Genomic DNA, 224,960 nt, shown 5'->3' on the forward strand with positions numbered 1-224,960 from the left:
AGCCCTTCTTCGGGTTGAAGGCGTCCTGGCCCTCCTTGCTGGCGGCGACCTTCAGCCAGGCCATCGCCCCGTCACGGTTCTTGGCGCCCTTGGGCAGGGTGAAGCTGTCGGACAGCCACAGGTAGGTGCCCTCGGTGCCCGGCGCGGGCGCCCAGTCGAAGTCCGTCTTCGACTGCTTGCCCAGGCCGCCCTCCGGCGGGTTGTGGAAGTAGCCGTACGCCCAGTCGCCCATGATGTTGAACGCCGCCTGGCCGTCGGCCACCTGCTTGGCCGCGGGCTGCCAGTCGTCCTGCGGGTCGCCCGCGTACTCCATGATCTTGGCGAAGTTGGTCAGCGCCGTGGTCACCTGCGGGCTGTTCCAGTCGGCGCCCGGCTTGAACAGGGCGTTGTACGCGTCGGCACCGAGCGTGCCGAGCAGCACGCTCTCCATCAGGTGGGTGACCGTCCACTCCGACCCGATCGACAGCGGGATCTTGCCCTTGGCCTTGACCTTCTCCAGCGCCGCGATGAACTCCTCGATCGTCTTCGGCGCGGCGGCGACCCCGGCGTCCTTGAGCACGGCGGGGTTGAACCACAGGACGTTCGAGCGGTGGATGTTCACCGGCACGGAGTAGATCTTGCCGTCGACGCTGATCTGCTCGACGAGCTGGGCGGGGAAGACGTCCTTGAGCTTGAGCTCGTCGTAGAGCGGGGTGAGGTCCTCCAGGTTGCCCGCCTTGATGTAGCCCTGCAACTCGGCGCCCGCGTGGCCCTGGAAGGTGTCGGGCGGGGTGTTCGCCTGGAGCTTCGACTGCAGCAGCGCCTTGGCCTTGTCGCCGGAGCCGCCGGCCACCGCCGCGTCGAAGAAGGTGAGGTTCGGGTTCTGTTGCTCGAAGAGCTTTCTCATCGCCTGCAGGCCGTCGGCCTCGCCCGGACCCGTCCACCAGGAGAAGACCTCAACCTGCTGCTTCCCGCCGCCGCTCGCGGCGGGCGCCTGAGTGGCCTGCCCTCCGCCACCGCCTCCACAGGCCGCCAGGCCGAGCACACTCGCCATCGTGATCGATACGGCCGCTAACCACCGTCGCATTCCACACCATCCCTTCGAAATCCCCCGAAGTTGGTGATTTGACAACGTTGTCAACAACGGCTATCAACCCACTTCGGGCCGCGGGTCGTCAAGGGATGGGCGGTAACAGCTCCGCATCCTCGACGGAGCGCTGCCGAACACGCGACCTCAGCCGACGCGCTCCAGCGTGCCGTCGGCCCTCGTCACGACCGTGACGCCGAAGTCGTGGCGGGTGCCGTCAAGATCGCCGCCGTCCGCGGCCACCACCAGCGCGCCCTTCGACACGCCGAGCCCGACCATCGCGAGCAGGCCGCAGCCGCCGTCGGGCGGCCACGTGGCCAGCACCACGTCCGTCTCGGACAGGTGTACCGGGAGGTCGAGCGCGGCCATCCTGGCCAGCAGGTCCGCGTGGGACAGGCGGGCGCCGTCGGCCAGGAGCACGGCGAGCTGGCGCTTGGCGTCGAGCGCGGGCAGCGCGGTGGGCTCCAGCGTGAGCAGGCAGCGGAAGTCGATCGTGTCGAGCGCCGGGCCCAGCGAGACGACCTGGCGCACCCGCGACTCCTCGGCCGCCAGGATCGCCGTCTCCGCCAGGTCAGGCGTGGTGATCAGGACGCGGGCGTCGCACTCGCGCAACCACGCCGCCATCTCGTACGGGCCCAGCCCCGGATCGATCGGCGCCGCCACCCCGCCGGCGGCCACCACCGTGTGGACCGCCAGCGTCTGTGCGCCCGCCGTGGACACGTGCACGCCCACCACCTGGTCACGCCGGGCGCCCCTGCGCACGAGCCCGGAAGCCGCCCTGGTCACCTCGGTCACCAGCCCGCGGTAGCCGTGGACGTGGCCGCCGCGCAGGTCGATGAGGGCGGGGCGGTCGCCGCGCTCGTAGGCCCGGCGGAACACTTCATGGATCACGGTGCCGGTGGCCGAGGCGGTGGGTCTCATGCCCGTCAACGTACGGCCGCCGGGACGGCCCGAGCATCCACCGATGTATGTAGGCCACTGTGCATTCCCCTGCGGGAACCCCGCACTCCCTTCGCCAGGTGGGCGGGCCCGAGCCCTGCGCGGCTCGAGCCCGCTGTCACACGCCCGGAGCCGGACCCCCACCCCTCCGAGAAGGTCCAGCCCCACGCGGACGCGTGACGTCCCCGACCGATCGGCCGCGGCGCCCCCGTCGCGAGGGGCGAGGTACGCGCGGTGCGGTCGATCACATAGGGAACGGTAGGCGTGCACAGGGTGCCCGCACATGCGCTGACATGGCCATTCGACGATGTACGCGCGATGTGTAGAAGGCTCACCGGCTGCCGATCACCCATGCGGCGATCTGTGTACGCGTGGCGAAGCCCAGCTTCGCCAGGATGTTGGCCACGTGCCGGGCCACGGTCGCCGGGCTGATGACGAGCTCGTCGGCGATCCCCCGGTTGCTGAGCCCCCTGGCGACCAGCTCGGCGATCTCCTGCTCCCTGGCCGTGAGCCTGCTGTCCTGGCGGACCGGCACGACCGGCACGGCCGGCGGCTCGGGCAGGTCGCCCTCGAGCGCGCAGGCCACGGCCTGGTCGGCGGTGAACCGCGTGCCCTCCGCCCACAACACGCCGACGACGGCCTCGCCGAGGCTCTCGCGGGCCGGCCGCAGCACATCCTCCGTGCGGGCGTCCGGCTGCCGCCCGCCCAGCGTCACCGCCGCCGCCACCAGCAGGACCGCGCGCCGGTGGTCGCCCTCGGCCGTGACCAGCGCGGCCCACGCCTCCAGCCGGCGCGCGATGCCGGCCCGCAGGCCCGCGTCGCGGCTGAGCAGCAGCGCCTCGGTGAGCCTGGCCCTGGCCTCCGCCAGGTCGCCCTCGTCCAGCGCCACCCGGCCGAGCCCGGCCAGGCAGCTCACGATCTGCTGCCTGGCGTCCACGTGCTTCAGCAGGCTCAGCCCCGACTCGTAGTGCCGCCTGGCGGTGCCGGGGTCGCCCGACCGCCTGGCCACCTGCGCCAGGCCGATGTGGCCGACGGTCCGGCCGTAGTGGTTGTCGAGCTCCTCGCTGATCGACAGCACCTCCTGGTAGGCGCGCCGCGCCTCGTGCAGGCGGCCCTGGTGCAGGCCGTAGCGTGCCCTCGTGGCCTGGGCCAGCGACTCCAGGACGAGATCGCCCGACCGCCTGGCCGTGTCGAGCGCCCGGTCGATCGCCGCCTGCTCGCCGGTGAGCTGGGCCAGCGCGATCGTGCCGAGGGCCGTGCCGTACACGTCCCCGGCGGCGGAGCACAGCTCCAGCCCGGCGCGGACGTGCCGCAGGGCCGGCTCGAAGTCGCCCGCGGCCAGCGCCAGCTCCCCGCGGACGATCGTGGCCCGCCCGCGCAGCCCCTGCGGCACCTGCGGGGCGTCGAGGGCGAGCAGCCGGTCGAGCCGCTCGGTCGAGTCGAGCTTGCGACCGCTGCCGATCAGCAGGAAGCGGATGTCGGTCAGCAGGGTGAGCGCGGTCTCCGGCATGCCGATGGCGATCGACCAGTCGCAGGCGGAGTTCACCTCGGCCTTGAGGCCGTCGAAGAGGTTGACGTAGCGCTCGATCACCGGCCACGACGTGCGCACCCCCGGGGCCAGCGACTCCCTGAACCCGGCGGCCAGCCTGGCCAGCGCCGTCAGATGGCGGCGGCGCAGCTCGGCCTCCTCGCCGGACTCGGCGAGCTGCTCCAGCGCGTACTCGCGGACGGTCTCCAGCAGCCGGTAACGCGCGTGCCCCGCCACCTCGCCGTCGAGCACGACCAGCGACTTGTCCACCAGGTCGCAGAGCCGGGGCAGCACCTCCTCCTCCGCGAGCCCGGGGCCCGAGCAGACCCATTCGGCCAGGTCCAGCGTCCAGGCGGAGCGGAAGGCGGCCGTACGGCGCAGCAGCAGCCGCTCCTGCGGGGTGAGCAGCCGGTAGCTCCAGTCCACCGCCGCCCTGAGCGTGCGGTGCCGGGCCGGAGCCGTACGGGCGCCGCCCGCCAGCAGCCTGAACCGGTCGTCCAGCCGCTCGACGAGCTGCCCCACGGACAGCACCCGCACCATGGCGGCGGCCAGCTCGATCGCCAGCGGCAACCCGTCGAGCGCCTGGCACAGCTCCACCACCAGCGGCCGCGTCTCGCCGGTCAGCTCGAAGCCGGGCCGCGCGGCCGTGGCCCGGGCCACGAACAACCGCACCGCCTCGCTCTCGGCGCCCTCCCCCGCCTCGCCCACCGACAGCGGCGGCACCCGCCACACCGTCTCGCCCGGCACCCGCAGCGGCTCCCTGCTGGTCGCCAGCACCGTCACGCCCGGACAGGCGCGCAGCAGGTCGCGGCAGAGCTCGGCGCACTCCCCGATGACCGGCTCGCAGTTGTCGAGCAGCAGCAGCACGCGCCGGTCGCCGATCGTCTCCACCAGCTCGCCCGAGATGCCGAGCGCGGCCGCGACCTGCTCCCTGAGCTGCCCCTTCTCCAGGTCGGCCAGCTCGCTCACGCACACGCCGCCCGCGTCCGCGCAGGCCAGCCTGGCGGCCAGCCGCAGGGCCAGCCGGGTCTTCCCGATGCCGCCCGCCCCGCACAGCGTCACGATCCGCGAGACGCGCATCAGGTGGACGAGCTCGTCGACATCCGCCTCCCGGCCCACGAACGGGTTCGGCTCCGCCGGGAGGCTGCTGAGGTCCGCGAATCGCTGCATCACTGTGAGTGTGTCACTAACCACGCTCCGCGCCCAGACCATATTCGGATGAAGAAGTGCCGCCCCGGGTGGGCACACTCACACCATGGCCGAAGAGCCGCTCGAACTCGGGGAGATGTCCTTCTCCGAGTGGTACGCCCACACCGACAAGATGGCGGAGGTCGGCTTCCTGACCATCGCCAGGAAGCTGCCGTCCCTGGTCAGGCAGGCGATGCGGATGGCCTGGCGGGCCAGCCCTCGCGACACGGCGGCCACGATCGTGCTCAACCTGCTCGGCGGCGTGTTCACCGCGTTCGGTCTCCTGGCCACCACCGGCGTGCTGACCGCCCTGTTCAGCGAGGGCCCGACCCCCGACCGCGTCATGGCCGCCCTGCCCAGCCTCGCCCTGGTCGCCGGGGCGGCCGTGCTGCGCACGACCACGCAGGCCGGCGCCGGCTGGGCGCAGTCACGCCTCGACCCACAGGTCACCCGGCTGACGGAGGAGCGCCTGTACGGCCTGACCAGCCGCGTGAACCTGGTGGCCTACGACGACCCCGACTTCCACGACGCCCTGCAGCGCGCCAGGCTGCGCGGGGCTGCCATGGCCGACTCGGTGGTCACCTGCACCATCGACGTGGTCACCGCCGCCGTCGGCATCGCCGCCGTCGCGGGCGTGCTGGGCGTGCTGCACCCCGTCCTGCTGCCGCTCCTCCTCCTGGCCGTGCTCCCCGACGCCTGGGCCGCCGTACGCAGCGCCCGCATGCAGTACGCCACGATGTACTCCCTCATCCCCGCCAACCGCCGCAAGTGGATCATCGGCCAGCTGCTGGCGGAACGGGATCCCGCCGCGGAGGTGCGCTCCTTCACCATGCGCGGCTTCCTGCTGCGCATGTACGACGCGGTGGCCAAGGCCGAGCAGGACGTCCTGCTCGGCCTGGCCCGCCGCCAGACCCTGGCCCGCCTGGCGGGCGAGGCCCTGGGCGGCCTCGGCGCCGCGCTCGTCTACATAGCGCTCGGCGTCCTGCTGGCCGTCGCCGCGATCCCCCTGGCGGTGGCCGGCACCGCCGTCCTGGCCATCCGCTCGGCCCAGGGATCGCTCGGCCGGCTCATGTACGCCACCAACCGCCTCTACGAGGAGGGCCTCTACTTCACCGACTTCCTCGACTTCTGCGCCGACGCCGAGAACCGCATCCCCGGCCCCCGCCACGCTCCCGTCCCGGAGTCCTTCGAGCGCATCACGGCCACCGACATCACCTTCTCCTACCCGGGTGCCCCCGCCCCCGCCCTGCGCGGGGTGTCCATCGAGATCAAGCAGGGCGAGGTGATCGCGTTCGTCGGCGAGAACGGCTCCGGCAAGACCACCCTGGCCAAGATCCTGTCCGGCCTGTACGAACCCGACACCGGCACCGTCCACTGGGACGACACCGACCTGCGCCAGGTCAGCCCCGAAGCCCTCCGCCTGCGCACCGCCGTCATCGCCCAGGACCACACCCGCTGGCCGCTGACCGCCCGCTACAACATCACCATGGGCACCGGCAAGGGCGAGCCCGCCCTGCACGCCGCCGCCGCGGTCGCCGGCGCCGACGAGGTCATCGCCGGCCTCCCGCACGGCTACCGCACCCTGCTCGACCGCCGCTTCAAGGACGGCTGCGAACTGTCCGGCGGTCAGTGGCAGCGCATCGCCGTCGCCCGCGGCTTCCACCGCGACGCCGACCTGCTCATCTGCGACGAACCCACCGCCGCCCTCGACGCCCGCGCCGAACACGCCCTCTTCGAACGCATCCGCCACCACGCCGACGGCCGCACCGTCCTGCTCATCACCCACCGCCTGGCCAGCGTCCGCTACGCCGACCGCATCTACGTCCTCGACCACGGCGAGATCACCGAACAGGGCGACCACGACACCCTCATGTCCCTCGACGGCCTCTACGCCGACCTCTACACCCTCCAGGCCGCCGCCTACCGCTGACAGTCGCCAGGGCCCTGGGCCGCGGCCTGCGCGCAGACCCGGCTCACCGCAGCGCGGCCTGGATGACGGCACGGGCGATGGCGGCCACGGCGTCCACCCGATCCCCCGGCCGCTCCAGCACCACCCCCACGGCCACCTCAGGCGCCTCCGCGGGCGCGAAGGCCGTGATCACGGCGTTCTCCCCCGGCACCCCCTCCGACGCGGCCGTCTTGGCCGCCATGCGCACGCCGGGCGCCCCGGGCACCCCGCCCACCTCAGGCATCCCCGTCCCGGCCCTGGACCCCTTCCCGGAGGCGGGCGAGGCGGCCGTCATCATGGCCGCCAGGTACCGCGCCAGCAGCGGCGGCACGACGGTCCGGTACGGCACGGGCGAGGCCCGGTTGATGACCGCCCCGTCCGGCAGCCGGGCCTCCTCCACCAGGTACGGCCGCATCAACAGCCCGTTGTTCGCCACGGCCGCCGACAGCATGGCCACCATCAGCGGCGTCACCCGGCTGTCGTGGTGCCCGATGGCCGCCAGCGCCATCTGGGTCCTGTCCACGACCGTCGGATACCGGCTGGGCGTCGCGAGCAGCGGGATCCGCAGCTGGCCCGCGTTGAACCCGAACGCCTCCGCCTGATCCCGCAGCAGGTCCTGCCCGAGTTGCAGCCCGATGGCGGCGAAGGCGGTGTCGCAGGACGCCTGGAACGCGTACGCGAGCGTCGGCCGCCCGTTCCCGCACCGCCCGGTCTCCAGGTACGCCGGCGCCCCCGGCAGCCGCAGCCGGGCGGGCGCGTGCACCGGGCCCGCCGGCGTGTACTCGCCGGACGCCAGCGCCGCCGCCGCGGTGACGAGCTTGAACGTGGACCCGGGCGGATAGAGCTGGTTCAGCGCCCGGTTGAGCAGGGGTTGCGAGGGCGCCTGCCGGAGCCGCCGAGCGGTGTCGGCCAGCAGCCTCCGGTCGAAGGTGGTCAGCGCGTTCGGGTCGTACGTCGGGTACGTGGCCAGCCCCAGCACCGCCCCGGTGGCGGGGTCGAGTGCCACCACCGCCCCCGGGATGCCCGCGGTCCGCAGTCCCTGGTACGCCGCCCGCTGCACCCGGTCGCGGATCGTCAGCCGGACGTCGGCCCCTCCGACGGCCCCGTCCCCGACCAGCGACCTGACCCTGACCTTGGCGTCGTCGCCGGACAGCACCGCGTCCTGCGCCTGCTCGATGCCGGTCGTGCGGTGCAGCGACACGTGCCCGGTGACGGCGGCGTACTCCTCGCCCCGGGGGTAGGCGCGCCGGTACCGGTACGGGCCGCCGGTGGCCAGGCTGGTGGCGATGGGGGTGCCGTCGTGGGTGAGGATGTCGCCGCGCGGGCGGCCGTACCTGTCGATCAGCGTGCGCTCGTTCCTGCGGTCGGCGTTGAGCGCGTGCGAGCCGAACGCCTGGATGAGCGTGATGTGCGCGAGCAGGGCGAACAACATCGCGGCGCACAGTGTGGCGACCCGGCTCAGCGGGACGTCGCGCCGCCTCCCCCTCGATCCAGCCATGGATCGAGGTGTAGCAACCGGGCCGCAAAGGCAGGGCTACAGGAGGCTGCGGTAGTAGGAAATCTTGTGGTGGATGTAGCTCTGGCGCTCGGCGAGGTTCGCGATCTGGGCCTGGACCTGCCGGTCGTGCTCTTCCAGGAGCTTGATGCGGTCGGGGATGGTGTGGTCGCCCGCCCGTACGAGCTCGGCGAAGCGCAGCATCGTGGCGATGGGCATGCCCGTGTCGCGCAGGCAGCGGACCATGCCCAGCCAGCCGACGTCCTCCTGGCTGAACCTGCGCTGCCCGGCCGCGTTGCGGTCGACGCGCTCCAGCAGGCCGATCTTCTCGTAGTAGCGGAGGGTGTCGATGCTGAACCCGGTCTCCTCGACGACTTCCGCAGGTGTGTACACGCTCACGTAGCCAAGAATCTCACCTGGAGCGCACTCCAGGTCAACCGGCTTGACATGGAGTGCGCTCCAGGTCCCAGAGTCTGCGCCATGGACATCGCACTGGGCACGATCCCGTTCGGCACCGCCGTCGACCTGGACACCACCTTCGCCATCCTGGACCGCTTCGTGGAGGCCGGCGGCACCAGGCTCGACACGGCCAACAACTACCCGTTCTGGGTGGAGGGCCGCACGGGCGACGAGAGCGAGCTGGCCATCGGCGCGTGGCTGGCCGCCCGCGGCAACCGGGACGAGGTCGTCATCAGCACGAAGGTCGGCGCCCGCCCCACCGTCCCCGGTGACCTCACCCTGGACTCGGCGGAGGGCCTGTCCGCGGCCGCGATCGCCAAGGGCGCGGAGGGCAGCCTCACGAGATTGGGGACGGACTACATCGATGTGTATTGGTCGCACATCGAGGACCGTTCCGTCCCGTTCGAGGAGACTCTGGGGGCGTTCGACGAGCTGGCCCGGGCCGGCAAGGTCCGGGCCATCGGCGCGAGCAACATGCCGGCCTGGCGGCTGGAGCGGGCCAGGAACGTCTCCGCGGCCCGCGGCTGGATCCCCTACACCTACGTGCAGCAGCGCCACACCTACCTGCGCCCGCGCCCGGGCACCAGGCTCCCCGAGTCGGGGCACACGCTGGTGTCGGACGACCTGCTGGGCTACCTGGCGGCCGAGCCGGACCTGACGCTGTGGGCGTACAACACGCTGATGTTCGGCGCCTACACGCGGCCCGACCGGACCATCCCGGAGATCTACGACCACCCGGGCACGACGCGCCGCCTGGCCGTGCTGCGGGAGGTGGCCGGCGAGCTGGGCGCGACCCCGAACCAGGTGGTGCTGGCCTGGCTGATGGCCGGTGGCATCGTGCCGATCGTGGGGGTCTCCACGATGGAGCAGCTGGAGGAGGCGATCGGGGCGGCGGACCTCAAGCTGGACGACGAGCTGCGCGCCCGCATGGACGCCGCCGCCTGAGCCACCGCCTCCTGACAGCCGCCACCACCCGCCCAGCCGCCTCCTGGGCGACGTCAGGGCAGGTGGTCCGCCAGGTAGCGGCGGACCAGCTGCTTGCATTCGGCGATGAGCTCGGGGTCGCCGGCGGGATCGACGCGGAAGGCCAGCTTGAGTACGGCGTCGGTGGCCTCGACCGCCACCACCAGCGCCCGGTCGAGCCCGGGGCCGACGGGGGCGTCGAGCAGCTCCATCGACAGGGCGCGCAGGCGCTCGGCCACCACGACGTTGTTCTCCTGCGTCTCGTCGAGCGCCCACTTGCCGCCGTCGCCGGGGGCGCCGAGCACCTCGCCGAAGTCGACCACGGCGAAGCCGGGGGTGGTGCGCTTCATGTCGACGAACTCGTCGATGGCCAGATCGGCCAGATCCGTCCAGTGGCCGAGGTCGGCCGTGGGGATGAGCTCGATGATGCGCTGCAGGAACGCCTCGAGGTTGCGCCGCGCCAGCGCCCGCACCAGCCCCTGCTTGTCGTGGAAGAACTGGTAGAAGGTGCCGATGGGCACCTCGGCCCGGCGCGCTACCTCCTTCGTGGTCAGCGCATCGTAGCCGACCTCGTCGAGCAGGAGCGCGCACTCGTCGAGCATCCGCTCCACTCGCTCGACGCTCCGGCGCTGAGCGGGTCGGCGGCGCAGGGTACTGGTCATGCCTCCATCCTTGCGCATCGCCGCCACGATGAGTCAGAGTCTTTGACCGCGGGATAACATGAGCCACCCTCACGTAGGAGGCGGGAATGTTCTTGTGGGGCACGGCGACGGCGGCCTACCAGATCGAGGGCGCGACCGGCGAGGACGGCAGGGGCGCCTCCATCTGGGACACCTTCTCCCACGAGCCCGGCCGCACCAGCCGCGGGCAGACCGGCGACGTGGCGTGCGACCACTACCACCGCTGGCGCGAGGACGTCGCCCTCATGGCGGGGCTCGGCGTGAACGCCTACCGCTTCTCGATCGCCTGGCCGCGCGTGCTGCCCCTCGGCTCGGGCCAGGTGAACGCGCCGGGCCTGGACTTCTACGACCGGCTGGTGGACGCCCTGCTGGCGGCCGGGATCCAGCCGGTGCCGACGCTGTTCCACTGGGACCTGCCCCAGGCGCTGGAGGAGCGCGGCGGCTGGCTGAACCGCGACGTCTGCGAGCTGTTCGCCGAGTACGCCGCCGTGACCGCCGGACGGCTGGCCGACCGCGTCCCGCTGTGGATCACGCTGAACGAGCCGTTCGTGCACATGGCGTACGGCTACGCCATGGGCGTGCACGCCCCGGGCCGGGCCCTGCTGACCGGCGCCCTGCCCGCCGCCCACCACCAGCTCCTCGGCCACGGGCTGGCCGTCCAGGCGCTCAGGGCGGCCGGCGCCCGCCAGGTGGCGCTCACGAACAACTGCACGCCCGTCTGGCCGGCCTCCCGGGAGGAGCCGGACGTGCGGGCGGCCGACGCGTACGACATCCTGCACAACCGCCTGTTCAACGACCCGGTACTCCTGGGCAGATATCCGGACCTGTCGGCGTACACGCCCGCACTGGACTTCATCCGCGACGGCGACCTGGCGACCATCGCCACCCCGCTGGACGCCCTCGGCGTCAACTACTACAACCCCACCCGCATCGCCGCCCCGACCGGCGACGGGCTGCCGTTCGACGACGCCGGCGTCAGCGGCTACCCGACCACCGCCTTCGGCTGGCCGGTCGTCCCCGACGGCCTGCGCGAGCTGCTCACCGGCCTGCGGACCCGGTACGGCGCCGCCCTCCCGCCGATCCTGATCACCGAGAACGGCTGCTCACAGGAGGACGCCCCTGCCGCGGACGGCACGATCGACGACGCCGCCCGCGTCGACTTCCTCGACCGGCACATCGCCGCCATGCGCGAGGCCATGGCCGAGGGGGTGGACGTGCGCGGCTACTTCGTCTGGTCGCTGCTGGACAACTTCGAGTGGGCCGAGGGTTACGACCAGCGCTTCGGCCTGGTCCACGTGGACTTCGACACGCAGCGCCGCACGCCGAAGCGCTCCTACCACTGGTTCGCGGAGTTCCTCAGGGGTCAGAACACCGACACGTGAACGTGGTCGTAGTGGTTGGCGGTCACGCCGCCGCGGTCGGACATCGGGTCCCAGCCGCCGCCTGAGCGGATGTCGTAGTAACGCTGCTTCCAGATGATGTACATGACACCCAGCCGGGGGCCGTTCTTGATCAGCCAGGCGGACAGCGCGTCGCCGTTGGCCGCGTCGGAGCCCCCGGCCATCCTGCCGCCGCTCGACATCATGAAGTCGCAGGCCCGGCCCTTGCCGTGCTCGCCCGGGTCGCCGGGGCGCAGGCAGCCGACGCCGTACTTCATGGGGAAGTTCGCCATGATCTCAGCGCGTACGTTGATCATGCGCGGCGTCAGGCCCTCGGCGCCGCCGGGCTGCTGGAAGCCGTACTTCTGCAGCAGCTTCTGGATGTCGTCCTTCTTGTTCTCGAGGGCCTTGATCTCCTTGCGCAGCTTCTCGATCTTCTCGTTGGCGTTGAGCTTGGCGTCGTTGGACTTGTCGATGAGCTTCTTGATGCTCTCGACCCGTTCGGCCCGCTCGTTGGCCATGTAGGTCAGGTTGGCGGCGCCGCCCAGCATCGCGTACGGGTCGCTGCTGGGCGTGAGGAGCCGTACGCCGTCGAGCGGCCCCAGCATGTAGGAGGTCTGGGCGATCCGGCTCACCTCGGCCTGGGCGGCCCTGAGCTGGGCCTGCAGGTTGCCGGAGTTGTCGGTGGCCTTCTTGGCCTGGATCCTGATCTCCTCCAGGCTCTGGATCTGGCCGCGGTAGAGCTCGTTCAGCCGGGCGGCCTGCTTGGTGAGCTTGCGCAGCTCGGCTGGGCTGGGATCGGCCAGGGCCGGTGCGGGGGCAGGCAGTCCGAGCAGCCCGGAGAGTACGGCGACGAGAACGGCGAGCCGCCAGATTCTCACACCCGTCCCCTCCCCTCATAGACGGACCGAAACTATAGAAGATGATCTTGATCTCTGTCATCCGAACGACCGAACTGCTGCACCTTTGGCGAAACTTGTAGGGTTTTGTCCGAATCGGCGACTCCCGCTGATGTCATCGAGAGGGGCGCGGCGCGCCGGCGCCGCACGGCTCTTGCGCGGGCGGACAGAACATGATTCGGTCGCCTTGGGACATGCCGAAGACAAGCAAGCATTCGGTCAAGCGGGAGGCTCACGACATGCGCCAGCACGACAAGCTGTTCATCGGGGGCGAATGGGTGGCCCCAGCGGGCACCGGGACGATAGACGTCATCTCGCCCCACACCGAGGAGATCGTCGGCCGGGTGCCCGACGGCACCGCCGAGGACATGGAGCGGGCGGTCGCCGCCGCCAGGGAGGCCTTCGACCACGGGCCGTGGCCGCGGATGACGTTCGCCGAGCGGGCCGGCGTGATCGGCCGGCTGGCCGCCATCTACAACGAGCGGCAGGGCGAGATGGCCCAGCTCATCACCGAGGAGATGGGCTCGCCGATCACCTTCTCCAACCTCGCGCAGGCGCCGCAGCCGCTCGGCATGCTGCAGTACTACGCCGAGCTCGGCAAGACCTTCCAGCAGGAGGAGCAGCGGCCCGGGCTGTTCGGCCCGATCACCGTGCGCCGGGAGCCGGTGGGCGTGGTGGCGGCCGTGGTGCCGTGGAACGTCCCGCAGTTCGTGACCATGACCAAGGTCGCGCCCGCGCTGCTGGCGGGGTGCACGATCGTGCTCAAGCCGGCGCCCGAGACGCCGCTGGACGCGTACCTGCTGGCCGAGTGGGCGGCCGAGGCCGGCGTGCCCGCGGGCGTGCTCAACATCGTCGTCGCCGGCCGCGAGGTCGGCGAGCACCTGATCTCGCACAAGGGCGTGGACAAGGTGGCCTTCACCGGCTCCACGGCCGCCGGACGGCGCATCGCCGCCGTCTGCGGCGAGCAGCTCAAGCGGGTCAGCCTGGAGCTGGGCGGCAAGTCGGCCGCGATCATCCTGGACGACGCCGACCTGGCCGCCAGCATGGGCTTCCTGTCGATGGCCTCCCTCATGAACAACGGCCAGGCGTGCGTCGCGCAGACCCGCATCCTGGCCTCCCGCAACCGCTACGACGAGGTCGTGGACGCGATCGCGGGCATGGTGAGCTCCCAGGCCGTCGGCGACCCCGCGGACGCCACGACCGGCATCGGCCCGCTGGTGGCCAAGCGGCAGCAGGAGCGGGTGGAGGGTTACATCAAGCTCGGCATGGACGAGGGCGCCAAGATCGTGGTGGGCGGGCTCGACCGGCCGTACGACAGGGGCTGGTACGTCGCGCCCACCGTCTTCGCGGGCGTCAGCAACGACATGCGCATCGCCCGCGAGGAGATCTTCGGCCCGGTCCTGGCCGTGATCCCGTACGAGGACGAGGCCGACGCCGTCCGCATCGCCAACGACAGCGATTACGGCCTGGCCGGCACGGTCTGGACGGCCGACGCCGACCACGGCATGGAGGTGGCCCGCCAGGTCCGCACGGGCACGTACGGCGTGAACTGCTTCATGCTGGAGACCAACGCGCCCTTCGGCGGTTACAAGGCCAGCGGCATCGGCCGCGAGCTGGGCCCCGAGGGCCTCAACAGCTACCTGGAGTACAAGACGATCAGCCGGCTCGGCTGAGGTTCCGCACGAAGCGGAGGGCCCCGCCACCCACGGCGGGGCCCTCTTCGCGGATGGTGACCCAGCGCGCCCCCGCGACGCTGGGCTACCGCCCGACTACAGCAGTATGTCCCACGTCCACCGCACCGGCGGTTTCCTTCCCCAGGGACTTTCTCCCGGCGGTTTCCTTCCATCCGCCCTAGGTAGACGTGTTTTACTCAGGAAAAGTTCGAAGAGATCCATTTGCCGATCCGGCGGACGAGTTCGGGCGTCGCCGCGGCCTCCGCGTGGCCGAATCCCGGCTCGATCCAGAGCTCCTTCGGCTCCCGGGCGCCGTCGTAGAGCTGCCGCGGGTGATCCAGCGGGAAGAACGTGTCGGCGTCCCCGTGCACGATCAGCAGCGGCGCGGGCGAGATGAGCCCGGCGGCCTCGTGCGGGGGCATCGGGATCGGGTCCCACTCCTCCCTCGCGATCCGGGTCCGCTTGGCCACCCGCGCCGCCCACCGCCCGGCCGGCCGCTCGATGGCCCAGTGCACCTGCCGCATCGGCCTGGTCCCCCGGTAGTACCAGCGAGCGGGGCCGCTCACCGCCACCACCGCGTCCACCCCGCCGCGCAGCCCGGCGTGCCGCACGGCCACCGCCGCGCCCATGGAGAAGCCGACGACCGCGATGCTGGAGTAGCCGACCACGCGGGCGTGCCTGACCGCCGCCTGCACGTCGAGGATCTCCCGGTCGCCCACCGTGGTCTCGCCGCCGGACCTGCCGTGCCCGCGGAAGTCGAACGCGATCACCCCGCCGTACCCGCTCAGCACGTGCACGATGCGGCGCGCGGGGCGGTCCCGCCACGACCCGGTGAAACCGTGCGCCACCACGATGCCCACGTCGGTGCGGGCGGAGGGGGTGTGCGCGGCGTCGATGCGGACCCCGTCCTCGGTTCTGAGCATGACGGGAAAGTTGGGCGCGAGAGGCATGGCAACGAGGTTATGTCCGCCGTACGTCGATCCCGCGCCCGGCCACCCGCACCGCGATGCCGCGCTCCCTCGGCGTCAGGCCGGCCCGCCCCCACGCCGGCGAGCAGCGGCCCCCGCCCCCCTGGGCGATCACCTGGCGTGCGGGGTCAGCAACCGGTCGGATACGGATGCGAGGCGCTCAGGTCCGCGACGCTCATGATGATCCGCACCCGCGACTCGTCGGCCGCGTCGAGGGCCTGGCGGACGTTGGACACCATCACGCGGGCGCCGCTCTCCTGGATGCGGTCGCGCAGCGTGGCGGTGTCGAGATCGGGCGGCAGGGGCCAGACGACGCCGCCCGCCGCGATCACCGCGTTGGTCGACACCAGCAGGTCGGGCCCCACGGGCAGGCAGATGAGCACGGTGTCTCCAGCGCGCACTCCCCTGCGTCGCAACTGGACGGTCGCGACCGCGGACCTCTCGTCCAGCTGCTCCTCGGTGAGCTTCAGGCCCGTGCCCGAGTCCACCATCACGATGCGCTCATCCATGGGGCCCACCGTAGGGAGGGCGTCTCGTGCACACATGGGGCGGAATATGCAGATCCCTATGCAGAACTCGGCGCGGCTACGGGGCGCCCTTCTGATGCTCGGTGGCCCACACCGCGATCTGCGCCCGCGAGGTGTAACCGAGCTTCTCCATGATGTTGGCGATGTGGCGGGCGACCGTCGCGGGGCTGATCACCAGCTCCTCGGCGATGGCCCGGTTGGACAGCCCCCGCGTGAGCAGCCCGGCGATCTCCAGCTCGCGCGAGGTCAGCAACGAGTGCTTGACCGGCTCGGCCGCCACCGGGGCCCTCGGCGCGAACCGCTCGCCCGCCAGCACGTGGCGGGCGGCGTCGTCGGGGCTCGTCGTCCGGCCGCGCGACCACAGCGAGGTCGTCCGGCCCTCGCCCAGCTTGGTACGGGCCCGGCCGAGCAGCTCCTCGATCCTGGCCGTGGCCGAATGTTGCCCGATCGACTCGCGCAGCCCCGCCGCCGCCGCGGCGGCCAGCACCGCGCCTTCCAGGTCGCCCTGGCACTCGGCCAGCACCGACAGCCCCACCAGGCAGCGGGCCACGCCCTGCCGCTGGCCGGTGGCCCGCGCCAGCTCCAGGCTGGCCGCCAGTTGCTCGCGGGCGGCGCCGAACTCGTGCAGCATCGCCGCCACCCTGCCGATCCTCGCCAGGCAGCGGGTCAGCTCGGGGTCGCTGCCCAGCTCGCTCAGCCAGGGGACGGCCATCTCGTACTGGGTCTTGGCCGTCATCAGGTCGCCGCGGGCCTCGGCCACCGAGCCGAGCTGGACCGCCGTCCTGGCCATCAGCCAGCGATGACCGTGCTCGCGCGCCCGCGCCAGCGCCTCCTCGCCGTGCCGCTGCGCCTCCCGCAGCCTGCCGCGCACCAGCGCCACCGCCGACAGCCCGAGCAGGCCCGCCGCCTGGTTCCAGGTGTCGCCGGTGCGGGCGGCCAGGGCCAGGCCCTCCTCGGCGTGGTGCAGCGCGTCGTCGGCGCGCCCCATCCGCAGCAGCACGACGACGAGGAGGCTGTGCATGACGCAGCGCGGGAACACGTCGTCGCGCGACATCCTGGCCAGGCTCTCCTGCGCCACCTCCAGCGCCCGGCTCAGCTCGTCGCGCGCCTCCAGCCCGTAGGCGAGGTACGCCTTGGCGTGCGCGATCTGGCCCGCGGGCACCCCGGCCAGATCGAGCGAGAGCAGCCGCTCCAGCCGGCCGACGATCTCCATCACGTTGCCGGCCAGGGGCAGCAGCCCCGTGCTGGTCCTGCACAGGCGCAGGCCCGCGGCCACGTTGCCGGACTCGACCGCCCAGTCGAGCGCCACCCGCTGGTCGTCGATGAGGTCGCGGCTGGCGGTCAGCGCCTCCAGCCGCGCCGGCCACGGCACGTCCGGCTGCACCATCTCGGTCGTGAAGTGGCGCTCCTGCAGCTCGCACAGCACGTCGAGGTGCCGCTCGCGCAGGACCTCGCGCTCGCCGGCCTGTTCGAGGCGCTCGACGGCGTACCGCTTGATGGTCTCCAGCAGCCAGTAGCGCCTGCGGCTCTCGTCGCACAGCACGAGCGACTTGTCCACCAGCCCGCCGAGCAGATCGACGATCTCGCCCTCGGGGATGGGCCGCTCGGCGCAGACCCGCTCGGCCAGCCCGAGGTCGAAATCACCGGCGAACACCGACAACCGCCGCAGCAGCACCTGCTCCTTGGCCGAGAGCAGGTCGTAGCTCCACTCGACGGCCGCCAGCAGCGTGCGCTGGCGGGGCGGAGCGGTGCGGCCACCGGTCGTCAGCAGCGAGAACCGGTCGTCGATGCGGTCGGCGATCCGGCCGGGGCTCAGCAGGCTCGTACGGGCCGCGGCCAGCTCCAGCGCCAGCGGCAGCCCGTCGAGCGCCCGGCACAGCCGCACCACGTCGGGCAGGCTCTCCGGCCCCAGCCGGGTGCCCGCGGCCGCCGCACGGTCCATGAAAAGCTGCACGGACTCGGCGTCGGGCGTGACGCGGTCCGGCAGGTCGAGCGGCGGCACCCGCCAGATCAGCTCGCTGGCGATGCGCAGCGGCTCCCTGCTGGTGGCCAGGACGCGCAGCGACGGGCACGCCGAGACCAGCGCGGCGACCACCTCGGCGCACCTGTCCACCAGGTGCTCGCAGTTGTCCAGCAGCAGCAGGCAGCGCTGGTCGCGCAGCCGGGCCGTCATGGTGTCGAGCAGCGGCCTGGCGGCCTCCTCGCGCACGCCGAGCACGCGGGCCACCTCCTGCTCGACGAGCTCGGGCCGGCCGAACCTGGCCAGCTCCACCAGCCACACGCCATCCGGGTAGGACGGCAGCAGCCCGGCCGCCACCTGGAGGGCCAGCCGCGTCTTGCCGATGCCGCCGACCCCGCACAGCGTCACCACGCGCGTCTCGCCGAACAGGTCGTGGAGGTCATCGAGGTCGCGCTCGCGTCCGACGAACCGGTTGGGCTCTGCCGGAAGGTTGTGCCGGGGGGTAGTTGGCATGTGCTCACCCTGCGTCGCGGAAGGATCACACTCTCCCACAGTGTCGCACTTTTCACAGGCCAAGCGAGCTCACGACCGCCCTTTCGTCGACGACGCGCAGGATGGGATCCCCGAGCAGCCTCCTGGCCAGATCGTACGGCGCCACGACCATGGTGGCCCGCCGCTCCTGGGCCAGCACGCGGCAGCCGACCAGGCTCGGCTCGTGGGCGACCACGACGTGGGCGCCGGCCGTCATCGCCAGGTCGATCACCCGCAGCCCCCTGAACGGCTCGCTCACCGCGCTGATCACGACGTCGTCCTTGCCGACCACGAGCCGGGTGGCGAGCCTGCGCAGGTCGGTCGCCAGCTCGGTGTTGTCGAACAGGCGCGCGCCGTCGAGCGTGAGCGCGGGCCCGGCCAGCGGCCCGAACTCGACCGCGCCCGCGGTCAGCAGCTCGGTGAACGACCTGGCCCCCGGCGTGGGCCGGAACGCGAAGACCTGGTCCACCTTCACGGCGGCGGGGTCGTAGTGGTCCTGGGCGATCATCAAGCGGGCGCTGCCGGTGGCCGAGAGCACCGCCACCCCGCCGGCCCAGGCGACGGCGTGGACGGCCACGGGCATGGTGGCGCCGAGCGGGATGTTGACCAGCACGTGGTCGCCGTAACGCAGGCCCTGGGCGCGCAGACCCGCGGCGGCGCGGGTGACCCGTCTGGCGAAGGTCGTGTAGGACAGCACCTCGCCGGTCCTGACGTCGCTCACCGCCGGCTGCTCGCCCTGCATCGGTGCCGCCGCCATCACGAGCTCTGTCCAGGTCATGACCACAATCTAGGGACCAGGGCCAGGATTGCCATGCGCACAATTGTGCAAGCCCCTATGTAGGTGAGGCTCATCCCGGCCGGAAGGCACCGTCGCTTCACCCGCGCGTACGCTCACCGCCACCTTGTCCCGCTCTTGCCATCAGAGGGGATCAACTAGACTTAGTAGGTCGCGACTTCGCGCGGCGGCCCCCACGACACAGAGCGAGACGTCATCATGCCTTTGAACAGCCGCGACGACCTGCGGAACATCGCGATCATCGCGCACGTCGACCATGGCAAGACCACGCTGGTCGACGCCATGCTCTGGCAGTCCGGGGCTTTCCGCGCCAACCAGGATGTCGACGACCGCGTCATGGACTCCAACGACCTCGAGCGCGAGAAGGGCATCACCATTCTCGCGAAGAACACCGCCGTCCAGCACGGCGGCATGACGATCAACATCATCGACACGCCCGGCCACGCCGACTTCGGCGGCGAGGTCGAGCGCGGCCTGTCGATGGTCGACGGTGTCGTGCTGCTGGTGGACGCCTCGGAGGGGCCGCTGCCGCAGACGCGGTTCGTGCTGCGCAAGGCGCTGTCGGCCAAGATGCCGGTCATCCTGTGCATCAACAAGGTCGACCGGCCCGACGCCCGCATCAAGGAGGTCGTCGACGAGGTCTACGAGCTGTTCATGGACCTCGACGCCACCGAGGAGCAGATCGACTTCCCGATCGTCTACGCCTCCGCGAAGGCGGGCCGGGCCTCCTTGGAGCGCCCCGCCGACGGCGGCATGCCCGACTCCGAGGACCTCGAGCCGCTGTTCGACATCATCAAGTCGACGATCCCGGCGCCCACCTACGACCCCAACGCCCCGCTGCAGGCCCACGTCACCAACCTCGACGCCTCCTCCTACCTGGGCCGCATCGCGCTGTGCCGGGTCCACCAGGGCGTGCTGCGCAAGGGCCAGCAGGTGGCCTGGTGCCGCACGGACGGCTCGATCCAGAAGGTCAAGATCACCGAGCTGCTCATGACCGAGGCGCTGGAGCGCAAGCCCGCCGAGGAGGCCGGGCCCGGCGACATCATCGCCATCGCCGGCATCCCCGAGATCATGATCGGTGAGACGCTGGCCGACCCCGACGACCCGCGCCCGCTGCCGCTCATCACGGTCGACGAGCCGGCCATCTCGATGACCATCGGCACCAACACCTCGCCCCTGGTCGGCAAGGCCAAGGGCTCGAAGGTGACCGCCCGCATGGTCAAGGACCGCCTCGACAAGGAGCTGGTCGGCAACGTCTCGCTGCGCGTGCTGCCCACCGACCGGCCCGACGCCTGGGAGGTGCAGGGCCGTGGCGAGCTGGCGCTGGCCATCCTGGTGGAGCAGATGCGCCGCGAGGGGTACGAGCTGACGGTCGGCAAGCCTCAGGTGGTCACCAAGGTCGTCGACGGCAAGGTGCACGAGCCGGTCGAGCGGCTGACGGTCGACTGCCCCGAGGAGTACCTCGGCGCGGTCACCCAGCTCCTGGCGGTGCGCAAGGGCCGCATGGAGCACATGACCAACCACGGCACCGGCTGGATCCGGATGGAGTTCGTGGTGCCGGCGCGCGGCCTGATCGGCTTCCGTACCGAGTTCCTCACCGAGACGCGCGGCACGGGCCTGGTGCACCACGTGTTCGACTCCTACGAGCCGTGGTTCGGCGAGCTGCGCACCCGCAACAACGGCTCGCTGGTGGCCGACAGGTCGGGCCCGGTGACCGCGTTCGCCATGCTCAACCTGCAGGAGCGCGGCGTGCTGTTCGTCTCGCCGACGACCGAGGTCTACGAGGGCATGATCGTCGGCGAGAACTCCCGTTCCGACGACATGGACGTGAACATCACCAAGGAGAAGAAGCTCACCAACATGCGCTCCTCCACCAGCGAGGAGACGGAGAAGCTGATCCCGCCGCGCGTCCTGTCGCTGGAGCAGGCCCTGGAGTTCATCCGCGAGGACGAGTGCGTGGAGATCACTCCTGAGGCCGTGCGCATCCGCAAGGTCGTGCTCGACGCCGCCACCCGGGGCCGCGCCGCCGCCCGCGCCAAGCGGAGCTGACGGAAAGCTTCATACCGAGCCGCGTTTTGCTCGCTTTTCGCGAACAAAGCGCGGCTTTCCGGTAAGTACGGGGAGTAAGCCTCCCGGCTCAGCCACGTGCGATGGATGGACTCTCCCGGGTCACGCCGTAAAGAAAAGTTGTTATGGGAGCAGCTGTAATCACACCGTGACCCGGAGAGATAGAACAATGCCGCATGCCGGAGAATCATCCAAATTGTGGGAAAGCTCCGGATGGCAATCGCGTTCGGGCTGGCGCTGGTGTCGTTGGGGGCGATCGTTTGGTGCACCGTTGCAGCCAGACCGGTAGCGGAGCCTGCTCCGCCGAAAGGCACCGCAGGTCCCAACCCGTGGGTGGCCGCGGCCACCCGCGCCGACCCCGACGTGCGCTGGGCCCGCAGGGCCGAGACCACGGTGATGATCTCCAGGGCGGGCCACGCCGACCTGGAACCGGTCCCTGACGGCCGGCTCGATCCCCGGCAGCGCCACGTCAAGGTGACCATCGAGCACCGGCTCCACCTCGCCGGCAAGGACACCCTCATCGAGGCGTTGCGCCAGGGCAGCGGCTTCCCGGGCACGCTGCAGCAGGTCACCGACGCCGCGTTCGGCGCGATCAAGGTGGACGGCCCCGCCCTGGCGCCCACCACGCGCCTGGCGCCGGTCCTCACCTCGCAGGGCGGGCGCACCACGGCCCGGTTCACGGTGACGGTGCTGCGCCAGCTACGGCCCGACCAGCTGCTCAAGCTGGACTTCGAGGAGCCCAAGGCCTTCCCCCTCATCGTGACCGGCCGGTCCATCTCCGTGCTGCCCGCCGAGTGGACCGTGCTGCGACTGGAGGGCATCACGCCGGAACAGGAGGAGGTGGAGCGGCTGGCGTTCACCGTCGGGGCGTACCCGGTGAGCATGACGCTGGCCCACGACTCCTTCGGCTTCGCCGACGTGGTCGTCGAGGAGGACTTCTCGTGGGCCACCGCGCTGGGCGTGCTCACCGCGATCGCGCTGATGGTGTTCCTGGTGCGCTCGCTCGGCGAGGGCTGGTGGGCGCGGCTGGCCAACAGGGAGCTGGTCATCGGGCTGGCGCTGGCCGCGCCCGCGCTGCTGATCCCGCTGTTCGCGGAGGACTGGTCGGCGGTGGCGTACGTGATCCTGTTCATCGCCGTGCCCCTCCTGGCGCTGCGGCACGCGGGCCGGGTGCTGCCCACCAGCCCGCCGTGGGACACCCGCGACCTGCTGGTGGTGACCGGCGTGGGGGTGATGATCGGGCTCGGCATGCTCGTCTGGTCGTGGCTGCACGGGCAGCTGTCCGGGCAGGCCCTGCTGGTGGGCGGGGCGGTGGCGGCCGTCGCGGCGGCGGGCTCGGCCATCGCGTTCAGCGTGGACCTGGGGGTGCGGCCGGTCGTCGTGCGCCTGGCGGTGCTGTCGGCGGAGGCGGCGATCGGGCTGCTGGCGCTGGCGCTGTGGCTGCGGGCGCTGGCCGACGGGGTGTACCCGCCCGACAGCGTCCGGCTGGTGTTCGCGCTGAGCTGGGCGCTGATCCCGATCGCCGCCATGGCCGTGGCGACCAAGCAGTGGAAGCGCCAGGCCGTGGTCGGCGCCGTGTTCATCAGCCTGCTCGTGCAGGGGTGGCCCACCGAGTGGCTGGACGCCGGGTCGTGGAGCCTGGCCGTCGCCCAGGAGGAGCCGCGGATCGGCAGCCTCGTGCTGACACCGATCGTGCGCGGGGTGATGGGGCTGCTGCTGCTCGGGTTCGTGATGCTGGTGCTGCGGCTGCGGCGGCTCGGCGGGCAGCTCTCCACGGTCGACAACCCGGTGGCCGAGTCGACCATGATCTGCGTGCTGATGGTGCTCTACATCACCCCCAGCGGCAGCACCACGCTGGCCGACATCGACGTGCCGCTGCCCCTGCTGGCCATCACCTCGCTCGTGGCCTGGGCGACCGCCCAGTGGCTGCTCACGGGGCCGCGCATGGCCATCCCCGAGCCGATGGACCTGGAGGAGCACCGGGCCCTGGTCAGGGCCGCCCTGCACAAGCGGCTGCTGCTCGTCTCCGAGCAGGAGCTGTACCGGATCGGGCGGGGCAGGATCGGCGCGGGCGAGCTGACCATGGCCGACTTCGACCAGCAGCGCAACACGCTGGAAGCGGCCTTGAACCGGCACGGCAGGCACCCGGAGACCGCGTTCGCCACCTCCTCCGGCTGCACGCCCTGGTACAACGGCATCCACGCGTTCACCGTCAGCCTGCTGCTGAGCCTGCCCTTCGCCCTCGTCTACGGCTGGCCCGAGGGGGTGGACCTGACCAGCTTCGTCTTCGACGGGCGTTACCTGATCACGCTGCCCGCCTTCGGGTTCCTGTTCGGCTACTTCTACCCGCGCATCCGGGGCACCCAGCCGATGACCAAGGCCCTGCACCTGACGGCCGCCGCCCTGCTGACGGAGCTGTCGGGCTACCTGTCGACGCTCGCCGAGCCGGACATCGGGGCGATGGACAAGGCGCAGGTCGTGGCCATCGTGGTGGGGCAGGTCATGATGGTGTGCGTCGGGCTCGGGCTGTTCTGGGAGTGGCGCATCATGCACCTGGCCGGGGAGCCGTGGGCGCGGGTGCGCAACCTGCGCAGCATCCGCAGCCTGGCGGCGCCGACGCTGGCGCTGGTGCTGGCGGCGGGCACCACGGCGGCCTCCTCGGCCGCCGGGCAGACGGTGGACCGCATCCTGAAGGGCGACCAGATCGTGACGATCCAGGCGCCGCGCTGACCTGCCGCCGGCGGGCGGCGCGGGGCCTGGGCCGGCAGGTCAGCGGCGGGGCAGCTCGCTCCCGCGCACGTGCGTGCACAGCCACTCCACCAGCGGCCCGAACGCCCGCCAGGCGTGCTCGACCCGCCCGCGCACCTGCGCCGTGTGCACCCATTCCTGCGGCTCGAACCGCATCCCGGCGAAGAGCGACCGGTGCCGCAGCAGCTCGATGCGCGGATGGTTCTCGTCGAACCCCCGGGGCCGCGTCTTGAGCCGATCGCCCAGCAGCTCGTACCCCTGGGCCGCCAGCGCGCCGGTGATGGACTCCAGCGGCTTGCCCGACAGGTCCTCGTCCACGGCCGCCCGGTAGCGGGCCACCTGGTCGGAGGCCGTGGAGTAGACGCCGCCCGCCACGAACAGCCCCGCCGCGCTGATCTCCACGTAGAGCCCGATCGCCGGCATGGCCTCCACGAACGCGCCCTGATGGGTCTTGTAAGGCGCCTTGTCCTTGGAGAAGCGCACGTCGCGGTAGGGCCGGAAGAGGTGGGCCGGCCCGAACTCGGCGGCCAGCTCGTCGGTCAGCGCCAGCATGGGCGCCCGCACCGCCTCCTCGTAGAGCTGCTTGTGCCGGCCGAAGTACGTCTTGGAGTTGTCCGCCTCGAGCCCTTCGTAGAACAGGAACGCCTCGTCGGGAAAGCCGCTGAAACCCATGCCGACAAGACTGCCACGCTGCACCGACAGGTCAGCGGGCGGTGTACGTCCTGCCCGGCGCGGGCGTCTTGCCGTACAGCTCCGACACGGTGACGAACGTGTACCCCTTCCTGCCGAGCGTGTCGAGCATCGCCGGCACCGCGTCCACCGTGCTGCGGTGGATGTCGTGCAGGAGGACGATCGAGCCGGGCTTGGCGGCGCCCGCCCGCTTGGCCACGGTGGTGGCGACCCGGTCCTGCCAGTCGAGGGTGTCGACGTTCCACAGGATCTGGGCCAGGCCCTCGCGGCGCGTCTCGGCCGCGACGTCGTCGTCGGTGGACCCGTACGGGGGCCGCATCACCCGCATCCGCACGCCGGTGAGCCGCTGCACGATGTTCTCGGTGTGCTTGAGCTCCTTCTTGAGCGCCTCGTGCGGCAGCTCGGCGAGCGGCGGATGGCTCCAGGAGTGGTTGCCGATCTCGTGGCCGTCGTCCACGATGCGCCGGACCGTCCGCCCGCCCTTGTCTGCGGCCACCATCTGCCCGATGACGAAGAACGTGGCCCGCACGTCGCGCTGGCGCAGCATGTCCAGCAGCCGCCCGGTGTGCTCGCCGGGGCCGTCGTCGAAGGTCAGAGCCACGCACTTGAGCCGGGCGCAGTCGAACTTACGGCTGGCCGGCCAGCCGTGCTGCATCGATCTCAGCCGTTTGGCGAGTGCCACGGGATCGACGACGACCGGCCGTGACGGCACGATCTGCACCCTGGCCTGCTGCCGGCGCGGCACCGACTGTGTCACGCAGCTCACCAGGGCGACAAGGGCCAGCGGCAGGGCCCATACGCGCATGCTTCCCCCCGAAACGCCGCATGCGGGGGCCTACGGATAATCCTGGACCGGTACCCCCCGCAGCTCCCTGGCCAGGTCATCCCACCAGAGTGGGACATCGGCCTGCAATTCCTGGTAGCGGCGCGCCACGCGCATGGCACATCCGACCGGATCCGTACCCAGATGCCGACGTTTCACCGGTCCTTCCTGCCACCGGTAAAAACCATCCCTGTACCGGACGACCAGGCCGATCCATACCGAGATGGTCTCGTCGTCGCCCACCTCGTACGCACTGGTGACGCCCAGACCATGAAGCTCCGCATGGAGTTTCTCCGTCGCCGCTCGGGCCTCACTCACACGCCACCCCCTGCCGACGTCGTGCAGCAACGCGGTGATCGTCGCAGGCGTTCACCGCACACAAGGGATGTACCCAACAACGGGCATCAGCCGTCCAAGACATGGAGTAATCATGAAACTCCGGGGCGTGATCAGGGGGACTTTCGCGCTTATTGGTCAGGCGAGTCCTGGGAGTCCAGAGGATACCGGGAGTCGTGGGGCTCGCGTGGCTCGGCCACCACCATCACGAACCTGAGCTCGGCCTCGCCCCTGTTCGCGTAGCGGTGGGGGCGGTCGGCGGTGAAGAGCACGGCATCGTCTTTCCCGATCACATGGCTCTTGCCGTACACCGTGAGCGTCAGCTCTCCCTCCAGCACCGTGAGCATCTCGCGGGTGCCGGCCGGGTGGGCGTCGCCGTCGTGGTGCTCGCCGGGGGCCAGCCTCCAGTCCCACAGCTCCAGGATCATCGGCATGTCCGCGCCCACCAGCAGCCGGGCCTCGCCGTTCCCCTGCCGGAACGCCACCACGTCCGCCTTGTCCACCACCCGCACCATCGGCACGTCGCCCACCTCGACCAGCCGCGCCACGGTGACGCCGAGCGCCGAGGCGATCCGGGTCAGCGTGGAGACGCTGGGGTTCGTCCGTCCCTGCTCGACCTGCACCAGCATGCCCCTGCTCACGCCCGACCTGGCGGCCAGCGCGTCGAGCGTCAGCCCGCGGTGCGCCCGCTGGGCGCGGACGTTGTTCGCGATGGCCTGCGTGATCAGCTCCGGATCTTCCATGGAGTGCAGTCTAGTGAAATGAATTTGCAGTGGAATGTACCCTCTATGTTGTACTACCAGTGCAATCCATTGAACTGAGGGGAGATCACGGTGACGGTGCTCCTGGCGACCGCCTGCGCGATCGTGTACGGCACGGCTGACTTCTTCGGCGGCCTGGCCACCCGGCGTACGCAGGTGCTCTCCGTCGTCGTGCTCTCGCAACTCGCCGGCCTGGCGCTGATCCTCGGCCTGCTGCCGCTGCTGCCCGGCACGTACAGCGACGCGGCGCTGGCGTGGGGCCTGGCCGGAGGGCTGTCGGGGGCGGCCGGGCTGGTGCTGTTCTACCGGTCGCTGGCCACGGGCGTCATGTCCGTGGTGGCCCCGACGACCGCCGTCACCTCGGCCGCGCTGCCCGTGGTGTTCGGGCTCCTGACGGGCGAGCGGCCGCAGGCCTGGGCCCTCGTGGGGGTGGTGCTGGCGCTCGGCTCGGTGCTGCTGGTCAGCCAGGAGAAGCCGGGTGGCGGGCGTGGCTCGCTCGGCTCGGTGCTGACCGCGCTGGCCGCCGGCGCCGGGTTCGGCGGGTTCTTCATCCTGCTCGCCATGGCGCCGCACGAGGCGGGCCTGTGGCCGCTGGTCGGCGCGAGACTGTCGTCGGTGTCCACGGTGGCCCTGCTGGCGCTGCTGACGCGGCGCGCACTCAAGCCGGGCCCCGGCTCGCTGCCCGTCATCCTCGCGGCCGGCGTCCTCGACATGGCGGCGAACGTGCTCTACCTCCTGGCGCAGCGTGACGGCCTGCTCAGCCTGGTAGCCGTGCTGGTCTCGCTCTACCCCGCCAGCACCCTGCTGCTGGCCAACCGCGTGCTCGGGGAGCGGCTGCGGGCCGTCCAGGTGTTCGGGGTGGTGTGCGCGCTCGCCGCGGTGGCGCTCATAGCCGTTGCGCAGCACCTCTAGCGCTTGCTACGTTTCGCCCGTGCGCCCTGTGCGGGCACGTTCCGATGGCGAGTCGTTGAAGCACGTGGCCGTGCCGTACGACTCTGATGAGCGCTTTCTGGATCTGGCCGTGCCGCGGGTGCGGGCCGCGCTGGACGAGGGCAGGCGGGTGCTGGTGATCACCGGCGCCGCCAAGCTGGCCCAGCTGCGCGAGGCCCTCGGTGGCGACGCCGAGCGCGTCGACAGCCGGGTGCCCGCCTCCTGGTACGACCACCCGTACCGGATGCTGGCCGCCTACCACGAGTACACCCGCGGCCGCCGCACCCTGGTGATCGGCGAGCCGAGCTGGACGGGCATGAACCGGCGCCAGGTCAGGGAGCTCATCCGCTGCGACTCCGTGATCAACGCCGCGCTCCGCGCGACGGCGGCCATCATGCTCTGCCTGTACGACCTGCGCCGCGTCCCGGAGGCCGTGCTCCACTACGGCCCGGTCAACCATCCCGTGCTGCTCGGCTCCGAGGGGGAGACGGCCAGCAACCGGTTCGTCGAGCCGCACGAGCTGGTGCTGCACGACGACCAGGCCCCGCTGCCCGAGCCGCCCGGCGACGCCGGCACCTTCCGCTTCACCGCCAGGGAGCTGAAGCGGCTGCGCCACCACGTCGGCGACTACGCCAGGTCGGCCGGCATGGACCGCAACCTCATCACCTCGCTGGTGATCAGCGTGTCAGAGATCGCCGCCAACAGCGTCGAGCACGGGGCGGGGTACGGCACGATCACGATGTGGACCGGCGACGGCGAGCTGGTCTGCGAGATCGCCGACCCCGGAGGCGCGCTCGACGACCCGTTACCCGGCTACATACCACCGGAGCCCGAATCCCCACGGGGATACGGGCTCTGGATCAGCAGGCAGCTCTGCGACCTGGTGGAGTTGCGCGCGGAGGACGGGCTGTTACGCGTCCGCCTCCATCTCGGCATGGGGGCCTAGGCGGCACGCTGCGCGGGCAGGCGCACGGCGCCCTCCTCGCGGGCGTACTCCTCCAGCATGCCCCGCAGCTGGCGGCGGCCACGGTGCAGCCGCGACATCACGGTGCCGATGGGCGTGCCCATGCGCTCGGCGATCTCCTTGTAGGCGAACCCCTCGACGTCGGCCAGGTAGACGGCCACGCGGAAGTCCTCGGGGAGCGAGCGGAGGGCGTTCATCACGACGCTGTCGGGCAGCCGGTCGAGCGCCTCGGTCTCGGCCGAGCGCAGGCCCGTCGAGCTGTGCGACTCCGCGGCGTGCAGCTGCCAGTCCTCGATGTCCTCGGCGGCGGACAGCTTCGGCGAGCGCTGCTTCTTGCGGTAGTCGTTGATGAAGTTGTTGGTCAGGATCCGGTGGAGCCATGCCTTGAGGTTGGTGCCCTCGCGGAACTGGTGGTACGACGTGTAGGCCTTGGCCACCGTCTCCTGCACCAGGTCCTCGGCGTCGGCTGTGTTACGGGTCAGGCGCATGGCGGAGGCGAACAGCTGCGACGTCACGGGCACGACATCGCGCTCGAACCAGTCCTGACGCTGCTCATCGGTCATAGTGATCAAAATTCATTCCCCCTTGCGCTATCCCCCGTATTCGGCACAAGCCGCCTGACAGCGGTCCCATCTTCGCAAGCCCCTGGTAAGGGACGCGTTAGAGAGCTCCGCCTTGGTCAGAAGGGGTTGATCGTCCATCTGCTCGCGGCGTGCGTGGTCACGTCCACGGCCGGACAAGTCTCATTATCATAACACTACCCACCCAATTTTGTAGGAATAGTGGCGAGAGTCACATGGGATAGCGTATGAGGATGAGATTCGTGGACCGGCACCATTCGGGTACACGCCGCTGGGTGGCTGAGGCCATACGCAAGGTCGAGGCCGATGCCAACCGTAGTTGCGACACACATCTGCACGTCTTTCCGCTTCCCTCGCACTGGGGCGTAAACCTCTACTTGAAAGACGAGTCGGTGCACCCAACCGGTTCACTGAAACATCGTCTGGCCCGCTCCCTATTCCTGTACGGTCTGGCCAACGGCTGGATCGGCCCGTCCACGACGATCGTGGAGGCCTCCAGCGGCTCCACGGCCGTCAGCGAGGCGTACTTCGCCCGGCTGCTCGGCCTGCCGTTCATCGCGGTCATGCCGGCGGCCACGTCCCCGGAGAAGATCCACCTCATCGAGTTCTACGGCGGGAAGTGTCACCTCGTCGACGACCCGGGCACCATCTACGACGAGTCCCACCGCCTGGCCGCCGAGACCGGCGGCCACTTCATGGACCAGTTCACCTACGCCGAGCGGGCCACCGACTGGCGCGGCAACAACAACATCGCCGAGTCCATCTTCTCCCAGCTCTCCCTGGAGCCCCACCCGGAGCCGGCCTGGATCGTGGTGGGCGCCGGCACCGGCGGCACCTCCTCCACCATCGGCCGCTACATCCGCTACCGCCGCCACGCCACCCGCCTGGCCGTCGTGGACCCGGAAGGCTCGGCCTTCTACCCGAGCTGGACCTCGGGCGACACCTCCGTCACCGCCCCCGGCTCGCGCATCGAGGGCATCGGCCGCCCCCGCGTGGAGCCCTCGTTCCAGCCCACGGTCATCGACCGCATGATCGCCGTGCCGGACGCCCGCTCGATCGCCGCCATGCACTGGGCCCGCGAGGTGACCGGCCTGGACGTCGGCGGCTCCACGGGCACGAACCTGGCGGCCTGCGTGGACCTCGTCCAGGAGCTGCGCGAGTCGGGCGAGCAGGGCAGCATCGTGACCCTGGTGTGCGACAGCGGCGACCGGTACAAGGGCACGTACGGCAACCCGCGCTGGCTGGCGGACCAGGGCCTGGACATCGAGCCCCATCTGGCGGAGCTGCGCGCCTTCCTCGCCACCTGAACCCGAGTTAGGTTAGGGCAGCCTAAGCTGTCATACTTCAGCGGGATCGGGAATTGCTGAGGAGGACCTGGGTGAGCGCAACCGCCGTCGCCCCGCGCCTCCATGACCTCCGCCGCCACCGCGTCACCGTGCTGCTCGCGCTGCTCGCCTGCGTGGCGGTGGCGGTCGTGCTGAGCATCACGATCGGCTCCAAGTCCGTGCCGCTCGGCGACGCCTGGCACGCGCTCACCGCCCCGACCGGCACCGAGAACGACATCGTCATCCGCTCCCTGCGCCTGCCCAGGACCGCCCTCGGCGTCCTGGCGGGCATCGCGCTCGGCGTGGCCGGCGCGCTCATGCAGGGCCACACGCGCAACCCGCTCGCCGACCCCGGGCTGCTCGGCGTCACGCAGGGGGCGGCGTTCGCGATGGTGGCCTCGATCATCCTGCTCGGCGCCTCCAGCCTGCTCGCCTACATCTGGTACGGCCTGGCGGGCGCCCTGGTCGCCAGCGTGGCCGTGTTCGCCCTCGGCATGGTCGGCGGCAGGGGCGGCCCGACCCCGGTCACCCTGGCGCTGGCGGGCACCGCCGTCAGCGCCCTGCTCTACGCCCTGACCTCGACCATCGTGCTGCTGGACGAGCAGGCGATGGACGTCTTCCGCTTCTGGCAGGCCGGCTCGATCGCCTCCAGGGGCGCCGACGTGGTCTGGCAGGTGCTCCCGTTCGTGCTCGCCGGGCTGGTGCTCGCGCTGGTGAACGCCCCCGGGCTCAACGCGCTCTCCCTCGGCGAGGACGTGGCCCGCAGCCTCGGCCAGAACATCCCCAGGACCAGGACCATCGGCGTGGCCGCCGTCACGCTGCTGTCGGGCGCGGCCGTCGCCGCGTGCGGCTCGCTGGCCTTCGTCGGGCTCATCGTGCCGCACCTGGCCCGCCCCCTGTCGGGCACCGACCACCGGTGGCTGCTGCCGTACTCGGGGCTGATCGGCGCGGGCCTGCTGCTGATCGCCGACGTCGTCGGCCGCGTCGTCGCCCCGCCGGGCGAGCTGGAGGTCGGCGTGGTGCTCGCGCTGCTCGGCGCCCCCTTCTTCGTCGCCCTGGTCCGCCGCAGAAAGCCCGTGCGCCTGTGATGACCACCCTTCCCCTCCGCATCGGCGCCCTGTCCTGGCGGGTACGGCTGCGCGGCGTCGCGCTCACCGTGACGGGCCTCGTCCTGCTCGTCCTGCTCATGGCGGCGAACATGCGCATCGGCGACATCGAGCTGACCCTGCCCGAGGTGCTCTCCGGCACCTTCGACGTCAACAGCGCCGCCCACTTCGTCATCATGGAGCTGCGCCTGCCCCGCGCGCTGACCGGCGCCCTGGTCGGCGCCGCGCTCGCGCTGTCGGGCGCGATCATCCAGTCGATCGCCCGCAACCCGCTGGCCAGCCCCGAGATCCTCGGCGTCACCACCGGCGCCTCCGTCACCGTGGTGGCCGGGCTGGTGGCATCCGGCAGCGCGTACGGCACCGTCAGCGGCCTGCTGGCCACCCTCGGCGTCCCCGCGCTCGCCCTGCTCGGCGGCCTGGCCGGCGCCGCCGTCGTGTACGGCCTGGCGTGGCGGCGCGGCCTGGACGGCTACCGCCTGGTGCTGGTCGGCATCGGCGTGGCCGCCGTGTTCACCAACGTCAAGTTCTGGCTGCTGACCGTCGGCGACGTCAACGACACCGCCAGGGCCATGGTCTGGATCAGCGGCTCGCTCAACGGGCGCGGCTGGGAGCACGTGACGCCCACCGCGCTGGCCCTGGCCGTGCTGGTGCCGCTGACCCTGCTCGGCACCCGCTCGCTGGACGCCCTGCGCTTCGGCGACGACACGGTGACCGGGCTCGGCATCCGCATGAACCCGGCCCGCGCCCTGCTGATCCTGGCCGCCGTGCTGCTGGCCGCCGTGGCCGTCGCGTCGGCGGGACCGATCGCGTTCGTGGCCCTGGCCTCGCCGCAGATCGCGCTGCGCCTGGTCCGCTCGGGCCGGCCGCCGCTGCTGTGCTCCGCGGTCGTCGGCGCCGTGCTCACCACGGCCGCCGACCTGATCGCCAGGACGGCCTTCTCCCCCATCGAGCTGCCCGTCGGCATCGTCACGGCCGTGCTGGGCGCCCCGTACCTGATCCACCTGATCTGGAGGTCGCGAAAGTGAGACTGCAGGCAGCCGGCGTCAAGCTCGGGTACGGCGACCGCGTCATCGTGGACGGGCTCGACCTCGGCATCGAGGCCGGCACGGTGACCACCATCATCGGCCCGAACGGCTGCGGCAAGTCCACGCTGCTGCGCGCCCTCGGCCGGCTGCTCAAGCCGCAGGGCGGCGAGGTGCTGCTGGACGGCAAGCGCATCGACAAGATCCCCACCCGCGAGGTGGCCAAGATCCTCGGCGTGCTCCCGCAGTCGCCCTCCGCTCCCGAGGGCCTGACCGTCGCCGACCTGGTGGCGCGCGGGCGGCATCCGCACCAGACCTGGTACCGGCAGTGGTCCTCCGACGACGAGGGCGCGGTCGCGGCGGCGCTCGACATGACGGGCCTGTCCGACCTGGCCGAACGGCCGCTGGACGAGCTGTCGGGCGGGCAGCGGCAGCGGGCGTGGATCTCCATGGCGCTCGCCCAGGGCACGGACCTGCTGCTGCTCGACGAGCCGACCACGTTCCTGGACCTGGCGCACCAGGTGGAGGTGCTGGAGCTCGTCCGCCACCTGCACGAGGAGGCCGGCCGCACGGTGGTCATGGTCCTGCACGACCTCAACCTGGCCGCGCGCTACGCCGACCGCCTGGTCGCCATGCGCGCCGGCCGGGTGATCGCCTCCGGCACCCCGCACGAGGTGCTCACCGAGGACCTGCTGCGGGAGGTGTTCGAGCTGGACGCCAAGGTCATCGCCGACCCGGTGGCCGGCACGCCGCTGGTCGTCCCGATCGGCCCGCTCAGCCACAGCCGGGGCGGCGCTCCCCTCACCCACGGCTAGGACGAGCTCCACCGGGCGAGGGCGCGCTGGACGTCCCCGTCCCCTGGAGCCAGCTGCGCGGCCCTCAGCAGGTCCTCGCGCTCCTGCGCGTCCAGGCCGACCGCCCGATACACCAGCGACCGGTTGAACAGCAGCTCCGCCGACTCCTCCAGCTTCAGCGCCCGCGTCAGATCCGCCAGCGCCGCCTCGTGGTCACCCCGCTCGAACGCCAGCTCGGCCCGGCCCGCCCAGGCGGGCACCAGCTCGGGGTCGAGCTCCAGCGCCTGGTCGAAGGCCATGCGCGCCTCCGGGTAACACTCCTCGGCCAGCTCCACCTGGCCGAGCACGCACAGCAGGTACGCGTCGCCGGGCGTCAGCGCCAGGCCGCGCTCCACGTCCTGCCTCGCCCTGGCGTAGTCGCCGGCCGCCGCGTGGATGCCGCAGCGGTTGACGTACGCGGGGGCGAACCCTGGATCCAGCTCCAGCGTGTGATCCAGGTCCGCGAGGGCCCCCTCGACGTCGCCGGCGGCGTAACGCACCTCCGACCGGTTGTAGTACGCCTCGGGGAACGGCGGGCTGAGCCGCATGACCGCCTCGTAGTCGGCCAGCGCCTCCTCCTCCCGGCCCAGCTCGTGCAGCAGGTTGCCGCGGTCGAGGTAGTAGTCGGGATAGCCGGGGTCGGCCTCGATGGCGCGCGTGTAGTCGGCCAGCGCCGCGTCGCGCAGCCCGGCCATGGCCAGGAGCTGGGCCCGGTTGGCGTACAGCACGAGCCGGTGGATCGGGTGCTCCTCCGCCAGGTGCGCCTCGGCCAGCCCGATGGCCTGGCCCACCAGCTCCATGGCGGCGTCCCTGCGGCCCCTGCGCAGCTCCACCAGAGCCTTGCCGTTGAGGTCGAAACCCAGGTGGAAGGCGCGCTCCCCCTGGTCGGGCAGCAGCGACGTGATCGTGACCGCCTCGTTGATCCAGGCCAGCGCCTGTTCGGGGTCGCGCCGGGCGGGGTCGTGGTGGCGTACCAGGATCATGGCGGTGGCGTAGGCGGCGGTGGCGCGGTGCTTGGGGTCGGTGCTGAGGCGCCTGGTGCGGTCGTAGAGCTCGCGGGCCTCCTCCTCGCGCCCGACGGCCTCCAGGGACGCGGCCACCCGCTGCAGCAGCCGCTGCCAGCGCTCCGGATCGTCCTCGTACGCCAGCCCGCGCAGCACCTCCAGGCCCGACTCGGCCATGGCGTGGTGGAAACCCTCGTCGCGGTAACGGTCGAAGTCGGCGGGCAGCGGCCCCGCGCCGGGGCGGGACGGCCCCTCCTCGATGGCCAGCAGGCCGGGATCGAGCCTGCGCCGCAGCACGGCCACCAGTTCCGCGTCGGTGTGGTCGGCCTCGCCGAGGTTGGCCACGTGCACGCGGAGCGGCCCTGAGCGGCTCAGGCAGCCGCGGACGAACTCCGCCAGCCCGTTCGCGATCCGCAGGCTCCGGCGCACGCCCGGCACCAGCACCCGCTGCTCCCTGGGCAGGTCGTCGGCCAGCGATCGCCGCCGGACGGGCACCACGTCGCGCAACCGCGGCGCCGCAGCCCTGATCTCGATGTCGTGCGCCGCGACCAGCTCCGGCCGGTGCTCCAGCTCTGCCGGGACCAGGTGCCCGAGCAGCGCGGCGGCAAGCGTGTACGGGCCGCCGATACGGCGATCCGCGTCGATGAAGATCGTGTCCACGCGGTCCCTCTCCCGTGGTCAGACACGGCCGGCGCCCCCGCGCGGCACACCCCTCCGTCAGCCGTGCCCCACCACGGCCGACACCTGTCACGGCACCAGCTTGAACCCCGTGACCCCACCACGGCCAGCCCCTGCCGCCACCTGTTCGCCCCGTCCCCTCCCCAAGGACCCCCGCCGGAGTGCGGCGGGCGGGAAGGGGACGCGGGCCCGCACAGCGGGCTACGGGCGGATCAGGCGCTGTGCCTGGGCGCAGCCCCGGCAGTCGGCTTCACGGTGCCGGGCTTGTGAACAACGATCTTCTTCATGAATGGCCTTTCACGTTCCAACGGGACCGAACGATCAATGACCGGTACATGTCAACACATCGAAAAGTCGTCGATCAAGGTTTCATCTGGTAAAGGCCCATTTCAACGACATTTTGGACGAGCCCGAAAGCTCACTCCCCGCCGAGGATCGCGTCCACGAACACCTCGGGATCGAACGGCGCCAGATCGTCGGGCCCCTCGCCCAGCCCCGCCAGCTTGACCGGGACACCCAGCTCCCGCTGCACCGAGATGACGATGCCGCCCTTGGCGGTGCCGTCGAGCTTGGTCAGCGCGATGCCCGTGATGTTCACCACCTCGGCGAACACCTGCGCCTGCCGCAACCCGTTCTGCCCGGTGGTCGCGTCGAGGACCAGCAGCACCTCGTCGACCGTGGCCTTCTTCTCGATGACCCGCTTGACCTTGCCCAGCTCGTCCATGAGCCCGGTCTTGGTGTGCAGCCGCCCGGCGGTGTCGACGATCACGACGTCGACCTTCTCCTCGATGCCCTTGGCCACCGCGTCGAACGCCACGGACGCCGGGTCACCGGCCTCGGGGCCGCGCACCGTGTCGGCGCCCACCCGCTCGCCCCACGTCTGGAGCTGGTCGGCGGCGGCGGCGCGGAAGGTGTCGGCCGCGCCGAGCACCACCTTCTTGCCGTCGCCGATCAGGGAGCGGGCCAGCTTGCCGGTGGTGGTGGTCTTGCCGGTGCCGTTCACGCCCACGACGAGGACGACCGCGGGCCGCTCGCCGTGCCTCTGGACGTGCAGCGTACGGTCGAGGTCGGGGTTGACCTGGGCCAGGAGCTGCTCCCTGAGCAGGCCGCGCACCTCCTCATGGGTGCGGCTGCCCAGCACCTTCACCTTGGTGCGCAGCTCCTCCACCATGGCGCGGGTCGGCGCGACCCCCACGTCGGCGGTGATCAGGCTCTCCTCGATCTCGTCCCACACCTCGTCGTCGAGCCGGTCGCGGGACAGCAGCTCCAGCAGCCCGCGCCCGAGCGCGTTCTGCGAGCGGGCCAGGCGCGAGCGCAGCCGCACCATCCGGCCCGCGGACGGCGGCGGGACCTCGATCTCGGGCGCGACGACCATCGGCTCGGCGGGCTTGACCGGCGGCGGAAGCGTGGTGGTCGCGCCCTCGGCCTCCTCACCCGCTCCCGCGGGCCGCTTCTCCTCCTCGGGAAGCACGGGGGCCTCTGGCGGCTTGACCGGCGGGGCCGCCTTGCGACCCGGCCTGAACAGCAGGAAGAGACCGCCGGCCGCCAGCAGGGCGACGACGGCCACGATCACGATGACGCCGAGGTAACCATCCACAAGATGTCAGTTTTCCAGATCGACCACCATGGTCACGCCCAAGGCCACACCGATCAGGCGGACTCGCGCCGGCCGATCAGGCGGATTCGCGCTCCCTGAGCCGCTGGCTGACGACCTGGGTCACGCCGTCGCCGCGCATCGACACCCCGTAGAGCGCGTCGGCGATCTCCATCGTGCGCTTGTTGTGGGTGATGACGATGAGCTGTGAGCTCTGTCTCAGCTCCTCGAACAGCATGAGCAGCCGCTGCGTGTTCGTGTCGTCGAGGGCCGCCTCGACCTCGTCCATCACGTAGAACGGCGACGGCCGCGCCTTGAAGATCGAGATCAGGAACGCCACCGCCGTCAGCGACCGCTCGCCGCCCGACAGCAGCGACAGCCGCTTGACCTTCTTGCCCGGCGGCCTGGCCTCGACCTCGATGCCGGTGGTCAGCATGTCCTCGGGGTCGGTCAGCACCAGCCGCCCGTCGCCGCCGGGGAACACCCGGCCGAAGATCTGCTCGAACTCGCGGGCCACGTCCTCGTACGCCGAGGCGAACATCTGCTCCACCCGGTCGTCGACCTCCTTGACCACGGTCATCAGGTCGCGCCTGGTCTTCTTGAGGTCCTCCAGCTGGGAGTTGAGGAAGGAGTGCCGCTCCTCCAGGGCCGCGAACTCCTCCAGCGCGAGCGGGTTGACCTTGCCGAGCTGGTTCATCTGCCGCTCGGCCGCCCTGGCGCGCCTCTCCTGCTCCTCGCGCACGTACGGCACGGGCGGCTCGCCCGGCACCGGCGCCTCGGGGCCGTACTCGGCGATCAGCGCCTCGGCCTCGACCCCGAACTCCTCCAGCGCCCGCTGCTCCATCTGCTCCAGCCGCAGCCGCTGCTCGGTGCGCGCCACCTCGTTGCCGTGCACCCGGTTGACCAGCTTGTCCAGCTCCTGGCCCAGCTCGCGGACGCGCAGGCGGACCTGCTTGAGCTCGGCGTCCACGGCCACCCTGGTCAGATCGGCCTCGTCACGCTCCCTGGAGGCGAGCTGGACGGACGCCGCCAGGGCCTGGAGCACCTGCTTGGCGCCCTTGCTGACGGCCTCGGCCAGCGCCGCCTGGCGCCTGCGCCTGGCACGCTGGGCGGCCGCCTGGGCGCGCTCCTCGCGCTCGCGCCTGGCCGCCCTCAGCAGGCCGTCGGCGCGGCCCTCGATGCCCGTGACGCGCTCCTCGGCGGTGCGCACCTGCAGGCGGGTGTCCATCTCGCGCTGCCTGGCGGTCTCCACGGCGCTCGCCAGGTCGTCGCGCAGGCCGGTGGTGGGCTCGGACTCCAGCTCCTGGGCGTACTCGGCCTCGGCCAGGCGGATCTCCAGCTCCGCCAGCTCCTCCTGGCGCTCCGTGCGGGCCTCCTCCGCCTTGGCCACGCTCCTGGCCAGGCGCTCGGCCTCGTCGCGGGCCGCGTTGGCGGCGGCCTCGATCTGGGCCAGCCGCTTGGCCGCCGCCGCGTTGCGCTGGTCGGCCTCCCGCTGGCGGGCGCGCACCTGGTCGAGGGCGCCCTGGGCGGCGCTCACGCCGGCCTGGGCGGTGGTGACGGCGGTCTGCGCCTCGCCGACGCGGGCCTGGGCGGCCTCCAGGGCCGCCTGCGCGGCCTGCTCCGCCTCGACGGCCTCGTCCAGGGCCGTGGCGCTCGCCTCCGCCCTGGCCTCGGCCTCCTTCAGGTCCCTGACGGCCTCGTCGAGCGCGGCCCGCACCTGGAGGACGGACGTGCCGCCCTCGGCGCCTCCGGCGGCCAGGTGGGCGCTGACGAGGTCGCCTGCCCTGGTGACCGCTCTGAGGTGAGGGTGGCGGCCGGCGATCGCCCGGGCGGCCTCCAGGTCGTCCACGAGCACGACATCGGCCAGCACGTGCTCCAGCGCGGGGAGGAGGTGATCGGGCACCGTCACCAGATCCGCCACCCACCGGCCGCCGCCTGGGGCCGCCGCACGCGAGCGCCGGGCCCCGCCGGGCGCCTCCTCGCCGTGGCCGAATCCGTTGCCGGCCACCAGGAGCGTCGCCTGGCCCGCCCCTTGCGAGCGCAGCAGCTCCAGTGCCTCGACGGCGGTGTCCAGGGTCTTGACGGCGACGGCCTCGGCGGCGGGGCCCAGGACGGCCGCCACCGCCTGCTCGGCGCCCGGTGTCACCTGCATCGAGGCCGCCAGCGGCCCCAGCACCCCCGCCAGGCCGGCGTCCAGCACCGCCGCGCCGCCGTCGCCCTTGGCCAGGCCCAGCTCCAGGGCGTCACGGCGGGCGGCGAGGGCGGCGACCGCGCGCTGGGCCTCCTGGTCGGCGGCGCGAGCCGTGCTCACGCCGGACTTGGCGGACTGCAGGGCGGCGCGGGGCGCGTCGAGGCCGGACTTGGCCTCCTCGAGGGCGGCGCGCGCCTCGTCGGCCACCGCCCCGGCCTCCTCGACCACGGCCTGCGCGGCGGCCAGCTCCTCGGCCAGCCCCGGATCGACGGCGGGCTCCTCCAGCCGCTGGGCCTCCAGATCCTCCCTGGCCTGCCGCTCGCGCTCGCCGGCGTCGGCCACGGCCTGCTGGAGGCGCCCGATCTCCTCCCCGGCGGCGCGGGCGCGGCTGCGTACGGAGTCGACCTGGCCGCGCAGCTTGGCCAGGCCCTCGCGGCGGTCGGCGGCGGCCCTGGCGGCCAGCGCGAGCCGCTGCTCCTCGGCGCTCAGCCCGGCCTCGGCCTCGGCGCGCCGCTGGACGGCGTCCTCCAGCAGCTCCTGGGCCTGCTCCAGCTCGGCCCTGAGGATGAGCTCCCGCTCGCGCACCTCGGCGGCCTCGCGTTCGAGGTCTTCCGGGTCGCGGCCGCGGCGCTCGATGGCGGCGGCGTCGAGGGCGTGGCGGTGGCGCTCGGCGGCGAGCTGCTCCAGGCCGGTGATGCGCTCGCGCAGGGAGGACAGCCTGAAGTAGGTCTCCTGGGCGGCGGCCAGCCGGGGCTGGGCCTCGGCCTCGGCGGCCTCCAGCGCGCTCTCGCGCTGCTGCGCCTGGGCCAGCTCGGTCTCCACCTGCTGCCGCCTGGCCGTGATCGCGGCCTCGTCGGCGGCCTCGCGCTCCAGCGTGGCCCGCAGGATGCACACGTCGTCGGCCAGCAGCCGCAGCCGGGCGTCGCGCAGGTCGGCCTGGATGACGGCGGCCTTGCGGGCGATCTCGGCCTGGCGGCCCAGCGGCTTGAGCTGGCGGCGCAGCTCGGTGGCGAGGTCCTGGACGCGGGTGAGGTTGGCCTGCATCGCGTCGAGCTTGCGCAGCGCCTTCTCCTTGCGCTTGCGGTGCTTGAGCACGCCCGCGGCCTCTTCGATGAAGGCCCGCCGGTCCTCGGGGCCCGCGTGCAGCACGGTGTCGAGCTGGCCCTGCCCGACGATCACGTGCATCTCGCGGCCGATGCCCGAGTCGGACAGCAGCTCCTGGATGTCGAGGAGGCGGCAGGTGTCGCCGTTGATCGCGTACTCGCTCTGCCCCGACCTGAACATCAGCCGGCTGATCGTGACCTCGGTGTAGTCGATCGGCAGCGCGCCGTCGGAGTTGTCGATGGTCAGCGTCACCTCGGCGCGGCCCAGCGGCGGCCGGGAGGAGGTGCCGGCGAAGATGACGTCCTCCATCTTGCCGCCGCGCAGCGACTTGGCGCTGTGCTCGCCCATGACCCAGGCCAGGGCGTCGACGACGTTGGACTTGCCGGACCCGTTGGGGCCGACCACGCAGGTGATGCCGGGCTCGAAGCGGAGGGCGGTGGCCGAGGCGAAGGACTTGAAGCCGCGCAGGGTGAGGGTCTTCAGGTACAAGCGCGACCCCCTTCTCCTGAACGGACCTTGAACAGACCTCGGAAGAGCCTACTGGTCCCCGCTGCCCGGGGTGGGCATCTACAGTCGGGTCCGCGCTCCGCCAGGAGTTTCAGTGCCAGGAGTTTCTGCGCAAATAACAAGGGACGCCTCTTCGAGACGTCCCTGGGTCTTGCGCTCCGATCACTCTCAGGTGAGTGCCGGCTCGCGCTCCTGCACGCGGCTTAGCGCCTCGTCGCGGGTTTGCGCTGCAAGAGCGTCATTCGTGGCCTGAAGTCGGATGAGTTCTGCCTCCAGATCCCGGATACGCTGCTGCAGGCGGCGCATCTCCGAGACCATCCGAGGGTCAGGACCGCCGACGTGGCCGAGTAGAGCCTTCGCCATGGTAAAGGGTCCTCCACGCTGAGTGACCAGACTGGTTCGCGCACTTCTATTCCGCGGGAGGGGTGCGCGTGGTACCTAACAAGAGTCGCACCGGCAGTGTGGGCGGTCAAGTCGAACGAACCGCTGAGCCCTACTGATGGGCACTCCCGACATACAACTATACCCTATTTAGGCGGTTTGACGAAACGGGCTACCTCTCCATGAATCCGCCCAAACTACCTCGGGGTTCGCTCCAGCGTTCCACTACTCCATCCACCCTGCCCGGCGTGTCGCAACCTCTGAGCAGCTCCAGGAGCTTGACGCACGCCTCGCGCGTCCCCTCCGCGACCACCTCGACCCGGCCGTCATCGGTGTTGCGCGCCCAGCCCACCAGGCCGAGCTCCAGCGCACGCGCCCGGGTCCACCAGCGGAAGCCCACCCCCTGGACCCGGCCGCGGACCCAGGCCGTCAGCCGGACGTCCTCGCTCTGCGACATGCCATCCCCTTCACGCGACCAGTGCCATGGCCGACTCGCGGACCGCCGCCTCGTTGAACGCCCTGATGGCGGCCGTCTCCCTGCTCCGCACCCAGGCCAGGCCCAGGACCGACGGAGGCAGCCCGGTGACCGGCACGAAGCTGAGGTCGGGGCGGGCGAGCTGGAGCGCCGTGGGCGTGCAGAACAGCATGCCGCCCCTGTTGAGCGCCACCTGAGTCAAGCCCTCCTGCGTGGTGGCCACCTTACCGGCCAGGGAGATCGAACGTCCGGAAGGGGTTACGGAGGGCGATATCCGCTCGTGCCACCAGCGCGGCGCCGGCCCGTCGAGACCGATCAGCGGGACGGAGGCCAGCTCCTCCACCCCCAGGCCCGCCCGGCCCGCCAGCGGGTGCCGTACGGAGACGCCGAGCAGGTGGCTGACGTGGTTCAGCCCTTCACCGGTCGCCAGGTCCGGCTCGTCCACCGGCAGCAGCGTGAACGCGATGTCCACCAGCCCCGCCCGCAGCTTGCTGAAGGGGTCGGAGAGCGGGATCTCCACCAGCTCGACCGCGCACCCGGGATTGCGGCGCTCGAAGGCGCGCACGCTGCCCGTCACGACGTCCGTCGGCGTGGCCAGGAACCCGACCCTGATCACCCCGGTCACCTCGCGCGCCGCCGCCTTGGCCCTGGTCACGGCCTGCGCCATGCCGTCGTAGGCGGGCCGCAGGTCCGCCAGGAAGCGCTCGCCGAGCGGCGTGAGCCGCACGCGCCTGCTCGTCCGGTCGAAGAGCCGGCCGCCGATCCTGGTCTCCAGGGAGCGCATGAGCTGGCTCACCCGGCCGGGCGACAGGTACAGTCGCTCCGCCGTACGGGCGAAGTGCAGCTCCTCGCTGAGCACGATGAAGCATTCCAGCTCCCTGAACTCCATGGCCCGCCCTCCGGCTCGATCGCTTAACCTGCCTAAACCAAGCCTTCGGGCTTCGTCATTGTTCCCGCCCGCGGCCCGCAAGAGGCTGGGCCGCATGACTGTGACAGATGTTTCCGTACAGGCGCGCTGGCTCGCCGTGACCTCGGTGGCGGTGGGCACGTTCACCGTGGTGACCAGCGAGATGCTGCCGGTGGGCCTGCTCACCTCGATGGCCGCCGACCTGGGCGTCTCGGCGGGCACGGCCGGGTTGACGATGACGGCCCCCGGGCTGGTGGCCGCGGCCGCCGCGCCCGTCCTGGCGATCGCCGCGCGCCGGGCCGACCGGCGGCTCATCCTGCTGGGGCTGATGGCGCTGCTGGCGGTGGCCAACCTGGCGGCAGCGGCGGCGCCCGCCTATCCCGTCATGCTGGCCGCCAGGGTGCTGACCGGGGTGAGCATCGGCGGGTTCTGGGCGTTCGCGGCCGGCATCGGGACGCGGCTGGTGCCGGAACGGTCTGTCGGGCGGGCCACGTCGATCATCCTGGGCGGGGTGTCCGTGGCGTCGGTGCTGGGGGTGCCGGCGGCGACGTTCGTCTCGTCGTTCGCGGGCTGGCGCAGCGCGTTCGCCGCCGCGGGGGTGCTGGCGCTGGCCCTGCTCGCGTTGCTGGCCACGTCGCTGCCGCCGCTGAAGCCGCTGAGGGGGCCTGAGCCGCAGCCGGGGTCTGAATCGTCACCCATGCCGGAAAAGCGCTCCTCGTGGCTCTCAGGGCCGCTCAAGCTCGTCCTGGTGCTGACGGCCCTGACCGTCTCCGGCCACTTCGTGGCCTACACCTACGTCCGCCCGTTCCTGGAGGAGGTCGCGCAGGCCGGCCCCGCCCTCGTGAGCACCGCGCTCCTGCTGTACGGCGCCGCGGGCGTGGCGGGGAACTTCGCCGCGGGCGCCCGGGCGGCCAGGAACCCCCGGCTGACCCTGATCACGCTGGTCACGCTCATGGCCGCGGCCATGGCGGCGCTGGCGCTGACCGGCGTGCCCGCATTGGCCGCGCTCGTGGTCTGGGGGCTCGGCTACGGCGGCGTCGGGGTGACCCTGCAACTGTGGATCATGCGCTCGGGCGGCGGCGAGCTGGCCACGGCGCTGTTCGTCGGCGCCTTCAACGTCTCCATCGCGCTCGGCGCGCTCGCCGGCGGGCGGATCGCCGACGGGCTGTCGGTCTCGGCCGTGATGTGGGCGGGAGCCGGGCTCGCCGTGATCAGCGCGGCCCTGGCCGCCGTCAGAGGCGGGACCGGAACTGGAGGCGGGGTCAGCGCGGCCGGCGCTGGCACCGGGGGCAGGAGTAGGACGAGCGGTTCATGAACGCCTCGCGCCTGATGGCGGTGCCGCAGCGGGAGCAGGGCAGGTCGCGCCGCCCGTACACCTCCAGCGAGCGCTCGAAGTAACCGCTCTCGCCGTTGACGTTGACGTACAGGCTGTCGAACGAGGTGCCGCCCTGTTCGAGCGCGGCCCCCATCACGGTGCGCACGGCCGTCAGCAACTCGGCCACCTTGGGCCTGGTCAGCGTCTCCGTCGGCCGGGCCCAGTGCAGCCTGGCGATCCACAGGGCCTCGTCGGCGTAGATGTTGCCGACGCCGCTGATCAGCGACTGGTCGAGCAGCGCCCGCTTGACCTCGGTGCGCCTGGCCCTGAGCCTGCGGGTGAACTCGGCCTCGTCGAACGCCGCCTCGAACGGGTCGGGGGCGATGTGCGCGATCGGCTCGGGCACGCCCCCGGCCAGGGGGCTGAGCATCACGTGGCCGAACGTGCGCTGGTCCACGAAACGCAGGTCGGGGCCGCCGTCCGCGAAGCGCAGGCGGACCCGCAGGTGCTTCTCCAGCGGCGAGTCCGGCGGCACGACCAGGAGCTGGCCGCTCATCCCCAGGTGGGCCATGAGCGCCTCATCGGGGCCCGACAGCGGCAGCCACAGGTACTTGCCGCGGCGCTGCGCCGACAGCACCGTGCGGCCCTTGAGCCGCGCGGCGAACTCGTCGGCGCCGGGCACGTGCCGCCTGATCGCGCGGGGGTGCAGCACCTCCGCCGAGGCGATCTCGCGCCCGGTCACCCACTGCGCGAGGCCGCGCCTGACGACCTCGACCTCCGGCAGCTCAGGCACTTCCGACCTCTTCCGAACGGGGGTACACGACTGTCACCCTGTGGCCAACGCCCGGCGGCCCCGCGTACCTTCCCGGGGGCTCAGCCCGCGGGCTGGCTCTCACGCTGGTCGCGACGGGCCCTGATGCGGGTCCACGCCGCCTCGGCCGCCTGCTGCTCGGCCTCCTTCTTGCTGCGCCCGGTGCCCGACCCGTACGACTCGCCGCCCACGCGGACCATGGCCGTGAACGACTTGGCGTGGTCGGGGCCGCTCTCCTCGACGTGGTACTCGGGCACCCCGAGCGCCTCGGAGGCGGTCAGCTCCTGCAGCGAGGTCTTCCAGTCGAGCCCGGCGCCGAGCGAGGCCGAGCGGACGATCAGCGGGTCGAACAGCAGGTGCACCACCCGGAACGCCTCGTCGAGGCCCTTGTCGACGTAGATCGCGCCGATCAGCGCCTCGAGGGTGTCGGCCAGGATGGAGGACTTGTCGCGCCCGCCGGTGCCCTCCTCGCCCCTGCCGAGCCGCAGGAACCGGCCCAGCCCCAGGCCCCTGGCCACGTCGGCCAGCGCGCGCATGTTGACCACCGCGGCACGCAGCTTCGCGAGCTGGCCTTCCGGCAGGTCGGGGTGGTTACGGTAGAGGGTGTCGGTGACCACCAGGCCCAGCACCGAGTCGCCGAGGAACTCCAGGCGCTCGTTGGTGGGCAGGCCGCCGTTCTCGTACGCGTAGGAGCGGTGCGTCAGCGCCCGCTCCAGGATGTCGGGGTCCAGGCCGACCGACAGGACCCGCTCCAGCTCGTCTCTGGCGACCTCGACGGCCACCGGCTTAGGACCTGCGCCCACGTGCTTCCTCCTCGGACATCTTCCATGGCGCGCCGACTGCGGAAGATGCCCGAAAACGTGGTGGGCGTCGGGGTAACGCGTTAGCCCCGGCGTCCACCACGGCCGCGGGCGAACCGCCGCCGCACGCATCTGAGACGTTAACGCCGACCGAGGCACTTTGGCACCCGGTCGGCATCACGTCAACTGCTACAGGATCAGGCGGACGGCTCGATGACCTGACGACGGTTGTAGGTGCCGCAGGTGGGGCACGCGATGTGCGGCTGCTTGGGCGAACGGCACTGCGGGCAGCTCACCAGGGCGACAGCAGTCGTCTTCCACTGGGAGCGACGGGCGCGGGTGTTGCTCCGCGACATCTTTCGCTTCGGGACGGCCACGTCACTTCTCCTGATCGTTATCTTTGTCGGTAATCAGACCTTGCAACGACGCCCAACGGGCGTCGATCTTCTCGTGCCGGTGATCGTCGCCGGCCTCGGCCAGCTTGATCCCGCACTCCGTGCAGAGCCCCTCGCAATCCTCTCGGCACACGGGGCTCAACGGCAGTGCGAGCACCACCGCGTCGCGGAACGTCGGCTCGAGGTCGAGCAGCTCGCCGTCGAGCAGCGAATCCTCCTCCGAGGCGTCCTCGTCGGAGTAGAAGAACAGCTCCTGCAGGTCGACCTCGATCTCCGAGGAGACCGGGTCGAGACAGCGGGCGCACTCCCCGGCGAGCGGGGCCTGCGCCGTGCCTGAGACGAGCACGCCTTCCATCACTGCTTCGAACCGGAGATCCAGCTCGACTTCGGCGTCCTTGGGGACACCGATCATGTCGACGCCGAGATTCGCTGGTGCCGGGAGGGTCAGGGTCATCTGCCGCATCGTCCCCGGACGCTTACCCAGGTCATGAGTGGAGATCACCCACGGGGAGCGGGGGTCGAGGTGCTGAGTCATCCTGCTCTCGCTAGGCATGGCGAAAACAATCGCCGTCGTACAAGGCCGAAATGAAAGGATAGCAGCTCGCGGTCAGCCCCTGAGCCGCTCGATGAGCAGCTTGTGCACCAGATCGGGCACCAGACCCGAGACGTCCCCACCATACCGGGCGATCTCCTTCACCCGGGAGGAGGACAGGAACGAGTATTCGGGGTTCGTGGGCATGAACAGCGTCTCGACCCCCGACAGGCGGTAGTTGAGCTGCGCCATCTGCAGCTCGTAGTCGAAGTCGCTGACCACCCTGATGCCCTTGACGATGGCGGGGATGTCGTTCTGCCTGCAGAAATCGACCAGGAGGCCGTGGAACTTCTGCACCTTGACGTTCGGAAATTCCTTGGTCACGGTCTGCAGGATCTCGATCCGTTCGTCAACCGTGAACAGGCTGCTCTTCTCGACGTTGATGAGGACTGCCACGGTCACCTCGTCGTACAGCCGTGCGGAACGGCCGATGATGTCGAGGTGGCCATTGGTGATGGGGTCGAACGACCCCGGGCAGACTACGCGGCGCAAGACGCCTCCCAGGTCTACGGGTTCCCGGCGGCGCGACCGTACCAAACGGACGCTTCGCCATAACGACGGACCCTCTCCTCAACGTAGCCTTCCGGCCACATCAAGGACTTTCCCCTGCTTTCCCTCTCGAACGCCACCAAGGCCTCGCCCGCCAGCCAGCCGTTGTCGCGCAGCAGCGCCAGCACCGTCTGGACCTCGTCGTCCGGCACGGCGTAGGGCGGATCGGCGAACACGATCTCGAACGGCGCCTCCGGAGGCTTGCCCAGCAGCCGCTCCACCTTGTCGGCCACCACCTGGGCGCCCTCCAGGCCGAGCGCGGCCACGTTCGCCTTGATCGTGCGGACCGCCTTCGGGTCGGACTCGACCAGCACCGCCTCGGCCGCGCCCCGCGACAGGGCCTCCAGGCCGATCGCGCCCGAGCCGGCGTACAGGTCGAGGACGCGGGCGTCGCGGAGTCCGTACAGTGAATCGAGCGTCAAGAAGATCCCTTCCCTGGCCCTGTCGCTGGTCGGCCTCGTGCCGCGCCCCGGCGGCACGGCCAACCGCCGCCCACCTGCCACGCCTGCGATGATCCGCGTCATGTGACCCATTGTTCCGCATGTTCACGCAGGTCAAGAGTGGACAAGTGTCTGCCTCGAGTGCGCAAGGGTGATTCACATCGGGGGGCCTGGCCCGCAAGATGATGACTGCGGCCTTCAAGGTGACCCACGTGAAGGCCGACCGGCGTGATCGTGAGCCCTTCCGCACGCCGGTTCCCTCGGCACCTGACCCGAGGGTGGGCCCAGCCGGGGACGGCATTCGGGGGGAGGCCGTCCCCGCGGCTGGGATCTTTTCCAGATCGTGATCTTTCACCGCGCGGCCGACGTGGCCGATCACGCGTACGGCCGGCGATGGACCACCAGCGGCGGTCAGGCCTTCTCCAGGTACTCCGCCCGCTCGTCGGCCAGCAGGCGCTCGATCTCCGCCCGCAGCCCCTCGTGCCGCGTCAGCTCCGGGTCCGAGTCCAGCAGCGCGGCGGCCTCGTCGCGGGCCACGGCGATCACGTCCTCGTCGCGGAGCAGCTGCAGCAGCTTCAGCGACGACCGCTTGCCCGACTGCGCGGCGCCCAGCACGTCGCCCTCCCGCCGCTGCTCCAGGTCCACCCGCGACAGCTCGAAGCCGTCCAGCGTGGCCGCCACCGCGTCCAGGCGGGCGCGGGCGGGGGTGCCCTCGGGGAAGTCGGAGACCAGAAGGCAAAGGCCCGGCAGGCCGCCCCGGCCGACGCGGCCGCGGAGCTGGTGGAGCTGGGAGACGCCGAAGCGGTCGGCGTCCATGATGATCATGACGGAGGAGTTGGGCACGTCGACGCCGACCTCGATGACGGTCGTGGCCACCAGGACGTCGAGCTCGCCGCGGGTGAACGCGCGCATGATCGCGTCCTTCTCCTCCGGCGGGAGCTTGCCGTGCAGGGTGCCGACGCGCAGGTCGTGGAAGGGCCCCTGGGTGAGCAGGTCGGCCACGTCCAGGACGGCCAGCGGGGGCCTGCGCTCGTCGTCGGAGGCCGCGCCCGCCAGGTCGCCCTCGTCGCCCTCCAGGTCGCCGATGCGGGGGCACACGATGTACGCCTGCCGGCCCAGCGCCACCTCCTCCCTGACCCGCTGCCAGGTGCGCTCCAGGTAGTGGGGCTTCTCGGCGGCCGGGACGACGTGGGTGGTGATGGGGGCGCGGCCCGACGGGAGCTGGGAGAGCGTGGAGACCTCCAGGTCGCCGAAGACGGTCATGGCGACCGTGCGCGGGATCGGGGTGGCGGTCATGACCAGGACGTGCGGCCGCCCGCCGCCCGCCTTCTCGCGCAGCGCGTCACGCTGCTCCACCCCGAACCGGTGCTGCTCGTCCACCACGACCAGCCCCAGATCGGCGAACTGCACGTGCTCCTGCAGCAGCGCGTGCGTGCCGACGACGATGCCCGCGGTGCCCGAGGCCGCGTCGAGCAGGGCCGAACGGCGGGCGGCGGCGCCCATCGAGCCGGTCAGCAGCGTGACCGCCGTGCCGCCGAACATGCCGCCCTGCGCCAGGTCTCCCAGCATGCTCGTGATCGAGCGGTGGTGCTGCTGGGCCAGCACCTCCGTGGGCGCCAGCAGGGCCGCCTGGCCTCCGGCGTCCACGACCTGGAGCATCGCCCGCAGCGCCACGACCGTCTTGCCCGCGCCGACCTCGCCCTGCAGCAGCCGGTGCATGGGGTGCTCGCGCGCCAGGTCGTCGGCGATCTCCTCGCCGACCTGGGCCTGCCCCTCGGTCAGCGAGAACGGCAGCCGCGCGTCGAAGTCGGCCAGCATCCCGTCGGCGCGCCGCGGCCTGGGCTTGGCCGGCCAGGCGGTGGCGGCCTGGCGCCGCTGGAGCAGCACGGCCTGCAGCACGAACGCCTCGTCGAACTTCAGCCTGTTGCGCGCCCGCCCCACCTCCGCGAAGTCCTTCGGCCGGTGGATGGCCACCAGCGCCTCCCCGAGGTCCTGCAGCTTGTGGCGGGCCCGCAGGCTCGCGGGCAGCGGGTCGTCGAGGGGGCCGAGCGTGTCGAGCACCATGCCGATCGCGCGCCTGATCGCCCACGGCGTCAGGTCCTTGCCCGCCGGGTAGATCGGCACCGGCGCCGACGCGAACTCCTCCGCGCTCGCCTCGCTCTCCTCGAACAACTCGAACTCGGGGTGCGTGAGCTGCCAGCGCGGGTTCGCGCGGGCTCCGAACAGCCCCACCTTGCCGGCGAACATCCCGCGCCGGCCCGGCTTGAGCCGCGACTCGGCCACGTGGGAGCCCTTGCCGAAGAACGACAGGTAGATCTTGCTGCCGTTGCCGTCGACGACCTCGACCTCCAGCCAGGTGCCGCCGCGGTTGCGCATGGGTTTGCGCATGAGCCTGGTCACCTCGCCGACCACGGTGACGTGCTCGTCGACCTCCAGCGCGTCCAGCGAGGTCAGCTCGCCGCGCTCGGCATAGCGTCGCGGGTAGTGGCGCAGCAGGTCGCCGACCGTCTCCAGGCCGAGCACGCTGTGCAGCAGCTTGGCGGTCTTCGGGTCGAGCGCCTTCGTCAGAGGCTCGTCGAAACGGCTCACGGCATTATGTTCTACCGCCTGGGGCCGACAGGAATCCCCGATGACGCCGCCGTCACCTGTTTCCCGCAGTGGCCGAGGTCACTCCACGCCGATCAGGAGCGGGTAGCCGCCCTGCTCCCCGTCGTAGACCACCAGGTCCACGTCCGGCCGCGTGCGCCGCAGGTGCTCCTCCAGCCCGCCCGCCAGCCCCTCCGGCGCCTGCGCGCCCGTGACCAGCGTGACCAGCTCGCCGCCGCCCGCCAGCATCCGGTCCACGACGACGGCGGCCACGCCGTCGACCGAGCCGCCGATCACCGCCACGTCCCCGTCGATCATGCCGAGCACGTCACCCGGCCGGCACACCCCCGCGCTCGTGAACGCCTCCCTGTCCGCCACCGTCACGTGCCCGTACCGGGTGTGCCCCGCCGCGTCGGTCATCGCCACCACGTCGTCGTCGAAGCGGCGCAGCGGGTCGTGCACGGCCAGCGCCGCCAGCCCCTGCACGGTCGCCTTCGTGGGCAGCACGCTGACCGTCACGCCGTCCTCGCGGGCGATCTCCGCCGCCGCGGCGGCGACGGGGCGCACGCCGTCGTCGTTCGGCAGGACGGCGACCTCGCTGCCCGCCTCCCTGATCGCGGCCAGCATCGCGGGAAGCGCCGGCCGGGTGCCGGGCGCGCGCCGCACCACGACCGCGCCGCACTCCTCGAACAGCGCCGCGATCCCGTCGCCCGCCGCGACCGCCACGACGCCACGCCCCGCGCTGCCGCGATGGACGCGCTCGGCCAGGTACGTGATCCGGATCCGGTGCGGCCTGCCCGCGCGGATCCCGGCCTCGACGGCGGGCCCCGCCTCAGGCACGTGCACGTGGACGTTCCACAGCCCGTCGCCGCCGACCACGACCAGCGAGTCGCCCATGGCGTCGAGCTCCCCCCGCAGCCGCGCCACCGCCCCGTCGTCGGCCTCCAGCAGGTACATCACCTCGTACCCCACCCCCACCTCCGTCATCGGCGACACCCTTGAGGTGGGCGCGGGCACGTCGTAGTGGCCGGCGGAGGAGCCGCCGATCACCTCGGCTAGGGTCTCCAGCACGATCGCCGCCCCCGCGCCGCCCGCGTCCACGACGCCGCTGCGGGCCAGCACCTCGAGCTGGCCGGGCGTGCGGCGCAACGCCGCCCGCGCCTCCCCCGCCGCCTGCCTGGCCACCTCGTGCAGGTCCCCGTCCACGTCCTGTACGGCCCGCGCCGCCGACTCCAGCACGCTCAGCACCGTGCCCTCGACCGGCCTGGCCACGGCCGCCCTGGCGAGCACGGCCGCCCTGAGCAGCCCGGCCCGCAGGTCGGGGCCGTCCTTCAGCACCTCGGCGAGGCCGCGCAGGGCCTGGCTGACGATCACTCCCGAGTTGCCGCGTGCCCCCACCAGGGCGCCGTACGAGAGCGTCTGCCACACCACGGCCACGTCCACGTCGTCGGGCAGCGACTCGACGGCCTCGGCGGCGGACAGCATGGTCAGGTGCAGGTTCGTGCCCGTGTCGCCGTCGGCCACGGGGAACACGTTGAGCGCGTCGATCTCCGTCCTGGCCTGGCCGAGCGCGTCGGCGGCCAGGCGGGCCCAGCGCCGCACGGCGGGTGGTTCGAGGATCTTCATACGACCTCCCACCCAGCCAGGATGCGCTACCGTTGTCCGTGGAGAATATCGCCGCTCGGGATCCGGTCCAGATGCTCTGGTTCGCGCCCATCGGCGTGGATCAGATATCCTCGTCTGGCTGGCCGGTTGTCCCGGCATGCCCTCCGCCCGGAAAGCATCAGCGGACAGGGCTACATCGACTGTTTTAAGGAGCGATACCGTGGCTTCCGTCTGCGATGTCTGCCGCAAGGGACCGACCTTCGGCAACAACGTGTCCCACTCGCACCGCCGTACCCCCCGTCGCTGGAACCCCAACATCCAGACGGTTCGCGCGGTCGTCGGCGGCACGCCGAAGAAGCTGAACGTGTGCACGTCGTGCATCAAGGCGGGCAAGGTCACCCGCTAGTTCGCGCATCCGCGAAGGCCCGCGTCTCCCGTTGAGGGAGCAGCGGGCCTTTGTCATGCCCCGGGACGCACGAGCCGCCGGCACCGCACCCATGAGAACGGGCCGGACCGCACAGGCAGGCCCGGCGCCGCACAGGGCAGAACTGGCGCCGCACAGGGCAGGACCGGCGCCGCACACGCATGGCCTGCGCCGGTGTGAGGGCGCCGGCCCGCAGGCATGAAGGCGCCGACGCGCAGGCGCATGGCCCTCAGCGTGTGCAGGCGGCCGGCCAGGCGCCGTGGGTGGGCCTTTTGGCGCAGCCGGCCCTCTGGTGCGGGACAGGCCCTCTCCGGGCGCGGCCGGCCCGCCGTGCATGGCGGGCACGGCCGGCTCAGGTGACGGCGCACTCCCCCGCGACCAGGCCGCAGTTCTGCGCCTCCGAGCCCCTGCCCGTGGCCGTGAACGTGACCTCCACCGAGGCCCCGGCCGCGATCGACGCCGTCAGGTCCAGGATCAGCAGGTCGCCGTCCTGAGTCCATTCGGCCCCGTCCACGTCCGTGACCCGGCCGTCCACCGGGACGGAGACGGTGGGGTTCTGGAGCGTCTCGGGAGAGGTGTTCGAGAGCGTCAGGTTCGCCGAGTAGGTGGCGATGCGCTGCTTGATCGTCTGCTTGACGTTGACCGAGCTGCCCGCGCCGCTGCCCGACGAGCTCACCGTGCCCGTGGAGGTGGGCACGGGGGTGCTGCCGCTGGGCGAGCCCTCGCCCGTGTCGGTGTGGGAGTCGTCCAGCGTCGAGACCTCCTCGCTCGGGGTCTCCGACGCGCTCTCCTCGACCGGCGGGTCCTCCGTCTCCTCGTCCGCGGGCTCCGCCGGCTTCTTCGTCCTGCTCTTGCTCGGCGTGGGCGTGGGCGAGGCGGCCGTACGGGGCGGCGTGCGGACGTTGGAGGAGGCGGTCGGCGTCGGCGTCTGCGCGGGCTCGCTCTCCTCGGCGGCCTCCTCCGCGAGCTCGTCCTCGGGCGGTGCCTCGGACTCCTCCTCGGCGGGCCCGGACACCGACGGGCCCGGATTGCTGCTGGTGGCCTGTACGGCCGCGCACGTCGTCCCCTGGCACTCGGCCGGGTCACCCGACGAGCTCATGAACTTGACGCCCGCCACGGTCCCGCCGAGCACGACCGCGACGGCGGCCACGGACAGCAGGGCCACCCGGCCCTTGCCCGCGCCCGAGGGGGCGGCCAGCACGTCGTCCCCGCCACCGCCACCGCCGCGCCCCGACTTGCGGCGGCCTCGGCGGCCACGGGGCTCCTCGTCGGGTGCGTCGGTGTCGTTCGACCAGCCGGAGTCGAGGAAGCCGGTCTCCGCGCTCGCCCAGGCCGGGGCCAGCGCGGCGGTCGGCTCGCCGGCCACCTTGACGTCGCCGGGCTCGGGCGGGGCGCTGTAGACCTGGCTGGGGCCCGACGGCGAGTCGAACCTGGCCGTGCGCTCGGGGTCGTCGAAGGGGTCGCGGCGGTCGGCGTCCCCGTCGAACGCCCCAGGCCCGCCGAACGGCCCCGAATCGGCCCCGGACGGGCCGAACGGACCTGACCCGTCCCCGGGCTGCCCGAACGGCCCGGGCCCGTGACCAGGCTGGCCGAACGGCGCAGGCGCGTCACCCGGCTGGCGGAAGGGACCGGGGCCCGTCCCGTCACCGGGCCGGCCGAAGGGTCCAGGCCCGCCTCCGGGCCGGCCGAAGGGTCCGGGCCCGTCGCCCGGACCGTCGAACGGCCCAGGACGCCCGGGCGGCCCGTCGGGCGCGCCCATGCGGTCGGCGGGTCCGTTGCGGTCGGCGGGTCCGTCGAAGAACGCCGTGCGCTCAGCCGGTACGTCGAAGAAGCTGGTGCGTTCGGCGGCGGCGTCAAGCGGGCTCGGCCGGTCGAAGGGGCCGGAGCCCTGCGCCCCGGGCATGCCCGGCCCGCCGAAGGCGGCCGTCTGCTCGGGGCCGCGGAAGGAGGGCTCGCCCGGCCCGTTGGGAGCCGCGGGGAAGTCGCCGGTCGAGGGGCCGGAGAAGCCGCCGTGGCCGGCGGGCTGGTCCCATTCCGGCGGCCGGGCGAAGGCGCCCGTCGTCTCGAACGGGCCCACCTCGTCCTCCCTCGGCCCTCTGTGCGGCGGGAAGGCACCCGCAGGGTCGTTGGCAGCCGGGAAGCCGCCGGCGAGGTCGTTGGGCAGCGCGAAGGCCCCGGTGGTCTCGAACGGCTCCGGCTGCGGCCCATGCGGCGGCGGCGCGTCGGTGCGCCGCGACATGGGGGCCCACTGCCCCGTCACCTCCGGTCGGTCCGGCAGCGATGGCCAGCCTGGCGGCTCGGCCTGCTCGTCAGGACCCCAGAAAGCGCTGTCCCCCCGTTCATCCCCGTCGTCGGATCCACCTGTGCCGTGGCGGCCCATGGCTGCCCTTTCTTCCGGTTACAGTGGCCGCCAATCTTCATAACACCTTTGCTACGCCGTTGTCACAGCAATCCCACTAGTCATACCCCAAACACGGAAAATATCACTTAAATCGGGACAGATCATCACCCAAAGTGATCCCATCCGCGATGCCCGATTTCGCGCCCATACACCAGCACGCCCTCCCCTTCGGCCACCCGGCCCACCACGTGCCACCCGGCCGGCAGCCGTACCTCCGGAGGGAACACCGCCGCCAGAGCGTGATCCTCGCCACCCGCGAGCACCCACTCCAGCGGATCGGCCCCCAGCTCCTTGGCCGCCGCCGCCACCGGCTCCGCCACGGGGAACGCCTCGGGATCCAGCTCCACGCGTACGCCGCTGGCCTCGGCGATGTGCCCCAGGTCCTGCAGCAGCCCGTCGCTGACGTCCAGCATCGCGCTCGCCCCCAGCTCTGCCGCCACGGGCCCCATCGCGTACGGCGGGCACGGCGTGCGGTGGCCGGCCACGGCCTCCAGCAGCGCGCCGCTGTCGGCCGGAACGCCCGCCTGCAGCAGCGCCCATCCGGCGGCGGCGTACCCGAGCCGGCCCGCCACCGCCACCACGTGCCCGGGCCGAGCGCCCGAACGCAGCACGGGAGCCCGGCCTCCGAGGTCGCCCAGCGCGGTCACCCCGATGACGACCAGGTCGCACCGGGTCACGTCACCTCCCGCCACGCTGGCGCCGACCGTGGCGCACTCGTCGGCGAACCCGTCGGTCAGCGCGTCCAGCCAGCTCAGCGGCAGGTCGGCGGGCAGGCCGAGCCCGACCACGAGCGAGGTCGGGCCGGCGCCCATGGCGGCGACGTCGGCCAAATTCTGGGCGGCGGCCTTGCGGCCCACGTCGTAGCCGCTGGACCAGTCGCGGCGGAAGTGCCTGCCTTCGAGCAGCAGGTCGGTCGAGACGACCACGCGCCCGTCGGGGGCGCCGATGATGGCGGCGTCGTCACCCGGGCCGAGCATTACCGCCTCACCTTGGGGCAGACGAGCGGTAATACGATTTACCACACCGAATTCGCCGAGATCTCCGACTGTGATGACGCACCTCCTGACGCACACAGGGTACGGTGGGCGTTCGGCGTGATCCAATCGCCCGGGAGGACGTGATGGTGCAGGCCTACATCCTTATCCAGACCGAGGTCGGCAAGGCCGCCGCCGTGGCCCGCGAGATCTCCGGGATTCCGGGGGTCACCCAAGCGGAGGACGTGACGGGGCCCTACGACGTGATCGTTCGTGCGGAGGCGAGAAACGTCGACGAGCTGGGCAAGCTCGTCGTCGCGCAGATTCAGGCCGTGGCCGGGATCACGCGTACGCTGACGTGCCCGATCGTTCACATCTAGAGGTAGTCGTCGCATGCGTGCCGCCGCCGTCCTGCTCGTTCTCCTGGCACTCGCCGGTTGCGGCGGCACCGTACAGGTCGAGCCACCCGTCCCCGAGGGCGAGGCGGTCGCGGCCTGCGACAAGCTGGCCACCCTGCTGCCGCAGACCCTCGACGGCGACGAGCGCGGCACGTCCACGCCCGAGTCGCCGTACGTGGCCGTCTGGGGCTCGGGGGCCGTCGCGCTGCGCTGCGGCGTGCCCCGGCCCGCCAGGATGGCGCCCACCGACACGCTCCAGGAGATCGGCGGCGTGGGCTGGTTCCCCGATCCCGACAAGCCCGCGCTGTTCACGGCCGTGACCGACACCGCCTACGTGGAGGTCACGGTCGGCGGCGAGCACGTGGCCGCCGAGGTGCTGGCCGACCTGTCCAAGCCGATCGCGCAGCTCTCCCCGCAGGCCGGCTGAACGCGAGCAGCCTCACCGCAGGCCGGGTGAGCGCGACAGGGCGAGCTCGATGAGCCGGTCCACCAGCGCCGGGTAGGACAGGCCGGAGGCCGCCCAGAGCTGCGGCGCCACCGACAGCGACGTGAACCCGGGCATGGTGTTGATCTCGTTGAAGACCAGCTTGCCGTCGGGCGTGTAGAAGAAGTCCACCCGCGCGAGCCCCTCGCACTCGAGCGCCTCGAACGCGCGCACGGCCATCGCCCGCAACTCCTCGGCCGTCTCCTGCGGGATGTCGGCGGGCACGGTCAGCGACATCTGGTCGGGGTAGTACTTGGCCTCGAAGTCGAAGAACTCCTGCCCGCCCTCGACCCGCACCTCTCCCGGCATCGACGCGGTGGCCGGCTCGTCGCCGAGCGACTGCAGCACCGCGCACTCGATCTCGCGGCCGGCGATCGCCGCCTCGACGAGCACCTTGGGGTCGTGCTGCCGGGCGAACTCCACCGCCGCCTCCAGCTCGGCCCTGTCGGAGGCCTTGGAGATGCCCTGGGACGAGCCCGCCCTGGCCGGCTTGACGAAGACCGGGTAGCCGAGCTCCTCGGCCTCCTTGAGCACCTGCTCGCGGTTGAGCCGCCAGTCGCGGTCGCGGATGACGGTGTAGGGGCCGGTCGGCAGCCCGGCGGCGGCCATCACGGTCTTCATGTACGCCTTGTCCATGCCGACGGCGCTGGCCAGCACGCCGGAGCCGACGTACCGCACCCCCGCCATCTCCAGCAGCCCCTGGATCGTGCCGTCCTCGGCGAACGGCCCGTGCATGACGGGGAACACCACGTCCACCGAGCCCAGCTCGACGGGGATGCTGCCGGGGTCGTAGGCGACCAGCGAGCCGGAGCCCGACGGCAGCGCCAGCGCCGCGCCGGTGGTGTCGACGACCGGCAGCTCTCCGGCCTCGATGGCGAACCGCTGGTCGGAAGCGGCCAGCACCCACCTGCCGTCCTGGGCGATCCCGATCGGGACCACTTCGTACTTGCTCCTGTCGATCGCATCCAGCACGCTGCCCGCGCCCATCAGGGACACGGCGTGCTCGGAATTGCGGCCTCCGAAAACGACGGCGACGCGTGGCTTGCTCATGGTGTCCGAATCTACCGGGGTGTCCCTGTCACAGCGAGCCAAGCACGCCGTATTCAGGTCATTCTCACACTCCGTAACGCTCCGGCTTGGGCGAGCGGGACATGAGCAGCATGCCCGCCTCCGACGGCGACATGCCGTCGTGCACGACGCCCACGACCACCTCGGTGATCGGCATCTCGACGTCGTGCTTCCTGGCCAGCTCCAGCACGGACTCGCAGGACTTCACGCCCTCCGCGGTCTGCTTGGTGACCGCGACGACCTCCGCCAGCGTCATGCCGCGGCCCAGGTTCTCCCCGAACGTACGGTTGCGCGACAGCGGGGACGTGCACGTCGCCACCAGGTCGCCCATGCCGGCCAGGCCCGCGAACGTGTGCGCGTCGGCCCCGAGCGCCGCCCCCAGGCGGGAGATCTCGGCCAGGCCCCTGGTGATGAGCATGGCGCTGACGTTGTCGCCCATGCCCATGCCCGCGGAGACGCCGACCGCCAGGGCGATCACGTTCTTCACCGCGCCGCCCAGCTCGACCCCGACCACGTCGGGGTTGGTGTACGGGCGGAACCACGGCGGCAGGTGGCAGATCGCCTGCAGCCGCTCCGCCACCGACAGGTCGGCGCAGGCCACGACGGTGGCGGCGGGCTGGCGCGCGGCGATCTCGGGCACCAGGTTCGGCCCCGAGACGACCGCGACCCGCTCCTCCGGCACCTCGGCCACCTCGCGGATGACCTCGCTCATCCGCTTGGTGGTGCCGACCTCGATGCCCTTCATCAGGCTGACGAGCACCGCGCCGTCCGGGATCAGCCCGCGCCAGCCCGTCAGGTTGGCGCGCAGCGTCTGCGACGGCACGGCGAGCACGACGAACTCGGCCCCGTCGAGGGCCTCGGCTGGGTCGGTCGTCGCCCGCAGGGCGGCCGGCAGCCTCACGCCGGGCAGGTAGTCGGCGTTGACGTGGTCGCGGTTGATCGCGTCGACCACCTCCTGCCTGCGGCCCCACAGCGTGGTGCGGCTGCCGGCCTCCGCCAGGATCATCGCGAACGTGGTGCCCCACGAGCCTGCGCCGAAAACGGCCACCTTCGTCATTCCATCACCGTCCGGCCGGATCGTAGGGAGTCGCCGGGGCCTTCTCGCCGCGCAGCTCGGCGAGCTGCGCGGTGATCGCGGCCATGATGTCGGCCGTGGCGTCGCGCAGCACGTCGGCGTGCGCCGGCTTGCCCGCGTACTTGGACAGGTCCACCGGCGGCCCCACGCTCACGCGGAACGTTTTGCGCGGGAACAGCCTGGGCCTCTTCTCACCGTACGGCAGCAGCTCCTGCGCCCCCCAGTGGGCCACCGGGATGACCGGCGCGCCGCTCTCCAGCGCCAGCCGGGCCGCGCCCGTCTTGCCCACCATGGGCCAAAGGTCGGGATCGCGGGTGCAGGTGCCCTCCGGGTAGAACAGGATCGCGCACCCGTCGCTGAGCCGCTGCGCGGAGATGCGCAGCGACCTGGCCGCCTCGCTGCTGCCCCGCTCGACCGGGATCGCCAGCAGCGAGCGGACGGCCCAGCCCAGGAACGGCACCCTGAACAGCCCCGACTTCGCGAGAATCACCGGCCAGCGTCCGTTGTTGTACAGGAAGTGCGAGAGCAGGACGGGGTCGGTCCACGACAGGTGGTTGGCGGCGATGATCACGCCGCCGGTCCTCGGGATGCGGTCGCCCTCGCGCCAGTCGCGCTTCACCAGGAGCCGCGACAGTGGCTTGACCACGACGACGGCGAAGGTCTCCCAAAAACGCGACGGTCGCGTGGGGCGGCTCATGGTCTCCTCCAACCCGTACGGGATGCGCCCAAGTCTCCCGGTTGGCCGCTCGGGATGTCGAGGCGCGATGCTAGGCCTTTGGCTGCTCCCCGCCCGGAGGACGGGGATTCCTGCTTCACCGCCGACCGCCCGCCGAGGACTCCTCTTGAGGTCTTACATCAGCTCTGCAAGCGTTTCGCCTCTCCACCAGCCCGGCGGCGAGGGTGTTGCGGGCTGCGTTGGCATCCCGGTCGTGCACCGTACCGCAGGCGCGGGCCCACTTCCGCCCGCGCCGGGCGCGCTCGCAGGCCGGCGTGCGCGCCTGGTGCGCGGCGGTCGGGTAGAAGCGGTACTTGTACCTCCGCAACACGAGCGACGCCACAGCCACATTCTCGTACCGATCCCTCACCCGTCGTGCACACGTTCGACCCTGCCGCCCTTCCACAGCTTCCCCCGCCCCGGGCCTGCGAGGACGGGTTCCACGCTCAAGGAGACTTGATGAGCATCCGCTGGTCCCTGGTCATTCCGGTGAAGACGCTGGTCGCGGCGAAGACCCGGCTGGCCGCCGCGACGGGCCCGCACCGCACCCGCCTGGCCGTGGCCGTCGCCGCCGACACCGTGGCGGCGGCGCTCTCCTGCCCGCCGGTCGCGCGGGTGATCGTCGTGACGGCCGATCCCGCCGCCGCGGGGCCGCTCGCCGCGCTCGGCGCCGACGTGGTGCCCGACCCCGACCGCGGGCTGAACACGGCGCTGCGTACGGGGGCGGCGCATGCCGTACGCGTGGCGCCGGGCGACGCGGTGGGCGCGCTCCAGGCCGACCTGCCCGCCCTGCGGCCGGCCGAGCTGGCGGTGGCGCTGGAGGCGGCGGCCGAGTTCGACCAGGCGTTCGTGCCCGACGCGCTGGACGTCGGGACGACGTTCTACGGGGTGCGGCCCGGCAGGCCGTTCGCGCCCCGCTTCGGCGGGGAGTCGCGGGCCAAGCACCTGGCCGGCGGGGCCAAGGAGCTGTGCGTGCCCGGGATCGACTCGGTCAGGCGCGACGTGGACACGCCCGACGACCTGCGCGCGGCCATCGCGCTGGGGCTGGGCCGGCACACGGCTGCGGTGGTGGCGGACCTGTGGCCGGACGTCGGCGTCACCGCGCCTCCCCACGCATCCGCCTGATCTCGGTGGCGTGCGTCACCGCGCTTTCCCACGCATCCGCCTGATCGCGGTGGCGGGTGTCAGCGTGCCTTCGCGCCCGCCCGCCTGATCGCGGGCGCGGTGACGATGGCGAGGTACGACAGCCCGAGCAGGGCCACGCCGGCCACGAACACCCCGTGACCGCCCAGCCACTCCCCCAGCACCCCGCCCGCCAGGCCGCCCAGCGGGGTCGTGCCCCACATCAGGAAGCGCATGCTGGCGTTCACGCGGCCCAGCAGCGGCTCAGGGGTGATGCGCTGGCGGTAGCTGAGCTGGGCCACGTTGAAGACCACCGCGGCGGCGGCCGCCAGGGCCGAGGCGACGGGGAAGAGCAGCAGCCGCCATCCGGGGCCGGTGGCCACGGCGGGGAGCTGGAGCGCGATGACGAGCACCGCGGAGCCGTACAGGGTGGGGCCGACGCCGTGGCGGCGCGTCACCCGGGCCACCAGCGGCGCGCCCACCAGAGCCCCGACGGCCGGCGCCGACAGCAGCAGGCCGTAGGTGGTGGCGTCCACGCCCAGGTCGACGACGAGGTAGAGCGGGTGGCCGACCGCGCAGACGCCGAGGGCGATCCGGGTGAGCGCCCCGCCGAGCGCCACCCGGTTCAGCACCGGCTCCCTGATCACGAACGTGATGCCCTCGCGTACGTCCGCCCGTAATGGCCGTCTCTCCGGCGGGCGGGGCCGCTCCTCCACCCGCACCCCCGACAGCAGCAGCCCCGAGGCGAGGTAGGCGACGGCGTCGGCCAGCAGCGCGAACGGCGCCGTCAGCGCGCTCACCAGCCATCCGCCCGCCCCGGGCCCAGCCAGCACGGACACCTGCCGGGTGACCTCCAGGCGCCCGTTGGCCTGCTCCAGCCGCTCCTTGGGCACGACCGCGGGCAGGAAGCTCATGTGGGCCACGTCGAAGAACACGGCCCCCACGCCGAGCACGAGCGCGACCGCGTACAGGTGCGGCAGCGTGAGCACGCCCATCCAGGCGGCGGCGGGCACGGTGAGCAGCAGCACGCCCCTGACCAGATCGGCCCGGACGAGGATGGGGCGGCGGCGCAGCCGGTCCACCCAGACCCCCGCGGGCAGGCCGATCAGCAGGAACGCGGCCGTCTGCACGGCCGACAGCAGGCCGAGCTGGAAGGCACCGGCCTGCAGGGTGAGCACGGCGGTCAGCGGGAGGGCGACGATCGTGACCTGGGTGCCGAAGCCGGAGATCCCGTTGGACCACACCATGCGCCCGAAGTTCCCCCGAGGCCCCATGCCGCGATCGTGCGTGCTCGTCCGCCCGGGGGCAACCGATTACGCTGGACGCGTGCAGGCGACCGTACGGAGTTTCGACGAGACCACGCGCTCGGGCACGGTGTTCCTCGACGACGGGACCGCGCTGGAGTTCGCCACCTCCGCCTTCGACGCGGGGCCGCTGCGGCTGCTGCGCTCCGGTCAGCGGGTCAACCTCGGGATGTCGGGCGGGCAGATCGCCTACGTCACGCTGTCCACATTTCCGGTTCCGGAGGATTTCCAGCGCGCGTGACAAACGTCACGCCCGGGCCGTGGGCCCGGGCGTGCTGGTCAAGCTTCGCGGAGTTACTTCCGCTTGCCGATTTTCTTGCCGCCCTCGTTCACGAGATCTTTGAAATCGGATCCGGGACGGAACTTCGGCGCCCAGCTCTCCGCGACGTTGATTTCCGCGCCGGTCGACGGGTTGCGCGCCGTGCGAGCGGGCTTGTTCACCATCTCGAACGCGCCGAAGCCCGTGATCGAGACCTTGTCGCCGCCGGCCACGGCCTTCTGGATGGCGTCGATGACCGCGTTGACGGCCTCCGTGGCCGTCTTCCTGTCGCCCACCCGATCCGCGATGGCCTCGACGAGTTCACGCTTGTTCATGAAAGTCCTGCTCCCCCAGTTACGGCTCGGGGTTCCAGCTCACGACTTCGACGTAGAAACCCCTTACGCGCTCGAAAGTAGGCGGGATCGCGGGGGAACTCAATCACCCAGCGTGTTTTCCCCCTCGCGTGGCGTGTCGAGCGGCCCGGGAAGGAGCTCGTCAAGGGCCGTCAGAAACACCTCAAGGCGGGCGGCGGCCCTTTCCGGATCACGCTTGGCCAGATCGCAGATCGCCAGATAGCGGCGCGCGCTGCGTTCCTTGTCGGCGGCGGGGAGCATGCGGACGCGGCGGTGCGCATCGCGCAACCGCCGCGCCAGTTCGTCGTCTTCTAGACGGTCGTCGGCAGCCATGGCTGCCGACCATTCTCGTACGCCGCCACCTCGTCGGCGTGACGCAGGGTCAGCCCGATGTCGTCGAGGCCCTCCATCAGCCGCCAGCGGGTGTAGTCGTCGATCTCGAAGGGCACGGCCTCATCGGCCCACCTGACCTGGCGTTCGACCAGGTCGACGGTGACTTCCAGCTTCGGGTCCGCCTCGACGGCCGCCTGCAGGGCCTCGACCCTGTCGCCGGGCAGGACGACCGGCAGCAGGCCCATCTTCGTGGAGTTGTTGCGGAAGATGTCGCCGAAGCGGGCGGCGATCACGACGCGGAACCCGTACTGCTGCAGCGCCCACACGGCGTGCTCGCGGGAGGAGCCGGTGCCGAAGTCGGGGCCGGAGACCAGGATCGAGCCGCCCTCGTAGGCCGGGTCGTTCAGCACGAACGTCGGGTCCTCGCGCCAGGCGGCGAACAGGCCCTTCTCGAAGCCGGTGCGGCTGACCTGCTTGAGCCACACGGCGGGGATGATCTGGTCGGTGTCGACGTTGCTGCGGCGCAGCGGCACCGCCGTACCGGTGTGGGTGGTGAAGGCTTCCATGGAACGTGATCTCCCTTACAGGTCGGCGGGCGCGGTCAGGCGGCCGGTGACGGCGGTCGCGGCGGCGACCTGCGGCGACACCAGGTGGGTGCGGCCACCCTTGCCCTGGCGGCCCTCGAAGTTGCGGTTGGAGGTGGAGGCGCTGCGCTCGCCGGGCTGGAGCGTGTCGGGGTTCATGCCCAGGCACATCGAGCAGCCGGCCTCGCGCCACTCGGCGCCGGCGGCCTTGAACACCTCGTGCAGGCCCTCCTCCTCGGCCTGCTTCTTGACCATCATCGAGCCGGGCACGATGAGCGTGCGGGTCTTGACCTGGCGGCCGCGCAGGATCTCGGCGGCGGAGCGCAGGTCCTCGATGCGGCCGTTGGTGCACGAGCCGACGAACACCGTGTCGACCTCGATCTCGCGCAGCGGCGTGCCGGCGGTCAGGCCCATGTACTCCAGCGCCCGCTCGGCGGCCGAGCGCTCGACGGGGTCGGCGAACGACTCGGGGCTCGGGACGCTCGCGCCCAGCGGCAGGCCCTGGCCGGGGTTGGTGCCCCACGTGACGAACGGGGTCAGCGTCGAGGCGTCGATCTCCACGACCTTGTCGAACACGGCGTCGTCGTCGGTGCGCAGCGACTTCCAGTACTCGACCGCCTGGTCCCACGCCTTGCCCTCGGGGGCGTGCTTGCGGCCCTTGAGGTAGGCGAACGTGGTCTCGTCCGGCGCGATCATGCCCGCGCGGGCGCCGGCCTCGATCGACATGTTGCAGATCGTCATGCGGCCCTCCATGGAGAGCTTGCGCACGGCCTCACCGCGGTACTCGACGATGTAACCCTGGCCGCCGCCGGTGCCGATCTTGGCGATGATGGCCAGGATCAGGTCCTTCGCCGTGACGCCGACCGGCAGCTCGCCGGAGATCTCGATGGCCATCGTCTTGGGCCGGTAGGCGGGCAGCGTCTGCGTGGCCAGCACGTGCTCGACCTCGGAGGTGCCGATGCCGAACGCGATGCCGCCGAACGCGCCGTGCGTGGAGGTGTGAGAGTCGCCACACACGATGGTCATGCCCGGCTGGGTCAGGCCGAACTGCGGGCCGATGATGTGCACCACGCCCTGACCGGCGTCGCCCATCGGGTGCAGCCGGATGCCGAACTCCGCGGCGTTCTTGCGCAGCGTCTCGACCTGTGTCTTCGACACCGGGTCAGAGATCGGGCCGATCACCGTCGGGACGTTGTGGTCCTCGGTGGCGATGGTGAGATCGGGCCGCCGCACCTTCCGGCCGGCGAGACGGAGCCCGTCGAACGCCTGCGGGCTGGTCACCTCGTGGATGAGGTGCAGGTCGATGTAGAGCAGGTCCGGCTCGCCCTCCGCGCGACGGACTACGTGTTGCTCCCAGACCTTCTCGGCCAGTGTGCGGCCCATGATCTCCTCCTTGAGAATCCTCCGACTTGCTTTCTCATATGTCGAGACTGCAGTATCGGTGTATGGACAACTCTAGCGGAGTCGGAGTACTCGACAAGGCAGTTCTTGTACTCAATGCCCTGGAAGCGGGACCCGCTTCACTGGCTCAGCTCGTTCAGGCCACCGGCCTGGCCCGACCCACTGCCCACCGGCTGGCCGTCGCTCTTGAGCACCACCGCATCGTGAGCCGTGACACGCAGGGCCGGTTCGTGCTCGGCCCGCGGCTCTCCGAGTTGTCCACGGCGGCCGGCGAGGACCGGCTGCTGGCGGTGGCCGCACCGGTCTTGATGCAGCTCAGGGACCTCACCGGGGAGAGTGCGCAACTCTACCGGCGCCAGGGTGACGAACGGGTCTGCGTGGCCGCGGCCGAGCGTGCCAGCGGCTTGCGTGACACCGTTCCCGTGGGCTCCGCGCTGCCCATGACGGCCGGTTCGGCGGCGCAGATCCTGCTGGCCTGGGAGGAGCCCGACAGGCTGCACCGCGGGTTGCGCGGCGCCAAGTTCACCGCCGCCACGCTCGCCTCCGTGCGCCGCCGCGGCTGGGCCCACAGCGTGGGCGAGCGGGAGCAGGGTGTGGCGAGTGTCTCAGCGCCGATAAGGGGCAGCGGCGGCAAGGTGATCGCGGCCGTGTCCGTCTCCGGGCCCATCGAGCGGCTCACGCGGGCGCCCGGACGGCTCCACGCGGTGCCCGTGATGGCGGCCGCCGAACGCATCACCGAGGCGATGCGCCGCACGTCATGATCGGGAAAAGGATGTATTTGGGGAGCCGACTGCCTCCCCGGCGCACTAGCCTGAGTGCGTGACAGATCGCATCGAGGTAGCCGCCACTGAGCTGCGACCCCTGCTCGAAGAGTTCATCATGTGGGCGCGTGCGAACGCCCCCGGGAGCGACCCCGAGCTTGTGGGACCAGCCGCTCTGTGGCACCGTCTCGCCTTCTCGCAGGACCTCGGCACGTGGAAGCGCGCCGACCTGCGTAACCTGCTGCTCGACCGCATGCCCAAGGTCGTGGAGGATCCCGACGCCGCCGCCGACGGGATGCTCCCGGCCGTGGACGCGTACCTGACGTTCCTCTCCCAGACCGGCCGGCTGAACAAGGGCTCGGACAGCCTCGCCGATCTGCAGGCAGAGCTGGACGACGTCGAGGACGAGTTCGTCGATCTCATGGAGGAGCTGCTCGACGACACCGAGGGCGACGACGAGGAGGACGAGGCCGGCGACCTGGGCGACTTCGAGCCGTTCGCCGACGAGCTGGCCGAGCTCGACACGATCAGGCTGCGGCCCGACGCCGAGCTCGCCGAGGCGGCCCGCCAGGCGCCGCTGATCGCCAAGGCGCGCGATCTGGCCGTCTGGGTGGGCTCAGGGCGCACGGTGGGCGAGGACACCCTGCTCAGCGACGCCGAGGTCGAGGAGGCGCTGGCGGCCGTCGGCCTGCCCCGGCCGGAGACCGACGGCCCCATCGCCGAGGCCGTCCCCCAGCTCTGGAACATCTGGAACCTCGCTGTGGACCTCGAGTTCCTCGAGCCGGGCGAGGCCGGCACGGTGGCCGTCCAGGACGACACCGCGGAGTGGCCGTTCGACGACGACGAGGACGTGCTCGACGCCTGGATGCTCGGGCTCCACTCGGTCGACTACGGCGACCCCGAGCTGGAGGACGACGACCTCACGATGGCCCTGGCGGGCCTGACGCGGGGGACGCTCATCCGGCTGCTGCTGGCGGGCGGCTCGCGCGAGCGCGCCGACCTGGCGCGGGACCTCGCGGAGGCCGCGGCCGACCTCGACGAGCTGGGCTCCGACGCGTGGGAGGCGGCGGGCGACCCGCTGGCGCCCGCGATCGACTGGCTGATCGGCTACGGCATGGTCGAGCTCGACGGCGACACCGTCCGCCTCACGCCGCTCGGCACCGAGGGCGTCGTCCACCTCATCGACGACGCCGACATCGAGGTCGACGCGCGGCCCGCCATCGAGTCCATGAGCGCCCACGAGCTGCTCGCGCTGAGCGCCGAGCTGCCCGAGGAGGAAGCCGACGCCGAGTTCGCCGCCTGGATGCGGCTGCGCGAGCCGGAAAAGGCCGCCGAGGAGCTGCTGGACGCGGCGGCGGAGGACGACAGCGACGCGTTGATCAGGGTGCAGGCGGCCAGCGTCGTCGGCACGCTGGGCGAGGCCGCTATCCCGGCCTGGCAGGCGGCGCTCAAGCAGCCGTCGCTACGCCCGTACGCGGCCACGCACCTGAGCCAGCTCGAAGTGGAGGGCGCGCCCGAGCCGACGCAGGACGACACGCACTGGCTCATCCTCGACATGTGGACGATCTCGGCGGGCCTGGGCCGCTCGGAGTTCGTGAGCAGCCTGCGCGACATCGGCCCCGAGATGGTCAACAACCTGCTGGAGGTGATCTGGAAGATCCCCCACGCCCACGTGGAGGAGCTCCTTGACCTCATCTCCCAGGTCCACCCGGACAAGCAGGTCGCCAAGGCCGCCCGCCGAGCCTTGTTCAAGGCCCGCTCGGTCTGACGTCACAGTCGAACGCCCCTACCGGTCGTGGTGGGGGCGTTCGGCTTTGGCCGCCGACTCTCGACGGTCAACAGGGCGCGCGTAACGGCGATCAGCTCGTGAACCGGAGGAGCGTTTCCCTGGACGGGGCCCGGCCCCGTGCGGCGGGTGGCGTCGCCCACCGCTTGCCGTAAAAACAAAAAAGCTCTTCTCGGAGAGAAGAGCAGGTAGTCCCGACCGGATTCGAACCGGCGCTACCGCCTTGAGAGGGCGGCGTCCTGGGCCACTAGACGACGGGACCTTAGCGGGCTTGTGGCAGTGGTAGTCCCGACCGGATTCGAACCGGCGCTACCGCCTTGAGAGGGCGGCGTCCTGGGCCACTAGACGACGGGACCTTGCCCACAAGCTGCTCTGCCGGGCCTCCCCGGCAACGCAGGTAACTCTACCGCACCCGGAAGACCACACCAAACCGCTTATCCGCCCACCGGATCAACCCAGCAGCCCCCTGCGGAATGCCTCGGCGACGGCGGCTGCGCGGTCGCGCACGTCGAGCTTGGCGTAGATGTGCAGCAGGTGCGTCTTCACGCTGGCCTCGCTGATGAACAGGCTCGCCGCCGCCTCCTTGTTCGTCGCCCCGCCGGCCACCAGGCGCAGCACCTCCAGCTCCCGCTTGCTCAGCTTCCCCCTGGCGGGCCTGCGCAGGTGGTCGGCCAGCCGCCCCGCCGCGGCCGGGGCGAGCACGGTCTCGCCGCGGTGGGTGGCCAGGACGGCGCGGACGAGCTCGTCCGGCGGGGCGTCCTTGAGCAGGTAGCCGCTGGCGCCCGCCTCGAGCGCCGGCAGCACGTCGGTGTCGAAGGTGGTCAGCACCAGCACCCGCGGCCCGGTGCCGCTGAGCAGGCGGATGGCGCTCACCCCGTCGAGGCCCGGCATGCGCAGGTCCATGAGGACGACGTCGGGGGCGAGCTCCGCGGCCAGGCGCACGGCCTCCGCCCCGTCGGCCGCCTCGCCGACGATCTCCAGGCCGGGCTCGCCGCCGAGCGCCGCCCGCAGGCCGTCACGCACGATCGGGTGGTCGTCGGCGATCAGCAGGCGCAGTGGCATCAGTCCAGCCTCTCATCGTTCGGGATGGCGGGGACGGCGGCGGCGACGGTGGTGCCCTGACCGGGCTCCGACTCGATGTCCAGGGTGCCGCCCACGCTGCGGGCCCGCTGCCGCATGCCGTCCAGCCCGAAGCCGTCAGCGGGCCGCTGCGGGTCGAAGCCCGTCCCGTCGTCTCGGACGTCGAGGAGAACCGTTTCGTCCGTGTACGACAGGGTGAGGGCCGTCCTGGTGGCTTCGGCGTGCTTCGCCACGTTCGCCAGGGCCTCCTGCGCCACGCGGAACAGCGCCGCCTCCACTCCGGCGGCCAGGGCGACCGGGGTGCCGGTGACCTCGAACCGCAACTCCACACCCGCCGCCTCCGCCCACGACTTCGCCATGTGGCCGATCGCGTCCGGCAGTTCGGTGTCCTCCAGCGGCTCGGGCCGCAGGGCTTGAACGGATCTGCGGGTCTCGGACAGGCCGCGGCGGGCCAGCTCGGCCGCCCGGTCGAGGTGGCGGCGGCGGGAGTCCTCGTGCGGGGCGCGGTCGGCGGCGGAGAGCTGGCCGATCAGCGCCACGAGGTCCTGCGCGAGCGTGTCGTGGATCTCGCCGGCGACGCGGTGCCGCTCGTCCAGCACGCCCGCCCGCCTGGCCTGGTCGAGGAGCCTGGCGTTGAGCTCGGCGTTCTCCTCCATCGCGGCGCGCAGGCGCTCGACGAGGCGGCGGCGCCTGTCGTGCTCGGCGGAGACGTACCAGCCGGCCACGACCAGCGGCACGGCCACGCCGGCGATGACGGTGAGCAGGGTCGTCCCGGCTCCCGGGCCCGCCTGGGTGGTCACGTTGACCAGCGCCGTGAGCGTGACGCCGGCCATGACGAGGCGGCCGGGGAGCATGGCGATGGCCAGCGGGTAGCCGGCCGAGACGAACAGGACGAAGGCCAGGCTCTTGACGGCCAGCGCCGCGGCGAGGGCCATGAGGAGGAGGTAGTGGGCCACGACGAGTGCCCTGTGCGTGTCGCGGCGCTGGTAGAGCCAGGGAACGGGAGCCAGCCAGGCGGCCGCCGCCAGCGCCGGCACCGGCCACGGCACCCCGTCCCAGAGCGCGGCGGCCCGCTCGATGCCCGCCCCGCCGCCGGGTGGGATCAGGCCCGGCCCCGCGCCTGTGCCCTGCCAGGCCGCCGTGATCGCGGAGATCGCGAGCAGCGCGTACGCCAGCGCCGCGTAGACCCACCTCTCGCGCCCGTCGATCCAGCTCATGCCCCCAAGCCTGGCACGCCGTCAACCGATCGGTGGATGGCGGCCGTCAACCGCTTCTCCGCCCGGGTGGGCGATGTGGCCCGTGTACGTCCTCGGCGAGCATCGAGGCATGACCGATCTGACTCGCAGAACCGCCTTCCAGCTCGCGGCCGCCGCCGGCGCGGGAGCCACCGCCACGTCCCTGACCAAGCGGAAGGAGGTCACCACGTTCGTCTTCGTGACCGGCTCGAACGGCGTGGCCAGCGGCGACGCGGAGCTGACGCTGCGCGGCCACCGCACCGTGGGCGTGAGCCTGCCCGGGCACGGCCCCGAGGACCAGCTCCACGTGGCCTACCAGGCTCCGCAGGACCTGGCGAAGCTGGCCGCGCTCCCCTCCACCATGGCCGGGGTGACGCTGGACGACTACGTCGAGGCCACGGTGGACGTGGTGCGCAGGGTCTCCCGGTACGGCCCGGTGATCCTCGTGGGCGGCAGCCTGGGCGGCTCGACCATCACCAAGGCCGCCGACGAAGTGCCCCACCTGATCGACCGCCTCGTCTACATCGGCGCCTACTGCTGCACGAAGCTGCGCTCCCCTGCCGAGTACCTGGAGACGCCGGAGGGCAGGACGAGCCTGGGGGCCGCCATCCTGCCGGGTGTCGTCGGGGACCCGCGGGTGCTCAAGGCGATCCGGATCAACTGGCGCACGAACGACAGGAAGTTCCTGGACGCGGCCAAGGCGGCGTTCATGGCCGAGGGGACCGCCGGGGAGTTCCTGGCGCTGCTCAACTCGTCGCTGCCGGACGAGAGCCTGGAGGTGTCGAGCGCGGACGCCCGTGGCCGCAAGGACGCCTGGGGACGGGTGCGCCGCGTGTACGTCAGGCAGTCGCTGGACCGGGTGATCCCGCCGGCCTTGCAGGACCGCATGATCAGGGAGGCGGACGAGGCGACGCCGGGCAACAGGTTCGAGGTCTTCACGGTCAGGACGCCGCACGCGCCGACGCGCAGGACCTACCGGGAGATCACGAAAATCCTCGACGGGCTCGCGAAATGAAAAACGGACATCTCCGAAGAAGATGTCCGTTGCAAATGCTGGGGTACCAGGACTCGAACCTAGACTAACTGAACCAGAATCAGTCGTGCTGCCAATTACACCATACCCCACCGCTGCGATCTCCTCGCGGAGCGCTTTGGCGACGTCCGAAAGAATAGCCCAGCTCCGGGGCTAAGACCAAAACGATTAGCCGACCCGGCCTCCCGAGCCCCCACCACGTGCCCGATCGTGCCAAGCTGAAGGGGACAAAACACCACGTGGAGGAGCCCGAGCGTTGGCCGAGAATCCGTTCTTCGCCCCAAGCGACCTGCCGTACGAGCTGCCGCCCTTCGCGGACATCCGTGAGGAGCACTACCTGCCGGCGTTCGAGCGCGGCATGGCGGAGCAGCTCGCCGAGGTCGAGGCGATCGCGAGCAGCACCGAGACTCCGACGTTCGAGAACACGATCGCCGCGCTCGAACGGTCGGGCCGGATCCTCGACCGCACGGCCACGGTCTTCTTCAGCGTCGCCGCGTCCAACACGACCGACGGCATCATGGAGATCGAGAAGGAGATCTCTCCCCAGCTCACCCGGCACGGCGACGCGATCCGGCTGAACCGGGCGCTGTGGGCCAGGATCAAGCAGGTCAGCACGGCGGACGCCGAGGAGTCCTGGCTGCTGGAGAAGTACCGCGACGACTTCATCAGGGCCGGCGCCGACCTGTCGGAGCCCGACCAGGACCGCCTGCGCGCGCTGAACGAGGAGCTGTCGAAGCTCTCCACGCAGTTCGCGCAGAGCCTGCTGAAGGCCTCCACGGAGTCGGCGCTGGTGGTGACGGACCCGAAGGAGCTCGACGGCTTCGACGAGGCCAAGATCGAGTCGCTGCGCCAGGACGACGGCACGTACGTCCTGCCGCTGCTCAACTTCACCAGCCAGCCCGGCCTGGCCCAGCTCACCGACCGCGAGGTGCGTCGCCGCCTGTACGAGCTGAGCGTCGGCCGGGCCCCCGGCAACTTCGAGGTGGCGGCCAGGATGGCGGCGCTGCGGGCCGAGCGGGCGGCGCTGCTCGGGTTCCCCACGCACGCCGCCTACACGGTGGCCGACCAGACGGCCAAGACCGTCGAGGCGGTCGAGGAGATGCTCGGCCAGCTCGTCGGCCCCGCCGTCCGCAACGCCGGGCGGGAGGCCGAGGCGCTGGCGGAGCAGGCCGGGTTCCCGATCGAGCCGTGGGACTGGTCGTACTACTCCGAGAAGGTGCGCCAGGCCCGCTACGACTTCGACGGCGCGGCCATGCGGCCGTACTTCGAGCTCGGCCGGGTCTACCGCGACGGCGTGTTCTTCGCGGCCACCAAGCTGTACGGGATCACCTTCACCGAGCGGCCCGAGCTGGGCGGCTACCACCCCGACGTGACCGTGTACGAGGTGTTCGACGAGGACGGGAGCCCGCTGGGTCTGTTCGTGCTCGACCCGTACGCCAGGCCGAGCAAGCGCGGCGGCGCGTGGATGAACAACCTGGTCGACCAGTCGCTGCTGTTCGGGCAGCGGCCGGTGGTGATGAACAACCTCAACGTCACCAAGCCGGCCTCGGGGCCGACGCTGCTGACGTACGACGAGGTGAACACGGCCTTCCACGAGTTCGGCCACGCGCTGCACGGGCTCTTCTCCCAGGTGCGCTTCCCGCGCGTCTCCGGCACCCGGGTGCCCCGCGACTTCGTCGAGTACCCCTCGCAGGTCAACGAGATGTGGGTGACCTGGCCCGAGGTGCTGGCCAACTACGCCAAGCACCACGAGACGGGCGAGCCGATGCCGGCCGAGCTGGTGGAGAAGCTGCAGGCGGCCGAGAAGTTCAACCAGGGCTTCAAGACCGTCGAGTACCTCGCCGCCACGCTGCTCGACTGGGCCTGGCACAAGCTGGCCCCCGGCGAGACCGTGGCCGACCCCGAGGCGTTCGAACAGGCCGCGCTGGAGGCCGCCGGGATCGCGTTCCCGCTGGTCCGGCCGCGTTACCGGACCAACTACTTCGCGCACATCTTCTCCGGCGGCTACAGCGCGGGCTACTACTCCTACATCTGGAGCGAGGTGCTCGACGCCGAGAGCGTGGAGTGGTTCAAGGAGAACGGCGGGCTCACGCGGGCGAACGGCGACCACTTCCGCCGCGAGCTGCTGTCCAGGGGCGGCAGCCTCGACCCGCTGACCGCCTTCCGCAACTTCCGCGGGCGCGAGCCCAGCATCCAGCCGCTGCTCAAGCGCCGCGGTCTGGACTGAACGCCTCGACGTGTTCTGCGGCCCACCGCGCGAACGTGCGCGGTGGCCGCCCCGTCACCTGCTCGACCGTGGGCGTGACCTGGTAGGCGCCCTCGGGCACGTTGCCGAAGACCTCGATCTGGAACTCGATCATCTGCTCCGGCACGCCCTGGGCCCGGTAGCGCTCGCGCATCTCGTCCACGGTCAGCTCCCTGAAGGTGATCTCGCGGCCGATCGCCTCCGACAGGATCCGCACCTTGGCGGGCACGTCGAGCAGCTCGGGGCCGGTGAGGCCGTAGGAGTGGCCCTCGTGGCCGTCCTCGGTGAGCGCGGTGGCGATGACGGCGCCGATGTCGGCCTCGTGCACCATGGCGGTCCTGGTGGCCGCGAACGGCTCCTCGATCACGCCCTTCGTCCGTACGGACTCGGCCCACGCCAGCGCGTTGGCCATGAACTCGGTCGGCTGCACGTACGTCCAGGCCAGCTCGCTGCCGGTGACCGCGGCCTCCAGCGTGCCCGGTGACCAGCCGCTGAGCAGCGTCACCCTGCGCACTCCCGCCTCCTGGAGCGCTGCCACGATCTCGGCGCCGTTCTGGAGCGGCGCGTACGCGGAGTCGGCGGCGTCGATGAGGTGCACACCCTCGACGCCCTTCAGGGCCGGCACGAGGCTTCCGGCACGGCTGAGATCACCCTGGACGACCTCGGCCCCTTCGGGCAGCCTGGCCCTGGCCGGGTCGCGGGTCAGGGCGCGGACGCGGTGACCCGCTTCGAGGAGATGCGCGACGACGTGCCTGCCTACGGAGCCCGTGGCTCCCGTCACCAAGAAGGTCATGGCGACGACGTTAGGGACTATTGCGGCACGTTCAGTTCCGCGATGCGCTGGCGGAGCCATTCTTTCTCCGCCCGGCTGGAGGCCCGGGCGATCAGCAGCATGCCGCGGCGGTACGGGTCCGGCTCGTCCCGCGCCCTGACCGGCTCGCCGCCCTCGTAGAAGAAGCTCGCGGGCGCCTCCAGGAAGGCCAGCCTGCGGCTGAGCACCTTCACCTGGTCGGCCGGGTCGGGCAGCGCCGACAGGAACGTCAGCAGCGCGAAGAACCTGGTCTGGTCGCTGATGTCGAGGTCGGCGGGCTCGCGCAGCCGCCGCAGCAGTTCCTCGCGGCCGGGCTCGGTGATCGTCAGCACCTGCCGGCGCGCGGCCGCGGCCCCCGCCTCCTCGTGCCGCTCGACCAGGCCCTTGGCCTCCAGCCTGGCGATCGCCGGGTAGAGCGCGCCGTCGCTGACCGGGCGCAGGTGGCCGGTCAGCGCGGCGAGGCGGGACTTGAGCTCGTAGCCGTGCATGGGGCGCTCGTTGAGGAAGCCCAGGATCGTGAGAGCGAGGTCGCCGCCGCTTGCCATGGCATGCATCGTAACGCTATACCTCTAAGCGATATACATCGAAAAGAGGTATCAATGATCAGGCTGGCGCTGCCCATCTACGTCGAGCTGCTCACCGCGGTGGTCGCGGTCGGCGTGATCGACCTGCTCTGGGTCTCGGGGTTGGGCGAGGCGGCGATCGCGGCGGTCACCGTGGGCACGACGGCCGAGTACCTGGCCTACGGCCTCTTCCTGGCCGTGCCGACGGGGGTGACCGTGCTGGTCGGGCGGCGTGACGGGCACGCGCCGCTGGGGCCGGTCATCAGGGCGGGGTGGGTGCTGTGGGCGGTCTTCTCGGTGGCCGTCGCGGTGCCGGGGGTGCTGCTGCGGGAGCCGCTGGCGGCGCTGTTCACCGACTCGCCCGCGCTGACCGCGGACTTCTTCCTGATCTCGCTGGGCGGGCTGCCGGTGTACTTCGCCCAGACGGTCGTGGACGGGGTGCTGAAGGGGCTGGGCGATACCAGGCGGCCCATGCGGCACGCGATCATCTGCAACGTGCTCGTGGTCGCGCTGGACCCGCTGTTCATCTACGGGCTCGGGATGGGGGTGCAGGGTGCGGCGCTGGCCACGGTGATCGCGCGGGCGCTCACGCTGGCGGTCGCGCTCGCGTCCATGACACGCCTGCGCGACGCGGCCGGCCGCCCTGTCGCGGACGGCCCTGTCGCGGATGAGTCCGTCGCGGGTGGGCCCGTTGGGGGCGGGCCGGCCCGTGGCGGCCGTGGGCGGGTGGCCGGCGAGGTCATCGGTACCGGGCTGCCCATGTCCGGAGATTTCCTGGCACGTGCGCTGGTGGGGATGGCGCTGGTGGAGATCGTGGCCGGGTTCGGCACGGCGGCGGTGGCGGGTTACGGGATCGGGCAGAAGATCATGCTGGCCGGTGTGATGGTGTTCTACGCGCTGCGGCAGGCGGCGATGATCCGCACCGCCCGGTCCGAGGCCGTGCGGTCGCCGCTGGCGCTCGGGCTCGGGGCCGGCGTGGTGGTCGCGATCGTGCTGAACGTGCCGGCCGCCCCGGTCGCCGGGCTGTTCACCGGCGATCCGGCGGTGGCCGTGGAGTTCCTGCGGTGGATGACGCTCTACCTGGTGCCCTTCGGCGGGCTGATCGCCGTCGGCGGGGTGCTGCAGGCGAGCGGGAGGGGCAGCCGGCTGCTCGCCGCCACGCTGGCGGGCTTCGCGGTGCAGCTACCCCTCGCGTACGGCCTGAGCGCCTGGCTCGGCATCACCGGCGTGTGGCTGTCGATGGCCGCGGGAGCCGCCATCAGCCTCACCGGCGCGCTGGTGATGCCTGCGCGCCTCAGCCCTTCAGGCGTGTCAGAGCGGCGCGCAGGCGGTCCTGGGCGCGCTCCCGCCCCAGCACCTCGATCGACTCGAACAGCGGCAGACCCACCGTCCGGCCCGTGATCGCCACCCGCACCGGCGCCTGCGCCTTGCCGAGCTTGAGCCCGTGGGCCGTGCCGACCTCCTCCAGCGCCTGCTTGAGCGACTCAGGGTCCCAGCTCACGGTCTCCAGGCGCTCGAGGTAGCCGGCGAGGATCTCCTCGGGGGCGTTCTTCATCGCCTTGTCCCACGACGCCTGGTCGAAGACCGGCTCCTCCAGGAAGAGGAAGTCGACGTTCTGCCGGATCTCCGACAGCACCGCGATGCGCGTCTGGGCCAGCGCCGCGACCTTGCTGAACAGCTCGCGGTCCCAGGAGGGGTCGAGGTAGGGCGCGCAGCGCTCCTCGAACGTCTCCAGCGGCAGCGCCCGGATGTACTCGCCGTTGAAGGCACGCAGCTTCTTCTCGTCGAAGAACGCGTTGGAGGCGTTGACGTCCTCGAACCGGAACAGCGGCACCATCTCCGACCACGGCATGATCTCGCGGTCCTCGCCAGGCCCCCAGCCGAGCAGCATGAGGTAGTTGACCATCGCCTCGGGCAGGTAACCCTCCGCGCGGTAGTCCTCCAGCGCCACCTTGTCGCGCCGCTTGGACAGCTTCTTGCGCTGCTCGTTGACGATCACCGGGAGGTGGGCCCAGACCGGCGGCGTCGCGCCCAGCGCGGGCCAGAGCAGCTCCTGCCTGGCGGCGTTGGGCAGGTGCTCCTCGCCGCGGGCCACGTGGGTGATGCCCTGGGTGATGTCGTCCACGGCGTTGGCCAGCACGTACAGGGGCGAGCCGTCGCTGCGGGCGATGACGAAGTCCTCCTGCGCGTTGTTGGGGAACTCCACCCGGCCGCGCACCAGGTCGTCGACCACCGTGATGCCCTCGTCGGGGGTGCGGAAGCGCACCGCGCCCGCCGTCAGCCCGCGCTCGCGGCAGTGGCCGTCGTACCCCTTGTCCTTGGAGCCGGTGCGCTCCTGGACCTGCTCGCGGGTGCAGTCGCAGTAGTACGCCTTGCCGTCGGCCAGCAGCTTGGCCACGGCCTCGCGGTGCTGCGGCTCGTAGGCCGACTGGAAGTAGGGGCCCTCGAACACCGGGTTGGTGCCGTTGATGCCGATCCAGTCGAGCGCCGAGATGATGCCCTCGGTCCACTCCGGCCGGTTGCGGGTGGCATCGGTGTCCTCGATGCGCAGGATGAACCGCCCCTTGGACTGCTCCGCCACCGCCCAGTTGAACAGCGCGGCGCGGGCGCTGCCCACGTGGAACATGCCGGTTGGAGACGGGGCGAACCGCACCCGTACGTCAGTCACGGGAGACCACCTTGTTCGTGAGTGTGCCGATGCCTTCGATGCCGACGCTGACCTCGTCACCGATCTCGAGCGGGCCGACGCCCGCCGGCGTGCCGGTCAGGATGACGTCGCCGGGGATCAGCGTCATGACCGCGCTGACGTACGCCACCAGCGCGGGGATGTCGTTGATGAGCTGGCTGGTGCGCCCGCTCTGCCGGATCTCGCCGTTGACCGTGGTCGTCAGCGCCAGGTCGCTCGCGTCGAGATCGGTCTGGATCCACGGGCCGAGCGGGCAGAACGTGTCGAACCCCTTGGCCCGGGTGAACTGCACGTCCTTCTTCTGCAGGTCGCGTGCGGTCACGTCGTTGGCGCAGGTGTAGCCGAAGATGACGTCCTTGACCCGCTCGACCGGGACCTCACGGCAGAGCCTGCCGATCACCACGGCCAGCTCGCCCTCGTAGTCGACGCGGTCGGACAGCGACGTGGGGTAGGCGATGTTCTCGCCGTGGCCGATCACCGTGGTGGACGGCTTCATGAAGATGAGGGGCTCTTCCGGCACCTCGTTGCCCAGCTCGGCGGCGTGCTCGGCGTAGTTCCTGCCGATGGCGATCACCTTGCTCGGCAGCATCGGAGCCAGCAGCTTCACCTGGGACAGCGGGAGGCGCTCGCCGGTGAACTGCACCTGGCCGAACGGGTGGCCGGAGATCGCGGAGACGAACTCCTCGCCGGGCCCGCCCTCGACCACGCCGAACGAGACGCCTTCGCCTGTGGAGAACCTCGCTATACGCACCTGACAAGGCTATCGCCGCCGCCGGAGGGGTCCGTCACCTTTTTCGCGCGCCACCCCGCACGAGTCAGGAGCCGTCCATTTTTATACCCAGAGTCCGTTTTGTAGGGCTTCGGGAGTGTAACAGGGGTTATCTCTCCCCTTGGAGAAGACACCTGAGGGGGGTGACGGATCGTGTCGGACACGATGTCCAATCGGCCCACGGGGGCCGGCGCGACGGGGACCGTGCCACGGGCCAGGACCCAGGAGAGCACGACCTCGCTGGTAACGGAGAAGGGCACCACGAGCATCGACGACGGGGTCGTCGCCAAGATCGCCGGGCTCGCGGCCCGTGAGGTGTCCGGCGTGTACGCCATGGGCGGAGGCGCGGCACGGGCACTCGGGAGCATGCGCGGCATGGTCGGCGGGGACAGGAACGTCGCCCAAGGCGTCTCGGTCGAGGTGGGCGAGCGGCAGGCGGCCGTGGACCTGGACCTGGTGGCCGAGTACGGCACCGCGATCCCCGACCTGGCGGCGGCGGTCAGGAAGAACGTGATCGGCGCTGTCGAACGGATGTGCGGGCTCGAGGTGACCGAGGTCAACATCCGCGTGGACGACGTGCACCTGCCGGAGCAGGACCGCGACCGGGGGACTGACGGGCACCGGGGGGACATGGAGCAGGAGCCCCGGGTCCAATGACGTCCGCCGCCCCGACCGGTCCCGGCGGCCCGGCGAGCCCGGGCGGCCCGGCCAGCCCCGGCGCCTCGGCGACCCCCGGTGGCACAGCGAGCGCCGGTGGCACAGCGAGCGCCGGTGGCACAGCGAGCGCCGCCGGTGAAGCGCGCTCCGGCCCCGCCACCGAGGAACGGCTGATCGCCGACCGGGCGCTGGCCTGCCACGGGGTGGCCCGGCTGTCCGGTGGGCCGTTCGGGACGGTGGCCACGTACCTGCCCGGTGGGCGCCTCACGGGCGTGTCCGCGGGCGAGCGCGAGGTGGAGATCGCCATCGTCGCCACGCTGGACCGCCCGCTGCCGCAGACCGCCGACGAGGTGCGCGGCGCCGTGGCGGACCTGGCCGGGGGCCGTCCGGTGCACGTGCGCATCGACGACATCATCGTGGAGGGATCATGAACAACATCCAGTGGATGCCGATCATCGGCATGGCCGTCGGCATCGTGCTCGGGCTGGCCGGGGCGTTCGGGGGGCTGGGCGCGTTCCTGCTCGTCCTGGTCCTGGGCGCGGTCGGTTTCCTGATCGGGCGGATCGCCGAGACCGGCGAGATCGACCTGTCCGGGCTGTCCGTGAGGCGTAAATGACCATGACGGTGCCCGCCCAGCGGCGCGCTCCCCTGCCCGCGCCCGAGCGGCGCGGCCGCACGGAGATCGCCGACCGGGTGGTCAGCAAGATCGCCTGCGTGGCCGCCGCGGAGGTGCCCGAGGTGCGCGACGTGCAGCCGCGCGGCCTGCCGTGGACGCCGTCGGCCGGGGAGGTGCACGGCGATCAGGCCGTCGTGCGGCTCAACGTGAGCGTGGCCTATCCGTCCCCGCTGCACGCCGTGGCGGCGCGGTTGCGGGAGCACGTGATCCGCCGCGTCGCCGCCCAGACGGGCCTGTACGTCACCCGCCTGGACATCACCATGACCGACGTGGGCGGAGACCTGCCATGACAACACACGAGACCAGGCGGGACGTCGTGCAGGAGCCGCCGTCGGGCGCGCACCGGCTTCCCGCTCCACCACAGCACTCCAGGGCCGCCGACCGGGCCGCGGTGCGGGCCTTCCGGCCGTCGCGGCGGGTCCCGGCCGTCGTGGTCGCCACCTTGCTCGCGCTGCTCAGCCTGCTCGTGCTCGCCGAGACGATCTCGGCGCTGGCCGGGCGGCCGCTGCGCCTGATCCCGTACGACCGCATGCTGGCCTGGGCGGGCTCGACATTGTGGTCGGACCCGCGGGTACTGGTCGGCGCGGCGGTCACGACGCTGCTCGGGCTGGTGTTGCTGGCCATCGCGCTGGTGCCGGGCCGGCCGAGGATGGTGCCCGTACGCAGCGGCGACCCCGACCTGATCATCGGCCTGCGCCCCAGGAGCGTCACCCGGGCCCTGGCGCACGCGGCCGAGCAGGTGCCGGGCGTGCGCTCGGCCCGCGCGACCCTGCGCGGCCACACGTTCGCCGTCACGCCGACCACGTGCAGGCGGGACGTGGAGGGGTTCGGCCAGGACGTCCGCGGCGCCGTGCTCACCAGGCTGGCCGCGCTGGACCTCGTGGAGCCGTACCGGGTGTCCGTGAACGTCAGGGAGCAGCGGTGAACAGGAAGACGGACGTCAGGGAGCAGCTGTGAGCGTGGGAGCGGACGTCAGGGGGCAGCCGTGAGCAGGAAGACCGGGCGGGGCAACCGGTGGGGGCTGGCGCTGGTCGGGCTGGTGCTGGTGATCCTGGGCGGGTCGGCGCTGGCCCGCGGGCTGGGCGCGTTCCCGCAGAACTGGGCCGCCGCGCGGACGACGGTCGTGGACGGCAACGTGGTCGCCTTCTTCGCGCGGACCAGCCCGTGGATCTGGTGGCTGGTGGCGCTGGCCGCGCTGGTCGTGGCGGTGCTGGCGCTGCGGTGGCTGCTCGTGCAGGGGCGCAGGGACGCGCGGCGCGTGCTGCGCATCGAGGACGGCCCGACCGGGGTCACGGAGGTGTCGGAGTCGGGGATGGCGCAGGCGGTCGCCGCCGACGTGGAGTCGAGCCCGGCCGTGTTCCACGCCGCCGCGCACCTGGTGGGGCCGCGCCCCGAGGTACGGCTGCGCGTGGTCGCCGACGAGTCGGCCCCCATGGGCGAGCTGAGCCGGCACCTGTCGACGGTGGCGCTGCCGCACGTGCGGGACGCGCTGGACCGGGATCGGGTGCCGGCGGTGGCCCGCGTTAGCCTGGAGCCCTCACCTTCGCCGCACCGAGTCGTGCGCTGACGAGAGGGGTTCCTCTGGTGTCCGTCGTGAAGATCAACGTGCTGACCGTGCCCGCCGAGATGCGGGAAGAGCTCGAACGGCGCTTCTCCAACCGGGCCGGGATGGTGGAGTCCGCCGACGGGTTCGAGTGGTTCGAGCTGCTGCGGCCGGTGGAGGGCACGGAGCAGTACCTCGTCTACACGCGCTGGCGCTCCGAGGAGGACTTCCAGAAGTGGCAGCAGGGCGAGGCGTTCCAGCGCGGTCACGCCCAGGCGGCCGCCGCGGCGGCGCAGGCCGGCCACGGCCACGGCCATGGGCACGGGCAGGGGCCCGCGGCGACGGGGTCCGAGGTGTGGACGTTCGAGGTCGCCGAGAGCACCGGCCCCAAGGGCTGACCTGGAGCGCACCGGCCCGGAGGCGCGGCCGGGTCAGCCGTCCAGCGGGTTGCGGATGATCCGGTCCACGATGCCGTCGCGCACGAACCGCGCCGCGAAGCTCGACGGCTTGCGCGCGCCCTGGTCGGCGATGCAGACGCTGAACTCCTTGGCGATCTCCAGCCGCGGGTGCCGCTCCAGCACCTCCTGGCGCACCTCGGCGGGGATCTCGTCCGTGCGGCGGCCCGAGATGTCCATGCCGGTCGACAGCTCCAGCAGGTGTCCCTCGGGGTCCTCCTCCAGGGGCACCTCCTCCCACATGTGCCGGATGATCACCTCGCAGGCGCGTACGCGGCGCTCGGGCGACCAGCCGGCCCCGGCGCAGAAGGCCCAGGCCACGTGCCCGCCGGCCTCCTCGTACGGCACCGTGTGGCTGTCGAACTCGGCCGCCAGCCCGATGTCGTGCAGCATGGCCGACACGTACAGCAGCTCCGCGTCGAACGCGATGCCGTTGCCCTGCGCGTAGGCGGCCGCCCACAGGTAGGCGCGGAGCGAGTGGTTGAGCAGCGAAGGCGTGTGGTACTGGGCTGCCACCTCCAGCGCGCCACGGGCGGCGGGCGTGTCGGGGATCACCAGGTCGTCGTATCTCACATGCACCAGCATCTCATCGGGCGGCTAACGAATCGGGCACTCAACTTGACCAGTTGATCGAGATTCCGAAAGCATGTTCCGCCTTCACCTTTTTGTCCGAAAGGAACCTGGCGTGCGCCGCCTCGCGATCCCTCTTGCCCTCATGCTCGCATCCGGCACGGCGACCGGCATGGTGACCGGCACCGTCGCGGGCCCGGCGCAGGCGGCCGACAAGGTGACGCGCACCGCCGAGTGCCAGGGAGACTGGCTGCCCGGCACGCCGACGGCCGAGGACGTCATGAAGGGCGAGATCTCGCTGGTGGGGCTGCCCGCGTACAAGCTGGGCAGGACCATCAACTGGGACGCCAGCCCGTACAGGAACCGGTCGTGGGAGTTCGTCTTCCAGTCGCTGCGCTGGATGGGCACGCTCGTCGTCGAGTACGAGAACACCGGCGAGCAGCGTTACCTGGACCGCGCCACCGAGATCACCAAGGACTGGGTGGACCACAACAAGTACGGCGCCAGGGGCACCCAGCCGTACGTCTGGAAGGACCACCCGGTCTCGCTGCGCACCCAGCCGCTGCTCTGCCTCAGCAGGCACGTGAACGCGAGCTGGCTGAAGGACAGCCTGGCCACGCACGCCAAGCTGCTGTCGAACCCGAGCCTGTACAAGAAGGGCCACAACCACGGCATCGACCAGGACATCGCGCTCATGGGCATCGGCTGCAGGTACGGCCGCAAGGACTGGGCGAACCTGGCCTCCAGCCGCCTGACGAGCACGGTGAAGCTGGACGTGGACTCCCAGGGCGCGCTCATGGAGCAGGCGCCGAGGTACGCGGTGTACGTGTACGGCCGCCTCCAGGTCGCCATGACGAACATGAAGGCGTGCGACCGCAAGGTGCCCGGCGCGATCGCCGAGCGGGCCGAGGCCCTGAAGTCCTTCATCGCCCACTCGACCATGCCCAACGGCTACATGGTGCCCATCGGCGACGGCAGTGCCGAGACCGAGCCGAAGATGGAGACGGGCACGCCGAAGGAGGAGGTCAAGGCGTACCGGGCCGGCTACGTCTTCGGCCGCACCGCCTGGGGCAAGCCGGAGTCGGCGTACTACTCGATCAGGTTCGGTCCCGGCATGAAGTTCCACGGCCACGAGGACCACCTGGGCGTGACGTACTACGCCGAGGGCCGCGACATCCTGGTGGACGGCGGGTTCCACTCCTACGAGAAGAGCTCCTACCGCTACTGGACGCTCTCTCCCGAGGCGCACAACGTGCCGACCGTGGTGGGCGCGAGGTTCCGGCCGAGGACGGCCAGCAAGCTCGTCGACACCGCGTACGGCAAGGACCGGCAGGCGTTCAAGGTGACCGACAAGGCGTACGGGGTCAGCCGTACCAGGTCGGTGCTGGTCCACCACGGCGACGACGTGATGGCGGTGCTGGACACGGCGTCGGGCGGCAAGAAGGTCAGCAACATCTGGCGGTTCGCCCCGTCGCTCAGGGTGGTCTCCAACGGCGGCGGCAAGGTCGTGCTGGGCGACGGCAAGTTCAAGGTCACCCTGCTGCAGTTCTCGTCGTGCGACAGGGTCGGCGGGCAGAAGGTGGAGCGGGGCGGCAAGCTGGGCTGGGTCTCCCCCACGTACCTGTCGAAGCAGGCCACGAACGTGGTGGTGTCCCCGGCGGCGAAGTCGCTGCTGACGGTGATCGTGCCGGGGACGGACTCGCCCGAGGTGTCGTGCTCCGGCGGGAAGGTCACCGTGAACGGCGTGTCCTTCTCCGCCGGGCTGATCTGAGCTAGTTGCAGTCGCGGCCCGCGCGGAGCAGGCCGTACGTGACCGCCTGTTCCAGGGCCTGCCAGGAGGCGTCGATGATGTTCTCGGCCACCCCGACCGTGGCCCACTCGGCCGTCTCGTCGCTGGAGGTGATGAGGACCCGGGTGATGGCGTCGCTGCCGTGGGTGCCTTCGAGGATGCGGACCTTGAAGTCGACCAGCTCCAGCTTGGCCAGCTCGGGGTAGAGCTTCTCCAGCGCCTGGCGGACGGCCTTGTCGAGGGCGTTGACGGGGCCGTTGCCCTCGCCGGTGGCCACGATGCGCTCGCCCTTGGCGTGCAGCTTGACCGTGGCCTCGCTGACCAGCTCGCCGCCCTTGGTGCGCTCGACGATCACGCGCCAGGACTCGACCTCGAAGTGGCGCTTGCGCTCCCCGTGCACGGTGTCGCGCAGCAGCAGCTCGAACGAGGCGTCGGCGGCCTCGAAGGTGAAGCCCCTGGACTCCAGGTCCTTGACCCGGTCGACCAGCGACTTGGTGTGCTCGGGGGTCAGCTCGTAGCCGAGCTCGCGGCCCTTGAGCTCCACCGACGCGCGGCCCGCCATGTCGGAGACGAGCATGCGCATGTCGTTGCCCACCTGGGCGGGGTCGATGTGCTGGTAGAGGTTGGGGTCGACCTTGATGGCGCTGGCGTGCAGCCCGGCCTTGTGGGCGAAGGCGGACATGCCGACGTAGGGCGCGTGGGAGTTGGGGGTGACGTTGGTGACCTCGGTGATCGCGTGGGCGATGCGGGTCATCTCGGCCAGCGACTCCTGCGGCACGAGCTCGAAGCCGCGCTTGAGCTGGAGGTTGGCCACGACCGTGAAGAGGTTGGCGTTGCCGGAGCGCTCGCCGTAGCCGTTGGCGCAGCCCTGGACGTGGGTGGCGCCGGCCTTGACGGCCGCCAGGGTGTTGGCCACGGCGCAGCCGGTGTCGTCGTGGCAGTGGATGCCGACGCGGGCGCTGGTGCGTACGGCGTCCTGGACGATCTCGGCGAGCTCGTCGGGGAGCATGCCGCCGTTGGTGTCGCACAGGGCGATGACGTCGGCGCCTGCCTCGGCGGCGGTCCTGATCACCTCCAGCGCGTAGGCTGGGTTGGACTTGTAGCCGTCGAAGAAGTGCTCGGCGTCGAGGAAGACTCGCTGTCCCTCCGCACGAAGGTGAGAGACCGTGTCGCGGATCATCGCGAGGTTCTCCTGGAGAGTCGTGCGGAGGGCCAGCTCCACGTGCCGGTCGTGACTCTTGGCGACAAGGGTCACGACCGGCGCGCCGGATTCGCGCAAGGCGGCCACCAGAGGGTCGTCGGCGGCCTGCACACCTGCCCGGCGGGTCGCGCCGAACGCGGCTAGTTGCGCGTGCTTCAGGTCGAGCTCTGTTCGAGCGCGCCTGAAGAACTCCGTGTCCTTGGGGTTGGCGCCCGGCCAGCCCCCTTCGATGAACCCGACTCCCAGACCGTCCAGGTGGCGCGCGACGGCGAGCTTGTCGGCGACGGTGAGGTTGAGCCCCTCCTGTTGTGCGCCGTCCCGCAGCGTCGTGTCGTATACGTGGAAGCGGTCGTCGGCCATGAGTCTCTCTTCTCCGCGGAAGTCGGGTATGCGTTCGGGAAAACAAAAAGACCCCTCACGGACGTGAGAGGTCTGCGCGCTGGCGGTGTCCCTGTGTCAGCCAGCGCGCCTGCCGATAATGAGCAGACCGTAGAACATGGTGCCGTCCAGTCTGCCATACGCATTCACCATTCGGCACACCGGTCTCACCACATGGGACACCGCAGCTCACACCTGCACGCCGACGCCTCCGGTGACGAGGCGCTCCAGCGCGGCGGGGTCGAACGCCTCGTTGCCCAGCATCTGGCCGTCGAGCACCACGGTCGGCGTGCCCTGCAGCGGGATCTTGGCCGTCTCCGCCAGGTGCGCCTCGGCGTACGTCTGCGACGTGACGCAGGAGTCCACCGACGCGCCCGCCTTGCGCGCGGCCCTGGTCAGCTCCTCGACGGTGAAGCCGGACGCCGTGCCGTGCGGCGCGGGCTGCATGGCGTACACCTCGTCCCTGAACGCCAGCCAGTTCGCCGCCGGGACGCAGCGGGCGGCCGCGGCGGCGCGGATGGAGTTGGAGCGCATGGGCTCGTCCCCGAAGATCGTCACGGTGTGGAAGACGACCTTGACCTTGCCCTCCTGCGCGAGTTTCCTGATCGTGGCGTCTACCTTGGAGTGCATGTCCTTGCAGACGGGACAGTCGAAGTCCTCGTACACGTCCAGCACGGGAGCGTCGCTCCCCAGGTCGGCCAGGACCATCGAGCCGTCCGCCTGCCGGGTGAGCGTCACCTCACCGGACGACGACGCGCCCGCCTGGGAGAATGCCAGCACCCCGAGTACGGCGATCGCCACGCACGCCAGCGCGACCGCCATCAACCGCTTCTTCATCAGCCCACTCTCACCTCATTGATCGCGCAGACCCTACCCGAAACGGAGCAAATGGCCGCATGAAGGCATACCTCCTCGACGCCGCCGTAGCGCGGTACGTGTCCGAGCACACCACAGCCCCCGACCCCCTGCTGGCGGCGCTGGAGCGGGAGACCGCCGAGGTCGCGGGCGAGGACGCGACCATGCAGATCTCCTTCGACCAGGGCCGGCTGCTCACGATGATCACGCAGCTCATGGCGCCTCGGGTGGCCGTGGAGGTGGGAACGTTCACCGGATATTCGTCCATCTGCATCGCACGCGGGCTGTCCGGCGGCACGCTGCACTGCTTCGACGTCAGCGAGAAGTGGACGTCCATCGCCCGCCGCTACTGGCACGAGGCGGGCCTCGACGATCGGGTGACGCTCACGATCGGGCCGGCCGCGGACACGCTCACCGCCTTCGACCAGCAGATCGACCTGGCCTTCCTGGACGCCGACAAGCAGAACTACCCGGTCTACTACGAGCTGCTGATGGACCGGCTGCGGCCGGGCGGGCTGATCCTGGCGGACAACACGCTGCGCCGGGGCTGGGTGGCCGATCCCGCGCACGACGAGCCGACGACCGTGCAGATGCGGCAGTTCAACGATCTGGTGATGGAGGATCCCCGGGTGACCGTCGTGATGCTGCCCGTGGCCGACGGGATGACGCTGATCAGAAAGAACTAGCGCCGCACGCCCTGTATTCACACACCCGTTCCGGCATACGCTCTGTCACTCCGCCGCCAGAAAGGACGGAGTGCATGGCCGTGCCCCTCGAAGAGCGATTCCGTACCGTGCGTGAATTGCACCCCGAATATCGGGTGGAAACGGTGAGCGGCCGGATCGTGGTCAACGAGGCGGGCACCTGGCAGCACAACACGTGCATGTTCCGGGTGCTGCGCGGGCTGCTCGCCCCGGCGGTCGAGCGGGGCTGGCAGATCTGGCCGAACATCACCGTCTACCTGGGCCGTCAGGCCGATCGGTACGTGCCCGACCTGACGGTGGTGCCCCGGGCGCCGCGGTTGCACAAGGATTACGCGGTGCACGGGGATTCGACGCTGCTGCTCGTCGACATCGTTTCTTCGGGCAGTTCCTACGACGACTTCTACGTCAAGCCGCGCAGTTACTCGCCGGCCGGGGTGCCGCTTTATCTGGTGGTCGATCCGGCGCAGCGGACGGTGCGGCTCTTCAGCGAGCCGGGTGGCCGCGCATACGGCCGGGAAACGGTCGCGACGCTCACCGAGCCGCTGTTCCTGCCGGCGCCGTGGGAATTGTCGCTGAATACCGGGGAATGGTGGTGAGCCCTGCCGGGAGGGCTCACCACCGGCCGGTTCAGCCGATCTTGTGGATCCAGTTGTGGGTGTCGGGGCGGGCGCCGTACTGGATGCCGACGAGCTCCTCGCGCACCCGCATCGTCACCGGGCCCGGCGTGCCGTCGGCCACGGTCCAGGAGCGGTCGGCGCCCTTGACCGTGCCGACCGGCGTCACCACGGCCGCCGTGCCGCACGCGAACACCTCGGTGAGGTCGCCGGACGCGCTCGCCTCCTGCCACTCGTCCACCGTGATGAGCCGCTCCTCCGTCTCCAGCCCCAGGTCGCCGGCCAGCTCCAGGATCGACTCGCGGGTGATGCCGGGCAGCAGGGTGCCGGTGAGGGCGGGCGTGACGAGCTTGTCGCCGAAGACGAAGAACAGGTTCATCCCGCCCATCTCCTCGACGTACCGGTGCTCCTGCGCGTCCAGCCACACGACCTGGTCGCAGCCGTTCTCCACCGCCTGCCGCTGCGCCACGAACGCCGCGGCGTAGTTGCCGCCGCACTTGGCGAAGCCGGTGCCGCCGGGGGCGGCGCGGGTGTACTCGGTGGACAGCCAGACGGAGACGGGCTTGACGCCACCGGTGAAGTACGAGGCCGCCGGCGAGGCGATGACCATGTACTTGTAGGTCTTCGACGGGTAGTTGACCCCGAGCCCCGCCTGGGTGGCGATCATGAAGGGGCGCAGGTAGAGGCTGTGCCCCTCGGTGGTGGGCACCCACTCCTTGTCGGTCTGGACGAGCAGCTCCAGCGACTCGACGAACGTCTCCTCCGGCAGCTCGGGCATGGCCATGCGCGCGGCCGAGCGGTTGAAGCGGCCGGCGTTGGCGTACGGGCGGAAGGTGACGATCGAGCCGCCGATCTGCCGGTAGGCCTTCAGGCCCTCGAACAGCTCCTGCGCGTAGTGGAAGACCGAGGTGGCGGGGTCGAGCGAGAGCGGACCGTACGGCATGAGCCTGGCGTCGTGCCAGCCCTCGCCCTCGGTGTAGTCGATCGAGATCATGTGATCGGTGAACGTCTGCCCGAATCCGGGGTTCGCCAGTACCTGCTCCCGCTCGGCTGCGGTGCGAGCGTGGTCGGATAGCTGCACGTCGAAGCTGAGCTTCTGAGCGATGGTCATGACGGCGGTCCTTCTCTCTACGGTCTACCGAAATCTACCGGAATCCGGTCACCCCTCCGGGAGCTGTCGCGCTCCCGGGGGCGGTCCGTACTTCCTATTGTCTCGCTATATGGGATGGCAAGCGGTTGATGGGGGGTTGGCCCGATTACCGCCGTGGCCTGGGTACACGAAAACGCGCCCGGCAGTCCTCCTCGGACCGCCAGGCGCGTACGGGGCTAGGCGGTCCTAGCCGGATACTCGCGCGGTGATGTCGTCGCCGATCTCGCTGGTGCTGCGGCTTGCCCCGCGCTCGGCGATGTCGTCGGCGACCGCCCGCTCGACCCTGGCCGCCTCGTCGTGCAGGCCGAGGTGGTCGAGGAGCATGGAGACGGACAGGATGGTCGCGGTGGGGTCGGCCTTGCCCTGGCCGGCGATGTCGGGGGCGCTGCCGTGCACCGGCTCGAACATGCTGGGCGCCGCGCCCTCCGGGTTGATGTTGCCGCTGGCCGCCAGGCCGATGCCGCCGGCGATGGCCGCGCCGAGGTCGGTGATGATGTCGCCGAACAGGTTGTCGGTGACGACCACGTCGAAGCGCTCGGGCTGGGTCACGAAGAACATCGAGGCCGCGTCGATGTGGCAGTAGTCGGTGCTGACCTCCGGGTACTCCTCGGCCACGCGGTTGACCGTGCGCTGCCACAGGTCGCCGGCGAAGGTGAGCACGTTCGTCTTGTGGACGAGGGTCAGCTTCCTGCGCGGCCGGGTCTTGGCCTTCTCGAACGCGTAACGCACCACGCGCTCGACGCCGTGGGCGGTGTTGAGCGACTCCTGGGTGGCGATCTCGTGCGGCGTGCCGCGCCGCATGACGCCGCCCGTGCCGGCGTAGAGGCCCTCGGTGCCCTCACGCACGACGATCATGTCGATGTTCTCCGTCGGCGTGCCGGCCAGGGGGGTCGCCACGCCGGGGAACAGCTTGACCGGCCGCAGGTTGACGTAGTGGTCGAAGGCGAAGCGGAGTCGCAGCAGGAGGTCGCGCTCGAGGATGCCGGGCGGCACGCTGGGGTCGCCGATGGCGCCGAGCAGGATCGCGTCGTAGCCGCGCAGCTCGTCGAGCACCGAGTCGGGGAGAGTCTCGCCGGTACGGTGGTAGCGTGCGGCCCCCAGGTCGTAGTGCGTGGGCTCGATCTTCGTGCCTACTGCCTCCAGGACCTTGAGCCCTTCGGCGACGACCTCGGTGCCGATGCCATCCCCAGGGATGACGGCCAGGCGGATGTTACGCGACTCCATGACGGCAACCATACCGGCTCGTCTCGTCTGACGAACACACCATCTCATTTTCCGGACGTCCGGTTTGGGGGGATTGCGACCTTTTGACCGTTTCGTTAGAGTCCGTCGAGCCTAATCCACGCAGCCGCTGCGTGGAGCCGGGGACCCACTTTCCCCCAGGGGCGAATCGGCGGTCAGCGCCGTAGGGCTGTCTTCCAGGCCCGAGCCCGTCAGCTAACCCGGTCGGCCGTATGGAAGGACAGTGCTCTGTCTCGCACCGCCATCGTCCTGGCAGCAGCTTCTGCCGGACTCATCCTGGCCACCCCCGCCGCCCAGGCGGCCACCGGCGACGAGGTCGCCGCCCGGTCCGCCACCGACAAGGACACCACCACCCTCACCGGCGCCGAGATCCGGCGCATCAGGCAGGCCCAGGCGCCCAGACCCGCCTGGAAGATCGCCCTCGACTACGCCATGGACAAGCGCGGCATCCCGTACGTCTGGGGCGGAACCAGCGATCGAGGGTACGACTGCTCGGGGCTCATGCTCCGGGCGTACGAGAAGGCGGGGATCGACCTGCCGAGAACGGCCCGCGAGCAGTACGGGGCCTTCTCCAGGAAGATCTCCTGGAACGATCTAAGACCCGGCGACCTGGTGTTCTTCAGCAACCTGGGCCACGTCGGGATGATCTCCAAGCCCGGCCACATGGTGCACGCGCCGCGGTCGGGCGACGTGGTGAAGGAGGAGAAGCTCTCCCACTGGCGCAGGCAGGCCTTCGTCGGCGCTGTCCGGCCGGACCCCAAGGGCGTGCGCCAGTGGGCCGAACAGCTCGAACAGCGCCGCGAAACCGTGCCCGCCGACGTGACCGCCACCCTCTGAGAAGCCCGAGCGGCCCCGCTTTCCCCCGCGGGGCCGCTCGTCCTCCTCAGCAGGCGGTCAGGGCACGATCGGGGCGGCGAGGTGCGCCACGAAGCACGGGTTCGGGTAGTCGTCGGCGAAGTCCTTCGGCTCGCCCCGATAGTCGCCCCGGATCTCGACGTGCACCGGGTCGAAGATCTTCGGGCAGGGCACGTCCGGCCGGTACCTGATCCGGTCCAGGTCGCCGCCGAACTCGTCCAGCCTGTCGCAGGCGGCGACGGGGTCGGGGTGGACGCCGCCTTCCGGACGGCAGGTCAGGAACCACTGCGTGGTGCTGCCGCCGTGGTAGGTGGTGATGCGCAGGTAGGACTCCTGCGCGTGGGCGGGGACGGCGAGCAGCGCCGCGACGGTCAGAGCGGGCAGGGCTACGGTCGCGGCGCGACGGATCACGCTCAGGGAAGCGCGCATGGGGGAACCTCCTGCATGGATGAACACGTATAGCGACGCTATCAACACTCTTCGTATCCAGAAGGGCAGGTGTTGGTACCACGGGCGTAGCGTGTCGGATATGTCATCCGAGAAGGTGCACCTGACCGGGGAGAAGGCGACGCTCCTGGCCACCCTGTACGGCAGAGCGCTCGACGCGACCTCCCCGCACCCGATACTCGGCGACCGGATGGCGGCGGAGGCGATCGAGCGGATCGACCACGACTTCCGCGAGACCGGGCTCGACGCCAGGATGGCCAGGGCCGTGGCACTGCGGGCACGCTTCATCGACAGGTGGGCGGGCGAGTTCCTCGGCGCCCGTCCCGGGGCGACCGTGTTGCACCTGGGCTGCGGGCTCGACACCCGGGTGTACCGGATGGACCCGCCGCCGTCCGTGCGCTGGTACGACGTGGACTATCCGGAGGTCGTCGAGCTGCGCCGGCGGCTGTTCCCCGAGCGGCCGGGCCACGACCTGATCGGCACCTCGGTCACCGACCTGGGCTGGCTGGAGCGGGTGCCCGCGGACGCTCCCGCGCTGGTCGTCGCGGAGGGCCTGCTCTACTACCTCGACCGGAGCGAAGGCCCCGCGCTGCTGCGGGCGATCGTGGACCGCTTCCCGGGCGGCGGGTTCGTCTTCGACGCCCTGAGCCCGCTCGGGCTGCGGCTGCAGCGGCTCAACAAACCCGTGCGGAAGGCCGGGGCCACGATGCACTGGGCGATCGACGGCCCCGCCGCGCTGCGGGCCATCCATCCGGGGCTGCGCTGCCTGGAGGTGGTGAGCGCGTTCGACATCGACGGCTTCGATCGCCTGTCGGCCGTGCACCGGACGGTGGCCTCGGTCATCAAGCTCGTGCCCGCGCTACGGCGGACAGCCGTCTTCTACCGGCTCGAATTCTGAGGGGCGCCGCCGTTGTCGCGGCGGTCCAGCGCGGTCTGCAGGGCCTCGGCGGCCTCGTCCTGCTGCTCTTCGGTGCGGTTCCAGGCGTACATGTCGTACATGTGACTCAGCTCATTTCGCGGACGCGTTCCAGTGGGAAGCCGGACTCCGGTCGCGAATCCGACCGGGCCTGATCTCGTGGTCCGGGTCACGGACCGGACGAATGGGACTTACTGGCCGACACAACGCCGCACTCCGCGGCGGGTCGTCGACCTGCCCTAACAGGCCCCGCCGCGGCAGGCAATGAGTACGAACACCTGGCGCATTAGCAGCCACAGTACCCGAGGATCTGCTCGGAAGTCCTAGTATCTTGCATGCTGAGACGCAAAGGGCCGCCACCCGGACGGGTGACGGCCCTGCGCGAGATCCGGGAGGTCAGTCCTCCAGGTCCACCGAGCGGCCGCTCTCGGCGCCGATCTCGGACCCGATCTGCTCGACGACCTCGGCGGGGATGGCGGAGTCGACGGTCAGCGCGATGAGCGCCTTGCCGCCCTTGACGTCACGGGCCACCTGCATCGAGGCGATGTTGATGCTGTGCTCGCCCAGGAGCCTGCCCACCACGCCGACGATGCCGGGGCGGTCGGTGTAGGTGTAGAAGCACAGGTGGGCCGTCGGCTCGATCTCCATCTCGTAGCCGTTGACCTCGACGATCTTGGTGATCTGCCGGGGGCCGGAGAGCGTGCCGGAGACCGACACGGTGCGGCCGTCGGCGAGCACGCCGCGCACGGTCACCACGTTGCGCCAGTCGGGGCTCTCGGAGCTGGTGACCAGCTCGACGGTGATGCCGCGGTCCTTGGCCAGCAGCGGCGCGTTGACGTAGGTGACCTGCTCCTCGACCACGTCGGCGAAGACGCCCTTGAGCGCGGCCAGCTCGATCACCCGCACGTCCTGGGCGGCGATCTCGCCGCGCACCTCGACGTCGAGCTTGGTGGCCACCTCGCCGGCCAGCGCGGTGAAGACGCGGCCGAGCTTCTCGGCCAGCGGCAGGCCCGGCTTGACGTCCTCGGCCACGGCGCCGCCCTGGACGTTGACCGCGTCCGGCACGAACTCGCCCGCCAGCGCCAGCTTCACGCTCCGCGCGACCTGGGTGCCGGCCTTCTCCTGGGCCTCGTGCGTGGAGGCGCCGAGGTGCGGCGTGACGACGACCTGGTCCAGCTCGAACAGCGGGCTGTCGGTGCACGGCTCCTTGGAGAAGACGTCCAGGCCGGCTCCCGCGACCCGGCCCTCCTTGATCGCCGAGTAGAGCGCGCTCTCGTCCACGATGCCGCCGCGGGCCACGTTGACGATGCGGACGCTCGGCTTGACCTGGTGCAGCTCCTTGTCACCGATGAGCCCGATCGTCTCCTTGGACTTGGGCAGGTGCACGGTGAGGAAGTCGGCCTGCTTGAGCACCTCTTCGAGGCTGAGCAGCTTGACGCCCATCTGCGCGGCGCGGGCCGGCGGCAGGTAGGGGTCGTAGGCGATCAGCTCGACGCCGAACGGCTGCAGGCGCTGCGCCACGAGCTGGCCGATCTTGCCCAGGCCGAGGATGCCGATGACCTTCTCGTCGAGCTCGACACCGGTGTACTTCGACCGCTTCCACTCGCCGTTCTTCAGCGCGGCGTGGGCCTGGGCCGTGTTGCGCGCGCTGGCCAGGATGAGGGCGATCGTCTGCTCGGCGGCGCTGGTGATGTTGGAGGTCGGGGCGTTCACGACCATGACACCGGCCTTGGTGGCCGCCTCGACGTCGACGTTGTCGAGCCCGACACCGGCGCGGGCGACCACGCGCAGCTTGGGGGCCGCGGCGATCGCCTCGGCGTCGACCTGGGTGGCGGAGCGCACGATGAGCGCGTCCACGTCGGCGAGAGCGGGCAGGAACTGGGAACGGTCGGCGCCGTCGGTGTGGCGGACCTCGAAATCAGCACCGAGTACGGCGAGGCCAGCCTCGGACAGCTCCTCTGCGACCAGAACGACGGGCTTGTTCACGTCTGTGCATCCTTAAGGCACGGCGGAGGGGGGTCACCGTCCACGGAACCCCCCAGCGGTCCCACAGAGTGTATCCGCAGCTTGTGAACGTATTCACGAGGGGCCAGCATGTGAGACGGAACCCGGCGTACCCAGCTCGCGGCAAACTCATCCACTCCGCTCACATCTTTGTCTTGATCGGGAGATTTATTCGCCATTAGCCTGATAAGCCGTGGCCGACTACCTATGGTTCGTCATATGAGCATCGGGAATCCTGCGCTTGCCGACGTGCTCGCACAGCATGGCACGCCCCATCGCCTGCTGGGCGCTCTTGCCGACGGTGGAGTCCTGGTGGCAGTGCGACCAGATCGTTCCGTCGTCCTGGGGACGACACAGGCCGGTGACCGGGTCCTGCTCGGATACACCAGCCCAGCGACCTATGCCAGACACCGCGGCAGCCATTCCCTGTCGGCCTGCGACGCCGACACCATCCTGGACATCCAGCGCGTCACCGGGGTGCGCGAGATCGTCATCGACGCGGCCGGACCAGCCGCCGCGGCCGTGCCCATCGACGATCTCCAGCACTTCATGACCACGACACGCACCGGGCCCACGCCTGTCCTGTCGGGGGCGGTTCCCGCCGCCTACGCCACGGGCGCGATGGCCACCGTGTCGAGGGGTGCCGCGCTGGCCCAGGTGGCCCCGCCGAGCCCGCACGCCCCCTCGCTGCCCTGGGTGCCCGCGCCCCGGCCGCACCTGTCGGGGCCGATGCAGCAGGTGGATCCGGGTTACCGCCGGTGCACGCACCCGATCCTGCCCGCGCTGCGGCAGGCGATCGCGTACCTGCTCATGGACTTCCCGCTCGTGCACCACGTCTGGATCTCCGAGGCCGGCACCGCGTCCGGGGCGACCGGGATCATGCTGCACGTGAAGGTGCACATGTCGGCCGCCGAGGACGTCGTGCGCGACCTGCACCGCCTGGTACGCGCCCGGCTGCCGCAGTTCGCCGCCTCCGGGGCGCCGATCCTGATGGCCAGGGTGGCCGACGCGCGCAGCGAGCGCCGCATGATCGAGATCGGCGCGCACGTCGTCTGCGCCAACGTCTCGGACTAGGCCCGTGGCGGAGGGCCCGGGAAAAACTGGGCCCTCCCAAACAATCCCTCGCTCGGTTCTAATGAGGGGATGATCACACCGGCGGTGGGCACGGCCAGCGTTCCGAAGGGCGTGCGCCTCGGCTACGGGGTGGGCTCGTTCTGCACGGCCACCTTCAACGGCGTGCCCGGGCTGCTGCTGCTGTTCTACATGACGAACTTCCTGGCCGTGCCCGCGTGGCTGGCCGGTGTCGTGGTCACCGCGCCGAAGGTCTGGGACCTGATCATCAACCCCCTGGTCGGGCGCTGGTCCGACCGGACGGTCTCGCGCTGGGGGCCGCGCCGGCCCTGGCTGCTGGCCGGGGCGTGCACGCTGCCGATCACGTTCTTCCTGGTGTTCGCGGGGCCGCCGCTGACCGGGGTGCCGGCGGCGCTGTACGTGGGGGCGTGCTTCCTGGCCGCGGCGACGGCGTACGCGCTGTTCGAGGTGCCGTACAAGGCGATGCCCGGCGAGATGACCAACGACTACCACGAGCGCACGTCGCTGCTGCAGTGGCGGATGGTGTTCATCGGCGCGGCCACCGCCATCAGCGGCATCCTCGCGCCGGTCCTGGCCACGAGCGAGGGCGGGGACGGCACGCTGGGCAGCTACCGGCTGATGGCGGTCACGATCGCGGGCATCCTGCTCCTCGCCATGCTCGGCTCGTTCTTCGGCACCGCCCGCGCCCCCATGACCGGCGCCCCGGAGCCGGACCGCGGCGGGTGGCGCGAGCAGTTCGCCGCGATCAGGGGCAACCCGGCGTTCCTGTGGCTGACGGTGCTGGCCTGCGTGCAGATGCTGGCCGTCAGCATGATGCTGGCCGCCGCGCCCTACTTCGCCACGTACACGCTGGGCTCGGCCGCGGCCACGCAGACGCTCTTCGCCGTGCTGGTCGGCCCGATCCTGCTCACGATGCCGCTGTGGGTGCGGGTGGCCAGGCGCCTCGACAAGCGCGGCGCGATGATCCTGGCGATCCTGCTGTTCGGCGGCGGCACGACGGCCGCCATGGCCACGCCGCTGTTCGGCCCGCTGTGGGCGCACCTGACGATCCTGCTGGTCGGCGTCGGGTACGCCGGGCTGCAGCTCATGCAGTTCTCCATGCTCGCGGACGTGATCGCGGCGGACGCGGTCACCACCGGCAAGCGGCGGGCCGGGGTGCTGACCGGCCTGTGGACGGCCATCGAGAGCGGGTTCAGCTCGTTCGGCGCGCTGATCTTCGGCATCATCCTGACGATCGGCGGCTTCATCGAGTCCGACCCCAGCACGCCCGTGCAGCAGCCGGACAGCGCGGTGACCGCGGTCCTGATCGGTCAGACCGCGATCCCCGCGCTGATCATCTTCGCTTCGGCGCTGATCACGCTGAAGTACCGGCTCACGCCACCCGCCGCGCCAGCTCCATCCTCGTCCGGGTGAACAGCCCGGAGAGCACGGCCGCCAGCAGGGGCAGGCCGAGCACCAGGACGGCCAGGAACCACCACGGCACGACGACCGGGTTGTCCTGGCCCCACATCGAGGCCATGGACGCCGACAGAGCGCTTCCGGTGACCGCGCCCGCCATCAGCCCGATGACGGCGCCCAGCCCCGCGATGTAGCCGGCCTGTGCCGCCACCACCATCCTGCGGGTCCCCGGCCGGGCGCCCACGGCCGACAGGGTGTCCAGATCCCGGCGCATGTCGGCCACGGCGAGCCCCGTCGCCGCGAACGTGCCGCCGAGCACCAGGACCACCGCCGCGCCCAGCGCCGCGGTCAGCAGGATCATGAGCTTCTGGCCGGTGTGGTCCTCGGCCAGCGCGGCGTAGGCGCCGGCCGCCACCGACTGCAGGTCACCGCCGAAGCGCTGCACGTCCTGCCGATCGCGGAAATGCCCGCCGCTCGAGGCCGGCGAAACGTAGATCCGCCGCTCGGCCGTCCCGTAACCGGCCGCCGCCAGCACCGAGGCGGGGACCACGGCGCCGCCCTGGTCCGGCTGTGCCCCCTGCGCCACCACGGCCGGCACCCGGATCGCCTCCCTGCCGATCTGGCCGTTCCTGTACAGCAAGGTCATGCTGACGGCGCCGTCGCTGACCAACCGGGCGTCGAACACCACGATCTTGCCGGCCGCGAGAGCAGCCGCCGCCTGCGGATCCCTCCGGCCCTGGAGCAGGGCGAGCAGCCGGGCATCCCCGACCGGCACGTCGAAATAGGTCATGCCGTACTGCGTGCAGTCGCCGGTGCATTCCCGGGACTCGAACTGGAGCATGGTCGCCATGCTCCGCCCGTCACCGTCCTGGGCCTCCAGCGCCGGCACGAGACTCGCTCCCGGCAGCCTCTCCTGGGTGACGGTGCGGACCCGGGCCCAGGTCGCCTCGTCCACGTCACCGGCGACGCTCACGGTCAAGGTGCCCTCCGGGGCCTCGATCCGGTTCATCCGCTGTTCGGCGGTGTAGGTGCTGGTGTAGGCCAGGCCGACGGTGACCGCGCCCATCGTGGCGGCCATGACGGCGGCCACCGCCGAGACCGTGCGGGCCCGGTGCCGGGTGGCGTCCCGGACCGACAGGCGCGCCGGCAGCGGCAGGCGCGCGGCCGGCGGCCCGGTGCGGCGGACCAGCCAGGGCATCAGCACGATCAGCCCGAACAGGACCACGGTGGACGCCGTCACCACGGCCAGCTCGCTCCCGGACGAGAGGAAGATCGTCGCGCCCAGCCCGAGCGCGAGCAGCACGAGGCCGGCCAGCGGACGGCTCGCTCGATCGCGCACCTCGTCCGGGCGGCCCGCGAGAACCCGCGCCGGGCTCTGCCGCGCGGCCTGGATCGCCGGCGCCACGGCCGCGACCAGCGCGCTGGCCAGGCCGAGCGCGGCGACAGCGAGCACCGGCGCCCACGGCACGTCCACCGGGCCGCTGCGCCAGTCCAGCAGCCTGGCCGCGATCGGCTCCGCGACCGCACCCACGCCGATGCCCAGCGCGACGCCGAGCAGGGCCGCCGCGCCACCCAGCACGAGGCCGTCGGCCAGCACGATCACGCGCAGGTGACCGGGAGAACCGCCCTGCGCGGCGACGGCGGCCAGCTCCCGCCTGCGCCGCCGCAGCCCGACGGCGAACGCGGGACCCGCCAGCAGGACCGTCTCGGTGACGACGAGGAGCGCGGCGACGGCCAGCCAGAGCCAATCGTCACGCTGGGTGTGGACGTACTCGTGCACCTCCACGCGCGGGCTCTCGATCACCCCGCGGGAGGCCACCCGGAGCCCGGCGCGGTTCAGCTCGGTCACCTTCTCCCAGGTGACCGGAGCCGGGGTGTCGATCAGCCAGCCGTTGCCCTGCGGATCGACCTTGTCCGCCAGCACCGAGCCGTACAGGCCGACCACCTCCAGGACGCCAGGCCGGGTCGGGTCCTCGACGACGCCGACCACGCGCTTCGGCTCGGCGCGCCGGGTGACCTGGAGCGTGCCGCCGACGGTCACACCGTGGTCGAGCAGCGCGGGCGTCACCGCGATCTCCTGCGGCGAAGCCGGCAGCCTGCCCTCGGCCAGCGTCCTCAAGCCCGTGCCGAGCCGGTCGCGCAGGTCGATCTCCAGCAGGTCCACCCTGTCGAAGCCGCCCTGGAGCCGGGCGTCGGTGGAGTAGTCGTAGAACGGGAGCGCCCTGCCGCCGGTCAGCCGGGCCACCTCGGCGGTCGTCCAGCGAGCCGGCGGGCCGGTCTTGTCCGGGTTCTGGTTGCCGAAGCGGCCGGCGGGATCCTGCTCGATGGGGAGCGTGGTCATGTGTGCCATGACCGCCGCGTCGGCCACCGAGCCCAGCCGGGAGGGCAGTTCCTCGCGCACCGTCAGGTCCGTGGTCTCCGACAACGTCAGCAGCGCCGTGATGGCCAGCACCGGCAGGCCGATCATGATCATGACGAGGGCGGTGCGGCCCCTGGCGCGCAGGGCGTCCCTGCGGGAGATGCGCAGCGCGGCGCGCAGGGCGCTCATCGGGAGCTCTCCAGCCGCACGGCGCTCGGCTCGGCGACGAGCCCGTCGCGCAGGTGGATCACCCGGTCGGCCCAGGCGGCGTAGCGCGGCTCGTGGGTGACGAGCAGCACGGCCGCGCCGGCGTCGCAGCGGGCGCGCAGCAGCTCCAGGATCTCGTCGCCGGTGGCGGTGTCGAGCGCGCCGGTCGGCTCGTCGGCCAGCAGCAGCCGCCGCTCGCCGACCAGCGCCCTGGCGATGGCCACGCGCTGGCGCTGGCCGCCGGACAGCTCCTCGGGGAAGCGGTCGGCGATCTCCTCGACGCCCACCTCCGCCAGCACGGCCAGCGCCTCGGCGCGGGCCTGCCCGGCGCGCACGCCGTCGAGCTCCCTGGGCAGCATCACGTTCTCGGCGGCGGTCAGGGACGGGATCAGGTTCAGATCCTGGAAGACGTACCCGACGCGGCCCCGCCTGAGCGCGGCCAGGTCCTTGACCCGGGAGAGGTCCTCGCCCTCGATCGTCACCGTCCCGGAGGTGGGCAGGTCGAGGCCGCCGGCCAGGTTGAGCAGCGTGGACTTGCCCGACCCCGACGGCCCCATGACCGCGACCAGCTCGCCCGCCGAGACCTCCAGGCTCACCCCCCTCAGCGCGTGCACCTGCCCGTGCTCGCGGGTGACGTCCCGCAGCTCCACCACACTCATCGGTTCTTCTCCTTGGAAACGGCCTCGCAGTGGTCCAGCCAGCGCTGCTCCGCCTCGGCCTTGAAGATCAACGAATCCAGGACCAGCCGCTGCGCGAGGCCGCCGGTGGCGGCCCGTTTGGCCCTCGTGAGCTCCTGCAGGGCGCGCATGGTGGCGGCGCGCTGCGTGTGGATGACCTCGGCGACGTCCACGCCGCCCGCCACGGCCATCGCGATCTTGATCGCGAGCTCGTCCCGGGGCCGGTCGGTCTGGGCGACGGGGGTGCTGAACCATCGCCCCAGCTCCTCCCGACCGGCCTCGGTGATCGTGTAGACCGCGCGGCCCTGCTCGTCGGCGCCGCCGGGCGCGACGAGCCCGTCGCGTTCCAGGCGGGAGAGCGTCGTGTAGACCTGGCCGATGTTCAGCGGCCAGGTCGCCCCCGTGGACGCCTCGAACTCCACCCGCAGCTGATAGCCGTACCGCGGTCCGCTACTCAGCAAGGCCAGCAGCCCGTGCCTGATCGACATGGATACTGAGTATGCATACTCAGTATGTCTAGGGCAACCTGATCCGCGTATTCTGGACACAAGCCGAGGTTGAGGCCGATACTCGCTCTATGAGCTCCACGCATCCGCCCTTTCGCGCCTCAGATGGGGAACGTGACCGTGCGATCGACGAGCTCAGGGAACGCGCCGTGGAGGGCCGCATCTCGCACGACACCTTCGTGGGCCGGGTTGACCAGGTGTTGCGGGCGCGCAACAGGTACGAGCTCGACGAGGTGGTCGCGGACCTGCCGCGGCGGCCCACGTTCCGGCAGCGGCTGACCGACGCCGTCTCCTCGGTCTCGGAGTTCACCACCAAGCTGCAGTCCGCCTGGCGGCGGCCCCGGCTGCCCCGGCTCGCGCTGCCCGACGACGAGCGCCTGCGTTACGTGGTGGGCCGCGGGTCGGCCTGCGACCTCGTGCTGTCGGACCTGACGGTCTCCCGCGTCCACGCCGAGCTGCGCCGCGAGGGCGACGGCGGCTGGATGCTGGTCGATCTCGGCTCGCTGAACGGCACCCGGCTCAACGGGTGGCGGCTGGTGGGCCCCGCCCGGGTGAAGTCGGGCGACGAGGTCTCGTTCGGCGACTGCGGGTTCATGGTGACGTCGGAGCAGCCGGCCTAACGGGCCCCAACAAATACGGAATTTTGCGGATTACAGGCTGACTGCGCTGATCCATGCTCTCATGCGATCCCCCAGTCGACTTGGAGACCCCATGCGGCGCACCTCAGCCTCCCTCGTCGCGGGCGCGCTCGTCGCGGCCCTCGCGTGGGCGTCCGGACCCTCCTCTCCCGCCGTCGCGCTCGACCCCTCCGTGGGCGTGGCGGACCTGGCGCAGGACATCAACCAGATCCTCAGCGACTCGCGGCTCACGATCGCCAGGGCGGGCGTCGTGGTCAAGAGCGCCCAGACCGGCGAGGAACTGTACGCCACCGACGCCGGCAAGCTCCTCATCCCGGCCTCCAACACCAAGCTGTTCACCTCGGCCGCCGCGGCGGAGACGCTCGGCCTCGACTACCGCTTCCCCACCACAGTGCTGAGCACCGGCCGCAAGGCCGGCTCCCTGCTGACCGGCGACCTGGTGCTGCGCGGCACCGGCGACCCGACCATGCTCGCCGAGGACTACGACGCGCTGGCGGCCGAGGTCGCCGGGGCGGGCGTCAAGGTCGTCACCGGCAAGCTGGTGGCCGACGACACCTGGTTCGACTCCCAGCGGCTCGGCAACGACTGGGCCTGGGACGACGAGACCGCGTACTACGCGGCGCCGATCTCGGCGCTGACGGCCTCGCCCGACAGGGACTACGACGCCGGCTCGGTGATCGTGTCCGTGGCGGCCGACGGGGACAGGGTCAAGGTCTCCACCACGCCCGAGACCGACTACCTGAAGATCGTCAACAAGGCCACGGTGGGCGCCGAGACGGACGTGCTCATCGAGCGCCAGCACGGCACGCGCACGGTGGTGATCACCGGCACGGTCGCGGACCCGTACCAGGAGTGGGTGGCGGTGGACGACCCCACCGCGTACGTCTCCTCGCTGTTCCGCAAGTCGCTGGCCAGGCACGGCGTCAAGGTGCTCGGGCCGACCACCGCCGGTGCCGCGCCCTCGGGGGCCAAGGAGCTGGCCCGGCACGAGTCGATGACGCTGGGCGAGCTGCTCGTGCCGTTCATGAAGCTGAGCAACAACATCCACGCCGAGATCCTCACCAAGGCCATGGGCCGCAAGGTGGCGAACCAGGGCACGTGGCCGGCCGGGCTCAAGGTCAGCACCGACTTCGCCAAGGCGAACGGCGTACAGGTGATCAACATGCGGGACGGCTCCGGCCTGTCGCGCCGCGACGGCTTCTCGCCGGGCTCGATCGTGCAGCTCCTGTCGGCCGTTCGCGGCAAGCCGTGGTTCTCCACCTGGTACGAGTCCCTGCCCATCGCGGGCAACCCGGACCGGTTCACCGGCGGCACCCTGCGCAGCCGGATGCGCGGCACGCCCGCCGAGAACAACGTGCACGCCAAGACCGGCTCGCTCACCGGTGTCACCTCGCTGTCCGGCTACGTCACGAGCGCCGACGGCGAGCCGCTGATCTTCTCGATCATGCTCAACCAGTACCTGTCGGGCTCGCCGAAGGACATCGAGGACAAGATCGCCGTACGGCTCGCGCAGTTCTCGCGGTCGGCGGCCGCGGGGGACGCCGCCGGGCTCCGCGCCGCGACCGGGGGCGCGACGGGCGACCTGGAGTGCTCGTGGCTCAAGCCCGCGCAATGCTAGCCACGCGCTGACGGAAAGATTTTCGCGGCCCCCTGACGCCCAGGGGGCCGCTGTGGTTTACCGAGATCAGAGCGGGTGATATTACGATTCAGCCACTTGGAGCTCCAAGTTAGGTCGCTAATTTCCGTACATAGCCGACTTGGGGGGACCAGAATGCGGGTTCGACGCACAGTCGAATCCCTCATCGGAGGACGGTATGCGTAGAGAGCTCCAGGCGGTGGCCTGTGTCGGATGTCTGACGGCACTGAGCCTCCCCGCGCCCGCCGCCTCCGCCCAGCAGGCCGTCCCCCAGCAGGCCGCCGCTCAGCAGGCCGCCGCCCGGCAGGCGTGCCGCGTGCTCGCGCTCAAGCCGTCCGTCGTCCGGGGCACGGTGCGCGCGACGGCCGTCCGGTCCGGCTGCGCCGACCAGGCCCGGCTGAGGGTCCGCGTCAAGGTCGCCGGGTCCGGCCCCGACCGGGTCGTCAAGAGCGGCTCCCAGATCGTCGGCAACGGCCGGATCACCGCCAGGGCGAGCTGCGCCGGCACCCCGCGCCGCTACTACACGATCGCGCTCGACTCGCAGGGGCGCACCAGCCAGTCGCGCTCGGTGAAGCTGTCGTGCGGGCGCCCGGCGGCCGGCGGGAGCTTCGCCTCCTCCGCCGAGACGGCGGTCGTCGCCCTCACCAACCGCGCCAGGGCGGAGAACGGCTGCCGTCCTCTCGCCCACGACGCCAAGCTGCACCTCGCCGCCGAGCGCCATTCGGCGGACATGGCGCGCCACGGCTACTTCTCGCACACCTCGCGCGACGGCCGGGCGTTCGGCCAGCGGATCAGGGCCACCGGCTTCGCCTTCCGCCGGGCCGGCGAGAACATCGCCAAGGGCCAGCCCACCGCCGCCGCCGTGGTCAAGGCCTGGCTCGACAGCCCCGGGCACCGGGCCAACATGCTGAACTGCTCGTTCACCCATATCGGCGTCGGGCACCACGCCAAGGGCCCCACCTGGACGCAGGACTTCGCCTCCCGCTAGAGCACCACTCCCCCGACCAAGGGAGCGTCGGGCTTTCACCGGCCCCACCCCGAGCCGGTTCCCACCGCACGCCCATGCGCTCCCCTCCGGGCGGACCCGGCCGCGCCTCCCCCCGCACACAGGACCGCGGCCGGGTCCGCACTAACCGAGTGCGGACCGCAGCTTGTCGTAGCCGGGCGCGAGCCGCCGCAGCCCCGCCGCCACGGCCTCGTCGTCACCCGTGACCAGCGGATGTTGCAGGGCACCGAGCACGCGCGCCTGCTCCCGGGCGACCGCGGCGGGCTCCGCCAGCCCCAGTCCGGCCAGGCAGGTCGCGGCATCGGCGAGCCGCCGCACCCCCACCCGCACCCCGAAGTGCACCAGCATCCCGCGCGCCTGCCCCGCCAGCCCGCCCTCCACCTGCTCGGCCAGCCGCAGCGCCGCCGCGGCACCGCCCAGCGTGCCGGGCGGCACCGGCAGGTCGTCCCGCCCCTCCAGCCAGCGCACGGCGGCGGGCAGGCAATCGCGCAACGCCCGCTCCACGGACGTGTCGCGCACCCGTACGAAGCCGGTGCGCATGACGTACGACGTGTCGAGATACTCCACCGACTCCGCCCGCCAGGCCGCCAGGAAGTCGGTGGCCGGCAGCGTGGCGAAGGGATGCCCGTGCGGGTCGTGCAGCACGACGGTGTCGCCCTCCACGGCGAGCACCACCACGTAGTGGTCGCCGCCCCCGCCCGGCGTGTACGACAGCAGCGCCATGTCCACGGGCCCCACCAGGGCCGGGCCGGCGGCCCGCAGGCGCTCCAGCGCCTCCTCCGCCGTGCCCCCGTGGCTGCGCTCGCAGCTCCAGCCGAGCAGCGCGACGGCGGCGTCGAGCCCGAGCTCGGGGTCCCAGCCGTAGGGGTCGAAGAACGGCTGGGAGCCGCCGACGAGCTGCATCCCGAACGGCGAGCCCGTCAGCGTCTCGATCACCCCCGCCCCGGGCGAGGCGGGGCCGAGCATCATGGCCAGCGAATTGGCGTAACAGTAAGGTCCTGAACCGGTGTAGGTCAGCATGGCGGCCAGTGAAGCGCCTGACACCGTGTCAGGCGCAAGCCACTGGGTGACTCACTGGGGCCGCCGGTCCGAGAAGCGGGCCAGGACGAGCGACTCGACCACGCCGACGACCGCGTACGCCAGGATCGACACCCCCGTGACGACCACGATGTCCGCCCACACCTCGTCGTAGCGGAACCCGCCGATCGACCGCAGGATCTCGGCGCCGATGCCCTCGCCGGTGGCCAGCCACTCGGCGATCAGCGCCCCGATGATGGAGGCCGGCACGGAGATCCTCGCCGAGGCGAACACCGAGGGCATCGCCGTCGGCACCGCCACCTTGCGCAGGACGGTGAGGCGGGTGCCGCCGTACGCCATGATCAGGTCGGTGGCCTGCGGCGAGGCCGAGCGCAGGCCGAAGGCGATGTTCACCAGCGCCGGGAAGAACACCACGATGCCGCCGATCACGGCCACGCCGACCAGGTCGCGGCCGAAGACCAGCGTGATCAGCGGGGTCATCACCACGAGGGGCACCGAGCGCAGCAGCATGGCGACCGGCATGAACGTCTGCTCGACGGCCCGCACCAGCACGAACGCGACGGCGACGGCGATCGCGGCCACCATGCCCGCGACGAAGCCGATGGCCGCGTCCCTGATCGTGATGCCCAGCGCGCCGAACACGGCCTCGCGGTGAGCCTGCGACGCGGCCAGGTACTCCCAGACCTGCGGCGGGCGCTTGCCGACGAGCGGGCTGATCCCGAACGCCTCCAGCGCCAGCCACCACGCGGCCACGACGATGACGACGGAGGGCACCAGCGGCCCCACGATCCGCAGCACGGTACGGCCGATCACTGGGCTTCCCCTCTCGACCAGGGCGTCACCACGCGGGCGACGAGCGCCACGATCGCGTACCCGAGACCGGCGATGAGGCCGGACACCAGCGCCAGCCCCCAGGTTCGCGGCACCTGGAACTGCTGCTGCGAGATCATCAGGGACACGCCGAGCCCCTGGTCGTTGCTGCCGAGGTACTCGCCGATGATGGCGCCGAGCAGCGCCGACGGGGCCGAGATCTTCAGGCCGGCGAACGTGCTGGGCAGGGCGGAGACGACCTGCACGTAGCGGAGCCTGGCCAGGCGGCCGCCGCCGTAGACGGTGACGAGGTCGAGGCTGGTCCGGTCGGCGGAGCGCAGCCCGAGCAGGGCGCCGATGAGCGTGGTGAAGAAGACCGAGATGGCCGCCAGGAACACCACGGTCGCCTCGCCGCCGAAGACGACCAGCACGATCGGCCCGATGGCCAGCAGCGGGATGCAGTAGCTGATCACCGCGAGCTGCGTGGCGACGGCTTCGAGCCGGGGCACGAGCAGCACCAGCAGCGCCACGCCGATGGCCAGCCCGTTGCCCCACAGGAAACCCTGGACGGCGGCGGACAGCGTGGCGGTGGCGTTGGGGCCGTAGAAGGCCCAGCCGTCGGCGCCCATCGATCGCAGCACCGCGACCGGGGTGGGCACCGCGCCGCCGTCGGCGAACACGGTCGCGGCCAGCAGCCACCAGATCGCCACGAGCGCGACGACGCCGGCCAGCCCCTGCACTCGCCTCATGAGCCGTGCCCGAACAGCAGGTCGCTGAGGTGGTCGTGGAAGGCGTGGAACTCGGGGGTACGCATCATCTCCGGCGTACGCGGGCGGGGCAGGTCGATCTCCACCAGCTCCACCACCCGCCCGGGGCGCGGGCTCATCACGGCCACCAGGTCCGACAGGAAGATCGCCTCGCCGATGCCGTGGGTGACCATGAGGGTGGTGGCGGGCTTCTCCGTCCAGATGCGCAGCAGCTCCAGGTTGAGCCGCTGGCGCGTCATGTCGTCCAGGGCGCCGAACGGCTCGTCGAGCAGCAGCACGCTGGGCTTGACCACCAGGGCGCGGGCGATCGAGACGCGCTGGCGCATGCCGCCGGACAGCTCGGCCGGGCGGGCCTTCTCGAAGCCCTCCAGGCCGACCAGCTTGATCAGGTCCTCGATCACGCCGGGCTCCGGCTTGATGCCGGCCACCTCAAGCGGCAGCCGGATGTTGGCCGCGACGCTGCGCCAGGCGAGCAGCGCCGAGTCCTGGAAGGCGATGCCGAGGTGGTGGCTCCTGCGCAGCTCCTGCGGCGTCTCGCCGTTGACCAGGATCTCGCCCGTCGTGGGCTCCTCCAGGCCGGCCAGGATGCGCAGCACCGTGGACTTGCCGCAGCCGGACGGGCCGAGCAGCGACAGGAACGAGCCCTTCGGCGTCCGCAGGTCCACGTTCTCGACCGCGGTCAGGCCCTTGCCGAACGTCTTGCTCAGGCCGGAGATGCCGATGCCGCTCATGAGAGCTTCAGGCTCGGGTCGGCCTGGTAGATCTCGTTCAGGATCGACAGGTCGAAGAGCTGCTCGGCCTTGATGTTCAGGCCGGCCTTGGACAGCGAGGAGATGTTCTGCTCGATCAGCTCGGGCGTCATCGTGAACAGGCCGTTGGCCTTGGCGTCGTCGGTGACGACGAGCTCGTTCTGCATCTTGGCCTCCTCGGTCTGCTCCTTGACGTCGAGGTTCTGGTCCTTGCCGTAGACGGTGGCGGCCAGCTCGGCAGCCTTGGCCGGGTCGGCGACGGCGTCCTTCCACCCCTTGATCTCGGCGGTCAGGAACGCCTTGAGCTTGTCGCGCTCGTTGTCGATGGTCTCCTGCGTGACCGTGAACGTCTCGGCGACCAGCGGCAGGCCGGCGTCGGCGAGCAGCAGGTACGCCGGGTCGTGCCCCTTCATGCGCAGGTTGACCGGGCCGCTGGTGACGAAGCCCACGTACCCGTCGAGCTGGCCGGAGGTGAGCATCGACGGATCCGACTGGAACGGCACCCTGGTCACCTTGGCGGCGTCGATGCCGTTGGCCTTGAGCAGCGCGTTCCAGACCAGCTCGTTGGAGTCCTGGACGCCGATCCTCTTGCCGACCAGGTCCTCGGCCTTCTCGATCGGGTTCTTGCTCAGGGAGATGACGGCGAACGGGTTCTTCTGGAACGTGGCGCCGACGATCTTCAGCGGCGCGCCCTGGAGCACGGCGGGCGCGGTGATGGTCGGCGCCGACAGGCCCGCCCAGCAGCGCCCGGTGGCCAGGCCCGACTCGACCGAGGTGCCGGAGCCGCCGCCGGACAGCAGCTCGACCTGCGAGAACCCGGCGGCCTTGAAGTAGCCGTTGGTGTCGGCGAAGTACTCGCCGGCGAACTCGACGTTCTTCTTCCAGGAGAGCTGCAGCTTGACCGACCCGAACCCGCCGCCGCTGCCACCGCCGGAAGTCGTCGTGCCGCCGTCGCCACAGGCGGCCAGACCGAGCGCCAGACCGGCCAGACCGGTCGTCCGCAGGAACGCGCGACGGTCGAGGGTAGCCATTAATTCTCCTTGAACGGCCGAGAACATGCAGGTCAGGACGGTATCCCTCGATTATTACCAACGTGTGACGATGGTTTCGGACACTACGGCCCGGGGAACGGCCGCGGGCCGGGAAGCCGGGAAAACCGCTGGCGGCCCCTGTAGGTCCCTACGAGAGCGCCGCGCGAGGACCGTAGATCCCTCCAGCCGCCCGGGGGCTCCGGTAGCGTCGAGCCCGAGATGAGACTCGACGGAATCCCCCTTTGGGACGGTACCGAATTCCGCGGCCCGGTCGATCTGACCTGGGAGCCCGACCGGATCACCGGCGTCACCCCCGTGGCCGGGGCGCACCACGCCGGCCTGTGCGTGCTGCCCGGCCTGGTGGACACGCACGTGCACCTCGTCGGCTACGCGGGGCCGGGCGAGCCGCCCGACTTCGCGACCTGGCCGCTGACCACCACCCGCGACGAGCAGGTGCTGCACGGCGCCGCGCACGCCCAGCGGGCCATGCGGCACGGCGTCACCACGCTGCGCGACCTGGCCGGCGACGAGGCGCAGATCGCGCTGCGCCGGGCCTTCGACGCCGGGGTGCTGCCGGGGCCGCGCATCCAGGTGCACGGCGTGGTGGGGATGACGGCCGGGCACAACGACCTGTTCGTGCCGCCGGCGTTCCCGATCAGGAAGCCGACGGCCGACGGGCCCGACGAGTGCCGCAAGCTCGTACGGACCTGGGCCAGGGCCGGCATGGACGGCATCAAGCTCACGACCAGCGGCGGCGTGCTGTCCATCGGCGACAAGAACGCCTGGCGGAACTACACCCGCGACGAGATCAGGGCGGTCGTGGACGAGGCGCACGCGCTCGGCATGCTCGTCGCCTCGCACGCGCACTCCGAGGACGGCATCCGCGTCGCCGTCGAGGAGGGGGTCGACTCCATCGAGCACGGCACGCTGATGAGCCGGGACCTGGCCGAGACGCTGGCCGCCCGCCGCACGCCCGTCGCGCCGACCCTGCTCATCAACGAGGCCATCGCGCAGGGCCGCGTCCCCGTCACGGCCGAGGCGATGGCCAAGGCCGCCGAGCTGGTCGCCACCCGTGACGTGCTGCTGGCCCAGGCCGCGGCGCTGGGCGTGCGGTTCGTGCTGGGCACCGACGCCAACGGGCACCACGTGCAGTTCGGCGACCAGCTCGCCGAGGTCGTGCACATGACGCGGATCCTCGGCATGGACGCCGAGTCGGCGCTGCGCGCGGCCACCTCCGACGCGGCCGACTCGATCGGCATGCCCGTGGGCCGCGTCGCGCCAGGGCTGGGCGCCGACCTGGTCGTGCTGCGCGGCCGGCCGTGGGAGCGCATCGAGGACCTGGCCACCGAGAACATCGTGGCCGTGGTCTCACGGGGCCAGGTCGTCGCGGGCCGCCTGCCCCGCGTCGCCTGAGCGCAGCGCCAGGTACAGGTCGGTACGGTCGCGCATCGACGACATCCGCCGCCCGGTCAGCTCCTCGATCCGCTGCATCCGGTAGCGCAACGTGTTGACGTGCACGTACAGCTCGTCGGCCGTGCGCTGCCAGGATCCGCACGTCTCCAGGAACGTGTCGAGCGTGCGCAGCAGCTCGGAGCCGTGCCGCGCGTCGTACTCCGCCACGGGGCCGAGCAGGTGGTCGCGGAAGGAGCGGCGCATGCTCGACGGGAGCGAGGCCAGCAGCAGGTCGAAGCTGTCGATGTCGGCCACCGACATGATCGACACGGGCCCGGCCCCGCCGCGCGCCGACTCCATGCCGCGCCTGGCCGTCTCCAGGGCCTCGCCGAGCTGCGACACGCTGGCCGCCATCTCGCTGATCCCGGCCGCGATGCTCACCCCCTGCCTGCCGGCGGCGCCGGCCCCCTGCCTGCCGGCGGCGCTCATCCCCGGCCTGCCTGCGGCGCTCGTCCCCGGCCGTCCCGCGGCCTCCGTCGCCCGCTGCCCCGCGATGAGGGCGCGCAGCTCGTCGGCCAGGCTCTTGCGCGAGGCGCGGCCGTTGACCAGCACGATCGCCTCGCCGGGCGTGCCGCCCACGATCAGGTGGCGGCCCTTCCTCGCCAGGCCCTCGTGCAGCAGCTCGGGCAGGTCGAGCTCGGGCCCGCCGGTCCTGGCGACCGCCATGGCGGTGGTCGGCAGGCCGGGGTCGGCGCCGAGCAGCCGCAGGTGCGCCGACACCTCGCCGGGCGGGATCTGGCCAAGCACGTCGAGCAGCGTCTGCGCCCTGACCCGCTCGGCCCTGCGCTGCTCGGCGGCGAAGCCCTCGGCGGTCACCACCTCGCTGATCGCGCCGAACGCCTGGTCGGGCGCGGCCAGCAGCAGCGGCAGCCGCCTGCGCTCGCACGCCTCGACCAGCTCCTCCGGCAGCTCGCCGAGCACGATCAGGCCGACCACGAGACCGGCGGCACCGGCCGCCCACAACGCGTCGGCGAAGCGCTCGCAGTCGGACGGCCGGGTGTACCAGACGCCGCTGGTCAGCACGAGGTCGCCGGGGCGCAGGTAGCGGCGGGGGTCGGGCAGGTCCGTCGGGTACGCCCGCAGCACCTCCCGATCGACGGCGTCGGCGCCCGTCACCAGCGTCAGCCGTAGGTCCTCGCGGGCGAGCAGATCCGACAGCCTCATGAAATCTGATGTTATGCCAGCTCAGAGGGTGAGAGTTCAGAGGTTCGCACGATACCTCCGCTCCCCGGGGTCCGGTTTACTTCATGCATGCGTCCCAAAGCGGAACTCCACCTGCACATCGAGGGCACCCTGGAGCCCGAGCTCGTCGTCGAGCTGGCCCGGCGTAACCGGATCGACCTGCCCACCTTCGACGTGGAGGACATCCGCGCGCGGTACTCCTTCGCGAACCTGCAGTCGTTCCTGGACGTGTACTACGAGAACATGGCCGTCCTGCGCACCGAGGCGGACTTCTACGACCTGGCCACCGCCTACCTGCGGCGGGCCGCCGAGCAGGGGGTGCGGCACGCGGAGATCTTCTTCGACCCGCAGGCGCATCTGAGCAGGGGCGTGCCGTTGCAGGTGGTGTTCGACGGGCTGTCGGCGGCGCTGAAGGAGAGCGGGCTGTCGGCCGCGCTGATCCTGTGCTTCCTGCGCGACCGGGGCGCCGAGGAGGCCGAGCAGGTGCTGCGGGCGGCGCTGCCGTACCGGGAGCACTTCATCGGGGTGGGCCTGGACTCGGCGGAGGTGGGGTATCCGCCGTCGTTGTTCCGGCGGGTCTTCGAGATGGCCGCCGCCGAGGGGCTGCACCGGGTGGCGCACGCCGGCGAGGAGGGCGGGCCCGACTACGTGTGGGAGGCGCTGGACATCCTGCGCGTCGAGCGGGTGGACCACGGCATCAGGGCGATGGAGGACCCGCAGCTCGTGGCCCGGCTGCGTGCGGAGCGGATCCCGCTGACCGTGTGCCCGCTGTCCAACGTACGGCTGCGCGCGGTGCCGACCCTGCGCGACCACATCCTGCCCGCGATGCTGGACGAGGGCCTGGTCGTGACCGTGAACTCCGACGATCCCGCCTACTTCGGCGGCTACGTGGACGACAACTACGAGGCGCTGCGGCGCGAGCTGGGGATGACCGACGACCAGCTCGACCGGATCGCGCGCCACTCCTTCGAAGCGGCCTTCGTGTACGGAGCGTGAGCACGGCGAAGGGGCCCACCCCGTGGGTGGGCCCCTGAGCTACACTACTTCGCCGCTGAGGACTGACTTCAGCCGATCGCGCAGGTGTTCTCTTCCTTCTTGATGCCGAGGATCTGGCTGAGGACGTCGCCGATCTCAAGGACGAGAACGCCCTCCGTGCCCTTGTCAACGTCCCCCTGCGCGAAGATGGCGTCGCCAATGGCGCAGACCTCGAGGCTCCGCGCGCTGGAGTGGGAGCTGTTGGCCTCGACCTCGTCGTCGGCGAGCGCGGCGCCGCCGGACATGAGCAGCCCTCCGACGAGCCCGGCCAGAATGAGCCCTTGCTTGTACATTTCGATTCTCCTCTGATAACCCTCGACTACTCTCCGTAGCTATCGGAGGAAGGTCTGCCCTGTGCTCAACTTCGACAAACGCTGCCATTTTGCTCTTGACCTGGTGAAATGAACGCATGGCCGAATGGTGGGCCAAGATCGCCCAACTTGACGAATATGTAGCCCTAGGCGATAAGCAACCACCTCAGCCCTTACCGGCCCATGACCATGGATCGCGGCCTCATGCGGCGTCCCGCTGGTTTATGTCGCGGGAAGACGGGACATCATGACCACACATCTCGGACTATTCGTCCAGGCCTCCGGCCGGACGCCTACGGCAAGGTCAGGATGACCGGGCCGTCCTCGGTGATGGCCACGGTGTGCTCGACGTGCACACTCCTGCTGCCGTCGCCCGAGCACACCGACCACCCGTCGGAGGACATGTAGTAGCGGTCACCGCCGCCGGCCATCAGGCTGGGCTCGATGGCGATCACCAGCCCGGGGCGCAGCCGCAGCCCGCGCCCGGCGCGGGCCTCGTTGGGCACGAACGGCTCCTCGTGCATGGCCCGGCCGATGCCGTGGCCGCCGAAGTCGTTCTGCATGCCGTAGCCGGCGCCGCGCCCGACGGTGGACATCGCGTGCCCGATGTCGCCCATCCGGCCGCCGGGCAGGGCCGCCTCGATGCCCGCCGCCAGCGTCTCCTCCGCGACCCTGATCAGCTTGAGGTCCTCCGCGCGGGGCTCCCCGACGGTGAAGCTGACCGTGCCGTCGGCGTGCCACCCGTCGATGTACGCCGCGCAGTCGATGCTGATCAGGTCACCGTCACGCAGCCGGTACGGCGACGGCAGCCCGTGCAGCATGACCCCGTTGACCGAGGTACAGATCACGCCGGGGTAGGGCGTGGCCCCGAACGACGGGTGGTACCCGAGGAACGACGCCTTCGCCCTGGCCTCCTCGATGACGGTCCTGGCGACCTCGTCCAGCTCCTTGAGCGACACCCCGATGGCCGCCTGCTCCCGCACGGCGGCATGCACGGCGGCGACGACCTTGCCGGACTCCCGCATCGCGGCGATCTCACCGGCTGACTTGTACTCGATCACGACCCCTCCTTGCCGATAACTATACCGGTATTATTATCACGGATCATGGCGGAGAGAGCCAGGGAGGGACCTCTACCCCGCCCGGTCCGTCCCTCTCCTGCCGGGGTCGCGCTAGTCGCGCAGGTACAGGGCGAGCTGCGTACGGTCGCGCAGGCCGAGCTTGCGCAGCATGCTGGAGACGTGGTTCTTCACCGTGCCCTCGGTGATGAACAGCCGGGCCGCGATCTCCTTGTTCGTCGCGCCGACCGCGATCATCCGCGCCACGTCGAGCTCCCTGCCCGACAGCGACGCCTGCCCCCTGAAGCCGCCCGTCCCCGGTGCGGGGCGCAGCCGCAGCTCGGCCACCAGGCGCGCCGCGACCGGGCCGTCGAGCACCGTCTTACCCTCGTACGCCTTCCTGATGCCCGCCACCAGCTCCTCGGGGGAGCAGTCCTTCAGCAGGTAGCCGCGGGCGCCCGCGCGCAGGGCGCCGAAGACGTACTCGTCCTCCTCGAACGTGCTCAGCACCAGCGCCGCCAGCCCGGGATGCGCCACAGCGAGCCCGGCGACCAGCTCGACGCCGTCCATCCGTGGCATCCTGGCGTCCACCAGCACGACGTCCGGTTCGCAGCGCGGCACGGCCGCCAGCGCCTGCCGGCCGTCGGCCGCCTCCCCCGCGACCACGATGCCGTCCTCGACCTCCAGCAGCTTGCGCAGTGCCGCGCGCATCAGGTCCTGATCATCCACGATCAGCACCCTGATCACCCGACCCGGGGTCATGGGCGTACCACCGGCACCTCCGCGTGCAGCTCGAACCCGCCGCCGTCCGCGTTGCCCGCGCGGAAGGCCCCACCGAGGCCGCGCACGCGCTCGGCCAGCGACGACAGCCCGAATCCCGCCGCATCCACCGCGTCCGCCGCACCCATGCCCGCCATGCCCATCGAGCGCGCCATGCCCGCCGCACCCGCCGCACCCGCCGCACCCGCCGTGCCCGCCGTGCCCGCGGTGTTCTCCGCGCCCCGCCCGTCGTCGCCGATCGTCAGCGCCACCCGGTCCTCCCCGTACGCCAGCCGCGCCCGCACCCGCCGGGCCCCGGCGTGGCGCAGCACGTTCGTGAGCCCTTCCTGCAGCACCCGGTAGAGGACCAGCTCGGAGTCCGGGTCGATGCGCCGCTCGGCCCCTTCCACCTGGAACCCGACCTCGACCCCGGTGCCGTCGAACGAGCGGGCCAGCCGCTCCAGCGCGCCGCTGCCCACATGGCCGTCCAGGGCGAGCGGCCGCAGGGCCCGCACCCAGCGGCGCGAGTCGGCCAGCGCCTGCACGGTCAGCTCCTTGGCCTGCCCCACCTCCTCCCAGACCGCCTCGGGCCGCCGCCGCCTGAACCGTTCCGCGTTCTCCAGGCCCATCTTGATCAGGGTGAGCTGGTGCCCGATGGAGTCGTGCATGTCCCTGGCCATCCGGGCGCGTTCCTCGGCCACCGCCAGCTCCCTGATGCGCTCGATGAGCCGCTGGGCCGCCTCCCGCTGCGTGCGGGCCTCGATCAGCGCGGCGGCCATGGCCAGCGAGAAGATCGCGAACAGCACCAGCAGCACGATCTGGTCGGCCATCACGGCCCAGTCGCCGCCGGACAGCACGACGATCACCGCACCCATGGCGACGACGTAGGCGCAGACCACGCCGACGGCCACGCGCATGCCGTACAGGAAGGCCACGTGCACCATGGCGATGAGCAGCATGGCCGAGTGCAGCCCGCCGACGAACTGGCCGGCGAACGGGACCACCACGAGCAGCCCGGGGGCGGCCAGCTTGCGCGCGGCGCCGGCGTCCCGGCCGGCCGGCATGACCAGCCAGAGCCCCGCCACCAGCACCATCGTGAGGGCGAACAGCGCCGCCTCGGGCACGCCGCGTACGGAGACGGCGCCGCCGGCCAGCATCACGGTGTACACGGCCCAGAACGTCACGGTGAGCACCCGCGGCTGCCCCGTGTCCCGAAATTTCACATCTTCGGACCATACGCGGCCGAAGCCCGGGCCGGCATCCTCCCCCAGGCACCATGACTTCCGTCATGGCCGGATCTATCCCGGGCTCGATGTGCGCACGCCGGGTGCGAGCCTAGCGTCGGGCGGTATGAGAATCCTGGCTGCCATCCTGGCTCCGATCGCGATACTCCTCGCGGTCACGTTCGGCGTGATGATGATCGTCAGTGCCCTGCCCGAGAACGTCACGGGCTTCGCCGCCCCGCCGCTGATCACCGTGGCGACCCTCGGCCTGCTCTACGCCTACCGGCGGCTGACCGGCCGCCCGCCGTGGTCCGGGCTGGGCCTCGCCCGTACCTGGTGGGCGTTCCCGCAAGCGGTGCTCGGCGCGGCGGTGGGCATGGTCGCGCTGCTCGCGGGCTGCGCCGTCACCGTGTGGGCGGGCGCGGCGACCTGGGGGCAGGCCGCTCCGCTGCCTCCGGTGACAGGGCTGGTCGCCGGCTTCGCGCTCATCGTGCTGCGGGCGTCCTTCCCGGAGGAGCTGCTGTTCCGGGGACACCTGTGGGACGTGCTCTCCGACCGGCTCGGCCCGCGCGCCGTGCTCGTGGTCACGTCGGTGTCGTTCGGCCTGCTGCACCTGTTCTCGCAGAGCCCCGCGTCAGGGGCCGGGGAGAAGGTGCTGTTCATGGTGCAGGCGATCGCGCTCTTCCTGCTGTGCGGGGCCACCAGGGAGCGTACGGGCGCGATCTGGATGGCGGTCGGCGTGCACACCGCGATCTACCTGGGCCAGCTCATCCCGATCAAGCCCACCGACTACGGCGTGCAGCTCGCCTTCCAGACCGTCACGCTGGCGCTGGCCGCCGCCCTGGTCCTCGTCGTCCGCAGGCCCGGGTCCACCCCGCAGGCGAGCCTGCCGGACGCGCAGCCGGGTCTCAGACGGTGATCACCACCTTCCGCCGCCCCGTTGACCAGCACCCGGTGCCCCCGCTCCAGGCGTGCCTTGTCGCGTAAGGCCTGCAGCGCGGTCAGCGCCGACGTGGGCACGGCCGCGGCCTGCTCGAACGTCAGCCCGGCCGGTTCCCGGTCAGCGGGCCGCTCTCGGGGACGGCGACGTACTCGGCGAAGGAGCCGGGGCGCAGCCGTACCCCTCGTCGCCGGGCGCGAACCGGCTGACGCCCTTGCCCACCGCCTCGACGACCCGGCGAGGTCGGCCCCCAGCCCGTGGGCCTTCGGCCGGGTCAGCCCCGCCACGGCGCGCAGGATGTACGGGCTGCCCCGCAGCAGGTGCCAGTCGCCCGGGTTGACCGAGGCCGCCCGTACGCGGACGAGCACGCCGTCGTCACCGAGCTCGGGCCTGCCGGTCTCCTCCAGCTCGATGACGTCAGGCGGGCCGTAAGCGTAGTACCGGATGGCCTTCATCGCAGCTCCTCTGACATGTGAAAGAAGCTGCTGACCTATGAAAACCATACCTCCCCTACTCTTCCGCGAGCACCCCCGCGAAGGGGTCTCCGCCCTCGCCCGCGAACGAGTACGCCCCGCCCTCGATCCGCTCGATCAGCCCCCGCGTCCACTCGACGCCGGCCTCGGCCGAGTGCACCCACAGGCGCGTGATCTCGCCGATGTGCCCTTCGGGAGTGGCGTAGCCGGTCACGGACTCCCGCCAGCCGCGCAGGTGCTCCATCCGCTGCCGCAGCAGGTCAAGCACCTGCGCGCGCGGCAGGTCAGCCATGAAGCCGAGACCGGCCGACAGCAGGTCCAGCCGGTCGTGCGCGGTGAGCGCGCCGCGCAGCAGCGAGAAGTACTCGCCCGTACCCTTCTCCGTGAGCTCGTACTCCGTGCGCGGCGGGCCGCCGACCGTGCTCGGCGCGATGTCGTAGGCGTGCAGGAAACCCTGTTTGGCCAGCTGCTTCAGCGCGTGGTAGATCGAACCCGGCTTGGTGTTCGACCACTCGTCCGCACCCCAGAACTCCAGGTCGTTGCGGACCTGGTAGCCGTGGGCACGGCCGTGCCGCCGTACCGCGCCCAGGACCAGCAAGCGAATCGCCGACAATCTATTCAACCTTGACTAGTTGGGATGAAAGACGGCGGGCGGGGAGCAGGCCCCGCCCGCCGGCCGTACCGGACACTCAGGCCTTGAGCCAGCTCATCATCGGGCGGAGCTTGGCGCCGGTCTTCTCGATCGGGTTCTCGGCCAGCTCCTCGCGGTAGCGCTGGAACTCCTTCTGGCCGCTGTCGAACTCCTCGACGAGCTGGCGGGCGAAGGTGCCGTCCTGGACCTCGGCGAGGATGCGGCGCATCTCCTGGCGCGACTCCTCGTTGATGACGCGCGGGCCGCGGGTGTAGCCGCCGTACTCGGCCGTGTCGGAGACCGACCAGTACATCTTCGAGATGCCGCCCTCGTACATGAGGTCGACGATGAGCTTCATCTCGTGCAGGCACTCGAAGTAGGCGACCTCGGGCTGGTAGCCGGCCTCGATCAGCGTCTCGAAGCCCGCCTTGATCAGCTCGGAGACGCCGCCGCACAGCACGGCCTGCTCACCGAACAGGTCGGTCTCCGTCTCCTCCTTGAACGTGGTGCGCAGCGCGCCGGCGCGGGTGCCGCCGATGCCCTTGGCGTAGGAGAGCGCGAGGTCGAGCGCCTTGCCCGAGGCGTCCTTCTCGACGGCCACGAGACACGGCACGCCGCGGCCGGCCTCGAACTGGCGGCGGACCAGGTGGCCCGGGCCCTTGGGGGCCACCATGCAGACGTCCACGCCCTCCGGGGCCTCGATGAGGCCGTAGCGGATGTTCAGGCCGTGGCCGAAGAAGAGCGCGTCGCCCTCGACGAGGTTCGGGGCCACGTGCTCGGCGTACAGGTGGCGCTGGATGTGGTCCGGCGCCAGGATCATCGTGAGGTTGGCCTCCTCGACCGCCTCCGACGGGCTGAGCACGCGCAGGCCGTCGTTCTCGGCCTTCTCGCGGCTCTTGGAGCCCTCCGGCAGGCCGACGCGCACGTCCACGCCGGAGTCACGCAGGGAGAGCGCGTGGGCGTGGCCCTGGCTGCCGTACCCCAGCACGGCCACGTGGCGTCCCTGAATGATCGACAGGTCGGCCTGGTCGTCGTAGTAAATCTCGGTCACTTGCTCAAAACCTTTCAGGCGGTACGGTCCAGTGCCCTGAGGGACCGGTCGGTGATGGAGCGGGCGCCGCGGCCGATGGCCACCATGCCCGATTGGACGAGTTCCTTGATCCCGAACGGCTCGAGGACCTTGACGAAGGCCTCCAGCTTGTCGGGGGTGCCGGTGACCTCGATGGTCACGGCGTCGGCCGCCACGTCGACGCAGCGGGCGCGGAAGAGGTTGACGAGCTCCAGCACGTGGGAGCGGCTGTCGGCGTCGGCCTTGACCTTGATCAGCATCAGCTCGCGCTGCACCGACTGGGACGGGTCCAGCTCGACGATCTTGAGCACGTTCACCAGCTTGTTGAGCTGCTTGGTGACCTGCTCCAGCGGCAGCTCCTCGACGCTCACCACGATCGTGATGCGGGAGATGTCGTCGTGCTCGGTGGGCCCGACGGCCAGGGAGTCGATGTTGAACCCCCGGCGGCTGAACAGCGCCGACACGCGCGCAAGGACACCCGGCTTGTTCTCGACAAGCACGGACAGCGTGTGTCTACTCATCGTCGTTCTCCCACTTCGGAGCCATGTCACGGGCGATCTGGATGGTGTCGTTGCTGGTGCCCGCCGGGACCATGGGCCAGACCATGGCGTCCTGGTGGACGACGAAGTCGACCACGACAGGCACGTCGTTGATCTCCATGGCCTTCTTGATCACGGCGTCCACGTCCTCGGGACGCTCGCACCGCAGGCCCACACAACCATAGGCCTCCGCGAGCTTGACGAAGTCGGGGATGCGGCGGGGGGCCTGCAGGTTGGTGTTGGAGTAGCGCTGGTCGTAGAACAACGTCTGCCACTGGCGGACCATGCCGAGGTTACCGTTGTTGATGACGGCGATCTTGATCGGCACGCCCTCCAGGGCACAGGTGGCCAGCTCCTGGTTGGTCATCTGGAAGCAGCCGTCGCCGTCGATGGCCCACACGGTGGCGTCGGGGCAGCCCATCTTGGCGCCCATCGCGGCCGGCACGGCGAAGCCCATCGTGCCCGCGCCGCCGGAGTTGATGAACGTGCCGGGGTTCTCGTAGTCGATGAACTGCGAGGCCCACATCTGGTGCTGCCCCACCCCGGCCACGTAGTAGGCGTCGGGGCCGGCGATGGCGCTCAGCCGCTCCATGACGTACTGCGGGGCCAGCGAGCCGTCGTCGAAGGTGTCGTAGCCCAGCGGGTAGGTCTGCTTGTAGCCGTTGAGGATCGTCCACCACTCGTCGTAGTCGCCCTTCTGGCCGGAGGCCTGGACGGCGGCGACGAGGTCGGTGAGGACCTCCTTGCAGTCGCCCACGATCGGCACGTCGGCGTGGCGGTTCTTGGAGATCTCGGCCGGGTCGATGTCGGCGTGCACGACCTTCGCGTGCGGCGCGAAGGACGGCAGGTGGCCGGTCACCCGGTCGTCGAAGCGCACGCCCAGGCCGATGATCAGGTCGGACTTCTGCAGCGCGCCCACGGCGGAGACGCTGCCGTGCATGCCGGGCATGCCCATGTGCTGCGGGTGGCTGTCGGGGAACGTGCCGCGCGCCATCAGGGTGGTGATGACCGGGATGTTCGTCAGCTCGGCGAGCTGCAGCAGCTCGGCCGAGGCGCGGGCCTTGTGGACGCCGCCGCCGACGTACAGGACCGGCCGCTTGGACTCGGCGATCAGCTTGGCGGCCTCGCGGATCTGCTTGGAGTGCGGCCTGGTGACCGGGCGGTAGCCCGGGAGCTGCATGGTGGGCGGCCAGCTGAAGGCGGTCTCGGCCTGCAGGGCGTCCTTGGAGATGTCCACCAGGACCGGGCCGGGACGGCCGGTGGAGGCGATGTGGAAGGCCTCCATGATCGTGCGGGCGATGTCGTCGGTGTCGGTGACCAGGAAGTTGTGCTTCGTGATCGGCATGGTGATGCCGGAGATGTCCGCCTCCTGGAAGGCGTCCGTACCGATCATCGGGGAGGCCACCTGCCCGGTGATCGCCACGATCGGCACCGAGTCCATGAAGGCGTCGGCAATCGGGGTCACCAGGTTCGTGGCGCCCGGGCCGCTGGTCGCCATGCACACCCCGACCTTGCCCGTGGCCTGCGCGTAGCCCTCGGCCGCGTGACCCGCGCCCTGCTCGTGCCGTACGAGCACGTGCCGGACCTTGGTCGAGTCGTAGAGAGGATCGTAGGCCGGCAGAATGGCACCGCCCGGGATCCCGAACACTGTGTCGACTCCAACGTGCTCCAGCGCCCTGACCAGGGCCTGTGCACCTGTCATCCGTTCGGTCATCGGCTCGTTCCTTGCGTGGCTACTCGCTTAAGGACATAAAAAAGGCCCCTCCCCACCAGGCGGCGGGACTGGGGCGGCGCGCAGGTCGTCGTGCTTCGCTATCGGCCTGCGCGCCGGCGAAGTACTACGAGAATCTCACTGCGAAGCATGCCCTACACCATAGCCGCAACGAACGCCATCGCGCCAACTTCGTGGACACAAGTCTCAAACAGTGAGACTCGTCCGCATCAGCGAGTCGACCCCGCGCGCCGCCATCGGCCGCGCCACCAGGAAACCCTGCCCCCTCGTACAGCCCATCTGCTTCAGCAGTTCGAGCTGCTCAGGACGCTCGATCCCCTCGGCCACCACGATAAGCCCGAGGTCGTGCCCGAGGCGCACGATCGTGCGCGTGAGCAGGGTCAGCGTGTCGTCCTTGCCCAGCCCCGACACGAACGACGGGTCGATCTTGATCATGTCGACGGGGAGCTGCCTGAGGAAGGCCAGCGAGGCGTAACCGGTGCCGAAGTCGTCGATCGCCAGCCGCACGCCGAGCGCCCGCAGCTCCGACAGCCGCTTGATCGTCTCCTCGGCGTCCTCGACCAGCATCTCCTCGATCACCTCGAGCGTGAGCACGGAGGCCGGCAGCCCGCTCTCGGTCAGCGCCTCCTCCACGGTCTCGACGAACCTGGGCGCCATGATCTGGCGCGCCGACAGGTTCAGCGACAGCCCGATGTCCCAGGACGAGGCCCGCCAGGCGGCCACCTCGCGGCACGCCTCGCGCAGGATCCACTCGCTCAGCGGCACGATCAGCCCGGTGTCCTCGGCCGCCCCGAGGAACTGCTCCGGCGGCACGAACACCGACCCGCGCCACCACCGCACCAGCGCCTCCACCGCGGTCACCCGCGAGGTCGCCAGGTCCACCACCGGCTGGTACTCGATCGCGAACTGCTGCTCGATCAGCGCCCGCTGCAGGTCGGCCGCCAGCTCCAGGCGGCGTATCACGTCGGCGTGCATCTGCGCGGCGAACACCTCCACGCGCCGCCCGCCCAGCTCCTTGGAGCGCGCCATGGCCACGTCGGCGTTGCGCATGAGGTCGCCCGCCGACACGTCGTCCTCGGTGAAGGCGACGCCCACGCTCGCGGTCAGCGCCACATCGCGGTCGGCGACCCGGAACGGCTCCTGCGAGACCGCGCGCACCAGCCGCTCGGCCAGGTCCACCGCGATCTGCGCGTCGCCGCCGGTCTCCACGAGCACCGCGAACTCGTCGCCGCCCCACCGGGCCAGCGTGTCGTCGGCGCGCACGGCGCCGCGCAGCCTGCGGGCCGCCTGCCCGAGCAGGTAGTCGCCGCTGGCGTGCCCGACCGAGTCGTTGACCGAGGTGAACCCGTCGAGATCGAGGAAGATCACCGCCACGTTCGCCGTGCCGGGGGACGCCGTGCGGCCCGACAGCACCTCGCGGGTGCGCTCCTCGAAGTAGGCGCGGTTGGGCAGCCCGGTGACGCCGTCGTGGAAGGTCAGGTGGGCGACCTGGTTGCGCAGCGCCTCCTCGTCGCTGACGTCCCTGGTCGTCACGAGCATCAGGTCCTCGCCGCCGGCGTGGCGGGTGGCCACGGACTCGGTGGGGCGCCACGTGCCGTCGGCCGCGCGCACGCGGCAGGCGATCAGGCAGGCGCCGGGCGCGGCGTTGTCCTCCGCGAGGTTCATCGCGCGCATGGCGACCTGGATGCCCGGCACGTCCTCCGGGTGGATGTAGTCGAAGATCGACCCGCCGACCAGCTCTTGCGGGCCGTAGCCGTACGTCACCTCGACGCCCGCGCCGATCTCGCGTACGACGCCCTCGTAGTCGCAGGTGAACACCACGTCGCCGGTGCTCTCCGCCAGCTCCTTGAGCTGGCGCTCGCTCAGCTTGACCAGGCTGCGCAGGCGCACGTTCGCCGCCGAGACCACGAACAACCGCACCAGCAGGAGCAGCACCACGGAGACCGCGACCACCACGACGCCGGTCACGGGCGCCCCGGTGCGCCCGCCGGCCTGGTGCACGAGCAGCGTGCCGGCGGCCACGGCCACCAGGGCCAGGGGCACGATCGCGACCGCGTGGCCGACCGCGGGCCGGCTCGCCTGCTTGACCCGCGGCCCCCACGGGACGGCCGCCAGCAGCAGGAACGCGACCGGCGCGAGCATCACGCCCCACAGCTGCGGCTCGGCGTCCATGAGCCGGGCCACCGCCGCCGACATCCCGGCCACGGTCATCGTGGCCAGCACGCCCACGCCGGCCAGGCCGAGCAGCCAGGACGACGACCTGCTGGTCAGCACCGACGGGATCACGGCGAACGTCACCAGCAGCCCCACCAGCGGCGGCAGCATGACCAGCGTGAACACGGCCGCGTCGGCCGTCTCGGCGTAGACGTGGCGCAGCGCCACCATCCAGCCGATCAGGAAGAGCGAGGCCGTGCACAGGTAGGCGTCGGTGAGCTGCCGTAAAGCGGCCCTGGCCGGAAACCTGCGGTCGGCGGCCACCAGCGCGCCGCTCGCCGTGATCACCGTGCCGAGCAGCATGAACATGTCCGCGAAGCTGTCGACGAAACTCTCGGTGAACGGCCGCAGCGCCACTCCGGCGGTCCAGATGATGGCGCCACCGCCCATCCAGCGCGCGCCCATCGCCGTCGGGCGATGCGTGGCCGCCTGCTTCACCGAGGCGATCAGCAAGGAGGCGGCGGCGACCAGCGCCGCGATCCCTCCGGCGACCGCTCCGGTGACCAAGGCCGGGCTCTCCGTCAGGAGGGCGGCGGCGAACGCCGCCGCGCCTGCCGCCGCAGCGGCGGCCGGCGGCACCCGGGGATCACGCCAGCGGATCACAGTCGTTGCCCATCCCGTCTCGAACTCTGCACCAGTGACCGCCGAAGCCCGGTCGATCACTTCGCCAGTGTGTGCTGTCGTGGGTGCGCGGGTGGTGACAACGCCGATGTCGTCACCGATCTGATAACCAGACAGACCAATTGCCGCCAAGAGTTCCTTGACAGTGAGTCAGGAACTCCCTGCAAACGTAACCGTACGCACCGAAGGTCACGGACCAGCCACGTTCCGGGATCCTCTCAGTACGAGTCGGTGATGACATTCACCAACGGCTCGCCGGCCAGGTATCTCTGCACCTGGGCGCGGACGAGCCGCAGCGTGCGCCGTACGGAGGCGGGGGTGCTGCCGGCCACGTGCGGGGTGATCAGCACGCCCGGCGCGCTCCACAGAGGGTGACCTTCGGGCAGCGGCTCGGGGGCGGTCACGTCCAGCGCGGCGCGCAGCCGGCCGGTCTTGAGCTCGGCGACCAGCGCGTCGGTGTCGACGACCCCGCCCCTGGCGGCGTTCACCAGCACGGCGCCGTCCTTCATCCGGGCCAGGAACGCGGCGTCCACCATCCCGGCCGTGGCGGCGGTGGCGGGCACGAGCAGCACGACCACGTCCGCCTCCGGCAGCAGCGCGGGCAGCTCGTCCATGCCGTGCACGCCGTCGCGGGCGCTCCTGGCCACGCGGACGATCTCCACCTCGAACCCGTCGAGGCGCCGCTCCAGCGCGGCCCCGATGGAGCCGTACCCGACGATCAGCACGGTCGAGTCGGCCAGCACGCCGGTGTGGTGGTAGGTCCACTCGCCCCTGCGCTGGGCGTCCACGAACCCCGGGAACTCCCTGAGCACCGCGATCATGGCCCCCACCGCCCACTCGGCGGTGCCCGCCTCGTGCACGCCGCGCGCGTTGCACAGCACCGCGCCCTCGGGCATGTGCGGCCGGTACGGCTCCACGCCCGCGGTCACGGTCTGCAGCAACCGCAGCGAGCTCATCCTGGCCAGGGTCCCCGGCACGTCGGGCACGGTGACCAACGGGGGGATCCACACCTCCACATCCTCCACCCCATCCGGCATCGCGGACGTGCCGTCATAGACGGCGCATTCGACGCCAGGAAGCTCGGACAGTACATCTGCCACCGAATCGGACGGAACCCAGGTCTTCATGCCGAGAACCTTACGACTACGGGGGAAGTATGGAACACATGAGGAAGCTCTGGACGATCATGCTACTGACCGCACTCACGGCATGCTCCGGGCTCACGGCCTGCACCGACCGCGGCGGAGAGGTGTTCCCCACGGCGGCCGTGTCGGCGGGCGCCGCTCCGAGTGCTCCCGAGGACGTGGTGACGGGGCTGGCCGTGCCGTGGGGGATCGCGTTCCTGCCCGGCGGGGACGCCGTGGTCACCGAACGCGACACCGCCCGCGTGCTGCGGGTCACCCGGACCGGCCAGGTCACCGAACTGGCCAAGATCGAGGACGCCAGGCCCGACGGCGAGGGCGGCCTCATGGGCGTGGCCGCCAAGGATGACCAGCTCTTCCTCTACTACACCGCCGAGCTGGACAACCGGATCGTCCGCTACCGCCTCACCAACGGCGGACTCACCGACCAGCAGCTCCTGGTGCAGGACATCCCCAAGGGCGGCATCCACAACGGCGGCCGGCTCGCCTTCGGCCCCGACGGCTTCCTGTACGCCACCACCGGCGAGGTCGGCGACCGCGACCTGGCCCAGCGGCGCGACTCGCTCGGGGGCAAGATCCTGCGCATGACCGTGGACGGCGCGCCCGCGCCGGGCAACCCGTTCGGCACGCTGGTCTACAGCTACGGCCACCGCAACGTCCAGGGCCTGGCCTGGGACGGCTCCGGCCGCCTGTTCGCCTCGGAGTTCGGCGCGAACACCTACGACGAGGTCAACAGGATCGAGCCGGGAGGCAACTACGGCTGGCCGGAGGTCGAGGGCCGCGGCGACGACCAGCGCTACATCAACCCGATCCTCACCTGGTCCACGGCGGAGTCGTCGCCGTCAGGCATGGCGTACGCGAACGGGTCGCTGTGGGTGGGGGCCCTGCGGGGGGCGCGCCTGTGGCAGATCCCGCTGGGCGAGGACGGCTCCGCCGGCGCCCCGGTGGCCCACTTCACCGACCGCTACGGCCGGCTCCGCGCGGTCGCCGCCACCCCGGACGGCAAGCTGTGGGTCGGCACCAGCAACAAGGACGGCCGCGGCTCCCCCAAGGACGGCGACGACCGCATCATGTCCGTCACCCCGTCCTGACCGCCGCTCGCGCTCGGGCGGCATCAGGGCGGCACGACCGCCGCGATGCCGCCCGCGCGGGCGCTCAGGGGTCTTACTGGGTGACGGCGGTGCAGGTCGTCTGGGGCTGCGGCCGGTACTTGGTGGTCAGCTTCTTGTCCTTCTTGAGGACCTTGCCATCGTTGTAGAACACCCGGGTCACGTCGATCGTGAACCCCTGCTCCCCCACCGTCGGCAGGCAACCTGCCGCCGCGCTGCTCTCCCGCCGGAACGGGGTGAAGTCCCGCCGCTCCGACGCCACGGCCTCCACGCGGTCGTACCGCTTCGTGCTCCACAACGCCACCGTCACCGACGTCTCGGTGAAGGCGGTCTTGATCAGCACCCCGAACTCCGAGTCGTTGCGCCACTTCAGGTCCAGGTCCGGGTACAGCAGCGCGACGTCCCGCCCGGCCGGGTACCGCGGCGCGTAGTAGTCCATCGGCTGGTGCTCCACGTCGTCGAACCCGCCGAAGAACGCCGCGTTGTACATGGTGGTCGCGAACTGCGACCCGCCGCCGCCGACGATGTTCACCATCCGCCCGCCGACGATCTGCCCGGCCTCGACGTACCCGTCCTCGACCGTCCGCTCCCCCAGCACCTCGTTGACGGAGAACGTCTGCCCCGGCTTGACGAGGTACCCGTCGACCTCCTGCGCCATCCGCTGGATGTTCTTCACCCGGGGCTGGCAGCAGTCGAACGTCGTGGTGAACTCGCCCACCAGCTCCTTGATCCCGAGCCCCTGGATCTGCGTGGTGTCCACGGCCGGCGCGACGGTGCCGAGCCGGACCGGGATCGTGCGCTCCCCGCCCTCGGCGAACACCTTCTCCGCGTCCCTGGCCAGCAGCTTGTCGTTGACCCCCCGGCCGGTGCGCGCGGGCACCAGGACGGGCTTGCCGTTCACGATCTGGTACGAGGCGTCCCGCGGCTGCTGCGTCGCGTCCACCAGGCTGCTCTCGACGGAGGCCAGGACCCGCTCGGCGTCGAACCGGGGCGCGAGCCCGCCGTCGCCGTCGGCGTTGTACGTCAGGTTCGCCGCGATCATGGCCGGCGGGATCTGCACCTGCTTGTCGTCGAGCGTCAGCGTCAGGGGGGCGGCCACGGCGGCCCTGGCCTTGGCCATCGCCTCGGTGACGGCCTCGGGGGTGGTGGCGGGCTTGGCGGGCCTGAGCGTGAGCACGACGGGGCCGCCGCCGTTCAGGAAGGCCTGGCTGACCCTGCGTACGGCGTCGTCCCGGTCGAGCAGCACCCCGTCCTCGGGCCGGCGGGCCCTGGGCTGCAGCCCGGAGAAGGTCACCCGGCCCTCGACGGCGGGCTTGTCGATGCTCTCCGCCAGCCCCTCGACGGTCCTGGTGAGCTGGGAGGAGTCGACGCTGATCCTGGGCTGGAGCTCGGTCGTGCCGACCAGCCCCCGCCAGACCTCCACCGGGCTGGGGAACCCGCTGGGCGCCTGCCCGATGGTGGCGACCACGTCGAGCTCGAGTCCGGCCTCGTCGGGCTGGATGGTGTCCTTCTTGCCGCCGATGTCGGCCACGACGGGCTTGCTGAGCTTGGCGCCCAGCTCGGTGCGGAGCTTGTCGGCCGCCTGCGTCACGGTGAGGCCGCCGATGTCCACCCCGGCCACGCGCGTGCCGCGCAGCACGGAGCCGGACATGAGCACGGCCGGCACCACGTACGCCAGGGCCGCGAGCACCAGCACGAACACGATGAGGCCCGGCAGCAGCCGGCGGCGCCGGGGCGGCTCGGGCTCGAACGGCGAGGGCCGTTCCGGCGTGCCGAACGCGGTGGTGGGCCGGCTCGCCGGCCCCTTCTCCGCGGCCATGGGCCAGGGCTGCGCGGGCGGAACCGGTGGCAGCGTGCCCTTGCCCGACGGACCGCCCGGGGCGCTCGGGCCTTGGGCCGGCTGCGGCTCCTGCTTCTCCGGCGGGCCGAAGATGTCCCGGGAGACCCCCGGGGGCAGTCCTTCGATCCGCGGTCTTCTGGTGACAGCCGACGTCGGTAAGGGCACCGAGGCGAACGGGTCGGTCGGTGATTCGATCGGTCCGGCGTTTCGCACGCCTCAATCTCCTCCCGGTCCGCAGCCAAGTCTCAGGCAACAGTAAGGCACGCACATCCGCATATGTCACGGGAAATGGCTACGGAAATGTGTCAACCTAGCCACCGGTAGCGATGTTCCGGCCGGCCGGCCGTGCCGTAACGCGGACGGAACTCGGCCTGCCCCGCCGCGCACAGGTGTTCCAGGTAGCGGCGGGTGCTGACCCGCGACAGGCCCGTGAGCTCGGCAGCCTCCGCGGCTGACAGGTCGCGGCCCGCCTCTCGCAGGGTATCGGCGACCAGAGCGCAGGTGGCCGCCGACAACCCTTTCGGCATGGGGACGGCGGTCTTGAGCGTGCCGAAGAGCCGGTCCACGTCGTCCTGGCGGGCCTCGGGGCCGATGGCGGTCAGGCGGTTGCGGGTGTCGGCGTACTGCCGCAGGCGCTCGGCCAGGGCGGCGGCCGTGAACGGCTTGATGAGGTAGTTGACCGCGCCGCCCCGCATGGCCTCCCTGACGGTGGGCACGTCGCGGGCGGCGCTGACCACGAGGACGTCCACGTCGTGCAGCGCCTTGAGCACGTCCAGGCCCGACATGTCGGGCAGGTAGATGTCGAGCAGCACGAGGTCCGGCCGCAGCTCGGCCGCCGCCGCCAGCGCGTCGGCGCCGCTGTGCGCGACGGAGGCCACGCTGAAGCCCGGCACCCGGCCCACGTAGCCGCTGTGGATGCGGGCGACCATGAAGTCGTCGTCGACGACCAGCACGCGGATCACGAGGAACCTGCCTTCGCCGGGAGCAGCGCGGTGAAGACCGCTCCGCCCGCGTTCCGTACCTGTACCCATCCGCCCCTGCGCAGGCACACCTGCCGGGTCAGCGCCAGCCCCAGCCCGCGCGGCCCCGCCTTCGCGGCCTTCGTCGTGAACCCCTCCCTGAAGACCTCCTCCACCAGGTCGGGCGCGATGCCGGGGCCCGAGTCGCCGACCCGTACGCGCAGCCCGCCCGCGTCGGCCTGCACCGACACCTCGATCGTGCCCTGCGCGCCGTCGAGCGCGTCGATGGCGTTGGCGACCAGGTTGCCGACCACGAGGACCGCGTCGCGGGGATCGCCGAGCAGGCCCTCGGGCACCGAGGAGTCCTCCGCCAGCACGAGCTCGGCCCCGCGCTCGGCCGCCTCGGCCGACTTGGCCAGCAGCAGGGCGGCGAGCGTGGGGTCCTGGATGCGCGCGCGCAGGTCGGTGGAGTAGGCGCCGTGGGTGGTGCGGGTGATGAAGCCGATGGCCGCCTCGTGCTCGCCCAGCTCCAGCAGGCCGACCACGGTGTGCATGCGGTTGGCGAACTCGTGCGCCTGGGCCCGCAGCGCGTCGGTGGCGCTGCTGGCGTCGTCCAGCTCGCGGGCCAGCCGGATCAGCTCGGTGCGGTCCCGCAGGGTGACCACCCAGCCGCGGTGGCGCCCGCGTACCCAGACGGGGGTGCGGTTGAGCACCAGCACCCGGTCCCCGTGCAGCACGATGCGGTCCTCGCCGGGGTCGGCGCCGCCGAGCACGTCGCGCATGCGCTCGGAGACCGGCATCTGCGTCAGGTCCGCGCCGACGTCCCCGAGCAGCTCGCGGGCGGCGTCGTTGACCAGGGTCACCCTGCCCGCCAGGTCGAGCGCGAGCACGCCCTCCTTGACGCCGTGCAGCACGCCCTCGCGCTGCTCCAGCAGCGCGGCGATCTCGCGCGGCTCCAGCCCGAACGTCTGCCTGCGCACCCGTGCGGTGATCAGCGCGGCCAGGGCGAGCCCGGCCAGCAGCACGGCCAGCGCGGTCCACAGGAGCGGCGGCAGCGCCTGGAAGACCTGGCTGATGACCGTGGTCTCCAGCACGCCGACCGAGACGAGGCCGATGACCGTGCCGTACTCGTCGCGGATGGGGGCCTTGCCCCTGACCGTCGTGCCGATGGTGCCGGTCTCGGTGCCGACCCAGCTCCGGCCCGTACGCAGGACCGCGCTGCCGTCGGTGGACAGCCGCTTGCCGATCAGGGAGGCGTTGGGATGGGCGTAGCGCTCCTGCTCGGTGTTGGCGATCACCACGTAGTCGGCGCCGGTCTCCTGCTGCACGCTCATGGCCAGCGGCTGCAGCACGCTCTCGGGCCGCGCCAGCCCGAACGCCCTCCTGACCTCGGGCAGCCCGGCCACCGACTGCGCGATGGCCAGCGCCCGCTGCTGGTGCAGCTCGTCGAGCTGGTCACGCGTGTGCTCGGCCCACACGCCTCCGGTGCCACCGACGGCGAGCAGCACGATCACCATCTGGAGGACGAACAGCTGCGTCCCCAGGGAGGCGTCACGAACCCGTCTCACCTGGCCCATGGAAACAAACACAGGTCACGTCCGGGTCGCGACCAATACGACCACTATGACGCCAAGCGCGCAAAGCCTCGACGGGCCGCGGACGGCACTTCACCATGCCAGTTCCATAACAGTGAAAATCCCCCCTGGAGTGATCATGCGCTTGCGCGTACTCGCCGCTCTCGCGGCACTCTCCCTCGGCACGCTGACGGCGTGCGGCCAGTCGGGCGGCACCTCCGCCGCCGGACCCCTGCGGATCATGGCCCCGGCCGCGCCCGGCGGCGGCTGGGACCAGACCTCCCGCACAGCGGAGCAGGCGTTCAAGACGGCCGACCCGCAGCGCAAGGTCGAGGTGTTCAACGTGCCCGGCGCCGGCGGCACGATCGGCCTGGCGCAGCTCGCCGGCGAGAAGGGCAACGGCAACCTGCTGATGACCATGGGCCTGGTCATGGTGGGCGCCATCGAGCAGAACAAGTCGAAGGTCACGCTCGCCGAGACCACGCCCATCGCCAAGCTGACCGAGGAGTACGAGCTGGTCGTGGTGCCGGCGGCGTCCCCGTACAAGTCGGTGGCCGACCTGGTGGCGGCCTGGAAGGCCGACCCGGCGAAGGTGTCGATCTCGGGCGGCTCCGCGGGCGGCACCGACCACATCGTGGCCGGCCTGATGGCCAAGGCCGCCGGCGTGGACCCCAAGCGGGTCAACTACATCGCCCACTCGGGCGGCGGCGAGGCGCTGAACGAGCTGCTCGGCAACAAGGTCAGCGCGGGCATCTCCGGCGTGGCGGAGTTCGCCGAGCACGTGAAGTCCGGCAAGCTGCGCGCCCTGGGCGTGACCTCCGCCGAGCGGCTGCCCGGCCTGGACGCCCCCACGCTCAAGGAGGCCGGGCTGGACGTCGAGCTGGCCAACTGGCGCGGCTTCGTCGCCCCCGGCGGGCTCTCCGAGGCCGACAAGAAGGCCCTGACGGACGCGGTCACCAAGATGCACGACTCGCAGCCGTGGAAGGACGCGGTGACCAAGAACGGCTGGATCGACTCCTTCCAGACCGGGCAGCAGTTCGCCGACTTCCTCAACGCCGAGCAGACCCGGGTCAAGGGCATCATCGCCGAGATGGGGCTCGTCTCCTGATGATCGGGCGTCGGTGGCGGCCCGAGCTCGGGCTGGCGGTCGTGGTGCTGGTGCTGGGCGTGCTCGTCGTGGTCGGCACGCTCGACGTGTCGGCGGCGGCCTCCCAGCTCGGCATCGGGCCGCGCTTCTTCCCCATGCTGGTGGGCGGCGCCATGGTGCTCATCGGCCTGTTCTACGTGGCCGACGTGCTGCGCGGCGGCCACGGCGACCCCGAGGAGAGCGAGGACGTGAACGCCGCCGCGCCCACGGACTGGCGCAGCCTCGCCCTGGTCAGCGGCATCTTCCTGGCCTTCGCCGCGCTGCTGGACCTGCTCGGCTGGATCGTCGGCGCGAGCCTGCTGTTCTTCGGCCTGTCGGTGGCGCTCGGGGCCGAGCACAGGCTGCGGGCCGCCGTGATCGCCGTGGTCATGGGCGTGGCGACGTACCTGCTGTTCGTCAACGGCCTGGGTGTGAACCTGCCGAACGGGGTGTTCGCGCTGTGACCTCCTTCCAGCTCCTGCTCGACGGCTTCGCCGCCGCGCTCACCCCCGTCAACCTCCTGTACGCGCTCATCGGCGTCACGCTCGGCACCCTCGTCGGCGTGCTGCCCGGCATCGGGCCCGCGATGACCGTGGCGCTGCTGCTGCCGATCACCTTCACGGTGCCGCCGGCCAGCGCGTTCATCATGTTCGCCGGGATCTACTACGGCGGCATGTACGGCGGCTCGACCACCTCCATCCTGCTCAACACGCCGGGCGAGTCCTCGTCGATGATCACGGCGCTGGAGGGCAACAAGATGGCCAGGCGCGGGCGGGCCGCCCAGGCGCTGGCCACGGCCGCGATCGGCTCGTTCGTGGCCGGCACCATCGCCACGGCGCTCCTGGTCGTGGCGGCGCCCGCGGTGGTGAGCTTCGCGATCGCGTTCGGCCCCGAGGACTACTTCGCGCTGGCCGTCCTGGCCTTCACTGCCGTGTCGTCGGTGCTGTCCCGCTCGGTCGTGCGCGGCCTGGCCTCGCTCGGCCTCGGCCTGGTGATCGGCCTGATCGGCATCGACCAGCAGACCGGCCAGGCCCGGCTCACGCTGGGCATCCCGCAGCTCCTCGACGGCATCGACGTGGTGATCGTCGCGGTCGGCCTCTTCGCGCTCGGCGAGGCCCTGTACGTGGCCTCCCGCCTGCGCCACGCGCCTCCCGAGGTGGTGCCGGTCGGCCGGGCGTGGATGGGCCGCTCCGACTGGCGCCGCTCCTGGCTGCCCTGGCTGCGCGGCACCGCCCTGGGCTTCCCGTTCGGGGCGCTGCCCGGGGGCGGGGCCGAGATCCCCACGTTCCTGTCGTACGCGGCCGAGAAGCGCCTGGCCCGCGGCGTGGCCCGCGAGGAGTACGGCAAGGGCGCCATCGAGGGCGTCGCGGGCCCCGAGGCGGCCAACAACGCCTCCGCGGCCGGCACCCTGGTCCCGCTGCTCACGCTGGGCCTGCCCACCTCCGCCACGGCCGCCATCCTGCTGGCCGCCTTCCAGCAGTACGGCCTGCAGCCGGGGCCGCAGCTCTTCGACCACAACCCGGCGCTGGTGTGGGGCATGATCGCGTCGCTGTTCATCGGCAACGCGATGCTGCTGGTGCTGAACCTGCCCATGGCCCCGCTCTGGGCCCGCGTCCTGCGCGTCCCCCGGCCGTACCTGTACGCCGGGATCGTGCTCTTCGCCGCCCTCGGCGTCTACGCGCTGAACGGCACCGTGGTGGACCTGTTCGTCCTGTACGTGCTCGGCCTGCTCGGCTTCGCCATGCGGCGCTTCGGCCTGCCCGTGGCGCCCGCCGTGATCGGCATGATCCTGGGCCCGATGGCGGAGATCCAGCTCCGCCGGGCGCTGGCCATCGGGGCGGGCGACGTGAGCGTGCTCGTCCGCAGCCCGATCGCGGCCGTGCTGCTCGTGCTGTCGGTGCTGGCGCTCCTGACGCCCCTGTTCAGGAAGCTCCTGGCCCGCCGCGGCCTCGCCCCCGCACCACGCGGGGAGGACTGACCGCGACCGTCACGCGAGGAGTAGCCGCGGCCCGGGCCGGGCATCCTTCTTCGTGGTTCTTGGAGTGGCCCCGCCGATCTGTCCGGATCGACGGGGCCAACCGGATGGATCGGGGTCAGCCCTCGCTGACGCCGAGCTTCTCCAGGATGAGCTGCCGGGCCCGGGCCGCGTCGGCCTTGCCCTTGCTGGCCCGCATGACGCCGCCCACGAGCGCGCCCGCCGCGGCGATCTTCCCGGACCGCACCTTCTCGGCCGCGTCGGCGTTGTCGGCCAGCACCTGGTCGATGATCGCCGACAGCTCGCCCTCGTCGTTGACGATCTTCAGCCCGCGCCGCTCGACCACCTCGTCCGGCGTGCCCTCGCCGGCCAGCACGCCTTCGAGCACCTCGCGCGCCAGCTTGTCGTTGAGCGCGCCCGACGCCACCAGCTCGGTCACCCGGGCGATCTGCTCGGGCGTGATCGGCAGGTCGGCCAGCGGCGTGCCCGTCTCGTTGGACCTGCGCGCCAGCTCACCCATCCACCACTTGCGCGCGTCGGCCGCCGGCGCGCCGGCCGCGACCGTGGCCTCGACCAGGTCGATGGCGTCGGCGTTGTGCATGGCCTGCATGTCGAGGTCGGACAGGCCCCATTCGGTCTGCAGCCGCTTGCGCTTGACCGACGGCAGCTCGGGCAGGGCCGCCTTCAGCTCGGCCACCCACGCCGGGTCGGGCGCGATCGGCACCAGGTCGGGCTCGGGGAAGTAGCGGTAGTCCTGCGCCTCCTCCTTGGACCGGCCGGACGTGGTGGTGCCGGTGTCCTCGTGGAAGTGCCGGGTCTCCTGGATGATCTTCCCGCCGCCGGCGAGGACGGCGGCCTGCCGCTCGATCTCGCTCCGCACGGCCCGCTCGACGCTGCGCAGCGAGTTGACGTTCTTGGTCTCCGTACGGGTGCCCCACTCGGACGAACCGCGCGGCATCAGCGAGACGTTGACGTCACACCGCAGCGAGCCCTCCTCCATGCGCACGTCGGAGACGCCCAGCGAGCGCATGATCTCGCGCAGCTCGGTGACGTACGCCCTGGCCACCTCGGGCGCGAGCCTGTCGGTGCCCGGGATGGGCTTGGTCACGATCTCGACCAGCGGGATGCCCGCGCGGTTGTAGTCGACGATCGAGTAGTCGGCCCCGTGGATGCGCCCGGTCGAGCCGCCCACGTGGGTGGACTTGCCGGTGTCCTCCTCCAGGTGCACCCGCTCGATCTCGATCCGCACGGTCTCGCCGTCGACCTCGACGTCGATGTACCCGTCGAAGCAGAGCGGCTCGTCGTACTGCGAGATCTGGTAGTTCTTCGGCATGTCCGGATAGAAGTAGTTCTTCCGGGCCATGCGGCACCACTCGGCGATCGAGCAGTTGAGCGCCAGGCCGATGCGGATCGTCGACTCGATGGCCTGGGCGTTGGCCACCGGCAGCGCGCCGGGGAAGGCCAGGCAGGTCGGGCAGACCTGCGTGTTGGGCGGGGCGCCGAAGGTCGTCTTGCAACCGCAGAACATCTTCGACTTGGTGCCCAGCTCGACATGCGTCTCGAGGCCGAGCACCGGCTCGAACCGCTCGAGCGCTTCGTCGTACGGCATGATCGTGCCGGCAGTCATCGTGAGGTCCTTCGTTCGGATCGGTGCAGCATGTGCGGGTCGCCCTACAGCTCCGGGGCCTTGGACAGCAGGCTGCCGCCCCAGCGGCTCTCCAGGGCCTGCTCCACGGCCGCGCCCACGCGGTAGCAGCGGTCGTCGGCCAGGACCGGGGCCATGATCTGCAGGCCCACCGGCAGGCCGTCCTCGTCGGCCAGGCCGCACGGCACCGACATGGCCGCGTTGCCCGCCAGGTTGGACGGGATCGTGCACAGGTCGGCGAGGTACATCGCCATCGGGTCGTCGGCGCGCTCGCCGATCGCGAACGCCGTGGTCGGCGTCGTCGGCGACACCAGCACGTCGACCTGCTGGTAGGCGGCCTCGAACTCGCGCGCGATGACCGTGCGCACCTTCTGCGCCTGGCCGTAGTAGGCGTCGTAGTAGCCGCTCGACAGCGCGTACGTGCCCAGCATGATGCGCCGCTTGACCTCGGGGCCGAACCCGGCGGCCCTGGTCAGCGCCATGACCTCCTCGGCGCTGCGGGTGCCGTCGTCGCCCACGCGCAGGCCGTACCGCATGGCGTCGAAGCGCGCCAGGTTGGACGAGCACTCCGAGGGCGCGATCAGGTAGTAGGCGGGCAGCGCGGTCGTGAACGACGGGCAGGAGACCTCGACGACCTTGGCCCCGAGCGACTCCAGGAGCTGGACGGCCTCGTGGTAGCGGGCCAGGACGCCCGCCTGGTAACCCTCGCCGGCGAACTCCTTGACGACGCCGATCCGCATGCCGGCGACGTCGGGGTTCCTGGCGGCCTCGACGACCGAGGGCACGGGCGCGTCGATCGAGGTGGAGTCCATCGGGTCGTAGCCGGAGAACGCCTCGTGCAGCAGCGCCGCGTCGAGGACGTTGCGGGCGAACGGCCCCGGCGTGTCGAGCGAGCTGGCGAAGGCGATCAGGCCGTAACGGGACGAGCCGCCATAGGTGGGCTTCATGCCCACGATGCCGGTCACCGAGGCGGGCTGCCGGATGGAGCCGCCGGTGTCGGTGCCCGTGGACAGCGGCGCCTCGTACGCGGCCACCGCCGCGCTGGAGCCACCCGACGAGCCGCCGGGGATCTTCGTCAGGTCCCACGGGTTGTGGGTGGCGTGGTAGGCGGAGTTCTCCGTCGAGGAGCCCATGGCGAACTCGTCGAGGTTCGTCTTGCCCAGGATGACCAGCCCGGCCTCGCGCAGGCGGGCGGTGACGGTCGCGTCGTACGGGGGCCGCCAGCCCTCGAGGATCTTGGAGGCGGCCGTCGTCGGCATGTCGTGGGTGGTGAAGATGTCCTTGTGCGCGATCGGCACTCCGGCCAGCGGCCCGAGCTTCTCGCCGGCCCGCAGCCTGGTGTCCACGGCCCGCGCCTGCTCCAGCGTGACCTCGCGATCGACGTGCAGGAACGCCTTGACCTTGGGCTCCACCTCGGCCATGCGGTCGAGGTGCGCCTCGGCCACCTCCACGGCCGACACCTCGCCGGCGGCGATCATCGACCCCAGCTCGGCGGCGGTCTTACGGATCAAGCTCATGCCTCCTCCCCGAGGATGCGCGGCACCCGGAAGCGGTCGTCCTCGACGGCGGGGGCGCCGGCGAGCGCCTGGTCGGGCGTCAGGGACTGTCGCACCTCGTCGGCACGGAAGACATTGGTCAGCGGAAGCGCGTGCGACGAAGGCGGCACGTCCTCGGCGGCGACCTCGGCCACCTTCGCGACCGACTCGATGATGGCATCGAGCTGGGTGGCGTAGTGATCGAGCTCGTCGTCGGTCAGCGCCAGCCTGGACAACCGGGCCAGGTGTGCGACCTCGTCGCGGGTTATGGCGGACATGAGTCGTTGAACCCGTTTCGTGGATGGAGTCTTTGGACACTGCCATCCTAGGGGGCTTGACCAAGCAGCCCCGAACCATCAACCCACCGGCAACATCCTCAGGCCGAGCTGCTGACCTCAGGCTGGTACCCGTACTCCGCCGCGCCGCCCGCCCGGTCGCGCAGCCACACGGCGGCCTCCTCGGCCGGCATCGGGTGGCAGAACAGCCAGCCCTGCCCCACGTCGCAGCCCATCTCCACCAGCCGCATCGCCACGTCGTCCGACTCCACGCCCTCCGCGACCGAGCGCAGCCCGAGCGAGCGGACCAGGTCCACGATGGAGCGCACGATGCGGTAGTCGTCCTCCGACTCCGCGATCCGGCGGACGAACGAGGCGTCGATCTTGACCTCCGACACCGCCAGCCGCTGGAGCCGGATCAGCGAGGAGTAGCCGGTGCCGAAGTCGTCGAGGGCCAGGGGGACGCCGAGCGCGGCCAGGGCCTTGATGGTCTCCTGGGTGTAGGCCTGGTCGCCGGTCAGGATGCGCTCGGTGACCTCCAGCTGGATGGCGGTGGGCGGCAGGCCGTACCTGGCCAGGCCGACCTCGAGCTGCTCGGGCAGCGCGGAGGCGAGCAGGTCGCGGGCGGAGATGTTCACCGAGATCTGCACCCGCAGCCCCGTGTGCCACCAGGCCGCCGCCTGCTCCAGCGCCTCCTCTACCACGTACGCGGTGAGCTGCCGCATCAGGTACGACTGCTCGGCCAGCGGCACGAAGTCCGACGGCGCGATCGGCCCGTGCACCGGGTGCCGCCAGCGCAGCAGCGCCTCGACCCCCTGGATGTCGCCGCCGCCCAGCCCCACCTTGGGCTGGTAGTGCAGGCGCAGCTCGCGGTTGTCGATGGCCCGGCGCAGGTCGCCGAGCAGGGTGAGGCGCTCGGGCGAGTTGCGGTCCTTGTCGGGCTGGTAGAGCTCGACGCCGGTGCGCCCCTCCTTGGCCAGGTACATGGCCACGTCGGCCCGTTGCAGCAGCAGCTCGAAGTCGGGCGCGTGCTCCGGGTAGAGCGCGATGCCGACGGACGCGTCGAGGTCGAACGTCATGCCCTCCAGGCGTACGGGCTCGGTCAGGGCCGCCCGCAGCCGGGCCGCCACCTCCCTGGCCGCGTGGGCGTCCCTGATCGAGGGCAGCAGCACCGCGAACTCGTCGCCGCCCAGCCTGGCCACGACGTCGCCGGGCCGTACGGAATGGGTGAGCCGGTGCGCGATCAGTTGCAGCAGCCGGTCGCCCACCGGGTGTCCCAGCGTGTCGTTGACCTCCTTGAACCGGTCGAGGTCGAGCAGGAACAGCCCGACCCGCTCGTCCTGGCGCGCCTCGGCCAGCGCCTCCTCGGTGCTGACGATGAGCATCTTGCGGTTGGGCAGGCCGGTCAGCTCGTCGTGCAGGGCCTGGTGGTCGCGGCGCATCGAGAGCGTGGCGGTGAAGTAGACGGCGGCCAGCGGGGCGACGAAGAGCGGCACGAGGCCGGGCGAGTGGCTCATGACCACCACGACCAGGGGCGCCAGGCCCAGCAGGCCGGTGTAGACGAGGCTCTGCGGGCCCACGGTGGCCTTCAGCACGCGCATGATCGAGCGCCGCTCGTGCAGCGCGACCGCGCCGCTCACGAGGGTGGCCCTGGTGACGAAGTAGGCGATGCCGGCCAGCGCGATCGCCAGCAGGTCGCCCCCGCCGGGCACCCACGGCGCGGCCGGGCTCGGCACGATGCCGAACGTCCCCAGCACCACGGCCGCGGCGGTGAGCGCGAGCGTGGACTGGGCGATGTTGAACATGACCCGGTGCCACGACCTGCGCGTCACCACGCCATTGATCACGACGGCCACGGCCTGCATCAGCACCGCCACGGGCAGCCCCAGGTGGAGCAGCACGGCGAAGGTGAACATGGTGGACGGGTACGTGCCGCCGACGGTCGTCGCGGACGACACCATCACCGGCCGGAGCTCCCCCAGGATCACCAGCACCGCGAGCACCCAGAACAGCGGCGTGCGGGCCAGGCCCGCCACCCCGGCCGCGTCCAGCCTGAGCATGGCCACCACCAGAGCGGTGAAGCCGATCACAGTGATTCCCGCGAGGTAGCCCCACAAGGGTGTGCCGACGCGTGGTCCGGTGTCGCGGGTGTCGGTTGGGTCAGTCATCGGTAACAGAACCCCCATTAGGTCACTATGGGAGGGTACGACCTTCACCCCACTTCGCGAAACCAAGCGCGTACGTTCCGTCACTTCTCCTTCCCGACATATACCCAAAAAGCACCCTCAGTAGCAAACCGAGCACACAACGAAGAAGGGGCCCGCCCGCACCCCTGCGGACGAACCCCTCTGTCGGACTTGACGCTAGCCCTCCGGCGTGACCGCCACCCCGGCCGCCGCCTCCGGCCCCTCGGCGAGCAGCACCTCGAACCCGGCCCCGTCGAGAATCGGCACGCCGAGACTGACCGCCTTGTCATACTTCGACCCGGCGTTCTCCCCCGCCACCAGGAACGACGTCTTCTTCGACACCGACCCGGACACCTTCCCGCCCCGGCTGGTCAGCGCCTCGGCGGCCGTGTCACGCGTGTAACCCTCCAGCGTGCCCGTCACCACGAACGTCAGCCCCTGCAACGTCTGCGGCCCCTTCTCGGGCGCCGGCTCGTCCTCCATCCGGACCCCGGCCGCCCGCCACCGCTCGATGATCTCCCGGTGCCAGTCGACCTCGAACCACTCCTTGATCGTGGCCGCCACCCTGGGTCCGATGCCCTCGACCGCGGCCAGCTCCTCCTCGGAGGCGTTCATGACGGCGTCGATCGAGCGCATGGCGTCGGCCAGGTCGCGCGCGGTGGGCGGGCCGACGTGCCGGATCGACAGGGCCACCAGGATCTGCGCGAGCGGCACCTGCTTGGCCCGCTCCAGCTCCTCGATGAGCAGCCGGGCGCCGGCGCTGGGCTGGCCGTCGAGGTTGGAGAAGAAGGTGACGACCTTCTGCTCGCCGGTCTTCGGGTCCATCTTGGGCAGGCCGGTGTCCTGGTCGCGGACCACCGACCTGATCGGCAGCAGCTTCTCCAGGGTCAGGTCGAACAGGTCGGCCTCGGTGCGCACCACCGGCTCCTGCGGCGGCAGCGGCTGGGTGAGCGCCGTGGCCGCGACGTAACCCAGCCCGTCGATGTCGAGCGCGCGCCGGCCTGCCGCGAAGTAGATGCGCTCGCGGATCTGGGCCGGGCAGCCGCGCGCGTTGGGGCAGCGCAGGTCGGCGTCGCCCTCCCTCTCGTACGCCAGCTCGGTGCCGCACTCCGGGCAGTGCGTGGGCATGACGAACTCCCGCTCCGACCCGTCGCGCAGCGCGGCGACCGGCCCGACGATCTCGGGAATGACGTCGCCCGCCTTGCGCAGCACCACGGTGTCGCCGATGAGCACGCCCTTCTTGACCACGACGGCCGCGTTGTGCAGCGTGGCCCGCTCGACGGTCGAGCCGGCCACCACGACGGGCTCCATCACCGCGTACGGCGTGACGCGCCCCGTCCGCCCCACGCCCACCTGGATGTCGAGCAGCTTGGTGTTGACCTCCTCCGGCGGGTACTTGTACGCGATCGCCCACCGCGGCGCCCGCGAGGTCGAGCCCAGCTCCCGCTGCGTGCGGAAGTCGTCGACCTTCACCACCACCCCGTCGATCTCGTAGGCGGGGTCGTGCCGGTGCGCGCGGTAGTGCTCGATGAACTCGTTGATCCCGTCGAGATCCGGCACCACCTTGTACAGGTCGCTGACCGGCAGGCCGAACTCGCGCAGCCGGTCATAGCAGTGGGACTGCGTCCGCGGCTCCTGCGTGCCCTCCCAGATGCCGATGCCGTGCACCAGCATCCGCAGCGGCCGCTGGGCCGTGATGCGCGGGTCCTTCTGCCGCAGCGTGCCCGCCGCGGAGTTGCGCGGGTTGGCGAACGGCGGCTTGCCCTGCTCCACGAGCTGCTCGTTGAGCTGCTTGAAGCCCTCGACCGGGATGTAGACCTCGCCGCGGATCTCGACCAGGCTCGGGATGTCGTCGCCCTTGAGCCGGTGCGGGATGCCCTTGATCGTGCGGACGTTGGCCGTCACGTCGTCACCCGTGCGCCCGTCGCCGCGGGTCGCGCCGCGCTCCAGCTTGCCGTCACGGTAGACCAGCGCCACGGCCAGCCCGTCGATCTTCAGCTCGCACAGGTAGGGGCCGGGATCGCCCTCGGCCAGCCGCTCGGCGCGCGCCTGCCAGGCCGCCATGCCCTCGGCGTCGAAGGCGTTGTCGAGGCTCTCCATCCGGTTGAGGTGCTGCACCTTGGCGAAGTCACCCGACGGCGCGGCGCCCACCTTCTGCGTGGGCGAGTCGGGCGTCTGGAGCGTCGGATGCGCCTCCTCCAGCGCGAGCAGCTCCCTGAACCACCCGTCGAACTGGGCGTCGCTCACCGTCGGCTGGTCGAGCACGTAGTAGCGCCAGCGGGCGTCCTCGACCAGCTCGCTGAGCTCGGCGTGCCGCTTGAGCGCACTCACCGGGACACCCTCGACCTCATCCACGTGAGCCTCCTTCCGTACGATGACCTGTGCAAACGCTATCGTCGAGCACCGACACAACCACCGCTCAACCCTCTCGCGGATCGTCCCTGAGCACCTGCGCCGCCTTCCGGCAGGCCGCCAGCGCCGCCCGCGCGTACGCCGGGGAGGCCCCCGCCAGCCCGCAGGCCGGGGTCAGCACGACCTGCGAGGCCAGCCGGTCGGGCGCGAACCCCAGCCGCCGCCACAGCTCCAGCGCCGGCTTGGCCACCACGCCGGGGCCGGCCAGCCGCGTGTCCCTGCCCGGCACGACCCCCATGAACAGCGCCGTCCCGGCCTCGAACAGCTCGCCCAGCTCCTCGTCGTCCCTGCGCCGCAGCAGCGCCGCGTCCACCGACACGGCCCGCACCCCCGCCCTGCGCAGCAGCGCGTACGGCACGCCCGGCGCGCAGCAGTGCACGACGGGATCCTCGAACGAGCGCAGCGACTCCTCCACCCGCCACTCCTCGACGGCCGCCAGCCGCCCGAACCCGGAGGCGGTCGGCACGGTCCCCGTCAGCACCCCGGGCAGCCCCGGCTCGTCGAGCTGGAGCACGATCTCGGTCACCCCGGGCAGCCGCCGCCGCACCTCGGCGCAGTGCTCGGCCACGCCCTGGGCCAGCGAGGCGGTCAAATCGCGTACGGCGCCCGCGTCGGAGAGCATCTTGTCCCCGAACTTGAGCTCGATCGACCCGGCCAGCGTCCACGGCCCGCAGACCTGCAGCTTCAGCGGCCCCGTGTAGTCGTGACCGACCTCCTCCAGCCCGTCGAGGTCGCGCCGCAGATGATCGACGGCCCGCTGGTGGTCGCGCCCCGGCCGGTCGGCCAGCCGCCACCCGGAGGGCTGCACCTCCACGGGCAGGTCGACGAGGAGCGCGGCCGTCCGCCCCACCATGTCCGCGCCGACGCCCCTGGCGGGCAGCTCGGGCAGGTACGGCAGCCCTGGCACCTCGCCGAACACGACTCTGATCGCTTCAAGATGATCCTCGCCCGGATGCGAACCGACCCCGGTGGCTTCCCACGTAGACATGGGCACAAGCGTAGGCTCTGCCGAATGAAGCTCACGAAATTCGGCCACGCCTGCGTGCGCGTGGAGAAGGACGGCAAGGTCCTGGTCATCGACCCGGGCACGTTCACGCGGGACCCGGTGCTCGACGGCGCCGACACGGTGCTCATCACCCACGAGCACTACGACCACGTGGACGTCGAGAAGCTGAAGGCCGCCTCACCCGAGCTGGAGATCTGGACCTGCGAGGCCGTCGCGGCGAACCTGGCCGAGGTGCCGGGCAAGGTCCAGGTCGTGCGGCACGGCGACGACTTCGAGACGGCCGGCTTCCAGGTCAAGGTCTTCGGCGAGTGGCACGCCAGGAACCACCCCGACATACCCGTCGTGCAGAACGTCGGTTTCCTGCTCGACGACGAGCTGTTCTACCCGGGCGACGCGCTCACCGTCCCCCAGGCCGAGGTGGGCACGCTGCTGGTGCCGACCGGCGCGCCGTGGCTGAAGCTGGGCGAAGTGGTGGAGTACCTGCGCGAGATCCGCCCCGCGCGGGCGTACTCCACCCATGACGCCCTCTACGGCGAGCTCGGCTACCGCCTGGTGGACGGCTGGCTGAAGATGGAGGCCGACAAGCAGGGCGCCGACATCCGCCGCATCCCGGTCGGCGAGTCGACCACGCTCAGCTAGCGGAGACGATGGTGGCCGAGCCGATCACCGTCGCCCCCGAGTAGAGCACGGCCGCCTGGCCCGCCGCGACACCCGTCGCGGGCCGGGCGAGCTCGATCGTCAGCCCGCCCCCGCGCTCCTCGAACCGGCACGGGTAGACCTCGCCGTGCGCCCTGAGCTGCACGGTCAGGTCGTCGCGGCCGGACGGGCCGTTCCACACCGGGGCGCCGCAGGTGATCGTGGTCACCGCCAGCGCCGAACGCGGGCCGACCGTCACCGTGTTGGACACCGGCTCGATGGACAGCACGTAACGCGGCCTGCCGTCGGGCGCCGGCCGGTCGATGCGCAGGCCCTTGCGCTGGCCGACCGTGAACCCGTGAGCCCCCTGGTGGCTGCCCACGACCTCGCCGCTCTGGTCGACGATCGGCCCCTCGGCCGCGCCGAGCCGCTCGGCCAGGAAGCCGCGCGTGTCGCCGTCGGCGATGAAGCAGATGTCGTGGCTGTCGGGCTTGTCGGCGACGGTCAGGCCGCGCCTGGCGGCCTCCTCGCGCACCTCGGCCTTGGTCGAGTCGCCCAACGGGAAGATCGCGTGCCCGAGCTGCTCACGGGTGAGCACGCCGAGCACGTACGACTGGTCCTTGCCGTGATCGACGCTCCTCGACAGGACCCCGTCGACCAGCTTGGCGTGGTGGCCGGTGGCGACGGCGTCGAAGCCCAGGGCCAGCGCCCGGTCCAGCACCGCGGCGAACTTGATCTTCTCGTTGCAGCGCAGGCAGGGATTGGGGGTGCGGCCCGCGGCGTACTCGGAGACGAAGTCCTCGACCACGTCGCGCTGGAAGCGCTCCGCCATGTCCCAGATGTAGAAGGGGATGCCGATCACGTCGGCGGCGCGGCGCGCGTCGCGCGAGTCCTCGATCGTGCAGCAGCCCCTGGCCCCCGTGCGGTGGGATTGGGGGTTTGCCGACAGCGCTAGGTGGACACCAGTGACGTCGTGACCGGCCTCGGCGATCCGAGCGGCGGCCACGGCGGAGTCGACGCCGCCCGACATGGCGGCAAGCACACGCAGTCCCATGACCGTTCCAGCGTACTGTCCGCCTGGGAGTGCGCGACCATGCCCTCGGTCTGGGAGTATTCGACCATGCGACTGTTCGGGCGCAAGGACGCAGACGAAGGGGCCGCCGGGCCGGCCGAGGCCATCGCCGGATTCTGGGCGTGGTGGCAGGAGGCCAGGCCGCGGCTCGACGCCCTGCTGGGAGCGGGCGACGCCGAAGGGGTGGAGGAGCTGCTCACCCCGGCGGTCGCCGCGATCAACCCCGGGCTGGTCTACGAGGTGGCCCCCGGCAGGCAGGCCGCGCACGCCCTGGTGGTGACCGCGGCGGGCGACGCCGAGCTGCGCTCGCTCGCGCACCGCTGGGCCAAGGCGGCGCCGCCGTCCGACCTGCTGTGGGAGTTCCACCCGTCGCGCCAGGCCAACCCGCAGGCGACGGAGCTCAAGCTCGACGTGGGCGGCTTCGTGTTCGAGCTCGACAAGCTCACGCTCGGCCTGCGCGTGCCGCGCAACCAGCCCAGGGTCGACGTGGCCGCCTACCACCCCGTCTTCGGCGAGCTCGACGAGGACACCCGGCTGGAGACCACGCTGCTGGCCCTCGACTGGCTGCTCGGCGAGGACGACGTGGCCAGGTGGGTGGGCGAGATCACGGCGGTCACGTTCGAGCCGATCGACTCCGTGGCGGCGGTGCACCTGCCCGCCGTCGTCGCCGACGTGGCCTCGGGATACTCCGAGGAGGAGTGGATGCTCCTGGAGGGCCAGACCGGCACCGGCGCGCCGCTGGTCGCCACGGCCCGCCACCCGCTGCGTCCGGTGGACCACCCGCTCTTCGACCAGCACATCGCGATCACGCTCCCGTACGCGCACCGCGACGAGAACGGCCTGCCGGTCGGCGACTCCCTGGCCGCGCTGCGCGACTTCGAGGAGCGCCTGGCCGCCCGCCTGCTCAAGCTGCGCGACGACGCCGTGCTGGCCGCGCACCTCAGCGCCGAGGGCCACCGGATCATCCACGTGTACGCCGACCCCACGGGCGAGGCCGCGATCCACGCCAAGGAGCTGATCGTGGGCTGGGAGGAGGGCGAGCCCCGGGTCGACGTGAGCTCCGACCCGGCCTGGACCGCGGTGGCGCCGTTCCTTACCTGAGCAGCGCCCGGCCCGGCAGCTGCGCGCCTCGGCGCGGGGTCAGCCGAGCCCCGCGCGCCGGGCCCGCTCCACCGCGCCGGGGAGCACCTCGATCAGCCGGTCCACGTCGTCGCGCGTGGAGGTGTGCCCCAGCGTGAAGCGGAGCGAGCCGCGCGCCGCCGCCGCGTCGGCCCCCATGGCCAGCAGCACGTGGGACGGCTGCGCGACGCCGGCCGAGCAGGCCGAACCGGTCGAGCACTCCACCCCCTTGGCGTCGAGCAGCATCAGCAGCGCGTCGCCCTCGCAGCCGGGGAAGGAGAAGTGCGCGTTGCCGGGCAGCCGGTTGACGGGGTCGCCGTTGAGCACCACGTCGGGCACCGCCTCGCGGACGCGCCGGATGAGCTCGTCACGCAGCTCCACCAGCCGCCGCTCCAGCGCCTCCTGCTCCCGCACGGCGGTGCTGACGGCGGCGGCGAGCCCCGCGATGGCGGGCGCGTCGAGCGTGCCGGAGCGCACGTCGCGCTCCTGCCCCCCGCCGTGCTGGACGGAGACCGGCGTCAGCCCCCTGGCCAGCAGCAGCGCCCCGACCCCCATCGGCCCGCCGATCTTGTGGCCGGTGAGCGTTAGCGCGTCGGCCCCCGAGCCGGAGAACGACACGGGCAGCTGCCCGACCGCCTGGACCGCGTCGGTGTGGAACGGGATGCCGTGGTCGTGCGCGATGGCGGCCAGCACGTGGACCGGCTGCACGGTGCCCACCTCGTTGTTGGCCCACATGATGCTGATCATGGCCACGCCGTCGGGGTCGCGCTCGATGGCGGCGCGCAGCGTCTCGGGGTGCACCCGGCCGTGCTCGTCCACCTCCAGCAGCTCCACCTCGGCGCCCTGGCTGTCGGTCAGCCACTGGGCGGGGTCGAGCGCGGCGTGGTGCTCCACCGAGCTGATCAGCACGCGCCTGCGCGGGCGGCGCGCCCAGTAGAGGCCCTTGATCGCGAGGTTGTCGGCCTCGGTGCCGCCGGAGGTGAACACGACCTCGCTCGGCCTGGCCCCGAGCGCGCCGGCGATCGTCTCGCGCGACTCCTCGACCACCCGGCGCACCTGGCGACCGGCCGCGTGCAGCGAGGAAGCATTTCCGACGCGTTTGAGTTGAGCCGTCATGGCCTCGATCGCTTCGGGCAGCATGGGGGTGGTCGCCGCATGATCAAGGTAGGCCGACGGTCTGGTCACGTGCTCAGGGTATCTCGTTTGCGACTGTACCGTCCGGACGGTATAGTCGAGGCATGCGAAGGGACGAGCTGTTGGACGCGGCAGAGGACCTCCTCTGCGACCAGGGCTCGGCCGCGCTCACCCTGGCGGCCGTGGCCGACCGGGCGGGCGTGAGCAAGGGCGGTCTGCTCTATCACTACGGCTCCAAAGAGGCCCTGATCAAGGGCATGGTGGAGCGGTTGATCGAAGACTTCGACACACTCATGGCCGCTCAGCCCGGCGGCACGTATACCGAGCGCTACCTGGGTGCCACCCTGGCCGCCGTCCGCTCCGGCAGGCTGCGGCGATGGGCGGTCGTCACGGGGGCGTCGGGCAACCTCTTCCTGCTGGCGCCGCTGCGCGAGGCCATGACCCGATGGCATCGCGAGGAGCTGAGCCAGGAGCCCGACCCGGTGGCCTCGCAGATCGTCCGCCTCGCGTGCGAGGGGCTCTGGGACGTGGCCAGCCACGACCCGGAGCTGAACACCGAAGCGGACCTCCAGGTCCTGGAGCAGCGCCTCAAAGCGCTCATCGAACCCGCGTCCGCCTAGGTCCTGCCCCCTTCGTCCCGGGCCGCCGTACGGCCGGCCCGCCAACCACCCTGCCCCGACGTCGTGGCCCGGATGCGGGTCGCGTCCCCCGGTGTGCCCGCGTGCCGCCTCCCTCCGGTACGCCCGCACCAGGGCAGGCCATCGCCGCCGACCGCCCGGTCGGAGTCGCCCGTCGACGCCGCTGCCCATCGCTCTCCGGCCAGGAGGCGTCAGGACAGCGGCTTCCCGACGGCCCGGCACGCTGACCCCCGGCAGGCCCACACGCCGACCCCCGGCCGACTCGACCCTCGGACCGGCCCGACCCCGGTCGGCCCGGCACGCCGGGCCCCGTGCTGCCCCGCAGCACACTGCTATGCCCGATTCATCACGAAAAACTACGAACTTCAGTGAGGTGGCCTTATGACCCGCGAGCTGAGGAGTGCCCGTTACGGGGCGGTCCTCACCTTTGTCCTTGCCGGCCTGATGGTGGGCACGATGACCGTGCGCATCCCCGCCCTGACCGACAAACTCGGCCTGTCCGAGGCCATGGTCGGGACGATCCTGCTGGTATGGGGCCTGGGCGCTCTGGTGACCATGCAGTCCATGCGGCGCGTCATGGCGCGCGTGGGCAGCCGGACGCTCCTGCGGGCAGGCGGCCCCCTGACGGCACTCGGCCTCCTCGGCGTGGCCCTGGCTCCGGACCTTCCCCTGCTCCTGGTGGCCGTGGCGCTCTTCGGCATGGCCTTCGGCACCGTGGACGTCGCCATGAACGCCCAGGGTTCCGCTGTCGAGCAGGCGTACGGGCGCCCGCTGATGAACGGCATGCACGCCGGCTGGTGCGTGGGCGCCATCTCGGCGGGCGGGCTGGGCAGCCTGGCGATCGCCGCCGGCCTGCCGTTCACCGTGAACGTGGCGCTGGTCGCCCTGGTCTCGCTGCCGGTCATGGTGCTGCTCGGCCGTACGTACCTGCCGGAGCCCCCGGCGGCGGAGACCGCGCGGCAGGGCCGCCGGCGCATGCCGCCGATCGTCTACCTGCTCGGCACGATCATGTTCTTCGCGTTCATGGTCGAGGGCACCGTGGCCGACTGGAACGGCCTCTACCTGCGTGACGAGCTGGGGGCACCCGAGGCCGTGGCGGCGCTCGGCTACCCGGTCTTCGAGGCGGGCATGCTGATCGCCCGGCTCACGGGTGACCGGCTGCGCGTCAGGTTCGGGGTGCGCGGGATGCTGACCGTGTCCGGGGTGGCCACGGCCGGGTTCTTCGCGGTCGTGCTGCTGGCGCCGGCGGCGCTGGTGGCGGTGTCCGCGATGTTCTTCGTCGGGCTCGGCGTGGCGACCATCTCGCCGCTCACGCTGTCGCTGGCGGGCACGGCCACGGACGCGCCCGGACCCGCGATCGCCCAGGCCGGCGCCATGGGGTACGCCGGGCTGCTGCTCGGCCCCGTGGTGATCGGGTTCCTGTCGGACGCGACCTCGCTGCGTACGGCGCTCGGCATCGGCGTCGTGCTCGGCGTGCTGATCGCGCTGTCCGGACGGCTGCTCCCGCGCCGGGAGCCGGCCGAGCTGGGCTCCCTGCCCGCCCGCGAGGCCGTGGAGGCCGCGGCCTGACATCATCAGGTGATGGATCTTGAGCGGAAAGTGCCCTTCGACGTCGCCGCCTACGTGGCACGGGTGAGGTCGCGCCCCTGCTTCATCTGCGCCATCGTGGCCGGCGACCCGGATCACGCCCTCGAACAGATCGTCTACGAGGACGAGCGGCACCTGGCGTTCCTGCCGCGCCACCCCACCGTCCCCGGCTACGTGCTGGTCAGCCCGAAGCGGCACGTCGAGCACGTCGTGCGCGACCTCGACGAGCACGACTTCCATGCGATCATGGGCGTGGTCAGGAGGGTGGCGCTGGCCGTGGAGGCGGTGGTGCCGTCGGAGCGCACGTACGTGCTCTCCCTGGGCAGCCAGCAGGGCAACGCGCACCTGCACTGGCACATCGCCGCGCTGCCGCCCGGCACCCCGTACGAGGAGCAGCAGTTCCACGCGCTGATGGCGGAGAACGGCGTGCTGCCCCGGACCGGGGAGCAGGCCGAGGAGCTGGCCGCCCGCCTCAGGGCGGCGCTCTCCTGAGACATTCCTGTGGATCCGGCGCGGGCCCCGCCACGCACACCACGTGGCGGCCCCGCGCTCACAGAGAACTCACAGAACCGCCCAGAGTCCCGCCAACCACCCGCCGCACGCTGGACGTCATGATCCAGCTCAACGGACTGACCAAGCGCTACGGCGAGAAGCTCGTCGTGGACGATCTCACCTTCACGGTACGGCCGGGCCTCGTCACCGGCTTCCTGGGCCCGAACGGCGCGGGAAAGAGCACGACCATGCGCATGGTCCTCGGCCTGGACCTGCCCACCGCCGGCAAGGCCACGATCAACGGCCGTCACCACCACGAGCTGCCGCGCCCGCTGCGCGTGATCGGCTCGATGCTGGAGTCGCAGGCCGTGCACCCGCGGCGCACCGCGTACAAGCACCTGCTCTACCTGGCGCAGACGAACGGCCTGCCGGCCTCCCGCGTGGACGCGGTGCTCGACCTCGTCGGGCTGTCGGACGTGGCGGGCAGGCAGGCGGGCGGCTTCTCGCTGGGGATGAGCCAGCGGCTGGGCATCGCCGCCGCGCTGCTCGGGGATCCGCCGGTGCTGATGCTGGACGAGCCGGTCAACGGACTGGACCCGGAGGGTGTCCGGTGGGTCCGCACGCTCATCAGAGGGCTGGCCGCCGAAGGCCGTACGGTACTCGTCTCCAGCCACCTGATGAGCGAGATGGCGATGACCGCCGACCGGCTGGTGGTCATCGGCAGGGGCCGGCTCATCGCGGAGGGCGACCTCGGCGAGTTCACCGAGACGGGGGCGGCCGTGGTCGTCCGCACGCCGGAGGCGGCGGCCTTCGCCCGCCGGCTGGAGCTGGCCGGCGCGCACGTGCGGGCGGGAAAGGCCGGCGAGCTGCTGGTCACCGGCCTCAGCATGCCTGACGTCGGGCGGCTGGCCTGCGCGGAGAGCGTGCCCCTGTACGAGCTGGCGGCGCGGCGCGTCTCGCTGGAGGAGGCGTTCATGGACCTCACCCGCGACGCCGTCGAGTACGGAGCGGCCCGATGATCGAGACGGCGCTGCTCAGGGCTGAATGGACGAAGTTCGCCAGCATCAGGGCCACCATGGTGCTGTCGCTGGCGGCCGTCGCCGTGTCGGGGGCGTTCGGGTGGTTGTTCGGCAACGCGGGGGCCACCGAGTACGCCGAGCTCACGGCGCAGGAGCGGCTGGACTTCCAGCCGCTGGACATGAGCATGCGCGGTGTGTTCATCGCCCAGCTCCTGATCGCGGCGCTGGGGGTGCTCATCACCTCCTCCGAGTACGGCTCGGGCACCATGCGGGCCAGCCTGGCCGCCGTGGGCGCACGCGGCCGGCTGCTGGCCGCCAAGGCCGGGCTGACCGTGCTGACCGCCCTGCCGGTGAGCGTGGCCGCGATCTGGCTGATGTACACGATCGGCCAGGTCACGCTGGCCGGGAACGGGGTGCCGTACGTCATGCCGGGCGACCCGGCCGCGCTGCGGATGTTGCTGCTCGGGCCGGTCGTGCTGGCCCTGCTGGCGCTGTTCGGGATGGCGCTGGGGTTCCTGCTGCGCACCACGGCCTCCGCCGTGAACACCGCCACCGCGTTCCTCCTGGTGCCCATCCTGGCCTCTCCCTCGCCCGCTCCCGTGCGCGACTTCATCCAGACCTTCTGGCCGAACACCACCGCCTTCCAGGCCCTCTCCGGGACCTCCGCGCTGCCGCCGGTGGTGGCGTACGGGCTGTTCATCGCCTTCGTCGCGGTCCTGGTGGTCGCGGCCTTCGTCCGGTTCAAACAGCGGGACGTCTGATTACGCTGGACACCGGGGAGGTGCCTCACTTGGGCGAACGGCTGCTGGTGGTCGACGACGAGCCCACCGTCAAGGAGCTGCTGTCGGCGACCCTGCGCTTCGCGGGCTTCACCGTGACCTCGGCCGACAGCGGCACGCAGGCGCTGGAGGCGGCCCGGCTCGACCCGCCCGACCTGGTGCTGCTCGACGTCATGCTGCCCGACCTGGACGGTTTCGAGGTCATCCGCCGCCTGCGCGGCCTGCCCAGGGCGGGGGGACGCCCCGGCCCGGTGCCGGTGCTGTTCCTGACGGCCCGCGACGCCACCGCCGACAAGATCAACGGGCTCAGGCTCGGCGGCGACGACTACGTGACCAAGCCGTTCGACCTGGAGGAGCTGCTGGCTCGCATCCGGGCGATCCTGCGGCGCACCGGCGCGGTCCCCGACGACCACACGCTCGTCGTCGGTGACCTGGAGGTCGATCCCGACGCCCACCAGGTGACCAGGGCGGGGCAGCCGGTGCGGCTGTCGCCCACCGAGTTCAGGCTGCTGCTGCACCTGGTGCTGAACGCCGGGCGGGTGGTGCCGAAGCCGCAGATCCTGGAGCACGTGTGGCGCTACGACTTCGCCGGCGACACCAGCATCGTCGACACGTACGTGAGCTACCTGCGGCGCAAGCTCGACACCACCGGCCCCAGGCTGATCCACACCGTGCACGGGGTCGGCTACCTGCTGCGCAAACCACGCTCATGAGGAGGATGTCGCTACGGGCCCGGCTCCTGTCGATCACGGTGGCCCTGCTGGTCGTCGGCCTGGTGGTGATCAGCTCGGTCGTCGTGCGGCAGCTCGAGCACCAGCTCCTGGCCCGGGTGGACGCCCAGCTCGCATCCATGAGCAGGGCGTTGTCCACGATGCCGCCGGAGTTGCTGGGCCGGCTGCAGGCCCAGGTGGGCCGGCGGCCGCTGACGGCGGACCCGCTCGACCTGATCACGAAGGGGTACGTGGGTTACCTGTCCGCCGGCGGCGCCGTGCTGCACTCCTTCGGCGACCTGGCGAGCCCCGGCCTGCCTCGCCTCGACGCCGCCGAGGTGGCGGCGCGCGCCGGCGAGCCGTTCACCGTGGAGGGCGCGGACGGGCGGGAGTGGCGGGTGGTGGCGCTGCCCGCGCGCGGCGGCACCGCGCACTCGGGGGTGGTCGCCGCGGTGTCGCTGGAGACCGTGCACGCGACGGTGAGCCGGGTGCGCGCGGCCTGCCTGGTGGCCGGCGCGATCCTGCTGGCCGTCCTGGCGCTGGCGGGCGGGATCGCGATCAGGGCCGGGCTGGCCCCGCTGCGCCGCGTGGAGGAGACGGCGGCGGCCATCGCCGGCGGCGACCTCACCAGGCGCGTGCCCGAGCCCGCCGCCCCCGGTACGGAGGTGGGGCGGCTGGCCCGCTCGCTCAACACGATGCTCGCCCAGATCGAGCAGGGCGTGGCGGTGAAGGTGGAGTCGGAGGCCCGGATGCGCAGGTTCGTCGCCGACGTCAGCCACGAGCTGCGTACCCCGCTGTTCGGGATCAAGGGCTTCTCGGAGCTGTACCGCATGGGCGGCGCCGAGGCAGGGCCGGCCATGGCGCGCATCGAGAGCGAGTCGGGCCGCCTGGCCAAGCTGGTGGACGACCTGCTGCTGCTCGCCGGGCTCGACGAGAGCGACGGCCCGGGGCTCGACCTGACCCCGATGGACCTGCGTACGCTGGCCGCCGACGCCCGGCACGACTTCGCCGCCCTCGACCCCGCCAGGCCCATCGCCTTCACCGGCCCTTCCGGCGGCCCGGCCGCCAGCGCTCCCGTGCTGGGCGACGAGGCCCGGCTGCGGCAGGTGGTCAGCAACCTCGTCGGCAACGCCGTCACCCACACGCCCGCCGGCACGCCGGTCAGGATCGGGGTCGGCACGGACGGCGGCGAGGCGGTGCTGGTGATCGCCGACGAGGGGCCGGGCTTGGAGCCCGAGGAGGCGTCGAGGGTCTTCGACCGCTTCTACCGGGCGGACGGCTCCCGTGCCCGCGCCACGGGCGGGGCCGGGCTCGGGCTGGCCATCGTCCGGTCGATCGTGGCGGCGCACGGCGGGCGGGTGGAGCTGCGGTCGGCGCCGGGCAGGGGCGCGGCCTTCGAGATCAGGCTTCCCGCCGCCGCCCCCTGAACCGGGCCGCTTCCCAGGCTTCCGCCGCCGCCCACCGAACCGGGCCGCTTCCCAGGCGCGCCGTTCAGCCCTCCTGCGCGAAGTCGCCGTACGTGGGCTTGCCCGCCGGCCGGTACACGCTGACCACGCAGCCGCTCCCCGTCGTCCTGGACTCGACCAGGCGCATCGCCGTCGCCGTACGCCCCGGCTCGAACAGCCGCATGCCGCTGCCCAGGACGACCGGGTACGTCCACAACCGCAGCTCGTCGATCATGCCGTGGTCCAGCAGCGTCCTGGCCAGCGCGCCGCTGCCGTGGATCTGCAGTTCGCGGCCCGGACGCTCCCGCAGCTCGGCGACCTTCTCGAGCACGTCGGTCCTGATGATCGTCGTGTTGTGCCACTCGGCCCTGTCCAGGGTCGTCGAGACGACGTACTTGGGCAGGGCGTTGAGGCTGGTCGCGATCACATCGTCCGCCTCGGTGACGGTCGGCCAGAAGGCCGCGAAGATCTCGTACGTCCTGCGGCCCAGCAGGAACGCATCCGCCTCGGCGAACCACTGCTCGGAGAAGGTGCCCAGCTCCTCGTCCGCGTAGGGGAACTGCCAGCCGCCGTGCTCGAAGCCGCCGCTGGGGTCCTCGGTGGGCCTGCCGGGCCCCTGCATGACGCCGTCCAGCGAGAGGTACGTGGCCAAGGTGATCCTCATGAGCGTGCTCCCATCGGTTGCCGGGGTCCCCTGCCGATGATGACCCGCCCGGCGGGCGGAACTCATCGTCAGCTCTGCTGGGCGGTGGGCATGATGGTGACCTGCTGGAGGTTCGCCCGCGGCGGCAGGCTCGCCACGAACCCGACCGTCTGCGCCACGTCCTGCGGCGTGAGCCACTCCATCGTCTGCTTGGAGCCCTCCAGCCACGCCCGCGCACCCTCGTCGGTGACGTGGCTCTGCAGCTCGGTGCCGACGATGCCCGGCTCGATCGCGGAGACCCGCACGTTCTTGGGGCCCAGCTCGACCCGCAGGTGCCGCGACAGGTGCGTGACGAACGCCTTGGTCCCTGAGTAGACGGCGAAGTTCGGGAAGATGTTCTGCGCCGCGATCGACGAGGTGTTGATCAGGTCGGCCACACCGCGCTCGCCCGCGGCCACGACGAGCTGCGGGACGAACGCGCCGATCACGTTCATCAGGCCCGAGATGTTCAGGTCGATCTGGTGCTGCCACTGGTCGGCGGCCAGCTCCTCGACCGGGGCGGGCAGCATCACGCCCGCGTTGTTGAACAGCAGGTCGGCGCCGCCCAGCTCGGCCGCCACCCGCTCGGCGGCGGCCCGCACCGCCGCCGCGTCGGTGACGTCGGCCGCCAGCGCCAGCGCCCGGCCCCCGGCCCGCTCGATGCGGGAGACCAGGCCGTCCAGCCGCTCCGCGCGGCGTGCCAGAACGGCCACCCGCGCGCCCAGCCCGGCCAGGTGCTCGGCCGTGGCCTCGCCGATCCCGCTGGAGGCACCGGTGACGACGGCCACGCGGCCGGAAAGAGAGGTGTTCATGGTGTGTACGCCCTTCGACGTCCTGCGCGGCCGGTCGCCGCGCTCCTCCACCAGCACACCACCCGCGACCCCGCTCGCGGGGTGCCCCAGGCTGCCCTGACCAGGCAGGTAACCGCGGAACAGGTACTGGCAGGGCCACCCCGGCGGCCCCGCCGGCACGCGGGCCGGGCCACACTGGGGACATGGACCGCAGTCGCGAGCTCGCCGACTTCCTGCGCACCCGCCGCGCCCGGATCACGCCGGACCGTACGGGGCTGCCCGCCGACGGCCGCCCCCGCCGCGTGCCCGGCCTGCGCCGCGACGAGGTGGCCAGGCTGGCCGGGGTCAGCACGGAGTACTACACGCGGCTGGAGCAGGGCCGTGCGGGCAACCCCTCGCCCGAGGTGACCGAGGCGCTCGCCCGGGCGCTCCAGCTCGACCCCGCCGAGCGCGAGCACCTCACGGACCTGCTCACCCGGCCCGCCCGCCACGCCCCCATCAGCCCGCAGCGGGTCAGGCCGGGGCTGCACCTGATGCTGCAGACCCTCGACCACGTGCCCGCCTTCGTCCTCGGCCGCCGCACCGACGTCCTGGCCGCCAACCGCCTGGCCCGCGAGGTGCTGACCGACTTCGACGCCCTGCCCGCCACGCAGCGCAACCTGGCCAGGTACTACCTGCTCGACCCCGAGGCCCGCACCCGTACCGGCGACTGGGAGCGCATCGCCGCGGAGACCGTCGCCATGCTCCGCCTCGAAGCCGGCCGCTACCCCCATGACCGCCGCCTCGCCGACCTCATCGGCGAGCTCACCCTGCGCTCGCCCGAGTTCAGCACCTGGTGGAACGACCACCGCGTGCTGCGCCGCACGCACGGCGCCAAGCACTACCACCATCCGCTCGTCGGCGAGCTGCACTTCGCCTACGAGTCCTTCCAGCCTCCCGGCGATCCCGACCAGACGTTGTGCGTCTACAACGTCGAGCCCGGCTCCCCGACCGCCGACGCCCTCCGCCTCCTGGCCGGCTGGACGGCACCCGCCCCCTCGTCCTAGGACCCGCGCTGCGGGGTCAGCACGTTCACGAAAGGGATTGCTGGAAGAAGAACACGATGAGCGAGGCCAGGATTCCGGCGACGTATTGCAGGATATTCGCGGTCTTGATGGGCAGCGCGCGCAAGGACGAATAGTAAGAATACGCCTTTAGTTGCTCCTCGGACTTGTTGAGCCGCACCCATGAATCGTGCGCATGCGTATCAGGCTCCAGCAGCGGCAGGAGGATGTCGTCCAAGTGATGGCGAACGATCCTGGCGAGAGTGACGTACGGCTGCACACCGACGTACAGGGCGATGCCGGCACCCACCACAGGGAAGCTGACGATGAAGAAGCTCAGCGCCATCCCGGGATTCTGTGCGGCCAGGATGATGCCGGTCAGCTCCGTACCTATGAGCCCCACCCCCATCGCGGCCGAGACCAGGGCATAGCAGCGGCACAGGTGGACCATGGCAGGGGTACGCGCAGGGTCGATCCAGGAGAACCGTAACCCGCTGAAACGCCGGATACGCAGCGGCAGGTCAGCGAAGGTGATCAGCCAGTACAACGCGTTGCCGCCCAGGAATCCCGACCATCCGGCATGCACGTACAGAGCCACCGTCGACTCCATGCTGCTCGTCGGCTGCAACGACGTGAACACCACCAGGGCGCAGGCGATGGCGACTCCGCACAGCGAGCTCAGCAACTGCCATCCGAAGCTCATGCGCCTGCGCAGCCAGACGAGCAGCTCACCGCGCTGCGGGGAGTCGCCGAGCAGTTGCCCCAGGGGAACCACGAGCCGTTTCGCGTACGACCACGCGCTCCACGCGAAGGCGAGCATGAGCAGAGCCGTAAGGGTGACGGAGCCGGTCCACATCAGTTCCTGTCCGCCGCGCAGTGTCTGGCTCGGCGCCACGACAAGAAGCAGCAGATCGACCACGTACGGCCAGGTCGCCACGAGCAGGACGGAGATCGCGGCAGCCAGCCGACTCGTTTTCGCGACGCTCAAGCACCGGGAAAGCCAGACGATGAAGACTTTCCGGTATCCCGACTCCAACACATCGAAGAGCTGACCTATATACGATGATTCGTGCACATCTGACCGGTCGGCGGCGATCAGCCCGTCAAGAGGCTCACTCGGCATGTTTCTCCTCGAACGCGAAACTGCGAGAGGGCGGCTTTTTCGAGCCAGTATCCATCAGAGCCGAACTCCGGGATAGTGCCGCCGGCCCCGCCTCCGTATTCGCGTGATCACAGCCCCGCACGCGGCAGGCGAGGAATCATCCCGCGGCATCGGTCACTCGGCGGTCATCAGCCGTCGATCGGCGCGCAGATCACATAGACGTCGATCGGCGTCGTCTTCTCCTTTTCGTTCATGAAGAAGAAGCTCCACGCGTTGTTCACCTCGTCCGGCTTCCCGCTCGTGTTGCTGGGAGCGCTCACCTCGGCGATCACCGGGCTCTCCCGGTCGTGCTCGCCGAGATGGGCGTAGCCGCCGCCGACGGCCTGCTGCCCCTTCGGGCACACCACGTTCGTGGAGAGGTAGCCGGCCGGGATCGACCTGCGCTCCTTGACGTAGCTGACCTGTCCGCCGCCGCTCCACGGGGGCCCGTCCGCCAGCGCCACACCGCCCGCGACGAGTGCCGCACCCGCCAGCGCGCCTGCCGCGACCAGCCAGATCGCCCTGCCGAACCCTCTCATGACCACTCCCCCGCGCCCAGGAACGTGATCACGGTAGGGCGACGCGCTTGACGATCACTTGCAGGATTCGTGGACATCCACGTGAGACGTCAGCCTTGATCGATAATGTACCGGGATGAGTGAGGTCTTCCCTCGGCATGTGTTGTGCGTGCTCGGCTCCGGCCTGGAGCTCTCGGAGATGCAACGGATCGCGGCCGGCTTCGGCGGCTTCGTGCTCGACCGCGAGTACTCCGGGGCTGAGCCCGACCCCAGGATGCCGGGCGCGTTCGAGGCGAGCATGGCGGCCGTCTCGTTCGACGAGGCGGACCGGGACGCGGTGCGGTCCCACGACACCGTCGGCTACCTGCTGTCGGCGCCGCTGATGCGGGAGCTGGCGGCCGACACGTCCCGGCGGCTGCTGGCGGCGACGGCCGCCCTGCTGCGCTCCGGCGCCGCGGCCGTGAAGAACGAGAGCAACGGGCTCACCCACGGCCGCGCCCGCTGGCTCGCGCTGGCCGACGACGCGGCCGGGGCCACGGACGAGAACCTGGCCGCCGCGCTCGTCGCCGCCTGGGTCAAGCGGCCCGTCTACGACGGTCAGGTGCTCTACAGCTGCGGCATGCACCTGCTCGGCGCCCCCGAGGTGGAGATCGAGCCCGGTACGCGGCCGCCTGCGCCGGAGGACCTGCCCGGCCTGGTCGCGCACCTGGACACGCTGGCGATCTACCTGCTGACCGACCCTCGGGCGCGGGAGATCGAGGACGGCGCCGGGTTCCGGATGACCGAGGACGCGCCACGCTGGGTGCTGCGCACCGGCACATGCGACCGTTACGACGAGGACGACCTGTTCTTCAACCCGTACGGATACGTCCGCCTCACCCGCGAGCAGTGACACCGCGCTACCCGCGAATCTCGCCCTCACCCGTGAGCAGTGGCGGCACGCTGCCTGAGGATCTTCGCCGTGGCCTCGTCGGCGGGCAGGAACGCTTCGAGCCGCAGCTCGGACAGCGTGACGTCGACGGCGGTCGCGAACGACGTCAACGTGCTGATCAGCCGCAACTCCCCCTCCGGCGCCCGCAACCGCAGCGGCACCGCGAAGCCGAGGTGCTCGGCCGGCGGATCCAGCTCCGGCAGGTACCCGTCCAGCTCGGCGATGAACTCGTCGAGCCCCGGATCGGGGCTGCGCAGCGCCTGCTCGCGCAGGCTGCCCGTGATGTGGCGCCCCCACTCGGCCAGGTTCTCCACCCGGCGTGCCATCCCTTCCGGGTGCAGCGCGAGCCGGAGCACGTTGACCGGCGGCTCCAGCAGCGCGGGCGCGACCCCCTCGCCCAGCACCCCGAACGCCGCGTTGGCGGCGACCAGCTCCCCGTACGGCCGCACGACGGCCGCCGGGTACGGCAGGTGCCCCTCGAGGATGCGTTCCAGCGCTTCGCGCACCGGGCCGAGCTCGGGCGCGTCCAGCCTCGACTCGGTGTAGACGGGGGCGAAGCCGGCAGCGAGCAGCAGCCCGTTCCGCTCCCGCAGCGACAGGTCCAGCGATTCGGCCAGCCGCACCACCATGGCCCGCCCGGGCCGGGATCTCCCCTGCTCCAGGAAGCTGAGGTGGCGCTGGGTGGTGTCGGCCCTGATCGCCAGGTCGAGCTGGCTGAAGCGGCGGCGCGTCCGCCATCGCCGCAGCTCGCGGGCGAACCGATCAGGCTTCGTCGGCACCGTCATGCCCCCATTCATACTGCACGCCCGCGGCTGCGCGATTCCCTGCGGGGAATCGCGGGACCGCAGGGCCTGGCCGCAGACTGCCGGGCATGAGCAACGCTTTCGATGTGCAGCAGTGGGCCGGCCGTTACGTCGCCCAGTGGAACGAGCCCGACCCGGCGGCGCGCAGCGCCCTCATCCGCGAGCTGTGGGCGAAGGACGCCGTCCACGTCCTGGTGGACCCGCCCGAGGCGATCCGCGACGCCGCCGCGGCCATCGCCTTCCCCGCACCCCCGCTGGAGGTCCACGGCCACGATGCCCTGGACGCCCGGGTGACGCGCGCCTACGAGATGTTCGTGCAGCCGGGCGAGCACGTCTTCGAGGCGGCCGGGCAGGCGGTCCTGCTGCTGCCGCGCGTGGTCGCCGTCCGGTGGTCGATGGTGTCGGTTCGTACGGGCGAGGCCGTCGGCGGCGGTCTGGACGTCCTGGCCCTGGACGGCGACGGCCGGGTCCTGTCCGATCACCAGTTCATCGGGTGAGCCATGCACCAGGATCGTCGGCACGACGGACGGCGGGCGGCACTGGTGGACGGCGAAATCGCGCTCAACGGCAACGTTCCACCCCCTGCCTGCGGGTCGCCGATGAAGCAATGTTTAATTGAAGTAGCCTTGTCATAGGTATCATGACTAGATGAAGTCGTCATCGCTACATCCGCCGATCTACAGAACGCCCGCCCTGAGCTCAGAGGATCGAGCCGTGCTGGCCGAGATCCATGAGATGCGCAAGAAGCTCCGGCACGTCCTGCGAACCCCCAAGCGCTGGGAAGGCAACCTGCGCCGATCCGCGTTGGCGCGAGCGATTCGGGGCTCCAACATCATCGAGGGCTACCGGGTCGCCGAGGACGACGCCGCCGCCGCGCTCGATGATGCCGAGCCGATCAGCGCAGATGAACGGACTTTCCTGGAGATCCAGGGATACCGGCACGCCTTGGGCTACGTGCTGGCGATGGGTGAAGAGGACTATTCGACTTTCGACTCCACAGAGATTCGCGCGATGCACTACATGATGCTTCGACATGAACCATCGAAGTCGCCCGGCCGGTATCGCAAGGGGCCAGTCTTTGTGCATGACGACCGCACGGACCGCGTGGTCTATGAGGGTCCTGATGCCGCGAACGTCCCTGCGCTCATGGAGACGCTGGTCGAGAGCCTGCATGCCGAGCCAGAGATCGATCCGATCGTACGCTCCGCCATGGCGCACCTGAATCTGGTGATGATCCATCCCTTTCGCGACGGCAACGGGCGCATGGCTCGCGCCCTTGCGACATCCGTGCTCACCAGATCCGATATCGGGGAGCCCGAGTTCTCCAGCATCGAGGAATGGCTTGGAGCGAATACCGAGGACTACTACTCCGCCCTGGCCCTCACGGGGCACGGTTCCTGGCGACCACGCGACGATGCGAATCTTTGGCTGTCGTTCAATCTGCGTGCGCACCACATGCAGGCCCAGACCGTGGCTCGACGGATCGAGGAGGCCGGAGTCACGTGGTCCGAGCTTGACGCCCTCATCGCCGAACATCTGCTGCCCGAACGCTCGATCGATGCCATGTTCGAAGCTGTCTTGGGCTACCGAGTCAGGCGCGCCGGCTATCTCAAGCGCACCGGTGTCGAGGACCAGACCGCCACCCGCGATCTGGCCGCTCTGGCCAACGCCGGAGTCCTCGTCGCACACGGCAGCGGAAGAGGACGCTTCTACACGGCAGGTGAACCGTTGCAGCGCATTCAACAAGGCCGTCGAGCAAGACGAACCCCACTCGCCGATCCGTACCCGTGGATGCGACCGCATCTTGCTACGGCACCTTGACGCACCGTCGGACGGCACGGGCCCGGCGGTCACAGGCTTGGCCGACGAAGCCTGTGATGTAGCGATGACTTCTTCAACCAGTCGAATCGGCGATGCGATGACTAGTCGATGTAATCATCGCTACATCTCGTCCCGCCTTCCCACCGATACGGGTGAGCCGGGATCACGCATGCGGAGGTCCGGGGGACACGTCGGGGGGCTCGTGCCCCCCGACGTCACGGTCTGGGCCCCGAACGCGTGGCGCCGAGGCGGGAAGACCGCGCCGCTACCCCGGAACACCCCTACTTGCGCTTGTTGACCTCCTCGGTGAGCTGGGGCACGACCTGGTGGAGGTCGCCCACCACGCCGTAGTCCGCCAGCTCGAAGATCGGGGCCTCGGGGTCCTTGTTGATGGCCACGATCGTCTTGGCCGTCTGCATGCCGGCCCGGTGCTGGATGGCGCCCGAGATGCCGGCCGCGATGTACAGCTGCGGCGACACCGTCTTGCCCGTCTGGCCCACCTGGAACTGGTGCGGGTACCAGCCGGCGTCCGTGGCGGCGCGGGAGGCGCCCACCGCGGCGCCGAGGGCGTCGGCGAGGCCCTCGATGACCGAGAAGTTCTCGGCCGAGCCGACGCCGCGACCGCCGGAGACGACGATGGCGGCCTCCGTCAGCTCGGGCCGGGCGCCCTTCTCCTGCTTGACGCGCTCGACCACGCGGGCGGCCTTCGCGGCGTCGGAGAGGGTGACCGAGACCTCCTCCTCCGTCCCGGCGCCCGCGGCGGCCACGGGGGCGGTGGAGTTGGGGCGTACGGCGACGATGGGCGTGCCCTTGCGCACCCGGGAGTGCACGTTGACGCCGCCGCCGAAGATGGACTGGTCGGCGACGAAGCCCTCGCTCAGGCCGACGGCGTCGGTGATGACACCCGAGTCGGTCTTGATGGCCAGGCGGCCCGCGATCTCCTTGCCCTCGGCCGTGGCGGCCACCAGCACCGCCGCGGGCGACTTGCCGGCGACGAGCTGGGCGAGCAGCTCGGCCTTGGGGGCGACCACGTAGTCGACGATGTCGCCGGCGCCGGCGACGTAGATCTTCTCGGCGCCGTACTCGGCCAGGCGGGCCTTGGCCTCGGGCGTGATGCCGGGGCCTGCCCAGACGGCGGCGGGCGTGCCGAGGGAGCGGGCCAGGGTCAGCAGCTCGAGCGTGACCTTCTTGACCTCGCCTTCGGCGTGCTCAACGAGAACGAGAATTTCCGACATTTCCGTTTAACCCCCGTTCTCAGATGAACTTCTTGGACGCCAGGAAGTCGGCCGCCTTCTCGCCGCCGTCACCCTCGTCCTTGACGATCGTGCCGGCCGCGCGCGGCGGGGCCGCGGCGAAGTCGACCACCTCGGACCAGGCGGCGGCCAGGCCGACCTGCGCCGCGTCGATGGAGGCGTCGCCGATGGCGAGCGTCTCGACCGGCTTCTTCTTGGCCGCCATGATGCCCTTGAACGAGGGGTAGCGGGGCTCGTTGATCTTCTCCACCACGGAGACGACGGCGGGCAGCGGAGCCTCGACGCGGTCGTAGCCGTAGTCGGTGAGCCGCTGGATCGTGATGGCGCCCTTGTCGACCTCGACCTTGTTGGCCAGCGTGAGCTGGGACGCGCCGAGCCGCTCGGCCAGCATCGCGGCCAGCACACCGGTGCGCGCGTCGGTCGACTCGGAGCCCAGGACGACCAGGTCGAACCCGATCTTCTTGAGCACCTGGGCCATCGCGTACGAGGTGGACAGCGCGTCGGAGCCGTGCAGCGCGTCGTCGCTCAGGTGGACGGCCTTGTCGGCGCCCATGGCCAGCGCCTTGCGGATGGTGTCGGTCGCCTTGCCGGGGCCCATGGTCAGGACGGTCACCTCACCGCCGTGGGCCTCCTTGAGCTTCAGCGCCTCTTCGACCGCGTACTCGTCAAGCTCGTTGACCACGCCGTCAGCGGCGTCGCGGTCGAGCGTGTTGTCATCGGACCGCAGCTTGCGCTCGGTCGCCGTGTCGGGGACCTGCTTCACGCAGACGACGATGTTCATGGCCGGTGGCCGACCTCCCGTAGTTCGCGTGCGCCCCCGCCTCGCTGCGGTGGGCGCCGAAATGCATCTGTCCAGACTGCCAGGTGCCCGCCGGGCATCCGACAGAGGGTCTGCCGTGGTTCGCGGTTATGTTACCCATGGGTAGCTTACGCGCAAACCAGCAGCACGTGTGATCCGCGCGTAACCACCACTACCATACCGAACTTTATTCGGTTGCTGCTCATGCGGACAGCAGGAACACGACACCCACCACCAGAGCGGTGCCCGCGAACAGCGCCAGCGTGAACGTGCTGAACGTCGCCGCCAGCCCGAAGCAGAGGCCGACCGCCCCCGCCACGCTCACCACATCGGCGATCAGGCGGCCCCGCTTGAACGGGCCGCGGGAGAACAGCGCCACCCCGGCGTCGGACACGACACCCAGCGCGTACGCCGCCAGCAGGAAGAGCGACACCTCGGGCAGCGGCTCCCGGGCGGCGGCCGCCAGCAGCGACACGAACAGCCCCGAGCCGATCAGCCAGCGCCTGCGCACCTTCTCCCGGTGCCTGGCCCTCGACTCCTCGACCGAACGGCGGTAACGCTCCTTGCCGGGCCGCCACTCCATGGTGCTCATCTCGTCGGAGGCGGGCCGCGGTGTGGCGCGCGGCGCGTGAGGCACCGGTGCGACGCCCAGCCTGGCGCAGATCTGCGCGGCCGTGGGCCGCGCGGCCGGATCGGTGGTCAGGCACTCGCGTAACAACGGCTCCAGCCACTCCGGCACGCCCTCCAGATCGGGCGGATGGTGCACGACCCGGTAGGCGACCGCGGAGGCGGGCCCCTGCCCGTACGGCTGCCGCCCGGTGGCCGCGTACGCCAGCGTCGCCCCGAAGGCGAACACGTCGGCCTCCACGCCCACGGCCCGCCCTTCGAGCACCTCGGGGGCCAGGTAACCGGGCGTGCCGACCACCGCGCCGGAGGCGGTGACGGACAGCGAGTCGAGCGCGCTGGCGATGCCGAAGTCGATCACCACCGGCTCGCCCTCGGTCATCATCACGTTGGCGGGCTTGAGATCCCGGTGCACGACCCCGGCCTCGTGCATCGCGAGCAGCGCGTCGGCCAGCCCCGAGGCCAGCCGCCGCAGGTCCGCCACGGGCAGGGGGACGGAACTGAGCGGGCGGCCCTGCACGTACCGGGTGACGAGGTAGGGCCTCGGGCCCTCCAGCGAGGCGTCGAGCACCTCCGCGATGTGCGGCCCGCCGACCATGCGCATGGTCTCCACCTCACGCGCCAGCCGCGCCAGCGCCACGCCGTCGGCGGCGACGTGCGGATGCAGGACCTTGACCGCGACCGTCCGGCCCTCAGGGTCGAGCGCCAGGTGCACCTCGCCGAATCCGCCGGCCCCCAGACGGGAGAGAAGCTCGTACGGGCCGAGGCGCTCGCTCATACCTCATCTCTCCCCCGGGGGAACGGCGCGGACACTCAGGACCAGGGATTCAGCCACCCCAGCCCCAGCCCCTTGAGCAGATCGCCGATCAGCCCCGTGATCAGGCCGATCGTGCTCTGCCTCGCCTCGCTCGCCAGATCGTTGACCACCGACTCCGGCGCCCGCCAGGGCGCCCACGAGGTGTCCTGGCCCAGCGCGAACATCACCGCGAACAGCGCCGCCGTGCCCACCAGCACGACCGCCACCAGGGCGGCGCCGGGGCTGCGCAGCACGCCGGTGAGCGTGCGCGTGACGGCCTTGCGGGGCGCGCTGCCTCCGGGCAGCACGAACAGGCCCGCGGCGAAGGCGCCCGCCGCGTACGCCGCGGCCTCGTTCACGCCCATCTGCCCCGCCCAGTACAGAACGCCCCAGACGCAGACGCCGAACAGCAGCGCCAGCGGCACGTGCACCACCGTCACGAGCGCGGACCTGACCAGCGCCCACGGCGTGCCGACCAGGGCGAGCAGCGGGTCGGCCGCGCTGCTCCCGCGCACCTGGCGGCGCTTGACCAGGTCGCCGAAGAGGTACTCGCCGATGCGCAGCACGAACGCGAGCGCGACGGCCACCGCTCCGGCCATGACCGGCATCATGACGGTCAGCGCCACCAGCGTGACCAGCAGCAGCAACCCGACCACCTGGCTGCCGAACAGGTACCGCTTCCGCTCCGAGGGCGGCGTGTACTGCGGCGGCGGGGTGTAGGGGCGCACCGGCGACGGCGAGGTGGGCGCCGGGACCAGCCGCCGGTCGGGCGGCGGGTAGCCGGCCACGCGCTGGTCGGGATGCGGCGCGGGCCTGGCCGACATCGGCGCGGGCACGTACGGCGGCGGCCGCTCCTCGCGGCGCTTGGGCCGCTCCTCCCTGCGCTTGGGCCGCTCCTCGTGCCGCGTCGGCGAGGGCGGCGGCGCGGCCTGGCCGTACTCGACCGGCGGCAGCAGGTCGGAGAACGTGTCCATGGTCCGCGTACGGCCCACCGGCTTCGTCCCCGTCGGCCCCTCGTTGAACGTCGTCACCGACGGGTCCAGCGCCTTGGCCATCCGCAGCAGCTCCTGGGCGCCCGGCCGGTCCGACGGCTCGACCTGCAGCGCCCGGCTGAGCCAGCCGCGCAGCCACGCGGGCGCCTTGTCGATCTGCGCCCGCCCTTCCATGATGTTGAAGCAGACGGACTCGAACGTGCCCGTGCCGAACGGCGGCGCGCCGGTCGCGGCGAAGAACACCGTCGAGGCCAGCGCGTGCACGTCGGCCGCCTGGGTGATCTCGGAGTCGCGGATGATCTCGGGCGCCAGGTAGCCGGGCGTGCCCACGAACATGCCCGTCTGCGTCAGCCGGGTGGCGTTGACCAGGTGGGCGATGCCGAAGTCGATGACCAGCGGCCGCTCGTCGACCAGCATGACGTTGGACGGCTTGAAGTCGCGGTGGATCACGTCGGCCGCGTGGATGGCCACCAGCGCCCGGCAGAGCCCCTGGGCGAGCTGGATGACCTGGCGGGCCTCCAGCGGGCCCTCGGCCAGCACGGTGTCCTCCAGGGTCCGGCCCGGGGCGAAGCGGGTCACCACGTACGGCTGGCTCCCGACGAGCTCGGCGTCGATCACCTCCGCGACGAACGGGGAGCGCACCCTCCGCATCGTCTCGACCTCGCGGGTCAGCCGGTCGCGCGCCTTGAGGTCGGCGGCCACGTGGGGATGCAGCACCTTGATGGCGACTTCGCGTCCCTCACCGTCGAGGCCGAGATGGACGACCCCCATGCCACCCTCGCCGATCTTCCTGACGAGGCGATACGGGCCGAGGCGTTCTGGTGCTTGGGTGCTCATCGCCACCTTCCCCGCGTCATCCCCCGGAATTCCCCCCTAGCTGGTTGAGCTGCTCGGCCACTTCTCCGACGTCCAGCGGAGTCCATACGGCCTCCCCCTCAGGCTTGTCCCCGAACGTGCTGGATGCGAGGCCCAGCGAGAGCGCGGCACCCGCCGCGAGAACTCCCGCCATCACCATCGCCGCTGTTCTCGAGGGTACGAGCGATGAGAGCGTTCTGCGCATCTGCTTGCCCGGACCTTCGACCCCGGGGCCCGCGCAGACCGTCCACAGCGCGATCGCCGCGCCCCACGCCAGGGCGTAGTAGGAGTCCATCCCGGCCACCACGGTGAGCAGCAGGGTGACCGGGAGCCCCAGGATCAGCGCGTAGAGCACCAGCGCCAGCGTGATGCCCGCCGACTTGGCCAGCGCGCCCGGGTAGGCGAACACCCTGACCACGTCGAACGCCGCCGCGCCCGCCGCCCGCCGGGCGGCGAGCTGGGGCTGCGCCAGGTCGGCCGCGCGCAGCAGGACCGCGACAGGGATCGCCACGATCGCCACCAGCACGGGCTTGAACACGGCCGCGACGATCATCAGGATCAGCAGCATGGCGCCTGCCACGCCGTACGCCCTGGAACGCTGCAGCGGCTTGCCCGGCTGCGCGCCCGGGATGAACGGCTCCCGCTTGGTGCTCAGCCGGTCCGGCTGGGCGGGCGGGAACTGCGGCTGGGCCGGGATGTAGGGAGGCGGCTGCACCGGGATCGGGTTGGGCCGGCCGTAGTCGGGTGTCTCCGGCCGGCCGTCGGGACCGACGACGGGCCTGCCGAGGTTCGGGCCCGACTGCGGGCCCGGGTTCATCCTGCGGTAGTCGGGCGACTCGGGGCGCACCCGCCTCGTGGGCACGTCGGTCTCGCCATGCGCGGGCGCGGCCGGGCCGTTGCCGGTGGCCGGCGGCGACTGCGGCGGGTAGACCCCGGCCTCGCGCTGGATCTGCCGCAGCTCCTCCGGCGAGACCCTCCTGGTCGGCCACGGGTCGGGCTGGTTGGGCAGCAGCGAGACGTACTGCTGCTCCTGCGGCTGCGGCGGCGCGGCCGGCTGCTCCTGGTTCTCCAGCAGCCGCTTGGGCGTGACCGGCGGCGTGGAGATCTCGTAGGACGGCCGCTCCGTCACCTGGGGCGGCGCGACCGGCTCGGGGCGCGGCTCAGGGCGCGGCTCCGGGCGCGGAACAGTGGAGATCTCGTCGGGTGAGGAGCTCTGCGCCGGCTTGGGCAACATCCGGGCGATCTGCTCGGCCAGCTCGGCGGCCTTGGGCCGCTTGGCCGGGTTGCGCTGGAAGGCCGCCTTGAGCAGCGGCCGCAGCTCGGCGGGGGCGGCGCTGATGTCGGCCTTGCCCGCGGTGATGTTGTAGAAGATCATCTCCAGCGTGCCCTTGCCGAAGGGCGGCTGGCCCGTGCCCGCGTACAGCAGCGTGCCGGCCCACGCGTGGATGTCGACCTCGGGGCCCGCCTCCTGGCCCTCGATGATCTCGGGCGCGAGGTAGCCGGGCGTGCCGATGAACATGCCGGTCTGCGTCAGCCGCGTCGCGTCGACCGCCTGGGCGATGCCGAAGTCGATGAGGACCGGCTCGCCGTCGAGGATCAGCACGTTGCCGGGCTTGAGGTCGCGGTGGATCACGCCCACCGAGTGCACGACGGCCAGCGCCGAGGCCACCCCGTGGGCGATCCTGAGCAGCGCGGGCAGGTCGAGCGGCCCGTCGTTCTTGACGATCTCGTCGAGCGGCGGCCCCGGCACGTAACGCGTGACGATGTACGGACGATGACCGGTCACATCGGCGTCGAGCACCTCGGCGATGTACTTGCTGCGCACCCGGCGCATGGTCTCGACCTCGCGCGAAAGCCGTCGCCTGGCGACCTCGTCACCGGCGACCTCTCCGCGCAGGACCTTGATGGCCACCTGCCGCCCCTGGGGGTCGACAGCGAGGTGGACAACGCCCATCCCGCCTTCACCGAGCCGCCTGAGCAGCCGGTAAGGGCCTAGTCGGTCATCGTTCATGGCATGAAGCACCATACCGGCTTAATCCCCGCCCACGAGATGAACCATGAGGCCACATTCCCACTCGTACAACGTCCAGAACGGCCTCATCGGTTTCCCATCCAACGGTCTCGAATCGGCCTCAGTTTGCCTTCAGCCGCCCAGCGAGAGCACCTCTGCCCTCTTCAGCCCGGCCAGCGCGGCGCCGGAGACGGCCAGCTTCGACCTGCGCACACCGCTGCCGATCACCACCCTCGGGTGCTCCGCGACGTGCGTGTCGACCAGGATCGGCCACTCCTCGGGCAGGCCGAGGGGCGTGATGCCGCCGTACTCCATGCCGGTCAGCTCGACCGCCTCCGCCATCGGGGCGAAGCTGGCCTTGCGGGCGTCGAGGTGCCTGCGCACCACGCCGTTCACATCGACGCGCATCGTCGCGAGCACCATGCACGCGGCATAACGCGTCTCGCCGCCCCGCTTGGCCGCCACGACGACGCAGTTGGCCGACTCGTCGAGGGTCACGCCGTACTTCTCGCAGAACGCCGCCGTGTCGGCCAGATCGGGATCGATCTCGGCCACCTCGACGCCCTCCACGTTCGGCACGGCACGGGCCACCGGATCGGCCAGCAGGTCGGTCCGTCCGGTCGCGGGCACCCAGCGCAACGTCATTCCATCTCCTCGATCGCCTCTCCCAGGAGCCTACTTGCGCTCCCGGGAGCAGCGGGCGACGTCACGGAGACTGCAGGACTCTCCTGTGCAGTTGGGTGACGGCGCCGCGGGCGGACTCCATGGCCCCCGCCTGCCAGGCGATCAGATGGGTGAGCCAGTCGCCCGCGAAGTAGACCCTTCCCGCGGGGCGTTGCAGAAGAGTGAAGGACGAATCAACGGACGGCCAGCGCACCCAGCCGCCCTGGATGTGCTCCTGGCGTTCCCAGGCGATGGAGACGCTGGACAGCAGGTTCTGGCGGTACTTCTCGCCGTGGATCTTCTTGCCCTGGGTGAGCGCCCTGCGCCGCCTGTCCTCCGGGGTGAGGGCGCCGTACAGCTCGGCGGCGCGCTCGGTGTTGTAGTAGCCGACGAGCAGGCCGCGCTCGGCGTGGTAGTCGTGCGACGGGTACCAGATGTGGGTGATGTCCAGGTCGGTCTCGGTGACGCCGCCGTAGATGCGGTCCTCCAGCTCCCACCAGCGCCTGCCGTACTCCAGGCCGATCTTGCCGGCGGCGATCGGTACGGGGGTGCTCAGCGCGGCCGTGATCCGGGCGCCGAGGTTGTGCGGGATCTTGGCGAGGAGGTGGGGCGGGAGGGTGGCGATGCAGTAGTCGGCCTTGAGCGTGCCGCCGGTGTAGGTGACCTCGACGCCGTCGTCCAGGGTCGTGATCCCGGTGACCTTGGCGCCTGTCCTGATCCTGTCCTGGCCGACGGCCTGCTGGAGCTTGGTGACGATGGCGTCCATGCCGCCGACGGGCTGGAACATGGGGGTGGCCTGCTCGTAGCCGAAGTCGTTGGTGATGGCGCGGCCGGTGCCGGCGGCGAGGACCTGGTGGAGGGTGCCGGGGTCGGGCATGGGGATCCCGCCGTCCATGGCCGGAAATTTCATGAAACCCCGGCGCGCGGAGCCCTCGTAGTCGAGCTTCGGGCCCAGGTCGCCGAACCGCCTGAGGAATTCCAGCAGGCGTTCCCTGTCGTCCTTGGTGAGCGCCTTGTCCAGGGCGCCGAGGTTCGTGGCCTTGGCCAGGAGTTCGGCGATATATCCGTACATGTCGGCTCGGGCCGTGCGGGCCCTGACCGTCTGGCCGTTGGTGTGGACGTAGGCCGAGGCGTTGTTGTTGATGAAGGTCTCGATGGGGATGCCCAGCTCGCGGCAGTAGTCGAGGGTAACCATCCACTGGGCGATGCGGCCGGGGCCGGCGTTGAAGTAGACGCCCGGGCCGAACCTCACGTCCTGGGCGGGGCCGTTCAGCTCGGTCAGGCGGTCGCCGGCGCGCAGCGTGAGGTTCCGGCCGCCGGGCTTCTGCCGGGCTTCGAGCAGCGTGCAGTCGTAGCCGGCCTTGCCCAGCTCGTACGCGGCGGTCAGCCCGGCCACGCCCGCGCCGATGATCACGACCTTGGCCGAGGCCCTGCCGCTCAGCGTGAAGTCGCCCTGGCGCGGCGGCGTGTACTCCTTGTCCTGCCCGGTGGGGGCCAGGCCGAGCGCGCCCATCGCGGCGTACATGGCGCCCGCGCCACCGGCCGCCCCGATCCCGACGAGCAGCCCCCGCCGGGTCAGCACGCCGCCCCTGCTCCTGGCCCTGGAGCCCTCGGACACAGGGCTCCCGGACACAGAGCTGTCAGACGCAGGGCTGTCAGACGCAGGGCTGTCAGACGCAGGGCTGTCGGGCCCGGGGCTCTCGGAGCCGGGGCTGTCAGCCATAGGGCCCGCTGCCGCAGGCGACCTGGCCGGCGATGGAGGCGAACAGGCCGAACAGGGCCATGATCTGGTTGAAGTCGCCGGTGCTGAACTCCGTGTGCCGCGGGCCCGCCGCCGTCACGCCAGGGATCAGCGACACGGCCGCGGCGATGGCGGTGGAGTTCCACTCCACCCCGAGCGTGTACGGCGCCTCCACCACGTACGGCGTGAAGTCGTTCAACCGCCCCAGCGCCCGAGCCTTGGCCTCACGGATCCGGGTCTGAGCGACGCTCGGCGGCAGCAGCTCGGCCGAGAACTTGTCGATCCCCTTCTTCACCGCGACGGTCTCGACGTCGCCGAGCAGCTCGCGGGCCTCCTCGCCCACGGCCTCGTCCCCGGTCACCAGCACCACCGGCACCCCGTGGAACCCGGCGCAGGCCGCGACCAGCCGCGTCTCGCCGCACAGCTCGCCATTGAGGTAGACGTTCTGGATCTCCTTGCCCATCCACGTGTGGTTGAGCACCCCGTGCGGCACGCCGGCGCGGGCGTGGTAGCCCACGAAGCCCGCCGCCTGGAACGAGCCGTCGAGCCCGTGCGCCATGCGCTGCGCCTTGCCAGGCCCCCTGATCAGGCTCGCCCGGGGGTCGAGGAGGTCGATGCGGAGGTTCTTGGTGGAGCCGTGGGCGTCGTTGACCAGCACGCCGCTCGCGCCCGCCTCGAAGGCGCCCTCGACGGCCGCGTTCGCGTCGGCCGTCATCAGCTCGCAACCCCGCTCGTACCCGCGCTGGCCGGCGTGCATCTCCTCGGGGTCGGTCAGACCCGTCACGCCCTCCATGTCGACCGACAGATAGACCTTCACGCGCTCCCCCACGACTCGACCCTGCGCACCTCGGGCTCCGTCATCAGCCCGACGTTCTCCTCCATGAACGCCGCCGCCTGCGCCCGCCACCGCTCCGGGATCTCCTCCAGGGCCGGCGGGTAGCAGCGGTCCAGCCAGCTCGTGGACTCCTCCGAGACGTCGAAGTAGTCGAGCGCCGGGGCGAACAGCGTGTTCTCGATCCCGGGAACGCGGGCCAGCCCGTACTGGATCATCTCCTGGCCCCCGTACGGCGGCTTCTTGAGGTACTTGCGGGCCACGGGGCGGTCGGCGGTGATCGGCGTGTCGAGCGGGCGGCGCTCCACGGCGGCCTGGATGAGCTCCTTGTACAGGCACTTGCCGCAGTTGCGGCACGGGCCGTCGGTGCCGCGCAGGCACCAGCGCACCTGCTCCCTGAGCGGCGAGCCCAGGGCCAGGCGCATGGTGACGGCCTCGCTCACACCGCCCACGGGCAGCACGATGTGCACTCCCGCGGCGGCGAACAGGCGGCCCCACCTGCCGTGAGGGGCCCACATCGGGTTGTCGGGGGTGAAGCGCCACAGGTAGCGGCCGCCGCCGAGCCAGCGGGAGCCCATCTCGTAGCCGAAGCCCAGGCCGCCCAGGTCGAGCCGGTCTGCCAGGAGCAGGGCGCCGGCGGCCACCGCGTGGTGCTCGGGATAGCCGGGGCGGGGCTCGGCGAGGGTGTACTCCAGGTCGGAGGTGACCGTGCTCAGCTCGCGGCCGGTCCGCGCGGCCAGCTTGGCCAGCACGTCGGAGCGGTAGTGCGGCCAGCGGTTCGGGACGCGCGGGTGGGCGACCCGGCGGAAGTGCACGAACGGGGCCTCGGGGAAGATCGTGGCCGCCGCCACGGAGTCCGCGCCACCGCTGTAGGAGATCGCCAGCCTGGCCCCCGGCCGCCGGGGCTGCGCGCCCACCGGCCCCGCCTCGATCCCCCAGCCGTCGTGCAGCGCCTGCGCCAGCTCCGCCGAGACGGCCCGGTCGAACGTGATCCGCCTCCTGGTCCAGGGCGCGACGATCGTCCAGGACGCCACGGCGTACAGGTCGGGGTGCGCGTCGCCGGGGACCCCGCCGATGGAGCACGAGTTGGTGGCCAGCTTGATCGGGTACTCGTCGGACGCCTGGCCGGTGATCTCGTCCTCCGGGTCGAGCCGGAAGGTCAGGGTCGTGCCGGCGCTCCAGGTCACGCGCACGGTTGCTCCTCGGGCCTGCCCGGCTCGTCGCGCCGGGCCCGCAGGTCGTCGATGGCCTGCCAGACCAGGACCTCGTTCTGCAGCACGCCGTCCAGCGCCTTGGCCGTCTCCTGGGCGAGCCGGTGGGTGTCGTCGAGCTGGGCCCTGAGCGCCGGGTCAGGCTTGGGGGCCGCCGCCGGGCGGGCACTCCGCAGCCGTTCGACCTCGTTCTGCAGGGTCGCCATCTCCCGCCGCAGGGTCTGGACCTCCCAGAGCGCGTCCCGGATGTCCTGGCGGTGATCGGCGATGGAGATGTACCGGGAGTCGAACCATCTGCGCACGGCCTTTCTGAGCCGGGCAGGGACGGGGACGCGCATCATGAAACGCCACCATAGTGGCAAACCAACATCGAAATGGACGACCCTTACCGAATGCGTTGACTTCCCGTTGCACCCGGCGCGGCAGGCGATCTGCCCGGTTCTGGAGGAGACCATGTCGCCCGCCACGTGGCCGGTCCACGTCGCGCGGCGACCGCCCCGACCATCGGCGAGCTGTTCGTCCGGGCCTGCCTACCGGCCCGTGAACTTGGGCTTGGTCTTCTCCGCGAACGCGCGCAGGCCGATCTTGGCGTCCTCGGTGGCGAAGAGGCCGGAGAACTGCAGGCGCTCGATCTCCATCCCCCTGTCGAGGTCGGTCTCGAGCCCGTGGTCCACGGCCTGCTTGGCGGCGCGCAGCGCGATCGCCGGCCCGCCCACGAAGGTGGCGGCCCACTCGAGAGCCGCGGTGTAGACCTGCTCGTCCGGCACCACCCGGTCGACCAGCCCGATGGCCAGCGCCTCGGCGGCCCCCACGTGGCGCCCGGTGAAGATGAGGTCCTTGGCTCGGGCGGGCCCGACCAGGCGGGGCAGCCGCTGGGTGCCGCCCGCGCCGGGGATGATGCCGAGCAGGATCTCCGGCTGGCCCAGCTTGGCCGACTCGCCCGCGACCCTGAAGTCGGCGCAGAGGGCCAGCTCGCAGCCGCCGCCCAGGGCGTAACCGGTGATCGCGGCGATGACCGGCTTGCCGATCTTCGCGACCGCCGTGAAGCAGGCCTGGAGCGTGCCGGAGTGGGCGGCCATGTCGGCGTACGACATGTCGGCCATCTCCTTGATGTCCACCCCGGCGGCGAACACCCGCTCCCCGCCGTACAGGATCACCGCCTGCACCTGCGGGTCGGCGTCCACGATGCCCGCCGCCTCGGCGAGTTCACCCTGGACCTGGCCGTTGAGGGCGTTCATCTTCGGCCGGTCGAGACGGATCGTGGCGATCTGGTCGGCCACCTCGACGCTCACAAACTCACCCATGTGATCGAACCTAACAGGTGCTCACCCGGCCGCCGCCGCGGACTTGACCGCGTCCACCGACTTCTTGCTGCGCGAGACCCGCACCAGGGCGGCCGACAGGCGGGCCAGCTCGTCGCCCGAGTGCGCCAGCTCCGCCAGCGGGCCGGCCTGGCGGGGCAGCCCGAGCTTGCCCGCGCCGTCCAGCACCCGCTTGTCCAGGTGCGGCGCAACCTGCGGCCAGACGGCCTGGGCCTCGCGCAGGAAGATGTCGGCCCCGGTCGGCCCGATGCCGGGGAACTCCATCAGCAGGTCCATGAGCCGCCGCTCGTCGCCGCCCGCCTCGTCGCGCAGGCGGCGCAGGTCGCCCTTCCAGCGGTCGATGATCAGGTCGGCGCCGTCGCCGAGCATCGTGGCGGTGCGCTCGTCGTAGCGGCGGTAGTGGCCGCGGCCCAGCGCGTCCACCCGGTCCTGCCAGCTCGCCTCGCGCATGCCCTTGGGCGTGCCGTACCCGGCCGCGAACAGCTCCCTGGCGGCGGCCACGGCGACCTCGGCCGAGATGCGCGCGCTGAGCAGGGTGGCCAGGACGAGAAGCTGGTAGAGCGGTTTCGGCTGGTCGGCCAGCTTGATGCCGGCTTCGGCCGCGTACGTGCGGCCGTAGCGGTCGAGCAGGACGTCCAGCACGGCTCCATCCTTCTTACCCATGCCGCTGCGCCTACCCGGGACCCGCCCGAGCATGCCGGGGCGGTGTTTGGGCTGGTGGAGGCGGGGGAGGCGGAGTTCTCCCGCAAGTGAAGGAGCAGGCCGTGCTGACTTTGACCGACAACGCCGTGGAGGCCATCCGGGATCTCATGGTCGGGGAGGACGTGCCTCCCGATGCCGGCCTGCGCATCTCGCCCAAGGCCGACGAGGCGGGCACGCTGGAGGTCTCGCTCGCGAGCAACCCGCAGGCCGGTGACCAGGTGGTGGAGAAGGAGGACGTGCGCGTGTTCGTCGCCGAGGACGCGGTGCCGATCCTCGACGACAAGTCGCTGGACGCCCAGCCGGGCAAGCCCGGGCACCCGACGTTCCGCCTCGACCGGCGGACCTGACGCCCCGGCCGGGCGGGGTCCCGGCCTGACCGGTGGTCCGTCGGCGGGTCGGGACCGGTCGGCGGTCCAGGACCGGGCCGGCGGGTCGGGGCCTGGACCGTCAGCCCTGGTCGGAGTCGTTCTCGGGCGGGCGGGTGTCGCCGAGGCCGAACAGGCCCACCAGGGTCCCGTCCGCCTGGGTGACCACCACGTGGTCCACCTTCGCCTGGTCCATGCGCTGGACCAGCGGGTCGATCTCCTCGCTCGGGCGCACGGTGGTGGCGCCGACCCGCATGACGCTCTCGGCGGTGCCGTCGAGGTCGCCGCCCCTGAGCTCGCGCGAGCCGATCACGCCCTGGACGACGTCGTCCTCGTCCACCACAACGGCCAGCCCTGCCGGGTCGGCGATGATGCGCCCGGTCAGCATGCCCAGCGGGTCGTCCAGCCCGGCGGTCACCGGGTCCCTGCGCACGTTCCTGGACACCAGGGCGGCGTGGCCGTCGTACGGCAGGTCGGCGGACAACCAGTCCATCTTGCCCACCCCGTAGTCGTACACCTCGCCGAACCCCAGGCGTTCGAGCCGGTGCGCGGCCCGCGGGCTCAGGTCGCAGAGCCAGTCGTGGCAGTACACGATGACCGGGCGCCCCCGCTCCAGCGGCGGCGAGCCGCCGATGCGGCCCAGCGGCAGGTTGACGGCCCCCGGCAGGTGCGCCCACTGGTACTCACGCTCCGGCAGCACCTCGACGAGCTGCGCCTGCCTGGTGGCGAGCAGGTCGTGCACGGCCTCGCGATCGATGATGTGCGTCATGACCTCCCCGTACCCAGAGTCGGAGGACGCAGCGGACGATTCGTGTCACGATGACGGCGCGTCCTCTTCAGGGAGTATCCGATGTGTGACGATCCGCTGCTGCCTCCCGCCGTCGCCGCCGCACTGGCGGACTACCGATCGTTGCGGAACACCTTCGACGTCCGCTGGGGCGAGCCGCCCCTGGGATACGTGGTGCAGGCCTGGGCCACCGTCTTCCTCGACAACCGCTACGGCTACTGGGCCGCGGCCCTGCGCCAGGCGGCCGAGCACCACCCCGGCGTGCCCGCGGAGGACCTGGAGGACTACCTCGGCGAGGTGGACCCCGACCGGGTCGTGCGTGACGCGCTCGGCGGTGACGTGCTGGACAACCTGGCCGCGCTGCGCCTGACCCCCGAGGGGTGCCTGCTGGAGGCCGACACGCAGGTGGTGCTGGGCAGCAGTCCCTTCCGTACGGGGCTGCTGCTCGACTCCAGCCGGGACGAGCCGGTCACCGTGGTCGTGGACGGGATCCCGTACACCCTGGGGCCGCGCGGCGCCAAGGTGGTCGAGGTGGCCGAGTCCGTGCTGGTGGGCGGGCGGCCGATCGACCTGTCACCGCTGAGCAGGCGGGCGGAGACGGCCGCGATCAGGGTGCGGGCCGGGTTCCCCTGCCGGTGGAGCGTCATGGGGGCGAACGGGCAGGGCTGGTATCCGCGGGGCGTCCCGCCCAAGCGGGACGCCCACCGGCGGCCGTACTTCCACGGCGACGATCTCGTGGTCGAGGTGCCCGCCGAACCGATCACCGTCGGCGTGGCCAGGGGCATGGAGTACACCACCGCCGAGATCGTGGTGACCCCGGAGGCCGGCGCGACGACGCTGGTCGAGCTGACCCCCGAGCGGCTGTACGACGCCGCCGCCCGCGGCTGGTACGGCGGCGACCTGCACGTCCACCTGAACTGGATGGGCGAGGAGCCGGCCGCGCCCGCCCTGGCCGCCACGGCGCAGCACGGCGAGGACCTGCACGTGCTCAACCTCGTGGCCGGCAACGTAGCGAGTGAACGGGTCTACGACGTGGAGGCGCTGGAGCACTGGGCGGGCAAGGACCTGCCGTGGTCCGACGACCGGCACCTGGCCAGGCTCGGCGTCGAGTACCGCAACGACGTGGTCGGCCACTGCACCGCGTTCGGGCTGCGCGAGCCGCCGCGCCGCTACCACTCGGGCTTCCGCGGCACGGCCGACTGGCCGCCGAACGCCGTGGCGCTGGAGGAGCTGCGGGCGCTGGGCGGGGTGACCGGGTACGGGCACCCGTTCCACACGCCGTTCGGCGACGACGACCCGCCGGACGTCGTGATCGACCGCGGGCGCTCGTGCGCGGCCAGGGAGATCGTGGCCGACGCGGCGCTCGGCCTGATCGACACCCTCGACGTGCTCAACCACTCCTCGATCGCGGCCACCGCCGCCGTCTACCGCCGCCTGATCGGCGCGGGCAACCGGCTGGCGGTCACGGCCGGCACCGACGCCGTGCTGTCCTTCTGCCGCCGCGGCACGGCCTCCTCCCCGCCCGGCTGGGAACGCGTGTACGCCAACGTCGCCGGCCCGCTCACCGCCGAGTCGTACGCCGAAGCCATCCTGCTCGGCCGCACCTTCGCCACCACCGGGCCGTGGCTGGAGCTGACCGTGAACGGGCACGGCCCCGGCGACACGCTGCAACTCTCGCCCGGTCAGCGGGTGGAGATCGCGGTCTCCTCGGTCGGGCCGGAGGTCGAGACGCTGGAGATCCGCACCGCGGACGGCGTGCTGGCCCAGGGCCCGCCCGGGCGGCTGACGGCCTTCGTGTCGGTGCGCGAGCCGACGTACGTGGTCGCCGTGGCCTCCGGCGGGCCGCACCCGCGCAGCATGCACCGCTCCGGCGCCTACGCCCACACCAGCCCGGTGTACGTGGACGTCGCGGGCGGGCACGTGGCCAGGGAGGCGGACGTGCGGTGGTGCCTGGCTTGGCTGGACCGGCTGGAGGTGGTGCTGCGCAGGTTCGGCACGTTCGAGACGCCCGAGCAACTCGGCGACCACCTGGCCCTGTACGAGCGCGCCAGGGAGGTCTACCGGCGACGGCTCACCTGAAACGCACCTGCCCGCGCTCGCCTGATCGTCGGGCCCGGTTTCCCCTCGCGTGCGAGCCGACAGGACTCGAACATGCGCTCGTCGATCGGCAGCGCCTCGAACCTGGTCGGCGTGCCGGTGACGCGCTCGTAGATCTCCGCGACCTCGGGGAAAGTGAGCTCGTCGCCGGCGAGTTCGAGCTGCCGGCCGATGAACTGTGCGGGGTGGTCGAAGGCGTCAGCGGCGAAGACGCCGATGTCGTCGGTGGCGATGAGCTGCATCGGCTTGTCCGGCTTGACCGGCAACGCCAGGAGTCGCTCGCCCGCGGCGTCGGCGTAGTGCAGAAGGTTGTTCATGAAGAACACCGGCCGCAGGATGGTGGCGGGCACGCCGAGGGTCAGGATGTGCTGCTCGATCTCGGCGAGGATCCCTGGCAGGGAGTGGTCTCCTACATCCAGCAATGCGTGGCCTTCGGCTTCGGCATCCTGGCCCCGCTGGCCGGCGCCATCGACGTCACGTCCGAAATGCGGCAGGCCAACCAGCGCGCCCAGTGTCTGGCCGGCGAACTCATCGCGCGCGCTCACCGCGCAGGACTGCTCCGCGCGAACGTGTCCACGATGGACATCTCCCTGCTCATCGGCCAGTTCGGCCGCACAGTCCCAGCCCCGCCGGGGCAGAGCGAGGAAGGGATCCGCTCGCGGCTGCTGACCATCGCTCTGGACGGCTTGAAGGCCCACAACACCGGCTCCCTGCCCGGCGAACCGCCCAGCGTGCGGCACTACCAGGCCCCATGGGACACCTGATGCGCACAACCCCTCAGCCAGGCAGGTTCTTCGCGAAGATCCAGTCCAGGCCGTCCTCGCCGGCGGTGTCGAGGTGTTCGGCCCGTACCAGGCCGGCCCGCACCGCCACCCGTTGAGAGGCGACGTTGGCCGGCCGCACACGGGCGATGACGGGCAGCTCGGGAACGCGTTCCGTCACCCACTCAACCACTGCGGTCGCGGCCTCGCCGGCCACTCCTTGACCCCAGGACGAGACCTCGAAGCGGTAGAAGAGATTGAGCACGCTCGTGCCGTTGAGGTCCATGACCTTGGTCCCGCAGAACCCCAGCGTCCGGTCCGAGCCACGGCGTCGCACCACCCAGTAGCCGTGGCCGAAACGCCGCCAGTGATCATCCCAACGCTGGAAGAGCTCCCTCGTCTCCTCACGCTCGGACAGGGCGTCGGAGGGGTTGTGCAGGCACGTGGCGGGGTCGCTGTGGATGGCGAAGATCGCGTCGATGTCATCCGGCACCGGGCGTCGCAGCGACAGCCGCCCGGTCGGCAGTTCTTCGCCGGGATGGCTTCGATCAAGCATGCGGCGATCGTAGGCGCCTACCTGTTGGACCCATTCGGCGGGGGCACGACGCCATGCGCGCCAACGAGCCCGCCTCTCTCCTGACCGCCCGGCGGGAGGCGAAGGCGCTGCTCGGGTACGCGCCCTTGCAGCCTCATGACGGTCATGCGCGAGCAGCCAGCCGGCTCCCGTGACAGTCACCCCTGTTCGATCGTCTGGATGTACGCGGTCGCGGTGGCCACGGCGACGGGCTCGCCGTCGGGGGCCAGCAGTTCGCCGGACATGAAGCACACCTGGCGCCCTCGCCGTACGACCCTGCCCCGGCCCACCAGCCGGCCTGGGCGGGCCGGGCGGAGGAACTGGACGTGCAGGTCGAGCGTCGGCGCGAACTGCCCGGGCGGCAGCGTCGCGACCAGCGCGGGCCCGAGCGTGTCGTCGAGCATCGCCGCCAGGAAGCCGCCCTGGACCACGCCCATCGGGTTGGTGAAGCTCTCGCCGGCCGTGAACGCCACCTCGATCGTCCCCTGATCGGGATCGACGTGCAGCAGCTCCCAGCCGAGGGTGGTGGCGGCGGGAGGCGGGGCCGCCCGGCCGGCCATCACGTCCCAGAACGGCCCTTCGCGCGTGGGTGTCTCCATGCGGGCCATTCAACGTGAGGGCACCGACAGATCCGGGATGGTGGCGCCGTGCGCGTGTGCTGGTCTGCGGAAATCGGGCCTCGCACACTCGGGGTTAGGCTGCTGTGAGGAAGCCGATGGACGAGCAGAGGAAGGCGGCTGACCGCATGAGCGCGCCGGGCCATCTGACAGCGGAGGCCGGAAGGAACCAGGGGGCCATGCTCGCCGACCAGGTGAATCGCATGATCGCGCTGGCGGAGGAGGCGCGGTCGGAGGAGACGTGGGCGTTCGACGCGCTCAGCCGGTTCGTGGCGGGGTGTGCGGGGCTGGGGCTGGATCCGCTCGCGGCGGTCGAGGGGGCCGCTGGCGAACGGACGCCCGGCACGACCGCAGGCAAGCGGACGCCGGACGCGGCCGCTGGCGAACGAGCGCCCGATGCGGCCGCCGGGCCGGAGAGCGGTGCGACACGTGATCGCCTGCTCAAGGTGCTCGACGACATCGTGCGGGCCGGCCACGACGAGGGTGCGCTGCGTGCTGACGTCGGCGTGGGTGATGTGGTGGGGGTCGTCGGGCTGCTCGTGCGGGGGCTGCCCACGGTGCCCGCCGGGTTGGGCGAGGAGCTGCGGGAACGGGCCGCGCGCCTGGTGCTCGCCGGGATGCGCGCGCACCCAGCGCCGACCCCGCCGGGCGCGGCGCTGACGGCCGGGGAGCTGGCCCGGCACGTTTCCGGATAGGCCCGGGCGCCGTCCGCATTGCGCCGAGCCCCACCGCACAACGACCCGCCGACCCGGCGCATCAGGACAACGTGCCGCCACCGGGCACGCTGAGGCGACGTGCCACCTGGCACACCGAGGCAACACGCCTACACCCCGCCGCCGACGCGACGAGTCGCCAGGTGCGGTGCCGAGGCGGCACGTCGCCGCACAAGGGTGCCGGGCCGGCGGGCCGCCGGCCCGGCGCGTCGCACGTCGGGCTGGCGAGCCGGGCCAGCGGGTGGACGGGTTCAGGTGGGTGGGTGGAAGCCGGTCAGGCCTTCGGGCATGCCGCGCCGTACGGCCTGGACGATCTCCTGGTGGAGGCGCGGGCCGGGGTCGGTGGCCCGCCCCAGGGGGCTGCCCTCGACCTCGTACCACTCGTCGGCGTCCAGGTACTGCACGCGTACCGTCACCCGGCCCCCGGCCACCACCGTCCGCACCGTCACCTCGCCGGTGATGACGCCGACCTCCTCGGTCATCACCCCGCCGGGCCCGGCGACGACGCTGCTCTGGTAGGTCTCGGCGTTCACTCAGGCCCCGGTGTCCCCGTAGCAGGTCGCCACCATCTCGGTCAGCGCGTCCCGTTCGGCCTCGGTGACGGTGAGGTCGTAGCGGGACTTGACGTCGATCCAGGCCCGGCTGTAGGTGCACCAGTACGAGCGCAGCGGCGGCTTCCACTGGTCGGGTGACTGGTCGCCCTTGGAGCGGTTCGAGGCGGCCGAGACCGCGAGGAGCTGCGGTCCTTCGAGGTCGTTGGCGAACTGCCTGCGGCGGGCGTCGGTCCACGTGTTCGCGCCCGACCGCCACGCCTGGGCCAGCGGCACCATGTGGTCGATGTCGAGGTTGGAAGCGTCGGTGAAGTCCCTGCCGTCGTACACGCTGTGCCAGGTGCCGCTGATGGCCCGGCAGTTCTCGTCCTGTTTGACGTCGAGGCCGTCGCGGGCGAGCACGGTCTCGCGGGTGTCGCAGGAGTGTCCCTGCGACGTCCAGTGCGGGAAGCGGGCGCGGCTGTAGCCGGCCATCGAGCGGGGCTCGGCGATGGCGAGCTGGTGGAGCTGCGCGTAGGCGGCGGGGGCGGAGAGGGTGGGCGGGAGTTCGGCGGGAGAGGCGGCGCCCGCGCCGGCGGCCGGAACCAGGGCCAGGATGGTCATGGTTGCGGCGGTCGCCGTGCGGGCGGGCCATGATCGCGATGAGAACATGGCCCACGACTACTGCGGTGATTACACTAAGTAATCAACTACCGGCCTCACTTGTCACTTAGAGTGACAGAATTGGGTTCGGCTTGATCAGGCGGTGCCCGAGAGGCGTTCGACGCCGCGGAGCAGCGCCGAGTGGTCGAGGGCGCCGTCGCCGACCGCGTTCGCCGACGCGACGAGCTGGGCCACCAGGGCGCCGAGCGGCAGCACGACCCCGGCCTCGCGGGCGGCCGAGGTGACGATGCCCAGATCCTTGTGGTGCAGCTCGATGCGGAAGCCGGGCTCGAAGGAGTGGCCCACCATGTTGGCGCCCTTCTGCTTGAGCACCGCGGAGCCCGCCAGGCCGCCGCCGAGCACTTCCAGCGCCGCCTCCAGATCCACCCCGTACGCCCGCAGGAACACCACCGCCTCCGCCAGCGCCTCGATGTTGGCCGCCACGATGAGCTGGTTGGCGGCCTTGACCGTCTGGCCGGAGCCGCTCGGCCCGACGTGCACGACGGTCCTGCCCACCGCCTCGAAGACGGGCCTGGCGGCCTCGAACGCGTCCGCGTCCCCGCCGACCATGATCGACAGGGCCGCGTTCCTGGCGCCGGCCTCCCCGCCCGAGACGGGGGCGTCGAGGTAGCGCAGGCCGCGGCGGCCCGCCTCCTCGGCCAGCTCGCGCGTGACGTCGGGGCGGATCGAGGAGAAGTCGATGATCAGCGTGCCGGGGGCCGCGTGCTCGAAGACGCCGCCGGGGCCGGCCAGCACGTCCTGGACGTCGGGCGAGTCGGGCACCATGAGCGCGACGACCTCCGCGCCCGTCACGGCGTCGGCGATCGACTCCGCCGCCCGCCCGCCGGCCGCCGCCAGCGGCCCGGCCTTCTCGGGCGTGCGGTTGTAGCCGGCCACGGCGTGCCCGGCCTTGACCAGGTGTACGGCCATGGGGCTGCCCATGATGCCGAGGCCGATGAAGGCGATGGCGGTCACGTCGAAAGATCCTTCCGTGTCGAGTTCGGTGGGCGTCACGCGGACGGCCGCTGCTCCCTGGGCAGCCAGGCGAACGCGCCCGGCCCCTTCGCGAGATATTCGAGGCCGACGTGCCCGTCGTACCCGCCGGCGCGCACGTCGTCGATCCACTGCCGCAGCGGCAGCTCGCCGCTTCCCGGCGCGCCCCTGCCCGGCGCGTCGGCGATCTGTACGTGGGCGACGCGCGATCCGTACCGCTCGATGACGGCGGGCACGTCGTCACCGTTGACGGCCAGGTGGTAGAAGTCGGCGAGCAGCCCTGCCCCCGGCACGCGGTCGAGCACGGCCACCGCGTCGGCGGCCGTCAGCAGCGGGTAGCGCGGCGCGCCGCTGACCGGTTCCAGCAGCACGGTGCCCGGCACCCCCGCCACGCAGGCGGACAACATCTCGACGGCCAGCTCGTCCTGTTCCTCGGCGCCGGCCCCGTCGACGCGGTTGCCGTACAGGGCGTTGAAGGCGCGGCAGCCCAGCTGCTCGCCGATGGCCGCCACCACGGGGATGTTGTCGAGCAGCTCGCGCGAGCGGCCCGGCCACGACACCACGCCGCGGTCGCCGCCGGGCATGTCGCCGGCGAAGAAGTTGAGCCCGGTGAGCCGGACGCCGGCGTCCTCGATCGCGCGGACGAACGCGTCCACGTCACGGTCACCCGGCACCGCCACCGGCCACGGCCACCAGAACTCCACCGCCGTGAACCCGTCGGCCGCCGCCGCGGCGGGGCGTTCGAGCAGCGGCAGGTCGGTGTAGAGGATGGAGCAGTTGACGGTCCACTTGGTCACGCGCGGGCCTCTTCCCGATTCTTCACGGTCCGGTCGTTCGCGGCGGAGCGGGCTCGGCAGGCGCTGCCGCGCCCGCTCGGGGTCGCCGTCGCCGATGTCTCCGAGTATGTCGTCGCGCTCGTGCAGCGCGTTCATCGGGTCGGTGGTGCGGCGCGCAGGGACGGGCATGGGGCAGGTGTGTCGTGCGGGCTACATGAAGCCGGAGCGGGTCTATGATGTTGGAAAGTAAAGCGGCGGGAGGTCGGGCATGCGGATGTCCCAGTGGGCCCACGACACGTTCGGGCAGCGCGTTCCCCTGATCAGACAGGGCATCGCCGAGGCGCTGTCGGTGGCGCTGGAGAACGCGCTCGACGCCCAGAAGGTGGCGCAGACCGATCATCTGCATCCGTTCGGGTTCACGCTGATGTCCCGCAAGTTCGAGGCGCTGGCCGAGGCCTTCGAGGACCTGGGCGACGTGCGCGTCGTCAAGCCCGGCGGCTCCCAGCACGAGCTGGTCGTGCTCGACGGCAAGCTGCTGTTCCCGTTCCGCTACGCCAAGGACCGCTCGATCAGCGTGATGAGCGCGCGCATCGGCGACGGGCGGCCGTCGGCGCTGGTGCAGGCGCTGTTCAACCGGTTCGGGCCCGAGCCGCGGATGCGGCAGCTCGCGCTGCACGACGTCGCGCCGCACGCCGTCCCGGTCGCCGAGGCGCTGGGCGACCTGCCGGAGGACACCCGGCTGGTGCTGATCGCCTACGCCTGCAACGCGCACGCCGGGCTGCTCGACGCCTGGTGGGGCGAGGCCGAGCTGCTCGACCGTACCGGCAGCCTGCGCTGGCACCACTGCGAGGAGATCCCGCTGGTGCAGGAGAGCGCGGCGCCCGCCCGGCGCGAGGGCGAGGCCGCGGCGTTCGACCAGGGGGTGCCGCCCGCGCCGGCGCTCAACCCGCGCAGGGGCGCCGCGCACCTCGGGGCGCCGGTCGCCGAGCCGCTGCCGTTCGGGCCAGAAGCCGCCAGCGGTGCGTGACTCCGGCACGGGCGGGCGGCCGCCGCGTGACGCGGGCGGCCGGAGTTCCCGGGTGGGCGGGCCGAGCCCGCAGGCGGTCGCCGACGCGTTCGACGCCACCCGCCTCACCCAGGCCCGCCACCTGGCCGCGCTCACCAAGAAGGAGGTCGCCGAGCACCTCGGCGTCTCCCCCGCCGCGGTCGGCCAGTACGAGTCCGGCGTCACCCGGCCCCGCCCCGACCTGATCCCGCGGCTGGCCGAGGTGCTGTCGGTGCCGGTGGCGTTCTTCCTGTCGGGGCGCCCGCACGGCAAGCTCGACGGCTCCATGGCGCACTTCCGCAGCCTCCGCTCCACCCGCGCCTACCAGCGGGCCAAGGCCGTGGCCTTCGTCGAGCAGGTGTGGGAGCTGACCTACGCGCTGGAGAAGCGCGTCCAGCTCCCCCCGGTCGACCTGCCCGGGTTCGCGGGCGGCGAGATGCACTCCGACCTGCCGCGCGACCCGGCGGGCGCGGCCCGCGCGCTGCGCGCCCACTGGGGGCTGGGCACCGGCCCGATCGGCCATCTCGTGCGCCGCATGGAGTCGCACGGCATCGTCGTGGCCTTCCCCCGCCACGACCCCGACGCGGTCACCGTCGACGCCTTCTCCACCTCCAGCCTGCCGCGGCCGATCGTCGTGCTGACGCCCAACCGGTTCGACGACATCTACCGCCACCGCTTCACCGCGGCCCACGAGCTGGGCCACCTGGTGCTGCACGGCGACACGGCGGCGGGCGACCCGCAGCAGGAGCGGGAGGCCGACGCGTTCGCGGCCGAGTTCCTCACGCCGCGCGACAGCGTCCTGCCCCAGCTCCCGCTCCGCGCCGACCTGCGGCGGCTGGCCGAGCTGCGGCTGACGTGGGGGGTGTCGGTCGACTCGCTGCTCTACCGGTGCAGGGAGACGGGGCTGCTGTCCGACTCCGCCGCCGGCCGCGCCTACCAGCGCCTGGCCGCGCTGCGCGACCAGCCGGGCTTCACCAACGAGCCGGTCTCCGGCTATCCGGGCGAGCAGCCGGTGCTGCTGGCCCAGGCGTTCGAGCTGGCCGGCCGGGAGAGCGGGCTGAGCGTCGCGACGCTGGCGCAGGAGCTGGCCTGGCCCATCGCCCGCGTACGCGAGCTGATCGGCCTGCCCGACCGGCGCCCTTCGCTGAAGCTCGTGCCCTAGCGATCCGCGCCGGGGTGCGGTCCGCAGGCGAGCGCGGGTGAGCGCCGGTGAGCGGGGGTGAGCACCGGTGAGCGCGGACGAGCCGAGGGGGCGTGCGGTCAGCGTGCTTCAGACCGGGGGGTGGCGGTCAGCGTGAGGCTTCCGGGCAGGGCCGCCACCGCGGCGCGGACGCGGGCGGCGAGCGCCGGCACGGACGGCGGGTCCCCCGCCTCGGCCGCCCACCCGCCGACCGCGACCCGCCACGCCGCCACGAGCATGTCGCCCGCCAGCCGGGTACGCGGATCGTCCGGCAGGTCGAGCCGCCGGTGCAGCACCTCCACCACGGACCCCATGGTGCTCTCGCAGAAGTGCAGGTTGTGCGCGTCCATCGTGGACGTCTCCTGGGACAGCCGGTAGCTCAGCACGGCCCTCCCGGCCCACGCCTCGTCGGCCACCCGCTCCAGCGCGGCCAGCAGGGCCGCCTGCATCAGCTCCACCAGCGGCCGCCCATCGGCCGGGATCGTCTCCAGCTCCTCCAGGAAGACCCCCCACATGTCATGCAGCGGCGCCATCGCGACGTCCTCCTTGCCGGCGAAGTACCGGAAGAACGTGCGCTTGGACACCTCCACCTCCTCGCAGAGCTCGTCCAGGGTGACCCCGCCGAAGCCGCGGCTGCCGAACAGGTCGAGTGCGGCGTCGATCAGGGCCTGCCGGGTGCGCTGCTTCTTGCGTTCGCGCAGGGGCGGTGCGGAGGTCATGCAGGGAAGTGTATGCAAGCGGCGAACGCCACTTGCACGCTTATGCCACTGAGTGGCATAAATTGACGTTGTCACCTTCCTGAAAGGCGCGAACCCATGCGTGCTCTGCTGATCGACCACTCGACCCCCTCCGGCCTGCGCCTCGGCGAGACCGCCGATCCCGTGCCGGAGCCGCACCAGGCCCTGGTCCGGGTGCACGCCACGTCGCTCAACTTCGGCGAGGTCAAGCACGGCATCGAGCACGCCGGCGACGGCGCCGTGCTCGGCTGGGACGCCGCGGGGGTGGTCGAGCGCGCCGCGGCCGACGGCTCCGGCCCGGCCGCCGGCACCCCGGTGATCACCATCGGCTACGACGGCGCGTGGGCGGAGCTGCGTGCCGTGGACACCTCGACGCTCGGCGTCGTACCGGCCGGGGCCGACCTCGGGGCGATCAGCACGGTCCCGGTGGCGGGCGCCAGCGCGTTGCGCGCGTTGCGCAGGATCGGGCCGCTGCTGGGCAAGCGGGTGCTGGTGACGGGCGCCACGGGAGGTGTGGGCCGGTACGCCGTGCAGCTCGCCCGCCGCGCCGGCGCCCACGTCATCGCCTCGACCGGGGACCCGGCGGGGCACGGCGACGGGCTGCGCGCGCTGGGCGCCCACGAGGTGGTCGCCCGCCCGGAGCTGGCGGACGGCCTGGTGGACGGGGTGGTGGACAACGTCGGCGGGCCCCAGCTCGTGGCGGCGTTCGACCGGCTCGCGGCGCACGGCACGCTGGTCTCCGTCGGCCACGGCACGGGCGAGGCGGAGGTCTTCCCGTTCGGCGCGCTCTTCGGCGACGAGGGCCGGCACGACCGCTCCGTCGTCACCTTCTACCTGCTGGACGGCGCGGACCTGGTCCCCGACCTGACCTGGCTGGCCGCCCGCGTGGCCGCCGGCGACATCGACCCGGGGATCTCCTGGCGCGGCGAGTGGAAGCGGGCGGACGAGGCCGTCGCCGCCCTGGTGGAGGGCCGGTTGCACGGCAAGGCGGTGCTCGACGTCGGCTGACGGGTTGACCTGAAGCAAAGTTGAGGTTGCACGCTCGTAGGGAGCAACCGGACAGAGCCCTACGGGAGAACACCATGCACGCCGTCGTCCTGCACGCCTTCGGCCCCGCCGAGAACCTCAGCTACGAGACCGTCCCCGACCCCGAGCCCGGCCCCGGCCAGGTGCGCATCGCCGTCAAGGCGGCCGGCGTGCACTTGGTCGAGACCATGATGCGCGCCGGCCTGGCCAGCGACTCGCTGCCGCCCCTGCCCGAGCTGCCGGCCGTCTTCGGCGGCGAGGTGTCCGGGCAGGTGGACGCCGTGGGGCCGGGAGTGGACCCCGCCTGGATCGGCCGTGACGTGGTCACCTCGGGCGGGCAGCCCGGCGGGTACGCGGAGCTGGCCGTGGCCGGCGTGGACGGCCTGCACCGGCTGCCCGCCGGGCTGAGCCACGAGGCGGCCGTCGCGATGATCGTCACCGGCGTCACCACGCTGCAGTTCCTCGACGTGGCCGAGCTGACCTCCTCGGACGTCGTCCTGGTGACCTCGGCGGCGGGCGGGATCGGGCGGCTGATCATCCAGTACGCGCGCCGCCTCGGCGCCCAGGTTATCGGCGCGGCGGGCGGCCCCGGCAAGGTGGCGGCCGTCCGCGAGCTGGGCGCCGACTTCGCCGTGGACTACGACGTCCCTTCCTGGCAGGAGGAGGTCGGCTCGTGGCTGGGCGGCAGGAAGGTCACCGCCCTGCTCGACGGGGTCGGCGGCGACAAGGCGCGCGCGGCGTTCGAGCTGCTGGCCGACGGCGGCCGGTACGTCACCATCGGCAACGCCTCCCAGGGCGACTTCACGCCGGACCCCGAGACCGTGCGGGAACGCGGCCTGGCCGTGACCAACGCCCTGCTCCTGCTGCTCGGCCGGCCGGATGAGCGGCCGGCGTACGAGGTCAGGGCGCTGGCGGCGGCGGCCGACGGCACGCTGGTGCCGGACGTGCAGGTGTTCCCGCTGTCGCAGGCCGCCGCGGCGCACGCGGCGCTGGAGTCCCGGCAGACCACGGGCAAGGTCGTCCTCGTGCCATGATCGCGTAACGTGGGCCGCCGTCGTGTCGTGATCACGTTACGCGGGCCGTCAGGGCGCGCACCGCGCCGTCCCTCTCGCGGTGCCCCTACCGATGGATCCGGACTCTGCGCTCAATAGGGTGCAAGGCATGGCGGATCGGACAATGAATCCGGGCACCCCTGACTGCCGCAGCGCCGGGCGATACCTGTGGTGGCTCGTGACGCAACAGCGCGGCCGGGTCCTGGCGGGCGCCTGCCTGGGCACCGCGTGGATGGTCAGCCTGACATTGCCGCCGTACTTCCTGTCGCGCGCCATCGACGACGGACTGGCCAAGGGGCGCTGGCCCGTGCTGGCCGGGTGGGCCGCCGCCGTGTTCGGCATCGGCTTGCTGAACGCCTGGCTGGCCATCATGCGTCACCGGACGATGACCCGGGTGCGCATGGACGCCGCGTTCCGATCCGTACAGGTGGTGGCCCTTCAGGCGACGCGCCTGGGTGCGGCGCTGCCGCGCAAGGTGACGGCCGGGGAGGTGGTCACGATCGGGTTCGGCGACGCCGCCGTGATGAGCGGCACTCTCACGGTGACCGGCCCGGGCGTCGGCGCGGTGCTGGCCTACGCCGTCGTGGCCGGGCTGCTGCTGACCGTCTCCCCGCTGCTGGCCGCCGTGGTGCTGCTGGGCGTGCCCCTGCTCGTCGTGCTGCTCGGCCCGCTGCTGGGGCGGCTGCGCGGGGTGGAGACGGCCTACCGGGTACGGCAGGGCGAGCTCGCCGCCCGGTTCGCCGACATCGCGGGAGGGCTGCGGGTGCTGAACGGCATCGGCGGCAAGGACGTCTACGCCGCCCGCTACCGGCACGGCTCCCGGAAGCTGCGGGACCAGGGTTACCGGGTCGGGGCCGTGACGAGCTGGATCCACGCCCTTGGGGTGGGCCTGCCCACGCTGTTCCTGGGGGCGGTGACGTGGCTGGCGGCCCGGATGGCCGTGCAGGGGGACATCACGGTCGGGGAGCTGGTGGCGGTGTACGGGTACGCCGCCGTGCTGGTGGTGCCGGTCTCGTTCTTCGTCGAGGGCGGCTACGACATCGGCCGCGGCCTGGTCGCCGCCCGCAGGGTCGTGCACTTCCTGACCCTGAAGCCCGACATCTCCGGCGGCGACCTGGCCCCTCCGCCGGCACCCGCCCCCTTGCACGATCCGGCGTCCGGCGTCGAGATCGCGCCCGGCAAGCTGACCGCGCTGGTCAGCGCCCGGCCGTCGGAGCCGGTCGCGGTGCTGGACCGGCTGGGCGGGTTCACCGCGTCGGAGGCCACCTGGGGCGGGGTGCGCCTGCGCGACATCGACCCGGTACGGCTGCGCGAGCGGATCCTGGTGGCCGACAACGAGGCGGACCTGTTCGCGGGCACCCTGCGCTCGGTCGTCGCCGGCCGCCTCGATGCGCCGGACGAGGATGCCAGGGGCCGCACGCGCTCGCTGAACGAGGACGCCAGGATCCGCACACGCTCGCTGGACGAGGACGTGGCGCGGGCGATCCACGCGGCCATGGCCGACGACATCGTGCAGGCGCTGCCGGACGGGCTCGGCTCGGCCGTCGCCGCCCAGGGCCGCAACCTGTCGGGCGGGCAGCGGCAGCGGCTGCGGCTGGCCCGCGCGCTGCTGGCCGACCCGGAGATCCTCCTGGCCGCCGAGCCCACCTCGGCCCTGGACGCCCACACGGAGTCGACGGTGGCGGAACGGCTGCGCGCGGCCCGCGCCGGCCGGACCACGGCCGTCGCCACCACTTCGCCGCTCGTCCTGGATCACGCGGACCTCGTGCACTACCTGGTGGACGGCGTGGTGGCGGCCTCAGGGTCCCACCACGACCTGCTACGCGACCAACCCGGCTACCGCGCGCTGGTCTCGCGCGGCACCGATGACGACGAGCACGGCGCGGACGCCGGCGGCGCTGACGGTGACAGCGGAAGCGGCGGCAAGCGAGGCGGCGTCGCTACCGAGGAGCGCACTCGATGAGCGGCGGCAAACCGAGGCGACGTCGCGGCCGAGGAGCGCACTCGATGAGCGCCGCCACCCGAGGGCCGGCCGCTGCCGCCCAGGACGACACCACCGGCGGCCTGCCGATCGCCGATCCCAGGCAGACCCGGCGGGCCACGCTGCGCCTGATCCGCCTGGACGGCCGCGCCTTCGCCGGCATGCTCACGCTCAACGCCCTGGCCGCCGCCGCCGGCCTGGCCGCGCCGTGGCTGCTGGGCCGCATCATTGACGAGGTCAAGGCCGGCGCGAGCCCGGCCACCGTGGACCGGCTGGCGCTGGCCATCCTGGTCTGCGCCGTGGCCCAGCTCCTGCTGTCCCGGTACGCGAGCTACGTCGGCCACCGCTTCGGCGAGCGCACGCTGGCCCGCATCAGGGAGCAGTTCGCCGAGCGGGCACTCGCCTTGCCGTCGTCGGCGGTCGAGCGGGCCGGCACGGGTGACCTGATCACCCGCGGCACCACCGACGTCGCCTCCGTCGGGGCCACGTTGCGTGACGCGGGGCCGGACGTGGCGATCGCCGCGGTGCGGGCGCTGTTCGTGCTGGTCGCGGTCTTCGTGCTGGATCCGCGGCTGGGGGCCTGCGGGCTGCTCGGGCTGGTGGGCATCTGGTTCGCCTCCCGGTGGTACCTGCGCCGGGCGGTCACGGCGTACCTGGACGAGGGCGGCGCGAACTCGGCGCTCGCCGAGGAGCTGGCCTCGACCACCGGCGGCGCCCGCACGATGGAGGCGCTGCGCCTGGAGCGCCGCCGCATCGACGCCTGCCAGGGCGCGATCGAGGAGTGCCGCCGCACCCGCCTCAGGACGCTGTTCCTGCGCAGCGTGCTGTTCCCGGTGGTGGACGTCTCGCACGTGCTGCCGGTCACCGCCGTCCTGCTGCTCGGCGGCGCGCTGCTGATGCGGGAGCCGAGCGCCGTGACGCTGGGGACGGTGGTGGCCGCGGCGCTCTACCTGACCCAGCTCTCCGAGCCGCTCAACACCATCCTTGAGCAGCTCGAACGCCTGCAGAGCAGCACCGCCTCGTTCGCCCGCGTGGAGGGGCCGGCCCTGACCTCGCGCCCTGCCGAGGCCTCCCCCGTGCCGGCCGACGACCGCATCGAGGTCTCCGGCGTGCGCTTCGCCTACGACGGCGGACCCGACGTCCTGCACGGGGTAAATCTCCGGGTACGCCCCGGCGAGCGCCTGGCGATCGTCGGGCCCTCCGGCGCGGGCAAGACCACGCTGGGCAGGCTGCTTGCGGGCATGGACGTCCCCAAGACGGGCTCCGTCACGGTGGGCGGCGTCCCCGTGGCCGGCCTCGGCCCGGCCCAGCTGCGCGAGCGCGTCGTCCTCGTCACCCAGGAGCACCACGTCTTCCTCGGCACCGTGCGCGACAACCTGCGCATCGCCGCCCCCTCCGCCACGGACGCCGAGCTGCGCGCGGCCCTGGCTGCGGTGGGCGCGGACTGGATCGGCGACCTCGCCGACGGCCTGGACACCGACCTGGGCCACGGCGCCCACCGCCCGGACGGCGCGCAGGCCCAGCAACTGGCGCTGGCCCGCGTGGTGCTGGCCGACCCGCACACGCTGATCCTCGACGAGGCGACCGCGCTGCTGGACCCGCGCACGGCCCGGCACACCGAGCGCGCGCTGGCCGCCGTGCTCCGGGGCCGCACGGTCATCGCCATCGCCCACCGGCTGCAGACCGCGCACGACGCGGACCGGGTGGCGGTGATGCGGGAGGGCCGGCTCACGGAGCTGGGAACGCATGACGAGCTGGTCGCGGCAGGCGGGGCGTACGCGGACCTCTGGCGCTCCTGGCACGGCCGGTGAGCCCAGCCGGCGAGCCCAGCTGGTGAGCACGAGCACGGACGTCAAAGCTGAAAAATATCTTCGCAAAGATCTCGCCTGCGAAGGAAAATGTTGAGACGCTGAACTGCACGACGCGCCCCCCAGTCCCGAGGAGTGCCCATGCGCAGACTACTGGCGATCTCCCTGATCGCCGTCCTCCCGTTAAGCAATCTCAGCGCAGCTCACGCCCAGGATCCCGCCGACCGGCAGCAGGCGTTCGCGGCGGCCGCCGAGGAGTTCCAGGTGCCGGAGAGCGTGCTGCTGGGCGTCTCCTACCTGGAGTCCCGCTGGGACGCCCACGCCGGGCAGCCCTCCAGCGACGCCGGCTTCGGGCCCATGCACCTGACCGACGCCGCCGCGTTCACCTCCGCCAACCATCACAGCGAGGGCTCGGAGGACGCCCGCGGCGACGAGAGCCGCCCGCTGCCCGCGCCGGGCGAGCATTCCGCGCCCGCCGACGTCCCCGCCTCGCTGCGCACCATGGAGCGGGCCGCCGCGCTGACCGGTGAGAGCCACGAGAAGCTGCGCACGGACGACGCCGCCAACATCCGCGGCGGCGCGGCGCTGCTGGCCGACTACCAGAAGGCGCTCGGCGCGCCGCTCAGCGACGACCCCGGCGAGTGGTACGGCGCCGTCGCCCGTTACTCGGGCGCCGAGGAGGCCGGGGCGGCCAAATTCTTCGCCGACGAGGTCTTCTCGGTGATCGAGCAGGGCGCCACCCGGACGACCGACGACGGCGAGCAGGTCGCGCTCAAGGCCGTGCCCGGCCTGGAGAAGATCGAGAAGTGGCTGGAGAAGCTCGGCCTGCGCCCGTCACGCCCCGACGGCGTGGAGTGCCCCGCCTCGATCTCCTGCGAGTGGATCCCGGCCGCCTACCAGGAGCTGCCGGACAACGACTACGGCCACTACGACCTGGCGAACCGCCCGTTCAGCCAGAAGGTCGACTACATCATCATCCACGACATGGAGGGATATTTCCTGCCCTCCATCCGCCTCAACCAGGACCCGAACTACGGCGCGAGCTGGCACTACTCCATCCGCTCGTCCGACGGCCACATCGCCCAGCACATCAAGACCAAGGACGTCGGCTGGCAGGCCGGCAACTGGTACATCAACGCCAAGTCCATCGGCCTCGAGCATGAGGGCTTCCTGGCCGAGGGCGGCACCTGGTACACCGAGGCGATGTACCGGTCGAGCGCCCGCCTGGTCCGCTACCTGGCGCTCAAGCACGCCGTGCCGCTGGACCGCGCGCACATCCTGGGCCACGACAACGTCCCCGGCACCCTGCCGACGACCGTGCGCGGCATGCACGAGGACCCGGGGCCGTTCTGGGACTGGGCGCACTACTTCCAGCTCATGGGCGCCCCGCTGCACGGATTCGGCAGCCCCCGCGCGGGATCGGTCATGATCAAGCCGGACTTCGCCACCAACAAGCCCTACTTCTACGGCTGCGACCGCAAGAACCCGCAAGCCGCCTGCCCGCCGCTGCCCGCCGGCACCGTCTGGCTGCGTACCGAGCCCCGCGCGGACGCGCCGCTGGTCAAGGACATCGGCAAGCATCCGACCGGCGAATCCCTCTACAGCGTGTACGACCACAGCGCCCGCGCCAGCACCGGCCAGCGCTTCGCCGTGGCCGACCGCCAGGGCGACTGGACGGCCATCTGGTACCTCGGCCAGAAGGCCTGGTTCCACAACCCGGCCGCCGCGCCGACCGCGGTGCCGTCTATGGGGCTGGTCGTCACGCCGAAGCCGGGCAAGGCGACGGTCCCGGTGTACGGCAGGGCGTACCCGGAGCAGGAGGCGTACCCGGAGGGCGTCCCGTACCAGGCGGTGACGCCGCTGCAGTACACGTTCTCCGCCGGCGAGAAGTACACGCTCGCGGGCCCGGCCGCCACGGAGTACTACCGCGCGGTCACCTTCAACCTGGAGGACCACAAGGTGGTCAGGGGCAGGACCAAGTACCTGGAGATCCAGTTCGGGCACCGCGTGATGTTCGTCAAGGCTGACGACGTGCAGGTGACGTTCTCCGGGTGAACTCCTTGACGGCGCGCCTGGTGCTCGCCAGCGCCTCCTGGGAGGAGTCGAACGTGCGCTGGGCGACGCCGACGAACACGCAGTCGACCACGAGGAGCTGACTGATCCGGCTGGCCAGGGCGCCGGGACGGAACTCCGTCTCGCGCCCGGCCGAGATCAGCACGTGCTCGGCCAGCTCCGCGATGGACGAGCGCGGGTTGTTCGTGATCGCGACCGTGGTGGCCCCGGCCTCCTTGGCCCGGCTCAGCGGCTCGATCACGTCGGGGGTCTCGCCCGAGGTGCTGATGCCGATGGCGACGTCGCCCTTGCGCAGCAGCACCGCGCTGGTCAGCGCCAGGTGCGCGTCCTGGAAGGCGTGGCTGGACAGGCCGATGCGCAGCAGCTTCTGGGCGACGTCCTCGGCGACCAGCCCGGAGGCGCCGACCCCGAAGGCGTCGATCCGCCTGGCCCCGACGATGGCGTCCACGACCAGGCCGAGCCGCTCGGAGGTGAGCTGGGCGACGGTGTCGTTGATCGCCTCCGACTCGGCCCGCGCGACCTTCTGGATGACCTCCGACAGGGGGTCGTCGGGGGCCAGGTCGCCGGGCACGAGCCGGTCGGGCTGCGCGGCCGCCGCCGCCAAGGCCAGCCTGAGCTGCGGGTATCCGGCGAAGCCGAGCAGCCTCGCCGTGCGTACGATCGTGGCCTCGCTGGTGCCCGAGGCGGCGGAGAGCTCCGTGATGGTGCTCCTGGCCACCGTCGCGGGGTCCTCCAGGATGAGGCGGGCGACGGTCTGGGCGGCAGGCGTCAGGGACGGCAGCACACCGCGGACCGTGGCCACAAGAGTGTCGGCGCGCAAGCCGTTCCTACTGTCGTCCACGGACCGATTATGCCGCCTGTGCCCGATAAGCGAGCGCCACGTTTCTCACCGTTCGAAGTGACTGTCACCGACGTCCGTGGCCGGTACTCCTACCGCAGCGTGCCGTTCGTCATGCCTGCGGGCTCCTCCGGGACGGCGATCAGGCCCAGCTCGGCCGGGGTGGCCAGCAGTGGATGGGCCGGGACCACGCGGACCGTGTAGCCGAAGGCGCCGGTGCGGTCGAGCGGGACGCCGCCCGTGTAGTGGGCCCGTCCGTCGTCGTCCACCGAGCGCACGGTCAGCTTCGTGTACGAGGGGTGGACGAGTTCGTCGTGCGGGCCGACCTTGCCGTGCGCGGCCTCCACCAGCACGTCGTCCGGCTCCAGGTCGCCGAGTGCGATCGTGGCGTGCAGCTCCATGGCGGCGCCGACCTCGGGGGTGTCGCCCACGCCCGCGGCCTCCACGTGCTCCACCCGCACCCCGGGCCAGGCCCGGGTGACCCGCACCCGCCAGGCGGCGAACGCCTTGGCGGGGGCGTAGGAGTCGGCGCTCAGGGCGCGGGCCGCGGCGGCGGCCGGGTTGTACAGGTCGACGACGTAGTCGCGCAGCATGCGGCCGGCGAGCACCTTCGGCCCGAGCGAGGTCAGCGTGTGCTTGACCATCTCCATCCAGCGCCGCGGCAGTCCGTCGAGCGCCCGGTCGTAGAACCGGTCGGACACCTCGTGCTCGATCAGGTCGTACAGGGCGGCGGCCTCCAGTTCGTCGCGCCGGTCGGGGTCGCTCACCCCGTCGGCGGTGGGGATGGCCCACCCGTTGGTGCCGTCGTACCACTCGTCCCACCAGCCGTCGCGGATCGACAGGTTGAGCCCGCCGTTCAGCGCGGACTTCATGCCGGACGTACCGGACGCCTCCAGGGGCCGCAGCGGGTTGTTCAGCCACACGTCGCAGCCCTGGACCATGAGCTGCCCGAGCGTCATGTCGTAGTCGGGCAGGAAGACGATCCGGTGCCGCACGTCGGCGCGGTCGGCGAACTTGACGATCTGCTGGATGAGCTTCTTGCCGCCCTCGTCGGCGGGGTGGGCCTTGCCGGCGATGACGATCTGCACCGGCTTGTCGGGGTCGAGCAGCAGCTCGGTGAGCCGTTCGGGGTCGCGCAGCATGAGCGTGAGCCGCTTGTACGACGGCACCCGCCGGGCGAACCCGATCGTCAGCACCCCGGGGTCGAGCGCGTCGTCGATCCAGCCCAGCTCGGCGTCGGAGGCCCCGCGCTCGCGCCACGACCTGCGCAGCCGCGCCCTGGCCCCCTCGACCAGCCGCCGGCGCAGCACGCCGCGGATCTCCCAGATGTCGGCGTCGGAGATCTTCTGGATGGCGTCCCAGCCGCGGGCCCGCTCCAGCAGCGAGGGCACCTCGCGCCCGGCGAGCTCCATGAGCTCCCTGCCGACCCAGGTGGGCGCGTGCACGCCGTTGGTGATCGAGCCGATCGGCACCTCGTCGAGGTCGAATCCCGGCCAAAGATTCTTGAACATCTCCCGGCTGACCTCGCCGTGGAGCTGGGACACCCCGTTGACCCGCTGGGCCAGCCGCATGCCCATGACGGCCATGTTGAACCGTCCGGGGTCGGACTCCGCGCCCAGCGCGAGGATGCGCTCCACCGGCACCGTCGGCCAGGCGTTGGCGCCGCCGAAGTGCCGCTCGATCATGTCGACGGGGAAGCGGTCGATGCCGGCGGGGACGGGGGTGTGCGTGGTGAACACCGTGCCGGCGCGCACCGCCTCCAGCGCCTCGTCGAACGTCATCCGCGCCTCGGTCAGCTCGCGGATGCGCTCCAGGCCGAGGAAGCCGGCGTGGCCCTCGTTGGTGTGGAAGACCTCGGGCTCGGCATGGCCGGTGATCTTGCAGTAGGCCCTGATCGCGCGCACGCCGCCGACGCCGAGCAGCAGTTCCTGCATGAGCCGGTGGTCGGTGCCGCCGCCGTAGAGGCGGTCGGTGATGTCGCGGGCGGCGGTGTCGTTGTCGGCCACGTCGGAGTCGAGCAGCAGCAGCGGGATCCGCCCGACCTGCGCCACCCACACCTGCGCGTGCAGCACCCGGTCGTCGGGCAGGGCCAGGCGGATCTTGACGGGCGCGCCCTCGGCGTCCTTCAGCAGGCTCAGCGGCAACCCGCCCGCGTCGAGCGACGGGTAGTGCTCGAGCTGCCAGCCCTCGGGCGACAGCGACTGGGTGAAGTAGCCGTGGCGGTAGAGCAGGCCGACGGCGAGGATCGGCACGCCCAGGTCGCTGGCCGCCTTGAGGTGGTCTCCCGCGAGGATGCCGAGGCCTCCGGAGTACTGCGGCAGCGCGGCGGCGATGCCGTACTCGGGGGAGAAGTACGCGATGGCCCGCGCGCCCTGGGGCAGCGTCTGGTACCACCGCGGGGATGTCATGTATTCGCGCAGGTCGTCGGCGGCGTCGGCGAGGCGGCGCAGGAAGCGGCGGTCGGCCGCCAGCTCGCTCAGCCTGGCCGGCGTGACGGCGCCGAGCAGCGCGACGGGATCGTGCCCGACCTGTTCCCACAGGGCGGCGTCCACCTCCGCGAAGAGGTCCATCGTCTCCGGGTGCCAGGACCATCGGAGATTGTGGACGAGCTCGCCGAGGGCGGCCAGCTCCGCGGGCAGGACGGTGCGGACGGTAAACCGGCGGATAGCTCTCACGTTTCTGCACCCTACGGGCTAGGAGGGACCTCTGAGTCCTTCACCCTCATGAAGGCCGTTCAAACCCCTTCCGGGAACAAGCATGAAGAGGGACTATTGGGGCAACTTTCCAGGTTGTTGGGCTCTCCCGTACACACCGACGGGAGGTCTATCCGCTGCTGTCCACAATTTACATGCAAGGATCGTTCCTGCCAGGGAAGCCTCCGGCGGCACCGGGAGTGCCGCCGCAAACTCTCGAATGCGATGATCGGACGAATTCCCATCACGGACATCTCCCCCGTCGTCGACTGCGGGCAGTGGCCCGCCAAGGCGGTCGCCGGCGAGACCTTCCAGGTCTCGGCGACCGTTTTCAGGGAGGGCCACGACGCCGTGGCCTCGGGCGTGGTGCTCACCGCGCCCGACGGCCAGCGAGGCCGCCTGAAACCCATGCGCGAGCTCGCCCCCGGCACCGACCGGTGGGGCGTGGACGTGAGCCTGCCCACCGAGGGTGACTGGCTGTTCCGCGTGGAGGCGTGGAGCGACCCGATCAGCACCTGGCTGCATGACGCCGAGATCAAAATCCCGCGCGGCATGGACGTCGATCTCATGTGCGAGGAAGGCGCGCGGCTGTTCGAGCGGGCCGCCAAGGCCGTGCGCGCCGCCGACTGCCCCAACGGCGCGACGGGCGCGAACGGCGCGTCCAAGCAGAACGGCGGGCGCAGGCAGAACGGCAACGGCGACAGCGCCTGCGGCCACCGCGCGGCACTGCTGTCGATCTCGGCCACGCTGCGCGACCAGGACCTCGACCCCCGGGCCAGGCTCTCGATCGCCCAGCTCCCCGAGACGGCGGCGCTGCTGGAGGCGCACCCGTTCCGGGAGCTGGTGACCAGGTCGAAGTCCCACAAGGTCAGGGTGGACCGGCGCAGGGCGCTCTACGGCTCCTGGTACGAGTTCTTCCCCCGCTCGGAAGGCGCGGTGGTCAACGAGCTCGGCATCTCCAAGTCCGGAAATTTCCAGACAGCCGCGAAACGGCTGCCCGCCATCGCCAAGATGGGCTTCGACGTCGTCTACCTGCCGCCCATCCACCCGATCGGCACCACGTTCCGCAAGGGCCGCAACAACACGCTCAGCCCCGAGCCCGACGAGCCGGGCTCGCCGTGGGCGATCGGCTCGGAGGACGGCGGCCACGACGCGGTCCACCCCGATCTGGGGACGATCGAGGACTTCGACGAGTTCGTCGGCCGGGCCAGGGAGCTCGGCATGGAGATCGCCCTCGACTTCGCCCTGCAGTGCTCCCCCGACCACCCGTGGGTCAAGGAGCACCCCGAGTGGTTCACGATCAGGGCCGACGGGTCGATCGCGTACGCCGAGAACCCGCCGAAGAAGTACCAGGACATCTACCCGATCAACTTCGACAAGGACCCGGAGGGCGTCTACACCGAGGTCAGGCGGGTGCTGCGGCACTGGATGGACCACGGGGTGCGCATCTTCAGGGTGGACAACCCGCACACCAAGCCGGTGGCCTTCTGGGAGCGGCTGCTGGCCGACATCCACCGCACCGACCCCGACGTGATCTTCCTGTCGGAGGCGTTCACCAGGCCGGCGATGATGCGTGCGCTGGCCAAGGCCGGCTTCCACCAGTCATACACGTACTACACCTGGAAGAACTCCAAACACGATGTGGAGACATATCTGACGGAGCTCGCCCACGAGACCTCCTGCTATCTGCGGCCGAACCTGTTCGTGAACACGCCGGACATCCTGCACGAGTACCTGCAGCACGGCGGCGTGCCCGCGTTCAAGATCAGGGCCGTCCTGGCGGCCCTCGCCTCGCCCACCTGGGGCGTCTACTCGGGGTACGAGCTCGGGGAGAATGTCCCAGTACGCCCGGGTAGCGAGGAATATCTGGATAGCGAGAAATATCAATACAAACCGCGCGACTGGGCTGCGGCTGAGCGTGAAGGGTGGAGCCTGGCTCCCTTCATCACGCATCTGAATTTGTTCCGAAGAGCGCATCCGGCGCTTCAGGAATTGCGTAATCTACGGTTCCACAGGGTCGACCAGGCGGACATCGTCTGCTTCTCCAAACGACTCCCGGGCGCCTATGACACGGCCACACGAAGGCACGGGCTGGGCGACGTCGTTCTGGCGGTCATCAACCTTGATCCGCACCATACCCACGAGGCGACGGTCGACCTTGACCTGCCCGCCCTCGGCCTCGACTGGAACGCCGAGTTCGTCGTCGACGACGAGCTGTCGGGCGAGTCGTACCGATGGCGGCAGAGCAACTACGTGCGCCTCGACCCCCACATCCAGCCTGCCCACATTCTCACCGTACGAGCCGCGCCACGGTAGATACTGAATTCAGCGGGGAGTCTTCAACGTGTGTGTTAGCGCCTCCCTCATGAGCCTCCTGCGGGGCGGCTCATGAGCTCCACACCCATTCCCAACACCTTTGACGAGGAAAAGCCGCGCGACCCCTACTGGTACAAGCGCGCGGTTTTCTACGAGGTCCTGATCCGCGGGTTCGCCGACTCCAACGGCGACGGGACAGGCGACGTCAGAGGGCTCATCAGCAAGCTCGACTACCTGCAATGGCTGGGCGTCGACTGTCTCTGGCTGCTGCCGCTGTACGAGTCGCCGCTGCGTGACGGCGGCTACGACATCGCGGACTTCATGAAGATCCTGCCCGAGTTCGGCGATCTCGGGGACTTCGTGAAGCTGGTCGACGAGGCGCACAAGCGCGGCATGCGCGTCATCGCCGACCTCGTCATGAACCACACCAGCGACGCCCACCCGTGGTTCCAGGCCTCCCGGCACGACCCGGAGGGCCCGTTCGGCGACTTCTACGTGTGGTCGGACACCGATGAGAAGTACCAGGACGCCCGGATCATCTTCATCGACACCGAGACGTCCAACTGGACCTACGACCCGGTCCGCGGCCAGTACTACTGGCACCGCTTCTTCCACCACCAGCCGGACCTCAACTACGAGAACCCGGACGTGCAGGAGGCGATGCTGGAGGTGCTGCGGTTCTGGCTGGACCTCGGCATCGACGGGTTCCGGCTGGACGCGGTGCCGTACCTCTTCGAGGAGGAGGGCACCAACTGCGAGAACCTGCCGAGGACGCACGAGTACCTCAAGCGGATCAGGACCGAGGTGGACCGGCTCTTCCCCGACCGGGTGCTGCTGGCCGAGGCGAACCAGTGGCCCTCGGACGTCGTGGAGTACTTCGGCGACCCGGTCGGCGGCGGCGACGAGTGCCACATGGCCTTCCACTTCCCGCTGATGCCGCGCATCTTCATGGCCGTGCGCCGGGAGTCGCGCTACCCCATCTCCGAGATCCTCGCCCAGACGCCGAAGATCCCCGAGCACTGCCAGTGGGGCATCTTCCTGCGCAACCACGACGAGCTGACGCTCGAGATGGTCACGGACGAGGAACGCGACTACATGTACACCGAGTACGCCAAGGACCCCCGCATGCGGGCCAACGTCGGCATCCGCCGCCGCCTGGCGCCCCTGCTGGAGAACGACCGCAACCAGATCGAGCTCTTCACCGCCCTGCTCCTGTCGCTGCCCGGCTCCCCCGTGCTCTACTACGGCGACGAGATCGGCATGGGCGACAACATCTGGCTCGGCGACCGTGACGGCGTGCGCACCCCCATGCAGTGGGACCCCGACCGCAACGCCGGCTTCTCCGACTGCGACCCCGGCCGCCTCTACCTGCCGGTGATCATGGATCCGATCTACGGGTACCAGGCGATCAACGTCGAGGCCCAGCAGAAGAACGCCGGCTCGCTGCTGCACTGGACGCGGCGCATGATCGAGATCCGCAAGCGGCACCCGGTCTTCGGGCTGGGCGGTTACGCGGAGCTGAACTCCTCCAACCCCAGCGTGCTCGCCTTCGTCAGGGAGCTGGGTGACGACCGGATGCTCTGCGTGAACAACCTGTCACGCTTCCCGCAACCGGTCGAGCTCGACCTGCGCAGGTTCGTCGGCGTCTCCCCCGTGGAAACCATGGGAGGCGTACCATTTCCGGCAATTGGCGAACTTCCGTATCTTTTGACGCTTCCCGGGCATGGGTTCTATTGGTTCACACTCCCGCCGGCCTTCACCCAGGAGGAGTAAGCCGTGCATGACGAGCTCCTTGCCGCATGGATCAGCCGTCAACGTTGGTTCGGCGGCAAGGGGCGCCCGATCGACGAACTGTCGATCGACTCGGACGTCGAGCTGACGCCCGGGCTGAGACACCTGATCGTCGCCGTCTGGCAGGAGGGCTCGCGGGATCGCTACCAGATCCTGCTGGGCGAGCGGGACGAGCTGCCCGACCGGCTCTCCCACGCCCTCATCGGCACCGTCGGCGACAGCTACCTCTACGACGCCCTGCACGACTCCGAGCGCACGAGCTGGCTGCTCGACGGCATGGCCCGCGACGAGACCCGCAGCGGCCTGCGCATGCGGCACGTGCCCGGCGTCACCATCGACACCACCCCGCGCAGCCTCGTCCTCGGCGCCGAGCAGTCGAACACCTCGCTGGTGTACGGGGATTCCTACATCTGCAAGCTCTTCCGCCGGCTCATCCCCGGCGTGAACCCCGAGCTGGAGATCATCACCGCGCTGGCCGGCCGCCGTGCGCCGCACATCGCGCAGCCGTACGGATGGATCGAGACCGATCTCGACGGCACCAACACCACGCTCGCCATCATGCAGGAGTTCCTGACGCCCGCCAACGACGGCTGGGACCTCGCGCTGGCCAGCGTGCGCGACCTGTACGCCTCGCTGCCCGAGCTGCCGGCGGCCGAGGCGGGCGGGGACTTCGCGGCCGAGGCGGTGCGGCTGGGCAGCGCCACCGCCCGCGTGCACCACGAGCTGGCGGCGGCGTTCCCCACAGGCGTCGTGGAGATCCACGAGGTCAAGCGCATGGCCGAGGGTCTGAGGCGCCGGCTGGGGCGGGCCGTGGCCGAGGTGCCCGAGCTGCGCCAGCATGTGAGAGCCATTGAGGACGCCTACCACCAGGTCGAGCTGCTCACCAGCGAGGTGCCTGTGCAACGCGTTCACGGCGACTACCACCTCGGGCAGGTGATGCGGACGCCGAGGGACTGGGTCATCCTCGACTTCGAGGGCGAGCCGGGCCAGCCGCTGGCCGAACGGCGGGCGCTGTACTCGCCGCTGCGGGACGTGGCGGGCATGCTGCGCTCGTTCGACTACGCGGCCAGGCACCTGCTGGCCGGCCACGCCCAGGCGGAGGAGCTGGAGCCCCGGGCCCAGGAGTGGGCCGACCGCAACCGGGCCGCCTTCCTCGACGGCTACACCGAGGGCGGCGGCGTCATCTCCCCGGCGGACGCGGCACTGCTGCGGGCGTTCGAGCTGTCGAAGGCGGTCTACGAGGTCGTGTACGAGGCCCGCAACCGGCCCTCCTGGATCTCGATCCCGCTCGCCGCCTTCCGCCCCCGCTCGGGCTAGAGCTCCTCGATCAATCCCGACAGTCCCTCATGGCCCACCCCTCTGGCGGTGCGCGGCACGAGGAGGCCGGGCGGCTGCCGGCACGGACGGCTGGGATCGGCGCCCGTCAGTGCCAAGGGCAGGAAAAGGATCGCTAGACCACCTCGGCATCTTCTTGTGATAAACCCGGGATTTTGCACATCCGGTGATTGTCGCGGTGAAAGCGGGCAGTGCCTGGGATGGACGGTCATCTTAGGGCAGTGTTGGGAGCATGCCGATGAGGACAGAGCTCGACCGCCTCGCGGGCGGTGCGCACCACGACCCCCACTCCGTGCTGGGAGCACACCCCGTGACCGGCGGGGTGGTGTTCCGCGCGTTGCGACCGCTGGCCGAACGCGTGCGGGTGGTGCTGGAGGACGGCTCTGCCCACGACATGAAGCACCAGGCCCACGGGGTGTTCGAGGTGACGGTGCCCGGGCTGGACAAGGTGCCGTCGTACACGCTGAGCGTCAAGTACGCCGGCGCGGAGGCGTACGAGGTGCGCGACCCGTACCGGCACTGGCCCACGCTCGGTGAGGTGGACCTGCACCTCATCGGCGAGGGGCGGCACGAGCGGCTGTGGGAGGTGCTCGGCGCGCGCGTGATGGAGCACGAGGACGTCCAGGGCACGGCGTTCGCCGTCTGGGCGCCGAACGCGCGTGGGATCAGGGTCGTCGGCGACTTCAACCACTGGGACGGCGTCGCCTACCCGATGCGGTCGCTGGGCCGGTCGGGGGTGTGGGAGCTGTTCGTGCCGGGGCTGGGGGCGGGCCAGCGGTACAAGTACCAGGTCCTGGGCGCCGACGGGGTGTGGCGTGACAAGGCCGACCCGATGGCCAGGCGGACCGAGGTGCCGCCGATGACGGCCTCGGTGATCGACAAGTCCAACTACAGCTGGCAGGACGACGCCTGGATGGTCGACCGGCGCGGGCGGCAGGCGCAGAGCCGGCCGATGAGCATCTACGAGGTGCACCTGGGCTCGTGGCGGCCGGGGCTGTCGTACGTGGAGCTGGCCGACCAGCTCTCCGAGTACGCCGCGGACCTGGGCTTCACCCACGTGGAGCTGCTGCCGGTGGCCGAGCACCCGTTCGGCGGGTCGTGGGGCTACCAGGTGACCTCCTACTACGCGCCGACGGCGCGGTTCGGCACGCCCGACGAGTTCCGCCACTTCGTGGACCGCATGCACCAGCGCGGCATCGGCGTGCTGCTCGACTGGGTGCCGGCGCACTTCCCGATGGACGACTGGGCGCTGGCCCGCTTCGACGGCACCCCGCTGTACGAGCACGCCGACCCGGCCAGGGGCGAGCATCCCGACTGGGGCACCTACGTGTTCGACTTCGGCCGCAGGGAGGTGAAGAACTTCCTGGTGGCCAACGCCCTGTTCTGGCTGAAGGAGTTCCACATCGACGGCCTGCGGGTGGACGCGGTGGCCTCGATGCTCTACCTCGACTACTCGCGGCGCGAGGGCGAGTGGACGCCCAACGTGTACGGCGGCAGGGAGAACCTCGACGCGGTCGAGTTCCTCAAGGAGATGAACTCGGTCTGCTACCGGGAGGCGCCCGGCATCACGACCGTGGCCGAGGAGTCGACGGCCTGGCCCGGGGTCTCGCGGCCGGTGCATCTGGGCGGCCTCGGGTTCGGGTTCAAGTGGAACATGGGCTGGATGCACGACACGCTCAAGTACCTGCAGCACGAGCCCGTCTTCCGCCAGTACCACCACCACGAGATGACGTTCTCGCTGCTGTACGCCTACTCCGAGAACTACGTGCTGCCGCTGTCCCACGACGAGGTCGTGCACGGCAAGGGCTCGCTGCTGGGCAAGATGCCGGGCGACGAGTGGCAGCGGTTCGCGCAGTTGCGGGCGCTGCTGGCGTTCATGTGGGCGCATCCGGGCAAGCAGTTGCTGTTCATGGGCGGCGAGTTCGGCCAGGGCTCCGAGTGGTCGGAGAGCCGCGGGCTGGACTGGTGGGTGCTGGAGTTCGACGGGCACCAGGGCGTGCAGCGGCTGGTCCGCGACCTGAACCGGATCTACCGCGACACCCCGGCGCTGTGGGAGCAGGATGCCAGGCCCGAGGGTTTCCGGTGGATCGACGCCGACGACGCCTCGGGGAACACGCTCTCGTTCGTCCGCTACGCCAATGACGGGTCGGCGGTGGCGTGCGTGGTGAACTTCAGCGGCGGGCCGCACGAGAACTACCGGCTCGGGCTCCCGTACGCCGGCCAGTGGACGGAGGCCGTCAACACCGACGCCTACCACTACTGGGGCAGCGGCGTGGGCAACCTCGGGGCGGTCGAGGCGGAGGAGGAGCCGTGGCACGGGCTGCCGTACTCCACGACGCTGCGTGTGCCGCCGCTGGGCGCGGTGTGGCTCACGCACGAGGGGAACCGGCTGAACGATTGAGGTGCACCCGCTGAAAGTTCGGTGAGAAACCGCCCGGAGGCCTGTGCCTCTGGGGCAAATCGCCCTAAACTCCGAGATCATCCCCCTCGGAGGACGCGTGCGATTCCGCCCCCTGATCGTCAGCACGATCGCCCTGGCCCTGCTGCCGCTGTCAGGCCCCGCCTACGCGGAGGACCCGGCACCGACCCCGGCGCCGGGCGTGACGCAGACGCAGACCCCGACGGAACAGCCCCCAGCGGAGGAGACCCCTCCCGCGGAGGATCCCGCCGACCCGGAGAGCAAGGTCGAGGACGGCTTAGGCGTGGACGGCGGCACCGAGCGCGCCATCGTCGAGCTGACCGGCCCCGCCGAGACCGCGCCCGTGGCCACCCAGGCCGCGGCCGAGAGCGTGGACGTGGTGCTGCAGCCGCAGAGCCAGTCGTTCATGGTCGTGGAGGGGACGGCGGAGGAGCTGGCCAAGCTCGCCGAGGACCCGCGGGTCTCCTCCATCCACCGCGACCGGACGTACACGCCGGCCGAGGTCGCCCCGAGCCTGTCCCTGATCGGCGCCGACAAGGTGCACGCCGCGGGCCACGCCGGGGCCGGCCAGGTGGTGGCCGTGCTCGACACCGGCATCGACGTCGACCACCCGTGGTTCCAGGGCCGGATCGTGGCCCAGGCGTGCTTCTCCGCCACGGAGGACAGCGGGGTCGTCTCGCTCTGCCCGAACGGCCTGAACCAGCAGACGGACGGGAACGCGGCGGACGCGATGACCGCCAACTGCCTGCTCGACGGCGTGAACCTGTGCGACCACGGCTCGCACGTCGCGGGCATCGCGGCCGGCACCGGAGGCGTGGCGCCGGGCGCGGGCATCGTGGCGGTGCAGGTGTTCAGCCGGCTCAACGACGAGGACAGCTGCGGCGAGCCGGCGTGCCTGGTGGCGTACGAGTCGTCGCTGCGCCAGGCCCTCGACTACGTGGCGACCCTGAACCAGCCAATCGCGGCGGTGAACATGAGCCTCGGCGGCATGCTGTACGACACGAGCTGCGATGCCACCGAGGAAGGCGCGATCTTCAAGGAGAAGTTCGACGCGCTGCTGACCAAGGACATCGCGACCGTGGTGGCCGCGGGCAACGAGTACTACGAGGGCACGGCCCATCCCGCCTGCGTCTCCACGGCGGTGGCCGTGGGCGCGAACGACAACGCCGACGCCATCGCGGAGTGGTCCAACCGGGGCAGCCTGCTCGACCTGTTCGCGCCGGGCGTGGACGTCGAGTCGGCGGTGCCCGACAACACCACGATCGCCTACAGCGGCACCTCGATGGCGACCCCGCAGGTGACCGGCGCGCTGGCGCTGATGAGGGCGGCCTCGCCGGACAAGCCGATGTCGGAGCTGATCGACACGCTGAAGGCGACCGGCAGGCCGTACGTGTACGACGTGGCCGGCGCCCAGGTCACCACCCCGCGCCTGGACCTCGCGGCGGCCCTGACCGGCGCGGCCGTGCAGCCGCCCGTCACCCAGAGCCCGTCCCCGGTGGCGGACGACCCCGCGCCCGAGCCCGACCCCAGCGACAGCAGCGGCCCCACCCCCGCACCCGACGACCCGGCGGAGCCGGCGCCCTCGGCGTCCTCCACCCCGGTCCCGCTGCCGACGGTGACGGTCACGGTGACCGTGACCGAGACGGCGAAGCCGCCTGCCGCGGTCTGCACGCGAGGCACCGCCGCGCAGAGGCTGACGACCCCGCAGTGGGCCGTGGAACTGCACCGGGCCAGCGGCACGATCCCGGACGAGACGCTGTCCTGCTACCTGAAGCTGATCGGCAAGTCGAGCAAGGTGTTCCCCGAGCTGACGAAGGCCTCGTCGCTGGGCAAGGCGTACCGCGTGCTGAAGAGCCCGAAGACCCGCAAGGCCAAGCTGGACGGCGCGCTGCTGACGGCCTGGCTGAACTGGGCGCACGGCACGAACGGCACGACGGCGCTGGCCGCCGCCGAAAAGGTCAGGCTCAGCAGCAAGCCGTCCGTGGCGGCGCTGAAGAAGGCCACCAGTAACATCCTCAAAACCGTTAAATAACAGCATTTCCGATTAAGGCCGGTCACTTCAGACCGGCCTTTTCCCTTGTGTCGCATAAAAGCAAAATAGCCTCCAACGTTTATTCGGGTTACATACGTCACTGACATCACAGTTGTTGCAGGTGGGGATGTAAGCGGCTGTACGCAGCCGGGAGCCGCAAAAGCTTCACGGCTCCAGCCTCCGGGAGGAAGAAGTGAGGCTACGGTCTCTGCTGGTCGGCGTGACAACGCTGGCCATGACGTCCGGCGCCCTCTGCGCCGGTCCGGCTCTCCAAGCCGACACCACCGATACTGGTGATCCGATCATCAGCCCAGCGCTCGTCTCGGAGATCCAGGAGAAGAGCGCAGTACGCTCCATCATCCAGCTCAAGCCCGGCCAGAGCGTCGAGGCCGTGGCCGCCGACATCGAGCAGGCCTCGGAGGGCAGCCGCGTCCTGGAGGCGGCGGAGTCGCCCAACTTCTTCGTCGCCGAGCTCGACGGCGCGACGCTGGAGAAGCTCAAGCAGGATTCGCGCGTCCAGTCCGTCTACAAGGACGAGCTGAGCATGCCCCTGCTCGACACCAGCACCGCCACGATCCGCTCGGTCCAGGCGAACGCGGCCGGCTTCAACGGCACGGGCACCACGATCGCCGTGGTCGACACGGGGATCGACAGCGACCACCCGTTCTTCACCGGCCGGGTCGCGGACGAGGCGTGCTTCTCCTCCTCCAGCGGGAGGGACGGCGCCGTCTCGCTCTGCCCGAACAACCAGCCCAGCCAGACGGGCCCCGGCGCGGCCAACGTCGAGATCCCGCAGTGCACGGTCAACGGCCAGAACGCCTGCTCGCACGGCACGCACGTGGCGGGCATCGCGGCGGGCAAGATGGTCACGGGCGCGCCGGGCAACGGCGTCGCGCCCGAGGCCCGCGTGCTCCCGATCCAGGTGTTCAGCCGCATCGACAACCCGCTGACCTGCGCGATCGGCGGCTCCACCGCGCCCTGCTTCCTCAGCTACACCTCGGACCAGAAGCTGGCCCTGGAGTACGTGGCGCGGGTGGTCAGGACGTTCAACATCGCGGCGGTGAACATGAGCCTGGGCAGCGCCCGCGGGTATACCGAGGCCTGCGACACGGACACGACCGCCGCGGCGGTCAAGCCCGAGTTCGACGCGCTGGTGAGCCTGGGGGTGGCCCCGGTGGTGGCGGCGGGCAACGCCGGCCTGCCGAATGCCGTCGCCTCGCCCGCCTGCATCTCCACGGCCATCACGACCGGCGCCACGGACGACGCCGACACGCTGGCGACGTTCACCAACCGCGGCAACCTGCTCGACCTGTTCGCGCCGGGCGTGGCCGTCAACTCCGCGGTGCCGGACGACACGTACGGGGTGAAGGCCGGGACCTCGATGTCCGCGCCGCACGTGGCGGGCGCGTTCGCGCTGATGCGGCAGCGGTTCCCTGAGTTCACGGTGGCGCAGAGCCTGCAACGGTTGCAGGACACCGGCACGCCCGTCCAGTTCGACTCGTCGGGAACGGCCGTGATCAAGTCGCGGATCGACATGGAACGCGCCACCTCGGGCACCCAGGCGCCCGCCAATCCCGGCGTCTGACCACGATCCACCGAAGGGGCCGGGCCACCCGGCCCCTTCCGCCTGTCCGGAGAACCGGCGGCGCCGGCGCCCCCTGCTCAGACGCCCGCCGCGATCTTGAGGAGGACGACGCCTCCGATGATCGCGGCGAACGAGCCGAGCTTGGCGGGTGTGATCTTCTCCTTGTAGATGAGGGCGCCGAGCACGACCGTGCCGATGGAGCCGACGCCCGTCCAGACGGTGTAGCCGACGCTGACGTCCAGGGTCTTCAGCGCCAGGCTGAGGGTGAAGATGCCGCCGGCGGCCGACAGCAGGGTGAAGACCGACGGCCAGAGCCGGGTGAAGCCCTTGGTGGCGTTGGTGCCGAGCGCGAAGCCGATCTCGAAGACGATCGCGATGGAGAGGTAGATCCAGGCCATGATGATGTTCCTCTGGGTCAGGCGGTGGCGGAGGGACGGGTCGAGGACAGGCGGTCGGCGAGCTTGAGCCCGAGCACGCCGCCGATGATCAGGACGAAGGCCAGCGCCTTCCACACGGTGATCTCCTCGTCGAAAATCACGGAACCGAGCACGACGGTGCCGACCGAGCCGATGCCGGTCCAGACGGTGTAGCCGACGCCGACGTCCAGGGTCTTCAGTGCCAGGCTCAGGAAGAAGATCCCACCGGCCGCCGCACCCGCGGTGAGCAGGGACGGCCAGAGCTGGGTGAACCCCTCGGTGGCGTTGGTGGCCAGCGCGAAGACGACTTCGAACACCGCCGCGATGAGCAGGTAGATCCATGCCATCGGAGACTCCTCGGGAATTTGCATGTATCTGCAAGTAGTTAGGGCAAGCAAGAGGATGTATGTACATGTATCTTCTTGTCAAGCGGGTTCTCGTGATCGAACGCCACAGCGCCTTGGAGGCAGCCCATGACCGCCGCACCGCCTGTCCCGGACGTCGCCACGACGTGGAACCACGTCCTGCTCCTGCACGCCCGCGTGGAGAGCAGGCTCGGCACCACGCTCCAGCGGCGCCACGGCATCGGGCTGTCGGAGTACCGCGCCCTCGTCCACCTGGCCGCCTCCCCCACCGGCGAGCTGCGCATGCAGGAACTGGCCGACAAGCTCGGGCTCAACCAGAGCTCGGTGACCCGCCTGGTGGCGCGGCTCAACGCGGCCGAGTTCACGTACCGGGACCTGTGCCCGGACGACAAGCGCGGCGTCTACACGGTCATCACCGAGGCCGGCCGCGCCCGGTACGCCGAGGCGAGCCACACCTACGAGGAGACGCTGAGGAGCGCGCTGGAGGAGGCCGGGCAGGCGGACGCGGCACTCGCCGCGGCGATCAGTGCCCTGGGCGGCATGCTCACCCGCGCCTGAGCCGCGAACTCCCCTTCCGGACCGATCCGGACCGGCCCCCGCTCTCGTACCATGATTGCGTGCAGGGCCTTCTCCGCTCGTGGTGGGACGAGCCCCGTCCGCCCCAGGCGCCGCGCCGGGTGTGGCGTGACTGGGCGCTCGTGGGCCTGCTCGCCGTGGCCGCCGTGCTGGAAGGCACGCTGCGGACCGACCTCCAGTGGCGGCCCATCTCGGTGATCTTCCCCATCGTGATGGTGCCCACGCTGTTATGGCGCCGTACCCGGCCGCTGCTCGCCATGGCGATCCCCGTCGTGGCCTCGACGCTGGTCCAGATCCTCGCGGGCGCCGACCCGGCCGAGATGTCCTCGTCGGCCTACATCGTGATCCTCCTCTACGCGTTGTCCCGCTGGGGGTCGGGCCGGGAGATCACCGCGGGGCTGCTGCTGATCAGCGTCGCCGTGTCGGCCTCCGTGGTGACCGGGCACATCAAGGCGGCCGACGTCGCCGGCGCGTACGCCGTCGTGTTCGCGGGGATCGCGCTGGGCGGCACCTTCCGCTACCGGGCCAGGGCCAGGATGCGCGAGCTCGACCAGGTCAAGCTGCTCGAACGCGAGCAACTGGCCCGCGACCTGCACGACACCGTCGCCCATCACGTCTCGGCGATGGCGATCAGGGCCCAGGCGGGCATCGCGACCGCCGCCTCCGATCCCGGCGCCGCCGTCGACGCGCTGCGGGTGATCGAGGCCGAGGCGTCCCGCACGCTCGCCGAGATGCGCACCATGGTCCGCGTCCTGCGCCGCGACCGGGGGCCGGCGATGCCGGAGCTGGCGCCCAACCCGGACCTCGCCGACCTCCGGCAACTCGCCGGACGGGGTCGCGTCGGCCCCGCCGTGGACGTACGGATCGACGGCGACCTCGACGGCGTGCCCGCCTCCGTCGGGTCCGCGATCTACCGGATCGCCCAGGAGTCGGTCACCAACGCCCGGCGGCACGCCCGGCACGCCACCCGGATCGAGGTCCGCGTGGCCGCCGACGACACGTCCGTGCGCCTGCGCGTGAGCGACGACGGCGACAGCACCGCGGGCCGTCCCGTCGCCTCGCCCGGGTACGGGCTGCTCGGCATGATCGAACGCGCCGGCCTGCTCGGCGGCACCTGCGAAGCCGGGCCCAACCCCGGTCGCGGCTGGACCGTGACCGCCGAACTGCCTCGAACGGGAGCCTCCACATGACCACAGGGCCGGCGGAGCACCCGAGCACACCGGGCCACAACGCGGGCGAAACAGGCCGGAACGCGGGCGCGCCAGGCCGGGACGGCCCCATCCAGGTGATCGTCGCCGACGACCAGGAGATCGCCCGTACCGGCCTGCGGATGATCCTCGACGCCCAGCCCGGCATCGAGGTCGTCGCCGAGGCGGCCGACGGGCACCGCGCCGTCGAGCTGGCGCGGCGGCTGCGGCCCGACGTGTGCCTGTTCGACATCCGCATGCCCCGCTGCGACGGCATCGAGGCCACCCGCGCCCTGGCCGGGCCCGACGTGGCGGACCCGATGGCCGTCGTCGTGATCACCACGTTCGACCTCGACGAGTACGTCTACGCGGCGCTCAGGGCGGGCGCCCGCGGGTTCCTGCTCAAGGACGCGGGCCCCGCCCTGCTCGCCCAGGCGGTCCGGGCCGCGGCGGGCGGCGACGCGCTCATCGCGCCGAGCATCACGGCCCGCCTGCTGTCCGCGTTCGCCGGCACCGGCCCCGCCCAGCCCCGGGTGCAGCCGATCGAGCCGCTCACCGAGCGGGAGGAGGAGATCCTGCTCACCGTGGCCCGCGGGCGGACCAACAGCGAGATCGCCGGCGAGCTGCACATCTCGCTGAGCACGGTGAAGAGCCATGTGGCGAGCCTGATGACCAAGCTCGGCGTCCGCAACAGGGTGGAGATCGCCATGTGGGCGTACGAGACGAACCGCGTCAGGCAGCGCTGACCCGCCACCCCCGCCGGCGGATGATCGCCTCGGCCACGGCGGCGTTGATCGCCCAGCCCGCGGCCAGGAGCAGCGCCCGGGTGAGGTGGTCCGGCTCGCCCGCGGCCGCGATCCACACCGCCTGCGTCACGGCCTGGGTGCCGGCGCCGGCGCCGATGGCGTACGCGCGCATCATCCAGGCGCGGTGCCGGCGCACGTCCCCGCGCCGGATGGCGGCGAAGCCGAGCACGAGGGAGCCGAGCATGACCGTCCCCGCCACCCCCCGGAACACGGTCAGCAGCCCGTCATCACCGGGCGGCAGCTCGGCGAACGCCGTCATCCACAACCCCGACACCGCCGCCACCAGCCCGAACCCGACCAGCGCCCGCCCGGCGGCCCGATGCCACCCGCGCCTGCGCCGCCGGAACCGGGGCGCGAACTGGAACGCGCCCACCGCGCTGTAGACGGACACGGCCACGATGTGCGCCACGATCGGCGCGGGAGAGGCGAAGAAGCGGGCGTTGGCCTGCGTGATCTCGGCTCCGGCGGCCAGCTCGGTGAGGCGGACGCCGCCCGCGAGCACGGGGACGAAGCTGAGGGCGATCAGTCCGGCCGGCACGAGCCAGCCCGTCCTGCGGGCAGCGAGGTCGTTGGGCATGCCCCGATGGTGGCCGCCGGGGCCGCCCCGGCTCATCGCCCTGACGGCCGGACCTGGATGAGCCGATCGGCCGGTCAACAGCTCGTACTTTCGACCGTTGAGCCTTCCCGCAGGTCGCGCCCACACTGAGGCCCATCGACCCCACCGGAAGGAGATCCCGATGAAGGCCTACGTTCTCACCTCGTACGGCTCCCCCGACGCCCTGGAGCTCAAGCACGTCGCCCAGCCCGCCCCCGGCCCGGGCGAGGTCCTGGTACGGGTGCGCGCCGCCTCCGTCCAGCCCGCGGACTGGCACCTCATGCGCGGCGAGCCGTTCATCTCCCGGCTCATGCCCGGCCCTCTGGGGCTGCGCCGGCCGAGGATCACCATCCTGGGCGCGGACGTGGCCGGGGAGGTGGAGGCGGTCGGGCCGGGCGTCACGCGGTTCCAGCCGGGCGACGAGGTGTTCGCGATGACCGCCAAGGGCGGCGGCTTCGCCGAGTACGTGTGCGTGCCGGAGACCGAGCTCGCGCCGAAGCCCGCGAAGCTGTCGTTCGAGGAGGCGGCGGCCGTGCCGCTGGCCGCGGGCACCGCCCTGCTGGCCCTGCGCGACCAGGGCAAGGTGCGGCCGGGGCAGCGGGTCCTGGTCAACGGGGCCTCGGGCGGCGTGGGCACGTTCGCGGTGCAGCTCGCCAAGGCGTACGGGGCGCACGTCACGGGCGTGTGCAGCACGCGCAACCTGGACCTGGTTCGCTCGCTCGGCGCGGACGAGGTCGTCGACCGCACGAAGGAGGACTTCACCCGCGGCGGGCAGGTCTACGACGTGCTGCTGTACATCGCGGGCAACCGCTCGTTCTCGGAGTGCCGCAGGGTGCTGGCGCGCAAGGGCGTCTGCGTCCTGATCGGCGGCGCGGCCAGCCGCTGGCTGCAGCCCGCCGGCCACGTCTTCGCGACCCTCGCCGCGTCGGCGTTCGTCTCGCAGAAGGCCGTCCTGACGGACGTGCTCAGCGCCAGGGGGAACCGGCGGAACCTGGAGGAGCTGGCGGATCTCGTCGAGGACGGCCGGCTCACCCCGGTCGTGGACCGCGTGTACGACTTCGCGGAGCTGCGGGCGGCGATCCGGTACCAGGAGGAGGGGAACGCCCCGGGGAAGGTCGTCGTCCGGGTGTGACACGGACGCGCGCGGCACCTCTACGCTCGGAGGGAGCAACGCCCCAGCCCATTTCGGAATGTGTCGCTTAGGGTGGCTTCTATGGACGCAGGCAAGGCGATCTTCGAAACCGTCGACAGGCTTCGTCAGCGGCGCACGGCCCCGCTGATCCTGGAGCTCGATCTCACCGAAGGCCTCACCGAGGGCCCGCCGGCGGATCCGCTCGCCGCGGTGCTGTCCATGCGCAAGACGCGCCTGGCCGACGTCCTGTCCGGGCTCAAGCGGGCCAGGCAGGACCCGAGGGTCAAGGCGCTGGTCGTGAAGATCGGCGGGCAGCCGCTGGGCCTGGCCATGGTGCAGGAGCTGCGCCAGGCGGTGATCCACTTCCGCGCGTCGGGCAAGCTGACCGTCGCCTTCTCCGAGACGTTCGGGGAGTTCGGCGGCGGCACCGTGCCGTACTACCTGGCCACCGCCTTCGAGCGGCTCTACCTGCAGCCCAGCGGCGACGTCGGCCTGACCGGGGTGGCGCTGGAGCAGCGCTTCGTCAAGGGGGCGCTGGGCAAGCTGGGCGTCGGGTTCGAGGCCGGGCAGCGGCACGAGTACAAGACCGCGCCCAACACCTTCACCCAGGACCACATGACCGATCCGCACCGCGAGTCCATGGCGCGCATCGTCGAGTCGGTCACCGAGAGCCTCGTCGCGGGCATCGCCGACGGCCGCCGCCTGGACCCGGGCAAGGTGCGGGAGCTGATCGACCGCGGCCCGTTCACCGCCGCCGAGGCGCAGGAGGCCGGGCTGGTCGACGGGCTGGCCTACCGGGACGAGGTGTACGACGAGCTCAAGCGGGCCGCGGGCGACGACGCGCACCTGCTGTACGTCTCCCGCTACGCCAGGGGCGCGGCCGTGCGCAAGCTGTCGCACCCGATGGCCGACGCGATCGCGCTCGTGCACGCCACCGGCATGATCAGGACCGGCCGCAGCGGCCGCAGCCCGCTCGGCGGTGGCGGCGCGATGGGCTCCGACACGATCAGCGCGGCGCTGCGCGCGGCCAGACGCGACGACCACGTCAAGGCGGTCGTGTTCCGGGTGGACAGCCCCGGCGGCTCGTACGTGGCCAGCGACACGGTCTGGCGCGAGGTGACGCTGACGCGCAAGGTCAAGCCGGTGATCGTGTCCATGGGCGACCTGGCGGCCTCCGGCGGCTACTTCATCTCGATGGCGGCCGACGTGATCGTGGCCCAGCCCGGCACGCTGACCGGCTCGATCGGCGTGTACGGCGGCAAGCCCGTCTTCTCCGAGCTGCTGGAGAAGGCCGGCATCACCTCGGAGATGGTGGCCGAGGGCGCCAACGCCGGCATGTTCTCCACCTCCCGCGGCTTCTCGCCCGAGCAGTGGGCGCGCATCAACGCCTGGCTCGACCGCATCTACGACGACTTCGTGGGCAAGGTGGCCCAGAGCCGCGACCTGTCGCGCGAGCGCACCCACGAGCTGGCCCGCGGCCGGGTCTGGACGGGCGCCGACGCCCGGGCGAGCGGGCTGGTGGACGAGCTGGGCGGGCTGGAGGACGCGCTGGCCATGGCCAGGAAGCGGGCCGGCCTGGCCGACGACGCGCCGGTGCGCACGTACCCGAGGCTCAACCCGCTGGAGCGGCTGCGCGGGCCGGAGTCGAGCGAGGACAGGTCGGCGGCGCTGGCCAGGATCCGGGTGGACGCCTGGGGGCCGCTCGCGCGGCTGTCGGCCGAGCTGGGCCTGCCCGCGGTGGGGCCGCTGATCCTGCCCGGCTGGTACTCCATCCGCTGACTGCGTGACGGCTGCACGGTTCGGGGAGCCGGTCAGCTCGCGATCACGGAGAAAGCACAGGTCAGCCGCCCGCCTTGAGGGTTTCCGTGTATTTCGCGAACGAAACTGATCTTGTGCCCGTAAACTTCCTGCGTCGTTCGCCTGGCTCCCGGAGGATGCGTTCCGCCGGGAGTCAGGCGACGTCTTCGTGGACACGACGAAGATAAGGAAGGCTCGTGATCCGACCCTCCAGGGCGTTCTTACCCGCAGCCGCCGTCCTGCTGGCCTGCACCCTCGCGCAACCCGCCGCCGCGGACGACGCCGGAACCCCCGGCCCCGCCATCGTGCGGCCGGTCTCGGGTACCAGCCCGCTGCCCGCCGACTGCGGGCCTCCCCCTGCCGACGGCTACACCCTCAACCCGAACACCGAGGTCCTGCCCATGCTGGCGCGGGACCCGAACCGCCCGGAACGCCTCGTCACGGTGTTCCAGCAGGACCGCTGGAACCGCTACGGCAGCAACGGCACGGGCGTCGCCGTGTCGGACGACCACGGTCTGACCTGGCGGCAGACCGGGAACCGGCCCGCCTTCTCCCGATGCGACGGCGGGGACTACGACGTCGCGACGGACCACTGGGTCACGGTCACCCCGTCCGGCGCGGCCGTGGCCGCGTCCTTGTCGATGTCGCGCGCCGGCGACGTCACCGCCATCCTGGTGTCCCGCTCCGGTGACGGCGGCCGGACCTGGGAGGCGCCGGTCACCCTGCAGCGGGACGACAACCCCCGCTTCTTCAACGACCGCCCGTCGGTGACCGCGGACCCGTACCGCCCGGGCGTGGTCTACGCGGTGTGGGACCGCATCGACGACCAGTCCACCAGTACGACGCCGAACTGGGTCCAGCCGGTCTACCTGGCCAAGTCGACCGACGACGGGCGCACCTGGACCACGAGCAAGGTGTACGACGTACCGGCCAACAGCGGCGTCATCGGCACCCAGCTCGTGGCTCTTCCGGACGGGACGCTGCTGATCGTCATGCACCACGAGACGATCACCGACGGCTCGACCCAGGTCATCCGCTCGACCGACGGCGGCAGGACCTGGTCGGCGCCGACGCTGAACGTCCCGGCCCCGCTCGCGGTGGGGCCGCGCATCCCCGACCCCGACAACTCGGGCGACCCGATCCGCAACGCCGCCCTGCCGCTGCTGGCCGCCCAGCCGGGCACGCGGGTGGTCAACGCCGTCTGGCCGAGCCAGGACCCCGACGGCACCTTCCACGTGGCCTACTCGCGGTCGGCGGACGGCGGGAAGAGCTGGTCCAGCCCGATCCGCGTGGACAAGACGCCGACGGGCTCGGCCGCCGTGCCGGTCGTGGCCGCGTCCAGGACGGGCACCGTGGCGATCACCTACTACGACTTCCGCAACAACACGCCCGACCCCGCCACCCTGCCCACCGACCTGTGGGCCGTCACGTGCGCGAGCGACTGCGCCAAGCCGGGGTCCTGGCGCGAGCGGCACGTCGAGGGGCCGTTCGACACGCGGAAGGTCCCGGTGACCAGCGTCGGGCGCCTGCTCGGCGACTACACCGGGCTGGTCTCGACCGGCAGCACCTTCACGGCCGTGTACGGCGTCGCCACCGACGACGCCGCCAACCCGGTCGACCTGCACAGCGCGATCTTCTCCCGCTGAGCAGCCGTGCGCGGGGTCCGGCCGGACCGGGCCCCGCCTCCGGTCAGGAGGCGGCCGTCGAGCGGTAGCGGCCGCGCAGCCGCACCAGGGGCTGCAGGGCCGCGTCGACGTAGTCGACCGCCAGCACCGCGGCGATGAAGATCGTGTGATCGCCGGCCGGGACCACCTTGGTGGTCTCGGCCTCGATCGCGGCCACCCCGCCCTCGATCACGAGCGCCTCCGTCAGCGCCCCCCGATGGTGCGGGGTGCCCGCCACCAGCAGCCGCGCGCTGGGCCGTCCGGCGGTGGCGAAGCGGCTGGCGATCGCGGCCTGCCCCGACGACAGCAGGGAGGCCGCCCAGCGGTCCTGCCGGAGCAGGACCTCGGTGAGGTAGCCCCGGCCGGCCAGGCTCACCAGCACCAGCGGCGGCTCCAGCGAGACGGACATCAGCGCCGACACCGTGGTGCCGAGGTCGTCACGCCCGTCGCGCGCGGTCACGACCGCCACCCCAGCCGCGAGCTGCGCCATCGCCTCCGTGAACAGCTCGCTCACTGCGCGGTCCCCCGGCGTCCAGGGGCCCACGGCGCGGAGATCGCCCGCGCGGGCCCCCGGCGAGCGGGGGCCCGGAGCACGGGGATCATCCGAGACCGTTGGTGGTCAGCCACTCCTTGGCCACGACCGCGGGCTCGTCCTTGTTCACGGAGATCTTCTGCATCATCTGCAGGAGCGAGTCCGTCGTCAGCTTGGCCGAGATGCCGTTCAGGGTGGTCCTGATCGTGTCGCTGGCCGAGGCCTTGTGCAGCAGCGGGGTCACGTTCTGGGCGGGGAAGATGTTCTTGGGGTCCTGCAGCGCCACGAGGTTGTTGGCGGCCATCTTCGGGTCGGTGGTGAAGACGTTGCCGACCTGGATCGTGCCGTCCTTGATCGCGTCGGACGTGGTCGGCCCCGTCGGCTTCCACTCCTTGAACTCCAGGCCGTAGACCTCCTTGAACCGCGCCTCCCACCGCTTCTTGAACTCGGGCGGCCCGCCGACGACCATGTCCTTGGAGACCTTGGCGAGGTCCTCCATCGAGTTCAGCGACTGCTTGGTCTGGGTGTCCTTGGAGATGGACAGGCTGTCCTTGTCCTCGGCCGGGGAGGAGTCGAGCACCTCCAGCTCGGCCGGCAGCTTCTCCTTCAGCGCCGTGTTGACCTCGTCGGTGGTCGCGGCGGTGGCCTTCGGGTCGACGAAGGCGAGCAGGTTGCCGTTGTACTCGGGGACGATCGTCAGCCCGCCGCTCTTGACCTGGTCGTAGACGACCTCGCGGCTGCCGATCCGGGGCTTCTCCTCCACCTGCACGCCCTTGGCCTCCAGCGCCTGGGCGTAGATCGAGGCGAGCAGCACGCTCTCGTCGAAGTCGAAGGAGCCGATGACGGCCTTACCCCCAGCGCCCGAAGCCGAGCCGGTGGGGACCGCGCTCGTCGTGTCGAGCGGGTTGCCCCCGGTGCTGCCCCCGCCACCGCAGGCGGCGAGTGCGAGCATCGCCGTGAGGAACACCCCGGCGACGCCGTACTTGCGTCTCATCTTTGCTTTTCCCTTCTAAGCGGGAGGTAATACAGGAGAACCTATCGAACCTTCAGTCGCCGGCTCACCCCAGGAGAGACCGTCACCCTCTGGGCGAGCGCGAACAGGACCTGCACCACGAGCGCGAACAGCACAATCAGTACTGAACCGCCGACGACGCTCGCGTAATCCTTGGTCGCGAAACCGTCGATCACGTAACGCCCGAGGCCGCCGAGCCCGGTGTAGGCGGCGACCGTGGTGGTGGCCACCACCTGGATGGCCGACAGCCGGCAGCCGAGCAGGATCAGCGGCAGCGCCACCGGCACCAGGACCCGCCCGAGCACCTGCCCGCCGCGCAGCCCCATCCCGTACGCGGCGTCGCGCAGCTCGGGATCGACCCCCTTGATCCCCTCGAACGTGTTGACCAGGATCGGCGGCACCGACAGCAGCACCAGCGGGATGATCACCGGCCAGATCGAGGCCGTACCCAGCAGCAGCACGAACATCACCAGCAGGCCCAGCGTGGGCAGCGCCCTGGCCAGGTTCGCGGACACGACGACGAGCAGCTCGCCCCGCCCGGTGTGCCCGATCGCCAGGCCCAGCGGCACGGCGATCAGCACGGCCAGCAGCAGGGCCAGCGCCGAGAACTCCAGGTGCTCCAGCAGGCGCATGGGGATGCCGCCGGGGCCCGACCAGTTCTCGCCGTTGCCGAAGAACTCGCCCAGCCAGCTCAGGAACGAGGTCAGCCAGTTCACGACGCCTGCCCCTTCCGCGCGCGCACCCAAGGAGTCAGCAGCCGCTGCGTCAGCACCAGCAGCCCGTCGGCGATCAGCGCCAGCAGCATGATGAGCACGATGCCGACGATCACCGGCGGCATGAACGGGTTCTGGTACGCCCGCGTGAACAGCCCGCCGAGCCCGCCCTGCCCGATCAGCGCCCCCACGCTGACCAGGCTGATGCTGGAGACCGCGACCACCCGCATGCCCGCCAGCACCACCGGCGCCGCGATCGGCAGCTCGACCCGCAGCAGGCGGCGCAGCGGCGTGAAGCCCATCGCCACGGCCGACTGGCGCACGTGGTCGGGCACCGAGTCGATCCCGTCGACCACGGCCGGGATCAGCACGGCCATGCCGTAGAAGGTCAGCGGGATGATCACCGTGGTCTGCGACAGCCCGGTCACCGAGATCAGCAGCATGAAGACCGGCAGCGACGGCAGCGCGTACACGACGTTCATGAACCCCGCCGTGGGCTGGTAGAGCCAGCGCCAGCGCACGGAGGCCAGGCCGAGCGGGAGCGCGAACAGCAGCGCGAGCACGATCGGCACCAGCGACATCGTGAGGTGGTCGGTCAGCAGGTTCCTGATGCTGTCGGCCCGGCCGGTGTCCCAGTTGCGCGCGATCCACTCCCAGATGGAAGGGGGCCCGTCACCCATCCGCGGCCTCCGCCAGCGCCTCGTCCAGCGCCTGCCTGGTGGCCACGCCGACGGCCTTGCCCCGCTCGTCCACCGCCACCGCGCAGCCGGACGGCGACAGCAGCGCCGCGTCGAGGGCGGAGCGCATGTTGTCGCGGCCGTGCTCGTAGGTGCCGGCAGGCTCCAGCTCGCCCGGCCGGTCGCTGCGCCGCCAGCCCACCGGCCGGCCGTCGCCGTCCACGACCAGCAGCCACGGCTCGGAGGTACTGCCGGCGAAGTCCTCGGGCACGGTCAGGTCGGTACGCAGCCGCAGCCCCGCCGTGGAGACGAAGCGCAGCCGCCTGATCCCCCTGTCCTGCCCGAGGAACTCGCGCACGAAGTCGTCGGCCGGCTCCGACAGCAGCGTCCTGGGGTCGGCGAGCTGCGCCAGCCTGCCGCCCACGCGCAGCACCGCCACCCGGTCGCCGAGCTTGATGGCCTCGTCGATGTCGTGCGTGACGAACACGATCGTCTTGTTCAGCTCGCTCTGCAGCCGCAGCAGCTCGTCCTGCAGGTTGGTGCGGACGATGGGGTCGACGGCGCTGAACGGCTCGTCCATGAGCAGCACGGGCGGGTCGGCGGCCAGCGCCCTGGCCACGCCGACGCGCTGCTGCTGGCCTCCGGAGAGCTGGAACGGGTAGCGGCCGGCCAGCGCGGGGTCGAGCCCGACGCGCTCCAGCAGGTCCATGGCCGTGGCGCGGGCCTTCTTCCGGTCCCAGCCCAGCAGGTAGGGGACGGTGGCGATGTTGTCGAGGATCTTCCGGTGCGGGAAGAGGCCGGCCTGCTGGATGACGTAGCCGATGCCGCGCCGCAGCGTCGGCGGGTCGATGCCCTGCACCGGCTCCCCGTCGAGGAGGATCCGGCCCTGCGTGGCGTCGATCATCCGGTTGATCATGCGCAGTGAGGTCGTCTTCCCGCAGCCCGACGGGCCGACGAACACCGTGATCTCGCCGGTGGGCGCCTCCAGGCTGAGGTCGTCCACCGCGACCGTCCCGTCCGGATAGCGTTTGGTGACAGATTCGAATGTGATCACGCGCGAACTCTCGCTTAGGGGCCTCCGGCGGCAGCGCCGCAGCCCCCGTGCCACGACCGCCGCATGATCTGCTGAACCCACAGACTACGGCTGCGCGTACCGGCCTGTCCCCTCGGGTTTTCCTGAAGCGTTTCACTTGAGCTGGGAGATTCCGATGAAATCTGGATCTGGTAGTGCGCCGGACCACGGTGAGTTGGCATGATAACCCTCACAATTCCTGACGCATCAGCTCACAAACTCCTGACGCGCCCCTCACCCCCCAGCGTCCGCATCCAGCAAGAGGAACCGGCCCCGTGTCTCTGTCGCTCACCGATCAGCGCCAGCGCGCAGAACTGATCGCAGAGCTCTACGACCTCCATGCCGCCGGGCTGTTCGCGTACTGCGCCGACCAGCTCGGCGACCTCGGCTCGGCCTCCGACGTCCTGGTGGCCGTACTCAGCAGCGTCCCCGCCACCGCGCCGCCCCGCGCCGCGCTCTACGCCTTCGCCCGCCGCGAGATCCACCGGCGGGACATCGTCTACTCCCCGCCCGCCGTCGACCCGCTCATAGACCCGGCCACCGCGCTCGTCGAGCGTTCCCTGCGCGAGCTGCGCCCGCACCAGCGCGAGGTGCTGATGTTGTGCGCGGTGTGCGGGCTCAGCAAGGCGGAGCTGGCATGGGTGCTCGACGTCGCGCCCGACACCGCCGAGGAGCTGGCGGTGGGGGCGGGGCACCGCTTCAGGCAGTCGCTCGGAGCGGCGCTGGCCTCGACCGGGGTGCGTGTGCCCAAGCCGGTGGCCGACATCTACGGCGCGCTCGGGGTCGCGCCGTTGCACGACGTGCTCGGCCGTCTGCCGTGGCCCCAGCCGCCGGGGGCGCTGCGCATCCACTTTGCGGGCTCCCGTTCGGCGGCGCCCGCACCGCTGTTCGTCAAGCCCCGGTGGCCCAGCCCGCCGGTCTGGCCGCAGCCGCTGGCGGACGCCGACCCGGCGACCAGCACGGTGATCTTCCCGGCCGAGCTGCTGACGCCGCCCTCGCCGTCGCAGACCCCCGTGCACGAGGCGACCACGGCCCCGATGCCCAAGTTCCGCGACCCGCTCTCGCCCCCGAGGGACGTGCTCGACCCCGGCCCGCCGTTGCGGGATCCGCTGGGGTCTGCGCGGGCCCTGCGGGATCCGCTGGACGAGTCCCGGCCGCCCGCACCCTCCGCCGGAGACCGGCGGGTTCCCGATCGGCGGGATGGCTTGCCGTCGCCCGGGGACCGGTGGGTCGCCGGGCCGTCCGCCAGGGACCCGCTGGCGTCAGGGCCGTCCGCCGGGGACCGTTCCGTGGCCGGGCGTCCGCCGCAGGAGCGGCCGTTCTTCATGGCGGCCCCCGATCCCATGGCCGCCGAGCCGTTCGCGACGGGTGACGTGATCCTGCCCAAGGACGCGCCGGACCCGTACATGACCGGCGACGTGCTCGTCCATGAGGGCCCCTCCCGGCCCCTCCCCCCGCAGGGGCGGACGCCGGCCGAGGAGCGCCGCCGGTCGCCGCTGGAGCCGCAGCCGGCTCCGGAGGAGTTCCGCCGTCCGCCGTCGGCTCCCGAGGAGTTCCACCGGCCGCCGTCGGCGCAGGCCGCCCCGGCCACCCCGCGCCGGCGGCCGTCGCGGGCGGAGGAGCCGGTACGCGGACCGGCGGCCCCGCTGTTCAAGCCCCGCGCCAAGTCGCGTGCCAAGCCCGGCGCCGAGCCGGTGTACCGGCTGCCGGACCCGCGCCAGGACGAGCGGGACCAGGCGGAGTCACTCGGCAGGCCGCTGGAGAGACCCCTGGAGAAGCCGCTGGACAGGCCGCTGGAGAAGCCGCGGGAGAGGCCGCTGGACAGACCGCTGGAGAGGCCACGGGAGAGGCCCCTGGAAAGGCCGCTGGAAGGGCCACGGCAGGGCGGGGAACCGCGTAGGAAGGACCGCCCGGCGGCCGGGCAGTCCGGCTCGTCCGTCCTGGCGCCGCGCCCCGTGCGGGCCAGGCCCGCTCCCAAGCGGCGCCCGGAGAACGGGCGGCCTCCGAAGAAGGTGCGCCGCCGCAAGGACCGCCACCACGACTGGGTCTGGGAGCTCGTCGGGTTCCTGCTCTGCGTGGCGATCGCGATGATCGTCTTCTTCTCCATGCCGGTCTTCGTGGACCCGTGACGACCGCTCCGGTGGCGGGGCCGGAAACTCCGGCCCCGCCACCGGATGCGCGGTCAGGGCCGGCCGGTGAGGGCGGCCACGTCGAGACCGGCCACCCGTGCGGGGTCGCCGAGGATGTCCATGGTCAGGATCTTGCCGTCGACGATCGTGAAGGCCCCCACCGCGGTCGTCCGCCCGTCCAGCACCATGAGCGCCCCCGCGACGCCGTTGACCAGCACGGGGCGGGCGAAGGGCGCCATCCGCCGGAACATGAGCGCCTGCTGGGCGACCGTGAGCGCCCCTCGCAGCTCGTTCCAGCCCCTGGTCGCGGAGGGCCCCACGTCCGTGCGGAGCACGATGTCCGGGTGCAGCAGCGACACGAGCGTGTCGAAGTCACCGTCGCGGGCCGCCGCCATGAACGCGTCCACCACCTCACGCTGCCGCGACACGTCCGGATCCGGAGTCGGGGCGGCCCCGCGCACCCGGCGGCGGGCCCGGCTGGCGAGCTGCCTGGTGGCGGCCGGCGTGCGGTCGATGATCTGCGCGATCTCGTCGAACGGCACCGCGAACATGTCGTGCAGCACGAACGCCAGCCGCTCCGTCGGCTCCAGCTGCTGCAGCACCACGAGCAGCGCCAGCCCCACCGAGTCCGCCAGGAGCGCCTCCTGCTCGGGATCGACGCCGCCCGGCGGGCTCACCACCGGCTCCGGCATGCGCTCCTCCAGCGGGTCCTCGCGGCGGTGCTCGCGGGAGCGCAACATGTTCAGGCAGATGCGGGACACGACCGTGGTGAGCCAGCCGCCCATGTTCCGCACGTCGCCGGTGTCGGTGCGGTTGAGCCTGAGCCACGCCTCCTGCACCGCGTCGTCGGCCTCGCTCACCGACCCGAGCATCCGGTACGCCACGGCTCTCAGCTGACCGCGATGCGCCTCGAAGAGGCCGGTCAGCGATGCGTCGTCGTTCACGTGTCACATTCCTTCTTCGTCCCGCGTCATTGCTTCGACCCATGAAAGCGGGTCGATGTGACGTCATCGGCGCCGGGACCCCTGGAGTGACCGATGGAAGCACGGATGGGCCAGCCCGCCCTCGCCCTCGCCGAGGCCGCCCCCCGCCAGGTGGGGGGCGCCTGGACGGGCTGAGCCTCCGACCGGGCGGGCTCGTGGAGGCGCAGCCGCGTCCGCGGGGGGTGCTAGTCGGCCGACAGGATGAGGCCGCTGGTGGGGACGCCGGTCCCGGCCGTCACCAGGACGTTGGTGACGTTCGGGAGCTGGTTCACCGCGGTGCCCCTGATCTGGCGGACGGCCTCCGCGATGCCGTTCATGCCGTGGATGTAGGCCTCCCCGAGCTGCCCGCCGTGCGGGTTGACCGGGAGGCGGCCGTCCAGCTCGATGCCGCCGTCGGCCAGGAAGCCGGGCGCCTCCCCGCGCCCGCAGAAGCCGAGCTCTTCGAGCTGGGTCAGGACGAACGGGGTGAAGTGGTCGTACAGGATGGCCGTCTGGATGTCGGCGGGAGACAGGCCCGAGAGCTCCCAGAGGCGGCGCCCGACGACGGACATCTCGGGCAGCCCGGTCATGTCATCCCGGTAGTAGCTGGTCATCATCATCTGATCGGCCCCCGCCCCCTGCGCCGCGGCGGCGATCACGGCCGGGGAGCGGCGCAGGTCGCGGGCCCGTTCGGTGGAGGTGACCACCAGCGCCACCGCCCCGTCGCTCTCCTGGCAGCAGTCGAGCAGGTGCAGCGGCTCCACGATCCACCGGGACGCCTGGTGCTCCTCCAGCGTGATCGGCCGCCCGTGGAACCAGGCGGCCGGGTTGGTGGCCGCGTGCCTGCGCATGGCCACCGCCACGCGGCCGAAGTCCGCGGAGGTGGCGTCGTACACATGCATGTAGCGCCGCGCGAACATGGCGACCCACGCCGCCGGCGTCATCAGCCCGAACGGCACGTGCCAGCTCATCTCCAGCCCCTGGGAGCTGGGCTGTCCGGTGAGCCCCGCGTTCGGCTGGCCGAAGCGGCGGCCCGAGCGCTCGTTGAAGGCCCGGTAGCAGACCACCGTGCGGGCCGCGCCCGTGGCCACCGCCATGGCGGCGTGGGCGACGGTGCCGCAGGCCGCGCCGCCGCCGTACTCGACGCGGGAGAAGAAGGTCAGCTCGCCGATGCCGGTCTCCCTGGCGACGGCGATCTCCTGGTTGGCGTCCTGGCTGTAGGTGACCAGGCCGTCCACGTCGCCGGGTGACAGGCCGGCGTCGTCCAGCGCCGCGAGCACGGCCTCGGCGGCGAGCCGCAGCTCCGAACGTCCCGACCGCTTGCTGAACTCGGTGGCGCCGATGCCCGCGATGGCCGTGCTCACGGGCCCTCCAGCGTGACGGTGCCGGTGGCGTGCTCG

Annotated in this window: 206 protein-coding genes, 3 tRNA genes and 1 riboswitch (2 of these 210 running past the window's edge); of the genes, 84 read left to right on the forward strand and 125 right to left on the reverse strand. The window is 71.6% G+C overall.

The features are described 5' to 3' along the window. The 3 genes from ACBJ32_RS27865 to ACBJ32_RS27875 form a co-directional block, all read right to left on the reverse strand. Positions 1-1,066 carry the 5' portion of an extracellular solute-binding protein gene (locus ACBJ32_RS27865; RefSeq protein WP_357872449.1) on the reverse strand. The gene continues 230 nt to the left of window position 1, outside the view, so 1,066 of the gene's 1,296 nt are visible here — the first part of the coding sequence; the start codon lies at positions 1,064-1,066; its stop codon lies off the left edge, out of view. A gap of 147 nt (positions 1,067-1,213) precedes the next feature. Further along, positions 1,214-1,987 (reverse strand): AMP-binding protein, encoded by a 774-nt coding sequence (locus tag ACBJ32_RS27870; RefSeq protein WP_375129207.1) that lies wholly within the window; start codon positions 1,985-1,987, stop codon positions 1,214-1,216. A 349-nt stretch (positions 1,988-2,336) separates the two neighbouring features. After that, positions 2,337-4,703: a LuxR C-terminal-related transcriptional regulator gene (locus ACBJ32_RS27875; protein ID WP_375129208.1), complete on the reverse strand. Its 2,367-nt coding sequence runs from the start codon at positions 4,701-4,703 to the stop codon at positions 2,337-2,339. 85 nt (positions 4,704-4,788) lie between these two features. Between ACBJ32_RS27875 and ACBJ32_RS27880 the strand changes: the two genes are divergently transcribed. After that, positions 4,789-6,651, forward strand: coding sequence for an ABC transporter ATP-binding protein (locus ACBJ32_RS27880; protein ID WP_375129209.1), 1,863 nt, complete (start codon positions 4,789-4,791; stop codon positions 6,649-6,651). 43 nt (positions 6,652-6,694) lie between these two features. Here ACBJ32_RS27880 and ACBJ32_RS27885 read toward each other — a convergent pair whose 3' ends face one another. Together ACBJ32_RS27885 and ACBJ32_RS27890 are read right to left on the reverse strand one after the other, a co-directional pair. Then, positions 6,695-8,167, reverse strand: coding sequence for a penicillin-binding transpeptidase domain-containing protein (locus ACBJ32_RS27885; protein WP_375129210.1), 1,473 nt, complete (start codon positions 8,165-8,167; stop codon positions 6,695-6,697). 36 nt (positions 8,168-8,203) lie between these two features. Then, a complete protein-coding gene (locus tag ACBJ32_RS27890; RefSeq protein WP_375129211.1) occupies positions 8,204-8,563 on the reverse strand; it encodes a MerR family transcriptional regulator in 360 nt (119 codons plus the stop codon). A gap of 81 nt (positions 8,564-8,644) precedes the next feature. Here ACBJ32_RS27890 and ACBJ32_RS27895 point away from each other — a divergent pair, with 81 nt between their 5' ends. Continuing rightward, the gene (locus tag ACBJ32_RS27895; protein WP_375129212.1) at positions 8,645-9,568 is read left to right on the forward strand and encodes an aldo/keto reductase; all 924 of its coding nucleotides are present in this window, start codon (positions 8,645-8,647) and stop codon (positions 9,566-9,568) included. 53 nt (positions 9,569-9,621) lie between these two features. On the opposite strand, the gene ACBJ32_RS27900 is transcribed toward ACBJ32_RS27895, so the two are convergent. After that, positions 9,622-10,248: a TetR/AcrR family transcriptional regulator gene (locus ACBJ32_RS27900; RefSeq protein WP_357872429.1), complete on the reverse strand. Its 627-nt coding sequence runs from the start codon at positions 10,246-10,248 to the stop codon at positions 9,622-9,624. A gap of 86 nt (positions 10,249-10,334) precedes the next feature. Here ACBJ32_RS27900 and ACBJ32_RS27905 point away from each other — a divergent pair, with 86 nt between their 5' ends. After that, the gene (locus tag ACBJ32_RS27905) at positions 10,335-11,648 is read left to right on the forward strand and encodes a GH1 family beta-glucosidase (protein WP_375129213.1); all 1,314 of its coding nucleotides are present in this window, start codon (positions 10,335-10,337) and stop codon (positions 11,646-11,648) included. Here ACBJ32_RS27905 and ACBJ32_RS27910 read toward each other — a convergent pair. Beyond that, the gene (locus tag ACBJ32_RS27910) at positions 11,630-12,526 is read right to left on the reverse strand and encodes a hypothetical protein (RefSeq protein ID WP_357872424.1); all 897 of its coding nucleotides are present in this window, start codon (positions 12,524-12,526) and stop codon (positions 11,630-11,632) included. The two genes, ACBJ32_RS27905 and ACBJ32_RS27910, sit on opposite strands and share 19 nt — an antisense overlap. Before the next feature lie 257 nt (positions 12,527-12,783). Between ACBJ32_RS27910 and ACBJ32_RS27915 the strand changes: the two genes are divergently transcribed. Beyond that, complete coding sequence (locus ACBJ32_RS27915; protein WP_375129442.1) at positions 12,784-14,217, forward strand: aldehyde dehydrogenase; 1,434 nt, start codon at positions 12,784-12,786, stop codon at positions 14,215-14,217. Positions 14,218-14,414: 197 nt separating this feature from the next. Here ACBJ32_RS27915 and ACBJ32_RS27920 read toward each other — a convergent pair whose 3' ends face one another. The 4 genes from ACBJ32_RS27920 to ACBJ32_RS27935 all read right to left on the reverse strand — a co-directional run bounded on the left by ACBJ32_RS27920 (position 14,415) and on the right by ACBJ32_RS27935 (position 18,981). Further along, the gene (locus tag ACBJ32_RS27920) at positions 14,415-15,140 is read right to left on the reverse strand and encodes an alpha/beta hydrolase (RefSeq protein WP_375129214.1); all 726 of its coding nucleotides are present in this window, start codon (positions 15,138-15,140) and stop codon (positions 14,415-14,417) included. Positions 15,141-15,313: 173 nt separating this feature from the next. Continuing rightward, complete coding sequence (locus ACBJ32_RS27925; protein WP_375129215.1) at positions 15,314-15,694, reverse strand: AMP-binding protein; 381 nt, start codon at positions 15,692-15,694, stop codon at positions 15,314-15,316. 76 nt (positions 15,695-15,770) lie between these two features. Next, positions 15,771-18,185 carry a LuxR C-terminal-related transcriptional regulator gene (locus tag ACBJ32_RS27930; RefSeq protein WP_375129216.1) on the reverse strand — a complete coding sequence of 805 codons (2,415 nt, stop codon included), beginning with the start codon at positions 18,183-18,185 and terminating at the stop codon, positions 15,771-15,773. A gap of 52 nt (positions 18,186-18,237) precedes the next feature. Further along, positions 18,238-18,981, reverse strand: a complete 744-nt coding sequence (locus ACBJ32_RS27935) for an AMP-binding protein (RefSeq protein ID WP_357872414.1) — start codon at positions 18,979-18,981, stop codon at positions 18,238-18,240. A 216-nt stretch (positions 18,982-19,197) separates the two neighbouring features. On the opposite strand from ACBJ32_RS27935, the gene typA reads away from it, so the two are divergent. Both typA and ACBJ32_RS27945 read left to right on the forward strand, forming a co-directional pair. Then, a complete protein-coding gene (gene typA, locus ACBJ32_RS27940; protein WP_375129217.1) occupies positions 19,198-21,048 on the forward strand; it encodes a translational GTPase TypA in 1,851 nt (616 codons plus the stop codon). Between the two features lie 351 nt (positions 21,049-21,399). After that, entirely contained in the window at positions 21,400-23,796 is a 2,397-nt protein-coding gene (locus ACBJ32_RS27945; RefSeq protein WP_375129218.1) for a hypothetical protein, read from the forward strand. Between the two features lie 39 nt (positions 23,797-23,835). Here the strand turns inward: ACBJ32_RS27945 and ACBJ32_RS27950 are convergent, their stop codons facing one another. The 4 genes from ACBJ32_RS27950 to ACBJ32_RS27965 all read right to left on the reverse strand — a co-directional run bounded on the left by ACBJ32_RS27950 (position 23,836) and on the right by ACBJ32_RS27965 (position 26,406). After that, the gene (locus tag ACBJ32_RS27950) at positions 23,836-24,486 is read right to left on the reverse strand and encodes a DUF2461 domain-containing protein (RefSeq protein WP_357872406.1); all 651 of its coding nucleotides are present in this window, start codon (positions 24,484-24,486) and stop codon (positions 23,836-23,838) included. Positions 24,487-24,517: 31 nt separating this feature from the next. After that, on the reverse strand, positions 24,518-25,309 hold the full coding sequence (locus ACBJ32_RS27955; RefSeq protein ID WP_375129219.1) for a polysaccharide deacetylase family protein: 792 nt from the start codon (positions 25,307-25,309) through the stop codon (positions 24,518-24,520). 30 nt (positions 25,310-25,339) lie between these two features. Beyond that, positions 25,340-25,675 carry a hypothetical protein gene (locus tag ACBJ32_RS27960; RefSeq protein ID WP_357872400.1) on the reverse strand — a complete coding sequence of 112 codons (336 nt, stop codon included), beginning with the start codon at positions 25,673-25,675 and terminating at the stop codon, positions 25,340-25,342. A 119-nt stretch (positions 25,676-25,794) separates the two neighbouring features. Then, positions 25,795-26,406 (reverse strand): cupin domain-containing protein, encoded by a 612-nt coding sequence (locus ACBJ32_RS27965; RefSeq protein ID WP_357872398.1) that lies wholly within the window; start codon positions 26,404-26,406, stop codon positions 25,795-25,797. Between the two features lie 90 nt (positions 26,407-26,496). Between ACBJ32_RS27965 and ACBJ32_RS27970 the strand changes: the two genes are divergently transcribed. Together ACBJ32_RS27970 and ACBJ32_RS27975 are read left to right on the forward strand one after the other, a co-directional pair. Then, complete coding sequence (locus tag ACBJ32_RS27970; RefSeq protein WP_375129220.1) at positions 26,497-27,336, forward strand: EamA family transporter; 840 nt, start codon at positions 26,497-26,499, stop codon at positions 27,334-27,336. 19 nt (positions 27,337-27,355) lie between these two features. After that, positions 27,356-28,300 carry an anti-sigma factor RsbA family regulatory protein gene (locus tag ACBJ32_RS27975; RefSeq protein ID WP_375129221.1) on the forward strand — a complete coding sequence of 315 codons (945 nt, stop codon included), beginning with the start codon at positions 27,356-27,358 and terminating at the stop codon, positions 28,298-28,300. Here the strand turns inward: ACBJ32_RS27975 and ACBJ32_RS27980 are convergent. Beyond that, the gene (locus ACBJ32_RS27980) at positions 28,297-28,881 is read right to left on the reverse strand and encodes a sigma-70 family RNA polymerase sigma factor (protein WP_043618296.1); all 585 of its coding nucleotides are present in this window, start codon (positions 28,879-28,881) and stop codon (positions 28,297-28,299) included. The genes ACBJ32_RS27975 and ACBJ32_RS27980 overlap by 4 nt on opposite strands. 251 nt (positions 28,882-29,132) lie before the next feature. Between ACBJ32_RS27980 and ACBJ32_RS27985 the strand changes: the two genes are divergently transcribed. From ACBJ32_RS27985 to ACBJ32_RS28000, 4 genes are all read left to right on the forward strand, one after another. Next, positions 29,133-30,206, forward strand: coding sequence for a PLP-dependent cysteine synthase family protein (locus ACBJ32_RS27985; RefSeq protein ID WP_357872390.1), 1,074 nt, complete (start codon positions 29,133-29,135; stop codon positions 30,204-30,206). A 71-nt stretch (positions 30,207-30,277) separates the two neighbouring features. Further along, positions 30,278-31,312, forward strand: a complete 1,035-nt coding sequence (locus tag ACBJ32_RS27990) for a FecCD family ABC transporter permease (RefSeq protein ID WP_375129222.1) — start codon at positions 30,278-30,280, stop codon at positions 31,310-31,312. Beyond that, complete coding sequence (locus tag ACBJ32_RS27995) at positions 31,312-32,355, forward strand: FecCD family ABC transporter permease (RefSeq protein ID WP_375129223.1); 1,044 nt, start codon at positions 31,312-31,314, stop codon at positions 32,353-32,355. Before ACBJ32_RS27990 ends, ACBJ32_RS27995 begins: the two co-directional genes overlap by 1 nt. Beyond that, positions 32,352-33,167, forward strand: coding sequence for an ABC transporter ATP-binding protein (locus ACBJ32_RS28000; RefSeq protein ID WP_357872382.1), 816 nt, complete (start codon positions 32,352-32,354; stop codon positions 33,165-33,167). The genes ACBJ32_RS27995 and ACBJ32_RS28000 overlap by 4 nt, the downstream gene beginning before the upstream one ends. Here the strand turns inward: ACBJ32_RS28000 and ACBJ32_RS28005 are convergent. The 6 genes from ACBJ32_RS28005 to ACBJ32_RS28030 all read right to left on the reverse strand — a co-directional run bounded on the left by ACBJ32_RS28005 (position 33,164) and on the right by ACBJ32_RS28030 (position 42,008). Beyond that, positions 33,164-34,849 (reverse strand): tetratricopeptide repeat protein, encoded by a 1,686-nt coding sequence (locus tag ACBJ32_RS28005; protein WP_375129224.1) that lies wholly within the window; start codon positions 34,847-34,849, stop codon positions 33,164-33,166. The genes ACBJ32_RS28000 and ACBJ32_RS28005 overlap by 4 nt on opposite strands. A gap of 436 nt (positions 34,850-35,285) precedes the next feature. Continuing rightward, entirely contained in the window at positions 35,286-36,464 is a 1,179-nt protein-coding gene (gene ftsY, locus ACBJ32_RS28010; protein WP_357872377.1) for a signal recognition particle-docking protein FtsY, read from the reverse strand. 76 nt (positions 36,465-36,540) lie between these two features. After that, positions 36,541-40,245: a chromosome segregation protein SMC gene (gene smc / locus ACBJ32_RS28015; protein WP_375129225.1), complete on the reverse strand. Its 3,705-nt coding sequence runs from the start codon at positions 40,243-40,245 to the stop codon at positions 36,541-36,543. 186 nt (positions 40,246-40,431) lie between these two features. Beyond that, a complete protein-coding gene (locus tag ACBJ32_RS28020; RefSeq protein WP_043618321.1) occupies positions 40,432-40,626 on the reverse strand; it encodes a hypothetical protein in 195 nt (64 codons plus the stop codon). 190 nt (positions 40,627-40,816) lie between these two features. Continuing rightward, positions 40,817-41,101, reverse strand: a complete 285-nt coding sequence (locus ACBJ32_RS28025) for an acylphosphatase (RefSeq protein ID WP_357872371.1) — start codon at positions 41,099-41,101, stop codon at positions 40,817-40,819. A gap of 10 nt (positions 41,102-41,111) precedes the next feature. Then, positions 41,112-42,008 carry a LysR family transcriptional regulator gene (locus tag ACBJ32_RS28030; protein ID WP_375129226.1) on the reverse strand — a complete coding sequence of 299 codons (897 nt, stop codon included), beginning with the start codon at positions 42,006-42,008 and terminating at the stop codon, positions 41,112-41,114. A 94-nt stretch (positions 42,009-42,102) separates the two neighbouring features. Here ACBJ32_RS28030 and ACBJ32_RS28035 point away from each other — a divergent pair, with 94 nt between their 5' ends. Next, on the forward strand, positions 42,103-43,341 hold the full coding sequence (locus ACBJ32_RS28035; RefSeq protein WP_375129227.1) for an MFS transporter: 1,239 nt from the start codon (positions 42,103-42,105) through the stop codon (positions 43,339-43,341). On the opposite strand, the gene mutM is transcribed toward ACBJ32_RS28035, so the two are convergent. From mutM to ACBJ32_RS28075, 8 genes are all read right to left on the reverse strand, one after another. Then, positions 43,289-44,134 carry a bifunctional DNA-formamidopyrimidine glycosylase/DNA-(apurinic or apyrimidinic site) lyase gene (gene mutM, locus ACBJ32_RS28040; RefSeq protein WP_357872364.1) on the reverse strand — a complete coding sequence of 282 codons (846 nt, stop codon included), beginning with the start codon at positions 44,132-44,134 and terminating at the stop codon, positions 43,289-43,291. The genes ACBJ32_RS28035 and mutM overlap by 53 nt on opposite strands. Positions 44,135-44,214: 80 nt before the next feature. After that, positions 44,215-44,934 (reverse strand): ribonuclease III, encoded by a 720-nt coding sequence (gene rnc, locus ACBJ32_RS28045; protein WP_185111701.1) that lies wholly within the window; start codon positions 44,932-44,934, stop codon positions 44,215-44,217. 215 nt (positions 44,935-45,149) lie between these two features. Then, on the reverse strand, positions 45,150-45,329 hold the full coding sequence (gene rpmF / locus ACBJ32_RS28050) for a 50S ribosomal protein L32 (RefSeq protein WP_033409409.1): 180 nt from the start codon (positions 45,327-45,329) through the stop codon (positions 45,150-45,152). Position 45,330: 1 nt separating this feature from the next. Further along, complete coding sequence (locus ACBJ32_RS28055) at positions 45,331-45,900, reverse strand: DUF177 domain-containing protein (protein WP_375129228.1); 570 nt, start codon at positions 45,898-45,900, stop codon at positions 45,331-45,333. A gap of 54 nt (positions 45,901-45,954) precedes the next feature. Then, positions 45,955-46,431 carry a pantetheine-phosphate adenylyltransferase gene (gene coaD, locus ACBJ32_RS28060; RefSeq protein WP_225268989.1) on the reverse strand — a complete coding sequence of 159 codons (477 nt, stop codon included), beginning with the start codon at positions 46,429-46,431 and terminating at the stop codon, positions 45,955-45,957. Positions 46,432-46,445: 14 nt separating this feature from the next. Further along, the gene (rsmD, locus tag ACBJ32_RS28065) at positions 46,446-47,012 is read right to left on the reverse strand and encodes a 16S rRNA (guanine(966)-N(2))-methyltransferase RsmD (protein WP_375129229.1); all 567 of its coding nucleotides are present in this window, start codon (positions 47,010-47,012) and stop codon (positions 46,446-46,448) included. Between the two features lie 327 nt (positions 47,013-47,339). Beyond that, positions 47,340-49,517, reverse strand: coding sequence for an ATP-dependent DNA helicase RecG (recG, locus tag ACBJ32_RS28070; protein WP_375129230.1), 2,178 nt, complete (start codon positions 49,515-49,517; stop codon positions 47,340-47,342). Between the two features lie 78 nt (positions 49,518-49,595). Beyond that, positions 49,596-51,140: a DAK2 domain-containing protein gene (locus tag ACBJ32_RS28075; protein WP_375129231.1), complete on the reverse strand. Its 1,545-nt coding sequence runs from the start codon at positions 51,138-51,140 to the stop codon at positions 49,596-49,598. 199 nt (positions 51,141-51,339) lie between these two features. Here ACBJ32_RS28075 and rpmB point away from each other — a divergent pair, with 199 nt between their 5' ends. Beyond that, complete coding sequence (rpmB, locus tag ACBJ32_RS28080) at positions 51,340-51,525, forward strand: 50S ribosomal protein L28 (protein WP_357872351.1); 186 nt, start codon at positions 51,340-51,342, stop codon at positions 51,523-51,525. Between the two features lie 370 nt (positions 51,526-51,895). Here rpmB and ACBJ32_RS28085 read toward each other — a convergent pair whose 3' ends face one another. After that, positions 51,896-53,782 carry a hypothetical protein gene (locus tag ACBJ32_RS28085; protein ID WP_375129232.1) on the reverse strand — a complete coding sequence of 629 codons (1,887 nt, stop codon included), beginning with the start codon at positions 53,780-53,782 and terminating at the stop codon, positions 51,896-51,898. Positions 53,783-54,048: 266 nt separating this feature from the next. Then, entirely contained in the window at positions 54,049-54,996 is a 948-nt protein-coding gene (locus ACBJ32_RS28090; protein ID WP_375129443.1) for a thiamine-phosphate kinase, read from the reverse strand. A gap of 68 nt (positions 54,997-55,064) precedes the next feature. Between ACBJ32_RS28090 and ACBJ32_RS28095 the strand changes: the two genes are divergently transcribed. Next, the gene (locus tag ACBJ32_RS28095) at positions 55,065-55,298 is read left to right on the forward strand and encodes an Lrp/AsnC family transcriptional regulator (RefSeq protein WP_225268994.1); all 234 of its coding nucleotides are present in this window, start codon (positions 55,065-55,067) and stop codon (positions 55,296-55,298) included. Positions 55,299-55,311: 13 nt separating this feature from the next. Further along, on the forward strand, positions 55,312-55,743 hold the full coding sequence (locus ACBJ32_RS28100; protein ID WP_357872342.1) for a DUF3515 family protein: 432 nt from the start codon (positions 55,312-55,314) through the stop codon (positions 55,741-55,743). 12 nt (positions 55,744-55,755) lie between these two features. Here the strand turns inward: ACBJ32_RS28100 and ACBJ32_RS28105 are convergent, their stop codons facing one another. The 3 genes from ACBJ32_RS28105 to ACBJ32_RS28115 all read right to left on the reverse strand — a co-directional run bounded on the left by ACBJ32_RS28105 (position 55,756) and on the right by ACBJ32_RS28115 (position 58,640). After that, a complete protein-coding gene (locus ACBJ32_RS28105; RefSeq protein WP_375129233.1) occupies positions 55,756-56,850 on the reverse strand; it encodes a D-alanine--D-alanine ligase family protein in 1,095 nt (364 codons plus the stop codon). A gap of 64 nt (positions 56,851-56,914) precedes the next feature. Beyond that, complete coding sequence (locus ACBJ32_RS28110; RefSeq protein WP_375129234.1) at positions 56,915-57,925, reverse strand: NAD(P)H-dependent glycerol-3-phosphate dehydrogenase; 1,011 nt, start codon at positions 57,923-57,925, stop codon at positions 56,915-56,917. A gap of 4 nt (positions 57,926-57,929) precedes the next feature. Then, positions 57,930-58,640 (reverse strand): lysophospholipid acyltransferase family protein, encoded by a 711-nt coding sequence (locus tag ACBJ32_RS28115; RefSeq protein WP_375129235.1) that lies wholly within the window; start codon positions 58,638-58,640, stop codon positions 57,930-57,932. Between the two features lie 477 nt (positions 58,641-59,117). Here ACBJ32_RS28115 and cofC point away from each other — a divergent pair, with 477 nt between their 5' ends. Further along, positions 59,118-59,783 carry a 2-phospho-L-lactate guanylyltransferase gene (gene cofC / locus ACBJ32_RS28120; protein WP_375129236.1) on the forward strand — a complete coding sequence of 222 codons (666 nt, stop codon included), beginning with the start codon at positions 59,118-59,120 and terminating at the stop codon, positions 59,781-59,783. A 59-nt stretch (positions 59,784-59,842) separates the two neighbouring features. On the opposite strand, the gene ACBJ32_RS28125 is transcribed toward cofC, so the two are convergent. Further along, entirely contained in the window at positions 59,843-61,054 is a 1,212-nt protein-coding gene (locus ACBJ32_RS28125) for an MFS transporter (RefSeq protein WP_375129237.1), read from the reverse strand. Positions 61,055-61,106: 52 nt separating this feature from the next. On the opposite strand from ACBJ32_RS28125, the gene ACBJ32_RS28130 reads away from it, so the two are divergent. Continuing rightward, positions 61,107-61,325 carry a hypothetical protein gene (locus tag ACBJ32_RS28130; RefSeq protein WP_375129238.1) on the forward strand — a complete coding sequence of 73 codons (219 nt, stop codon included), beginning with the start codon at positions 61,107-61,109 and terminating at the stop codon, positions 61,323-61,325. Positions 61,326-61,378: 53 nt separating this feature from the next. On the opposite strand, the gene ACBJ32_RS28135 is transcribed toward ACBJ32_RS28130, so the two are convergent. From ACBJ32_RS28135 to leuC, 4 genes are all read right to left on the reverse strand, one after another. Next, positions 61,379-61,678: an HU family DNA-binding protein gene (locus tag ACBJ32_RS28135; RefSeq protein ID WP_185101339.1), complete on the reverse strand. Its 300-nt coding sequence runs from the start codon at positions 61,676-61,678 to the stop codon at positions 61,379-61,381. A gap of 99 nt (positions 61,679-61,777) precedes the next feature. Beyond that, positions 61,778-62,029 (reverse strand): hypothetical protein, encoded by a 252-nt coding sequence (locus tag ACBJ32_RS28140; RefSeq protein ID WP_375129239.1) that lies wholly within the window; start codon positions 62,027-62,029, stop codon positions 61,778-61,780. After that, a complete protein-coding gene (leuD, locus tag ACBJ32_RS28145; protein ID WP_375129240.1) occupies positions 62,008-62,595 on the reverse strand; it encodes a 3-isopropylmalate dehydratase small subunit in 588 nt (195 codons plus the stop codon). The genes ACBJ32_RS28140 and leuD overlap by 22 nt, the downstream gene beginning before the upstream one ends. Before the next feature lie 15 nt (positions 62,596-62,610). Next, positions 62,611-63,996: a 3-isopropylmalate dehydratase large subunit gene (gene leuC / locus ACBJ32_RS28150; protein ID WP_375129241.1), complete on the reverse strand. Its 1,386-nt coding sequence runs from the start codon at positions 63,994-63,996 to the stop codon at positions 62,611-62,613. 62 nt (positions 63,997-64,058) lie between these two features. Between leuC and ACBJ32_RS28155 the strand changes: the two genes are divergently transcribed. Continuing rightward, positions 64,059-64,775 carry an IclR family transcriptional regulator gene (locus tag ACBJ32_RS28155; protein ID WP_043618626.1) on the forward strand — a complete coding sequence of 239 codons (717 nt, stop codon included), beginning with the start codon at positions 64,059-64,061 and terminating at the stop codon, positions 64,773-64,775. Between the two features lie 58 nt (positions 64,776-64,833). Beyond that, a complete protein-coding gene (locus ACBJ32_RS28160) occupies positions 64,834-66,543 on the forward strand; it encodes a hypothetical protein (protein ID WP_357872314.1) in 1,710 nt (569 codons plus the stop codon). A 207-nt stretch (positions 66,544-66,750) separates the two neighbouring features. On the opposite strand, the gene ACBJ32_RS28165 is transcribed toward ACBJ32_RS28160, so the two are convergent. From ACBJ32_RS28165 to ACBJ32_RS28180, 4 genes are all read right to left on the reverse strand, one after another. Continuing rightward, positions 66,751-66,823: transfer RNA gene (locus ACBJ32_RS28165), tRNA-Glu, on the reverse strand. 18 nt (positions 66,824-66,841) lie between these two features. Further along, positions 66,842-66,917: transfer RNA gene (locus ACBJ32_RS28170), tRNA-Glu, on the reverse strand. Between the two features lie 94 nt (positions 66,918-67,011). Then, on the reverse strand, positions 67,012-67,623 hold the full coding sequence (locus ACBJ32_RS28175; RefSeq protein WP_375129242.1) for a response regulator: 612 nt from the start codon (positions 67,621-67,623) through the stop codon (positions 67,012-67,014). Further along, positions 67,623-68,858, reverse strand: coding sequence for a sensor histidine kinase (locus ACBJ32_RS28180; RefSeq protein WP_375129243.1), 1,236 nt, complete (start codon positions 68,856-68,858; stop codon positions 67,623-67,625). The genes ACBJ32_RS28175 and ACBJ32_RS28180 overlap by 1 nt, the downstream gene beginning before the upstream one ends. A gap of 109 nt (positions 68,859-68,967) precedes the next feature. Here ACBJ32_RS28180 and ACBJ32_RS28185 point away from each other — a divergent pair, with 109 nt between their 5' ends. Next, positions 68,968-69,891 carry an alpha/beta hydrolase gene (locus ACBJ32_RS28185; RefSeq protein ID WP_375129244.1) on the forward strand — a complete coding sequence of 308 codons (924 nt, stop codon included), beginning with the start codon at positions 68,968-68,970 and terminating at the stop codon, positions 69,889-69,891. Positions 69,892-69,929: 38 nt separating this feature from the next. On the opposite strand, the gene ACBJ32_RS28190 is transcribed toward ACBJ32_RS28185, so the two are convergent. After that, positions 69,930-70,001: transfer RNA gene (locus ACBJ32_RS28190), tRNA-Gln, on the reverse strand. A 164-nt stretch (positions 70,002-70,165) separates the two neighbouring features. Between ACBJ32_RS28190 and ACBJ32_RS28195 the strand changes: the two genes are divergently transcribed. Next, positions 70,166-72,136 carry a M3 family metallopeptidase gene (locus ACBJ32_RS28195; protein ID WP_375129245.1) on the forward strand — a complete coding sequence of 657 codons (1,971 nt, stop codon included), beginning with the start codon at positions 70,166-70,168 and terminating at the stop codon, positions 72,134-72,136. Here ACBJ32_RS28195 and ACBJ32_RS28200 read toward each other — a convergent pair. Together ACBJ32_RS28200 and ACBJ32_RS28205 are read right to left on the reverse strand one after the other, a co-directional pair. After that, a complete protein-coding gene (locus ACBJ32_RS28200) occupies positions 72,114-72,947 on the reverse strand; it encodes an NmrA family NAD(P)-binding protein (protein ID WP_375129246.1) in 834 nt (277 codons plus the stop codon). The two genes, ACBJ32_RS28195 and ACBJ32_RS28200, sit on opposite strands and share 23 nt — an antisense overlap. 17 nt (positions 72,948-72,964) lie before the next feature. Next, positions 72,965-73,510 carry a PadR family transcriptional regulator gene (locus tag ACBJ32_RS28205; RefSeq protein ID WP_375129247.1) on the reverse strand — a complete coding sequence of 182 codons (546 nt, stop codon included), beginning with the start codon at positions 73,508-73,510 and terminating at the stop codon, positions 72,965-72,967. Between the two features lie 54 nt (positions 73,511-73,564). Between ACBJ32_RS28205 and ACBJ32_RS28210 the strand changes: the two genes are divergently transcribed. Next, positions 73,565-74,929, forward strand: coding sequence for an MATE family efflux transporter (locus ACBJ32_RS28210; RefSeq protein WP_375129248.1), 1,365 nt, complete (start codon positions 73,565-73,567; stop codon positions 74,927-74,929). On the opposite strand, the gene gltX is transcribed toward ACBJ32_RS28210, so the two are convergent. Both gltX and ACBJ32_RS28220 read right to left on the reverse strand, forming a co-directional pair. Beyond that, the gene (gene gltX / locus ACBJ32_RS28215; protein WP_375129249.1) at positions 74,823-76,196 is read right to left on the reverse strand and encodes a glutamate--tRNA ligase; all 1,374 of its coding nucleotides are present in this window, start codon (positions 76,194-76,196) and stop codon (positions 74,823-74,825) included. The genes ACBJ32_RS28210 and gltX overlap by 107 nt on opposite strands. Further along, positions 76,189-76,965: a fumarylacetoacetate hydrolase family protein gene (locus tag ACBJ32_RS28220; RefSeq protein ID WP_357872291.1), complete on the reverse strand. Its 777-nt coding sequence runs from the start codon at positions 76,963-76,965 to the stop codon at positions 76,189-76,191. Before ACBJ32_RS28220 ends, gltX begins: the two co-directional genes overlap by 8 nt. 183 nt (positions 76,966-77,148) lie before the next feature. Here ACBJ32_RS28220 and ACBJ32_RS28225 point away from each other — a divergent pair, with 183 nt between their 5' ends. From ACBJ32_RS28225 to ACBJ32_RS28255, 7 genes are read left to right on the forward strand one after another with little or no spacing between them, the layout of a single operon-like run. Beyond that, a complete protein-coding gene (locus ACBJ32_RS28225; RefSeq protein WP_357872288.1) occupies positions 77,149-77,640 on the forward strand; it encodes an Asp23/Gls24 family envelope stress response protein in 492 nt (163 codons plus the stop codon). Continuing rightward, entirely contained in the window at positions 77,637-78,071 is a 435-nt protein-coding gene (locus ACBJ32_RS28230; protein ID WP_375129250.1) for a hypothetical protein, read from the forward strand. The genes ACBJ32_RS28225 and ACBJ32_RS28230 overlap by 4 nt, the downstream gene beginning before the upstream one ends. After that, positions 78,068-78,256, forward strand: coding sequence for a hypothetical protein (locus ACBJ32_RS28235; protein WP_375129251.1), 189 nt, complete (start codon positions 78,068-78,070; stop codon positions 78,254-78,256). Before ACBJ32_RS28230 ends, ACBJ32_RS28235 begins: the two co-directional genes overlap by 4 nt. After that, positions 78,253-78,606: a hypothetical protein gene (locus ACBJ32_RS28240; protein WP_357872281.1), complete on the forward strand. Its 354-nt coding sequence runs from the start codon at positions 78,253-78,255 to the stop codon at positions 78,604-78,606. The genes ACBJ32_RS28235 and ACBJ32_RS28240 overlap by 4 nt, the downstream gene beginning before the upstream one ends. Beyond that, positions 78,603-79,241, forward strand: a complete 639-nt coding sequence (locus ACBJ32_RS28245; protein ID WP_375129252.1) for a DUF6286 domain-containing protein — start codon at positions 78,603-78,605, stop codon at positions 79,239-79,241. The genes ACBJ32_RS28240 and ACBJ32_RS28245 overlap by 4 nt, the downstream gene beginning before the upstream one ends. Before the next feature lie 60 nt (positions 79,242-79,301). After that, on the forward strand, positions 79,302-79,883 hold the full coding sequence (locus ACBJ32_RS28250) for an alkaline shock response membrane anchor protein AmaP (RefSeq protein ID WP_375129253.1): 582 nt from the start codon (positions 79,302-79,304) through the stop codon (positions 79,881-79,883). A 17-nt stretch (positions 79,884-79,900) separates the two neighbouring features. After that, the gene (locus ACBJ32_RS28255; RefSeq protein ID WP_375129254.1) at positions 79,901-80,257 is read left to right on the forward strand and encodes an antibiotic biosynthesis monooxygenase family protein; all 357 of its coding nucleotides are present in this window, start codon (positions 79,901-79,903) and stop codon (positions 80,255-80,257) included. 33 nt (positions 80,258-80,290) lie between these two features. Here ACBJ32_RS28255 and ACBJ32_RS28260 read toward each other — a convergent pair whose 3' ends face one another. Beyond that, positions 80,291-80,887 (reverse strand): HD domain-containing protein, encoded by a 597-nt coding sequence (locus ACBJ32_RS28260; RefSeq protein ID WP_357872270.1) that lies wholly within the window; start codon positions 80,885-80,887, stop codon positions 80,291-80,293. Between the two features lie 112 nt (positions 80,888-80,999). Here ACBJ32_RS28260 and ACBJ32_RS28265 point away from each other — a divergent pair, with 112 nt between their 5' ends. Then, entirely contained in the window at positions 81,000-82,655 is a 1,656-nt protein-coding gene (locus ACBJ32_RS28265; RefSeq protein ID WP_375129255.1) for a heparinase II/III family protein, read from the forward strand. A 1-nt stretch (position 82,656) separates the two neighbouring features. On the opposite strand, the gene cimA is transcribed toward ACBJ32_RS28265, so the two are convergent. Both cimA and ACBJ32_RS28275 read right to left on the reverse strand, forming a co-directional pair. Next, entirely contained in the window at positions 82,657-84,234 is a 1,578-nt protein-coding gene (gene cimA / locus ACBJ32_RS28270; protein ID WP_375129256.1) for a citramalate synthase, read from the reverse strand. A 207-nt stretch (positions 84,235-84,441) separates the two neighbouring features. After that, positions 84,442-85,089: a thioredoxin domain-containing protein gene (locus ACBJ32_RS28275; RefSeq protein WP_357872261.1), complete on the reverse strand. Its 648-nt coding sequence runs from the start codon at positions 85,087-85,089 to the stop codon at positions 84,442-84,444. Positions 85,090-85,148: 59 nt separating this feature from the next. Here ACBJ32_RS28275 and ACBJ32_RS28280 point away from each other — a divergent pair, with 59 nt between their 5' ends. Next, positions 85,149-85,793 (forward strand): O-methyltransferase, encoded by a 645-nt coding sequence (locus ACBJ32_RS28280; protein WP_357872258.1) that lies wholly within the window; start codon positions 85,149-85,151, stop codon positions 85,791-85,793. Between the two features lie 74 nt (positions 85,794-85,867). Then, positions 85,868-86,407: a Uma2 family endonuclease gene (locus tag ACBJ32_RS28285; RefSeq protein ID WP_375129257.1), complete on the forward strand. Its 540-nt coding sequence runs from the start codon at positions 85,868-85,870 to the stop codon at positions 86,405-86,407. Positions 86,408-86,438: 31 nt separating this feature from the next. Here the strand turns inward: ACBJ32_RS28285 and ACBJ32_RS28290 are convergent, their stop codons facing one another. Further along, positions 86,439-87,536, reverse strand: coding sequence for a branched-chain amino acid aminotransferase (locus tag ACBJ32_RS28290; RefSeq protein WP_357872253.1), 1,098 nt, complete (start codon positions 87,534-87,536; stop codon positions 86,439-86,441). Between the two features lie 225 nt (positions 87,537-87,761). After that, the gene (locus tag ACBJ32_RS28295) at positions 87,762-88,799 is read right to left on the reverse strand and encodes a 3-isopropylmalate dehydrogenase (protein ID WP_375129258.1); all 1,038 of its coding nucleotides are present in this window, start codon (positions 88,797-88,799) and stop codon (positions 87,762-87,764) included. 98 nt (positions 88,800-88,897) lie between these two features. Further along, positions 88,898-89,042, forward strand: a riboswitch (cyclic di-AMP (ydaO/yuaA leader). A gap of 207 nt (positions 89,043-89,249) precedes the next feature. Here ACBJ32_RS28295 and ACBJ32_RS28300 point away from each other — a divergent pair. Beyond that, complete coding sequence (locus ACBJ32_RS28300; RefSeq protein ID WP_375129259.1) at positions 89,250-89,654, forward strand: C40 family peptidase; 405 nt, start codon at positions 89,250-89,252, stop codon at positions 89,652-89,654. 57 nt (positions 89,655-89,711) lie between these two features. Here ACBJ32_RS28300 and ACBJ32_RS28305 read toward each other — a convergent pair whose 3' ends face one another. After that, positions 89,712-90,101, reverse strand: a complete 390-nt coding sequence (locus tag ACBJ32_RS28305; protein WP_357872244.1) for an SSI family serine proteinase inhibitor — start codon at positions 90,099-90,101, stop codon at positions 89,712-89,714. Between the two features lie 100 nt (positions 90,102-90,201). Here ACBJ32_RS28305 and ACBJ32_RS28310 point away from each other — a divergent pair, with 100 nt between their 5' ends. After that, complete coding sequence (locus ACBJ32_RS28310) at positions 90,202-91,017, forward strand: class I SAM-dependent methyltransferase (protein WP_375129260.1); 816 nt, start codon at positions 90,202-90,204, stop codon at positions 91,015-91,017. 414 nt (positions 91,018-91,431) lie between these two features. Here the strand turns inward: ACBJ32_RS28310 and serA are convergent, their stop codons facing one another. Next, complete coding sequence (serA, locus tag ACBJ32_RS28315; RefSeq protein ID WP_375129261.1) at positions 91,432-93,021, reverse strand: phosphoglycerate dehydrogenase; 1,590 nt, start codon at positions 93,019-93,021, stop codon at positions 91,432-91,434. 330 nt (positions 93,022-93,351) lie between these two features. On the opposite strand from serA, the gene ACBJ32_RS28320 reads away from it, so the two are divergent. Both ACBJ32_RS28320 and ACBJ32_RS28325 read left to right on the forward strand, forming a co-directional pair. Next, entirely contained in the window at positions 93,352-94,113 is a 762-nt protein-coding gene (locus tag ACBJ32_RS28320; protein WP_357872235.1) for a hypothetical protein, read from the forward strand. Between the two features lie 69 nt (positions 94,114-94,182). Further along, positions 94,183-95,544 carry an MFS transporter gene (locus ACBJ32_RS28325; protein WP_375129262.1) on the forward strand — a complete coding sequence of 454 codons (1,362 nt, stop codon included), beginning with the start codon at positions 94,183-94,185 and terminating at the stop codon, positions 95,542-95,544. Here ACBJ32_RS28325 and ACBJ32_RS28330 read toward each other — a convergent pair. The 3 genes from ACBJ32_RS28330 to ACBJ32_RS28340 are packed head-to-tail and all read right to left on the reverse strand — an operon-like array spanning position 95,504 to position 99,260. After that, positions 95,504-98,077: an FtsX-like permease family protein gene (locus ACBJ32_RS28330; protein ID WP_375129263.1), complete on the reverse strand. Its 2,574-nt coding sequence runs from the start codon at positions 98,075-98,077 to the stop codon at positions 95,504-95,506. The two genes, ACBJ32_RS28325 and ACBJ32_RS28330, sit on opposite strands and share 41 nt — an antisense overlap. Continuing rightward, entirely contained in the window at positions 98,074-98,754 is a 681-nt protein-coding gene (locus ACBJ32_RS28335; RefSeq protein WP_375129264.1) for an ABC transporter ATP-binding protein, read from the reverse strand. The genes ACBJ32_RS28330 and ACBJ32_RS28335 overlap by 4 nt, the downstream gene beginning before the upstream one ends. Then, a complete protein-coding gene (locus ACBJ32_RS28340) occupies positions 98,751-99,260 on the reverse strand; it encodes a PadR family transcriptional regulator (protein ID WP_375129265.1) in 510 nt (169 codons plus the stop codon). The genes ACBJ32_RS28335 and ACBJ32_RS28340 overlap by 4 nt, the downstream gene beginning before the upstream one ends. An 89-nt stretch (positions 99,261-99,349) precedes the next feature. Between ACBJ32_RS28340 and ACBJ32_RS28345 the strand changes: the two genes are divergently transcribed. From ACBJ32_RS28345 to ACBJ32_RS28355, 3 genes are all read left to right on the forward strand, one after another. Then, positions 99,350-99,898 (forward strand): FHA domain-containing protein, encoded by a 549-nt coding sequence (locus tag ACBJ32_RS28345; protein ID WP_375129266.1) that lies wholly within the window; start codon positions 99,350-99,352, stop codon positions 99,896-99,898. A 91-nt stretch (positions 99,899-99,989) separates the two neighbouring features. After that, positions 99,990-101,534 carry a D-alanyl-D-alanine carboxypeptidase/D-alanyl-D-alanine-endopeptidase gene (gene dacB / locus ACBJ32_RS28350; RefSeq protein ID WP_375129267.1) on the forward strand — a complete coding sequence of 515 codons (1,545 nt, stop codon included), beginning with the start codon at positions 99,990-99,992 and terminating at the stop codon, positions 101,532-101,534. Between the two features lie 196 nt (positions 101,535-101,730). Beyond that, complete coding sequence (locus ACBJ32_RS28355) at positions 101,731-102,540, forward strand: CAP domain-containing protein (protein WP_375129268.1); 810 nt, start codon at positions 101,731-101,733, stop codon at positions 102,538-102,540. Between the two features lie 141 nt (positions 102,541-102,681). On the opposite strand, the gene ACBJ32_RS28360 is transcribed toward ACBJ32_RS28355, so the two are convergent. Genes ACBJ32_RS28360 through ACBJ32_RS28380 form a run of 5 tightly spaced genes read right to left on the reverse strand, consistent with a single transcriptional unit; the run spans position 102,682 to position 106,953 of the window. Continuing rightward, positions 102,682-103,578: a hypothetical protein gene (locus ACBJ32_RS28360; RefSeq protein WP_375129269.1), complete on the reverse strand. Its 897-nt coding sequence runs from the start codon at positions 103,576-103,578 to the stop codon at positions 102,682-102,684. A gap of 51 nt (positions 103,579-103,629) precedes the next feature. Further along, complete coding sequence (locus ACBJ32_RS28365; protein ID WP_375129270.1) at positions 103,630-104,409, reverse strand: ABC transporter permease; 780 nt, start codon at positions 104,407-104,409, stop codon at positions 103,630-103,632. Beyond that, complete coding sequence (locus tag ACBJ32_RS28370) at positions 104,406-105,155, reverse strand: ABC transporter permease (RefSeq protein WP_375129271.1); 750 nt, start codon at positions 105,153-105,155, stop codon at positions 104,406-104,408. Before ACBJ32_RS28370 ends, ACBJ32_RS28365 begins: the two co-directional genes overlap by 4 nt. Further along, the gene (locus tag ACBJ32_RS28375; RefSeq protein ID WP_357872206.1) at positions 105,152-105,904 is read right to left on the reverse strand and encodes an ABC transporter ATP-binding protein; all 753 of its coding nucleotides are present in this window, start codon (positions 105,902-105,904) and stop codon (positions 105,152-105,154) included. Before ACBJ32_RS28375 ends, ACBJ32_RS28370 begins: the two co-directional genes overlap by 4 nt. After that, positions 105,901-106,953, reverse strand: coding sequence for an ABC transporter substrate-binding protein (locus tag ACBJ32_RS28380; RefSeq protein ID WP_357872204.1), 1,053 nt, complete (start codon positions 106,951-106,953; stop codon positions 105,901-105,903). The genes ACBJ32_RS28375 and ACBJ32_RS28380 overlap by 4 nt, the downstream gene beginning before the upstream one ends. Positions 106,954-107,172: 219 nt before the next feature. Here ACBJ32_RS28380 and ACBJ32_RS28385 point away from each other — a divergent pair, with 219 nt between their 5' ends. Next, positions 107,173-108,366, forward strand: coding sequence for an amidohydrolase family protein (locus tag ACBJ32_RS28385; protein WP_375129272.1), 1,194 nt, complete (start codon positions 107,173-107,175; stop codon positions 108,364-108,366). Here the strand turns inward: ACBJ32_RS28385 and ACBJ32_RS28390 are convergent. Further along, complete coding sequence (locus tag ACBJ32_RS28390) at positions 108,322-109,569, reverse strand: PucR family transcriptional regulator (RefSeq protein ID WP_375129273.1); 1,248 nt, start codon at positions 109,567-109,569, stop codon at positions 108,322-108,324. The two genes, ACBJ32_RS28385 and ACBJ32_RS28390, sit on opposite strands and share 45 nt — an antisense overlap. An 87-nt stretch (positions 109,570-109,656) precedes the next feature. On the opposite strand from ACBJ32_RS28390, the gene ACBJ32_RS28395 reads away from it, so the two are divergent. Then, positions 109,657-110,583, forward strand: a complete 927-nt coding sequence (locus tag ACBJ32_RS28395) for an adenosine deaminase (protein WP_375129274.1) — start codon at positions 109,657-109,659, stop codon at positions 110,581-110,583. A 68-nt stretch (positions 110,584-110,651) separates the two neighbouring features. Here ACBJ32_RS28395 and ACBJ32_RS28400 read toward each other — a convergent pair whose 3' ends face one another. From ACBJ32_RS28400 to ACBJ32_RS28415, 4 genes are all read right to left on the reverse strand, one after another. Beyond that, positions 110,652-110,915, reverse strand: a complete 264-nt coding sequence (locus tag ACBJ32_RS28400) for a hypothetical protein (protein ID WP_357872193.1) — start codon at positions 110,913-110,915, stop codon at positions 110,652-110,654. 311 nt (positions 110,916-111,226) lie between these two features. Continuing rightward, complete coding sequence (map, locus tag ACBJ32_RS28405; RefSeq protein WP_357872190.1) at positions 111,227-111,994, reverse strand: type I methionyl aminopeptidase; 768 nt, start codon at positions 111,992-111,994, stop codon at positions 111,227-111,229. A gap of 111 nt (positions 111,995-112,105) precedes the next feature. Next, the gene (locus tag ACBJ32_RS28410) at positions 112,106-112,753 is read right to left on the reverse strand and encodes a response regulator (protein ID WP_375129275.1); all 648 of its coding nucleotides are present in this window, start codon (positions 112,751-112,753) and stop codon (positions 112,106-112,108) included. Then, positions 112,750-113,973 (reverse strand): sensor histidine kinase, encoded by a 1,224-nt coding sequence (locus ACBJ32_RS28415; RefSeq protein WP_375129276.1) that lies wholly within the window; start codon positions 113,971-113,973, stop codon positions 112,750-112,752. Before ACBJ32_RS28415 ends, ACBJ32_RS28410 begins: the two co-directional genes overlap by 4 nt. Positions 113,974-114,100: 127 nt before the next feature. Here ACBJ32_RS28415 and ACBJ32_RS28420 point away from each other — a divergent pair, with 127 nt between their 5' ends. After that, complete coding sequence (locus tag ACBJ32_RS28420; RefSeq protein WP_375129277.1) at positions 114,101-114,892, forward strand: lysostaphin resistance A-like protein; 792 nt, start codon at positions 114,101-114,103, stop codon at positions 114,890-114,892. 531 nt (positions 114,893-115,423) lie between these two features. Here the strand turns inward: ACBJ32_RS28420 and ACBJ32_RS28425 are convergent. The 6 genes from ACBJ32_RS28425 to ACBJ32_RS28450 form a co-directional block, all read right to left on the reverse strand. Next, complete coding sequence (locus tag ACBJ32_RS28425) at positions 115,424-115,999, reverse strand: PadR family transcriptional regulator (RefSeq protein WP_375129278.1); 576 nt, start codon at positions 115,997-115,999, stop codon at positions 115,424-115,426. 76 nt (positions 116,000-116,075) lie between these two features. After that, on the reverse strand, positions 116,076-117,059 hold the full coding sequence (ilvC, locus tag ACBJ32_RS28430; RefSeq protein ID WP_357873053.1) for a ketol-acid reductoisomerase: 984 nt from the start codon (positions 117,057-117,059) through the stop codon (positions 116,076-116,078). 23 nt (positions 117,060-117,082) lie between these two features. After that, the gene (ilvN, locus tag ACBJ32_RS28435; RefSeq protein WP_357872175.1) at positions 117,083-117,607 is read right to left on the reverse strand and encodes an acetolactate synthase small subunit; all 525 of its coding nucleotides are present in this window, start codon (positions 117,605-117,607) and stop codon (positions 117,083-117,085) included. Continuing rightward, positions 117,600-119,339: an acetolactate synthase large subunit gene (locus tag ACBJ32_RS28440; protein ID WP_375129279.1), complete on the reverse strand. Its 1,740-nt coding sequence runs from the start codon at positions 119,337-119,339 to the stop codon at positions 117,600-117,602. The genes ilvN and ACBJ32_RS28440 overlap by 8 nt, the downstream gene beginning before the upstream one ends. 204 nt (positions 119,340-119,543) lie before the next feature. Continuing rightward, a complete protein-coding gene (locus ACBJ32_RS28445) occupies positions 119,544-122,174 on the reverse strand; it encodes a putative bifunctional diguanylate cyclase/phosphodiesterase (RefSeq protein ID WP_375129280.1) in 2,631 nt (876 codons plus the stop codon). 236 nt (positions 122,175-122,410) lie between these two features. Next, positions 122,411-123,319 (reverse strand): 2-hydroxyacid dehydrogenase, encoded by a 909-nt coding sequence (locus ACBJ32_RS28450; RefSeq protein WP_357872167.1) that lies wholly within the window; start codon positions 123,317-123,319, stop codon positions 122,411-122,413. Positions 123,320-123,357: 38 nt separating this feature from the next. Between ACBJ32_RS28450 and ACBJ32_RS28455 the strand changes: the two genes are divergently transcribed. After that, positions 123,358-124,425 carry a PQQ-dependent sugar dehydrogenase gene (locus tag ACBJ32_RS28455; protein ID WP_375129281.1) on the forward strand — a complete coding sequence of 356 codons (1,068 nt, stop codon included), beginning with the start codon at positions 123,358-123,360 and terminating at the stop codon, positions 124,423-124,425. Between the two features lie 73 nt (positions 124,426-124,498). On the opposite strand, the gene ACBJ32_RS28460 is transcribed toward ACBJ32_RS28455, so the two are convergent. The 3 genes from ACBJ32_RS28460 to ACBJ32_RS28470 form a co-directional block, all read right to left on the reverse strand. After that, the gene (locus tag ACBJ32_RS28460; protein WP_375129282.1) at positions 124,499-126,262 is read right to left on the reverse strand and encodes a VanW family protein; all 1,764 of its coding nucleotides are present in this window, start codon (positions 126,260-126,262) and stop codon (positions 124,499-124,501) included. 326 nt (positions 126,263-126,588) lie between these two features. Next, a complete protein-coding gene (locus tag ACBJ32_RS28465) occupies positions 126,589-127,245 on the reverse strand; it encodes a response regulator (protein ID WP_357872159.1) in 657 nt (218 codons plus the stop codon). Then, positions 127,242-128,819 (reverse strand): sensor histidine kinase, encoded by a 1,578-nt coding sequence (locus ACBJ32_RS28470; protein ID WP_357872156.1) that lies wholly within the window; start codon positions 128,817-128,819, stop codon positions 127,242-127,244. The genes ACBJ32_RS28465 and ACBJ32_RS28470 overlap by 4 nt, the downstream gene beginning before the upstream one ends. 136 nt (positions 128,820-128,955) lie before the next feature. Between ACBJ32_RS28470 and ACBJ32_RS28475 the strand changes: the two genes are divergently transcribed. The 3 genes from ACBJ32_RS28475 to ACBJ32_RS28485 are packed head-to-tail and all read left to right on the forward strand — an operon-like array spanning position 128,956 to position 131,920. Then, positions 128,956-129,924, forward strand: coding sequence for a tripartite tricarboxylate transporter substrate binding protein (locus ACBJ32_RS28475; protein WP_357872153.1), 969 nt, complete (start codon positions 128,956-128,958; stop codon positions 129,922-129,924). Next, positions 129,924-130,406, forward strand: coding sequence for a tripartite tricarboxylate transporter TctB family protein (locus tag ACBJ32_RS28480; RefSeq protein ID WP_375129284.1), 483 nt, complete (start codon positions 129,924-129,926; stop codon positions 130,404-130,406). The genes ACBJ32_RS28475 and ACBJ32_RS28480 overlap by 1 nt, the downstream gene beginning before the upstream one ends. Next, positions 130,403-131,920, forward strand: a complete 1,518-nt coding sequence (locus ACBJ32_RS28485; RefSeq protein ID WP_375129285.1) for a tripartite tricarboxylate transporter permease — start codon at positions 130,403-130,405, stop codon at positions 131,918-131,920. The genes ACBJ32_RS28480 and ACBJ32_RS28485 overlap by 4 nt, the downstream gene beginning before the upstream one ends. A 115-nt stretch (positions 131,921-132,035) precedes the next feature. On the opposite strand, the gene gatB is transcribed toward ACBJ32_RS28485, so the two are convergent. The 6 genes from gatB to ACBJ32_RS28515 all read right to left on the reverse strand — a co-directional run bounded on the left by gatB (position 132,036) and on the right by ACBJ32_RS28515 (position 140,958). After that, on the reverse strand, positions 132,036-133,544 hold the full coding sequence (gene gatB / locus ACBJ32_RS28490) for an Asp-tRNA(Asn)/Glu-tRNA(Gln) amidotransferase subunit GatB (protein WP_357872144.1): 1,509 nt from the start codon (positions 133,542-133,544) through the stop codon (positions 132,036-132,038). Between the two features lie 44 nt (positions 133,545-133,588). Then, positions 133,589-135,079: an Asp-tRNA(Asn)/Glu-tRNA(Gln) amidotransferase subunit GatA gene (gatA, locus tag ACBJ32_RS28495; protein ID WP_357872141.1), complete on the reverse strand. Its 1,491-nt coding sequence runs from the start codon at positions 135,077-135,079 to the stop codon at positions 133,589-133,591. Continuing rightward, positions 135,076-135,375, reverse strand: a complete 300-nt coding sequence (gatC, locus tag ACBJ32_RS28500) for an Asp-tRNA(Asn)/Glu-tRNA(Gln) amidotransferase subunit GatC (protein WP_043618492.1) — start codon at positions 135,373-135,375, stop codon at positions 135,076-135,078. Before gatC ends, gatA begins: the two co-directional genes overlap by 4 nt. 98 nt (positions 135,376-135,473) lie before the next feature. Then, positions 135,474-137,540, reverse strand: a complete 2,067-nt coding sequence (locus ACBJ32_RS28505; protein WP_375129286.1) for a putative bifunctional diguanylate cyclase/phosphodiesterase — start codon at positions 137,538-137,540, stop codon at positions 135,474-135,476. 195 nt (positions 137,541-137,735) lie between these two features. After that, positions 137,736-139,913 (reverse strand): NAD-dependent DNA ligase LigA, encoded by a 2,178-nt coding sequence (gene ligA / locus ACBJ32_RS28510; protein WP_375129287.1) that lies wholly within the window; start codon positions 139,911-139,913, stop codon positions 137,736-137,738. A 64-nt stretch (positions 139,914-139,977) separates the two neighbouring features. Continuing rightward, complete coding sequence (locus tag ACBJ32_RS28515; RefSeq protein WP_375129288.1) at positions 139,978-140,958, reverse strand: methionine synthase; 981 nt, start codon at positions 140,956-140,958, stop codon at positions 139,978-139,980. A gap of 24 nt (positions 140,959-140,982) precedes the next feature. Here ACBJ32_RS28515 and ACBJ32_RS28520 point away from each other — a divergent pair, with 24 nt between their 5' ends. Beyond that, on the forward strand, positions 140,983-141,615 hold the full coding sequence (locus ACBJ32_RS28520; RefSeq protein ID WP_375129289.1) for an MBL fold metallo-hydrolase: 633 nt from the start codon (positions 140,983-140,985) through the stop codon (positions 141,613-141,615). Here the strand turns inward: ACBJ32_RS28520 and mnmA are convergent. Next, positions 141,608-142,666, reverse strand: coding sequence for a tRNA 2-thiouridine(34) synthase MnmA (gene mnmA / locus ACBJ32_RS28525; RefSeq protein ID WP_375129290.1), 1,059 nt, complete (start codon positions 142,664-142,666; stop codon positions 141,608-141,610). The genes ACBJ32_RS28520 and mnmA overlap by 8 nt on opposite strands. 66 nt (positions 142,667-142,732) lie before the next feature. Here mnmA and ACBJ32_RS28530 point away from each other — a divergent pair, with 66 nt between their 5' ends. Next, positions 142,733-143,785: a DUF695 domain-containing protein gene (locus ACBJ32_RS28530; protein WP_357872124.1), complete on the forward strand. Its 1,053-nt coding sequence runs from the start codon at positions 142,733-142,735 to the stop codon at positions 143,783-143,785. A 39-nt stretch (positions 143,786-143,824) separates the two neighbouring features. Here the strand turns inward: ACBJ32_RS28530 and ACBJ32_RS28535 are convergent, their stop codons facing one another. After that, a complete protein-coding gene (locus ACBJ32_RS28535; protein ID WP_357872121.1) occupies positions 143,825-144,988 on the reverse strand; it encodes a cysteine desulfurase family protein in 1,164 nt (387 codons plus the stop codon). A 53-nt stretch (positions 144,989-145,041) separates the two neighbouring features. Here ACBJ32_RS28535 and ACBJ32_RS28540 point away from each other — a divergent pair, with 53 nt between their 5' ends. The 7 genes from ACBJ32_RS28540 to ACBJ32_RS28570 all read left to right on the forward strand — a co-directional run bounded on the left by ACBJ32_RS28540 (position 145,042) and on the right by ACBJ32_RS28570 (position 151,589). Next, positions 145,042-145,557, forward strand: a complete 516-nt coding sequence (locus ACBJ32_RS28540; RefSeq protein WP_375129291.1) for a TetR/AcrR family transcriptional regulator — start codon at positions 145,042-145,044, stop codon at positions 145,555-145,557. A 399-nt stretch (positions 145,558-145,956) separates the two neighbouring features. After that, positions 145,957-147,144, forward strand: coding sequence for an MFS transporter (locus ACBJ32_RS28545; RefSeq protein ID WP_375129292.1), 1,188 nt, complete (start codon positions 145,957-145,959; stop codon positions 147,142-147,144). A 12-nt stretch (positions 147,145-147,156) separates the two neighbouring features. Continuing rightward, positions 147,157-147,654, forward strand: a complete 498-nt coding sequence (locus tag ACBJ32_RS28550; RefSeq protein WP_375129293.1) for an HIT family protein — start codon at positions 147,157-147,159, stop codon at positions 147,652-147,654. 119 nt (positions 147,655-147,773) lie between these two features. Next, positions 147,774-148,673 carry an ABC transporter ATP-binding protein gene (locus tag ACBJ32_RS28555; RefSeq protein WP_375129294.1) on the forward strand — a complete coding sequence of 300 codons (900 nt, stop codon included), beginning with the start codon at positions 147,774-147,776 and terminating at the stop codon, positions 148,671-148,673. Continuing rightward, positions 148,670-149,434 (forward strand): hypothetical protein, encoded by a 765-nt coding sequence (locus tag ACBJ32_RS28560; RefSeq protein ID WP_375129295.1) that lies wholly within the window; start codon positions 148,670-148,672, stop codon positions 149,432-149,434. Before ACBJ32_RS28555 ends, ACBJ32_RS28560 begins: the two co-directional genes overlap by 4 nt. A gap of 29 nt (positions 149,435-149,463) precedes the next feature. After that, a complete protein-coding gene (locus ACBJ32_RS28565) occupies positions 149,464-150,165 on the forward strand; it encodes a response regulator transcription factor (protein WP_375129296.1) in 702 nt (233 codons plus the stop codon). Continuing rightward, positions 150,162-151,589 (forward strand): sensor histidine kinase, encoded by a 1,428-nt coding sequence (locus ACBJ32_RS28570; protein WP_375129297.1) that lies wholly within the window; start codon positions 150,162-150,164, stop codon positions 151,587-151,589. The genes ACBJ32_RS28565 and ACBJ32_RS28570 overlap by 4 nt, the downstream gene beginning before the upstream one ends. Positions 151,590-151,653: 64 nt before the next feature. Here ACBJ32_RS28570 and ACBJ32_RS28575 read toward each other — a convergent pair whose 3' ends face one another. Together ACBJ32_RS28575 and ACBJ32_RS28580 are read right to left on the reverse strand one after the other, a co-directional pair. Next, the gene (locus tag ACBJ32_RS28575; protein ID WP_375129298.1) at positions 151,654-152,271 is read right to left on the reverse strand and encodes a dihydrofolate reductase family protein; all 618 of its coding nucleotides are present in this window, start codon (positions 152,269-152,271) and stop codon (positions 151,654-151,656) included. Positions 152,272-152,339: 68 nt separating this feature from the next. Continuing rightward, positions 152,340-153,260, reverse strand: a complete 921-nt coding sequence (locus tag ACBJ32_RS28580; protein ID WP_375129299.1) for an SDR family oxidoreductase — start codon at positions 153,258-153,260, stop codon at positions 152,340-152,342. 23 nt (positions 153,261-153,283) lie between these two features. Between ACBJ32_RS28580 and ACBJ32_RS28585 the strand changes: the two genes are divergently transcribed. Continuing rightward, complete coding sequence (locus ACBJ32_RS28585; protein ID WP_357872094.1) at positions 153,284-154,126, forward strand: helix-turn-helix transcriptional regulator; 843 nt, start codon at positions 153,284-153,286, stop codon at positions 154,124-154,126. A 25-nt stretch (positions 154,127-154,151) separates the two neighbouring features. Here the strand turns inward: ACBJ32_RS28585 and ACBJ32_RS28590 are convergent, their stop codons facing one another. Then, positions 154,152-155,246 (reverse strand): hypothetical protein, encoded by a 1,095-nt coding sequence (locus ACBJ32_RS28590; RefSeq protein WP_375129300.1) that lies wholly within the window; start codon positions 155,244-155,246, stop codon positions 154,152-154,154. A gap of 167 nt (positions 155,247-155,413) precedes the next feature. Further along, positions 155,414-155,803, reverse strand: a complete 390-nt coding sequence (locus tag ACBJ32_RS28595; protein WP_375129301.1) for a hypothetical protein — start codon at positions 155,801-155,803, stop codon at positions 155,414-155,416. A gap of 115 nt (positions 155,804-155,918) precedes the next feature. On the opposite strand from ACBJ32_RS28595, the gene ACBJ32_RS28600 reads away from it, so the two are divergent. Continuing rightward, on the forward strand, positions 155,919-156,674 hold the full coding sequence (locus tag ACBJ32_RS28600) for a hypothetical protein (RefSeq protein ID WP_375129302.1): 756 nt from the start codon (positions 155,919-155,921) through the stop codon (positions 156,672-156,674). A gap of 26 nt (positions 156,675-156,700) precedes the next feature. Here the strand turns inward: ACBJ32_RS28600 and ACBJ32_RS28605 are convergent, their stop codons facing one another. Further along, on the reverse strand, positions 156,701-157,498 hold the full coding sequence (locus ACBJ32_RS28605) for a helix-turn-helix domain-containing protein (RefSeq protein ID WP_375129303.1): 798 nt from the start codon (positions 157,496-157,498) through the stop codon (positions 156,701-156,703). A gap of 86 nt (positions 157,499-157,584) precedes the next feature. On the opposite strand from ACBJ32_RS28605, the gene ACBJ32_RS28610 reads away from it, so the two are divergent. Beyond that, positions 157,585-158,013, forward strand: coding sequence for a hypothetical protein (locus tag ACBJ32_RS28610; RefSeq protein WP_375129304.1), 429 nt, complete (start codon positions 157,585-157,587; stop codon positions 158,011-158,013). Positions 158,014-158,230: 217 nt separating this feature from the next. Beyond that, positions 158,231-159,337, forward strand: coding sequence for a Fic family protein (locus ACBJ32_RS28615; RefSeq protein ID WP_375129305.1), 1,107 nt, complete (start codon positions 158,231-158,233; stop codon positions 159,335-159,337). 281 nt (positions 159,338-159,618) lie between these two features. On the opposite strand, the gene ACBJ32_RS28620 is transcribed toward ACBJ32_RS28615, so the two are convergent. From ACBJ32_RS28620 to ACBJ32_RS28675, 12 genes are all read right to left on the reverse strand, one after another. After that, positions 159,619-160,572 (reverse strand): electron transfer flavoprotein subunit alpha/FixB family protein, encoded by a 954-nt coding sequence (locus tag ACBJ32_RS28620; RefSeq protein WP_375129306.1) that lies wholly within the window; start codon positions 160,570-160,572, stop codon positions 159,619-159,621. Between the two features lie 19 nt (positions 160,573-160,591). Beyond that, complete coding sequence (locus ACBJ32_RS28625) at positions 160,592-161,371, reverse strand: electron transfer flavoprotein subunit beta/FixA family protein (protein WP_357872074.1); 780 nt, start codon at positions 161,369-161,371, stop codon at positions 160,592-160,594. A gap of 220 nt (positions 161,372-161,591) precedes the next feature. After that, positions 161,592-162,791 carry a serine/threonine-protein kinase gene (locus ACBJ32_RS28630; protein WP_375129307.1) on the reverse strand — a complete coding sequence of 400 codons (1,200 nt, stop codon included), beginning with the start codon at positions 162,789-162,791 and terminating at the stop codon, positions 161,592-161,594. 35 nt (positions 162,792-162,826) lie between these two features. Then, positions 162,827-164,638, reverse strand: coding sequence for a serine/threonine-protein kinase (locus ACBJ32_RS28635; protein ID WP_375129308.1), 1,812 nt, complete (start codon positions 164,636-164,638; stop codon positions 162,827-162,829). Positions 164,639-164,654: 16 nt separating this feature from the next. Continuing rightward, positions 164,655-166,667 (reverse strand): protein kinase, encoded by a 2,013-nt coding sequence (locus ACBJ32_RS28640; RefSeq protein ID WP_357872067.1) that lies wholly within the window; start codon positions 166,665-166,667, stop codon positions 164,655-164,657. Positions 166,668-166,799: 132 nt separating this feature from the next. Beyond that, complete coding sequence (locus ACBJ32_RS28645) at positions 166,800-167,312, reverse strand: YbaK/EbsC family protein (protein ID WP_357872064.1); 513 nt, start codon at positions 167,310-167,312, stop codon at positions 166,800-166,802. 61 nt (positions 167,313-167,373) lie between these two features. Continuing rightward, entirely contained in the window at positions 167,374-168,948 is a 1,575-nt protein-coding gene (locus tag ACBJ32_RS28650) for a flavin monoamine oxidase family protein (RefSeq protein WP_375129309.1), read from the reverse strand. 97 nt (positions 168,949-169,045) lie between these two features. Next, positions 169,046-169,900 carry a M55 family metallopeptidase gene (locus ACBJ32_RS28655; RefSeq protein ID WP_375129310.1) on the reverse strand — a complete coding sequence of 285 codons (855 nt, stop codon included), beginning with the start codon at positions 169,898-169,900 and terminating at the stop codon, positions 169,046-169,048. Beyond that, positions 169,885-171,096 carry a DUF6395 domain-containing protein gene (locus tag ACBJ32_RS28660; RefSeq protein WP_375129311.1) on the reverse strand — a complete coding sequence of 404 codons (1,212 nt, stop codon included), beginning with the start codon at positions 171,094-171,096 and terminating at the stop codon, positions 169,885-169,887. Before ACBJ32_RS28660 ends, ACBJ32_RS28655 begins: the two co-directional genes overlap by 16 nt. Beyond that, complete coding sequence (locus tag ACBJ32_RS28665) at positions 171,087-171,455, reverse strand: hypothetical protein (RefSeq protein ID WP_375129312.1); 369 nt, start codon at positions 171,453-171,455, stop codon at positions 171,087-171,089. The genes ACBJ32_RS28660 and ACBJ32_RS28665 overlap by 10 nt, the downstream gene beginning before the upstream one ends. 189 nt (positions 171,456-171,644) lie before the next feature. Beyond that, complete coding sequence (locus ACBJ32_RS28670; protein ID WP_357872050.1) at positions 171,645-172,418, reverse strand: enoyl-CoA hydratase-related protein; 774 nt, start codon at positions 172,416-172,418, stop codon at positions 171,645-171,647. 21 nt (positions 172,419-172,439) lie between these two features. Continuing rightward, complete coding sequence (locus tag ACBJ32_RS28675) at positions 172,440-173,099, reverse strand: endonuclease (protein WP_375129313.1); 660 nt, start codon at positions 173,097-173,099, stop codon at positions 172,440-172,442. 101 nt (positions 173,100-173,200) lie between these two features. Here ACBJ32_RS28675 and ACBJ32_RS28680 point away from each other — a divergent pair, with 101 nt between their 5' ends. Then, on the forward strand, positions 173,201-173,485 hold the full coding sequence (locus ACBJ32_RS28680) for a HesB/IscA family protein (RefSeq protein ID WP_375129314.1): 285 nt from the start codon (positions 173,201-173,203) through the stop codon (positions 173,483-173,485). Between the two features lie 100 nt (positions 173,486-173,585). Here ACBJ32_RS28680 and ACBJ32_RS28685 read toward each other — a convergent pair whose 3' ends face one another. Then, the gene (locus ACBJ32_RS28685; protein ID WP_375129315.1) at positions 173,586-174,272 is read right to left on the reverse strand and encodes a rhodanese-like domain-containing protein; all 687 of its coding nucleotides are present in this window, start codon (positions 174,270-174,272) and stop codon (positions 173,586-173,588) included. An 81-nt stretch (positions 174,273-174,353) separates the two neighbouring features. Between ACBJ32_RS28685 and ACBJ32_RS28690 the strand changes: the two genes are divergently transcribed. Then, on the forward strand, positions 174,354-176,369 hold the full coding sequence (locus tag ACBJ32_RS28690) for a CehA/McbA family metallohydrolase (protein ID WP_375129317.1): 2,016 nt from the start codon (positions 174,354-174,356) through the stop codon (positions 176,367-176,369). Here the strand turns inward: ACBJ32_RS28690 and ACBJ32_RS28695 are convergent. Continuing rightward, positions 176,348-176,932 (reverse strand): NmrA family NAD(P)-binding protein, encoded by a 585-nt coding sequence (locus tag ACBJ32_RS28695; RefSeq protein ID WP_375129318.1) that lies wholly within the window; start codon positions 176,930-176,932, stop codon positions 176,348-176,350. The genes ACBJ32_RS28690 and ACBJ32_RS28695 overlap by 22 nt on opposite strands. On the opposite strand from ACBJ32_RS28695, the gene ACBJ32_RS28700 reads away from it, so the two are divergent. Then, positions 176,813-177,151: a hypothetical protein gene (locus ACBJ32_RS28700; RefSeq protein WP_375129319.1), complete on the forward strand. Its 339-nt coding sequence runs from the start codon at positions 176,813-176,815 to the stop codon at positions 177,149-177,151. The two genes, ACBJ32_RS28695 and ACBJ32_RS28700, sit on opposite strands and share 120 nt — an antisense overlap. 13 nt (positions 177,152-177,164) lie before the next feature. On the opposite strand, the gene ACBJ32_RS28705 is transcribed toward ACBJ32_RS28700, so the two are convergent. After that, positions 177,165-177,704, reverse strand: a complete 540-nt coding sequence (locus ACBJ32_RS28705; protein ID WP_375129320.1) for a GNAT family N-acetyltransferase — start codon at positions 177,702-177,704, stop codon at positions 177,165-177,167. 176 nt (positions 177,705-177,880) lie between these two features. Next, the gene (locus tag ACBJ32_RS28710; RefSeq protein WP_375129321.1) at positions 177,881-178,321 is read right to left on the reverse strand and encodes a PaaI family thioesterase; all 441 of its coding nucleotides are present in this window, start codon (positions 178,319-178,321) and stop codon (positions 177,881-177,883) included. A 116-nt stretch (positions 178,322-178,437) separates the two neighbouring features. Here ACBJ32_RS28710 and ACBJ32_RS28715 point away from each other — a divergent pair, with 116 nt between their 5' ends. Further along, positions 178,438-179,034: a hypothetical protein gene (locus tag ACBJ32_RS28715; RefSeq protein ID WP_375129322.1), complete on the forward strand. Its 597-nt coding sequence runs from the start codon at positions 178,438-178,440 to the stop codon at positions 179,032-179,034. 269 nt (positions 179,035-179,303) lie between these two features. Here ACBJ32_RS28715 and ACBJ32_RS28720 read toward each other — a convergent pair whose 3' ends face one another. The 4 genes from ACBJ32_RS28720 to ACBJ32_RS28735 form a co-directional block, all read right to left on the reverse strand. Beyond that, positions 179,304-179,585 (reverse strand): hypothetical protein, encoded by a 282-nt coding sequence (locus ACBJ32_RS28720; protein WP_375129324.1) that lies wholly within the window; start codon positions 179,583-179,585, stop codon positions 179,304-179,306. After that, positions 179,586-180,206 (reverse strand): HNH endonuclease family protein, encoded by a 621-nt coding sequence (locus ACBJ32_RS28725; RefSeq protein WP_375129325.1) that lies wholly within the window; start codon positions 180,204-180,206, stop codon positions 179,586-179,588. A 135-nt stretch (positions 180,207-180,341) separates the two neighbouring features. After that, complete coding sequence (locus tag ACBJ32_RS28730; protein WP_375129326.1) at positions 180,342-181,220, reverse strand: 2-hydroxy-3-oxopropionate reductase; 879 nt, start codon at positions 181,218-181,220, stop codon at positions 180,342-180,344. 35 nt (positions 181,221-181,255) lie between these two features. Beyond that, on the reverse strand, positions 181,256-182,203 hold the full coding sequence (locus ACBJ32_RS28735; RefSeq protein ID WP_375129327.1) for a hydroxypyruvate isomerase family protein: 948 nt from the start codon (positions 182,201-182,203) through the stop codon (positions 181,256-181,258). 79 nt (positions 182,204-182,282) lie between these two features. On the opposite strand from ACBJ32_RS28735, the gene ACBJ32_RS28740 reads away from it, so the two are divergent. After that, positions 182,283-183,041, forward strand: coding sequence for a hypothetical protein (locus ACBJ32_RS28740; RefSeq protein WP_357872022.1), 759 nt, complete (start codon positions 182,283-182,285; stop codon positions 183,039-183,041). After that, positions 183,034-184,221, forward strand: a complete 1,188-nt coding sequence (locus tag ACBJ32_RS28745) for a helix-turn-helix domain-containing protein (protein ID WP_375129328.1) — start codon at positions 183,034-183,036, stop codon at positions 184,219-184,221. The genes ACBJ32_RS28740 and ACBJ32_RS28745 overlap by 8 nt, the downstream gene beginning before the upstream one ends. Positions 184,222-184,319: 98 nt before the next feature. Here ACBJ32_RS28745 and ACBJ32_RS28750 read toward each other — a convergent pair whose 3' ends face one another. Beyond that, positions 184,320-184,958: a TetR/AcrR family transcriptional regulator gene (locus ACBJ32_RS28750; RefSeq protein WP_375129329.1), complete on the reverse strand. Its 639-nt coding sequence runs from the start codon at positions 184,956-184,958 to the stop codon at positions 184,320-184,322. A gap of 96 nt (positions 184,959-185,054) precedes the next feature. Between ACBJ32_RS28750 and ACBJ32_RS28755 the strand changes: the two genes are divergently transcribed. The 5 genes from ACBJ32_RS28755 (at position 185,055) to ACBJ32_RS28775 (ending at position 192,898) form a co-directional block, all read left to right on the forward strand. Continuing rightward, positions 185,055-185,984 (forward strand): zinc-binding dehydrogenase, encoded by a 930-nt coding sequence (locus ACBJ32_RS28755; RefSeq protein WP_375129331.1) that lies wholly within the window; start codon positions 185,055-185,057, stop codon positions 185,982-185,984. Between the two features lie 74 nt (positions 185,985-186,058). Continuing rightward, complete coding sequence (locus ACBJ32_RS28760) at positions 186,059-187,036, forward strand: zinc-binding dehydrogenase (protein WP_375129332.1); 978 nt, start codon at positions 186,059-186,061, stop codon at positions 187,034-187,036. A 127-nt stretch (positions 187,037-187,163) separates the two neighbouring features. After that, entirely contained in the window at positions 187,164-189,017 is a 1,854-nt protein-coding gene (locus ACBJ32_RS28765) for an ABC transporter transmembrane domain-containing protein (RefSeq protein ID WP_375129333.1), read from the forward strand. A 44-nt stretch (positions 189,018-189,061) separates the two neighbouring features. Continuing rightward, positions 189,062-190,846, forward strand: a complete 1,785-nt coding sequence (locus tag ACBJ32_RS28770; protein WP_375129334.1) for an ABC transporter ATP-binding protein — start codon at positions 189,062-189,064, stop codon at positions 190,844-190,846. 138 nt (positions 190,847-190,984) lie between these two features. After that, positions 190,985-192,898 carry an N-acetylmuramoyl-L-alanine amidase gene (locus ACBJ32_RS28775; RefSeq protein WP_375129335.1) on the forward strand — a complete coding sequence of 638 codons (1,914 nt, stop codon included), beginning with the start codon at positions 190,985-190,987 and terminating at the stop codon, positions 192,896-192,898. On the opposite strand, the gene ACBJ32_RS28780 is transcribed toward ACBJ32_RS28775, so the two are convergent. Further along, positions 192,861-193,757, reverse strand: a complete 897-nt coding sequence (locus ACBJ32_RS28780) for a MurR/RpiR family transcriptional regulator (RefSeq protein ID WP_357872001.1) — start codon at positions 193,755-193,757, stop codon at positions 192,861-192,863. The genes ACBJ32_RS28775 and ACBJ32_RS28780 overlap by 38 nt on opposite strands. Positions 193,758-193,846: 89 nt before the next feature. Continuing rightward, the gene (glgP, locus tag ACBJ32_RS28785; RefSeq protein WP_375129336.1) at positions 193,847-196,429 is read right to left on the reverse strand and encodes an alpha-glucan family phosphorylase; all 2,583 of its coding nucleotides are present in this window, start codon (positions 196,427-196,429) and stop codon (positions 193,847-193,849) included. A gap of 243 nt (positions 196,430-196,672) precedes the next feature. Here glgP and ACBJ32_RS28790 point away from each other — a divergent pair, with 243 nt between their 5' ends. The 6 genes from ACBJ32_RS28790 (at position 196,673) to ACBJ32_RS28815 (ending at position 207,925) form a co-directional block, all read left to right on the forward strand. Continuing rightward, positions 196,673-198,763 (forward strand): alpha-1,4-glucan--maltose-1-phosphate maltosyltransferase, encoded by a 2,091-nt coding sequence (locus ACBJ32_RS28790; protein WP_375129337.1) that lies wholly within the window; start codon positions 196,673-196,675, stop codon positions 198,761-198,763. Between the two features lie 72 nt (positions 198,764-198,835). After that, positions 198,836-200,536, forward strand: a complete 1,701-nt coding sequence (gene treS / locus ACBJ32_RS28795; protein ID WP_375129338.1) for a maltose alpha-D-glucosyltransferase — start codon at positions 198,836-198,838, stop codon at positions 200,534-200,536. A gap of 3 nt (positions 200,537-200,539) precedes the next feature. Continuing rightward, positions 200,540-201,871 carry an aminoglycoside phosphotransferase gene (locus tag ACBJ32_RS28800; protein WP_375129339.1) on the forward strand — a complete coding sequence of 444 codons (1,332 nt, stop codon included), beginning with the start codon at positions 200,540-200,542 and terminating at the stop codon, positions 201,869-201,871. A gap of 256 nt (positions 201,872-202,127) precedes the next feature. Continuing rightward, positions 202,128-204,290 carry a 1,4-alpha-glucan branching protein GlgB gene (gene glgB / locus ACBJ32_RS28805; protein ID WP_375129341.1) on the forward strand — a complete coding sequence of 721 codons (2,163 nt, stop codon included), beginning with the start codon at positions 202,128-202,130 and terminating at the stop codon, positions 204,288-204,290. 97 nt (positions 204,291-204,387) lie between these two features. After that, complete coding sequence (locus ACBJ32_RS28810; RefSeq protein WP_375129342.1) at positions 204,388-206,340, forward strand: S8 family serine peptidase; 1,953 nt, start codon at positions 204,388-204,390, stop codon at positions 206,338-206,340. 193 nt (positions 206,341-206,533) lie between these two features. Further along, positions 206,534-207,925: a S8 family serine peptidase gene (locus tag ACBJ32_RS28815; protein WP_375129343.1), complete on the forward strand. Its 1,392-nt coding sequence runs from the start codon at positions 206,534-206,536 to the stop codon at positions 207,923-207,925. 77 nt (positions 207,926-208,002) lie between these two features. On the opposite strand, the gene ACBJ32_RS28820 is transcribed toward ACBJ32_RS28815, so the two are convergent. After that, complete coding sequence (locus ACBJ32_RS28820; protein WP_375129344.1) at positions 208,003-208,323, reverse strand: DMT family transporter; 321 nt, start codon at positions 208,321-208,323, stop codon at positions 208,003-208,005. A gap of 17 nt (positions 208,324-208,340) precedes the next feature. After that, on the reverse strand, positions 208,341-208,688 hold the full coding sequence (locus ACBJ32_RS28825; RefSeq protein WP_375129345.1) for a DMT family transporter: 348 nt from the start codon (positions 208,686-208,688) through the stop codon (positions 208,341-208,343). 126 nt (positions 208,689-208,814) lie between these two features. On the opposite strand from ACBJ32_RS28825, the gene ACBJ32_RS28830 reads away from it, so the two are divergent. The 3 genes from ACBJ32_RS28830 to ACBJ32_RS28840 all read left to right on the forward strand — a co-directional run bounded on the left by ACBJ32_RS28830 (position 208,815) and on the right by ACBJ32_RS28840 (position 211,215). Next, positions 208,815-209,264, forward strand: coding sequence for a MarR family winged helix-turn-helix transcriptional regulator (locus ACBJ32_RS28830; protein ID WP_375129346.1), 450 nt, complete (start codon positions 208,815-208,817; stop codon positions 209,262-209,264). 59 nt (positions 209,265-209,323) lie between these two features. Beyond that, a complete protein-coding gene (locus ACBJ32_RS28835) occupies positions 209,324-210,472 on the forward strand; it encodes a sensor histidine kinase (protein WP_375129347.1) in 1,149 nt (382 codons plus the stop codon). Positions 210,473-210,567: 95 nt separating this feature from the next. Next, a complete protein-coding gene (locus ACBJ32_RS28840; protein WP_357873050.1) occupies positions 210,568-211,215 on the forward strand; it encodes a response regulator transcription factor in 648 nt (215 codons plus the stop codon). Here the strand turns inward: ACBJ32_RS28840 and ACBJ32_RS28845 are convergent. Then, positions 211,202-211,852: a DUF2306 domain-containing protein gene (locus ACBJ32_RS28845; protein ID WP_375129348.1), complete on the reverse strand. Its 651-nt coding sequence runs from the start codon at positions 211,850-211,852 to the stop codon at positions 211,202-211,204. The two genes, ACBJ32_RS28840 and ACBJ32_RS28845, sit on opposite strands and share 14 nt — an antisense overlap. Before the next feature lie 160 nt (positions 211,853-212,012). On the opposite strand from ACBJ32_RS28845, the gene ACBJ32_RS28850 reads away from it, so the two are divergent. The 3 genes from ACBJ32_RS28850 to ACBJ32_RS28860 all read left to right on the forward strand — a co-directional run bounded on the left by ACBJ32_RS28850 (position 212,013) and on the right by ACBJ32_RS28860 (position 216,445). Then, complete coding sequence (locus ACBJ32_RS28850) at positions 212,013-213,002, forward strand: NAD(P)-dependent alcohol dehydrogenase (protein ID WP_375129349.1); 990 nt, start codon at positions 212,013-212,015, stop codon at positions 213,000-213,002. 81 nt (positions 213,003-213,083) lie between these two features. Continuing rightward, positions 213,084-214,781 carry a signal peptide peptidase SppA gene (sppA, locus tag ACBJ32_RS28855; protein WP_375129350.1) on the forward strand — a complete coding sequence of 566 codons (1,698 nt, stop codon included), beginning with the start codon at positions 213,084-213,086 and terminating at the stop codon, positions 214,779-214,781. A 215-nt stretch (positions 214,782-214,996) separates the two neighbouring features. Next, on the forward strand, positions 214,997-216,445 hold the full coding sequence (locus ACBJ32_RS28860) for a sialidase family protein (RefSeq protein WP_375129351.1): 1,449 nt from the start codon (positions 214,997-214,999) through the stop codon (positions 216,443-216,445). A 43-nt stretch (positions 216,446-216,488) separates the two neighbouring features. Here the strand turns inward: ACBJ32_RS28860 and ACBJ32_RS28865 are convergent, their stop codons facing one another. The 5 genes from ACBJ32_RS28865 to ACBJ32_RS28885 all read right to left on the reverse strand — a co-directional run bounded on the left by ACBJ32_RS28865 (position 216,489) and on the right by ACBJ32_RS28885 (position 220,451). Continuing rightward, positions 216,489-216,977: a flavin reductase family protein gene (locus ACBJ32_RS28865; RefSeq protein ID WP_357871957.1), complete on the reverse strand. Its 489-nt coding sequence runs from the start codon at positions 216,975-216,977 to the stop codon at positions 216,489-216,491. A gap of 85 nt (positions 216,978-217,062) precedes the next feature. Then, positions 217,063-217,989 carry an ABC transporter substrate-binding protein gene (locus ACBJ32_RS28870; protein ID WP_375129352.1) on the reverse strand — a complete coding sequence of 309 codons (927 nt, stop codon included), beginning with the start codon at positions 217,987-217,989 and terminating at the stop codon, positions 217,063-217,065. 41 nt (positions 217,990-218,030) lie between these two features. Continuing rightward, positions 218,031-218,723, reverse strand: coding sequence for an ABC transporter permease (locus ACBJ32_RS28875; protein ID WP_357871953.1), 693 nt, complete (start codon positions 218,721-218,723; stop codon positions 218,031-218,033). Further along, complete coding sequence (locus tag ACBJ32_RS28880) at positions 218,720-219,400, reverse strand: ABC transporter permease (protein WP_375129353.1); 681 nt, start codon at positions 219,398-219,400, stop codon at positions 218,720-218,722. The genes ACBJ32_RS28875 and ACBJ32_RS28880 overlap by 4 nt, the downstream gene beginning before the upstream one ends. Further along, positions 219,393-220,451, reverse strand: coding sequence for an ABC transporter ATP-binding protein (locus ACBJ32_RS28885; protein WP_375129354.1), 1,059 nt, complete (start codon positions 220,449-220,451; stop codon positions 219,393-219,395). The genes ACBJ32_RS28880 and ACBJ32_RS28885 overlap by 8 nt, the downstream gene beginning before the upstream one ends. Positions 220,452-220,744: 293 nt before the next feature. Here ACBJ32_RS28885 and ACBJ32_RS28890 point away from each other — a divergent pair, with 293 nt between their 5' ends. Continuing rightward, positions 220,745-222,598, forward strand: a complete 1,854-nt coding sequence (locus tag ACBJ32_RS28890) for a hypothetical protein (protein WP_375129356.1) — start codon at positions 220,745-220,747, stop codon at positions 222,596-222,598. 53 nt (positions 222,599-222,651) lie between these two features. Here ACBJ32_RS28890 and sigJ read toward each other — a convergent pair whose 3' ends face one another. The 3 genes from sigJ to ACBJ32_RS28905 form a co-directional block, all read right to left on the reverse strand. Then, positions 222,652-223,542, reverse strand: a complete 891-nt coding sequence (gene sigJ, locus ACBJ32_RS28895) for an RNA polymerase sigma factor SigJ (protein WP_375129357.1) — start codon at positions 223,540-223,542, stop codon at positions 222,652-222,654. 224 nt (positions 223,543-223,766) lie between these two features. Next, a complete protein-coding gene (locus ACBJ32_RS28900; protein ID WP_375129358.1) occupies positions 223,767-224,924 on the reverse strand; it encodes a lipid-transfer protein in 1,158 nt (385 codons plus the stop codon). Further along, positions 224,921-224,960 carry the final stretch of a MaoC/PaaZ C-terminal domain-containing protein gene (locus ACBJ32_RS28905; protein ID WP_375129359.1) on the reverse strand. 338 nt of this gene lie beyond the right edge of the window, so only the last 40 of its 378 coding nucleotides appear in the window; its start codon lies off the right edge, out of view — the gene reads right to left on this strand; the stop codon is at positions 224,921-224,923. Before ACBJ32_RS28905 ends, ACBJ32_RS28900 begins: the two co-directional genes overlap by 4 nt.

Source organism: Nonomuraea sp. GTA35 (assembly GCF_041950525.1).
Classification (GTDB): domain Bacteria; phylum Actinomycetota; class Actinomycetes; order Streptosporangiales; family Streptosporangiaceae; genus Nonomuraea.

What these genes read in the sequence shown, in the direction of transcription:
- ACBJ32_RS27870 (WP_375129207.1), bottom strand. Translation starts at nt 1,987, where the DNA reads ATGAGACCCACCGCCTCGGCCACCGGCACCGTGATCCATGAAGTGTTC.
- ACBJ32_RS27875 (WP_375129208.1), bottom strand. Translation starts at nt 4,703, where the DNA reads ATGCAGCGATTCGCGGACCTCAGCAGCCTCCCGGCGGAGCCGAACCCG.
- ACBJ32_RS27880 (WP_375129209.1), top strand. Translation starts at nt 4,789, where the DNA reads ATGGCCGAAGAGCCGCTCGAACTCGGGGAGATGTCCTTCTCCGAGTGG.
- ACBJ32_RS27885 (WP_375129210.1), bottom strand. Translation starts at nt 8,167, where the DNA reads ATGGCTGGATCGAGGGGGAGGCGGCGCGACGTCCCGCTGAGCCGGGTC.
- ACBJ32_RS27895 (WP_375129212.1), top strand. Translation starts at nt 8,645, where the DNA reads ATGGACATCGCACTGGGCACGATCCCGTTCGGCACCGCCGTCGACCTG.
- ACBJ32_RS27900 (WP_357872429.1), bottom strand. Translation starts at nt 10,248, where the DNA reads ATGACCAGTACCCTGCGCCGCCGACCCGCTCAGCGCCGGAGCGTCGAG.
- ACBJ32_RS27905 (WP_375129213.1), top strand. Translation starts at nt 10,335, where the DNA reads ATGTTCTTGTGGGGCACGGCGACGGCGGCCTACCAGATCGAGGGCGCG.
- ACBJ32_RS27915 (WP_375129442.1), top strand. Translation starts at nt 12,784, where the DNA reads ATGCGCCAGCACGACAAGCTGTTCATCGGGGGCGAATGGGTGGCCCCA.
- ACBJ32_RS27920 (WP_375129214.1), bottom strand. Translation starts at nt 15,140, where the DNA reads ATGCTCAGAACCGAGGACGGGGTCCGCATCGACGCCGCGCACACCCCC.
- ACBJ32_RS27925 (WP_375129215.1), bottom strand. Translation starts at nt 15,694, where the DNA reads ATGGATGAGCGCATCGTGATGGTGGACTCGGGCACGGGCCTGAAGCTC.
- ACBJ32_RS27930 (WP_375129216.1), bottom strand. Translation starts at nt 18,185, where the DNA reads ATGCCAACTACCCCCCGGCACAACCTTCCGGCAGAGCCCAACCGGTTC.
- ACBJ32_RS27935 (WP_357872414.1), bottom strand. Translation starts at nt 18,981, where the DNA reads ATGACCTGGACAGAGCTCGTGATGGCGGCGGCACCGATGCAGGGCGAG.
- typA (WP_375129217.1), top strand. Translation starts at nt 19,198, where the DNA reads ATGCCTTTGAACAGCCGCGACGACCTGCGGAACATCGCGATCATCGCG.
- ACBJ32_RS27950 (WP_357872406.1), bottom strand. Translation starts at nt 24,486, where the DNA reads ATGGGTTTCAGCGGCTTTCCCGACGAGGCGTTCCTGTTCTACGAAGGG.
- ACBJ32_RS27955 (WP_375129219.1), bottom strand. Translation starts at nt 25,309, where the DNA reads ATGCGCGTATGGGCCCTGCCGCTGGCCCTTGTCGCCCTGGTGAGCTGC.
- ACBJ32_RS27965 (WP_357872398.1), bottom strand. Translation starts at nt 26,406, where the DNA reads ATGGAAGATCCGGAGCTGATCACGCAGGCCATCGCGAACAACGTCCGC.
- ACBJ32_RS27980 (WP_043618296.1), bottom strand. Translation starts at nt 28,881, where the DNA reads ATGACCGATGAGCAGCGTCAGGACTGGTTCGAGCGCGATGTCGTGCCC.
- ACBJ32_RS27985 (WP_357872390.1), top strand. Translation starts at nt 29,133, where the DNA reads ATGAGATTCGTGGACCGGCACCATTCGGGTACACGCCGCTGGGTGGCT.
- ACBJ32_RS27995 (WP_375129223.1), top strand. Translation starts at nt 31,312, where the DNA reads ATGACCACCCTTCCCCTCCGCATCGGCGCCCTGTCCTGGCGGGTACGG.
- ACBJ32_RS28020 (WP_043618321.1), bottom strand. Translation starts at nt 40,626, where the DNA reads ATGGCGAAGGCTCTACTCGGCCACGTCGGCGGTCCTGACCCTCGGATG.
- ACBJ32_RS28025 (WP_357872371.1), bottom strand. Translation starts at nt 41,101, where the DNA reads ATGTCGCAGAGCGAGGACGTCCGGCTGACGGCCTGGGTCCGCGGCCGG.
- ACBJ32_RS28030 (WP_375129226.1), bottom strand. Translation starts at nt 42,008, where the DNA reads ATGGAGTTCAGGGAGCTGGAATGCTTCATCGTGCTCAGCGAGGAGCTG.
- ACBJ32_RS28035 (WP_375129227.1), top strand. Translation starts at nt 42,103, where the DNA reads ATGACTGTGACAGATGTTTCCGTACAGGCGCGCTGGCTCGCCGTGACC.
- ACBJ32_RS28055 (WP_375129228.1), bottom strand. Translation starts at nt 45,900, where the DNA reads ATGCCTAGCGAGAGCAGGATGACTCAGCACCTCGACCCCCGCTCCCCG.
- rsmD (WP_375129229.1), bottom strand. Translation starts at nt 47,012, where the DNA reads ATGACGCGGATCATCGCAGGCGTGGCAGGTGGGCGGCGGTTGGCCGTG.
- ACBJ32_RS28075 (WP_375129231.1), bottom strand. Translation starts at nt 51,140, where the DNA reads ATGAAGATCCTCGAACCACCCGCCGTGCGGCGCTGGGCCCGCCTGGCC.
- ACBJ32_RS28085 (WP_375129232.1), bottom strand. Translation starts at nt 53,782, where the DNA reads ATGTCGCGGCGCACCGACGCGCCGCCGCCGCATGGGCCGCAGCCGGAG.
- ACBJ32_RS28095 (WP_225268994.1), top strand. Translation starts at nt 55,065, where the DNA reads ATGGTGCAGGCCTACATCCTTATCCAGACCGAGGTCGGCAAGGCCGCC.
- ACBJ32_RS28100 (WP_357872342.1), top strand. Translation starts at nt 55,312, where the DNA reads ATGCGTGCCGCCGCCGTCCTGCTCGTTCTCCTGGCACTCGCCGGTTGC.
- ACBJ32_RS28105 (WP_375129233.1), bottom strand. Translation starts at nt 56,850, where the DNA reads ATGAGCAAGCCACGCGTCGCCGTCGTTTTCGGAGGCCGCAATTCCGAG.
- ACBJ32_RS28110 (WP_375129234.1), bottom strand. Translation starts at nt 57,925, where the DNA reads ATGACGAAGGTGGCCGTTTTCGGCGCAGGCTCGTGGGGCACCACGTTC.
- ACBJ32_RS28115 (WP_375129235.1), bottom strand. Translation starts at nt 58,640, where the DNA reads ATGAGCCGCCCCACGCGACCGTCGCGTTTTTGGGAGACCTTCGCCGTC.
- cofC (WP_375129236.1), top strand. Translation starts at nt 59,118, where the DNA reads ATGAGCATCCGCTGGTCCCTGGTCATTCCGGTGAAGACGCTGGTCGCG.
- ACBJ32_RS28125 (WP_375129237.1), bottom strand. Translation starts at nt 61,054, where the DNA reads ATGGGGCCTCGGGGGAACTTCGGGCGCATGGTGTGGTCCAACGGGATC.
- ACBJ32_RS28135 (WP_185101339.1), bottom strand. Translation starts at nt 61,678, where the DNA reads ATGAACAAGCGTGAACTCGTCGAGGCCATCGCGGATCGGGTGGGCGAC.
- ACBJ32_RS28140 (WP_375129239.1), bottom strand. Translation starts at nt 62,029, where the DNA reads ATGGCTGCCGACGACCGTCTAGAAGACGACGAACTGGCGCGGCGGTTG.
- leuD (WP_375129240.1), bottom strand. Translation starts at nt 62,595, where the DNA reads ATGGAAGCCTTCACCACCCACACCGGTACGGCGGTGCCGCTGCGCCGC.
- leuC (WP_375129241.1), bottom strand. Translation starts at nt 63,996, where the DNA reads ATGGGCCGCACACTGGCCGAGAAGGTCTGGGAGCAACACGTAGTCCGT.
- ACBJ32_RS28155 (WP_043618626.1), top strand. Translation starts at nt 64,059, where the DNA reads ATGGACAACTCTAGCGGAGTCGGAGTACTCGACAAGGCAGTTCTTGTA.
- ACBJ32_RS28175 (WP_375129242.1), bottom strand. Translation starts at nt 67,623, where the DNA reads ATGCCACTGCGCCTGCTGATCGCCGACGACCACCCGATCGTGCGTGAC.
- ACBJ32_RS28180 (WP_375129243.1), bottom strand. Translation starts at nt 68,858, where the DNA reads ATGAGCTGGATCGACGGGCGCGAGAGGTGGGTCTACGCGGCGCTGGCG.
- ACBJ32_RS28185 (WP_375129244.1), top strand. Translation starts at nt 68,968, where the DNA reads ATGACCGATCTGACTCGCAGAACCGCCTTCCAGCTCGCGGCCGCCGCC.
- ACBJ32_RS28200 (WP_375129246.1), bottom strand. Translation starts at nt 72,947, where the DNA reads ATGACCTTCTTGGTGACGGGAGCCACGGGCTCCGTAGGCAGGCACGTC.
- ACBJ32_RS28205 (WP_375129247.1), bottom strand. Translation starts at nt 73,510, where the DNA reads ATGGCAAGCGGCGGCGACCTCGCTCTCACGATCCTGGGCTTCCTCAAC.
- ACBJ32_RS28210 (WP_375129248.1), top strand. Translation starts at nt 73,565, where the DNA reads ATGATCAGGCTGGCGCTGCCCATCTACGTCGAGCTGCTCACCGCGGTG.
- ACBJ32_RS28225 (WP_357872288.1), top strand. Translation starts at nt 77,149, where the DNA reads ATGTCCAATCGGCCCACGGGGGCCGGCGCGACGGGGACCGTGCCACGG.
- ACBJ32_RS28230 (WP_375129250.1), top strand. Translation starts at nt 77,637, where the DNA reads ATGACGTCCGCCGCCCCGACCGGTCCCGGCGGCCCGGCGAGCCCGGGC.
- ACBJ32_RS28235 (WP_375129251.1), top strand. Translation starts at nt 78,068, where the DNA reads ATGAACAACATCCAGTGGATGCCGATCATCGGCATGGCCGTCGGCATC.
- ACBJ32_RS28240 (WP_357872281.1), top strand. Translation starts at nt 78,253, where the DNA reads ATGACCATGACGGTGCCCGCCCAGCGGCGCGCTCCCCTGCCCGCGCCC.
- ACBJ32_RS28245 (WP_375129252.1), top strand. Translation starts at nt 78,603, where the DNA reads ATGACAACACACGAGACCAGGCGGGACGTCGTGCAGGAGCCGCCGTCG.
- cimA (WP_375129256.1), bottom strand. Translation starts at nt 84,234, where the DNA reads ATGGCCGACGACCGCTTCCACGTATACGACACGACGCTGCGGGACGGC.
- ACBJ32_RS28275 (WP_357872261.1), bottom strand. Translation starts at nt 85,089, where the DNA reads ATGAAGAAGCGGTTGATGGCGGTCGCGCTGGCGTGCGTGGCGATCGCC.
- ACBJ32_RS28280 (WP_357872258.1), top strand. Translation starts at nt 85,149, where the DNA reads ATGAAGGCATACCTCCTCGACGCCGCCGTAGCGCGGTACGTGTCCGAG.
- ACBJ32_RS28285 (WP_375129257.1), top strand. Translation starts at nt 85,868, where the DNA reads ATGGCCGTGCCCCTCGAAGAGCGATTCCGTACCGTGCGTGAATTGCAC.
- ACBJ32_RS28290 (WP_357872253.1), bottom strand. Translation starts at nt 87,536, where the DNA reads ATGACCATCGCTCAGAAGCTCAGCTTCGACGTGCAGCTATCCGACCAC.
- ACBJ32_RS28295 (WP_375129258.1), bottom strand. Translation starts at nt 88,799, where the DNA reads ATGGAGTCGCGTAACATCCGCCTGGCCGTCATCCCTGGGGATGGCATC.
- ACBJ32_RS28300 (WP_375129259.1), top strand. Translation starts at nt 89,250, where the DNA reads ATGGACAAGCGCGGCATCCCGTACGTCTGGGGCGGAACCAGCGATCGA.
- ACBJ32_RS28305 (WP_357872244.1), bottom strand. Translation starts at nt 90,101, where the DNA reads ATGCGCGCTTCCCTGAGCGTGATCCGTCGCGCCGCGACCGTAGCCCTG.
- ACBJ32_RS28310 (WP_375129260.1), top strand. Translation starts at nt 90,202, where the DNA reads ATGTCATCCGAGAAGGTGCACCTGACCGGGGAGAAGGCGACGCTCCTG.
- ACBJ32_RS28325 (WP_375129262.1), top strand. Translation starts at nt 94,183, where the DNA reads ATGATCACACCGGCGGTGGGCACGGCCAGCGTTCCGAAGGGCGTGCGC.
- ACBJ32_RS28330 (WP_375129263.1), bottom strand. Translation starts at nt 98,077, where the DNA reads ATGAGCGCCCTGCGCGCCGCGCTGCGCATCTCCCGCAGGGACGCCCTG.
- ACBJ32_RS28335 (WP_375129264.1), bottom strand. Translation starts at nt 98,754, where the DNA reads ATGAGTGTGGTGGAGCTGCGGGACGTCACCCGCGAGCACGGGCAGGTG.
- ACBJ32_RS28340 (WP_375129265.1), bottom strand. Translation starts at nt 99,260, where the DNA reads ATGTCGATCAGGCACGGGCTGCTGGCCTTGCTGAGTAGCGGACCGCGG.
- ACBJ32_RS28345 (WP_375129266.1), top strand. Translation starts at nt 99,350, where the DNA reads ATGAGCTCCACGCATCCGCCCTTTCGCGCCTCAGATGGGGAACGTGAC.
- dacB (WP_375129267.1), top strand. Translation starts at nt 99,990, where the DNA reads ATGCGGCGCACCTCAGCCTCCCTCGTCGCGGGCGCGCTCGTCGCGGCC.
- ACBJ32_RS28355 (WP_375129268.1), top strand. Translation starts at nt 101,731, where the DNA reads ATGCGTAGAGAGCTCCAGGCGGTGGCCTGTGTCGGATGTCTGACGGCA.
- ACBJ32_RS28360 (WP_375129269.1), bottom strand. Translation starts at nt 103,578, where the DNA reads ATGCTGACCTACACCGGTTCAGGACCTTACTGTTACGCCAATTCGCTG.
- ACBJ32_RS28370 (WP_375129271.1), bottom strand. Translation starts at nt 105,155, where the DNA reads ATGAGGCGAGTGCAGGGGCTGGCCGGCGTCGTCGCGCTCGTGGCGATC.
- ACBJ32_RS28375 (WP_357872206.1), bottom strand. Translation starts at nt 105,904, where the DNA reads ATGAGCGGCATCGGCATCTCCGGCCTGAGCAAGACGTTCGGCAAGGGC.
- ACBJ32_RS28380 (WP_357872204.1), bottom strand. Translation starts at nt 106,953, where the DNA reads ATGGCTACCCTCGACCGTCGCGCGTTCCTGCGGACGACCGGTCTGGCC.
- ACBJ32_RS28385 (WP_375129272.1), top strand. Translation starts at nt 107,173, where the DNA reads ATGAGACTCGACGGAATCCCCCTTTGGGACGGTACCGAATTCCGCGGC.
- ACBJ32_RS28390 (WP_375129273.1), bottom strand. Translation starts at nt 109,569, where the DNA reads ATGAGGCTGTCGGATCTGCTCGCCCGCGAGGACCTACGGCTGACGCTG.
- ACBJ32_RS28395 (WP_375129274.1), top strand. Translation starts at nt 109,657, where the DNA reads ATGCGTCCCAAAGCGGAACTCCACCTGCACATCGAGGGCACCCTGGAG.
- ACBJ32_RS28400 (WP_357872193.1), bottom strand. Translation starts at nt 110,915, where the DNA reads ATGTACAAGCAAGGGCTCATTCTGGCCGGGCTCGTCGGAGGGCTGCTC.
- ACBJ32_RS28410 (WP_375129275.1), bottom strand. Translation starts at nt 112,753, where the DNA reads ATGACCCCGGGTCGGGTGATCAGGGTGCTGATCGTGGATGATCAGGAC.
- ACBJ32_RS28420 (WP_375129277.1), top strand. Translation starts at nt 114,101, where the DNA reads ATGAGAATCCTGGCTGCCATCCTGGCTCCGATCGCGATACTCCTCGCG.
- ilvN (WP_357872175.1), bottom strand. Translation starts at nt 117,607, where the DNA reads ATGAGTAGACACACGCTGTCCGTGCTTGTCGAGAACAAGCCGGGTGTC.
- ACBJ32_RS28440 (WP_375129279.1), bottom strand. Translation starts at nt 119,339, where the DNA reads ATGACCGAACGGATGACAGGTGCACAGGCCCTGGTCAGGGCGCTGGAG.
- ACBJ32_RS28450 (WP_357872167.1), bottom strand. Translation starts at nt 123,319, where the DNA reads ATGAAGACCTGGGTTCCGTCCGATTCGGTGGCAGATGTACTGTCCGAG.
- ACBJ32_RS28455 (WP_375129281.1), top strand. Translation starts at nt 123,358, where the DNA reads ATGAGGAAGCTCTGGACGATCATGCTACTGACCGCACTCACGGCATGC.
- ACBJ32_RS28460 (WP_375129282.1), bottom strand. Translation starts at nt 126,262, where the DNA reads ATGGCCGCGGAGAAGGGGCCGGCGAGCCGGCCCACCACCGCGTTCGGC.
- ACBJ32_RS28470 (WP_357872156.1), bottom strand. Translation starts at nt 128,819, where the DNA reads ATGGGCCAGGTGAGACGGGTTCGTGACGCCTCCCTGGGGACGCAGCTG.
- ACBJ32_RS28475 (WP_357872153.1), top strand. Translation starts at nt 128,956, where the DNA reads ATGCGCTTGCGCGTACTCGCCGCTCTCGCGGCACTCTCCCTCGGCACG.
- ACBJ32_RS28480 (WP_375129284.1), top strand. Translation starts at nt 129,924, where the DNA reads ATGATCGGGCGTCGGTGGCGGCCCGAGCTCGGGCTGGCGGTCGTGGTG.
- gatB (WP_357872144.1), bottom strand. Translation starts at nt 133,544, where the DNA reads ATGACTGCCGGCACGATCATGCCGTACGACGAAGCGCTCGAGCGGTTC.
- gatA (WP_357872141.1), bottom strand. Translation starts at nt 135,079, where the DNA reads ATGAGCTTGATCCGTAAGACCGCCGCCGAGCTGGGGTCGATGATCGCC.
- gatC (WP_043618492.1), bottom strand. Translation starts at nt 135,375, where the DNA reads ATGTCCGCCATAACCCGCGACGAGGTCGCACACCTGGCCCGGTTGTCC.
- ACBJ32_RS28505 (WP_375129286.1), bottom strand. Translation starts at nt 137,540, where the DNA reads ATGACTGACCCAACCGACACCCGCGACACCGGACCACGCGTCGGCACA.
- ACBJ32_RS28515 (WP_375129288.1), bottom strand. Translation starts at nt 140,958, where the DNA reads ATGTCTACGTGGGAAGCCACCGGGGTCGGTTCGCATCCGGGCGAGGAT.
- ACBJ32_RS28520 (WP_375129289.1), top strand. Translation starts at nt 140,983, where the DNA reads ATGAAGCTCACGAAATTCGGCCACGCCTGCGTGCGCGTGGAGAAGGAC.
- mnmA (WP_375129290.1), bottom strand. Translation starts at nt 142,666, where the DNA reads ATGGGACTGCGTGTGCTTGCCGCCATGTCGGGCGGCGTCGACTCCGCC.
- ACBJ32_RS28530 (WP_357872124.1), top strand. Translation starts at nt 142,733, where the DNA reads ATGCGACTGTTCGGGCGCAAGGACGCAGACGAAGGGGCCGCCGGGCCG.
- ACBJ32_RS28540 (WP_375129291.1), top strand. Translation starts at nt 145,042, where the DNA reads ATGCGAAGGGACGAGCTGTTGGACGCGGCAGAGGACCTCCTCTGCGAC.
- ACBJ32_RS28545 (WP_375129292.1), top strand. Translation starts at nt 145,957, where the DNA reads ATGACCCGCGAGCTGAGGAGTGCCCGTTACGGGGCGGTCCTCACCTTT.
- ACBJ32_RS28550 (WP_375129293.1), top strand. Translation starts at nt 147,157, where the DNA reads ATGGATCTTGAGCGGAAAGTGCCCTTCGACGTCGCCGCCTACGTGGCA.
- ACBJ32_RS28555 (WP_375129294.1), top strand. Translation starts at nt 147,774, where the DNA reads ATGATCCAGCTCAACGGACTGACCAAGCGCTACGGCGAGAAGCTCGTC.
- ACBJ32_RS28560 (WP_375129295.1), top strand. Translation starts at nt 148,670, where the DNA reads ATGATCGAGACGGCGCTGCTCAGGGCTGAATGGACGAAGTTCGCCAGC.
- ACBJ32_RS28570 (WP_375129297.1), top strand. Translation starts at nt 150,162, where the DNA reads ATGAGGAGGATGTCGCTACGGGCCCGGCTCCTGTCGATCACGGTGGCC.
- ACBJ32_RS28575 (WP_375129298.1), bottom strand. Translation starts at nt 152,271, where the DNA reads ATGAGGATCACCTTGGCCACGTACCTCTCGCTGGACGGCGTCATGCAG.
- ACBJ32_RS28585 (WP_357872094.1), top strand. Translation starts at nt 153,284, where the DNA reads ATGGACCGCAGTCGCGAGCTCGCCGACTTCCTGCGCACCCGCCGCGCC.
- ACBJ32_RS28590 (WP_375129300.1), bottom strand. Translation starts at nt 155,246, where the DNA reads ATGCCGAGTGAGCCTCTTGACGGGCTGATCGCCGCCGACCGGTCAGAT.
- ACBJ32_RS28595 (WP_375129301.1), bottom strand. Translation starts at nt 155,803, where the DNA reads ATGAGAGGGTTCGGCAGGGCGATCTGGCTGGTCGCGGCAGGCGCGCTG.
- ACBJ32_RS28600 (WP_375129302.1), top strand. Translation starts at nt 155,919, where the DNA reads ATGAGTGAGGTCTTCCCTCGGCATGTGTTGTGCGTGCTCGGCTCCGGC.
- ACBJ32_RS28605 (WP_375129303.1), bottom strand. Translation starts at nt 157,498, where the DNA reads ATGACGGTGCCGACGAAGCCTGATCGGTTCGCCCGCGAGCTGCGGCGA.
- ACBJ32_RS28610 (WP_375129304.1), top strand. Translation starts at nt 157,585, where the DNA reads ATGAGCAACGCTTTCGATGTGCAGCAGTGGGCCGGCCGTTACGTCGCC.
- ACBJ32_RS28620 (WP_375129306.1), bottom strand. Translation starts at nt 160,572, where the DNA reads ATGTCGGAAATTCTCGTTCTCGTTGAGCACGCCGAAGGCGAGGTCAAG.
- ACBJ32_RS28625 (WP_357872074.1), bottom strand. Translation starts at nt 161,371, where the DNA reads ATGAACATCGTCGTCTGCGTGAAGCAGGTCCCCGACACGGCGACCGAG.
- ACBJ32_RS28630 (WP_375129307.1), bottom strand. Translation starts at nt 162,791, where the DNA reads ATGAGCGAGCGCCTCGGCCCGTACGAGCTTCTCTCCCGTCTGGGGGCC.
- ACBJ32_RS28635 (WP_375129308.1), bottom strand. Translation starts at nt 164,638, where the DNA reads ATGAGCACCCAAGCACCAGAACGCCTCGGCCCGTATCGCCTCGTCAGG.
- ACBJ32_RS28640 (WP_357872067.1), bottom strand. Translation starts at nt 166,667, where the DNA reads ATGAACGATGACCGACTAGGCCCTTACCGGCTGCTCAGGCGGCTCGGT.
- ACBJ32_RS28645 (WP_357872064.1), bottom strand. Translation starts at nt 167,312, where the DNA reads ATGACGTTGCGCTGGGTGCCCGCGACCGGACGGACCGACCTGCTGGCC.
- ACBJ32_RS28665 (WP_375129312.1), bottom strand. Translation starts at nt 171,455, where the DNA reads ATGATGCGCGTCCCCGTCCCTGCCCGGCTCAGAAAGGCCGTGCGCAGA.
- ACBJ32_RS28670 (WP_357872050.1), bottom strand. Translation starts at nt 172,418, where the DNA reads ATGGGTGAGTTTGTGAGCGTCGAGGTGGCCGACCAGATCGCCACGATC.
- ACBJ32_RS28675 (WP_375129313.1), bottom strand. Translation starts at nt 173,099, where the DNA reads ATGGGTAAGAAGGATGGAGCCGTGCTGGACGTCCTGCTCGACCGCTAC.
- ACBJ32_RS28685 (WP_375129315.1), bottom strand. Translation starts at nt 174,272, where the DNA reads ATGACGCACATCATCGATCGCGAGGCCGTGCACGACCTGCTCGCCACC.
- ACBJ32_RS28690 (WP_375129317.1), top strand. Translation starts at nt 174,354, where the DNA reads ATGTGTGACGATCCGCTGCTGCCTCCCGCCGTCGCCGCCGCACTGGCG.
- ACBJ32_RS28705 (WP_375129320.1), bottom strand. Translation starts at nt 177,704, where the DNA reads ATGCTTGATCGAAGCCATCCCGGCGAAGAACTGCCGACCGGGCGGCTG.
- ACBJ32_RS28710 (WP_375129321.1), bottom strand. Translation starts at nt 178,321, where the DNA reads ATGGAGACACCCACGCGCGAAGGGCCGTTCTGGGACGTGATGGCCGGC.
- ACBJ32_RS28715 (WP_375129322.1), top strand. Translation starts at nt 178,438, where the DNA reads ATGGACGAGCAGAGGAAGGCGGCTGACCGCATGAGCGCGCCGGGCCAT.
- ACBJ32_RS28725 (WP_375129325.1), bottom strand. Translation starts at nt 180,206, where the DNA reads ATGACCATCCTGGCCCTGGTTCCGGCCGCCGGCGCGGGCGCCGCCTCT.
- ACBJ32_RS28735 (WP_375129327.1), bottom strand. Translation starts at nt 182,203, where the DNA reads ATGCCCGTCCCTGCGCGCCGCACCACCGACCCGATGAACGCGCTGCAC.
- ACBJ32_RS28740 (WP_357872022.1), top strand. Translation starts at nt 182,283, where the DNA reads ATGCGGATGTCCCAGTGGGCCCACGACACGTTCGGGCAGCGCGTTCCC.
- ACBJ32_RS28750 (WP_375129329.1), bottom strand. Translation starts at nt 184,958, where the DNA reads ATGACCTCCGCACCGCCCCTGCGCGAACGCAAGAAGCAGCGCACCCGG.
- ACBJ32_RS28755 (WP_375129331.1), top strand. Translation starts at nt 185,055, where the DNA reads ATGCGTGCTCTGCTGATCGACCACTCGACCCCCTCCGGCCTGCGCCTC.
- ACBJ32_RS28760 (WP_375129332.1), top strand. Translation starts at nt 186,059, where the DNA reads ATGCACGCCGTCGTCCTGCACGCCTTCGGCCCCGCCGAGAACCTCAGC.
- ACBJ32_RS28765 (WP_375129333.1), top strand. Translation starts at nt 187,164, where the DNA reads ATGGCGGATCGGACAATGAATCCGGGCACCCCTGACTGCCGCAGCGCC.
- ACBJ32_RS28770 (WP_375129334.1), top strand. Translation starts at nt 189,062, where the DNA reads ATGAGCGCCGCCACCCGAGGGCCGGCCGCTGCCGCCCAGGACGACACC.
- ACBJ32_RS28775 (WP_375129335.1), top strand. Translation starts at nt 190,985, where the DNA reads ATGCGCAGACTACTGGCGATCTCCCTGATCGCCGTCCTCCCGTTAAGC.
- ACBJ32_RS28790 (WP_375129337.1), top strand. Translation starts at nt 196,673, where the DNA reads ATGATCGGACGAATTCCCATCACGGACATCTCCCCCGTCGTCGACTGC.
- treS (WP_375129338.1), top strand. Translation starts at nt 198,836, where the DNA reads ATGAGCTCCACACCCATTCCCAACACCTTTGACGAGGAAAAGCCGCGC.
- glgB (WP_375129341.1), top strand. Translation starts at nt 202,128, where the DNA reads ATGAGGACAGAGCTCGACCGCCTCGCGGGCGGTGCGCACCACGACCCC.
- ACBJ32_RS28820 (WP_375129344.1), bottom strand. Translation starts at nt 208,323, where the DNA reads ATGGCCTGGATCTACCTCTCCATCGCGATCGTCTTCGAGATCGGCTTC.
- ACBJ32_RS28825 (WP_375129345.1), bottom strand. Translation starts at nt 208,688, where the DNA reads ATGGCATGGATCTACCTGCTCATCGCGGCGGTGTTCGAAGTCGTCTTC.
- ACBJ32_RS28830 (WP_375129346.1), top strand. Translation starts at nt 208,815, where the DNA reads ATGACCGCCGCACCGCCTGTCCCGGACGTCGCCACGACGTGGAACCAC.
- ACBJ32_RS28845 (WP_375129348.1), bottom strand. Translation starts at nt 211,852, where the DNA reads ATGCCCAACGACCTCGCTGCCCGCAGGACGGGCTGGCTCGTGCCGGCC.
- ACBJ32_RS28850 (WP_375129349.1), top strand. Translation starts at nt 212,013, where the DNA reads ATGAAGGCCTACGTTCTCACCTCGTACGGCTCCCCCGACGCCCTGGAG.
- sppA (WP_375129350.1), top strand. Translation starts at nt 213,084, where the DNA reads ATGGACGCAGGCAAGGCGATCTTCGAAACCGTCGACAGGCTTCGTCAG.
- ACBJ32_RS28870 (WP_375129352.1), bottom strand. Translation starts at nt 217,989, where the DNA reads ATGAGACGCAAGTACGGCGTCGCCGGGGTGTTCCTCACGGCGATGCTC.
- ACBJ32_RS28880 (WP_375129353.1), bottom strand. Translation starts at nt 219,400, where the DNA reads ATGGGTGACGGGCCCCCTTCCATCTGGGAGTGGATCGCGCGCAACTGG.